At 67.3% G+C, this 227,786-nt stretch carries 202 protein-coding genes, 3 tRNA genes and 2 pseudogenes (2 of these 207 running past the window's edge); 88 read left to right on the top strand and 119 right to left on the bottom strand.

The genetic code is table 11. From position 1 onward, the window contains the following. The 4 genes from CCR98_RS06255 to CCR98_RS06270 form a co-directional block, all read right to left on the bottom strand. On the bottom strand, positions 1-736 hold the 5' portion of the coding sequence (locus CCR98_RS06255; RefSeq protein ID WP_087921923.1) for an ABC transporter permease. The gene continues 452 nt to the left of window position 1, outside the view; only the first 736 of its 1,188 coding nucleotides appear in the window; the start codon lies at positions 734-736; the stop codon falls past the left edge of the window. Next, on the bottom strand, positions 721-1,734 hold the full coding sequence (locus CCR98_RS06260; RefSeq protein WP_087921924.1) for an efflux RND transporter periplasmic adaptor subunit: 1,014 nt from the start codon (positions 1,732-1,734) through the stop codon (positions 721-723). Before CCR98_RS06260 ends, CCR98_RS06255 begins: the two co-directional genes overlap by 16 nt. Further along, positions 1,727-3,133 carry a TolC family protein gene (locus tag CCR98_RS06265; RefSeq protein WP_087921925.1) on the bottom strand — a complete coding sequence of 469 codons (1,407 nt, stop codon included), beginning with the start codon at positions 3,131-3,133 and terminating at the stop codon, positions 1,727-1,729. The genes CCR98_RS06260 and CCR98_RS06265 overlap by 8 nt, the downstream gene beginning before the upstream one ends. A 78-nt stretch (positions 3,134-3,211) precedes the next feature. Further along, a complete protein-coding gene (locus CCR98_RS06270) occupies positions 3,212-4,105 on the bottom strand; it encodes a LysR family transcriptional regulator ArgP (RefSeq protein ID WP_087921926.1) in 894 nt (297 codons plus the stop codon). Between the two features lie 106 nt (positions 4,106-4,211). On the opposite strand from CCR98_RS06270, the gene CCR98_RS06275 reads away from it, so the two are divergent. After that, the gene (locus CCR98_RS06275) at positions 4,212-4,826 is read left to right on the top strand and encodes a LysE/ArgO family amino acid transporter (protein WP_087921927.1); all 615 of its coding nucleotides are present in this window, start codon (positions 4,212-4,214) and stop codon (positions 4,824-4,826) included. Here CCR98_RS06275 and map (CCR98_RS06280) read toward each other — a convergent pair. From map (CCR98_RS06280) to CCR98_RS06350, 15 genes are all read right to left on the bottom strand, one after another. Beyond that, positions 4,823-5,605, bottom strand: coding sequence for a type I methionyl aminopeptidase (gene map / locus CCR98_RS06280; RefSeq protein ID WP_198361080.1), 783 nt, complete (start codon positions 5,603-5,605; stop codon positions 4,823-4,825). The two genes, CCR98_RS06275 and map (CCR98_RS06280), sit on opposite strands and share 4 nt — an antisense overlap. Before the next feature lie 10 nt (positions 5,606-5,615). Continuing rightward, positions 5,616-5,828, bottom strand: a complete 213-nt coding sequence (locus CCR98_RS06285; protein WP_005408659.1) for a ParD-like family protein — start codon at positions 5,826-5,828, stop codon at positions 5,616-5,618. Positions 5,829-5,896: 68 nt separating this feature from the next. Beyond that, positions 5,897-6,256, bottom strand: a complete 360-nt coding sequence (locus tag CCR98_RS06290) for a VOC family protein (protein ID WP_087921929.1) — start codon at positions 6,254-6,256, stop codon at positions 5,897-5,899. A gap of 141 nt (positions 6,257-6,397) precedes the next feature. Beyond that, a complete protein-coding gene (locus CCR98_RS06295) occupies positions 6,398-7,282 on the bottom strand; it encodes an arginase family protein (RefSeq protein WP_087921930.1) in 885 nt (294 codons plus the stop codon). Positions 7,283-7,285: 3 nt separating this feature from the next. Then, on the bottom strand, positions 7,286-8,350 hold the full coding sequence (locus tag CCR98_RS06300) for a GNAT family N-acetyltransferase (protein WP_087921931.1): 1,065 nt from the start codon (positions 8,348-8,350) through the stop codon (positions 7,286-7,288). 28 nt (positions 8,351-8,378) lie between these two features. Further along, positions 8,379-9,779 carry an aminotransferase class III-fold pyridoxal phosphate-dependent enzyme gene (locus CCR98_RS06305; protein WP_087921932.1) on the bottom strand — a complete coding sequence of 467 codons (1,401 nt, stop codon included), beginning with the start codon at positions 9,777-9,779 and terminating at the stop codon, positions 8,379-8,381. Between the two features lie 48 nt (positions 9,780-9,827). Beyond that, positions 9,828-10,544, bottom strand: coding sequence for an MtnX-like HAD-IB family phosphatase (locus tag CCR98_RS06310; protein ID WP_087921933.1), 717 nt, complete (start codon positions 10,542-10,544; stop codon positions 9,828-9,830). A 168-nt stretch (positions 10,545-10,712) separates the two neighbouring features. Continuing rightward, positions 10,713-11,921, bottom strand: coding sequence for a DegT/DnrJ/EryC1/StrS family aminotransferase (locus CCR98_RS06315; RefSeq protein WP_087921934.1), 1,209 nt, complete (start codon positions 11,919-11,921; stop codon positions 10,713-10,715). A 10-nt stretch (positions 11,922-11,931) separates the two neighbouring features. Beyond that, positions 11,932-12,330: a DMT family transporter gene (locus tag CCR98_RS06320; protein WP_075674983.1), complete on the bottom strand. Its 399-nt coding sequence runs from the start codon at positions 12,328-12,330 to the stop codon at positions 11,932-11,934. Beyond that, the gene (locus CCR98_RS06325; RefSeq protein WP_006425769.1) at positions 12,327-12,686 is read right to left on the bottom strand and encodes an EamA family transporter; all 360 of its coding nucleotides are present in this window, start codon (positions 12,684-12,686) and stop codon (positions 12,327-12,329) included. The genes CCR98_RS06320 and CCR98_RS06325 overlap by 4 nt, the downstream gene beginning before the upstream one ends. A gap of 1 nt (position 12,687) precedes the next feature. Then, a complete protein-coding gene (locus CCR98_RS06330; RefSeq protein WP_087921935.1) occupies positions 12,688-13,524 on the bottom strand; it encodes an alpha/beta fold hydrolase in 837 nt (278 codons plus the stop codon). A gap of 80 nt (positions 13,525-13,604) precedes the next feature. Then, on the bottom strand, positions 13,605-14,984 hold the full coding sequence (locus CCR98_RS06335) for a sensor histidine kinase (RefSeq protein ID WP_087921936.1): 1,380 nt from the start codon (positions 14,982-14,984) through the stop codon (positions 13,605-13,607). Further along, positions 14,981-15,664 carry a response regulator gene (locus CCR98_RS06340; RefSeq protein ID WP_087921937.1) on the bottom strand — a complete coding sequence of 228 codons (684 nt, stop codon included), beginning with the start codon at positions 15,662-15,664 and terminating at the stop codon, positions 14,981-14,983. Before CCR98_RS06340 ends, CCR98_RS06335 begins: the two co-directional genes overlap by 4 nt. 134 nt (positions 15,665-15,798) lie before the next feature. After that, positions 15,799-16,926 (bottom strand): metallophosphoesterase, encoded by a 1,128-nt coding sequence (locus CCR98_RS06345; RefSeq protein WP_087921938.1) that lies wholly within the window; start codon positions 16,924-16,926, stop codon positions 15,799-15,801. Between the two features lie 73 nt (positions 16,927-16,999). Continuing rightward, positions 17,000-17,449, bottom strand: coding sequence for a helix-turn-helix domain-containing protein (locus CCR98_RS06350; protein ID WP_087921939.1), 450 nt, complete (start codon positions 17,447-17,449; stop codon positions 17,000-17,002). Between the two features lie 77 nt (positions 17,450-17,526). On the opposite strand from CCR98_RS06350, the gene CCR98_RS06355 reads away from it, so the two are divergent. Continuing rightward, a complete protein-coding gene (locus CCR98_RS06355) occupies positions 17,527-18,744 on the top strand; it encodes an MFS transporter (RefSeq protein WP_087921940.1) in 1,218 nt (405 codons plus the stop codon). A gap of 13 nt (positions 18,745-18,757) precedes the next feature. Here CCR98_RS06355 and CCR98_RS06360 read toward each other — a convergent pair whose 3' ends face one another. Then, positions 18,758-20,173, bottom strand: a complete 1,416-nt coding sequence (locus CCR98_RS06360; RefSeq protein ID WP_087921941.1) for a GGDEF domain-containing protein — start codon at positions 20,171-20,173, stop codon at positions 18,758-18,760. A gap of 286 nt (positions 20,174-20,459) precedes the next feature. On the opposite strand from CCR98_RS06360, the gene CCR98_RS06365 reads away from it, so the two are divergent. Both CCR98_RS06365 and CCR98_RS06370 read left to right on the top strand, forming a co-directional pair. Further along, the gene (locus CCR98_RS06365; RefSeq protein ID WP_087924151.1) at positions 20,460-22,709 is read left to right on the top strand and encodes a TonB-dependent siderophore receptor; all 2,250 of its coding nucleotides are present in this window, start codon (positions 20,460-20,462) and stop codon (positions 22,707-22,709) included. Positions 22,710-22,889: 180 nt separating this feature from the next. Next, positions 22,890-23,870, top strand: coding sequence for a cation diffusion facilitator family transporter (locus CCR98_RS06370; protein WP_046983236.1), 981 nt, complete (start codon positions 22,890-22,892; stop codon positions 23,868-23,870). Positions 23,871-23,908: 38 nt separating this feature from the next. Here CCR98_RS06370 and nfi read toward each other — a convergent pair whose 3' ends face one another. Beyond that, the gene (nfi, locus tag CCR98_RS06375; RefSeq protein WP_087921942.1) at positions 23,909-24,583 is read right to left on the bottom strand and encodes a deoxyribonuclease V; all 675 of its coding nucleotides are present in this window, start codon (positions 24,581-24,583) and stop codon (positions 23,909-23,911) included. A 94-nt stretch (positions 24,584-24,677) separates the two neighbouring features. Between nfi and gpmA the strand changes: the two genes are divergently transcribed. Continuing rightward, positions 24,678-25,427 carry a 2,3-diphosphoglycerate-dependent phosphoglycerate mutase gene (gene gpmA / locus CCR98_RS06380; protein ID WP_005408679.1) on the top strand — a complete coding sequence of 250 codons (750 nt, stop codon included), beginning with the start codon at positions 24,678-24,680 and terminating at the stop codon, positions 25,425-25,427. A 108-nt stretch (positions 25,428-25,535) separates the two neighbouring features. On the opposite strand, the gene CCR98_RS21275 is transcribed toward gpmA, so the two are convergent. Then, positions 25,536-25,814, bottom strand: a complete 279-nt coding sequence (locus tag CCR98_RS21275) for a hypothetical protein (RefSeq protein WP_232463095.1) — start codon at positions 25,812-25,814, stop codon at positions 25,536-25,538. A 36-nt stretch (positions 25,815-25,850) separates the two neighbouring features. Here CCR98_RS21275 and CCR98_RS21280 point away from each other — a divergent pair, with 36 nt between their 5' ends. Together CCR98_RS21280 and CCR98_RS06390 are read left to right on the top strand one after the other, a co-directional pair. Further along, positions 25,851-26,015 (top strand): hypothetical protein, encoded by a 165-nt coding sequence (locus tag CCR98_RS21280; protein ID WP_232463096.1) that lies wholly within the window; start codon positions 25,851-25,853, stop codon positions 26,013-26,015. Between the two features lie 119 nt (positions 26,016-26,134). Further along, on the top strand, positions 26,135-28,228 hold the full coding sequence (locus tag CCR98_RS06390; protein ID WP_087921944.1) for a M13 family metallopeptidase: 2,094 nt from the start codon (positions 26,135-26,137) through the stop codon (positions 28,226-28,228). Between the two features lie 94 nt (positions 28,229-28,322). Here CCR98_RS06390 and CCR98_RS06395 read toward each other — a convergent pair whose 3' ends face one another. The 4 genes from CCR98_RS06395 to rlmJ form a co-directional block, all read right to left on the bottom strand. Next, positions 28,323-28,940 carry an HD domain-containing phosphohydrolase gene (locus CCR98_RS06395; protein WP_087921945.1) on the bottom strand — a complete coding sequence of 206 codons (618 nt, stop codon included), beginning with the start codon at positions 28,938-28,940 and terminating at the stop codon, positions 28,323-28,325. A 44-nt stretch (positions 28,941-28,984) separates the two neighbouring features. Beyond that, positions 28,985-32,449, bottom strand: a complete 3,465-nt coding sequence (gene mfd, locus CCR98_RS06400) for a transcription-repair coupling factor (protein WP_087921946.1) — start codon at positions 32,447-32,449, stop codon at positions 28,985-28,987. A gap of 150 nt (positions 32,450-32,599) precedes the next feature. Continuing rightward, a complete protein-coding gene (locus tag CCR98_RS06405) occupies positions 32,600-33,145 on the bottom strand; it encodes a GNAT family N-acetyltransferase (RefSeq protein WP_004150340.1) in 546 nt (181 codons plus the stop codon). Positions 33,146-33,240: 95 nt separating this feature from the next. Then, positions 33,241-34,098, bottom strand: coding sequence for a 23S rRNA (adenine(2030)-N(6))-methyltransferase RlmJ (rlmJ, locus tag CCR98_RS06410; RefSeq protein ID WP_087921947.1), 858 nt, complete (start codon positions 34,096-34,098; stop codon positions 33,241-33,243). A gap of 35 nt (positions 34,099-34,133) precedes the next feature. On the opposite strand from rlmJ, the gene creB reads away from it, so the two are divergent. The 7 genes from creB to CCR98_RS06445 all read left to right on the top strand — a co-directional run bounded on the left by creB (position 34,134) and on the right by CCR98_RS06445 (position 42,023). Next, positions 34,134-34,859, top strand: coding sequence for a two-component system response regulator CreB (creB, locus tag CCR98_RS06415; RefSeq protein ID WP_087921948.1), 726 nt, complete (start codon positions 34,134-34,136; stop codon positions 34,857-34,859). A gap of 3 nt (positions 34,860-34,862) precedes the next feature. Beyond that, positions 34,863-36,323, top strand: coding sequence for a two-component system sensor histidine kinase CreC (creC, locus tag CCR98_RS06420; protein ID WP_087921949.1), 1,461 nt, complete (start codon positions 34,863-34,865; stop codon positions 36,321-36,323). 81 nt (positions 36,324-36,404) lie between these two features. Next, on the top strand, positions 36,405-37,724 hold the full coding sequence (creD, locus tag CCR98_RS06425) for a cell envelope integrity protein CreD (protein WP_087921950.1): 1,320 nt from the start codon (positions 36,405-36,407) through the stop codon (positions 37,722-37,724). 10 nt (positions 37,725-37,734) lie between these two features. Further along, complete coding sequence (locus tag CCR98_RS06430; RefSeq protein ID WP_087921951.1) at positions 37,735-38,145, top strand: hypothetical protein; 411 nt, start codon at positions 37,735-37,737, stop codon at positions 38,143-38,145. Between the two features lie 202 nt (positions 38,146-38,347). Next, positions 38,348-39,940, top strand: a complete 1,593-nt coding sequence (locus CCR98_RS06435; RefSeq protein ID WP_087921952.1) for a M20/M25/M40 family metallo-hydrolase — start codon at positions 38,348-38,350, stop codon at positions 39,938-39,940. A 153-nt stretch (positions 39,941-40,093) separates the two neighbouring features. Continuing rightward, positions 40,094-41,497: a glutamate--tRNA ligase gene (gltX, locus tag CCR98_RS06440; protein WP_087921953.1), complete on the top strand. Its 1,404-nt coding sequence runs from the start codon at positions 40,094-40,096 to the stop codon at positions 41,495-41,497. Between the two features lie 34 nt (positions 41,498-41,531). Next, complete coding sequence (locus CCR98_RS06445; protein ID WP_004150412.1) at positions 41,532-42,023, top strand: Fur family transcriptional regulator; 492 nt, start codon at positions 41,532-41,534, stop codon at positions 42,021-42,023. Between the two features lie 93 nt (positions 42,024-42,116). Here the strand turns inward: CCR98_RS06445 and CCR98_RS06450 are convergent, their stop codons facing one another. The 4 genes from CCR98_RS06450 to CCR98_RS06465 form a co-directional block, all read right to left on the bottom strand. Next, entirely contained in the window at positions 42,117-43,271 is a 1,155-nt protein-coding gene (locus CCR98_RS06450; RefSeq protein WP_087921954.1) for an HlyD family secretion protein, read from the bottom strand. 10 nt (positions 43,272-43,281) lie between these two features. Further along, complete coding sequence (locus CCR98_RS06455; RefSeq protein ID WP_087921955.1) at positions 43,282-44,955, bottom strand: MFS transporter; 1,674 nt, start codon at positions 44,953-44,955, stop codon at positions 43,282-43,284. Further along, the gene (locus CCR98_RS06460) at positions 44,955-45,521 is read right to left on the bottom strand and encodes a TetR/AcrR family transcriptional regulator (RefSeq protein WP_087921956.1); all 567 of its coding nucleotides are present in this window, start codon (positions 45,519-45,521) and stop codon (positions 44,955-44,957) included. Before CCR98_RS06460 ends, CCR98_RS06455 begins: the two co-directional genes overlap by 1 nt. 198 nt (positions 45,522-45,719) lie before the next feature. After that, positions 45,720-47,927 carry a TonB-dependent receptor gene (locus CCR98_RS06465; protein WP_087921957.1) on the bottom strand — a complete coding sequence of 736 codons (2,208 nt, stop codon included), beginning with the start codon at positions 47,925-47,927 and terminating at the stop codon, positions 45,720-45,722. 135 nt (positions 47,928-48,062) lie between these two features. Between CCR98_RS06465 and CCR98_RS06470 the strand changes: the two genes are divergently transcribed. Both CCR98_RS06470 and CCR98_RS06475 read left to right on the top strand, forming a co-directional pair. Continuing rightward, positions 48,063-48,476, top strand: a complete 414-nt coding sequence (locus CCR98_RS06470; RefSeq protein WP_008264835.1) for a MerC domain-containing protein — start codon at positions 48,063-48,065, stop codon at positions 48,474-48,476. 110 nt (positions 48,477-48,586) lie between these two features. Then, complete coding sequence (locus CCR98_RS06475; RefSeq protein WP_004150462.1) at positions 48,587-48,766, top strand: 30S ribosomal protein THX; 180 nt, start codon at positions 48,587-48,589, stop codon at positions 48,764-48,766. A gap of 99 nt (positions 48,767-48,865) precedes the next feature. On the opposite strand, the gene CCR98_RS06480 is transcribed toward CCR98_RS06475, so the two are convergent. The 3 genes from CCR98_RS06480 to CCR98_RS06490 form a co-directional block, all read right to left on the bottom strand. Next, positions 48,866-50,128: an ectonucleotide pyrophosphatase/phosphodiesterase gene (locus CCR98_RS06480; protein WP_087921958.1), complete on the bottom strand. Its 1,263-nt coding sequence runs from the start codon at positions 50,126-50,128 to the stop codon at positions 48,866-48,868. Positions 50,129-50,558: 430 nt separating this feature from the next. Then, positions 50,559-51,050, bottom strand: coding sequence for a methylated-DNA--[protein]-cysteine S-methyltransferase (locus CCR98_RS06485; protein WP_021202265.1), 492 nt, complete (start codon positions 51,048-51,050; stop codon positions 50,559-50,561). After that, the gene (locus tag CCR98_RS06490) at positions 51,047-52,525 is read right to left on the bottom strand and encodes a DNA-3-methyladenine glycosylase 2 (RefSeq protein ID WP_087921959.1); all 1,479 of its coding nucleotides are present in this window, start codon (positions 52,523-52,525) and stop codon (positions 51,047-51,049) included. Before CCR98_RS06490 ends, CCR98_RS06485 begins: the two co-directional genes overlap by 4 nt. Before the next feature lie 289 nt (positions 52,526-52,814). Here CCR98_RS06490 and CCR98_RS06495 point away from each other — a divergent pair, with 289 nt between their 5' ends. The 4 genes from CCR98_RS06495 (at position 52,815) to ubiM (ending at position 56,242) form a co-directional block, all read left to right on the top strand. After that, positions 52,815-53,978 (top strand): hypothetical protein, encoded by a 1,164-nt coding sequence (locus tag CCR98_RS06495; protein WP_087921960.1) that lies wholly within the window; start codon positions 52,815-52,817, stop codon positions 53,976-53,978. A gap of 58 nt (positions 53,979-54,036) precedes the next feature. Continuing rightward, the gene (locus CCR98_RS06500) at positions 54,037-54,582 is read left to right on the top strand and encodes a DUF4019 domain-containing protein (RefSeq protein ID WP_087921961.1); all 546 of its coding nucleotides are present in this window, start codon (positions 54,037-54,039) and stop codon (positions 54,580-54,582) included. A gap of 11 nt (positions 54,583-54,593) precedes the next feature. Continuing rightward, on the top strand, positions 54,594-54,983 hold the full coding sequence (locus CCR98_RS06505; protein ID WP_087921962.1) for an MAPEG family protein: 390 nt from the start codon (positions 54,594-54,596) through the stop codon (positions 54,981-54,983). An 80-nt stretch (positions 54,984-55,063) separates the two neighbouring features. Then, on the top strand, positions 55,064-56,242 hold the full coding sequence (ubiM, locus tag CCR98_RS06510) for a 5-demethoxyubiquinol-8 5-hydroxylase UbiM (RefSeq protein ID WP_087921963.1): 1,179 nt from the start codon (positions 55,064-55,066) through the stop codon (positions 56,240-56,242). 11 nt (positions 56,243-56,253) lie between these two features. Here the strand turns inward: ubiM and CCR98_RS06515 are convergent, their stop codons facing one another. Further along, positions 56,254-56,475, bottom strand: a complete 222-nt coding sequence (locus tag CCR98_RS06515; RefSeq protein ID WP_014036469.1) for an RNA-binding S4 domain-containing protein — start codon at positions 56,473-56,475, stop codon at positions 56,254-56,256. Between the two features lie 255 nt (positions 56,476-56,730). Here CCR98_RS06515 and CCR98_RS06520 point away from each other — a divergent pair, with 255 nt between their 5' ends. The 6 genes from CCR98_RS06520 to CCR98_RS06545 all read left to right on the top strand — a co-directional run bounded on the left by CCR98_RS06520 (position 56,731) and on the right by CCR98_RS06545 (position 66,323). Then, complete coding sequence (locus CCR98_RS06520; protein ID WP_075674956.1) at positions 56,731-58,677, top strand: DEAD/DEAH box helicase; 1,947 nt, start codon at positions 56,731-56,733, stop codon at positions 58,675-58,677. A gap of 226 nt (positions 58,678-58,903) precedes the next feature. Beyond that, a complete protein-coding gene (locus CCR98_RS06525) occupies positions 58,904-61,327 on the top strand; it encodes an EAL domain-containing protein (RefSeq protein WP_087921964.1) in 2,424 nt (807 codons plus the stop codon). A gap of 109 nt (positions 61,328-61,436) precedes the next feature. Continuing rightward, the gene (locus CCR98_RS06530) at positions 61,437-63,101 is read left to right on the top strand and encodes a GGDEF domain-containing protein (RefSeq protein ID WP_087921965.1); all 1,665 of its coding nucleotides are present in this window, start codon (positions 61,437-61,439) and stop codon (positions 63,099-63,101) included. A 34-nt stretch (positions 63,102-63,135) separates the two neighbouring features. Next, entirely contained in the window at positions 63,136-63,858 is a 723-nt protein-coding gene (locus CCR98_RS06535) for a pseudouridine synthase (RefSeq protein ID WP_005408708.1), read from the top strand. 117 nt (positions 63,859-63,975) lie between these two features. Continuing rightward, positions 63,976-65,046 (top strand): sensor domain-containing diguanylate cyclase, encoded by a 1,071-nt coding sequence (locus tag CCR98_RS06540; protein WP_087921966.1) that lies wholly within the window; start codon positions 63,976-63,978, stop codon positions 65,044-65,046. A 116-nt stretch (positions 65,047-65,162) separates the two neighbouring features. Then, positions 65,163-66,323: an AAA family ATPase gene (locus CCR98_RS06545; protein WP_087924152.1), complete on the top strand. Its 1,161-nt coding sequence runs from the start codon at positions 65,163-65,165 to the stop codon at positions 66,321-66,323. A gap of 45 nt (positions 66,324-66,368) precedes the next feature. On the opposite strand, the gene CCR98_RS06550 is transcribed toward CCR98_RS06545, so the two are convergent. Further along, positions 66,369-67,316, bottom strand: a complete 948-nt coding sequence (locus CCR98_RS06550) for a DMT family transporter (RefSeq protein WP_087921967.1) — start codon at positions 67,314-67,316, stop codon at positions 66,369-66,371. A 79-nt stretch (positions 67,317-67,395) separates the two neighbouring features. Between CCR98_RS06550 and CCR98_RS06555 the strand changes: the two genes are divergently transcribed. Continuing rightward, on the top strand, positions 67,396-68,010 hold the full coding sequence (locus CCR98_RS06555; protein WP_087921968.1) for a Pr6Pr family membrane protein: 615 nt from the start codon (positions 67,396-67,398) through the stop codon (positions 68,008-68,010). On the opposite strand, the gene CCR98_RS06560 is transcribed toward CCR98_RS06555, so the two are convergent. Next, positions 67,931-68,806: a DUF72 domain-containing protein gene (locus CCR98_RS06560; protein WP_087921969.1), complete on the bottom strand. Its 876-nt coding sequence runs from the start codon at positions 68,804-68,806 to the stop codon at positions 67,931-67,933. The genes CCR98_RS06555 and CCR98_RS06560 overlap by 80 nt on opposite strands. Next, entirely contained in the window at positions 68,803-69,246 is a 444-nt protein-coding gene (locus CCR98_RS06565) for a VOC family protein (RefSeq protein ID WP_087921970.1), read from the bottom strand. Before CCR98_RS06565 ends, CCR98_RS06560 begins: the two co-directional genes overlap by 4 nt. Positions 69,247-69,356: 110 nt before the next feature. Here CCR98_RS06565 and CCR98_RS06570 point away from each other — a divergent pair, with 110 nt between their 5' ends. From CCR98_RS06570 to agp, 3 genes are all read left to right on the top strand, one after another. Then, on the top strand, positions 69,357-70,919 hold the full coding sequence (locus tag CCR98_RS06570; protein ID WP_087921971.1) for a serine hydrolase: 1,563 nt from the start codon (positions 69,357-69,359) through the stop codon (positions 70,917-70,919). A 131-nt stretch (positions 70,920-71,050) separates the two neighbouring features. Beyond that, positions 71,051-72,883, top strand: a complete 1,833-nt coding sequence (gene smrA / locus CCR98_RS06575) for a multidrug efflux ABC transporter SmrA (protein ID WP_087921972.1) — start codon at positions 71,051-71,053, stop codon at positions 72,881-72,883. Continuing rightward, a complete protein-coding gene (gene agp, locus CCR98_RS06580; RefSeq protein WP_087921973.1) occupies positions 72,880-74,085 on the top strand; it encodes a bifunctional glucose-1-phosphatase/inositol phosphatase in 1,206 nt (401 codons plus the stop codon). The genes smrA and agp overlap by 4 nt, the downstream gene beginning before the upstream one ends. 472 nt (positions 74,086-74,557) lie before the next feature. On the opposite strand, the gene CCR98_RS06590 is transcribed toward agp, so the two are convergent. Next, positions 74,558-76,366, bottom strand: a complete 1,809-nt coding sequence (locus tag CCR98_RS06590) for a DUF885 domain-containing protein (protein ID WP_087921975.1) — start codon at positions 76,364-76,366, stop codon at positions 74,558-74,560. A gap of 112 nt (positions 76,367-76,478) precedes the next feature. On the opposite strand from CCR98_RS06590, the gene CCR98_RS06595 reads away from it, so the two are divergent. Next, a complete protein-coding gene (locus CCR98_RS06595) occupies positions 76,479-76,835 on the top strand; it encodes a GFA family protein (protein WP_087921976.1) in 357 nt (118 codons plus the stop codon). A gap of 32 nt (positions 76,836-76,867) precedes the next feature. Beyond that, positions 76,868-77,635, top strand: a complete 768-nt coding sequence (locus tag CCR98_RS06600) for a DUF4349 domain-containing protein (protein ID WP_198361081.1) — start codon at positions 76,868-76,870, stop codon at positions 77,633-77,635. Between the two features lie 120 nt (positions 77,636-77,755). Here the strand turns inward: CCR98_RS06600 and CCR98_RS06605 are convergent, their stop codons facing one another. Together CCR98_RS06605 and CCR98_RS06610 are read right to left on the bottom strand one after the other, a co-directional pair. Beyond that, entirely contained in the window at positions 77,756-78,049 is a 294-nt protein-coding gene (locus CCR98_RS06605) for a hypothetical protein (protein WP_005415831.1), read from the bottom strand. 68 nt (positions 78,050-78,117) lie between these two features. Beyond that, positions 78,118-79,062, bottom strand: a complete 945-nt coding sequence (locus CCR98_RS06610) for a LysR substrate-binding domain-containing protein (RefSeq protein ID WP_087921977.1) — start codon at positions 79,060-79,062, stop codon at positions 78,118-78,120. A 115-nt stretch (positions 79,063-79,177) separates the two neighbouring features. Here CCR98_RS06610 and CCR98_RS06615 point away from each other — a divergent pair, with 115 nt between their 5' ends. Continuing rightward, positions 79,178-80,050: a DMT family transporter gene (locus CCR98_RS06615; RefSeq protein ID WP_049446277.1), complete on the top strand. Its 873-nt coding sequence runs from the start codon at positions 79,178-79,180 to the stop codon at positions 80,048-80,050. A gap of 631 nt (positions 80,051-80,681) precedes the next feature. Here the strand turns inward: CCR98_RS06615 and CCR98_RS06620 are convergent. After that, the gene (locus CCR98_RS06620) at positions 80,682-81,584 is read right to left on the bottom strand and encodes a peptidylprolyl isomerase (RefSeq protein ID WP_087921978.1); all 903 of its coding nucleotides are present in this window, start codon (positions 81,582-81,584) and stop codon (positions 80,682-80,684) included. A gap of 136 nt (positions 81,585-81,720) precedes the next feature. On the opposite strand from CCR98_RS06620, the gene CCR98_RS06625 reads away from it, so the two are divergent. Continuing rightward, on the top strand, positions 81,721-82,086 hold the full coding sequence (locus tag CCR98_RS06625) for a PadR family transcriptional regulator (RefSeq protein WP_087921979.1): 366 nt from the start codon (positions 81,721-81,723) through the stop codon (positions 82,084-82,086). Further along, positions 82,083-83,072 carry a sensor domain-containing protein gene (locus CCR98_RS06630; RefSeq protein WP_087921980.1) on the top strand — a complete coding sequence of 330 codons (990 nt, stop codon included), beginning with the start codon at positions 82,083-82,085 and terminating at the stop codon, positions 83,070-83,072. Before CCR98_RS06625 ends, CCR98_RS06630 begins: the two co-directional genes overlap by 4 nt. Before the next feature lie 169 nt (positions 83,073-83,241). Here the strand turns inward: CCR98_RS06630 and phaZ are convergent, their stop codons facing one another. Then, positions 83,242-84,549, bottom strand: coding sequence for a polyhydroxyalkanoate depolymerase (phaZ, locus tag CCR98_RS06635; RefSeq protein ID WP_087921981.1), 1,308 nt, complete (start codon positions 84,547-84,549; stop codon positions 83,242-83,244). Positions 84,550-84,642: 93 nt separating this feature from the next. After that, on the bottom strand, positions 84,643-85,233 hold the full coding sequence (locus CCR98_RS06640) for a class I SAM-dependent methyltransferase (RefSeq protein WP_087921982.1): 591 nt from the start codon (positions 85,231-85,233) through the stop codon (positions 84,643-84,645). A 149-nt stretch (positions 85,234-85,382) separates the two neighbouring features. On the opposite strand from CCR98_RS06640, the gene CCR98_RS06645 reads away from it, so the two are divergent. Beyond that, positions 85,383-85,838: a CopD family protein gene (locus tag CCR98_RS06645; protein WP_087921983.1), complete on the top strand. Its 456-nt coding sequence runs from the start codon at positions 85,383-85,385 to the stop codon at positions 85,836-85,838. 313 nt (positions 85,839-86,151) lie between these two features. On the opposite strand, the gene CCR98_RS06650 is transcribed toward CCR98_RS06645, so the two are convergent. The 8 genes and pseudogenes from CCR98_RS06650 to lpxD form a co-directional block, all read right to left on the bottom strand. Then, entirely contained in the window at positions 86,152-87,111 is a 960-nt protein-coding gene (locus CCR98_RS06650; RefSeq protein ID WP_087921984.1) for an acetyl-CoA carboxylase carboxyltransferase subunit alpha, read from the bottom strand. A 113-nt stretch (positions 87,112-87,224) separates the two neighbouring features. After that, entirely contained in the window at positions 87,225-88,094 is an 870-nt protein-coding gene (locus CCR98_RS06655; RefSeq protein ID WP_087921985.1) for a hypothetical protein, read from the bottom strand. Positions 88,095-88,153: 59 nt separating this feature from the next. Further along, positions 88,154-91,744 (bottom strand): DNA polymerase III subunit alpha, encoded by a 3,591-nt coding sequence (dnaE, locus tag CCR98_RS06660; RefSeq protein WP_087921986.1) that lies wholly within the window; start codon positions 91,742-91,744, stop codon positions 88,154-88,156. A gap of 259 nt (positions 91,745-92,003) precedes the next feature. After that, a complete protein-coding gene (locus CCR98_RS06665; protein ID WP_087921987.1) occupies positions 92,004-92,675 on the bottom strand; it encodes a ribonuclease HII in 672 nt (223 codons plus the stop codon). After that, a pseudogene (gene lpxB, locus CCR98_RS06670) lies at positions 92,672-93,835 on the bottom strand (lipid-A-disaccharide synthase); the annotation flags it as partial. The gene CCR98_RS06665 and the pseudogene lpxB, both read right to left, overlap by 4 nt. Positions 93,836-93,927: 92 nt before the next feature. Beyond that, positions 93,928-94,719, bottom strand: coding sequence for an acyl-ACP--UDP-N-acetylglucosamine O-acyltransferase (gene lpxA, locus CCR98_RS06675; RefSeq protein WP_087921988.1), 792 nt, complete (start codon positions 94,717-94,719; stop codon positions 93,928-93,930). Between the two features lie 16 nt (positions 94,720-94,735). Beyond that, the gene (gene fabZ, locus CCR98_RS06680) at positions 94,736-95,194 is read right to left on the bottom strand and encodes a 3-hydroxyacyl-ACP dehydratase FabZ (RefSeq protein WP_005415845.1); all 459 of its coding nucleotides are present in this window, start codon (positions 95,192-95,194) and stop codon (positions 94,736-94,738) included. Then, the gene (gene lpxD / locus CCR98_RS06685; protein WP_087921989.1) at positions 95,191-96,213 is read right to left on the bottom strand and encodes a UDP-3-O-(3-hydroxymyristoyl)glucosamine N-acyltransferase; all 1,023 of its coding nucleotides are present in this window, start codon (positions 96,211-96,213) and stop codon (positions 95,191-95,193) included. Before lpxD ends, fabZ begins: the two co-directional genes overlap by 4 nt. A 771-nt stretch (positions 96,214-96,984) precedes the next feature. Here lpxD and CCR98_RS21025 point away from each other — a divergent pair. Next, on the top strand, positions 96,985-97,527 hold the full coding sequence (locus CCR98_RS21025; protein ID WP_157721504.1) for a hypothetical protein: 543 nt from the start codon (positions 96,985-96,987) through the stop codon (positions 97,525-97,527). 425 nt (positions 97,528-97,952) lie between these two features. Here the strand turns inward: CCR98_RS21025 and bamA are convergent, their stop codons facing one another. The 16 genes from bamA to CCR98_RS06765 all read right to left on the bottom strand — a co-directional run bounded on the left by bamA (position 97,953) and on the right by CCR98_RS06765 (position 115,740). Next, positions 97,953-100,316, bottom strand: a complete 2,364-nt coding sequence (gene bamA, locus CCR98_RS06690) for an outer membrane protein assembly factor BamA (RefSeq protein ID WP_087921990.1) — start codon at positions 100,314-100,316, stop codon at positions 97,953-97,955. A gap of 74 nt (positions 100,317-100,390) precedes the next feature. Continuing rightward, complete coding sequence (gene rseP, locus CCR98_RS06695) at positions 100,391-101,749, bottom strand: RIP metalloprotease RseP (RefSeq protein ID WP_087921991.1); 1,359 nt, start codon at positions 101,747-101,749, stop codon at positions 100,391-100,393. 55 nt (positions 101,750-101,804) lie between these two features. After that, entirely contained in the window at positions 101,805-102,995 is a 1,191-nt protein-coding gene (locus CCR98_RS06700) for a 1-deoxy-D-xylulose-5-phosphate reductoisomerase (protein ID WP_087921992.1), read from the bottom strand. A gap of 2 nt (positions 102,996-102,997) precedes the next feature. Beyond that, positions 102,998-103,834 carry a phosphatidate cytidylyltransferase gene (locus tag CCR98_RS06705; protein WP_087921993.1) on the bottom strand — a complete coding sequence of 279 codons (837 nt, stop codon included), beginning with the start codon at positions 103,832-103,834 and terminating at the stop codon, positions 102,998-103,000. Continuing rightward, a complete protein-coding gene (gene uppS / locus CCR98_RS06710; protein WP_032956844.1) occupies positions 103,831-104,598 on the bottom strand; it encodes a polyprenyl diphosphate synthase in 768 nt (255 codons plus the stop codon). Before uppS ends, CCR98_RS06705 begins: the two co-directional genes overlap by 4 nt. Before the next feature lie 5 nt (positions 104,599-104,603). Then, positions 104,604-105,158 carry a ribosome recycling factor gene (frr, locus tag CCR98_RS06715; RefSeq protein WP_014036506.1) on the bottom strand — a complete coding sequence of 185 codons (555 nt, stop codon included), beginning with the start codon at positions 105,156-105,158 and terminating at the stop codon, positions 104,604-104,606. 96 nt (positions 105,159-105,254) lie between these two features. Next, complete coding sequence (gene pyrH, locus CCR98_RS06720; RefSeq protein ID WP_014646500.1) at positions 105,255-105,983, bottom strand: UMP kinase; 729 nt, start codon at positions 105,981-105,983, stop codon at positions 105,255-105,257. Positions 105,984-106,104: 121 nt separating this feature from the next. Further along, entirely contained in the window at positions 106,105-107,643 is a 1,539-nt protein-coding gene (locus CCR98_RS06725; protein ID WP_087921994.1) for a GGDEF domain-containing protein, read from the bottom strand. Between the two features lie 262 nt (positions 107,644-107,905). Continuing rightward, positions 107,906-108,781 carry a translation elongation factor Ts gene (gene tsf / locus CCR98_RS06730; RefSeq protein ID WP_087921995.1) on the bottom strand — a complete coding sequence of 292 codons (876 nt, stop codon included), beginning with the start codon at positions 108,779-108,781 and terminating at the stop codon, positions 107,906-107,908. A gap of 126 nt (positions 108,782-108,907) precedes the next feature. Beyond that, positions 108,908-109,714 (bottom strand): 30S ribosomal protein S2, encoded by an 807-nt coding sequence (gene rpsB / locus CCR98_RS06735; RefSeq protein ID WP_005408748.1) that lies wholly within the window; start codon positions 109,712-109,714, stop codon positions 108,908-108,910. Between the two features lie 220 nt (positions 109,715-109,934). Further along, positions 109,935-110,633 (bottom strand): pilus assembly protein, encoded by a 699-nt coding sequence (locus CCR98_RS06740; protein ID WP_087921996.1) that lies wholly within the window; start codon positions 110,631-110,633, stop codon positions 109,935-109,937. After that, positions 110,633-110,959 (bottom strand): hypothetical protein, encoded by a 327-nt coding sequence (locus CCR98_RS06745; RefSeq protein WP_232463097.1) that lies wholly within the window; start codon positions 110,957-110,959, stop codon positions 110,633-110,635. The genes CCR98_RS06740 and CCR98_RS06745 overlap by 1 nt, the downstream gene beginning before the upstream one ends. 93 nt (positions 110,960-111,052) lie before the next feature. Next, positions 111,053-112,090 (bottom strand): spore coat U domain-containing protein, encoded by a 1,038-nt coding sequence (locus CCR98_RS06750; protein WP_087921998.1) that lies wholly within the window; start codon positions 112,088-112,090, stop codon positions 111,053-111,055. Further along, on the bottom strand, positions 112,087-114,453 hold the full coding sequence (locus CCR98_RS06755) for a fimbria/pilus outer membrane usher protein (protein WP_087921999.1): 2,367 nt from the start codon (positions 114,451-114,453) through the stop codon (positions 112,087-112,089). The genes CCR98_RS06750 and CCR98_RS06755 overlap by 4 nt, the downstream gene beginning before the upstream one ends. Before the next feature lie 7 nt (positions 114,454-114,460). Continuing rightward, positions 114,461-115,210, bottom strand: coding sequence for a molecular chaperone (locus tag CCR98_RS06760; protein WP_087922000.1), 750 nt, complete (start codon positions 115,208-115,210; stop codon positions 114,461-114,463). Next, on the bottom strand, positions 115,210-115,740 hold the full coding sequence (locus CCR98_RS06765) for a spore coat U domain-containing protein (protein ID WP_087922001.1): 531 nt from the start codon (positions 115,738-115,740) through the stop codon (positions 115,210-115,212). The genes CCR98_RS06760 and CCR98_RS06765 overlap by 1 nt, the downstream gene beginning before the upstream one ends. Before the next feature lie 173 nt (positions 115,741-115,913). Here CCR98_RS06765 and map (CCR98_RS06770) point away from each other — a divergent pair, with 173 nt between their 5' ends. Genes map (CCR98_RS06770) through dapE form a run of 6 tightly spaced genes read left to right on the top strand, consistent with a single transcriptional unit; the run spans position 115,914 to position 122,864 of the window. After that, on the top strand, positions 115,914-116,756 hold the full coding sequence (map, locus tag CCR98_RS06770; RefSeq protein ID WP_087922002.1) for a type I methionyl aminopeptidase: 843 nt from the start codon (positions 115,914-115,916) through the stop codon (positions 116,754-116,756). Between the two features lie 2 nt (positions 116,757-116,758). Continuing rightward, entirely contained in the window at positions 116,759-119,386 is a 2,628-nt protein-coding gene (locus CCR98_RS06775; RefSeq protein ID WP_087922003.1) for a [protein-PII] uridylyltransferase, read from the top strand. Next, positions 119,386-120,468, top strand: a complete 1,083-nt coding sequence (gene dapD / locus CCR98_RS06780; RefSeq protein ID WP_087922004.1) for a 2,3,4,5-tetrahydropyridine-2,6-dicarboxylate N-succinyltransferase — start codon at positions 119,386-119,388, stop codon at positions 120,466-120,468. Before CCR98_RS06775 ends, dapD begins: the two co-directional genes overlap by 1 nt. A 2-nt stretch (positions 120,469-120,470) precedes the next feature. Next, a complete protein-coding gene (locus tag CCR98_RS06785; RefSeq protein ID WP_087922005.1) occupies positions 120,471-121,337 on the top strand; it encodes a hypothetical protein in 867 nt (288 codons plus the stop codon). Positions 121,338-121,368: 31 nt separating this feature from the next. Further along, entirely contained in the window at positions 121,369-121,740 is a 372-nt protein-coding gene (locus tag CCR98_RS06790; RefSeq protein WP_198361065.1) for an arsenate reductase, read from the top strand. Further along, positions 121,737-122,864, top strand: a complete 1,128-nt coding sequence (gene dapE, locus CCR98_RS06795; protein WP_087922006.1) for a succinyl-diaminopimelate desuccinylase — start codon at positions 121,737-121,739, stop codon at positions 122,862-122,864. The genes CCR98_RS06790 and dapE overlap by 4 nt, the downstream gene beginning before the upstream one ends. 55 nt (positions 122,865-122,919) lie before the next feature. Here dapE and CCR98_RS06800 read toward each other — a convergent pair whose 3' ends face one another. Then, positions 122,920-123,795 carry an SEL1-like repeat protein gene (locus CCR98_RS06800; protein ID WP_087924155.1) on the bottom strand — a complete coding sequence of 292 codons (876 nt, stop codon included), beginning with the start codon at positions 123,793-123,795 and terminating at the stop codon, positions 122,920-122,922. Between the two features lie 339 nt (positions 123,796-124,134). Between CCR98_RS06800 and asnB the strand changes: the two genes are divergently transcribed. Further along, positions 124,135-125,826, top strand: coding sequence for an asparagine synthase B (gene asnB, locus CCR98_RS06805; protein WP_087922007.1), 1,692 nt, complete (start codon positions 124,135-124,137; stop codon positions 125,824-125,826). A gap of 99 nt (positions 125,827-125,925) precedes the next feature. Then, positions 125,926-127,314: a cation:proton antiporter gene (locus CCR98_RS06810; RefSeq protein ID WP_087922008.1), complete on the top strand. Its 1,389-nt coding sequence runs from the start codon at positions 125,926-125,928 to the stop codon at positions 127,312-127,314. Between the two features lie 96 nt (positions 127,315-127,410). Here CCR98_RS06810 and CCR98_RS06815 read toward each other — a convergent pair whose 3' ends face one another. After that, on the bottom strand, positions 127,411-129,738 hold the full coding sequence (locus tag CCR98_RS06815) for a penicillin acylase family protein (RefSeq protein ID WP_087922009.1): 2,328 nt from the start codon (positions 129,736-129,738) through the stop codon (positions 127,411-127,413). Positions 129,739-129,861: 123 nt separating this feature from the next. Between CCR98_RS06815 and bfr the strand changes: the two genes are divergently transcribed. Beyond that, the gene (gene bfr / locus CCR98_RS06820; protein ID WP_005408763.1) at positions 129,862-130,350 is read left to right on the top strand and encodes a bacterioferritin; all 489 of its coding nucleotides are present in this window, start codon (positions 129,862-129,864) and stop codon (positions 130,348-130,350) included. Positions 130,351-130,720: 370 nt separating this feature from the next. On the opposite strand, the gene parC is transcribed toward bfr, so the two are convergent. Further along, positions 130,721-132,964, bottom strand: coding sequence for a DNA topoisomerase IV subunit A (parC, locus tag CCR98_RS06825; RefSeq protein WP_087922010.1), 2,244 nt, complete (start codon positions 132,962-132,964; stop codon positions 130,721-130,723). Between the two features lie 60 nt (positions 132,965-133,024). Then, complete coding sequence (locus CCR98_RS06830) at positions 133,025-133,906, bottom strand: helix-turn-helix transcriptional regulator (RefSeq protein WP_198361066.1); 882 nt, start codon at positions 133,904-133,906, stop codon at positions 133,025-133,027. Positions 133,907-134,078: 172 nt separating this feature from the next. On the opposite strand from CCR98_RS06830, the gene emrR reads away from it, so the two are divergent. The 4 genes from emrR to emrB are packed head-to-tail and all read left to right on the top strand — an operon-like array spanning position 134,079 to position 138,799. Next, on the top strand, positions 134,079-134,522 hold the full coding sequence (emrR, locus tag CCR98_RS06835) for a multidrug efflux system transcriptional regulator EmrR (RefSeq protein WP_032127923.1): 444 nt from the start codon (positions 134,079-134,081) through the stop codon (positions 134,520-134,522). Further along, entirely contained in the window at positions 134,519-136,012 is a 1,494-nt protein-coding gene (gene emrC / locus CCR98_RS06840) for a multidrug efflux transporter outer membrane subunit EmrC (protein WP_087922012.1), read from the top strand. The genes emrR and emrC overlap by 4 nt, the downstream gene beginning before the upstream one ends. An 11-nt stretch (positions 136,013-136,023) precedes the next feature. Beyond that, positions 136,024-137,205 carry a multidrug efflux MFS transporter periplasmic adaptor subunit EmrA gene (gene emrA / locus CCR98_RS06845; RefSeq protein WP_032956867.1) on the top strand — a complete coding sequence of 394 codons (1,182 nt, stop codon included), beginning with the start codon at positions 136,024-136,026 and terminating at the stop codon, positions 137,203-137,205. A 7-nt stretch (positions 137,206-137,212) separates the two neighbouring features. Then, on the top strand, positions 137,213-138,799 hold the full coding sequence (gene emrB / locus CCR98_RS06850; RefSeq protein WP_087922013.1) for a multidrug efflux MFS transporter permease subunit EmrB: 1,587 nt from the start codon (positions 137,213-137,215) through the stop codon (positions 138,797-138,799). A 205-nt stretch (positions 138,800-139,004) separates the two neighbouring features. Here emrB and CCR98_RS06855 read toward each other — a convergent pair. Together CCR98_RS06855 and CCR98_RS06860 are read right to left on the bottom strand one after the other, a co-directional pair. Further along, positions 139,005-139,089: transfer RNA gene (locus tag CCR98_RS06855), tRNA-Leu, on the bottom strand. A gap of 50 nt (positions 139,090-139,139) precedes the next feature. Next, positions 139,140-140,039, bottom strand: coding sequence for a LysR family transcriptional regulator (locus tag CCR98_RS06860; protein WP_087922014.1), 900 nt, complete (start codon positions 140,037-140,039; stop codon positions 139,140-139,142). 99 nt (positions 140,040-140,138) lie between these two features. On the opposite strand from CCR98_RS06860, the gene CCR98_RS06865 reads away from it, so the two are divergent. Beyond that, positions 140,139-140,885, top strand: a complete 747-nt coding sequence (locus CCR98_RS06865; RefSeq protein WP_087922015.1) for a sulfite exporter TauE/SafE family protein — start codon at positions 140,139-140,141, stop codon at positions 140,883-140,885. Between the two features lie 82 nt (positions 140,886-140,967). On the opposite strand, the gene CCR98_RS06870 is transcribed toward CCR98_RS06865, so the two are convergent. Together CCR98_RS06870 and CCR98_RS06875 are read right to left on the bottom strand one after the other, a co-directional pair. After that, positions 140,968-141,054: transfer RNA gene (locus CCR98_RS06870), tRNA-Leu, on the bottom strand. Positions 141,055-141,170: 116 nt separating this feature from the next. After that, positions 141,171-141,255, bottom strand: a tRNA-Leu gene (locus CCR98_RS06875). A 359-nt stretch (positions 141,256-141,614) separates the two neighbouring features. Between CCR98_RS06875 and rnr the strand changes: the two are divergent. The 3 genes and pseudogenes from rnr to rlmB form a co-directional block, all read left to right on the top strand. Beyond that, a pseudogene (gene rnr, locus CCR98_RS06880) lies at positions 141,615-143,843 on the top strand (ribonuclease R); the annotation flags it as partial. An 88-nt stretch (positions 143,844-143,931) separates the two neighbouring features. Further along, the gene (locus CCR98_RS06885; RefSeq protein WP_087922017.1) at positions 143,932-144,426 is read left to right on the top strand and encodes a GFA family protein; all 495 of its coding nucleotides are present in this window, start codon (positions 143,932-143,934) and stop codon (positions 144,424-144,426) included. Between the two features lie 93 nt (positions 144,427-144,519). Further along, the gene (rlmB, locus tag CCR98_RS06890; protein ID WP_005408775.1) at positions 144,520-145,263 is read left to right on the top strand and encodes a 23S rRNA (guanosine(2251)-2'-O)-methyltransferase RlmB; all 744 of its coding nucleotides are present in this window, start codon (positions 144,520-144,522) and stop codon (positions 145,261-145,263) included. A gap of 93 nt (positions 145,264-145,356) precedes the next feature. Here rlmB and CCR98_RS06895 read toward each other — a convergent pair whose 3' ends face one another. Genes CCR98_RS06895 through CCR98_RS06905 form a run of 3 tightly spaced genes read right to left on the bottom strand, consistent with a single transcriptional unit; the run spans position 145,357 to position 149,989 of the window. Continuing rightward, a complete protein-coding gene (locus tag CCR98_RS06895) occupies positions 145,357-146,796 on the bottom strand; it encodes a TolC family protein (RefSeq protein ID WP_087922018.1) in 1,440 nt (479 codons plus the stop codon). Next, entirely contained in the window at positions 146,793-148,751 is a 1,959-nt protein-coding gene (locus tag CCR98_RS06900) for a MacB family efflux pump subunit (RefSeq protein WP_087922019.1), read from the bottom strand. The genes CCR98_RS06895 and CCR98_RS06900 overlap by 4 nt, the downstream gene beginning before the upstream one ends. Further along, positions 148,748-149,989 (bottom strand): efflux RND transporter periplasmic adaptor subunit, encoded by a 1,242-nt coding sequence (locus tag CCR98_RS06905; RefSeq protein ID WP_087922020.1) that lies wholly within the window; start codon positions 149,987-149,989, stop codon positions 148,748-148,750. Before CCR98_RS06905 ends, CCR98_RS06900 begins: the two co-directional genes overlap by 4 nt. Before the next feature lie 204 nt (positions 149,990-150,193). Here CCR98_RS06905 and CCR98_RS06910 point away from each other — a divergent pair, with 204 nt between their 5' ends. From CCR98_RS06910 to CCR98_RS06920, 3 genes are all read left to right on the top strand, one after another. Then, positions 150,194-150,922 (top strand): response regulator, encoded by a 729-nt coding sequence (locus CCR98_RS06910; protein WP_057498358.1) that lies wholly within the window; start codon positions 150,194-150,196, stop codon positions 150,920-150,922. 6 nt (positions 150,923-150,928) lie between these two features. Then, on the top strand, positions 150,929-152,338 hold the full coding sequence (locus CCR98_RS06915) for an ATP-binding protein (protein ID WP_087922021.1): 1,410 nt from the start codon (positions 150,929-150,931) through the stop codon (positions 152,336-152,338). Positions 152,339-152,514: 176 nt separating this feature from the next. Continuing rightward, on the top strand, positions 152,515-155,541 hold the full coding sequence (locus CCR98_RS06920; RefSeq protein ID WP_087922022.1) for a ligand-binding sensor domain-containing diguanylate cyclase: 3,027 nt from the start codon (positions 152,515-152,517) through the stop codon (positions 155,539-155,541). Positions 155,542-155,859: 318 nt separating this feature from the next. Here the strand turns inward: CCR98_RS06920 and rnt are convergent, their stop codons facing one another. The 11 genes from rnt to pstS (CCR98_RS06975) all read right to left on the bottom strand — a co-directional run bounded on the left by rnt (position 155,860) and on the right by pstS (CCR98_RS06975) (position 165,659). Next, complete coding sequence (rnt, locus tag CCR98_RS06925; protein WP_032951815.1) at positions 155,860-156,444, bottom strand: ribonuclease T; 585 nt, start codon at positions 156,442-156,444, stop codon at positions 155,860-155,862. A 235-nt stretch (positions 156,445-156,679) separates the two neighbouring features. Beyond that, positions 156,680-157,201: a DoxX family protein gene (locus tag CCR98_RS06930; RefSeq protein ID WP_087922023.1), complete on the bottom strand. Its 522-nt coding sequence runs from the start codon at positions 157,199-157,201 to the stop codon at positions 156,680-156,682. Positions 157,202-157,225: 24 nt separating this feature from the next. After that, positions 157,226-157,981: a putative DNA-binding domain-containing protein gene (locus tag CCR98_RS06935; protein WP_087924156.1), complete on the bottom strand. Its 756-nt coding sequence runs from the start codon at positions 157,979-157,981 to the stop codon at positions 157,226-157,228. After that, positions 157,974-158,849 carry a DUF692 domain-containing protein gene (locus CCR98_RS06940; RefSeq protein WP_087922024.1) on the bottom strand — a complete coding sequence of 292 codons (876 nt, stop codon included), beginning with the start codon at positions 158,847-158,849 and terminating at the stop codon, positions 157,974-157,976. Before CCR98_RS06940 ends, CCR98_RS06935 begins: the two co-directional genes overlap by 8 nt. After that, a complete protein-coding gene (locus CCR98_RS06945; RefSeq protein WP_087922025.1) occupies positions 158,836-159,195 on the bottom strand; it encodes a hypothetical protein in 360 nt (119 codons plus the stop codon). Before CCR98_RS06945 ends, CCR98_RS06940 begins: the two co-directional genes overlap by 14 nt. Before the next feature lie 205 nt (positions 159,196-159,400). Further along, complete coding sequence (phoU, locus tag CCR98_RS06950; RefSeq protein WP_005408787.1) at positions 159,401-160,108, bottom strand: phosphate signaling complex protein PhoU; 708 nt, start codon at positions 160,106-160,108, stop codon at positions 159,401-159,403. Between the two features lie 65 nt (positions 160,109-160,173). Then, positions 160,174-161,004, bottom strand: coding sequence for a phosphate ABC transporter ATP-binding protein PstB (pstB, locus tag CCR98_RS06955; RefSeq protein WP_005408788.1), 831 nt, complete (start codon positions 161,002-161,004; stop codon positions 160,174-160,176). A gap of 19 nt (positions 161,005-161,023) precedes the next feature. Next, entirely contained in the window at positions 161,024-161,887 is an 864-nt protein-coding gene (gene pstA / locus CCR98_RS06960; RefSeq protein ID WP_014036548.1) for a phosphate ABC transporter permease PstA, read from the bottom strand. Next, positions 161,887-162,855: a phosphate ABC transporter permease subunit PstC gene (gene pstC / locus CCR98_RS06965; protein ID WP_087922026.1), complete on the bottom strand. Its 969-nt coding sequence runs from the start codon at positions 162,853-162,855 to the stop codon at positions 161,887-161,889. Before pstC ends, pstA begins: the two co-directional genes overlap by 1 nt. Positions 162,856-162,937: 82 nt before the next feature. Continuing rightward, a complete protein-coding gene (gene pstS, locus CCR98_RS06970; protein ID WP_087922027.1) occupies positions 162,938-164,026 on the bottom strand; it encodes a phosphate ABC transporter substrate-binding protein PstS in 1,089 nt (362 codons plus the stop codon). 616 nt (positions 164,027-164,642) lie between these two features. Then, a complete protein-coding gene (pstS, locus tag CCR98_RS06975) occupies positions 164,643-165,659 on the bottom strand; it encodes a phosphate ABC transporter substrate-binding protein PstS (protein WP_014646540.1) in 1,017 nt (338 codons plus the stop codon). Positions 165,660-166,212: 553 nt separating this feature from the next. On the opposite strand from pstS (CCR98_RS06975), the gene CCR98_RS06980 reads away from it, so the two are divergent. Continuing rightward, on the top strand, positions 166,213-167,445 hold the full coding sequence (locus CCR98_RS06980) for a porin (protein ID WP_014036551.1): 1,233 nt from the start codon (positions 166,213-166,215) through the stop codon (positions 167,443-167,445). 81 nt (positions 167,446-167,526) lie between these two features. Here CCR98_RS06980 and nth read toward each other — a convergent pair whose 3' ends face one another. The 3 genes from nth to CCR98_RS06995 are packed head-to-tail and all read right to left on the bottom strand — an operon-like array spanning position 167,527 to position 169,359. Beyond that, positions 167,527-168,219, bottom strand: coding sequence for an endonuclease III (gene nth, locus CCR98_RS06985; RefSeq protein ID WP_087922028.1), 693 nt, complete (start codon positions 168,217-168,219; stop codon positions 167,527-167,529). Next, positions 168,219-168,572 (bottom strand): hypothetical protein, encoded by a 354-nt coding sequence (locus tag CCR98_RS06990; RefSeq protein WP_087922029.1) that lies wholly within the window; start codon positions 168,570-168,572, stop codon positions 168,219-168,221. Before CCR98_RS06990 ends, nth begins: the two co-directional genes overlap by 1 nt. Positions 168,573-168,576: 4 nt before the next feature. After that, positions 168,577-169,359 carry an enoyl-CoA hydratase-related protein gene (locus tag CCR98_RS06995; RefSeq protein WP_014036554.1) on the bottom strand — a complete coding sequence of 261 codons (783 nt, stop codon included), beginning with the start codon at positions 169,357-169,359 and terminating at the stop codon, positions 168,577-168,579. Between the two features lie 167 nt (positions 169,360-169,526). Here CCR98_RS06995 and CCR98_RS07000 point away from each other — a divergent pair, with 167 nt between their 5' ends. From CCR98_RS07000 to CCR98_RS07010, 3 genes are all read left to right on the top strand, one after another. After that, complete coding sequence (locus CCR98_RS07000; protein ID WP_005408797.1) at positions 169,527-170,228, top strand: FKBP-type peptidyl-prolyl cis-trans isomerase N-terminal domain-containing protein; 702 nt, start codon at positions 169,527-169,529, stop codon at positions 170,226-170,228. A 125-nt stretch (positions 170,229-170,353) separates the two neighbouring features. Continuing rightward, entirely contained in the window at positions 170,354-171,157 is an 804-nt protein-coding gene (locus CCR98_RS07005) for a CoA pyrophosphatase (protein ID WP_087922030.1), read from the top strand. Then, entirely contained in the window at positions 171,154-172,056 is a 903-nt protein-coding gene (locus CCR98_RS07010) for a sulfurtransferase (protein ID WP_087922031.1), read from the top strand. The genes CCR98_RS07005 and CCR98_RS07010 overlap by 4 nt, the downstream gene beginning before the upstream one ends. A 145-nt stretch (positions 172,057-172,201) precedes the next feature. On the opposite strand, the gene CCR98_RS07015 is transcribed toward CCR98_RS07010, so the two are convergent. Then, positions 172,202-172,768, bottom strand: a complete 567-nt coding sequence (locus tag CCR98_RS07015; RefSeq protein ID WP_087922032.1) for an N-acetylmuramoyl-L-alanine amidase — start codon at positions 172,766-172,768, stop codon at positions 172,202-172,204. Positions 172,769-172,840: 72 nt separating this feature from the next. Here CCR98_RS07015 and CCR98_RS07020 point away from each other — a divergent pair, with 72 nt between their 5' ends. Both CCR98_RS07020 and rlmKL read left to right on the top strand, forming a co-directional pair. Then, complete coding sequence (locus tag CCR98_RS07020) at positions 172,841-173,368, top strand: hypothetical protein (protein WP_087922033.1); 528 nt, start codon at positions 172,841-172,843, stop codon at positions 173,366-173,368. Between the two features lie 145 nt (positions 173,369-173,513). After that, positions 173,514-175,652 (top strand): bifunctional 23S rRNA (guanine(2069)-N(7))-methyltransferase RlmK/23S rRNA (guanine(2445)-N(2))-methyltransferase RlmL, encoded by a 2,139-nt coding sequence (gene rlmKL, locus CCR98_RS07025; protein WP_087922034.1) that lies wholly within the window; start codon positions 173,514-173,516, stop codon positions 175,650-175,652. A gap of 137 nt (positions 175,653-175,789) precedes the next feature. Here rlmKL and CCR98_RS07030 read toward each other — a convergent pair whose 3' ends face one another. The 7 genes from CCR98_RS07030 to CCR98_RS07060 all read right to left on the bottom strand — a co-directional run bounded on the left by CCR98_RS07030 (position 175,790) and on the right by CCR98_RS07060 (position 184,391). After that, positions 175,790-176,119: a DUF3325 domain-containing protein gene (locus tag CCR98_RS07030; protein ID WP_087922035.1), complete on the bottom strand. Its 330-nt coding sequence runs from the start codon at positions 176,117-176,119 to the stop codon at positions 175,790-175,792. After that, on the bottom strand, positions 176,116-177,753 hold the full coding sequence (locus CCR98_RS07035; RefSeq protein WP_087922036.1) for a PepSY-associated TM helix domain-containing protein: 1,638 nt from the start codon (positions 177,751-177,753) through the stop codon (positions 176,116-176,118). The genes CCR98_RS07030 and CCR98_RS07035 overlap by 4 nt, the downstream gene beginning before the upstream one ends. Further along, positions 177,750-178,064 carry a DUF3649 domain-containing protein gene (locus CCR98_RS07040; RefSeq protein WP_075674886.1) on the bottom strand — a complete coding sequence of 105 codons (315 nt, stop codon included), beginning with the start codon at positions 178,062-178,064 and terminating at the stop codon, positions 177,750-177,752. The genes CCR98_RS07035 and CCR98_RS07040 overlap by 4 nt, the downstream gene beginning before the upstream one ends. Before the next feature lie 107 nt (positions 178,065-178,171). Then, the gene (locus CCR98_RS07045; protein WP_087922037.1) at positions 178,172-180,394 is read right to left on the bottom strand and encodes a TonB-dependent siderophore receptor; all 2,223 of its coding nucleotides are present in this window, start codon (positions 180,392-180,394) and stop codon (positions 178,172-178,174) included. 291 nt (positions 180,395-180,685) lie between these two features. Continuing rightward, positions 180,686-181,972 carry a DUF445 family protein gene (locus tag CCR98_RS07050; RefSeq protein ID WP_087922038.1) on the bottom strand — a complete coding sequence of 429 codons (1,287 nt, stop codon included), beginning with the start codon at positions 181,970-181,972 and terminating at the stop codon, positions 180,686-180,688. 124 nt (positions 181,973-182,096) lie between these two features. Beyond that, on the bottom strand, positions 182,097-182,975 hold the full coding sequence (locus tag CCR98_RS07055) for a plasmid replication/partition related protein (protein WP_087922039.1): 879 nt from the start codon (positions 182,973-182,975) through the stop codon (positions 182,097-182,099). 63 nt (positions 182,976-183,038) lie between these two features. Next, entirely contained in the window at positions 183,039-184,391 is a 1,353-nt protein-coding gene (locus CCR98_RS07060) for an aspartate aminotransferase family protein (protein ID WP_087922040.1), read from the bottom strand. A 104-nt stretch (positions 184,392-184,495) separates the two neighbouring features. Here CCR98_RS07060 and CCR98_RS07065 point away from each other — a divergent pair, with 104 nt between their 5' ends. Continuing rightward, positions 184,496-185,992, top strand: a complete 1,497-nt coding sequence (locus CCR98_RS07065; protein WP_087922041.1) for an aldehyde dehydrogenase — start codon at positions 184,496-184,498, stop codon at positions 185,990-185,992. Between the two features lie 134 nt (positions 185,993-186,126). Then, positions 186,127-187,428 carry an MFS transporter gene (locus CCR98_RS07070; protein ID WP_049446145.1) on the top strand — a complete coding sequence of 434 codons (1,302 nt, stop codon included), beginning with the start codon at positions 186,127-186,129 and terminating at the stop codon, positions 187,426-187,428. Here CCR98_RS07070 and CCR98_RS07075 read toward each other — a convergent pair. The 3 genes from CCR98_RS07075 to CCR98_RS07085 all read right to left on the bottom strand — a co-directional run bounded on the left by CCR98_RS07075 (position 187,409) and on the right by CCR98_RS07085 (position 190,955). Continuing rightward, entirely contained in the window at positions 187,409-187,870 is a 462-nt protein-coding gene (locus CCR98_RS07075) for a bacteriohemerythrin (RefSeq protein WP_049446143.1), read from the bottom strand. The two genes, CCR98_RS07070 and CCR98_RS07075, sit on opposite strands and share 20 nt — an antisense overlap. Before the next feature lie 84 nt (positions 187,871-187,954). After that, a complete protein-coding gene (locus CCR98_RS07080; protein ID WP_087922042.1) occupies positions 187,955-189,298 on the bottom strand; it encodes a diguanylate cyclase in 1,344 nt (447 codons plus the stop codon). Between the two features lie 94 nt (positions 189,299-189,392). Beyond that, the gene (locus CCR98_RS07085) at positions 189,393-190,955 is read right to left on the bottom strand and encodes an MASE1 domain-containing protein (RefSeq protein WP_087922043.1); all 1,563 of its coding nucleotides are present in this window, start codon (positions 190,953-190,955) and stop codon (positions 189,393-189,395) included. 559 nt (positions 190,956-191,514) lie between these two features. On the opposite strand from CCR98_RS07085, the gene CCR98_RS07090 reads away from it, so the two are divergent. Then, positions 191,515-191,901, top strand: coding sequence for a hypothetical protein (locus CCR98_RS07090; RefSeq protein ID WP_232463098.1), 387 nt, complete (start codon positions 191,515-191,517; stop codon positions 191,899-191,901). A 161-nt stretch (positions 191,902-192,062) separates the two neighbouring features. Here the strand turns inward: CCR98_RS07090 and CCR98_RS07095 are convergent, their stop codons facing one another. Together CCR98_RS07095 and CCR98_RS07100 are read right to left on the bottom strand one after the other, a co-directional pair. Then, positions 192,063-193,655 carry an MASE1 domain-containing protein gene (locus CCR98_RS07095; RefSeq protein WP_087924157.1) on the bottom strand — a complete coding sequence of 531 codons (1,593 nt, stop codon included), beginning with the start codon at positions 193,653-193,655 and terminating at the stop codon, positions 192,063-192,065. Positions 193,656-193,880: 225 nt separating this feature from the next. Further along, on the bottom strand, positions 193,881-195,158 hold the full coding sequence (locus CCR98_RS07100; RefSeq protein ID WP_087922045.1) for an FAD-binding oxidoreductase: 1,278 nt from the start codon (positions 195,156-195,158) through the stop codon (positions 193,881-193,883). A 161-nt stretch (positions 195,159-195,319) separates the two neighbouring features. Between CCR98_RS07100 and CCR98_RS07105 the strand changes: the two genes are divergently transcribed. The 7 genes from CCR98_RS07105 to CCR98_RS07135 all read left to right on the top strand — a co-directional run bounded on the left by CCR98_RS07105 (position 195,320) and on the right by CCR98_RS07135 (position 203,219). Continuing rightward, complete coding sequence (locus CCR98_RS07105; RefSeq protein WP_087922046.1) at positions 195,320-196,081, top strand: gamma-glutamyl-gamma-aminobutyrate hydrolase family protein; 762 nt, start codon at positions 195,320-195,322, stop codon at positions 196,079-196,081. Next, positions 196,078-197,475 (top strand): glutamine synthetase family protein, encoded by a 1,398-nt coding sequence (locus CCR98_RS07110; protein ID WP_014036577.1) that lies wholly within the window; start codon positions 196,078-196,080, stop codon positions 197,473-197,475. Before CCR98_RS07105 ends, CCR98_RS07110 begins: the two co-directional genes overlap by 4 nt. Before the next feature lie 92 nt (positions 197,476-197,567). After that, the gene (locus CCR98_RS07115) at positions 197,568-198,677 is read left to right on the top strand and encodes a polyamine ABC transporter substrate-binding protein (RefSeq protein ID WP_087922047.1); all 1,110 of its coding nucleotides are present in this window, start codon (positions 197,568-197,570) and stop codon (positions 198,675-198,677) included. Between the two features lie 189 nt (positions 198,678-198,866). Further along, positions 198,867-200,003: a polyamine ABC transporter ATP-binding protein gene (gene potA / locus CCR98_RS07120; RefSeq protein ID WP_087922048.1), complete on the top strand. Its 1,137-nt coding sequence runs from the start codon at positions 198,867-198,869 to the stop codon at positions 200,001-200,003. After that, positions 200,000-200,932 carry an ABC transporter permease subunit gene (locus CCR98_RS07125; RefSeq protein WP_087922049.1) on the top strand — a complete coding sequence of 311 codons (933 nt, stop codon included), beginning with the start codon at positions 200,000-200,002 and terminating at the stop codon, positions 200,930-200,932. The genes potA and CCR98_RS07125 overlap by 4 nt, the downstream gene beginning before the upstream one ends. Beyond that, a complete protein-coding gene (locus tag CCR98_RS07130; RefSeq protein WP_005408823.1) occupies positions 200,929-201,771 on the top strand; it encodes an ABC transporter permease subunit in 843 nt (280 codons plus the stop codon). Before CCR98_RS07125 ends, CCR98_RS07130 begins: the two co-directional genes overlap by 4 nt. 83 nt (positions 201,772-201,854) lie before the next feature. Next, entirely contained in the window at positions 201,855-203,219 is a 1,365-nt protein-coding gene (locus CCR98_RS07135; RefSeq protein ID WP_087922050.1) for an NAD-dependent succinate-semialdehyde dehydrogenase, read from the top strand. Between the two features lie 172 nt (positions 203,220-203,391). On the opposite strand, the gene CCR98_RS07140 is transcribed toward CCR98_RS07135, so the two are convergent. From CCR98_RS07140 to CCR98_RS07170, 7 genes are all read right to left on the bottom strand, one after another. Further along, positions 203,392-204,414 (bottom strand): magnesium and cobalt transport protein CorA, encoded by a 1,023-nt coding sequence (locus CCR98_RS07140; RefSeq protein ID WP_087922051.1) that lies wholly within the window; start codon positions 204,412-204,414, stop codon positions 203,392-203,394. 6 nt (positions 204,415-204,420) lie between these two features. Continuing rightward, positions 204,421-205,677: a DUF4105 domain-containing protein gene (locus CCR98_RS07145; RefSeq protein WP_087922052.1), complete on the bottom strand. Its 1,257-nt coding sequence runs from the start codon at positions 205,675-205,677 to the stop codon at positions 204,421-204,423. Next, entirely contained in the window at positions 205,674-206,555 is an 882-nt protein-coding gene (locus CCR98_RS07150) for a transporter associated domain-containing protein (protein WP_087922053.1), read from the bottom strand. The genes CCR98_RS07145 and CCR98_RS07150 overlap by 4 nt, the downstream gene beginning before the upstream one ends. 64 nt (positions 206,556-206,619) lie before the next feature. Then, entirely contained in the window at positions 206,620-207,195 is a 576-nt protein-coding gene (locus CCR98_RS07155) for a hypothetical protein (RefSeq protein ID WP_087922054.1), read from the bottom strand. 77 nt (positions 207,196-207,272) lie between these two features. Beyond that, positions 207,273-207,848 carry a hypothetical protein gene (locus tag CCR98_RS07160; protein WP_087922055.1) on the bottom strand — a complete coding sequence of 192 codons (576 nt, stop codon included), beginning with the start codon at positions 207,846-207,848 and terminating at the stop codon, positions 207,273-207,275. A gap of 77 nt (positions 207,849-207,925) precedes the next feature. Further along, positions 207,926-208,411 carry an rRNA maturation RNase YbeY gene (gene ybeY / locus CCR98_RS07165; protein ID WP_014036587.1) on the bottom strand — a complete coding sequence of 162 codons (486 nt, stop codon included), beginning with the start codon at positions 208,409-208,411 and terminating at the stop codon, positions 207,926-207,928. Continuing rightward, positions 208,408-209,394: a PhoH family protein gene (locus CCR98_RS07170; protein WP_087922056.1), complete on the bottom strand. Its 987-nt coding sequence runs from the start codon at positions 209,392-209,394 to the stop codon at positions 208,408-208,410. Before CCR98_RS07170 ends, ybeY begins: the two co-directional genes overlap by 4 nt. Before the next feature lie 512 nt (positions 209,395-209,906). On the opposite strand from CCR98_RS07170, the gene CCR98_RS07175 reads away from it, so the two are divergent. From CCR98_RS07175 to CCR98_RS07185, 3 genes are all read left to right on the top strand, one after another. Further along, positions 209,907-210,863, top strand: coding sequence for an HlyD family efflux transporter periplasmic adaptor subunit (locus tag CCR98_RS07175; protein WP_087922057.1), 957 nt, complete (start codon positions 209,907-209,909; stop codon positions 210,861-210,863). A gap of 65 nt (positions 210,864-210,928) precedes the next feature. After that, on the top strand, positions 210,929-211,807 hold the full coding sequence (locus CCR98_RS07180) for an ABC transporter ATP-binding protein (RefSeq protein WP_087922058.1): 879 nt from the start codon (positions 210,929-210,931) through the stop codon (positions 211,805-211,807). Beyond that, on the top strand, positions 211,804-212,916 hold the full coding sequence (locus tag CCR98_RS07185) for an ABC transporter permease (RefSeq protein ID WP_087922059.1): 1,113 nt from the start codon (positions 211,804-211,806) through the stop codon (positions 212,914-212,916). The genes CCR98_RS07180 and CCR98_RS07185 overlap by 4 nt, the downstream gene beginning before the upstream one ends. A 105-nt stretch (positions 212,917-213,021) precedes the next feature. Here CCR98_RS07185 and miaB read toward each other — a convergent pair whose 3' ends face one another. Together miaB and CCR98_RS07195 are read right to left on the bottom strand one after the other, a co-directional pair. Beyond that, positions 213,022-214,440: a tRNA (N6-isopentenyl adenosine(37)-C2)-methylthiotransferase MiaB gene (gene miaB / locus CCR98_RS07190; RefSeq protein ID WP_087922060.1), complete on the bottom strand. Its 1,419-nt coding sequence runs from the start codon at positions 214,438-214,440 to the stop codon at positions 213,022-213,024. A gap of 164 nt (positions 214,441-214,604) precedes the next feature. Then, entirely contained in the window at positions 214,605-215,225 is a 621-nt protein-coding gene (locus tag CCR98_RS07195) for a glutathione S-transferase (RefSeq protein WP_049414878.1), read from the bottom strand. Between the two features lie 80 nt (positions 215,226-215,305). Here CCR98_RS07195 and CCR98_RS07200 point away from each other — a divergent pair, with 80 nt between their 5' ends. The 7 genes from CCR98_RS07200 to CCR98_RS07230 all read left to right on the top strand — a co-directional run bounded on the left by CCR98_RS07200 (position 215,306) and on the right by CCR98_RS07230 (position 221,313). After that, positions 215,306-216,274: a WYL domain-containing protein gene (locus CCR98_RS07200; RefSeq protein ID WP_087922061.1), complete on the top strand. Its 969-nt coding sequence runs from the start codon at positions 215,306-215,308 to the stop codon at positions 216,272-216,274. Between the two features lie 46 nt (positions 216,275-216,320). Beyond that, a complete protein-coding gene (locus tag CCR98_RS07205) occupies positions 216,321-217,226 on the top strand; it encodes a lytic transglycosylase domain-containing protein (protein ID WP_087922062.1) in 906 nt (301 codons plus the stop codon). Positions 217,227-217,384: 158 nt separating this feature from the next. Next, positions 217,385-218,005 (top strand): ubiquinol-cytochrome c reductase iron-sulfur subunit, encoded by a 621-nt coding sequence (petA, locus tag CCR98_RS07210; protein ID WP_004151998.1) that lies wholly within the window; start codon positions 217,385-217,387, stop codon positions 218,003-218,005. Further along, a complete protein-coding gene (locus CCR98_RS07215) occupies positions 218,005-219,264 on the top strand; it encodes a cytochrome bc complex cytochrome b subunit (RefSeq protein WP_008266017.1) in 1,260 nt (419 codons plus the stop codon). Before petA ends, CCR98_RS07215 begins: the two co-directional genes overlap by 1 nt. Beyond that, a complete protein-coding gene (locus tag CCR98_RS07220) occupies positions 219,257-220,006 on the top strand; it encodes a cytochrome c1 (RefSeq protein ID WP_087922063.1) in 750 nt (249 codons plus the stop codon). Before CCR98_RS07215 ends, CCR98_RS07220 begins: the two co-directional genes overlap by 8 nt. Before the next feature lie 134 nt (positions 220,007-220,140). Continuing rightward, complete coding sequence (locus CCR98_RS07225; protein ID WP_076739106.1) at positions 220,141-220,776, top strand: glutathione S-transferase N-terminal domain-containing protein; 636 nt, start codon at positions 220,141-220,143, stop codon at positions 220,774-220,776. A gap of 84 nt (positions 220,777-220,860) precedes the next feature. After that, the gene (locus CCR98_RS07230; RefSeq protein WP_008264860.1) at positions 220,861-221,313 is read left to right on the top strand and encodes a ClpXP protease specificity-enhancing factor; all 453 of its coding nucleotides are present in this window, start codon (positions 220,861-220,863) and stop codon (positions 221,311-221,313) included. Between the two features lie 39 nt (positions 221,314-221,352). Here the strand turns inward: CCR98_RS07230 and CCR98_RS07235 are convergent, their stop codons facing one another. The 4 genes from CCR98_RS07235 to CCR98_RS07250 form a co-directional block, all read right to left on the bottom strand. Further along, complete coding sequence (locus CCR98_RS07235) at positions 221,353-221,703, bottom strand: DUF3301 domain-containing protein (RefSeq protein WP_005415950.1); 351 nt, start codon at positions 221,701-221,703, stop codon at positions 221,353-221,355. Between the two features lie 67 nt (positions 221,704-221,770). Continuing rightward, complete coding sequence (locus tag CCR98_RS07240) at positions 221,771-222,772, bottom strand: DUF2272 domain-containing protein (protein WP_087922064.1); 1,002 nt, start codon at positions 222,770-222,772, stop codon at positions 221,771-221,773. Between the two features lie 68 nt (positions 222,773-222,840). After that, positions 222,841-223,692, bottom strand: a complete 852-nt coding sequence (gene nadC, locus CCR98_RS07245; RefSeq protein ID WP_087922065.1) for a carboxylating nicotinate-nucleotide diphosphorylase — start codon at positions 223,690-223,692, stop codon at positions 222,841-222,843. Next, complete coding sequence (locus CCR98_RS07250; protein WP_005408847.1) at positions 223,689-223,958, bottom strand: Trm112 family protein; 270 nt, start codon at positions 223,956-223,958, stop codon at positions 223,689-223,691. The genes nadC and CCR98_RS07250 overlap by 4 nt, the downstream gene beginning before the upstream one ends. Before the next feature lie 58 nt (positions 223,959-224,016). On the opposite strand from CCR98_RS07250, the gene purE reads away from it, so the two are divergent. The 3 genes from purE (at position 224,017) to CCR98_RS07265 (ending at position 226,132) form a co-directional block, all read left to right on the top strand. Next, positions 224,017-224,520 (top strand): 5-(carboxyamino)imidazole ribonucleotide mutase, encoded by a 504-nt coding sequence (gene purE, locus CCR98_RS07255; RefSeq protein ID WP_005412808.1) that lies wholly within the window; start codon positions 224,017-224,019, stop codon positions 224,518-224,520. Next, positions 224,517-225,665, top strand: a complete 1,149-nt coding sequence (locus CCR98_RS07260; RefSeq protein ID WP_087922066.1) for a 5-(carboxyamino)imidazole ribonucleotide synthase — start codon at positions 224,517-224,519, stop codon at positions 225,663-225,665. Before purE ends, CCR98_RS07260 begins: the two co-directional genes overlap by 4 nt. Positions 225,666-225,790: 125 nt before the next feature. Next, a complete protein-coding gene (locus CCR98_RS07265) occupies positions 225,791-226,132 on the top strand; it encodes a carboxymuconolactone decarboxylase family protein (protein ID WP_087922067.1) in 342 nt (113 codons plus the stop codon). Between the two features lie 76 nt (positions 226,133-226,208). Here the strand turns inward: CCR98_RS07265 and CCR98_RS07270 are convergent, their stop codons facing one another. Continuing rightward, positions 226,209-226,787 (bottom strand): superoxide dismutase, encoded by a 579-nt coding sequence (locus CCR98_RS07270; protein WP_087922068.1) that lies wholly within the window; start codon positions 226,785-226,787, stop codon positions 226,209-226,211. 120 nt (positions 226,788-226,907) lie between these two features. On the opposite strand from CCR98_RS07270, the gene grxD reads away from it, so the two are divergent. Both grxD and CCR98_RS07280 read left to right on the top strand, forming a co-directional pair. Next, positions 226,908-227,228 carry a Grx4 family monothiol glutaredoxin gene (grxD, locus tag CCR98_RS07275; RefSeq protein ID WP_005415957.1) on the top strand — a complete coding sequence of 107 codons (321 nt, stop codon included), beginning with the start codon at positions 226,908-226,910 and terminating at the stop codon, positions 227,226-227,228. Continuing rightward, positions 227,225-227,786, top strand: the 5' portion of a protein-coding gene (locus CCR98_RS07280; protein ID WP_087922069.1) for an SDR family NAD(P)-dependent oxidoreductase. The gene runs 215 nt beyond the window's last position; only the first 562 of its 777 coding nucleotides appear in the window; it begins with the start codon at positions 227,225-227,227; its stop codon lies off the right edge, out of view. The genes grxD and CCR98_RS07280 overlap by 4 nt, the downstream gene beginning before the upstream one ends.

Here is a 227,786-nt window from a genome sequence, read left to right on the forward strand (position 1 = left end):
AGAACAGCAGGATGTATGGCGCGACCTTGCCGGCAATGGCCGGCCACGGCGTTCGACCCAGCCAGGCGGGCAGGGTGCCGTCGCGGATCTCGCGGCCGAGGCTGCCAGCCACTGCCAGCGCCAGCACCAGCGACAGCACCGCCGGGAAGATCAGCGGCAGCAGGAACAGCTCGTAGCTGCGCGCCGGGTTGTACAGGATGTCCGACTGCACCGCGATCGGTGCCGCGCGCAGCTTGCCCGGGCCGACCTGCAGGCCGATGCGCTCGCGCAGCAGGCGTGCGTCCCAGGCCGAGACCGCGTCGCCGATATCGCGCGCCGCGGACTGGCCGGTGGTCATGTAGGTGGCGTTGTAATAGGCGAACACCGTGCCCTGGCGTCCACGCAACGCCTGCCGGGTGACATCGCGCGGCACCAGTACGATGGCGAACACGTCCAGGCTGCGCAGCTGCGAGCGTGCGTCTTCCAGGTCCACCGGCTGGCTGGCGATGCGCACGCCGGGGCTGGCATCGAGCATGCGCAGCAGCAGGCGGCTGTCACTGCTGTGGTCGAGGTCGACCACCGCGATCGGGATGTCGCGCATCACCGAGGGCGTGAACATCCACGCCATCACCACCAGCATCAGCAGCGGCAGCAGGGTGACCAGCAGCAGGTCGGCGCGGTTGCCGCGCAGCGACCGCAGCTCGCGCCGCCAGCTGGCGGCGAAGCCGCCGTGGTCGGGGCTCAGTGCTGGGGCCATGCGAACAGCACGCTCATGCCGGGGCGGAAGCCCTCGATGCGGCGTACCGGGCGCACCCGCACCTCGAAGCTGCGGACGTCGTAGCCGGATGACTGGCGGGTGGTACGCCAGGTTGCATAGTCGCCGGCCGGGTTGATGAAGTAGACCTCGAATTCGCCGTCCAGGCCGAGTGCCGGCACGCTGCCCTGCAGCTTGCTGCCGACCTTCAGGCCCTGCATCTGCGATTCGCGCAGGTTCATCGCCACCCACATGCGGTCGATGTCGACCAGGGTGAACACCGGATAGCCTGCAGGCACCAGCTCGCCCGGATCGGCCATGCGCTTGTTGATCTCGCCCGCTACGGGCGCGCGCCCTTCCACTTCGACGCGCGCGGCGTTGACTTCGGCCACTGCGCCCTGTGCCTGCTGTACCTGGCCCTGCGCGGCACGCTTGTCCTGCTCGCGTGCGCCGGCCAACGCCATGTCGTACTGCGCGCGGGCGGCACGGGCCAGTTCACGCGAACTGGTGGCCTGGGCATGCGCTTCATCGCGCTTCTGCCGGGTCATCACCCCTTCGTTGAACAGGTTCTGCACGTGCTGGTAGGTGGCTTCAGCCAGCGTCGCACCGGCTTCGGCCCGCTTCCAGTTCGCTTCGGCGGCGCGGATGTCCTCGCTGCGCGCGCCTTCGTCGGCCTTGTCGGCCACCGCCTGTGCGGCGGCCAATGCGCCGTGCGCCTGCTGTTCCTTGGCGGCCACTTCCGGACTGTCGAGCAGGAACAGCACCTGCCCCGCCTGCACGCGGTCACCCTCGCGCACCTTCAGCTCGGCCACACGCGCGGTGATCTTGGCGGCCACGTTGATGGTGTCCGCATCGGCCATGCCCTGGATCTGGTCGCCCGGGCTGCGCCAGGCCAGCCACAGGCCGAGCACCACCACGACCAGCAGCACCACTATCAGGATCGGGCCCAGCCGGCGCTTGCCCGGGGGCGTCGTCGCATCGTCGTGCAGCACATCACTCATGGTCGATCACCTCGTCCGCACGCCGCCGGAACTCTTCGAAACGGTCCATCTGTCCACTGACCTCCAGCAACTGTGCCAGCGCAATATCGTATTGGTAGGCGGCCTGTGCGCGCTCGACGCGGGCGCCGCCGAGGCCGAGCCGTGCGTCGATCACGTCCAGCGAGGTGGCCTGGCCTTCGCGGAACGCCAGCTCCTGCAGGCGCAGGTTTTCCTGTGCCTGGGCAATGCTGCTGTCGAGCAGCACGTACTGCTGGCGCGCGGTTTCCAGCTCGTTCCAGGCCTTGCGCACGCCCAGTGCGACCTGGTTCTCGGCCTCGCGCAGGCCCGCTTCAGCCTGGTCCTGCTGCGCACGCGCGGCGCTGATCTGCGCCGGCCGCGAGTTCGGCGACAGGAAGGTGTACTTCAGGCCGATGCCGAACGCCCAGTCCGGATCGGTCAGCATCTCATCGCGGCGGCGGAAATCGTACTGGCCGAAGGCGAAGATCTGCGGTTTCAGCTTGGCCTGCTGCACGCGCACGCCCTGTTCGGCCTGCGCCACCATCGCCCGCAGGCGTGCGATCTGCGGCTGGCGTGCCTGTGCAGTGCGCTCGAAGCTGGTCACCGGTTCCAGTGGCGCGCGCTGCACGAACAGCGGTGACACCGGCTGCACCTCGCCGCCACTGCGCAGCAGCGTGGCCAGCGCGGCCTTCAGCGTGGCCAGGTCGTTCACCGTCTTCTGGTATTCGCGCTCGGCCTTGTCGCGGGCCACGGTGGCCTGCAGGCGCTGCGCGCGTGTGGCGAAGCCCTCGCGTTCCAGCTTCTCTGCGTCGGAGAGGTGGCGGTTGAGGCCATCGCGCACGTCGCGGCGCACGTCCACCGCCTGCTCGGCCAGGCGTTGGCCGAAATAGGCCTGGGCCAGCTGCACGGTCAGCGATTGGCGTTGTGCTTCACGCTCGGCACTGGCTTGTTCGTGCGCGGCGCTGGCCGCTCGTTGCGCGGCCGGAATCACACCGCCCGTATACAGCGGCAGCACTGCGGTCACCACCGGGCGGGTACGCCAGTCGCGTTCGGTGAACGACAGCGGCGAGTCGATGCCATAGGCCTCGGCCACCGGTGCCAGCGAACCCAGCGGCAGGGTGAGGGTCTTCTGGAACTGCAGACGGCGCACTTCGCCGGTGATCTCCGGCAGGCGCAGCAGGCGGGTCGCGTCCTGCAGGTCCTGCTTGTTGCGCACGGCGGCGTCGGCGGCGGCCAGCGCATCGGAGACCTGTTCCAGGCGCTGCCGTGCCTGTTCCCAGTCCAAAGCCGGTGCATCGGTGAGGCTCTGCGCCGGCGCAGCCAGTGGCAGGCAGGTTGCCAGCGTCAACGCCAGCGCGGCCTTCGCGCGGTGCATCCTTGTACGTCGGCCGATCACGCCCATGCCGTCCCAGTGGTGAAGAAGTGCGCAAACGGTAGTGCGCGCGGCGTGAAGCCCGGGTCTGCGATCATCGGTTTGTCCTCAACGAAGGGTGCCGCTGGCCGCAGTGCGCAGCGCCTGGGTGATGTGCTGCAGCGTGCTTGAACGCACGGCGGCATGCTGCCAGTACAGCGGCACATCGAGCCAGCGGCGGGGTTCCAGTACCACCACGCGGCCGGCGCGCACGGCGGGCGCGACCAGGGTTTGCGGGGCCATGCCCCAGCCGAGTCCGCACGCGGCGGCTTCGACGAAACCGGTGGAGGAGGGCAGGTAGTGTAGCGGCGGCTGCAGCCGCGCGCGGGTCAGGCGCCGCACGAACCGCCACTGCAGTTCATCCTTGCGGTTGAACACCAGCATCGGCGCGCGCGCCAGGGCTGCGGCCTGCATGCCATCGCTGAAGTACTGGCGGGCGAAGCCGGGCGAGGCGATGGCGTGGTAGCGCATCGCGCCGAGCGGGTGCACATTGCATCCCTTCACCGGTTGGCTTTCGGCAGTGACCGCACCGAGCACGCTGCCATCACGCAGCAGCTGCAGGGTGTGGTCCTGGTCGTCCATGCGCAGGTCGAACAGGTAACCGTGGCGCTGGTGCAGGTCGGCGATGGCCGGCACGAACCAGGTATCAAGCGAGTCGTCGTTGACTGCCAGCGGGATCGGCGTGCGCGCAGCGTCGCTGCCACGCTCGGGTAGCAGCTCGGCCAATGCCTCGGCCTCCAGCGCCTGCATCGGCCGGACCCGGCGCAGCAGCGCTTCGCCTGCGGCGGTGGGCCGGCACGGTGCCTGGCGCACCACCAGGACCTGGCCGAGCCTGTCCTCCAGGGCCTTGATCCGCTGCGACAGGGCCGACGGGCTGATCGACAGGCGGCGTGCAGCGGCCTCGAAGCTGCCTTCCTCCAGCACCGCGGCAAACGCGGCCAGTTGCGGATGTACCAGATCCATGCCGGAGCCTCTTCAGTTTTGCTGCACAGGATAAAGAAAAATCAGATTGTCTAAACAGGGGCGTCGGTCGCACCCTGCGCATCCCCTCGCTGCCTGGCCTGTCCTGATGTGGATCACCGCTACCGCCGCCGGCCTGTTCGCAGGTGCCGGCCTGATCATCGCCATCGGTGCGCAGAACGCCTTCGTGCTGCGCCAGGGCCTGCGGCAGCGCCATGTGGGCAGGGTGGTGCTGGCCTGCGCCGGGGCGGACATCATGCTGATCCTGGCCGGCGTCGGCGGCATGGGCGCGCTGGTGCTGCAGTGGCCGCTGCTGCTGCAGCTGCTGCGCTTCGGTGGCGCGGCCTTCCTGCTCTGGTACGGCCTGCAGGCCGGCCTGCGGGCGTGGCGCGGTGGCAGTGCGCTGGCCGCTGCCGAGGCGCAGGGCGGCAGTGGACGGCAGGTGCTGCTGACCTGCCTGGCCTTCACCCTGCTCAATCCGCACGTCTATCTGGATACCGTGGTGCTGCTGGGCAGCCTGTCCACGCGCTACCCCGGTGACCTGCGCTGGGCGTTCGCCGCCGGTGCCTGCACCGCCAGCGTGGCCTGGTTCTGCACGCTGGGCTATGGCGCGCGCATCCTGCAGCCGGTGTTCCGTAGGCCGGGCGCCTGGCGGATGCTGGACGCCGGCGTGGCGATCTTCATGTTCTGTCTCGCCACGCTGCTGCTGTTGCGCCCGCTCTAGGCCGCGTCCACCGCGCACTGCGGGGTTTCGCCGGGGCGCAGGGTCAGAACGCGCACGCCGCTGTGGGTGACCGCCACGGTGTGCTCGAACTGCGCTGACAGCTTGCCGTCGCGGGTGTAGACCGGCCATTCGTCCGGCTGCTGGCGGATGGCCGGCTTGCCCTGGTTGAGCATCGGTTCGATGGTGAACACCATGCCTTCCTCCAGCACCATGCCGGTGTTGGGATGGCCGTAGTGCAGGATCTGCGGTTCCTCGTGCATCTCCTGGCCGATGCCATGGCCGCAGTATTCCTTCACCACGCTGTAGCCATGGCTGCGCGCGTGGCGGGCAATGGCGTGGCCGATATCGCCCAGGCGCGCGCCGGGGCGCACCGCGGCAATGCCTTTCCACATCGCCTGGTAGGTGGTCTGCACCAGCCTGCGCGCGGCGTAGTCGACCTCGCCCACCAGGTAGGTGGTGCTGGAGTCAGCGATGTAGCCGTTCTTCTCCAGGGTGATGTCGAGGTTGACGATCTGGCCGTTGCGCAACACGTCGGTGGTGCTGGGAACGCCGTGGCAGATCACATTGTCGATCGAGGTGTTGAGCACATACGGGAAGCCGTACTGGCCCTTGCTGGCCGGCCGCGCCTGCAGCTCATCGACGATCATGCGTTCGACGAAATCGTTGATCTCCATCGTGCTGCGACCCTGCAACGGCAGCCGGTCGAGCGCAGCGAACACCTGCGCCAGCAGGCGCCCGGATTCGGCCATCAGCGCGATCTCGTCGGGGCGCTTGATGATGCCCATGGGCTCAGACCTGGCCCGGCGGCAGCAGCGGCGGTTGGACGCCGGCCGCGCGCAGTTCGCTGGCGACGATGTCCTGGAAGCTCAGCGTGGGATTCATTTCGCACAGCATGCCGACCCGGATCCAGAAGTTGGCCTGGGCATTGATCGAGCGGCTGGAGACGGTGCAGGCACGACGCAACTGGTCGTGCAGGGTGTCATCGATGTTGACGATGCCCATGGGCGGTCCTGGCGATGTGGGTATACGAATCGTATATGTTTCGTATATCCGGCTCAAGGCCGCCCGGTTCAGCTGGCGTCGGTGGCGAAGCGCAGGCGGTTGCCGTCGGGGTCACGCAGCAGCATCTCGCGGCTGCCCCATTCGGTGTCATGCGGCGGCTGTTCGATGGGGACGCCCGCAGCGCTGAAGGCGCGGTGCAGGGCGTCTACGTCCTCAACGATGAAGTACACCGCGCCGCCGACCTCACAGTCGCCGCTGTGCTCGGTAAGGAAGATCGTCTGGCCGTCGCGGGTGAGCTGGGCGAACAGCGGGAAACCGGGTTCGAAGCGGTGTTCCCAGTCGACCGCGAAGCCCAGCCCCTGCACGTAGAACGGCAGGGTGGTATCGGCATGGCGCATGCGTAGTTGCGGGATGACGGTCTGGGGCATGGCGAGGGCTCCTGGGGCAGGCGCCCAGTGTAGTGCCGGCCGCTGGCCGCCATCCTCGTGAGCCCGGGAACAATGAGGTTGCCGGCCAACGGCCGGCACAACCGAAGCCACGCTGGCCAGCGGCCGGCATGACCGGCGCGGTCAGCACGCCGTTGGCACGGCGGCCATCGCGGCCAGCAGTTCGCGGTTCACCTGCTGGTGCCGTACCTGCCACACCGGCAGATCGTCGGCGCTGATGTCGGGCTGGCCATCCAGCGAGGACAGCCAGCGCTTGAAGCGGCTCTGATAGTTGGCCAGCGACACTTCGCCGGTGATGTCACTGCCGACCAGGCCGCCGGCGCGCAGCGCTTCGATCACCACCAGCGCGTGTTCCAGCTGGAAGCGGCCCTGGTCCCAGTTGCTGCGGGCGACGTCCTCGGCGAACACATCCTTGTCGATCGACAGGTAGGTCGGCTGCGGCGACTTCGCCTGCTCGGCGGCGAACGCGGCCACCAGCGCTTCGGGATGCTCGAAACGGCGGAAGGCGTGGCCCATGCCGAGGCGGTGCCCCCAGCCCACGTCCACGTCCATGCACCAGTAGGTCAGGCGACCGCCGATCAGCGGGCGCCAGTGGTTCTCCCAGGCGTGTCCGAGGCCGATGTCACTGGAGGTGATGCCCAGCACATGGATGTGCGAGATCTGCGGCAGCTTGCTGGCGGCATTCACCCACGAGCCGCAGTGCATGCCGAACGGGAAACGCATGTTGTCCGGATGGTTGTCCAGCACCACCAGCTGGAAAGGCTCCTGCGCGCGCATGCGACGCAGCAGTGGCAGGCTGAGATGATGGAAGTCACCGCTGCCGAGCATCACCGTGCCGAGCTGGGCCGGCAGCGGTGCCAGCACTTCAGCGGCGAAACGGTCGAGGGTGGCATTGCTGCAGGCAAAGCGCAGCGGATCGTGCCACTGCGGCAGGGGCAGGGTCTGCGCCTGGGGCAGCGGCAGCACGCCACCGTCCAGGTCCAGGATCAGCGGGGCACGCAACGGCATCGTTCAACCGCCTCCATCAGGTTCGCCCTGCAGGTACGGGGCCAGCCTGCGCAGGGCTGCACGCAGCAGCGGGGAACGGGCGTGGATCGCATGCCGGGTGGAGGTGAAGCGGGCGCCCAGTTCGGCCTTGATCCGCGAATCGGTCCAGCCGGCCACGTAGTGGCTCAGGCCGTGCTGCAGCGCGTACTCGAGGTTGTGCATCCAGCTGACCGCGTACAGGTTGTGCGCGCGCGACTGCGGATAGGCCAGGCCGATGTACTTGTCCACCAGCTTGCCGGCATGCACGTAGCACAGGTTCCAACCGATCAGCTCGCCCCGGTGGCGGTACAGGAACATCCGTCCCTGGCCCAGGCTGTCGGCCAGCAGGTACTGGAAATAGGGCAGGTCGAGCTGGTCGAAATGCACCGCGCTCTGTGCGTACACGCCCAGGTACAGCGCATACAGTTCGGCCTGCAGCTGCGGGTCGGCCAGGGCCGGATCGCCGGTGGCGATGCACTCGATCTGCAGCTCGTCACGCGAGCGCAGCTTGCGCCGGATGTTCTTGCGGCGCGAGGACGACAGGCGGCCGAGATAGCCATCGATCGAATCGAAATCGATGGCCACCCAGGCCAGCGGCATGCCTTCCAGTTCGACGAAGCCGCGTGCCAGCAGCGCCTGCAGGAAGGCACCGCTGTGTGCGTTGGCGGCGTCGTCCAGCAGCGGCGAATCAATCGCCAGGTCCTTGACCACCAGCAGGCGCGTATCGCCGATCGCGTGACGCGTCACGTCCTCGGCCAATGCCTCTGGTGCGACGTGCGCGGGCAGCGGGGTGTATTCGGTGCTGGTGGCACCGACGAAGCGGGTCTTCCAGGTGATCCAGGGCCGCCACAGGCGCGACAGCGGCAGGCCGAGCAGCTTGCCGCGCAGGTCGTCATCCATCGTGGTGGTCAGGTCCAGCGGCGCACGGAAGGTCGGCAGGCCGCTGGGAAGGCGGCCTGCCTTGAATCCGAGCGGCGGGTGGGCCAGGAAGCCCTCCAGCAGCGCGGCCGGTTCCAGCGCGGTGCTGGACGCGCGTGACGTCATCTCCATCGGCACGGGAACCGGCAGCGCATCGACCTCAGCCCTTGGCCTTGGTCAGCGCCTGGTCGAGCAGGGTGATCGCCAGGTCGATCTCTTCGTAGCTGATGTCCAGCGACGGCGCGAAGGTGATCACGTTCTTGTACCAGCCACCCACGTCGAGCACGAGGCCCATGCGCTTGCCGTCGTGCAGCAGGTCACCGGCCAGGCCGATGTCGACCATGCGGTCCAGCAGTTCCTTGTTCGGGGTGTAGCCGTCGGTCTGGCAGATTTCCGCACGCAGGGCCAGGCCCAGGCCGTCGACGTCGCCGATTTCCGGGTGGCGCTTCTGCAGGCCACGCAGGCCGTCGAGGAAGTACGCGCCCTTTTCCGGCACGGTGAGCTCGTAATCCATTTCCTTGCCCAGCTTCAGCACTTCCAGGCCCAGGCGGGTGCCCAGCGGGTTGGAGTTGAAGGTGGAGTGGGTGGAGCCCGGCGGAAACACGGTCGGGTTGATCAGCTCTTCGCGCGCCCACAGGCCCGACAGCGGGTTCAGGCCGTTGGTCAGCGCCTTGCCGAACACCAGCACGTCCGGGGTCACGCCGAAGTGCTCGATCGACCACAGCTTGCCGGTGCGCCAGAAGCCCATCTGGATTTCATCGACCACCATCAGGATGCCGTACTTGTCCAGCACGCGCTTGAGGCCGGTGAAGAAGTTGCGCGGCGGAATCACGTAGCCGCCGGTGCCCTGGATCGGCTCGACGTAGAACGCGGCGTATTCGGCCTGGCCGACCTTGGGATCCCACACGCCGTTGTATTCGCTTTCGAACAGGCGCTCGAACTGCCACACGCAGTGGTCGGAGTACTCGTCCGGGGTCATGCCCTTCGGGCGACGGAAGGGGTACGGGAACGGAATGAACATGGCGCGCTCGCCGAAGTGGCCGTAGCGGCGGCGGTAGCGGTAGCTGGAGGTGATCGACGACGCACCCAGGGTACGCCCGTGGTAGCCACCTTCGAAGGCGAACATCAGGCTCTTGCCGCCGCGCGCGTTGCGCACGATCTTCAGCGAGTCTTCAATGGCCTGCGCACCGCCGACGTTGAAGTGCACGCGGCCGTCGAGGCCGAACTTCTCGTGCATGTCCACGGCAATGGTCTTGGCCAGCTGCACGCGGGTCGGGTGCAGGTACTGGCTGGCGACCTGCGGCAGGGTGTCGATCTGGTCCTTCAGCGCGTCGTTCAGGCGCTTGTTGCTGTAGCCGAAGTTACAGGCCGAGTACCACATCTGCAGGTCGAGGTAGGGCACGCCCGCGCCGTCGAACATGTAGCTGCCTTCACCGCGCTGGAAGATCTTCGGCGGGTCGACGTAGTGGACGGTGTCGCCGAAGGAGCTGTATCGGGCTTCGTCTGCCAGCAGCTGCGCGTCGAAGGCAGCGGCGTCGGCGTTCTTGTCAAAAATGTTCATGCAGTTCGGTTCCGTGAAGGACGTTCGAAAGGGGGAAGGGGGGCGTGCTCAGGCGGTGGCCAGCAGCAGGGGCAGTCCGGCGGGCGGTGGGCTGGCGTCGAGGCGACGTGGCTGCAGCAGGCTGCCATCGAGCAAGCGCGGCAGCAGTGCGATTGCATCGTGGAAGGTGTCGATGGCGGCATGCTCGATGCCGGCGTTCGTGCAATGGGTGATGAGGCGACGCTTGGCGAACACGAAGTCGGCATCTTCGGACACGCAGAAATCCGAACTGCCATCGCCGATCATCAGCACGCGCGGCGCTTCGTTGGCACGCGCCTGCGCGGCGCAGGTGCACTTGCAGGTGCCGCTGCGGCACCCTTCGGCCTGGTAGGGCGATTCCAGTTCCCAATGGTCTTCGCACCAGCGCAGGTGGTTGGCCACCACCGGCAACGGCGGCAGGCCGTGGTTGGCGAGGATGCGGTGGATCGCGTAGTCCAGGCCGTCGCTGACGATGCGCAGTGGCAGGCCCAGCTGCTCGGCGCGGGCGACGAAGGCAGCGAAGCCCGGGTCGATCTGTACCTGGTCCAGGTGTGCGTCGAGCGTGGCCGGGTCCAGCTTCAGCAGCCGCACCTGGCCCTGCATGCATTCACGCGAGCCGATCTTTCCCGACTTCCACTGGTCTTCCAGTTCCTGCCAGCCCGGCTGGCCGTACTTCTCCAGCAGCGAGTCGATGACATCTTCGAGGCTGATGGTGCCGTCGAAGTCACACAGGATGCTCCAGTGCATGGGCAGGTCCGTCGATGAGAAAGTCGTCCGGCACGGTGCCGGGGCAGGCTCAATGTAGGCAGGCAGCCTTTCTCGTTCCTTTCCTGTTGAAAGCCTGCACTGCAGGATGAGGAAAGTGTTCAGGAATCGAGTGCCCTGAACAGGCGCAATGCCCCGGACATAGCGCTTTCAGGGCTGCGCTGCAGCCAGTGCCCGCAGGATCTGCGCGGTCTCTTCGCGGGTCTGCCAGGCGCTGTTGCCGAGGGTCAGCATGCGTGCAGCTAAGTCGCGGGCGTTCGGCATGTCGTCCTGCGGCACGATGCCACGCAGGTAGGCGTAGTCAGGCAAGGCATGGATGAACATGCGGCTGGCACCGAGGCCGCGCGGCCACAGTTCGTCCAGTGCGGCATCGCGCGCGCGCTGGCTGGGCAGCAGCAGCATCAGCATGGGCCAGGTGCCGCCGGTACCGGCCAGGCCATCGACCACCTCCACCGCCGGCAGCTGTGCCAGCTGCACACGAAGCTGCAATGCGCGCAGGCGCCCGGCCTGCAGGAACGCAGGCAGCCGCCGTGCAGCATGGGCGCCGATGTTCTGCCGCCATTGGCTGACCCGGTGCTGCGGGATGTCCAGCGGGAAGATGTCACCGACTGCTTCTTCCAGATCGCCACGCTGCAGTGCGCTACGCAGTGGATTGCCGTACACCAGCGACAGCAGCGAGGGGCGGTAGCAGGCGGCAAGGCCCAGCAGCTGCACGCTGCGAAGCAGCTCCCAGCGCAGGCTGAAACGCACCTGCTCGGCGGCATGTTCGGCCAGCGCGGCACGCAGCTCGTCATCGCGGCTGACCAGCAGGCCGCCTTCGTGCAGGCTCAGCCCCTTGCCGGCGGCCAGGCTGAAGAATCCGATATCGCCACGCAGGCCGACACTGCTGTTGCCGACCCGGGCGCCCAGCGCCTGCGCGGCATCTTCGATGACCCAGGCACCGGCGCCACGCGCGATGTCATTGGCCAGTTCGACATCGGCGATGCGCCCGCCCAGATGCGTGGGCAGGATCGCCAACGTGCGTGCGTCGGCCAGGCGCGAGAGCTGTGCCGGATCAAAGTCGAAGTGGCCGTGGCGGGTATCACACAGTTGCACGCGCAGGCCGAGGCTGTGCACGGCAATCGGCACCAGCGGGCAGGTGTAGGCCGGCAGGATCACGGTATCGCGCTGGGGCGCACGCTTGCGCAAGGTGCGCAGCGCGATCAGCAGCGCGTGGGTGCCGGAACAGGTCAGCTGCAGCGGCGGTGTGCCGAGCTGGTGGGCCAGGATGTCGCGCAGGTCGCCGCCCCCCGGGAGGAAGTCGCTGGCCTGCATCGGCAGGCCGGCGGTCGGAGGCAGTTCGCGCGCGAACAGGTTCATCGCAGCCCGCTCACGAGGTGCTTTCGGCGGGGCTGTGCGGGTCATCCGCTTCGGCGCGGCCGAGGCAGACGATGCCGGCCACGATCAGTACCGCGCCCACCAGGTGGTGCAGGGTCAGTGGTTCGTTCAACAGCCACGCCGACAGCAGCAGCACACTGATCACTTCCAGGTGCGAAGCCGCGAAAGCAGGGCCGATGGGTGCGTGGCGCAGCAGGCTCATCCAGGTGAAAAATGCACCGACGTAGCCAAGGATGGCACCGTACACCCATGGCTGCGACAGCACGCGCAGCAGCCATGCCGTGTTGGCCTCGACCGGCAGCGCCGCATCACCGGCATACTTGAAGCACAGCTGGGCCAGCGTGTCGAAGGCCATCAGCAGAGGGAAGCCGATCACATACAGGCGCCTCATGAGCCGGCCCCCACCACCGCCACGCCCGCAGTGACCAGCAGCATGCCGGTTACCCGCAATGGCGTGAGTTTCTCGCGGAACAGGAAGCGGCCGGCGATCATCAGCGCCACGATGTTGATCGAGCCCAGCAGCACGCCCTTGGACAGCGGTACCAGTGACAGGAACGCGATCCAGGCGACGAACTCAAGTACATAGCAGGCGATGCCGATCCACAGCCAGGGGCGGCTGAGCATGTGTTTCCAGCGTTGCAATCCTTCGCCGTCCTGCGGGTCGCTGGCGGCGGCCTTGAAGGCGAGCTGGCCACCGGTATCGAGCACGACGTTGGCCAGCCACAGCAGTGTGGCGAGTGCTCCCATTTCAGGCCACCGCCTTGAGGACGCCGCTGCGCTCACCGATTCCGGTGAAGAAGCGCGCGCTGCGGCGGATCACGTCGCGGCGTTCGCGGTCGATGGTGATCATGTGGTAGCTGTCTTCCAGTACCACCAGTTCCTTCGGGCCGCTGACCCGCGACATCACCAGCTCGGCGTTGCCCATGCTGGCCACGTCGTCTTCGCGGGCGTGCATCACCAGGCACGGTGCGGTGACCTGGTGCAGGTGGCGGCGGGTCCAGTTGCTCAGGGCGCGCATCTCGGCCAGCGCGTGCCAGGGGTTGCCCGGCAGGCCGGCAGCGGCACTGTCACCGGACAGCATGGCGGCGCTGACCTGCGCGCGCAGGCGCTCGTCACGCAGGCCGTAGGGCGGCTCTTCCATGAACATGCGGTCGCGGCCGATATTGAAGCGCTTGAACCAGGGCAGCAGGAACGAGAAGCGGGCCACGGCGGGGATGTTCCAGCCGTCATAGCGGAAGGTGGCGCCGTATACGCCGACCCCGGACACCCACTCGGGGCGGCGTGCAGCCAGCGCCAGCGACAGTACCGCGCCCATCGACAGGCCGCCGACGAACAGCTGGTCAACCTTGCCGCGCAGGGTCGCTGCCGCATCTTCCACGCCCTGGTACCACTGTTCCCAGGTGGTCGCCAGCAGGTCATCCACGGTGCCGCAATGGCCGGGCAGCTGCACGCCGTGCACGGTGAAACCGGCATTGTTCAGGCCCTTGCCCAGCATGCGCATTTCCGCTGGCGTGCCGGTCAGGCCGTGAACCAGAAGCACGCCCTGCGGGCCACCGGGGAGGAAGAAGTCGTGCGTTTCGGTCACCTGGCGGCTCCGGGGCGGCAGTGGGGATGGTCAGGATCGCAAGCGCGATTTTCACCAGCCTTTCAGCGCCTCGGACCGGGTCAGGGGGCCTTCAGCAGCGGCAGCGTGATGGTGACCTTCAGTCCGCCGCCGGCACGGTTGAGGAAGCCCAGGCGTCCACTGAAGTGCTCCACGGCCTCGTGGGCGATGGCCAGGCCCAGGCCGGTGCCGCTGGACGTGGTGCCCGGGGCGCGGAAGAAACGCTCGCCCAGCCGTGGCATCACGTCCTCGGGCACGCCCGGGCCGTTGTCCTCCACGTACAGCTCCACATCATTGTCGTCCAGCGCCTGCACGCCGACCGTGACGGTGGCACCGCGGCCTGCATAGCGCAGGGCATTGTCGATCAGGTTGTCCAGCGCCTCCTGCAGCAGGGCGCCGTTGCCGAGCACGCGCAGCGGCTGGCTGCTACCCCGGTAGCCGAGGTCGATGCCATCGCGGATCGCTTCCGGCACGCGGGTACCCACCCATTGCGGCAGCAGGGTGCCAAGATCCAGCGCTTCGACGGTTTCCGGCACGGTCTGCGCGCGGCTCAGCGCCAGCAGCTGGGTGCTGACCCGCGCAGTGCGCTGGTTGAGCCGGCGGATGTGCTGCAGTGCCTCGCGCACCGTGTCCGGGTCGCCATGCGCCAGCGCCTGGTCTACGTGCAGGGCCATGCCGGCCAACGGCGAGCGCAGCTGGTGCGCGGCATCGGCGATGAAGCGGTTCTGCAACGTGATCATTTCCGCCTGGCGGGCAAACAGATCGTCGATGGTGCTGATCAGTGGCTGGATCTCCTCTGGCACGTCGGCATCGGAGATCGGTGCCAGTTCGCCGCGGCGCTGCGCCAGGCGGGTCCTCAGCGGGGTCAGGATGCGCAGGCCATAGGTCACGCCGAACCAGACCAGCGCCGCGGTACCCATCGCCAGCATGGTCATCAGCGGGATGATGATCATCAGGATCTCGCGCGCACGCTGCCGGCGGTCGGCCATGCTCTCGGCCACGGTCACTGCCAGTTGGTCCTGCGGATCGTTCATGGCCTGCGTGCAGACGGTGGCCATGCGCACCTGCTGGCCATTGAGGTTGCCGTCGTACAGCGCCGGGTGTACACCGGTGCAGTCCTGCGAAGGGGCGTACGGGCTGAAGTCTGCATTGCCGCTGAGCGTACCCATGCGGCTGCTGTCGACGTTGAAGTAGCGATGGCCGTCGGGGTCGTACTCGATCAGGAAGCGCGCCTGCGGAGACAGGTCGCTCGTCACCGGCATGGTGCTCAGCATCTGCGCGAACGAGTGCGTGTCGTCGATCAGGTTGCGGTCGTGGATGCGGTTGGAATAGTCCAGCGCAACGTAGTACGCCAGGATCGTATTGAACGTGAGCAGGCCCAGCATCGGCAACGCCAGGAAGGCGAGCAGGCGCCGGCGCAGGCTGGGCGGTCCACTGATCACGGGGCGCTGTTGTCCTGCGCGTCTTCCAGCATGTAGCCCAGCCCGCGCACGGTGCGGATGCCCATGCCGCCGGGTTGCAGCTTGCGGCGCAGGCGGTGCAGGGCGATGTCCAGGCCGTTGTCGGTCAGGTCCTGGCCCCAGTCGCACAGCGCCTCCACCAGCTGCGCGCGCGACACGATGCGCTCGGCACGGACCGCCAGTGCCGACAGCAGGCCGAACTCGCGTGCGGTCAGTTCCAGCGACTGGTCGTCGATCCAGACGCGGTGCCCGGCCAGGTCCAGGCGCAGGCGACCGATGCGCAGGTCCGGGTTGCCATTGCTGGTGACCCGGCGCAGCTGCGCACGCACGCGTGCTTCGAATTCGTCCAGTGCGAACGGCTTGACCAGGTAGTCGTCGGCGCCAAGGTCGAGCACGCGCACGCGTTCGGCCAGGCCATCGCGGGCGGTTACCACCAGCACCGCCAGGCCATCGCCGCGCTGGCGCAGGCGTTGCAGCACGTCGCGGCCATCCAGTTGCGGCAGCCCCAGGTCCAGCACCAGCAGCGCGTACTGGGTCGAGCCCAGTGCCGCGTCGGCGTGCGCGCCGTTGTCGACGTGGTCAACCACGTGCCCCTGCCGGCGCAGCGAGGCGCACAGGCCGGAGGCGATGTCCGGGTCGTCTTCAGCAATCAGAACGCGCATGCGCGGGGGCTCCTGTAACGGTCAGGCCCAGCGGATGGACGGGGTGGGCCTCTCTCGGCTGCCGAGGGTAGCCGCAAACCGGGTGGAGGTGGAGCGCGCCGCCGCCGCCCGGTGCCGTCGCGCTGTCCCTTCATTCAGTCCTGCAGGCCCGGCTCACCTGGCGCCAATGGCACCCGTGAGCCGTCCAGCAGGCCACGGCTGAGCCTGCCATCCTCGATGAACAGCAGTTCGCCGTTCTCGCCGTTCTTGATGCTGCTGTCGATGGCGATCACGCGGTCGCCATGGAAACTGCTGACGTGCGGCATCGAGGTGTGGCCGACGACGATGCGCTTGAGGTGCAGGCGATCGAGCACGGCCTGTACACCCGCCGTGTCGAGGCGGCCATCGAAGTAGCCGCGGTACCAGATCGGGCTGGTCTTGCCGTCATACAGCGGTGCGGTGGCCGGGTCGGCCTTCACTTCGGCCTTGGGCAGGCCCAGTGACGCCTGGTAGGCCGCGTTGGTTCGCGCCGGGTCCAGCGCCAGCTGCACCGCTTCGGGCGAGATGCCACCGTGCAGGAACAGGGTGTCGCCGATCTTCAGCAGCACCGGGCGTGTGCGCAGCCACTGCCCGATCACCGAATCGGCGCCGTACAGCTGCGGATAGCTGCGGCCGAGCAGCTGGGCGCTGCGCAGGTACTTCGGGTTGACGTAGCGCAGGTCGTCGTACAGCACCATGGTTTCGTGGTTGCCAAGCACGAAGTGCACTGCGCCGCCGGCGGCGGCGGCCTGCTGCTGCAGGCCGTACAGCAGCCAGAACGCCTCGGTCACCTGCGGGCCGCGGTCGAACACATCGCCGGCGATGACCAGGGAGTCCTTGCCCAGTGCCCAGCGGTCCTGCGCGTCGATGACCTGATGGGCGCGCAGCAGGCGCACCAGCAGCCCGTACTGGCCATGGATGTCGGACAGCGCGACGATGCGCGGCGCGGCCGGCAGTACGGAGATCGAAGGTGCATTCGGCGCGGCCACATGCACGGTGTGCCCGTAGCCGCAGCGTGGGGCGATGTCGGTGCCTGCGGCCTGCGTGGACAGCGTGCGCGACTCGACCTTGTCGTCGCAGATCCACTTGGCCTGCAGCTGCATGCCCTGGCGGAATACATAGGGGCCATCGGCCTGCACGTGGTCGGCGGGCGCGGCAACCTCGCGGGCCTGCGTGGCTCCGGCGCTGCAGGCCAGCAGCGGCAGCAGCAGGGTGGTCAGCAGGGAAGGGCGATAGCGCGGCATCGGCGGCATCCGGCGGCGGAAACATCCGATGCTAACCGGCGCGGTCGGATCGTGGTGTGCGCGAATGGGCGGATCAGGTGCCGCGCCCTTCGTCCTTGAGCTTGCGCACGCGGGTCGCGGCGGCCTGCAGGGGCTGACCGTCGCGCCCGTGCGGTTGCATGTAGGGCAGCGGTCGCCGCGTGCTGGATTCGATCAGCTGCGAATGGGCTTCACCGGCTTCGAAGCGATGGCGTTCTCCCCACTGGCGCAGCGCGACCAGCAGCGGGAACAGTTCCTGGCCGGCGTGGGTGAGCACGTATTCCTGGTAGGCCGAGCCATCGGAGGCTGGTTGCAGCTGCAGGATGCCGGCCTCGACCAGCCTGCGCAGGCGATCACTGAGGATGTTGCGCGCCGCGCCGAGGCTGCGCTGGAAGTCGCCAAAGCGGGTGATGCCATCGAAGGCATCGCGGATGACCAGCAGCGCCCAGCGGTCGCCGAGCAGGTCGGCGCTGCGGGCGACGGGGCAGGGACTGTTGGCGTGCATGGCGTGGCCTCCGGGTGTGGTTGCAGTTTAAAACCAATGGAGATAGCCTGCATCAAGTTTCAAATTGCAACCACATCATGAGTACTCCATTGGTTTCCCGTCCACTGCTGGTCCTGCTCGCGGTCGCGGCCGGCGCCAGCGTTGCCAACGTCTATTACGCGCAACCGCTGCTGGACCGGCTGGCGCAGGCGTTCGCACTGGACCGTGCCGTGGCGGGCGCAGTGCTGGCGGCAACCCAGGCCGGCAGCGTGCTGGCCTTGCTTGGCCTGCTGCCGTTGGCCGATCGCGGGGACCGGCGACGTCTGCTGCGGCTGCAGTTGATGGCGCTGGTGCTGGGCCTGCTGTGGCTGGCGGCTGCCCGGACTGCGGCATGGCTGTTGTCGGGCATGCTGCTGGCCGGCCTGCTGGGCACCGCGCTGACCCAGGGGCTGATCGCCTATACCGCCACGCTGGCGCCGCCGGAGCAGCGCGGCCGCGTGGTGGGCGTGGTGCAGGGCGGTGTGTTCATCGGCCTGTTGCTGGCGCGCGTGGTATCGGGCGCGATCGCGGCCACCATCGGCTGGCGGGCGGTCTATCTGCTGTCGGCAGCGATGATGGCGGCCTTGGCCGTGCTGTTGTGGCGGCGCCTGCCGGCGGTGCCGGTACCGCCGGTACCGCCGCGCTGGTCCGCGCTGCTGGGTTCGATGCTGGGCATGCTGCGCCGGGACCGCAGTCTGCGCGAGCGTGGGCCGCTGGCGTTGCTGCTGTTTGCTGGCCTCAACGTGTTCTGGGCGGCGGCGCCGCTGCCGTTGTCGGCGCCTCCGTTGCAGTGGTCCACCGCGGCCATCGGTGCGCTCGGCCTGGCCGGCGTAGTGGGCGCATTGATGGCGGCGCGGGTCGGGCACTGGATGGACCGCGGTTTCACTGGTCGGGTCAGCCTTGGCGCGTTGCTGCTGATGCTTGCCGCGTGGGGGCCGCTGCTGGGCCTGTCGCAGTCGCTGTCGTTGCTGCTGCTGGGCGTGATCGTGCTCGACCTCGGTGGGCAGGCACTGCACGTATCGAACCAGGCGCTGCTGCTGCGTGCACCGGCAGAACAGCATGGGCGCCTGGTGGCGCTGTACATGCTGTTCTATGCGGTGGGCAGTGGTGCCGGTGCGGCTGCCGGGCCCTGGATGCAGGCCCGGCATGGCTGGCCCGCAGTGTGCCTGCTGGGTGCAGGCATCGCGTTGCTGGCACTGCTGTGGTGGGCGGGGTGGCGGGTGGTGGCGCTGAAAGCAGCGGCTGCCACCTGTATCGGTAGAGCCAGCTGCCGGTAGAGCCGGCGTGCAATCAGCGCTGCAATGCGCGCCGTCCCGGCGCCTCCTGCAGGTCCGCACTGGCCACCACCACGCGGTTGCGGCCGCTGCGCTTGGCCTCGTACATCGCTGCGTCGGCACGTGCCATCAGCCGCTCGTAGTCCGGATGGCCGTCATGGCCGGCCACGCCGATGCTGGCGGTCAGTGACAGTACCTGGCCATTGGCCAGGGCCACCGGCGAGTGTGCGATCTGCCGGCGCAGGCTCTCGGCGATCACCGCAGCCTGCGACTCGCTGGCCGCGACCAGTACCACCACGAACTCCTCGCCGCCATAGCGGAACAGGTAGTCGCTGCCGCGCGTGAGCTGGCCGAGCAGGCCGGCGACGTGCTGCAACGCGCGGTCGCCGGCATCGTGGCCGTGGCCGTCGTTGATCGCCTTGAAATGATCCAGGTCGAGCAGCAGCAGCGAGAACGGTGTGCGGTTGTGCGTGGCCAGCTCAATTTCCCTGCGCAGCACGGTAGGCAGGAAGCGGCGGTTGAGCAGGTTGGTCAGTGCATCGCTGCCGGCATCCAGTTCACCGATGCGCTCGAACAGCAGCGTCATCAGGGCGCGGATGGCGGCCAGGTCCTCGCGGATGGCCGGCAGCACCGCCAGGCGCTGCGCCGGGGCATCGTTGCTTGCTCGCTGCAGGTTGGTGTCGATGCGGGCCATCAGCTGGCCGACCTGCTGGGTCTCGCTGCTCTCGCCGAAACTGGGGATGCCCTTGTGGGTGAACCACAGGCCGAACTCGGATGTGGCCAGGCTGGCGCTGTCGCTGGCCTGCACATGGCCGGCCAACGCGTAGAGCAGGGCGTTCTCCCAGTCCAGCAGCAGTGCCCGCTGGCGCTCGCGCTCGGTGCCGACGTTCTGCACCAGTGAGAACAGCCGGTACGCAGCATCGGCACGGGTGGAGCGCTCGCGGGCATGGGTGTAGGCCAGGGTCATGCCTTCCATGGCGATGTCCATGATCGCGCTGAGGCAGTCGATGGCGGCGAACGCGGTGGCGCTGTCGGGCGCATCATCGCGCAGGCGCACGAACAGTTCGTGCTTGAGCACGCGCGCGCCACGGGTCACCAGATCGACCGGAATGCCGACCCGGGCATGCACATCGCCGATCACCCGTTGCGAGGCGACGGTGGCGGCAATGCCGTTGGCATCGGTGGTCAGCAACTGCACGAGCCAGCGCTGCATGGCTGGCTGCAGGCGCTGCTTGACCTGATCGTGGGACAGGAAGCGGCGTGCACGCCCGTCCTGCAGCAGTACTTCGTAGAAGCGTTGGGCCAGCGCCGGCGGGGCATCGGCGGCGGCGGCGTGCAGCAGCGCGGTGGCCGCAGGGCCGGCCTGTTGCAGGCCGTGCTGCCAGGCCTCGGCCAGCGGCTGGCTGGCATCGTCCAGTTGGGGTGGTTCCACGTCGATCTCTGACTGCGTACGGCAAACCACGGGTATCGGCCGCGGTGGCGTGTGGTTGATGGCAGGTAAGCCGGCCAGTTTAAGCGCGATGCAGGGTTGCACGGTGCGCAAAGCACATCGGCGCCCCTGCGGCAATGAGTGAGCGCATTTGAGAATCACTCGCATTGATGGGAGAATGCGCGCACGGATCGGACCTCAGGCGACTGCAGCGACGCTCCGCCTCCCCCTCGTCGTCGCCTCAAGCCCTTTGCCAGAGGCCCCGTTGCCCTGCCAGAAGGTCCAGATCATGTCTCCTGCCGTTGTCCTTTCGCCGCGCCCGCTGGCGCTCGCCGTTGCCGCCCTGCTGGCGGGCAGCGCCCTGACCGCCCGGGCCGAAACCGACGCCACCGATATCGACACGGTGCATGTCACCGCTTCGCAGATCGCCCGCCAGGCGTTGGGCACTTCGACCATCACTGCCGAGGACATCGCCAAGCGCCCGCCGGCCAACGACATTGCCGAACTGCTGCGCACCATGCCGGGCGTCAACCTCACCGGCAACAGCGCCTCGGGCCAGTACGGCAACAACCGCCAGATCGACCTGCGTGGCATGGGCCCGGAGAACACGCTGATCCTGGTCGATGGCAAGCGCATCGGTGCGCGGGATGCCGTGCGCATGGGCCGTAGCGGCGAACGCAATACGCGCGGCGATACCAACTGGGTACCGGCGGAAATGATCGAGCGCATCGAAGTGCTGCGCGGCCCTGCAGCGGCGCGCTACGGCTCCGGTGCGTCCGGCGGCGTGGTCAACATCATCACCAAGCGCCCGACCGGCGACCTGGCCGGTGCGGTCGACCTGTATGGGCTGGTGCCCGAGCACAGCGCCGAAGGCGGCAGCGAACGCGTCGGCCTGCAGCTGAGCGGGCCGATGACCGACACCCTGTCGTTCCGCCTGTATGGCAATCTCAACAAGACCGACGCCGACTCACTGGACCTCAACCGCCAGTACGCGACCAACCCGAACGCGGTGCCGCCGGCTGGCCGCGAGGGCGTCAAGAACCGCGACGTCAACGCGTTGCTGCGCTGGGACATCACCGCCGACCAGGTGGTGGAGTTCGAAGCCGGCACCAGCCGCCAGGGCAACATCTACGCCGGTGACCGCGCCGTCAGCACCACCGGTACCTCGACCGGCATCGACCTGGCCGCCCTGGCCGAGGGCGAGGCGGAAACCAACCGCATGTACCGCAATACCGGCGCGATCACCCATCGCGGCCGCTGGGGCGATGTGACCTCGCGGATGACGGCCGCAGTGGAAGCAGTGAACAACTCGCGCATCAATGAAGGCCTGGCCGGTGGCCCGGAAGGCAGCTTCAACGGCACCGACTGGTCGACCTCACGCCTGCGCAACTACCAGCTGGATGGCGAAGTGAGCTTCCCGACCACGCTGGGTGGTGCCGAGAACATCTGGACGCTGGGCTTTGAATACCTCGACAGCCGCCTGACCGACCCGTACTCGATGAGCCAGTCCAGCAGCAGCGGCGGCGGCTTCCCGGGGCTGTCGGCCGACCGTGCGCGCGGCAAGGCCGATGCGCAGACCACCGCCGTATTCGTGGAGGACAACATCTACCTGGGCGAGCGCTGGATCGTTACCCCGGGCCTGCGTTTCGACCACCACAGCCAGTTCGGCAACAACACCAGCCCCAGCCTCAATGCGCAGTTCCGCATCAACAGCGACTGGGTGGTGAAGGGCGGCATCGCCCGCGCGTTCAAGGCGCCGAACCTGTACCAGTCGAACCCGGACTATCTCTACTACACCCGTGGCAACGGCTGCCCCAATGCGCTTCCGAGCCTCGGCGCTGGTTGCTACATGCGTGGCAATGCGGATCTGAAGGCGGAAACCAGCCTGAACAAGGAACTGGGCATCGAATGGGCACCGCAGAGCGGCTGGCAGGCGTCGTTGACCTACTTCCACAACGACTACAAGGACAAGATCCAGGCCGGCTACGACCAGATCGGCCTGACTGCCGATGGCCGCGGCCGCATCTTCCGCTGGGAGAACGCGCCGAAGGCGATCGTGCAGGGGCTTGAGGGCAACCTGGTGATCCCGCTGCTGGGTGAGCAGGGCAACCGCCTGAAGTGGAGCAACAACTTCACCTACATGGTGGAAAATGAGAACAAGAGCACGGGCCAGCCGCTGTCGGTGATCCCGAAGTACACCGTCAACACGATGCTGGACTGGCAGGCCACCGACAAGCTGTCGCTGCTGCTGACCGGTACCTTCTATGGCAAGCAGAAGCCGGCCACCACCAACATCAACAACGATCCGCGCTGTACCGGCAGCTGCGATGCCTCGATCGCGCTGCAGGATCGCGGTGCGTACAACATCTGGGGCGTGAGCGCGCGCTACAAGGTGACCGAGACGGTCAGCTTCGGCTTCGGCGTGAACAACCTGGCCGACAAGCGCCTGTTCCGCGAGGCCAACAGCAGCGATGCCGGCGCGGCGACCTACAACGAGCCGGGCCGCGCGTACTGGGCCAGCCTGCGCTTCGGGTTCTGACCGCACGCGGACGTCGATCCGCTGCGTTCGCCAGGCGTGGCCTGGCGCTGCCGGCCACGCTCCGGTAGCGCCGGGCCATGCCCGGTGAGGGACCGCGTGGCCTGCAATGTTATAAACACCGTAATAGTCTCCCCCGCCAGCACGGCGTAGCCTGCACCGCATCGCAAAGGAGCTGTTGCCATGGGCCACGACCACGATCACCTGCCATCCGAGATCCGTCACGAGAAACCCTTGTGGTGGGCACTCGGCCTGACCTCCACCTTCCTCGTCGTGGAGGTGGTGGGCGCGTTCTGGACCAACAGCCTGGCGCTGCTGTCAGACGCCGCGCACATGGCCACCGATGCGCTGGCGCTGATGATCGCGCTGGTCGCGGTGCGGCTGAGCCGGCGCCCGCCGGACGCGCGCCGCACCTACGGCTATGCACGCCTGGAAGCGCTGGGCGCGATGATCAACGGCGCCATGCTGTTCGTGGTTGCCGCCTACATCCTGTGGGAGGCGGTCGGGCGCTTCCGCGAGCCGCAGGAGATCGCCTCCTCCGGCATGCTGGTGATCGCCGCCGCGGGCCTGGTCATCAACTTGATCTCGATGCGCCTGCTGCAGGCCGGCAGTGGCGAGAGCCTCAACGTGAAGGGCGCCTACCTGGAAGTGTGGGCGGACATGCTCGGCTCGGTGGCGGTGATCGCCGGTGCGTTGTTGATCAAGTGGACCGGCTGGAAGCCGATCGACCCGATCCTGGCGGTGCTGATCGGTTTGTGGGTACTGCCGCGCACCTACGTGCTGATGCGTGAGGCGATCAACGTGCTGCTGGAAGGCGTGCCCAAGGGCATGGACGTGGCCAAGGTGCGCGACAGCCTGTCCGGCCATGCCGCCGTGCTGGACGTGCATGACCTGCACGTGTGGGCGCTGGCCTCCAGCACCCCGGCGCTGACCGCGCACATCGTGATGCGTGATGGCACCGATGCCGATGCGCTGCGCCGTGAACTGGGCGGGCGCCTGCACGATGACTTCGGCATCGAGCACGTGACACTGCAGATCGAAGCGGACCACTGCGGCGAAGCCTGTGGTGAGCCGGCGCCGGCCAAGGGCGGCGAGCACGAGGGCCATGAAGGCCATGACCACGGCGAGGACGCGCAGGGCCATCGCGGTCACGTGCATCGTTGATTGAAATTGAGGGCCGTGCCGGGTGGTGCCCGGCGTGGCTATTCGTCCCGCCGCGAGGCCAGCCGATCCGCCAGCCGGGTCGGTTCCGGCAGCCGGTACCCGCGCAGCGTGCGCTGCACCCAGTCCAGCGCGGTATCCGCACTGACCCGATGGCCACCGGCCACGAACAGCGGCTTGCAGCGCAGCTTGCTGCGCAGCACCCAGCCCAGTTGCTCATCGCCATCCATCAGCGGCGTATGTGCGCCAGCCTCGGCGCCCGGTTCGACGAACCGGCCGACCAGCTTCGACTTGGCCACGCCGATGCTCGGCAGGTCGGTGACCACACCGAGGTGAGCGGCCACGCCCAGCCGGCGCGGGTGGCTGATGCCATGGCCATCGACGAACACCAGGTCCGGCGTGCGCGGCAGCAGCGCCAGCGCGGCCAGCAGTGCCGGCAGCTCGCGGAAGCTGAGCAGGCCGGGGATGTAGGGCATCACCGTGGGGATGCGCGCGATCTCCTGCACCACAGGCTGCAGCGTCTCCGCGTCCAGCAGTACCGCCGCGGCGCGGGTGATGGCGCCGCCGTCTTCAAAGCCGACATCCAGCCCGGCCAGCCAGCGCACGTTGCGGGGCAGGCGGTCCTGGCGCTCCACGCGGCCTGCCAGCTGCAGCTGCTGCGCGCGTGCCGCGGCGACGCTGCCTTCCCAGCGCCCGGGGTCGATCACCGTATTCATTGGTCACAGCATCGCATGCGCGGTGCCACGGCCCGGTGAGCGGCGCCCGGGGCTACAATGGCAGCCTGCCTTTCCTCGCGTTGGAGACCCTGCAGTGACCCGTAAACTCGTACTGTTGCGCCATGGCCAGAGCCAGTGGAACCTGGACAACCGCTTCACCGGCTGGGTCGATGTCGACCTGACCGAGCAGGGGCGCCGGGAAGCGGCCGCCGCCGGTCGGCTGATGCGCGAGGAAGGCCTGCAGTTCGACGTCGCCCATACCTCCGTGCTCAAGCGCGCCATCCATACCCTGCAGGGTGCGCTGGCCGAGCTGGAGCAGGACTGGCTGCCGGTGAACAAGTCCTGGCGCCTCAACGAACGCCATTACGGCGGCCTGCAGGGCCTGGACAAGGCCGAGACCGCTGCCAAGCACGGCGAGGAGCAGGTCAAGGTGTGGCGTCGTTCGTACGACATCCCGCCGCCGCCGATGGAGCTGGAAGATCCGGGCCACCCGATCCATGACCGCCGCTACGCCGGCCTGGACCGCAACGCGCTGCCGGGCACCGAATCGCTGGCGACCACGCTGGACCGCGTGCTGCCGTACTGGCACGACGCCATCGCGCCGCAGCTGAAGGACGGCAAGACCGTGCTGGTCACCGCCCACGGCAACTCGCTGCGCGCGCTGTACAAGTACCTCAATAACGTCTCGCGCGAGGAAATCCTCGAGCTGAACATCCCGACTGGCATTCCGCTGCTGTTCGAACTGAACGATGATCTGACCGTGCAGTCGTTCCGCTACCTGGGCGACCCGGAAGCGGCGCGCAAGGCCGCTGAAGCCGTAGCCAACCAGGGCAAGGCGAAGTAAGGCAGAAGGCCGGCGCAAGCCGGCCTTCCCTTTTGTGGAGTCGAGCCATGCTCGACGGACGCCGTCGCACCCCAGTGGAGCCACCCCATGGGTGGCTGCATCTGCCAGCTACGAAGGACCCAGCAGGCGCACCTTCGGCGGCTGCAACGCTGCAATGTCGATGACGTGGTCCTGGCATATCACCTGGTAATGGGTGAATGGGCCCGGGTAACGGGTATCAGCGAAGGTGGCACGGTCCAGATAATCAAGGAACTTCGAACGGCTGTAGCGGCGGAACAGGTTGCCGCTCCAGGCTTCGGAGTCGTCCCAGCTCTGGTAGGACTCGTTGTGCACGGCGTAGCTGATGTAGTGATCCCAGACCAGCTCAAACTGCTGTGAGTGGGGCATTACCTCTATCGCACGCACACCCTCGATTGAACGTCCATGGCCGAGGTCCACACGGGAGGGTTCTCCAACCACCTGGCCTTCTTCGATGACCAGGCGCAGACGATTCGCTGCCGGCTCGCCGATGCCCGTCAGGAACAGAAACTCACAGGCGTCGATGGCCAGCAGCAGCGCAGCTTCGTCCATGGTCATCAGGTCCAGTGATCGCGGAGGCCAGAGCATACCGGCACGCGGCGGGAGCCGCGCCGTGGGCTCGTGACCTTTGGCCGGTCCCCAGCCCCGTTCCCCCGGCTACCCTGTGAAATTACCCGCAGGAGAGCCTCATGAACGTCCGCAACCTGGTCCCGCTGGGCCTGACCATCGCCATCGCTGCCTCGCTGGCGGCCTGTGGCAAGAATGAAACCGCGCCGGCGGCCAGCGCCGACGCCAAGCCGGCCTTCGACCTGTCGCAGATCAAGACGCCGCTGATCTCGCTCAACAGCGCCGATCTGGATCCGGCCATTTCGGCCTGTACCGACCTCAATGGCTTCGTCAACAGCAAGTGGCTGAAGGCCAACCCGGTGCCGGGCGACCAGACCACCTGGGGCAGCTTCGAGATCCTGCGCGAGCGCTCGCTGGAAGTGCAGCACGCGCTGGTGCAGCAGGCTGCGGCCAGCCAGGCCAAGGCCGGCTCGGTGGAAGCCAAGATCGGTGACATCTGGAAGACCGGCAACGATGAAGCCAAGATCGAAGCCGCCGGCCTCGCTCCGCTGCAGCCGCAGCTGGACAAGATCACTGCGCTGAACGATACCGCTGCCATCACCCAGTACCTGCGCGACAGCCAGGCCGAGGGCAAGGGCGTGCTGTTCTCGCTGTTCGCCAATGCCGACTACAAGGATTCGGCCAACGTCATCGCCTACGTCGGCCAGGGCGGCCTCGGCCTGCCGGAGAAGGGCTACTACTTCGATGACGCCCAGGCCAGGATCCGCGACGCCTACGTGGCCTACATCGCACAGGTGCTGACCCTGTCCGGCGTGGACGCGGCGCAGGCCGCCGAGCAGGCCAAGGCCGTGATGGCCTTCGAAACCCGCCTGGCCAAGGCCTCGATGTCGCGCATCGAAATGCGTGACCCGGCCAAGCGCTACAACCCGCTCAGCGCCGCCGACGCCGACAAGCTGACCCCGAACTTCAGCTGGACCGCGCTGTTCGACACCCTGAAGGTGCCGGCCGCGCAGAAGTTCTCGCTGGCCCAGCCGGGCTTCTTCGGTGAAATGGACAAGATGCTGACCGACGTGCCGGCCAGCACCTGGCAGGCCTACCTGCGCTTCCACACCATCGACGACGCCTCGCCGTACCTGAGCAGCCAGTTCGAGAAGGCCAACTTCGATTTCTATGGCACCACCCTGCGTGGGCAGAAGGAAATGCAGCCGCGCTGGAAGCGCGTGCTGGAGTCGGTCAATGGTGGCATGGGCGAAGCCCTGGGCCAGCTGTACGTCGATGCCGTGTTCCCGGCCGAATCCAAGGTGGCCATGCAGCACCTGGTGGAAAACCTGTCGCAGGCGCTGAAGGCGCGCCTGGAGCAGCTGCCGTGGATGGGCGAAGAAACCAAGAAGAAGGCCGTGGAAAAGTGGGCCAGCTTCACCCCGAAGATCGGTTACCCGGACAAGTGGCGTGACTGGGCGGGCCTGCAGACCAACGGCGACAGCTACCTGGGCAACATGCAGGCGGCGCGTGCGTTCAACTACCGCTACATGCTGGACAAGATCGGCAAGCCGGTGGACAAGACCGAGTGGGGCATGACCCCGCAGACCGTCAACGCGTACTACAACGCCACCAAGAACGAGATCGTGTTCCCGGCGGCGATCCTGCAGGCACCGTTCTTCGACGCCAAGGCCGATCCGGCGCTGAACTACGGCGGCATCGGTGCGGTCATCGGCCACGAAATGATGCACGGCTACGACGACTCGGGCAGCCAGTTCGCCGCCAACGGCAACTTCGACAACTGGTGGACCGACGCCGACCGCAAGGCTTTCACCGAGCGTACCGACCAGCTGGTCGCGCAGTTCGATGGCTATGAATCGGTGCCGGGCGTGTTCGTGAAGGGCAAGCTGACGCTGGGCGAGAACATCGGCGACCTGGGTGGCCTGACCGTGGCCTACGACGCCCTGCAGATGGCGCTGAAGGAAGATCCGAAGGCGAATGTCGAAGTCGATGGCCACAGCCAGGACCAGCGCTTCTTCATGAACTGGGCCACCGTGTGGCGCCGCAACTTCACCGACGGTGAGCTGCGCGTGCGCCTGAACACCGACCCGCATGCCCCGGCCAACTTCCGTGCCAACGGTGCGCCGTCGAACATGCCGTCCTATGCCACTGCGTTCCAGTGCAAGGCCGGCGACGCGATGGTGCGTGCCGACGACAAGCGCGTGGTGATCTGGTAATCGATCGCAGGTGATGCGTGATGCAGAAGGCCCGGCGAATGCCGGGCCTTTTGTTTGTGCCGCCGGTAGCACCGAGCCATGCCCGGTGGAAATCTCAGGCCAGCTCAGGCTCCCGCGCCAGCATGCGTCGGAAGCGCTGCAGCACGTAGGGGTCCACCAGCCCGCCGGACTGCGCTTCGATGATCCGCACTGCGGTTTCATGCTCCATCGCATCGCGGTACGGGCGCACGCTGGTCATCGCATCGTAGGCATCGGCGATGGTGACGATGCGCGCGCCCAGCGGGATGGATTCGCCACGCAGCCCATCGGGATAGCCGCTGCCATCGAAGGCTTCGTGATGGGCGCGGATCAGCCGTGCGACCGGTTCCGCATCGGTGCGGCCGGTGGCCAGGAAGATGTGCTCGCCGCGTACTGGGTGCTCGCGCATGATCGCGCGCTCCTCGTCGGTATGCCGGCGCGGTGCCAGCAGCACATCGTCGGGAATGCCGATCTTGCCGATGTCGTGGAAGCGCGCGGCCAGGCCGATCTGCGCACAGGCCTCGTCATCGAGATCGCAGTGCGCGGCCAGGCGCTGCGCGAACAGGCCGACGCGGTCGCAGTGGTGGCGGGTGTAGGCGTCGCGCATCTGCAGCGACATCGAAAGGGCATCGATCAGGCAGGCCTGCGCGTGCAGCAGGTCGGGGGCGGGTACGGCGTCAGGAAACATGGTCATCCGCCCGCACCGGGTGGGGGCCGGTGCGGGGTATTCGGGGGCGATCAACCCGGGGCGAGGGTGGTCAGAAGGGCGCGGGCCGCGTTGAAGCGGTCTTCCGGCAATGGCAGCGGATGCTTGATGCGCAGCTTGTCAGGCCCTTCCATGGCGTACAGGTTCGGTTGTTTCTGGATCAGCTGGATCACCGCCATCGGGTCGATGTTCGGCTTGGATTCGAACACGATGCGGCCACCGTTCTCGCCCAGGTCGAGCTTGCGGATGCCCAGCGTATTGGCTTTCAACTTCAGCTCGGCGATGGCGAACAGGTGCTTGGCCGCATCCGGCAGCAGGCCGAAGCGGTCGATCATCTCCACCTGCAGCTCGCGCAGCGCATCGCTGTCGCGGGCGCTGGAAATGCGCTTGTACAGGGTCAGGCGGGTGTGCACGTCCGGCAGGTAGTCTTCCGGAATCAGCGCCGGCACATGCAGTTCGACCTCGGCACCACGCACTTCCTCGCCGGCATCCAGGTCGGGCAGCTTGCCCTGCTTGATGCTGCGCACCGCGCGCTCCAGCAGTTCGGTGTACAGGCTGAAGCCGACCTCGGCCATCTGCCCGCTCTGGTCCTCACCGAGCAGTTCGCCGGCGCCGCGGATCTCCAGATCGTGCGTGGCCAGGGTGAAGCCGGCGCCAAGTTCGTCCATCGAGGCGATCGCTTCCAGGCGCTTCTCCGCATCCGGGGTGATCGAACGGCGGTCGGGTGCCACCAGGTAGGCGTAGGCGCGGTGGTGCGAACGGCCGACGCGGCCACGCAGCTGGTGCAGCTGGGCAAGGCCGAAGCGGTCGGCGCGGTTGATGATGATGGTGTTGGCGTTGGGGATGTCGATGCCCGACTCGATGATCGTGGTCGACAGCAGCACGTTGAAGCGCTGCTTCTGGAAGTCCAGCATCACCTTTTCCAGTTCGCGCTCGGGCATCTGGCCGTGGGCGATGCCGATGCGCGCCTCCGGCACCAGCTCGGACAGCTCGCGCTGCATGCGGCCGATGCTTTCCACGTCGTTGTGCAGGAAGTACAGCTGGCCACCGCGCGCCAGCTCGCGCTGGAAGGCTTCGCGCAGCAGTGCGTTGTCCCACTGGGTGATGAAGGTCTGCACCGCCAGCCGGTTCGGCGGCGGCGTGGCGATGATCGACAGGTCGCGCAGGCCGGCCATGGCCATGTTGAGCGTGCGCGGAATCGGCGTGGCGGTCAGGGTCAGCAGGTGCACGTTGGCGCGCAGCGCCTTCAGCGCTTCCTTCTGGCGTACGCCGAAGCGCTGCTCCTCGTCGACGATGACCATGCCCAGGTCCTTGAACTTCACGTCCGGCTGCAGCAGGCGATGGGTACCGACGATGACGTCGATGGTGCCGGCGGCGACCTTCTCCAGCTCGGCCTTGATTTCCTTGGTGGTCTTGAAGCGCGACAGCACCTCGACCTTCAGCGGGTAATCGGCGAAGCGGTCGCGGAAGTTGCGGTAATGCTGTTCGGCCAGCAGCGTGGTCGGCACCAGCACGGCCACCTGCTTGCCGGCACTGGCGGCCGCGAATGCCGCACGCACCGCCACCTCGGTCTTGCCGAAGCCGACGTCGCCGCAGACCACGCGGTCCATCGGCTGGCTGCTGGCCAGATCGCGCAGGGTGGCGTCGATCGCCGCCAGCTGGTCCGGCGTTTCCTCGAACGGGAAACCGGCGGCGAACGGCTCGTACATGGCGCGGTCCACCTGCAGCGCCAGGCCGGCACGCGCCTGGCGGCGGGCCTGGATCTCCAGCAGCTCGGCGGCGACGTCGCGCACCTTCTCGGCGGCCTTGCGCTTGGCCTTGCTCCACTGCTCGCCACCCAGCGAATGCAGCGGCGCGGTTTCCGCCGACGCACCGGAGTAGCGGCTGATCAGGTGCAGCTGGGCGACCGGCACATACAGGCGGTCGCCCTTTGCATATTCGATTTCGAGGAACTCGCCGGGCATGCCGCCAACGTCCATCGCGATCAGGCCGCGGTAGCGGCCGACGCCATGGTCCTCATGCACGATCGGCGCACCCTCGGTCAGCTCGCCAAGGTCGCGGATGATCGCTTCCGGCTCGCGGCCGGCGCGGCGCGTGCGACGGGTGCTGCCGGCGCGTTCGGGGAACAGCTGGCGCTCGGTCAGCACCGCGATGCGCGGATCGTCCAGCGCGAAGCCGTCTTCCAGCGGCGCCACCGCGATCGCGAAGCGCGCATCGTCGGCGAGGAAGCTGGGCAGGTCGGCTACTACCGGCGGCTTCAGCTCGGCGGCCTGCAGCACTTCCAGCAGCGCCTCGCGGCGGCCGGGCGAATCGGCGGCGATCAGCACCCGGCCCGGATAGTGGCCGAGGAACGACCTCAGCGCCTCGCCGGCGGGGGCCTCGCGCGCGGCCACCGGCAGCGGCGGCAGCGGCTGGTCGCCCAGCGCGTGCGCGTCGCCGATGCGTGCGTGGTCAGCGGCCCATACCTCGATGCGCGGGGCATCGTTCAGGCGCTCGCGCAGCAGCTCCGGCGACAGGTACAGCGCCGACGGCGGCAGCAGCGGCCGCTCGACATCGTGGCGGCGCTGCTCATAACGCTCGCCGGTCTGCGCCCAGAACGCCTCGGCGGCTTCGCCGGCACCGGCACAGATCACCGGCAGGCTGCCGCCGGGCAGGTAGTCGAACAGGGTCGCGGTGCGCTCGAAGAACAGCGGCAGGTAGTACTCGACGCCGGCCGGGGCCAGCCCGGACTTCAGGTCCTGGTACAGCGCGCTGCGTCGTGTATCGACATCGAAGCGCTCGCGCAGCGTGGCCAGCACGCGGGCGATGCTGGCCTCGTCCATCGGCACTTCGCGGCCCGGCAGCATGTGCACCGCCTCGACCCTGTCCAGCGAACGCTGGCTTTCCGGGTCAAAGGCACGGATCGAGTCGATGTCCTCGTCCAGCAGCTCCACCCGCAGCGGCTCGTCGGCACCCATCGGGTACACGTCGAGCAGGCCACCGCGCACGGCGAAGTCACCCGGGTCCATCACCTGCGGCACGTTGCGGTAGCCGGCGCTTTCCAGGCGCCGCCTCTCGGCGTCCAGGTCCAGGCGCTGGCCGACCTTCAGATCGAAGCTGCCACCGATCACGTAGCTGCGCGGGGCCAGCTGCTGCAGCAGGGTCTGCACCGGCACGATCACCAGGCCGCGCTTCAGCGTGGGCAGGCGGTGCAGGGCGGCCAAGCGCTGCGAGATGATGTCCGGGTGCGGGCTGAAGCGGTCGTAGGGCAGGGTTTCCCAGTCCGGGAAGGCGACCACCGGCAGGGCCGGGTCACCGCCGAGCAGGGTATGCAGGTCAGCCTCGAGCTGGTTGGCACCGTGGTTGTCACGGGCGATCACCAGCAGGGGCGCGTCATGCGCACGCGCGGCCTGGGCCAGGTACCAGGCCAGGGCGGTCGGCGATGCGGGGGCGCGCCACCAGGCGCGGAGCTGGCCGGCGCGCGGCAGCGGCGGGGCGGGGTATGAGGTACGCGACATGGACCCCGGATTTTAGCAGAAGCCCGATCGAAGCCCGGTGGGTCGTATCGGCCGCTGGCCGGCGGCCTCATGCGCCGTTGGGGTAGCGGAATGCCGGCCAGCGGACGGCACGACCGGGCTGCAATCGCCGGGGCATGCCCGGCGCAGCCTTCAGTTGTCCAGCTCGAGCACCATCCGCACCAGGCCTTCGGCACCGGTCGGATGCGGCACCGGCTTGAAGCCCAGCGAGGCGGCCAGCTGCTTCATCGGCTCGTTCTCGGCGGCAACGTCGCCGTACAGGCGGTCCAGGTACTTGCCGCGGCCCCACTTCACCAGCTTGCGCATCAGCTGCCGGCCCAGGCCCTGGCCAATGAGGAAGCGGCTGATCAGGATCGCGTACTCGGCTTCACGGGTGCCGGGGATGATCGAGGCCCGGGCGACCGCGCCGACCACCGCTTCGCCAGCGGGCAGGGATTCGGCGGCGACCAGGGTGATCTCGGTCTTGGGATTCGGGTGGGTCAGGCGCTGGGTGGTTTCCGGCGAAAGCTCGGTCACCGCCTGCAGGAAACGATCACGGATTTCTTCCGGCCCGAACAGGCTGAACGCCGCTTGCAGCGGTGCGCCATCTTCCGGGCGGATGGGGCGGATCAGCAGCTCGTGGCCGCTGGGAGCCTTGAAGATCTCATGCCAGGGCGGCATGCGGTTGCGAGTGGCCATACCGGGTGATTCCTTGGTGGTCCATCGATTGTGGCATCACCGGGGCTGCATTCCGTGAACGAAAGGCTCACGGCGGTACAGCCTCGTGAAGGCCGTCATTCGGGGGCTTTGAGCCAATCCAGGCGGGTGCTGGCGCCGGGTTCGCCCAGGTGCTGGCGCAGCGCCGGCAGGGCCGGGCCGACCACCCGGTCGAACTGCCAGGGCGGGTTGAGCAGCAGCATGCCGCTGCCATTGAGGCGCAGCGGCGAGTCGTCCGGGCGCACCAGGAACTCGATCGTCATCGCCGATTTCACCGGCAGGGCAGTGGCCTTGCGCAGGAAATGCAGGATTGTGCGGCGCTGCTTGATCGGGAACCAGACGGCACAGGTGGCCTGCGGCCAGCGTGCCAGGGTCTCGGCCAGCGCGGCCAGGACGGCCTGGTATTCGGCGTCCTGGGCCTCGTAGGGCGGGTCGATCAGCACCAGGCCACGGCCGATCTTGCTGCCGTTGAACTTCGGCGGCAGCAGCGAACGCAGCAGCGCGTAGCCATCGCCCGGGCGCACATCGACCCGGCTGTCATGGGCGAACAGGGCCTTCAGCGTGGCCGTTTCGGCTTCCTGCAGCTCACAGACCGCCATGTGGTCCTGCGCGCGCATCGCCTGCGCGCTCAGCAGCGGCGAGCCCGGGTAGTTGGTCATCGCGCCGACCGGGTTGTCGGCCTGCACGGCCTTCAGGTAGCGCTCGACCACCTCCGGCAGCTTGGGCTGGGCCATCAGCCGCATGATCCCGGATTCGGCCTCCAGGGTCTTGCGGCTCTCTTCGCTGGCCAGCAGGTAGCGGCCAGCACCGCCGTGGGTATCGAGCACGAAGAACGGGCTGTCCTTGCGCTTGAAGCTGTCGATCAGGGCCAGCTGCACGATGTGTTTGAGCACGTCGGCGTGGTTGCCGGCATGGAAGGCGTGGCGATAGTTCATGGGCGGCAGTGTACGGGGCGGCGGCCGCAGCGGCTATGCTGCGCGCCATGACAGCTCCCGTTGCCCATGTCCTGGTGGTCGAGGACGAAGCCGCCATCGCCGAAACCGTGCTCTATGCGCTGCGCAGCGATGGCTATGCCGCCAGCCACTGCCTGCTGGGCGGCGAGGCCCTGCAGCGGCTGCAGGCCGGGGATATCGACGTGGTGGTGCTGGACGTGGGCCTGCCGGACCTGGGCGGTTTCGAGGTCTGCCGGCGGCTGCGTGCACAGCCCGGGCCGGCGGCGCAGCTGCCGGTGATCTTCCTGACCGCCCGCAACGATGAAGTGGACCGCGTACTCGGCCTGGAACTGGGCGCCGACGATTACATGACCAAACCTTTCTCGCCGCGCGAGCTGGTGGCGCGGGTGCGTGCGCGCCTGCGCCGTGCGGCACCGGCCGTCGCAGCGCCCCGCGCGGACGCGGGCTGGCAGGAACATGGTGCGTTCGCCATCGACCGCGAAGGCCGGCGCATCCGCTTCCGTGGCCAGGCACTGGACCTGACTCGTTACGAGTACGCGTTGCTGGAGGCATTGCTGCAGCGGCCGGGGGCGATTCTCAGCCGTGCCCAGCTGATGGATCGGGGCTGGGACAGCAGTGCCGACAGTGCCGACCGCACCGTCGATACCCATGTAAAGACGCTGCGTGCCAAGCTGCGTGCGGCCGGTGCCAGCGATGACCCGATCCGCACCCACCGTGGCCTCGGCTACGCGCTGGAGGTCTAGCTGATGCGCCTGGTACTGAAGCTGTTCCTCGGCTTCTTCCTGATCACCGGCATCGCCGCGTTCTTCGTGATGCGCGTGTTCGTCAACGAGGTGAAGCCGGGGGTGCGCCAGGCGATGGAATCGACCCTGGTCGATGCGGCCAACGTGCTGGCCGAGATGGCCGCCGCCGACGTCAAGGACGGCACCATCCGCAGCGGCAGCTTCACCCGCAACCTGGCCAAGGCGCGGCAGCGCGACCTGAAGGCGATGGTCTGGCGTTTTCCCAAGCGCTCGCTGGATTACCGGGTGACCATCACCGATGCCAATGGCATCGTCATCTACGACTCGCTGGGCCGCGACCTGGGGCGTGACAATTCGCGCTGGAACGATGTCTACCGCACCCTGCGTGGCGAGTACGGCGCCCGCTCCAGCCCGGAAGTGCCAGGCGAAGAAGGCGATACGGTGATGCATGTGGCGGCGCCGGTGTACGACCCGGCCGATGGGCGCACCCTGATCGGCGTGCTCAGCCTGGCCCAGCCCAACCGCAGCATCGATCCGTTCATAGCCGCCAGCCAGCGCGCCATCATCGAGCGCGGCGCCTGGTTGATCGGGCTGTCGGCGCTGGTCGGCGTGCTGGTGACGATGTGGCTCACCACCGGCCTCGGCCAGCTCAGCCGCTATGCACGCGCGGTCAGCGCCGGCGAACCGGTGCCACCGCCACGGCGCCGCCGCGATGAGATCGGTGACCTCGGCCAGGCACTGGAAACCATGCGCCGCAAGCTGGAAGGCAAGGCCTACGTCGAACAGTACGTGCAGTCGCTGACGCATGAGATGAAAAGCCCGCTGGCAGCGATCCGCGGTGCTGCCGAGCTGCTGCAGGAGCCGCTGCCCGAGGCGGATCGCGTGCATTTCGCGCGCAGCATCGTCGACCAGCAGGAGCGGCTGACCGAGACCATCGACAAGCTGCTGGCGCTGGCCGAAGTGGAACAGCACGGCTGGCTGCAGACCCGCGATCCGATCGCGCTGCCAACGTTGCTGGCCGATGCGGCAGCGGCGGCGCAGGTGCGTGCGCAGGCGGCCGGCGTACAGGTCCGCATCGGCAGCGTGCCCGACCTGCGCGTGCAGGGAGATGCCTATCTGCTGCGGCAGGCGTTGCACAACCTGATCGACAACGCGATTGCTTTCTCACCGCCCGGCGCGGACATCGCGCTGCAGGCCGAGGTGGACGGGCAGGGCGTGCGCCTGCAGGTAGCGGATCGCGGTGCCGGCATTCCCGACTACGCGCGCGAACGGGTGTTCGAACGCTTCTATTCGCTGGCCCGCCCCGGCAGCGGCCGGCGCAGTTCCGGCCTGGGCCTGCCGTTCGTGCAGGAGGTCGCGCGCCTGCATGATGGTCGCGCCAGCCTCGACGCCCGCGACGGCGGCGGCACCGTGGCCAGCCTGTGGCTGCCGTTGGCCGTGCCGGGCCAGCGTCCGCGCCGCTGACTTCACACTCGCTTCAAATTCGCCACAAACCCTGCTCACCACAGCGGTCCATCCTGCAGCCCTCTCCAACGAGGATGGACCATGAAATCCCTGAAGATGCTGCTGCGGTTCGCCATTGTCGGCGGGCTGATCCTGTTGCTGCTGGTGCCGCTGATGATGATCCGCGGGGTCATCACCGAGCGCAGCCAGTACCGCGACGAGGCCTTTGCCCGGGTGGCCGACAGCCGTGCCGGCACGCAGCAGCTGGTGGGCCCGGTACGGGTGGTGCCGTGGGTGGAACGCAAGGAAGTTGAACTGGTCGACCCGCTGGGCGTCAAGAAGACCGAGGTGCAGGTCACCGAGGGCCACTGGCTGCAGATGCCGGCGTCGCTGGAGGTGGGCGGCGAGATGCTGCCGAGCCAGCGCGAAGTCGGCTTGTTCAAGGTGCCGGTATACAGCTGGAACGGGCAGATGAAGGCGACCTTCGCCGCAGACGACTATCCGGTGAAGTCCGGCCGCAGTTACGGCCAGCCGTATGTGGCGGTGGGTGTGTCCGATGTGCGTGGCCTGGTCGGTACGCCGAACCTGCGCGTGGATGGCAAGCAGCTGCGCTTGCTGCCGGGCGTTGGTGCGGCCAGCGAGGTGGGGCGAGGCCTGCATGCGCCGGTGGCCGGTTTCGCTGCGGAACAGGGCGGCACGCTGGCTGCCAGCACCGTTGAACTGGAGCTGCGCCTGGACGGCAGCCGCATGCTGTCGGTGGTGCCAGTAGGCGATGACACCCGCATCGCACTGCGTTCGAGCTGGCCGCACCCGTCGTTCAGCGGCGCCTTCCTGCCCAATGAGCGCCGCGTCGATGCACAGGGCTTCGATGCACGCTGGGCCGTGTCCTCGCTGGCCTCCGACGCACAGCGCCAGCTGCGCAGCGAGGGGCCGATCGATTCGCAGGCGGTGACGGTGTCGCTGGTCGATCCGGTCGATACCTATACCCAGGCCGACCGTGCCTCGAAGTATGGCGTGTTGTTCGTGGTGCTGACCTTCGTCGGCTTCATCCTGTTCGAACTGATCAAGTCGCTGCGCATCCATCCGCTGCAGTACCTGATGGTTGGTCTCGCACTGGCGATCTTCTTTTTGCTGCTGATCAGCCTGTCCGAGCACATCGCGTTCTGGAAGGCCTACCTGGTCTCGGCCGTGGCCTGTATCGGTCTGCAGGCGGTGTACCTGGCCAACGTGCTGGGCCATTGGAAACGCGGCCTCGGTTTCGCTGCGCTGCTGACCGTGCTGTACGGCGCGCTGTATGGCCTGCTTGTGTCGGAGAACAACGCGCTGCTGATGGGTTCGCTGCTGCTGTTCGTGATCCTGGCGCTGGCGATGTGGGTGACCCGACGGGTGGACTGGTACGCGCTGGGCGCGGAACTGAAGTAAGGAGCATGCCATGAGCTGGCGCCAGGGATTGCGGCAACGGGCACGGCAGGGCATTCCGGCCCTGCTGGAAGTGGATGCACTGCTGCAGGCACATGGCGTGCTGGCGGCCCTGCCGGGGGCACGGATCGCCCCCGGCCTGGTCCGCTTCCAGCTGGCTGCGGTGACCTGCGAGGGATTGCAGGGCAAGGGGCTGGACTGGTTGCAGGGCGCGCGGCAGGGACGCGGTGCGCTGGCCGGGAAGGTGCCGCGCTACCGGCCATGGAAAGCCGGCGCGGAGGCACTGGGCGAAATCGGTATCGGTGGCCTGCCCGATGACTGGCCGGCACATGCGGCGGTGTACGGCTGCAGCAGCATCGACCGGCGGCACTGGTTGCTGCTGCTGCCGGAGCGGGCGCAGCTGTGGCTGGGCTGGAATGGGTGATTCGGCTGTTCATCCACGCATGGCGTGGATCTACGGGTGGGAATCCCAGCCCTTTGATGGGGGCGAATCCACCCGTCACCCGTGGGTGCGAACCTTGGTTCGCACGCCTCCGCGCCGCCCATGACCGATGGGACGGTATCGGCGCGCCCCTGCTGGCTAGACTCGATGGGTTGATGATTGAGCCGAAAGGCAGGGGTGCGATGTGTTGAAGTGGGGTGTGCTGGCCGTAGCGCTGGCGATGGGTGGCAATGCAGCGGCGCAGCAGCGCGAAACGGTGGACCTGGACATGGTCAGCCGCATCCGCCAGGAGGCCTTCCATCGTTCGCAGGTGATGGATACCTTCAGTTATCTCACCGAACGCATCGGCCCGCGCCTGACCAACTCGCCGGCGATGGGCCGCGCCAATGCGTGGACGCGTGGCAAGTTCAACGAATGGAAGCTGGACAACGTCCACGACGAAGCCTTCGATGACTTCGGTCGTGGCTGGGAGTTCACCTCGGCCAGCGTGGAAATGCTGGGTGACCGTGTGCAGCCGCTGCACGCATTGCCGAAGGCGTGGACGCCTGGCACCCAGGGCCCGGTTGAAGGCGAACTGGTGCAGGTCGAGATCAAGAAGCCCGAAGACATCGAGAAGTACCGCGGCAAGCTGCGCGGCAAGATCCTGCTGCTCGGCGAGGCGCGCGAGTACAAGCGCGGCACCGAGGCGGATTCGCATCGGCACGACGCCACCTCGCTGGAAGGCCTGCAGGAGTTCACCCTGCCGAAGGACAAGGACGCCACCGCCGAGCGTGCCAAGCGGGTCAAGGAGTACCAGGAACGCCAGCAGCTGGCGGCCAAGGTCAATGCGTTCTTCGTCGAAGAGGGCGCGTTGGCGTCGATCAGCATCAGCAGCTGGGACAACGGCATCATCCGGGTTGCCGGTGGTGGTTCGCGCAAGGCCGGTGAGTCGGTGGGCATCCCCGAGCTGGCGATGATCAGCGAACACTTCAATCCGCTGGTGCGCGCGCTGGAGGCCAAGCAGAGCGTGCGCCTGCGCGTGGATGTGGCCGCGCGCTTCACCGATGAAGCCGACCAGCCGGGCTACAACACGCTGGCCGAGATCCGCGGCAGCAGCAAGCCCGATGAAGTGGTGATGATCGGTGCGCACCTGGATTCCTGGCACAGCGGTACCGGTGCGGCCGACAATGCCGCCGGCGTGGCGGTGATGATGGAGGCGATGCGCATCCTCAAGGCCACCGGCGCCAGGCCCAAACGCACCATCCGCGTGGCGCTGTGGAGCGGCGAGGAGCAGGGCCTGATCGGCTCGCAGGCCTATGTGGCCAAGCACTTCGGCCGGTTCCCGGAGCCCACCGACGCGGCGCAGAAGGCGCTGCCGGCGTCGCTGCGCGAACCGACCGGCGCGCTGCAGAAGACCCGCGATTACAGCAAGTTCCAGGTCTACTTCAACATGGACAACGGCTCGGGCCGCTTCCGTGGCATCTACGCTCAGGAAAACCTGGCGGCGATGCCGATCTTCGAGGCCTGGCTGGCGCCGTTCCATGACGTCGGCGCCACCACCGTGGCCACCCGCAACACCGGCAGCACCGACCACATCAGCTTCGACCGCATCGGCCTGCCGGGCTTCCAGTTCATCCAGGACCGGCTGGACTACTTCACCAATGTCCACCACAGCCACCTGGACACCTGGGACCACGCCGAACCGGAAGACCTGAAGCAGGCCGCGGCCATCGTCGCCTCGTTCGCCTACAACGCCGCGATGCGCGAGCAGCCCTTCCCGCGCAAGGTAGAACCGTAAAAAGGGGACGGAGGGAATTAAGTCGTATCTCCCCTCCGTTTCCCGTTGCAGGCCCAGCGGCTGGGCAATCGCGACTTAATCCCCTCCGTCCCCTTTTTCCGTAGGGGGCGGTGGGCTGGTAAAATCGGGGGATTCCCGTTCCTCGAGCCGTCCATGACCTGCCGCACCCGCTTCGCCCCCAGTCCCACCGGCTACCTGCACATCGGTGGTGCCCGCACCGCGCTGTACTGCTGGCTGGAGGCCCGCCACCGTGGCGGTGAGTTCGTGCTGCGCATCGAGGACACCGACCGTGAACGCAGCACCCAGGGCGCGATCGACGCCATCCTGGAGGCAATGGAATGGCTGGGCCTGGACTACGACGAAGGCCCGATCTACCAGACCGACCGCGTCGCCCGTTACCAGGAAGTGGCCGAGCAGCTGATTGCCGACGGCAAGGCCTACTACGCCTACGAAACCCGCGAAGAGCTGGACGCGATGCGCGAGGCCGCCATGGCCAGGCAGGAAAAGCCGCGTTACAACGGCGCTGCGCGCGAACTGGGCCTGCCGTACAAGGACGACCCGAACCGCGTCATCCGCTTCAAGAACCCGCTGGAAGGCACGGTGGTGTTCGACGACCTGATCAAGGGCCGCATCGAGATCGCCAACAGCGAGCTGGATGACATGGTCATCTTCCGCCCGGACGGCTACCCCACCTACAACTTCGCGGTGGTGGTCGACGACTGGGACATGGGCATCACCGAGGTCATCCGCGGCGACGACCACATCAACAACACCCCGCGCCAGATCAACCTGTACGAAGGAATCGGCGCTCCGGTGCCGAAGTTCGGCCACATGCCGATGATCCTGGACGAGCAGGGCGCCAAGCTGTCCAAGCGCACCGGTGCGGCCGATGTGATGCAGTACAAGGACGCCGGCTACCTGCCCGACGCGCTGCTGAGCTACCTGGCCCGCCTCGGCTGGTCGCACGGCGACCAGGAGCTGTTCAGCCGCCAGGAGCTGATCGACCTGTTCGACGTGAAGGACTGCAACTCCAAGGCCTCGCGCCTGGACATGGCCAAGCTGGGCTGGGTCAACCAGCACTTCCTGAAGACCGAGGACGTGGCCGCGATCGTGCCGCACCTGGTCTACCAGCTGCAGAAGCTGGGCCTGGACGTGGCCGCCGGCCCCGCCCCGGAGGACGTGGTGGTCGCCCTGCGTGAACGCGTGCAGACCCTGAAGGAAATGGCCGAGAAGGCGGTGGTCTGGTACCAGCCGCTGACCGAGTACGACGAAGCAGCGGTGGCCAAGTACTTCAAGGCCGGTGCCGAAGTGGCGCTGGGCAAGGCCCGCGAGCTGCTGGCCGCCCTGCCGGAATGGACGGCCGAGTCGGTGGGCGTCGCCCTGCACGACGCGGCCGCCGCGCTGGACATCGGCATGGGCAAGGTGGCCCAGCCGCTGCGCGTGGCCATCACCGGCACCCAGGTCAGTCCTGACATTTCCCATACCGTTTACCTGGCCGGCCGCGAGCAGGCCTTGAAACGCATTGATGTGGCCATCACCAAGGTAGCAACGGCCTGAGGCATCCTTGCCAGGCCCGAACCGGAGAACACGCATGCCCGCCAAGACCGCCACTGCCTGTACCGCCCCGCACCACCACGTCCACGACGCATCGGATTTCGTGGCGGTGGTCGAGCGTGTCTCGCGCGAACGCGGGCTGCGCCTGACCCCGATCCGCGCCAATGTGCTGAAGCTGATCGCCGAGGCCGGCAAACCGGTCAAGGCCTACGAGCTGCTGGAATGGGTTCGCAACGGCAAGGGCGTGGGCGCTGATGCCCCGCCCACCGTGTACCGCGCGCTGGACTTCCTGATGGCCAATGGCTTCGTGCACAAGCTGGAGTCGGTCAATGCCTTCGTGGCCTGCCACCATCCCAGCAGCGCCGCGCATTCGGTGCCGTTCCTGATCTGCAACAGCTGCCACAGCGCGGTGGAACTGGAAGATCGCGAGATCGTCACCCAGCTGGAGAAGCGCGCCAAGGAACTCGGCTTCCAGCCGCAGGCGCAGACCCTGGAAGTACACGGCCTCTGCGCGCGCTGCGCCGGGTAACGGAACGGTAGTGCCGGCTGCTAGCCGGCATGAGGAGCGGGGTCAGATCCCTTTGCCATTGGCAACGGGATCTGACCCCGTTTCATCACAAGGCTAGTCCATCGGCTTGCTCGCGGTATCCACCCGCACGATCACCGACATGCCGGGCCGCAGCTGCGCGGCCAGCTTCTGGCCTTCATTGATCGATATCCGCACCGGTAGCCGCTGCACCACCTTGGTGAAGTTGCCGCTGGCATTGTCCGGGCGCAGCACGCTGAATTCCGACCCGGTGGCTGGGGCGATCTCCTGCACGCGGCCCCGCAGCACCTGCCCCTGGAACGCGTCCACCGAGAACGTGGCCGGCTGGCCGATCGCCATGCCCCAGGTCTGGCCTTCCTTGTAGTTGGCTACCACCCACAGCGAGTCAGGTACCAGGAACAGCAGCTGCGAACCGGCGGCGACGTACTGGCCCACGCGCACGCTGGCTTCGCTGATCTGGCCGTCGCGCGGCGCATGAATCACCGTGTTGGCCAGGTCGATGCGTGCCAGTTCCAGCTGTGCCTGTGCGCTCTCCACCTGGGCTTCCAGGCTCTTGCGTGCCACCTGGGTCGACACCAGCGTTTCCTCGGCGATGCGGATCTGCGCCTGCGACTGCTGCACGCTGGCCTGTGCCGAGGCCTGGGTAGTGCGGAACTTGTCGCGGTCGTTGACCGATACCAACTGCTGCGCGGCCAGCTCCTCGTAGCGCTTGGTCTCGTTGCGCGAGCGCTGCAGCTCGGCCTGGCCGGCCGACAGCGTGGCGCGCGCCGAGGCGATCTGCGCACGGTTCTGCGCCTGCGACTGGTCGGAGTTGGCCAGGGCCGCGCGTGCGCTGTCCAGCGTCGCCTGCGCTTGGGCGACACGCTGGGCATAGATGCGGTCATCGATGCGTAGCAGCGGCTCGCCCTGCTTCACATGCTGGAAGTCCTTCACCAGCACTTCGGTCACGTAGCCGTTCACCTGCGGCGCCATCACCGTGATCTGGCCGCGCACATAGGCGTTGTCGGTCACCATCACGCTGCTGGTGAACGGCCACAGGTGCCAGGCGCGCAGGATCAGCGCGATACCCAGCAGGGCGACCACCACCATCACTACCACGCTGCGCGCGCTGGGCTTGAGGTACTTCGGCGCGACCGCCGGTTCAACGGGCGTGGGCGCGGGCGCCGCGTCGGTTGGCGGCGGTGGGGTCACGTTGTCGGTGTCGTCGGGGCGGGGCGGAACGGGAGGCATGCGGGTGGACTCAACGGGACGCGGCCGGCGCGGCCGCAGTGGGGAGGGCGGGATGGCGCTTGCGCCATTGCTTGAGCACGGCGGTGCGCAGTGACAGCAGCAGCAGCCAGCACAGGAAGCCGATCGCCAGCCAACCGCTCAGCGTGAACACATCATTGAAGCCGCGCACGTTGGCTTCGCGGCGCGCGGTCTGCGCCAGCTGCGCGCTGCCTTGCGCGCTGCGCAGCACCGGGTCGGTGATCTGTGCACTGTAGAGCTGCTGCTGGATACGCAGGCGTTGTGCCACCACCGGGTCGGCCGGGTCGAGCTGGCTGGTCAATGCACTGGAGTACAACTGCTCGCGATGCAGCTGGAAGGTGCCCAGCACCGCCGAGCCGGCCAGGCCGCCCAGCGTCTGCGTGATCGACAGCGTCACCAGGAAGGTGATCATGTGATCCACGCCCTGCTTCAGCGCGGCGGAAATGCCGAGCATGATCAAGGGGCCCATGAACATGCCGGCGCCGACAGACGCCAGGAACTGGCTGACATAGAAGTCGTGCGGCCGGTCCATGCTTGTGCGGTGCTGGTCGAAGAAGGCGGCAGCGCCGAGCAGCAGGATTGCCATCAGCAGCTGGGCGATCAACCGCTTCGGGCCGAAGGTCAGCGAGGCACCGGCGATGCCGGTGACCACGCCCGCGAGGATCACCACGAACAACGGCCGCATCTGGTCAGGCCCCATGCCCAGTGTGCGCATCAGGTTGACCACGCCATAGGACTGCTCGGTGGTGAGGAAGCGGATCAGGAACGCGCCGACGATGAAGTGCAGCACCGGCAGCTTCGACAGCCAGCGGATCTGAAGCAGCGGATTGCGCCGGTAGTGCTCGATGATGAAGGCGGTGGTGGACAGCACGATCGAGGCGACCAGTGCCCAGCCCAGCCACGGTGTATTGAGCCACCAGCGCGTATAGCCCTGCGCCAGCACGATCACCAGCAGCGCGACCGCCGGCGCAAGCAGTGCAAAGGTTAGGAAATCCAATGGCTCGAAGGCCTTCACCTGGATGCCCGGCGGCAGCTTCAGCACCACCACCGCCGCGAACGCGCACAGGGCCAGGCCGGCTTCGAATGAGTACAGCTGGTGCCACTGGCCGGTATCGACCAGGCCCGGGGACACGATCCAGGCAATCGGCACCGCCAGCTGCGACAGGCCGACACCGATCACCAGCAGGTTGCCGGTGAACCGCCGTGGCAGCGCCTGCAGCATGTACAGCGTGCCCAGCGTTGAACAGGCCGCGCCAGCAAAGCCGCTGGCAGCACGGGTCAGCATCGTGGTCTCGAAGCTGCCGACGAACAGGTGCAGCACCGCCAGCGCCGCGTACAGGCCCAGGCCGATCTCGGCGAACAGGCGGATGCCATACTGCTGGCGGAACTTGAAGGCCAGCAGGTTGGCGGTGACATTCACCATCGCATACGCCGCCACCAGCCAGCTGCCCTGGGTCGGGGTCAGTGCCAGCTGGCCCTGCAGGAACGGCAGGTTGGCGGTGACCAGCGCATTGCCGAGGCCGCCGGTGATCGCTACCAGCAGCGACACCAGAGCATAGGCCACGCGTCGATAGGGCGGATGCCAGGGCATCGATGCCGAACCGGGCATGGTCGGCTTTTCGTGCTCCTCCCAATCCGGAACCGGCTTCAGATACGGCTGGACCATCAGCGGGCCTCGCTGGTTGCTCCCTGGAGACCGCCGCGCAGCAGCTGCAGGGCGCGCCCGGCCAGGTAGGCGCGCTCGTCGCGGGTCTTGCCGCGCAGGGCGGCGCCCAGCATGCCCGAGATCAGTGAAATATCCGTCTTCTCCAGGTCGGCCCGGCACAGGCCGGCGGCCTTGGCACGGGCGATCGGCGCTTCCAGCAGGTCGCGCACGGTTTCGCGTGCGGTGCGCATGGCCGGCACGTCCGAATCGACTGCACGCCAGTAATCGGCCAGCGCCGGCGAATCGATGATGCGCTGGGCCATGCCCTCGAACACTTCGAACAGGGCATCGTCGCGGTCGCCGAGCTGTTCAACCTGGCGCCGGATGCGGTCGACCGTGCGTTGCAACAGCGCCTGGATCAGCGCGGTGCGGTCGGGGAAGTTGCGGTACAGGGTGGCACGGCCCACCTGGGCGCGTTCGACCACCAGGTCCAGCGGAGCGGTAACGCCGTGTTGGCCGAAGACATGATCGGCGGCGTCGAGGATGAGGGCACGGCGGGCAGCAGCATCGGCACGTTGAGCGGTCATGGAATTATTTTCGGACAAAAGTGTCCGATTGACGAGACTTTGAGTGACGGGATTGTCCGGTTGTTGTCGTACGCACATCTTTGTGACGGATGCGTGATGGGGTCGGCCAAAACGACAACGGGGGCCCGAAGGCCCCCGTGGATGGTGCGGGAGGGGATCCCTTTCCTTCGGAAAGGAATCCGACCCCTCATGACTCGATCAGAAGAACGCGCGGATGCCGAATGCGACACCGCGTCCCGGCAGCGGTGAGTAGTCGCGCAGCAGCGAGGTATGCGGGCGCACTTCGCGGTTGGTCAGGTTGCTGCCATCCAGGAAAACTTCGTAGCTGTTGCTCGTGTTGCGGTCCCAGCGGTAGGCCAGGTGCGCGTCGACCAGGGTGTAGCCGTTGCTCGGCTCCTCGTTCTGGGCGACGTCCTTCTGGCGGCTGTAACGCACCGCACCGACCGAGGCGCGCCAGCCGTCCTTCGACCAGCGCAGGTCGGCGCCGACGCGGGCCGGAGCGATGCGCGGCAGGTAGCCGGTATTGGCCAGCTCCACGCTGTAGTTGTGGTTGTGGTCGCCATGCGGCACGGCGATGTCCAGGTCGCGGCTGCCGCTGCCATCCAGCTTGGCCTTCACGTAGTCGCCGAACAGGCGCAGGTCCCAATCACCGGCGCCACCCTCGAACAGGTGTACCAGCGCTTCGGCTTCGGCGCCGCGGAACACGGCGTCCTGCTGGGTCCACGCACGAACCGGCAGGCCCTCGGTGACGCCGGTGTCGGCCAGGTAGATGAAGTCCTTGAACTTGGTCTGGTAGACCGACGCGGAGAAGTCCAGGCGATCACTGTGGGTGTGGATGCCAAGCTCGATGCGCTGGCCGCGCTCGGTCTTCAGGTTGGCGTCGCCGATTTCCAGCGAGCGGGTGGCGATGTGCGCGCCAGCGGCGTAAAGCTCTTCGTTGGTCGGTGCACGCTCGGAGCTGTCCACGCCGATGCGCAGGTCAACGGCATCGTTGAGCTTCCAGATGCCGGCGGCAGACAGGTTGGTGGCGCCGAAGGTGCGGCGGCGGTAGTCACCGGTCGGGTCCAGCTTGACCTGGTCGTGGCGGCCGCCCAGTTCCAGCTTGAACGGGCCGAACTGCTTTTCCTGCAGCACGAACAGGCCGATGTTCTTCGTGCCGGTATCCGGTACGAACGCCTCTTCGCCCTTGGCACCGAAATCACTGTTGCCGAACTGCAGGCCGAAGGCGCCGTCCCAGCCGCCGATCTGCTGCTGCACGGCTTCCAGGCGCGCTTCGATGCCACGGTTGGTGAAGCGGGTGGACGGCGTGCCGGCCTCCAGCTCCACGTGCTCGTAGTCGGTGTAGGCCACACGTGCGTTGATGTTCTTCAGGAACGAGACCGGGTTGTAGATACCGGCCTTGGTCTCGAAGCGGTTCTGCACCATGTCGATGCGCACGTCATGCTCGTCGCCGCCTTCCTCTTCATCACCATGGTCGTGGCCGTGGTCATGGCCATGATCATCACCATCGGCGTGCACGTGCGCGCCATTGGGAATGCCGTAGTTGGTGCGGTAGGTGCTGGCCGACACACCGAAGTAGCCGCCGTCGCCCAGCCACGTTGCGCCGACGCCGCCGGCGCGGGTGCGGATCGAACTGTTGTCCAGGCGGCCGCGGCGCGGCTCTTCGCCTTCCTCGCCCGCGTGGTCATGGTCGTGATCGTCGTGGTGGTCTTCAAGACTGTCGATCACCGCGTAGCCGGGAATGCGGTAGTCGTCGCCATTGCGCACCAGGCCATCCACGTGCAGCACGACATTGCCGCTGACGCCGTCGAGGCGGAACATGCCGCTGCGTTCGTTGTTCACCGAATTGCCACGCAGCTCGGCGCGGCCGCTGAGCGGGCGCGCCGGCAGTTCGCGCGCGATGCGGCCATCGACCACATTGACCGCACCACCGATGGCGCCGCTGCCGAACAGCAGCGTAGCCGGTCCCTTCAGCACTTCGATCTGGTCGGCCAGGAACGGCTCGATGCTGGTGGCATGGTCTGCGCTGACCGTGGAAGCGTCCATGTTGCCCATGCCGTTGGACAGCACGGCCACGCGCGGGCCTTCCTGGCCGCGGATGATCGGGCGGCCGACGCCGGGGCCGAAGTAGGTGCTCTGCACGCCGGGCAGCTTGGCCACGGTGTCGCCGAGGGTGCCGGCCTTCTGCTCGTCCAGGCGCTCACCGGCCAGCACGTCCACCGGGCGCGCCAGGGATTCGGCATCGCCCTGCAGCGGCGACGCGGTGACCTGCACCGACGACAGCTCGGTCAGGTGGCGGTCACGGTGGGAGGTGTCCTGGCCGGCTGCAAAGGCGACGGACGGCAGCAGGGCGGCGAGGGCCAAGGCCAGGGAATGCGGCTTGAGCCGAGGGGAGTGGGCGGGCATGGGCAGGTCCTTTGTTACAATGTATCAATCGCAGGGCGCACGAATCCCGTCGATGGGACAGGGGGAGGGAAACCGTGCGGGTCGGAGAGGGATGTTATATTATTCCATAACGATTCGCCGACCCTGCTGGAAGTCATGTCCCTGTCCTCACGCCTGCGCCACCTGCTCGACCGTTTCGGTGCCACTGGTTCGATGCTGTGCGCCGTGCACTGCGCGGTGATCCCCGTGCTACTGGCGGCGGCACCGTCGCTGGGCCTGTCGTTCTGGCTGAGCGATGGCGTGGAACAGGCGCTGGTGGTGTTCGTGACCCTGCTCGGGCTGTTCAGCCTGGTCTGGGGCTATCGCCGCCACGGTGCGCTGCGCGCGCTCGGCTTCCTGATCCCCGGCCTGGTCGCGCTGTGGGCCGGCGTGCTGTACGACCCGCTGCACCACAATGCGGTGCCACATGCGGTGGTGATGACCATCGGCGGCCTGCTGGTGGGCGTTGCCCACCTGGTCAACCTGCGCCTCAACCACGGCCACGTGCACGACGCAAGCTGCGCGCACTAGGCACGCCGTGATAGGATTTCCGATCGTGCGCGGGGGCGCCCAGCAAGGCGGCCCCGCCGAACCCGTGTCAGTACGGGGTAACCAGATTTCACACTTGAGGAGTTGAAGACATGGGTAAGGGTGACCGCAAGACCGCCAAGGGCAAGCGCTACAACGCCAGCTACGGCAACGCCCGTTCGCACACCGCGAGCAAGGTCGCCGTAGGCGCCGCCGCCCCGGTTGCCAAGAAGACCGTGGCCAAGGCTCCGGCGAAGAAGGCTGTGGCGAAGAAGGCCGTCGCCAAGGCCTGATCCGGCCGACCGACCGGTCCAAGGAAAACGCGGCGCCTGGCGCCGCGTTTTTTTATGCCTGTCCGGCGAGCTGAGCAGGAGCCCGGCTCCACAAACGAATCATCGCAGCGTGTTCTTCAGGGTCTCCGCATTGCCGTCGTTCGGCGCGGCCGGCACCTGCAGCAGGTGGGCCAGCAGCGGGTAGACGTCGACATTGTCGAAGCCGTCGATGACCAGGCCCGGGCGGAACGACGGGCCGCTGGCCACGAACACCGCGCGCATGGAAGGCAACACGTTATCGTAGCCATGCGAGCCACGATCCTGATGCTCGCGCTTGTGCTCGCGCTTGGCGATCTTTTCCTGGTGCAGCGCATCCCAGCCTTCATCCATCATGCAGACAATGGCGGGAATGCGCGGGTGGGTGCCGTAGTGCAGGCGCGGCGGCAGATTCTCTTTCTTCCAGCACTCGTAGTGCGCGTGACGACCCAGCAGGGCACGTTCGGCCTCCGCCTCACGACCGGCCACCGGCGCGAAGCCCACCGACTGGCCCTGGCTGACATTGCGCGCGATGGCCGGGGCAACCATCGATTCGGTGGAGATCACCTGGCCGACCGGGACGCTGGCCATGCCATGGTCAGAGACCACGATCACGTTGGTTGTCTCGGCCAGGCCGCGCTGCTGCAGCCCATCGAGCACCTGGCCGACGATCTGGTCGGCGCGCACGATGGCCTCGGCATACTGCTTCGATTCGGGGCCGTAATTGTGGCCAGCCTTGTCCACGTGTTCCATGTACAGGGTGGTGAGGCGGGGTGCATCGGCGTCGGTCTGTGCAAGCCAATCGAGCACGATGCCGGCGCGCTGCTCAAGCGGTTCCTTGCCGTCGTAGACGCGCCACTGGCTGGGGCGTACGCCACGGATTTCCGATTCGCTGCCCGGCCATGACGTGGTGGCCGAACGCACACCGGCGTTCTCAGCACCGACCCAGATCGGTTCGCCGCCCCACCAGCCACTGGTGGTGACCGCTTCGCGGTTGCTCAGCTCGAACCGGCCCAGTGCTTCATCGTCCATGCTGTTGTTGACGATGCCGTGGTGGTCCGGGCGCAGGCCGGTGACGATGGTGTAGTGGTTGGGGAAGGTCAGCGACGGATAGGACGGCGTCATCCAGCGGGCGCGCACGCCGCCGTCGATCATCCGCTGCAGGTTCGGGGTCAGCGCGCGGTCGAGCGCGTCGGCGCGCAGGCCGTCGATGGAGATCAGCAGCAGCTTCGGCGGTGCAGTTGCAGCGACGGAACCGGGAACGGAGGCGGTAGGGGCGGGCGTAGTGGTGCAGGCAGCCAATGGCAGCAGCAGCGCCAGCGAACAGGTCAGGCGTACGGAAGTCATCTGCTCATGATAATCCGCTGCAATGACCAAGCCGAGACACGCTGCGCAGAAGCGCGCAGCGTGTCCGCGCATTTTTCCTTGTCCCCGCGCCTGTCGGCGCGCCCCCTTCAACAAGAAGGGGGCTTTTCACCAGACATATTCCTGATGTTTCCATCCACGCTTGGCGTGGATCTACCGTGTAGACCAAGGTCGACACCTATCAGCGGCCGCGCAGTACGCCGTCCCGGCAGATCGCAGGAACCTGTCGAAGGCGGGGTGGGTCCGGTTGCGGGGGTGTCCGCGGCATGGATGCCGCGGCCAAGCCCCCAAGGACGGGTTTACGGCGTCCCCCGCAACCGGACCCACCACGCGACCCCACGGATTGCTGCTGTTTCGGCCGTTGCCTCTGCCGTTGCTTCTGCGGGTGCCGGGCGCAGCCCGGCCAGCCCTCTCAGGCGAACAGCGGGGCCTGGCGTTGTTCCAGCCGCAGCAGCGCGGCCTTGGTTTCCAGGCCGCCACCGAAGCCGGTCAGCGCGCCGTTGCTGCCGATCACGCGGTGGCAGGGCAGGATGATCGGCAACGGGTTGCGGCCATTGGCCGCGCCCACCGCGCGGGTTGCGCTGGGTTGTCCCAGATGCTGCGCCAACTGCAGGTAGCTCCAGGTCTGGCCGAACGGAATCAGCGCCAGCGCCTGCCACACCCGCAGCTGGAACGGCGTACCACGTGGCGCCAGCACAAGGTCAAAGCTGCTGCGTTCACCGTGCAGGAACTGCAGCAGCTGCTCGCGCGCTTCCGGCAATGCATCCGGTGCGTAGTGCCAGTCATCGCGCCCGCGTGCGGGGTGACGGTTCTCCGGGAACAGCACATGTGAAAGGCCACGCTCGTCGCCGGCAATGGTCAACACGCCGATCGGGCTGTCGAAACGATCAAACAACAGGGTCATGTCGGTTCTCCAACGAAAGTACCGGACAGGTGCCACAGGTGCAGTACGGCATAGGCGCGCCATGGGCGCCACGGTTGCGAGCGCGCTTCGGTCGCGCGCTCGCTCAGGCGCTGGCCCTGCGCGTGGCCGAGGACCTGCTGCAGCACAAGATCGCCGGCCGGGAAGGCATCGGGCTGGCCGAGGCCACGCAGGGCGATGTACTGCGCGGTCCACGGACCGATGCCGGGCAGTGCCACGCAGCGGGTAACGAACTCCTCCAGCGCCTGGCCGGGCCCGAAGTCGAGCTGGCCGTTGGCGCAGGCGGTGGCCAATGCACGCACGGTGGCGGCGCGGCTGCGCGGCAGGCCGATCGATTCCAGCGGCGCCTCGGCCAATACCTCGGGCGCGGGGAACTGGCGATCGAAGTCGGACGGCATGCCCGGCAGGTGCGCGCCATAGGCATCGACCAGCCGCCGCGCGAAGGTGGTGGCTGCGGCAACTGTGACCTGCTGGCCGAGCACCGCGCGCACGCCGACCTCGAAGCCATCCCAGCCACCGGGCACGCGCAGCCCGGGGCGCTCGGTGATGCCGCGCGCCAGCAAGGGTTCCTCACCCAGTGCCGCGTGGACCTGCTGCAGGTCGGCATCCAGATCGAACACGCGACGCACGCGGCGCACGATGTCCGGGATCAGGCGCGGATCCACCGCACCCAGCTGCAGGCGCAGCTCCGGGCGCTTCGGGTCCGCAGTGACGCGCAGCAAGGTGGGGCGCTCCGGCGTGCCCAGCACGCGCTGGTAGCTGTCCTCGCCGATCAGTTCGATGCCGGGCAGGCTGCGCTTGCGCAGGAACGCCAGCATGCGCGGGAAGTCCAGCGGTGGACGGTAGCCCAGGCGCAGCACCAGGCCGCCATCGTCGGCGGCCAGTGGTTGATGCTGGCGGCGCAGTGCGGTGGGCGCCATGCCGCAGCCCTGCAGGAACGCGGTATTGAAACGGCGCAGGCTGTTGTAGCCGGCGGCCAGCGCGACGTCGGTCACCGGCAGCGTGGTTTCGGTCAGCAGCTGCTTGGCCAGCAGCAGGCGATGGGTGGCATGGATCTGCCCGGGTGTCGCACCCAGGTGCTCGACGAACAGGCGCTGCAGCTGGCGCGCACTGAGACCAAGCTTCGTTGCAAGATCGGCTACCGGCTGCTCCTGCAGGAAGCCACCGTGGATCAGGGCCAGGGCGCGCTGCACGGTCTGCCCGGCCAGTGCCTGCTGGGCCTGTGGTGCCAGCTCCGGGCGGCAGCGCAGGCACGGGCGATAGCCGGCAGCGGCGGCGGCAGCGGCGGTCGGGTAATAGGTGATGTTGCGCGGCTTCGGGGGCGGTGCGGGGCACACCGGGCGGCAATAGATGCCGGTGCTGCGCACGGCGGTGAAGAACACGCCGTCGAAGCGTGCGTCGCGGGCCAGGCGGGCGCGGTCACAGGCGGCGGTGTCGAGGGCGAGGGCGGTGTCCATGGCGCCAGTCTAGGCGGGTGTGGATGGCAATACTCGCCACATTCGGACATGGATGCTGAAGAGGGTACGGGCAGGGCTTGCAGCCCTGCACCCACATCGCCCCACCTCTGACAGTTGGTCGCTGCAGTTGGTGGGGGCCGACCGTTGGTCGGCACGCTTTGCTGTTGGTGGGTGTCGACCTTGGTCGACACGCTTTCCCAAGGGTCAGAAGGGGTTCAGTGCCACGCGCTGAATGCGCGGCCTGGACGGGTAGACTGTGGCTCTTGCTCCCATCAATCCCGGTTGCCCGATGTCCGCCAAATTCCGCTGGTTGCCCCTGTTGTGCCTGGCCCTGGCGGGCTGCAGTCAGCTGGAGAATCCGGGCAATGTGACCGCTGCCGACAAGGCGGCGCGGGCGCCGGCCAGTGATGGCGAGAACATGGTGTCGATCAATGCGGCTGACGCACCGCCACCGCCGGCTCCGCCGCGCAGCCGGGAGGATCGGCCGTGGCCGCAGGCGCAGCTGGAGAATGGCCGCGCCTGGATCAGCTGCAGCACGGAATATGCGGGCGATGCCGGCGACGGTGCCGAGCTGGAAGGCCTGCAGCGCGAGCAGATCACCCAGGCCTTGGCGCCGTGCGCCGAGCGCGGCCTGATGCGCGTGCGCTACGCCGGCAAGATCAATCCGGGCTTCGCCGAGATGATGTGGCGGTTGGCCGTGGTCGCTGACGAGCAGAAGATCCACAAGCGCATCCTCGATCTGGATTCCAGCGGCGGCCAGGTGGAATCGGCGATCGTCGCCGGTGACAGCATCGGTGAGTCGGGCTGGACCATCTGGGTGCGCGAAGGCTCGATCTGCCACAGCGCGTGCGTGTTCGTGCTGGCCGCCGGTGACAACCGCCTGCTGTCGGGCAAGGTCGGCATCCACCGCATGATGCGCATCAGTTCCAAGGCCACCTCGCGCGCCGAGCTCAACCGCGAGCTGCACGAGGTCTACGACAACGTGAAGGATTACCTGCAGCGCAATGGCGTGGCGGTGGGTGTGGCCGACCTGATGATGACCGTGCCAAACCGCAGCCTGCGCCTGCTGACGCCGGACGAGCTACGCCAGTACGGCCTGGATGGCACCAACGCGGTGCAGGACGACCTGGAGCGGATCAAGCAGATGCGCGCCTGCGGCGATGATTTCGTGCAGCGCAAGGACGCGTTCCTGATCGCCTTCGACCAGCAGTGCAAGCGCGAAGGTGCCGACATGGAATCGATCAACAGCTGCGGCCAGGCCCTGAAGCAGCGCTTCGGCTTCCCGGATGCGGTGTGCCCGGAAGAAAGCCCGCTGTCGGAAATCGATGTGGCGACGCTGCCACCGGCACCGTCGGAGCCGCCGCCGCTGGCCGAACAGGCGCCAGCAGACACCGGCACGCCGGCCGCGCAAGCCGACGCCGCAGCGGTGGAAGGCAGCGCCCACGCGCGCTGACGAATGGCTCACCGCGCTGGCGTAGACTGCGGTTCTTTCCCGAGAACCGGCGGTGTCCATGAAGCGCGTGCTCCTGCTGCTGTCCCTGCTGCCCCTGACCACATTGGCGCAGGCACCCGCGCCGGCCACGCCTGCACCGGCACCCGCGCGCCCGGCACCGGCCTCGCCGGCGGCTGCAAAACCGGCCACGGCCGGCGCTCCGACATTGACCGCTGCACAACAGGCGCAGGTGCAGAAACAGGACGCGGAAATGGGCGCCGCCGCAGTGAAGGCTGCGCAGCTGGTCGATGCCAACCGCGCCGGCGAATTGTGGGATGGCGCCTCCGCCGTCGCGCGCCGTGCAGTACCGAAGGCCGCCTTCGTCAGTCAGCTGACCACCGAGCGCACGCGCCTGGGGGCGCTGGCTGGGCGTGGCCAACCGACCATCACCCGGGTCAAGTACAGCGCCGGTGCCGCGGTGCCGGAAGGGCTGTACATCAATGTCAGCTTCCCGACCCGTTTCGCCAACAGCGCGCAGCCGGTACGTGAGCTGGTGTCGTTCCGTTTCGACGAGGACCAGGTGTGGCGCCTGGCCGGTTACAGCCTGCGTGCGTCGGCACCCTGAGGAGATGAACGATGGCAACTGAACTGACGATGCTGGCCTGGTCGGTGCTGCTGGGCTTCGTCTACATCTTCGCCACCTCCACCGTGGTCACCCGCGAGCGCGGGATGAAGTGGAATGCCTCGGCGCGTGATGGCGAGGCCAGGCCGCTCAGTCCACTGGCCGGTCGCCTGCAGCGGGCCCAGTCCAACTTCCTGGAAACCTTCCCGTTCTTCGCCGCCGCCGCCATCGCAGTGGTCGTGGCCGGGCGCAGCAACGACACCACAGCGCTGGCCGCGCAGGCCTGCTTCTGGGCGCGCGTGGCCTATCTGCCACTGTATGCCGCAGGCGTGCCTTATGTGCGCAGCCTGGTATGGCTGGTATCGCTGCTGTCGATCCTGGCGCTGGTGTTCGCGTTGTTGTGACCCGGGCCTGATCCAGATCAAGGCCGGTCAGGTCCGCGGCGCTATGCTGGCCCGGACTGAATCAACGGCAGGAGGCGCGCATGCGCAGGATGGACGTGGTGGTGGTCGGCGCCGGACCGGCGGGTCTGTGCTTCGCACGCGCGCTGGCCGGCAGCGGCCTGCAGGTGGGGCTGGTCGAAGTTCAACCGCGCCAAGCCCTGGCCGAGGCCGCCTTCGATGGCCGCGAGATCGCGCTGACCCATGCCTCGCGGCAGAGCATGGAGCAGTTGGGGTTGTGGCAGCGCCTGCCGCAGGCAGAAGTCGCTGAGCTGCGCGATGCCAAGGTGATGAACGGCGGCTCGCCATTCGCGCTGACCTTCGCCAGCAGCCAGGTCGATGGCCAGCCGCTGGGTTGGCTGGTGCCCAACCATCTGATCCGTCGCGCCGCGTGGGATGCCGTGCAGGGGCAGGACGGCCTGGAACTGTTCGACGGGCGCAAGGTGCTGGGCGTGCAGGCCGATGCGCAGGGCCACGTGGTCAAACTCGATGACGGCAGCCAACTGCACGCGCGGCTGCTGGTGGCTGCCGACAGCCGCTTCTCCGCCACCCGCCGCATGCTCGGCATCGGTGCGCAGATGCGCGACTTCGGCAAGTCGATGCTGGTGTGCCGCATGCAGGTCGAGCGCGACCATCATCACACCGCGTGGGAGTGGTTCGGCTACGGCCGCACGATGGCGCTGCTGCCGCTCAACGAGGGCCAGGCATCGGCGGTGATCACGCTGCCGCCACGGCAGATCGAAGAACTGCTGGCGATGGACGAGGTGGCCTTCGGTGAAGCCATCAGTGCCTGCTTCGAGCACCGCCTGGGCCGGATGCAGCCGGTGGCCACGCCGCAGGCGTATCCGCTGGTGGGGGTGTACGCGCATCGCTTCGTCGGCGAGCGTTCGGCGCTGATCGGCGATGCTGCGGTGGGCATGCATCCGGTCACCGCGCATGGCTTCAACCTGGGACTGGCCAGCGCACAGCGGCTCGCACAGGGTATCGTCGCGCAGCAGCGGCGTGGTGCCGACATTGCCGCCGCCGGCATGCTGGCCAGCTACCAGCGCGGTCATCGGCTGGCATCGCGTCCGTTGTATGAAGCCACCAACGCGATCGCCAGCCTGTACACCGACGATCGCCGCCCGGCGCGCCTGCTGCGTGCGGCCGGCCTGCGCCTGGCGCAGGGCGTGGCACCGTTCAGGCAGCTCATTGCCTCGCACCTGACCCAGCGCGTGGCCTGAACAGCTTCAGATCAGCCGGCAGCCAGCACCCGGATCTGGCTGTCGGCGAATTCGACCACCTGGCCTGCGCGGATCTTGCAGGCCTTGCGCAGTTCGACTTCGCCGTCGACCCGTACCTGGCCCTCGCTGATCACCATCTTGGCCTCGCCGCCACTGGTGACCAGGTCGGCCAGCTTGAGCAGCTGCTTGAGTTCGACGTAGTCACCGTCGAGGTCGAATTCGAGAATCTGCATGGAGCAAGGTTCCTGGAAAGAGGGCGCGGGCCAGCGGCCGGGCCGGGAAGAGGGCGCGTATTGTGCGCCAGCGCGGGGCATGACGGCACGCGGATGGCCTCGTTCAGGATCAATGCGGTATCATTCCGCTCTGAGCGAGTGAAATCTCCTCCGACCGAGCAGCGCCAGGGCACGCGATAAGAAGGGCGCCCAAAGCGCGGACCATCCCTTTTTTATCGCACTGCCAGGAAGACGGCAGTGCCTTCGGAGTTCCCCATGTCCCAAGATTCCCAAGCGCCGCTGCAGTTTGCGCAGCTCGGCCTGTCCGAGCCCGTGATGCAGGCGGTCACCGCCATCGGCTACGAAACCCCGTCGCCGATCCAGGCCGCCACCATCCCGGCGATGCTGGAAGGCCGCGATGTGCTGGGCCAGGCCCAGACCGGTACCGGCAAGACCGCTGCCTTTGCACTGCCGGTACTGTCCAACATCGACCTGCAGCAGATCAAGCCCCAGGCCCTGATCCTGGCGCCGACCCGCGAACTGGCCATCCAGGTCGCCGAGGCGTTCCAGTCCTATTCGTCGAAGATCCCAGGCTTCCGCGTGCTGCCGGTGTACGGCGGCCAGCCGTACGGCCAGCAGCTGTCGGCGCTGCGTCGTGGCGTGCATATCGTGGTTGGTACCCCCGGCCGCGTGATCGACCACCTGGACCGCAGCACCCTGGACCTGTCCGAGCTGAAGACGCTGGTGCTGGACGAAGCCGATGAAATGCTGCGCATGGGCTTCATCGACGACGTCGAAGCCGTGCTGAAGAAGCTGCCGGAGCAGCGCCAGGTGGCCCTGTTCTCGGCCACCATGCCGCCGCAGATCCGCCGCATCGCGCAGACCTACCTGCAGGACCCGGTGGAAGTGACCATCGCGGCCAAGACCACCACCTCGGCCAATATCCGCCAGCGCTACTGGTGGGTGAGCGGCATGCACAAGCTGGACGCGCTGACCCGCATCCTGGAAGTCGAGCCGTTCGACGCGATGATCATCTTCGCGCGCACCAAGGCTGGCACCGAGGAACTGGCCAGCAAGCTGCAGGCCCGTGGCCTGGCCGCTGCCGCCATCAACGGTGACATGCAGCAGGCCCAGCGTGAGCGCACCATCGCCATGCTGAAGGAAGGCAAGCTGGACATCCTGGTCGCCACCGATGTGGCCGCCCGTGGCCTGGACGTGGAGCGCATCAGCCACGTGCTGAACTACGACATTCCGTACGACACCGAAAGCTACGTGCACCGCATCGGCCGTACCGGCCGTGCCGGCCGCAGCGGCGAGGCGATCCTGTTCGCCACCCCGCGTGAGAAGGGCATGCTGCGCCAGATCGAGCGCGCCACCCGCCAGCCGATCGAAGAGATGCAGCTGCCGAGCGTGGAAGCGGTCAACGACACCCGCATCAACAAGTTCACCTCGCGCATCAGCGAAACCCTCGGTGCCGGCGGCCTGGATTTCTACCGCCAGCTGCTGGAGCGTTTCGAGAACGAGCAGAACGTGCCGGCCATCGAAGTGGCCGCCGCGCTGGCGAAGATGCTGCAGGGTGACACCCCGTTCCTGCTGCAGCCGCCGGTGCGTGCCCCGCGTGAAGAGCGTGCGCCGCGCGAACGCTTCGACCGTGGTGACCGCCCGGAGCGCGGCGATCGCTTCGACCGCAACGAGCGTGGTCCGCGTTTCGAGCGTGGCCCGCGCCGTGACGACGCCGAAGGTGGTTTCGAGCAGCGTCCGCGCCGCGAGGTTCCGCCGCGTGGTGCGCCGGAGCAGGGCATGGAGACCTACCGCATTTCGGTCGGCCACCAGCACGGCGTGAAGCCGGCCAACATCGTCGGCGCCATCGCCAACGAAGCCGGCCTGGAAAGCCGCTTCATCGGCCGCATCGACATTCACGATGACTTCTCGCTGCTGGACCTGCCGGCGCAGATGCCGCCGGACGTGCTGTCGCACCTGCAGAAGGTCTGGGTGTCGGGCCAGCAGCTGCAGATGCGTGCGCTGGCTCCGGGTGAAGACACCAACCCGGCCCCGCGTCCGTTCAAGCCGCGCTTCGACAAGCGTGGTCCGGGCGGCCCGGGTGGCCCGCGTCGCGGTGGCCCGGGCGGTCCGGGTGGCCATGGTGGCGACCGCGGCGGTGACCGCGACAGCCGTCCGCCGCGCCGTGACGGCTTCAAGCCGCGCGGCCCGCGCAGCTACTGAGCGGCATCGTAGCCATGACAACGCCAGCCTTCGGGCTGGCGTTGTCCGTTCCGGGGCTGGAAAAGGGGACGGAGGGGATCAAGTCGTATAGGGCAGGCCACGCGCTTATGCCGAAAACAACTTGATCCCCTCCGTCCCCTTTTTCGCATGGTCAACACATTGCCGGTCCTAGGCTGAGGCGGTTCCAAAGGAGGTTGTCACCGCAGCACATTCGGGGGGATCCGGGATGGGTAGGAGTGGCACGGACCAACAGAGCCGGCGGGTACCGATGACCCGCGGCCTGGGACTGCGATTTGCGTTGTTGACCGGCATGGCGATCGGATTGGTCGCACTGTCCGCCTTGATCCAGGAACTGCAGGCGGCCTCCACCGCCTGGATCGCCGGCCAGGGCTACTGGTCGCGTGGTCAGCAGGATGCTACGGCCGCACTCAGCCGCTATCTGGCGCGGGGGGATGCGCAGGACCTGGACGACGCACGCCAGGCCCTGCAGGTGCCGTTGGGCGATCTGCAGGCGCGGCTGGCGCTGGAACAGGCCGAGCCGGACGAAGCCACAGCCAGGCAGGGTTTCCTGCAGGGCGGCAACGCGCACGCCGATATCCCGCGCCTGGTGTTTTCGTTCCGCTACGCACGCGATATCGGCGCCTTCCGCGAAGCAACCGCGCTGTGGCGGCAGACCGATGGCGACCTGATGGCGGTGCAGCGCCTGATCGATGAGTTGCAGCTGCAGCACGGCAGCGGCCCGGTGTTGGCAGCCACGCGTGACCACTACCTGCAGCAGCTGCGTGATCTGGATCGGCGGATGCAGGTGCAGAGCCAGGCGTTCTCGCAGGCGCTGCTGCGGATGGCGACGCTGGTGAGGCTGGCCACGTTGATGGTTGCAGGCCTGTCGGTGCTGGCGATCAGCCTCATGGCGGTTGCGCTGGCGCGTCGCGTCGGCAAGGACCTGACAGAACACGAGAGCCGTTTCCGCGCGGCGTTCTACCAGGCCAACGTCGGCATGCTCAAGCTCGATACCGAAGGCAAGGTGGTCGAGGCCAACCAGGCGATGGCCGATATCCTCGATCACCGTCGTGACATGCTGCTGCAGCTGTCACTTGCGGACCTGCTGATGGACGGTGAACTGGTCATCGATGGGGTGGGGCGCATCGATTGGGACCGGCAGCTGCGGCCGAGCGAACTGCGCTTCCGCCGTCGCGATGGCAGCCTGGTCTGGGGCCGCTGGAGCGGCACCGGTGTGCGCAGTACCGGCGGTGGCCTGTCGGTGTTCGCGATCATCGAAGACGTCAGCCAGAACCATGCACTGGCGCGCGAGATCGAGCACCACGCCAGCCATGATCCGCTGACCGGCCTGATCAACCGCCGCGAGATCGAGCGGCTGCTGGAGCGCGCGCTGCTGCAGGTGCGCAGCGAGGGTGGCACGCACGCGCTGTGCTACATCAACCTGGACCATTTCAAGCTGGTCAATGACAGTTTCGGTCATGCCGCCGGCGACCAGATGCTGCGCAGCTTCGCCGACTACCTGGTGGCGGCGGTGCGCGATGGCGACTGGGTAGGCCGGCTGGGCGCGGACGAGTTCGCGGTGTTCCTTTCCCATGCCGGGCAGGACGAGGCCAAGCGTGTGCTGCAGCGGGTAATCCGCAACCTGGGCCAGGCGACGTTCCCGGTCAGCGAGGGCAGCCCGCAGTTGAGCTGCAGCATCGGCGTGGTCGAGATCAGCGCCGAGGCACCGGACGTGAACTGGCTGATGAGCGCCGCCGACAGCGCGTGCTATGCGGCCAAGCAGGCCGGCCGCAACCGCGTGCACTGCTTCAACGAAAACCGCATGGCGCTGGAAGAACGGCGCCTGGAAGCCGAACGCCTGCAGGGCGTCAGCCTGGCCATGGCCGAGAACCGGATGGTGCTGTATGCGCAGCGCATCGCCCGCGTCGGCGATCCCACGTACCTGCACTATGAGGTGCTGGTGCGCATGCGTGGCACCGATGGCAGCCTGCACCTGCCGGGCCAGTTCATGCCGGCGGTGGAGCGCTATGGCATGGCCGTGGCGCTGGACCGGCACGTGCTTGGCCTGCTGTTCCGGCACCTGCAGGTGTGCCCGGCACACGTCCGGCAGCTGGGCCTGTGCAACGTCAACGTCTCGGCGCAGTCGATTGCCGAGCCTGGCTTCCTCGCGTTCGTCTGCGACCTGCTGGAGCGCAACCGCGCAGTGGCTTCCAAGCTGTGCTTCGAAATCACCGAAACCGCTGCGATCAGCAACCTCAGCCAGGCGCGCGCCTTCATCGATGCGGTGAAAGCGCGTGGCTGCCGGATGGCGTTGGACGATTTCGGTTCCGGCCTGTCCTCGTTCGGCTACCTGCGCCAGCTGCCGGCCGACATCCTGAAGATCGACGGGGCCTTCGTGCGCGACATGGATACCGATCCGGTCAGCCACGCCACCGTGCGCGCGATCAGTGAACTGGGGCGCGAGCTGCAGATGGAGGTGGTGGCCGAATGGGTGGAGACGGCGGAAGTCGCCGCCGCGCTGACCCGGCTCGGGGTGCAGGGCCTGCAGGGCTATGCGGTCGAGCGGCCGCAACCGCTGGAGCGGATGACCCTGGCCGACCTGCGACCGGTGCGCCTGGTGGCAGTGAAAGGTCCGCCCGCCGCAGGCTGAACGCCCGTCGGCGACTTTGGTCTACACGTGCGCTGCGGCCGCGGCTGCGATAATGCCCGCCAGGGGCGACGCGCAGTGGGCGCGGGCGTAAGCAGGAACAGGGCGTGGCGTGGGCGGCAGGCAGTGGCGGTTCGGAACAGAGGTGGCGCTGGTCATGCTGCTGGTGTGGTTGGCAACGCCGTGTCCGCTGTCGGCGGCTGTAGCCGAAGCCGGGCGTGATTACCTGCTGGTCGGTGCAGCCACCGATGATCCCACCCCGCATCGCGCATGCACGCCGGAGATGCTGGCGGGGCCACGACAGCAGGTGCAGGTGTCCGCGCCAGCGGGCGGCTGGTCGGGGCAGCCGCAGGCGCTGGACGTGTTCAATGTGTTTGCCGGCGAAGTCCGCGTGCAGCATGGCGATCGCGAAATCTGCGGCAACATGCACGATGCCCGTACCCGTGATTCCCGGTTCCGCGCAGGCATCGGCCTGGTCGCGGTGCCGCCGGCGGGCAGCCATGAACCGTTCCTGGTGTCATGGCAGATGCCGCTGAAGGCGCGCTGGGTACCGACCCTGCGGCTGGGGGCACCCAGTCCCGTGCAGCAGAACGATACCGCCCGCCTGCTGGTGCGCGCGGCCTGCATCGCCGTGGCGATCGCGCTGGCCTTGTCGGCCCTGATGGCCTTCCTCACCACCCGCGACCGCAGCTTCCTGGTCTACATCGCCGGTACCACCGTGCTGGTGCTGTGGCAGGCCATCCTCGGTGGCCTCAGCGGCTACCCGGAGCCGTGGCTGCCGGTGGGCGAGGGCGGTGCCTGGTGGCTGCTGTCGTTGACCGCGGCGTCCCAGGCACTGGTGCTGCCGGCACTGTGGCGCCTGAACGGCGGCGACCGCCTGCTGCCGCGATCGCGCCCGGTGCAGCTGCTGGCGCTGTGGGGATTGCTGGCGCTGGCCGCATGGGTTCCGTGGCTGCAGTGGGGCAGCCTGGCCTGGGTGGCGCTGGGCCTGCAGGTGTCCTACCTGCTGGGCTGTGGCCTGGCGTTGATGGTCGGGGTGTGGGCACGGCTGCGCGGTGACCGCTGGGCGCAGGCGGGGCTGGCAGCGCTGGCACCGATGCTGGTGTTGATCCTGGCCGATGCCTGCCGCGCTGCGTGGTTGCTGGAGTACCGCGTGGAGGCCCTGCAGCTGGCGGTGACCTGGCTGCTGATGATGGCCGCCTATGCGCTGAACCAGCGGCTGGGCCGCCTGCGCCAGCAGCGCGATGAGCTGCGCCAGCTGGCCGAGACCGATGGCCTGACCGGGCTGCCCAACCGCCGTGCCGGGCTGCAGCAGCTGGCACGGCATCTGGAACGGGTCGATCGCGAGCGCGGCCCGCTGGTGATCGGCTTCCTCGACATCGACCTGTTCAAGGACATCAATGACCGCCATGGCCACGCCGTGGGCGACCAGGTGCTGGTGGCGGTGGCACGTGCATTGCGTGCCGCGGTGCGCAGCCAGGACCAGGTGGTGCGGATGGGCGGCGAAGAGTTCCTGCTGCTGATGCCGGGCATGCCGCGGGAGGCGGCGTCGGCACGACTGGATCGCCTGCGCCAGCACATCACCGAGGCCGGGCGGGCGCTGCAGGTGCCGGGCCTGGAGGTGACCGCCAGCATCGGCCTGGCGCAGTGGCGGCCGGGCGAGGACGATCTGGCCGGGCTGCTGCGGCGGGCCGACCATGCCATGTACGTGGCCAAGCGCGCGGGCCGCAACCGGGTGTTCGACGGCGAAGAGCTCGACCCACCCGGCCTGGCATGAAGCGCTGCGGGCGGCGATGCCGGATAATAGGGCGATGACCACCCGACTCAACAAACATATCGCCGACACCGGCTTCTGCTCCCGCCGCGAGGCTGATCGCCTGATCGCCGCCCGCCGGGTCACCGTCAACGGCCATCCGGCCGGCACTGGCGCGGTGGTGGGCGAGGAAGACCAGGTGCTGGTCGACGGCCAGCCGCTGCGCGCGCGCGTGGCCCGCAAGCCCGGTGCCCGCCGTCACGTCTACATCGCGCTGAACAAGCCGGTTGGCGTCACCTGCACGACCGAGACCTCGGTCAAGGGCAACATCGTCGACTTCGTCGGCCATGAACAGCGCATCTTCCCGATCGGGCGCCTGGACAAGGAGTCCGAAGGCTTGATCCTGATGACCAGCAACGGTGACATCGTCAACCAGATCCTGCGTGCCGAGAACGGCCACCAGAAGGAGTACCTGGTGGCGGTGAACAAGCCGGTCACCGACGAGTTCCTGCGTGGCATGGCCCGTGGCGTCCGCATCCACGACCAGATGACGCTGCCGTGCAAGACCTCGCGCATCGCCAAGTTCGGTTTCCGCATCACCCTGCAGCAGGGCCTGAACCGGCAGATCCGCCTGATGGCGGCCGAGTTCGGCTACCGCGTGACCCAGCTGCGCCGCGTACGCATCGACAACATCAAGATTGGTGCGTTGAAGCCGGGCCAGTGGCGCAACCTGACCGAGCAGGAGCTGCAGGGCCTGCTGCCGAAGCAGCTGGACTGGTAAACGGCTTCTGTAGAGCCGAGCCCATGCTCGGCTGCTCTTTTGTCCGGGTGCAGCCGAGCATGGGCTCGGCTCTACATCAGCTAGACTTCGCGGTGACCTGCCGGAACGTGACGCTGCATGATCAAGCCCGACAAGCCTGCCAATGAAGCCCTTCGGCTTGAGGCGCTGTACCGCTACCGGATCCTCGATTCGGAGCGTGAAAAATCCTTCGACGACCTGGTGGTGATCGCCAAGGCGGTCTGCGGCACCTCGATGGCGGCGGTGACCCTGATCGATGTCGAGCGGCAATGGTTCAAGTCGATCCAGGGCATCGATGCGGCAGAAAACCTGCGCAGCGAATCGATGTGCGGCCACGCGATCCTGCAACCGCAGCAGATCATGGTGGTCGAGGATGCGCTGCAGGATGTCCGCTTCCACGACAACCCGGTGGTGGTCGGGGATCCCCACATCCGCTTCTATGCCGGCGCGCCGCTGATCAGCTCCGACGGCCTGCCGCTGGGCACGCTGTGCGTGTTCGACGCGCGGCCGCAGCACCTGGCCAGCGACAAGGCCGAGGCCCTGGCCGCACTGTCGCGGCAGGTGATGCTGGTGATGGAGCTGCGCCGTTTCGCACTCGACATCCAGAACCACATGCTGGAGCGCGATGATTACGAGCGCCTGCTGTCGGAGTACCAGGACGTACTGCTGGCGCAGAATGCCGACCTGGCCGAGCAGAGCCGCACCGATGCGTTGACCGGCCTGCCGAACCGCCGTGCGATGGCGGCAGCGCTGGAAGAGGCGGTGGTGGAGATTGAGGGGCAACCCGGCGTGGCCTGCGTCGCACTGCTCGACATCGACCATTTCAAGCACATCAACGATTTCCAGGGCCACGCCACCGGCGACCGGGTGCTGGCCGAGCTGGGCGTGCTGCTGCGCTCGCACTTTGCCGGCCGTGGCATGGCCGCGCGCTATGGCGGAGAAGAGTTCGTGGCGGTGATGCCGGGCACCGACCTGCACACGGCCGAACTGCAGTGCGAGTTCCTGCGCCTGGCCGTGGCAGACCTGCCGCTGGGTTTCCCGGTCACGATCAGCATCGGCGTGGCCCAGCACCAGCCTGGTGAAAGCGTGGATGACATGCTGGCGCGCGCCGACAAGGCGCTGTACCGGGCCAAGGGCAATGGCCGCAACCGGGTGGAACGGGCGGGCTGAAGCACCCCCGGGTAGATCCACGCCATGCGTGGATGCTGTTCCCGATTCACATCGCGTCGCAGTTCCTGCGATCAGAACCGGGCAGCATGACCTCCCTGTTTCCCCGGATGCCAACCATGCTGCAGACCCTGGCCATCGCCCACTATCGCTCGCTGCACGGGCTGGTACTGCCGCTGCAGCAGTTGAACGTGGTGACCGGTGACAACGGCAGTGGCAAGTCCAGCCTGTACCGCGCGCTGCGCCTGCTGGCGGAGTCCGCGCAGGGCGGCGTCGCGGCGGTGCTGGCCCGCGAAGGTGGGCTCGGTTCGGCGCTGTGGGCGGGGCCGGAAAAAATGGACCGCCGGGTTGCTGCCGGCGAGATCCCCCTGCAGGGCGGCCCACGGCAGGAACCGGTGGGATTGAAGCTGGGCTTCACCACCGACGAATTCGGCTACGCCATCGATCTGGGCTACCCGCCGCCCAGCCGATCGGCCTTCGCGCTGGACCCGCAGATCAAGGCCGAGGCGATCTGGGCGGGCCCGTTCCTGCGCAGCGCCAACCTGCTGGTCGACCGGCGCGGGGCGATGGTGCGGCAACGCCATGCGCGTGGCTGGGATCTGGTCGACGACCGCTTGTCACTGTTCGACAGCCTGTTTACCCAGGTCGGCGATCCGCAGCGCATGCCGGAAACCATCGCGCTGCGCGAGTACATCCGCCGCTGGCGCTTCTACGATCATTTCCGCAGTGATGCCGATGCTCCGGCGCGGCAGCCGGCGATGGCCACGCGCACGCCGGTGCTGCACCACGACGGGCGGGATCTGGCCGCGGCCTGGGTCACCATCCTCGAGATCGGCGACCCGGTCGCGTTGGCACGCAGCGTCGACGATGCCTTCCCGGGCGCCACGGTCGGCTTCGAGGAACTGGATGGCCGGTTGGCGCTGCGTTTCCACCAGCCCGGGCTGCTGCGGCCCTTGTCGATGGCCGAACTGTCCGACGGCACGCTGCGCTTCCTGCTGCTGGCCGCTGCACTGCACACGCCGCGTCCGCCGCCGCTGCTGGTGCTCAACGAGCCGGAGACCAGCCTGCACCCGGACCTGTTGCCGGCGCTGGCACGGCTGATCATCGCGGCCAGCGCGCGCAGCCAGGTCTGGGTGGTGTCACATGCCAGCCGCCTGATCGCGGCGCTGGAACAGGCGCCGGGGTGCCATTCGCTGCACCTGCACAAGGAACAGGGACGCACGCTGTTGAGCGGGCAGGGCCTGCTGGATGCTCCGGCATGGTACTGGCCGCAGCGTTGATACGGCGATCCACGCCCGGTAGATCCACGCCATGCGTGGATGCACTCAATCGGCGATGTTGCGCGCCTCGGCCGTACCGAGGATCTCCGGGTGCTGCACCGGCTTGCGGCGGTTCAGCAGCGGATGCAGGAACACCGCGCCGACGATGATCGCCACGCCCAGGTAGAACCACGGGGTGACTTCGTGCTGCTCGCGCAGCAGCACCACCGCCAGCACCACCGCATAGACCGGCTCCAGGTTGGTCACCAGCTGCACCGTGTAGGCGCTCAGGTGGCGCAGTGCGACCAACGCCAGGGCGAACGGCAGCAGCGTGCAGAACCCGGCCAGCACCAGCAGCAGGATGCCGTCGTGCAGGTCCGGGACCACCCAGAGCGGGCTGGCCAGGGCAGGTAGCAGGTACGGCATCAGCGGCGCCAGCAGGGTCAGGGTGAGCGTGCCTGCACCGAGCTCCAGCGCGGTGACCGTGAGCGGATCGGCGTGGCTGACCATGCGCTTGTTGAGCGAGCCGAACACCGCCACCAGCAGCGCCGAGAGCGCGCCGATCAACACACCCAGGCGCATGCCATCGGGCACGCCACCGACCACCAGCGCGACACCCGGCAGCACGGCCAGGCCGAAGGCCAGCTCACGCAGCTGGAACGGTCGCTTGGCCACCCAGGGTTCGATGATCGAGGTGAACACCGGCGCCAGCGCGATGCAGGTGGCGGCCACCGAGGCATTGGCCAGCTTAACCGCGCCGTAGAACGTCAGCCAATGCAGCGCGACCAGCGCGCCGATGCCGGCATAACCGGCCACCAGCCGCAGCGGCAGCGTACGCAGTCCGCGCCAGACCCGCGGCAGCAGCGCCAGCATCGCCGTCACCAGCAGCATGCGCCACCACACCAGCGGCAGCGCGGGCAGGGTGATCAGCTTGCCGAGGATGGCGGTGACGCCCCACAGCAGGACACAGAAATGGATCTGCCACAGCGCTTTGCGGGTGTCGGGTGTGCTCATCGGCCTATTGTGAGGCAATCGCGCGGCTGTCGGCGATGACTGTGGCATGCTCGCGGAAACTCCCCAAGGGAACCCTGCAATGGCTGCCAACCGCTCCGCCCTGCGTGCATGGGCAGCCCTGACTGTACTGGTGGCCGCCACCTCGCTGCTGCTGCAATACCTGTTGTTGCTACGCGGCCCCGGGGCGGCTGCCGGGGTCGGCGTGGCGACGCTGCGCTTCGTTGGTTACTTCACGATTCTCAGCAACCTGGCGGTGTGCCTGGGATGCGTCAGGCTGATCCGTGCGGGTGTGCTGAACACGACTGTCGCCGCAGTGATCGGGTTGTGCATCGGGGTGACCGCGTGCATCTACGTGCTGGCGTTGCAGGGGCTGTGGCAGCCCACCGGGCTGCAATGGTGGGTCGATGCCGGCCTGCACTACGCTGTGCCGGCGCTGTACCTGCTCGGGTGGTGGTGGCTGCTGCCGCATGGGGCGCTGCGCTGGCGCGCGCTGGGCGGCGTGCTGCTGGTACCACTGGTCTACCTTGGCTGGGCGATGCTGGTCGCTGCAATGACCGGACAGGCGCCGTATCCATTCCTCGAACTGCAACGCCTGGGCCCGGCGGCCTTCCTGCTCAACGTGCTGCGCGTTGCGGGCGTGTTCGTGGTGGGCTGGACCCTGCTGTGGGGACTGGACCGCTGGCGCCGTCGATGAGGCGCTGCAGGGCCATCGCTGCCGCCGGATTGCGGGCCTTGCCGGCACCGATGCACAGCAGGTAGACCTCGCGCGGGGTTTCCGGGGCGGGCCCGGCTAGGCAGGGAAGGTCGTCCACCGGCTCGCCGCGTGACCAGCGTCGTGCGCGTTCTGCCCAGCACTGCTGCACGGACGCAGGCAGGCCCTCGTTCAAGCGGGCCTGGCTGCGCTTGATCCGCGCGTAGACGAAGCCGGCACTGACATCACCATGCAGGGGCGCCTCGTCGCTGTCCTCGATCACCAGCGCCACGCCGTGTCGGCGCGCGGCGGCGACCAGCGCCGGGCCATGTGCCCCGGCGTTGCGCACCTCCAGTGCGTGTTGCAGTGGCACCCCCTCCAGCTGCTTCGGCAGCTGCGCCATCAGCGCGTCCAATGCATCGGCGTCGGCCGGATGGCGCGGATCGAACTGCCACAGCAACGGGCCGAGCCGGTCACCGAGCGCCAACGCCGCCTCGAGGAACGGTGCGGCGGCCTCCACCGTGCTGGACAGGTCGCGGCGCTGCACCAGGTAGCGCGGCGCCTTCATCGAGAAGCGGAAACCGCCGGGAGTCTGTGCGGCCCATTGCGCGCACTGGGCCGCAGTGGGCGTGCGGTAGAACGTGCCGTTGATCTCGATGCAGCGCAGGGCGCGGCTGGCATGGGCCAGTTCCTCGCGCTGCGGCAGGCCTGCTGGATAGAACACACCGCCGCGCCATTCGGGAAACACCCAGCCACCGATGCCGCAGCGGATGGCTGCCTGGCCGGCAGCCGTGGTCATTGGCCGTGGTCCGCGCGCCACGGGTCGTAGCTGCCGAACCACCACAGATAGCCTTCCGGGTCGGCGCAGGCGTAGCCGCGGCCGCCATAGTCCTGGTCGGCGATGTCGATGACGATGCGGGCACCGGCGGCCTTGGCCCGCGCGTAGTGCGCGTCGGCGTCGGTGACGATCACGCAGGCACTCTGGGTCTGGCGGCCGCCGACCTCATCAGGCATCGCCGCGTGCTCGCTCCACGCGCTCTGATTGCTGGCCGAGCCGAGCATGATCATGCCGCTGCCGAAGGTCAGCTGCGCATGGAACACCGTATCGCCATCGGCGTAGACGGCCTGGGCATGGAAGCCGAAGGCGTGCTGCAGCCAGTCGATGGCGGCCTGCGCGTCGCGATAGCGCAGGCACGGAATGATGGTGGAGCCGTTGCTCGGTTGCCCGTTCCCGCCCATGACACCCCTCCTATGGCACAGGGCAGGGTGCGCTGCAGACCGTTACCATCCCGCGAAACCCCGGTGACGGCCTGCACATGGCCGCCACCCCTGTTCGGAGATCGTGCTGGATGAAACCCTGGATTGAAGGAGCCGTGCTGCTGGCGTGCACGACCATGGCGAGCGCTGCCACCCCCGCGCAGCTGCAGGACCTGGATGCGACCGTCGAGCGCGTGCGCGCGCAGTTCGACGTGCCCGGCATTGCCGTGGCGGTGGTCAAGGATGGCGAGGTGGTGCTGGAGCGCGGCTGGGGCGTGCGCGAGCAGGGCAAGCCGGAGCCGGTGCAGGCCGACACGCTGTTCGCGATCGCTTCCAACACCAAGGCGTTCACCGCCACCTCGCTGAACCTGCTGGCCGAGGACGGCAAGCTGAAGATGGACGACAAGGTGATCGACCACCTGCCGTCGTTCCGCATGTCCGACCCGTTCGTGACCGGGCAGATGACGATCCGCGACCTGCTGTCGCATCGCAGTGGCCTGAGCCTGGGCGCCGGTGACCTGCTGTTCTGGCCGACCACCTCCTACAGCAACGCCGAAGTGGTGCAGCGGCTGGGCAAGGTGCCGCTGAAGGGCGGTTTCCGCGAGAGCTACGCCTACGACAACATCCTGTACGCGGTTGCCCAGCAGGTGATCGAGCACGTCTCCGGCATGAGCTACCAGCAGTTCCTGCAGACCCGCATCTTCGACAAGGTGGGCATGGCCGGCACGCGCTACAACGCCGACCACCTGAAGCCAGGTGACAAGGCGGCGGTCGGCCACGCCAAGTACGATTTCAAGGACCTGCGCACCGTCGCACCACTGACCTGGTCGAACAATGCCGGCGCCGGTGGCATCTATTCCAGTGCGCACGACATGGCACGCTGGATGCAGGTGCAGCTGGCCGAAGGCAAGCTGGCCGACGGCACTGCGCTGTTCAGTGAAAAGAGCCAGCAGCAGATGTGGCGGATGATCACCCCGCAGTCGATCCCGGCGCCGAGCGTGCCGGAGCTGGCACCGGCGCGGGCCAACTTCGCCGGCTACGGCGAAGGCTGGAGCCTGAGCGATTTCCGCGGGCAGAAACTGGTCTGGCACACCGGTGGCTGGCCGGGCATGGTTTCGCGGCTGACCCTGGTGCCGGGCGAGAAGCTGGGCGTGGTGGTGCTGACCAACCAGGAAGTGGGCGCGGCGTTCAATGCGATCACCCTGAGCGTGCTGGATGCCTATCTGAGCGGCGAGAAGCACGACTGGGTGGATGCCTATGCCAAGGCCGTGGCCAAGGGCCAGGACAAGGCCGACGAGGCCTGGGCCAAGCATCAGGGCGCGCGCGACAAGGGCAGCACGCCATCGCTGCCGCTGGCCGGCTACACCGGCACGTTCCGCGACCGCTGGTATGGCGACATGCAGGTCAGTGCCGAGGGCAGGGGCCTGCGCCTGCGCTTCATGAAGACCGCGCAGCTGAGCGGCCGCCTGGAGCACTGGCAGCACGACACCTTCATCGTGCGCTGGGACGACCGCTCGCTCAACGCCGATGCGTTCGTGAACTTCAGCCTGGACCCGGACGGCAAGGTGCGCGAGGTGCGCATGCAGTCGATCTCCGACCTGACCGATTTCAGCTTCGATTTCCAGGACCTGCTGTTCACCCCCTTGGCCCGGTAGATGCCAACCTTGGTTGGCCTGCGGTAGGGCGCCCACCAAGGTGGGCGACTACCGGGGGATCAGGCGATCATCGGCTGGCGTACACATCCGGCGTGGGATACTTCGCCGCTTGCAAGAGGCGAGGGAGTGCGATGTTCCGTTGGTTTGAATCCCTGATCCCGGTGTTCCCGCCCGTGGATGGGCGCATGCCACCGCGCAAGGTGCTGCCGTTCTACCTGCACTACCTGCGCCCGGTGTGGCCGGTGCTGCTGGCTACCCTGATCGCCGGCCTTCTGCTGGCGCTGGTGGAAGTGGCGATGTTCGACTACCTGGGCCGCATCATCGACATGGTCGCCGAGCAGCCAGGGGCCGATTTCTTCAAGCGCCACGCCAATGAACTGGGCTGGATGCTGTTCATCACGGTCATCGCGCGGCCGATCCTGGTCGGCCTGCACAACCTGCTGGTCAACCAGGCCATCGTGCCCGGCCTGAGCAACCGCTCGCGCTGGCTGATGCACAACTACGTGGTGCGGCAGAGCCTGAGCTTCTTCCAGAACGACTTCGCCGGCAGCGTTGCCAACCGGGTGATGCAGACCGGCACCTCGCTGCGCGAATCGGCCGTGCAGATGGTCGATTCGCTCTGGTACATCGTGGTCTATACCGGCACCGCGCTGTACCTGTTCGCGCAGGCCGACTGGCGGCTGATGGTGCCGCTGATCCTGTGGCTGCTGGCGTATGCGGTGATCATGGTCTACTTCGTGCCGCGCGCGAAGGAACGGGCCTGGATCGCTTCCGAGGCACGTTCCAAGGCGATGGGCCGCATCGTCGATGGCTACACCAACATTCCCACGTTGAAGCTGTTCGCCCATGGCGGGCGCGAGCAGGCCTACGTCGCCGAGTCGATCCAGGAACTGGCGGTCAAGCACCGCGCGCAGACCCGGGTGACCACCGGCATGGACCTGACCATCGCCATCGTCAACGGTTTCCTGATTGCCGGCACCTGCGGGCTGGCGTTGTGGCTGTGGAACGGCGGGCACATCACCGTCGGCGCGATTACCCTGGCCACCGGCCTGGTGATCCGCATCCACAACATGTCCGGGTGGATCATGTGGACCATCAACGGCATCTTCGAGGACATCGGCACGGTGCAGGACGGCATCACCACCATCGCCCAGCCGCTGACCGTGCAGGACCGCGAGGATGCGGTGCCATTGCAGGTAACCCGTGGTGGCGTGCATTTCCAGGACATCCACTTCCACTACGGCAAGAAGGGCGGCGTGATCGCCGGCCTCGACCTGGTGGTGAAGCCCGGCGAGAAGATCGGCCTGGTCGGTCCTTCCGGTGCCGGCAAGTCGACCCTGGTCAACGTACTGCTGCGCCTGTACGACCTGGAAAGCGGCCGCATCCAGATCGACGGCCAGGACATTGCCTACGTCACCCAGGAAAGCCTGCGCCAGCAGATCGGCGTGGTCACCCAGGACACCTCGCTGCTGCATCGCTCGATCCGCGACAACCTGCTGTACGGCCGTCCCGACGCGACCGATGAGCAGTTGCGCGCAGCCGTGGCCAAGGCGCGTGCCGAAGCCTTCATCGATACGCTGGTGGACGGGCAGGGGCGTCGTGGCTACGACGCACATGTCGGCGAGCGCGGCGTGAAGCTGTCCGGCGGCCAGCGCCAGCGCATCGCCATTGCCCGCGTGCTGCTGAAGGACGCACCGATCCTGGTGCTGGATGAGGCGACCTCGGCGCTGGATTCGGAAGTGGAAGCGGCGATCCAGGACAGCCTGGACGAGCTGATGGGCGGCAAGACGGTGATCGCGATCGCACACCGGTTGTCGACCATCGCGCGCATGGACCGGCTGGTGGTGATGGACCAGGGCCGCATCGTCGAGACCGGCACCCACGGCGAGCTGATTACGGCCGGTGGCCTGTACGCGCGGTTGTGGGCGCGGCAGACCGGTGGTTTCGTGGCCGCCGATCAATGATTGCGCTGCTGTTGGCACTCAGCCTGGCGACCACGGCCGCAACTGCGGCGCCGGACCCCATGCAAGGCGACCAGCTCGAGCAGGTGGTCCTGCTCAGCCGCCACAACCTGCGCGCGCCGGTGGTGGCATCGGGCGCGCTGGCCAATGCCACGCCAGAGCGCTGGCCAGGCTGGGACGTCGCCTCAGGCGAGCTGACCACCAAGGGTGGCGTGCTGGAGGTCTACATGGGCCGCTACATCGGCCAGTGGCTGCGCCAGGCACAGCTGCTGCCGCCGTCGGATTGCCCGCAGCCGGGTGACTTCCACGCTCACGCCAACAGCCTGCAGCGCACCCAGGCCACCGCGCAGTTCTTCGTTGCTGGTGCCTTCCCGGGCTGCCATGTTGCGGTTGAGCAGCGCATGCCGCTGGGCACGATGGACCCGCTGTTCAATCCGGTGATCCACCGGGATGACGCGGCATTCCGTGCACGTGCGGTGTCGGCGATGCAGCAGGCGCTGGCCGCCACCGATCTGGCTCCGGCGCTGTCCGTCGTGGAGGCGATCACCCGCTATCCGCAGTCGGCGGCATGCAGTGCGCACAGCGACTGCCGTCTGGCGCTGACCGACACCAGCTTCAGTGCAGCCCCGGGCAACGAGCCACGCGTCTCCGGATCACTGGCCCTGGCCAGCGGACTGGTCGATGCCTTGTTGATGGAGCACTACCAGGGAAGTGGCATTCCCCGCGAAGGCTGGGGCCGATTGAACACGGAGGTCCAATGGCAGGCGCTGGCGCAGATCCGCAACCGCTACCAGGACATCCTGTTCGGAACACCCGAGGTGGCGCGGGATGTGGCCGGGCCGTTGCTGGCACGCGTGGATGCGTTGTTGGAAGATCCCGCATCGCCGAAAGTGAGCCTGCTGGTCGGTCACGATTCCAATATCGGTTCCGTACTGGCGGCGCTCGGAATCACGGACTACACGTTGCCGGGCCAGTACGAGAAGACGCCGATCGGCGGCCTGCTGCAGTTCGAACGCTGGCGTGATCATGGGGCCGGCGAAGTGCGTTATCGCTTGGTGTATGTCTATCCCACGCGCGAGCAGTTGCGTGGTTCGATCCCGTTGACCGACGCGCAGCCGCCGGGGCGGGTGGAGCTGGTGCTGCCGGGCTGTGGGCAGTCGGGCTGCAGTGAAGCGCAGTTCGAGAACCTGCTGCATTCACCTTGAAAGCGGCATGGATGGGAGCGTCGCATTGTGATGAGACGGAAGCAGCTTCGCGTCCCGTATGCTTGGATTCGGGTAGTCTCCAGAGATCAAACAAGCGATCTCGGTGAATCATGAACATTACGGGCTTTCCTGTAATGGACGGTGATGGAGATGAAATATGGGCGGATCCCCATGGCAGCAACATTGCCTTTACGTGTTTTGATCGTGGATATCCGGTGGTGGCCGATGCCTCGGAGAACCAACGTGGGAGCGATGAGGATTGTCCCGCTGCCTGCCGCGGCTGTGGTGTGGAGTACTTCCTCGATTTGAGACTGAACTCGAGGAAGCTGTATATCCACATGGTCTGATTGACTGGCGGCAGAAGCGGTGCGAACCAAGGTTCGCACCCACCGGGATGGCAGGCCGCAACTGCCAGAACAGAAAACGGCCCGGGTCTCCCCGGGCCGTTTTTCTTCGCCTCACACCGGCTCAATCACTCGATCGGCTGGTCCAGCATCAGCTGGCGTGCGAAACGCACCGGCGGAGCGCCGTAGGACAGCACCTGGTCGTGGTACGCCTTCAGGTTGAACTTGTCGCCCAGCTTCTCCTGCACCGCCTTGCGGGTGTCGAAGTGTTCCTGCGCACCGACGAAGTAGGTCGGCAGCTGCGCCGACGTCAGCTGCGCGCGCACCCACTTGCCGGCGGCTTCGCTTTCCTGCTGGAATGCGTCGTGGGTCATCAGGTGCATCGCCTTCTCGCGATCCCAGTTGTCCACGTGCACGCCCTGGTCGAGGATCGCGTTGGAGATCGTGCGCAGGTAGAACTTCAGCTGCACCAGGTGGAACAGCGGGTCGTTGTCGAGGTAACCCTGCTCCTGCATCATGCGCTCGGTGTAGACCGCCCAGCCTTCGGCGAACAGGCCCGAACGCAGCACCGCACGCAGGGTGGAGGGGAACTTGGCCGAGTGCCAGCCTTCCAGATAATGGCCCGGGGTGCCTTCGTGGATGCTCAGCAGGTGGATCATGCGCGAGTTGTATTCACGCAGGAACGAGTCGACCTGCTTCTCGTTCCAGTCGTCCGGAATCGGCGACACGGCGTAGAAGGTCTTCAGGTTCTTGTCCAGCGGGCCCGGCGAATCGCAGTAGGCCACGGCCACGCCACGCTGGAATTCCGGCATCAGGATGATGTCCACCGGCGCATCGGGCAGGGTCACCAGATCGTGCTCGCGCACGAATGCGGTGGATTGCTCCAGCGCGGCCTTGGCGTCGTCGACCACCTTGTCGCGCGCCGGCTTGTCGGCGTAGGCCAGTTCCAGTGCGGCCTCGATTGCCTTCTGCTGCTGCTCGTCGGTCGGCTGGGCCGGCATTTCCGGCGCACCCGGCTTGTCCTTCAGCACGGTCTGCGCGATGCCGTACATGTCTTCGCGCACGCGCTTGAGTTCGGCGCGTGCACGCTCACCGATCTCCTGGCGCGACAGCGAGGAGCTCAGCGCGAACTTCAGCTTCTGGTCGTACTTTTCCGCACCGATGCGGAAGTCGCCCTTGGCGTTCGGCACCAGGGTCTTGTCCAGCCAGGCCTGCTGTTCGTCCACGGCCTTCTTCAGGCCGTCGATGGCGGCCTGCAGGCGCTGCTGGTCGGCCTGCGGCAGTTCACCGATGTGCGGGGTGATGAAGGTATCGACGATGCTGAGGATGCCCTTGTTCTGCTTGGCCACCGTCTCGGCATGGATCTTCGGTACACGCGCCGGATCCAGGTTCTCGCGTGCCTGGGCGAAGATCGCCGGCAGCTTTTCCATGCGCGCGGTGGCCGACTTCAGGCGCTCCGGCAGCGGCGCGAACTCGCGCGCCATCAGGCCGTAGATCGCGCTGCCGGCGATGCCGTTGTACAGCTGCGGGTCCCACTTGCCGGACTGCAGCACTTCGGCGTTCCAGATTTCCGACTGCAGCTGGTTGCGCAGGATCGCAGCGTCCACCTGGTTCTCGCGGCCCAGCTTGGCCACCTCGATCTTGTCCAGCTCGCCCAGCAATGCCTTGTAGGCGGCCACGGTCTTCTGCTGGCCGGCGGCACTCAGGTCGTCCAGCTCGCTGTCGTAGCGGTGGTCACCGATCTGGGTGGCGCTGACCGGCGAGAGCTGCATCCAGGTGTCCAGGGCGCGCTTGGACAGGTCGGCGAAGGCGGCATCGACCGCCGCGTCACCGGCCTGCTGGCTGGCGGCCGGGGTGGAACCGTTGGTCGGGGCGTCGGCCGGCTGGCAACCGGCCAGGGCGGCGACCAGGGCGAGGGCAAGAAGATGCGGGCGCATCGGCGTTCCTGTACAGGGTCAAACCCCGAGCATAGGGCCCCGGGGCTGCTTTGTCCCCGTGCCATAGGATTACCATGGTGGCAGACAAGGACTCTCCAGCGGAGCGCAGGACATGGAATACCAGGGAAGCTGCCATTGCGGCAGGATCGCATTCACCGTACAGGCCGGGGCGCCGATCAGCGACGTCATCGACTGCAACTGCTCGATGTGCCGCCGCCGCGGCAGCCTGCTGTGGTTCGCGCCGCGTGCGGCGTTCCAGCTGACCACCGACCCGGCGGACGTGGCCACCTATCATTTCAACAAGGCCCACATCGATCATCACCATTGCCGTGAGTGCGGCGTTGCGCCGTACAGCGAAGCGGTGGACCCGCGCACAGGTACGCCGATGGTGGCGGTGAACGTGCGCTGCGTGCCGCAGGTGGATCTGGGCACGTTGGCGGTGATGTCCTATGACGGAGCCGCACTGTGAGGCCGGTGCGTGCGTGGACGCGTGTGGTGACGATGCCGGTACTGCTGATGGCGCTGGCGGCCTGTGCCAAACACGGCGATGCGGCGGCCGATGCAGGCGCCACTGCCGCCGAAGCTGCCGTTGCTTCACCGGAAGGCGCATTCCTCGCCTATGAACACGACGTGCAGGTGCAGCTGGAAGCGGCGCAGATCGCGCCCCGCATCCAGCAGGTGGCACAGGCCTGCCAGAGCGCGAAGTTCGGTGATTGTGCGGTGCTGCAGGTCGACCAGCGCAGTGGCGAGCAGCCCAGCGGCGAGGTGAAGGTACGCATCGCGCCGAAGGGCACCGAGCCGCTGATCGCGATGGCCGGCGAGGGCGGCAAGCAGCAGTCGCGCAACACGCGCGCCGAAGACCTCGCACAGGCTGTGGCCGACACCGCGCTGACCAAGGCGCGGCTGGAGAAGGAACATGCGCGGCTGCTGTCCTACCAGGACCGCAAGGACCTGAAGATCGAGGACCTGATGGCGATCACCACACGCCTGTCGGAGATCGAGGCCGGTGTCGAGCAGGCCAGCAGGGATGCCGCGCAGCAGCGCCGGCGCATCGATACCCAGCTGGTGACGATCCACTTCGATACCACGTCCGGCCAGCGCAGCCGCAGCGAGATCGGTGAGGCGCTGAGCGAATCGGGCAGCATCCTCAGCACCAGCATTGCGTTCCTGATCCGCGCTGCGGCCGCGCTGCTGCCGGTAGCGGTGCTGGCCCTGGTCGTGGCCTGGGGGGCGCGGGCGTGGTGGCGTCGCCGCCGTCGCAAGCCCTGATCGAACCGCGCCCCGTGTTCGCCGGGCATGGCCCGGCGCTACCGGAACAGACGGTGCATGGCCCGGCGTTACCGGGGTGCTTCGAGCATCGGGTAGCGCCGGGCCATGCCCGCCGGGTCCTCAGCCCTCGTCCGTCTCGTATTCGACGAACACATCCAGTTCCAGTGCCAGCTCCTGCACGGCATCGCGCACCTTCTGCGCGGTGCTTTCATTGCCGACTTCCACTTCCAGCTCGTGGATGCCCGGGCCGATGTCATCGGACAGCCCGGCCGAACTGGAATCGTCGTCGTCCATGTGCGGCATCAGGTCGTCGGTTTCCTCGACATGTTCGATGCCATCCAGGCCAAGCAGCAGGTCGCTGATGGCACGGGCGTCGTCTTCGGTTCCGGTGATGCGCAGTCGCAGCATGGCCATGGCATAGGTACGTTGTGGGTTCGCCAGCAGCCTAGCCAGCGTGAAGCAAAGAGCGGGTGAGGGCGCAGTCAGGCGTGCGTGGCCGGGCGCCCGAGCAGGCTGTCCGGCAGCGCTGGAATCGGCGTGCGTTCGTCCTGCGCCTGCTCCAGCAACCAGTGGATGAACAGGCGCGCGGCGTGGCTCGGCGGTTGTCCTTCGGCATGCACCACGTGATACGCGTAGCGCGCCTTCAGCGCCGGGCCGGGCAGGCGCACTACCTCGTAGCGCTGCAGGTAGGGCTGCGCGATGTGGGTACGTGCCAGCACCGCGCCCATGCCGTACACCGCGGCACGCATCGCATCGGTACTGTCGGCGAAGGTATGCATCGGCGGCAGCGGCGAGGGCGGGCGCACGCCGGCATGACGGAACCAGTCACGCCAGCCCTGTGGCGAAAGGTCGGTCAGCAGCGGCAGGTCAGCGATGCGCGCCGGATCGACCAGCGTTTCGACCCCGGCCAGCGCCGGTGAGGCCACCGGGAACAGGTAGTCATCCATCAGGTGCTGCGCACGCAGGCCCGGCCATTGGCCCAGGCCATAGCGGATGCCGACCTCCGGACCGTTGTCGTCGTAGCGGTCCAGGCCGCTGCCGGTATGCAGCTCGATGCGGATGTGCGGATGGGCCTGGGTGAAGCGTGGCAACCGCGGCAGCAGCCAGCAGTACGAAAGCGAGCGCAGCGTGGTGATACGCAATGGCACGCTGTCCGCATCCGGGTGCAGGTGGTGGGCGACGGCCGCGACGTCGGTGAAGGCCGCACTGGCCGCATCGGCCAGCTGCCGGCCCTCGGCAGTCAGGCGCACGCCACGTGCATGGCGCAGGAACAGCCGGGTCTCCAGCACCTCCTCCAGGCGGCGCACGTGATGGCTGACCGCGCTGGCGGTCAGGTGCAGTTCCTGGGCGGCCTGGGCGAAGTTCTGGTGGCGCGCGGCGACCGCGAACACGGCCAGCGCGGGGAGCAGGGAAGGGCGTAGCTGCATGTCCAGCCTCAAACCATATTTGTGGCTGGCAGCGATACTACGCGCTTGTGCGGCAGGCGTCTGCGCCCGATCCTGTCTGCCTTGGCGAGGAACAGACGATGGACGGAGGCAGGGCATGAATGCGGTCCCACAAGCGGCCGAGCGCGACTGGCGCACACCGCTGGAATTGACCCTGCTGGGCGCCATCTGGGGCTGCTCGTTCCTGTTCATGCGGGTGGCGGTGCCCTCGTTCGGCCCGTTCGCGCTGGTCGAGGTGCGGCTGGTGCTGGGCGCGCTGGTGCTGCTGCCGTTCCTGTGGCGCGCCCGCGCGCAGTTCCCGCCGCGGCGCTGGCTGTGGCTGGCGCCGATCGGCCTGATCAACTCGGCGCTGCCGTTTGTGCTGTTCGCCTATGCGGCCGAGCGAGCCCCTGCGGCGATCGGCGCCATCTGCAATGCGATGACCGTGCTGTTCGCCGCGCTGATCGCCTTCCTGTTCTTCGGGGAGAAGATCGGCATGCGCCGTGCGGGCGCGCTGCTGGTCGGCTTCGCCGGCGTGGTGGTGCTGGCCACGGCCAAGGTCTCGGGCCTGAGCATCGGCACCGCGGTGCTTGCCGGTGCGGCGGCCTCGCTGCTGTACGGCCTTGGCGTGAACCTGGTGAAGCGGCATATGACCGGCCTGCCGTCGGCGGCGGCTGCGGCGGCAACGCTGTCCTGTGCCTCGCTGTGGATGCTGCCGATGGCGGTGAGCCACTGGCCGCAGGCGGCGATTCCAGCCAAGGCGTGGGGCGCGGCGATTGCGCTGGGCGTGGCCTGTACCGGCCTGGCGTTCCTGATGTTCTACCGCCTGATCGGGCGTATCGGCCCGTCGCGTGCTTCGACGGTGACCTACCTGATTCCGCTGTTTGGTGCGGCGTTTGCCTGGTTGTTCCTGGGTGAGCCGGTGACGCTGCAGATGCTGATTGCCGGTGCGTTGATTCTGGGTAGCGTGGCGGTGAGTCAGAAGGGCTGATGCGTTGGTGTTTTGCGCGTGGCGCGTGCTGAAGGTGCTTCATCGTTCATGGGCGTCACTTTTCTTTGTACGCGCGCCGCGCTGCAGGAGCAGCGCGGAACGGCGCAGCCGGCCCGGAGGGTGGCGCACAGGGATGTGCGCCATCAAGAAAAGTAACCAAAAGAAACGTTCCGCCAGCCGCGAGCCGGTGCTGCGCACCGGTACCCTGCGCTCCTCGGCCCGTCGAGGGACGGCGCGGGAACTCGCTGCGCTCAGACACCCGCGCCTCTTCGCCCTCGCCGGACCTGCGGTGCTCGGCTCGCTCAAGGCGGACTGGAAGGTCAAGATCAACCGCAAAAGCATCCACGCATGGCGTGGATCTACTGGGTGCAGCTGTGGCCTTTGATCTGGGTCCGCCTTGAGTGAGCCGAGCATCGCAGGGGAATCAGGGGCGAAGAGGTGCCGATGTCTGAGCGTAGCGAGTTCGGCACCGTCCCCTGATTCACCGAGAAGCGCAGGGGACCGACGTGCGGAGCACGGCGGCTCGCGACTGGCGGCGCGTTTCTTTTGGTTACTTTTCTTTTCGCGCGAAAAGAAAAGTGACGCCCATGAACAATGAAGCGCCTTCAGCACGCGTAACCTGCGGAAACCATCACCGCACCGGCACCGGAATATTGCAGAGATCGATATGCCCCGCCGGGCGCTTGTAGAAATCATCCACGCGATTGCGACGCGCTTCCACCGTATCGGCGAAGGTCTTCGAATCGGTGCGCAGCACCTGGATCGGCGTGCGCTCGGCCGCCGGCACATCGCTGGCGCGGCGGATCGACACGATCGGCGTACGCAGCTCCGGGTCGGTGTAGAAGCCCATCGGCGCCGGGCCGCGCGGGGTTGCACTGAGCAGTTCCATGCCCTTCAGCACGCGGCCGACCAGGGTGATGTTGCGGTCCAGCTGGCGCGGCGACTGGCCGGTCACCACATAGAGTTCGGCGCCGATGCTGCTGTCTTCCTCGTTGCTGCGGCCGGCGCCGAGCATGCCGTAGCAATGCGCCAGCCAGGCCTTGCCGGCCTGCGGATCCTGGCCGATCGGGAAGCCGTCGACGAAACCGGTCTGCGCGGCCCAGCCATCGCGGTCCGGCAGCACGCTGACCTTCAGGCCGGCACTGGCACGTTCGAACTCGGCCGGCAGCTTGCGCGCGGCACTGCCGAACGGCTTGGCCTTGGTCGCATCATCGGCGTCGGCATCGCCGAACTGCACCACGAAGTTGTCCTGCGAACGGTAGATGCTGGTGCCGTTCCAGAAGTGCTCGTGGGCGAAAGTCTGGATGTTGGCCACATGGCGTGGGGCGAACTGCGGCGCCAGCTCGATGATCACCCGCCCGGCCGGCAGGTCCATGTACAGCAGGTTGGCCGGGTCCGGCGTGCGCCAGTCGCTGGCGGCCGAGGCGTCGAGGATCTGCTGCGGGCTGCGGTAGGGCGAGGCCGCGCTGGCCATGGCGGGCAGCAGGCAGGACAGGGCGAGGGCGGTCAGGGCAAGGCGACGACGGTGCGGCATGGGAACCCCGGAACATGAACGAGGCTTCGATTCTGCGCGAGCCGCCCAGCCACGCCAACCGGCACGATGACTAACGACACATTCGCTATACCGAACTTCGCACTACTGTGGACTTCAACGTAGTGGAGGGCCGGTCATGTCCGAGGACGATGTCCAGCTGAAGAAGTTCCAGAAGGAGCTCAGCGCCGGAACGGTGTCGCTGGCCCTGCTGGCGGTGCTGGCCCGGGCCGGCGAGCCGCTGTACGGCTACCTCATTGCCAAGGAGCTGGAGCGGGTGGGCGAGGGCGTGCTGAGCGGCAAGCAGAGCGCCCTGTACCCGGTGCTGCGCAACCTGGAGGGCGCCGGCCTGCTGGCAAGTCATGTAGAGCCTTCCAGCAGCGGGCCGCCGCGGCGCTACTACCGCATCAACGAACGTGGCCGCGACGTGCTGGCGCAGTGGCGCCAGGCCTGGCAGGCCACCCGCGATTCCGTCGATTCCGTGTTGGAGGGGGTACCGCAATGAACGACCCGAGCCTGGCAGGCCGAGCCCTGCCCACGACCATCCCGCAGTACCTGGCGCAGCTGCGCGCGGCGCTGGAAGGCGCCGACCCGGCGATGGTGCAGGACGCCCTGTACGACGCCGAGGAATACCTGCGCTCGGAACTGGCCGCGCAGCCGGGCCGCAGCGAGGCCGAGGTGATCGCCGACGTGGCCGGCAGCTATGGCGCGCCGGACGAAGTGGCGGAGATCTACCGCGAGACCGAAGTGACGGTGAACCGCGCGCTGCGCACGCCACGTGCGGATACCGCACCGGTGCTGCGTGCAGCGGCGGAAGCCAGTGGTGTCGAGCCGGCCGCGCCGCCTCCGGCGCCGGTACAGCGCTCCCCGCTGGCGCGCTTCTTCGGCGTGGTGACCGACCCGCACACCTACGGTGCGCTGTTCTACATGCTGCTGTCGCTGGCCACCGGCACCTTCTTCTTCACCTGGGTGGTGACCGGCCTGTCATTGTCGCTGGGCCTGATGATCCTGATCATCGGCATTCCGTTGACGGTGCTGTTCTTCGGTTCGGTGCGCGGGCTGGCGCTGCTGGAAGGGCGGCTGGTGGAAGCGCTGCTGGGCGAGCGCATGCCGCGGCGTCCGCGTTACACCGACCGCAGCCGCACGTGGCTGCAGCGCATTGGCGACATGTTCACCGATGGCCGCACCTGGCTGACCCTGCTGTACTTCGTGCTGATGCTGCCGCTGGGTGTCATCTACTTCACCACCGCGGTGACGTTGCTGTCGCTGTCGCTGAGCCTGATCTGGGCGCCGGTCGCGGCGATCTTCAGTGGCGACATCCCCGGCGTGTACATCAACGACGTGAACGTGCTGCCGATGGCGGCCTCGCCGCTGGTGGCGATCGCGGTTGCCGCCGTGGGTGCACTGCTGCTGGTGCTGACCCTGCATCTGGCACGTGGCATCGGCAAGCTGCATGGGCTGATCGCCAAGAACCTGCTGGTGCGGTTGTAAGCAGGATTCCACGCTTCGGTAGGTGCCAACCTTGGTTGGCACAATCCATCAGCGTCGGGACGTTTGGCGGGCTTGGCTTGGGTAGGTGCCAACCTTGGTTGGCACAATCCATCAGATACCGGGATTCATGATAGAGCGCCAACCAAGGTTGGCACCCACCCTGGGCGAGTTACCCCGCCTTTCGCCGCAGCGGGGTCACGTTGCTCTTCTTCTTCGTAGCCTTCGCCGCCGGTGCTTCGGCATGCGCGGCGAAGAAGTCGCGCACCTTCGGGTACACCACTTCGCGCCAGCGGCGGCCGCTGAAGATGCCGTAATGGCCAGCACCTTCGACGATGAAATGCTCGCGGCGGTCAGCCGCGATACCGGTGCACAGCGCCTGCGCGGCTTCGGTCTGGCCGAGGCCGGCAATGTCGTCCAGCTCGCCTTCGATGCTCAACAGCGCGGTATCGCGGATCGCCGACGGATCGACCTTCTCGCCGTTGACCACCCACTCGCCACGCGGCAGCAGGAAGTCCTGGAACACCACGCGGATGGTGTCGAGGTAGTACTTGGCCGGCATGTCCAGCACCGCGTTGTACTCGTCGTAGAAACGACGGTGCGCGTCGGCGTCTTCCAGGTCGCCCTTGACCAGGTCGGTGTAGAAATCCCAGTGCGAGCTGAAGTGGCGGCTGGGGTTCATCGACAGGAAGCCGGCATGCTGCAGGAAGCCCGGGTACACGCGGCGGCCGGCACCCGGATAGCTGGCCGGCACGGTGTGGATGACGTTGTTCTCGAACCACGACAGCGGGTTCTGCGTGGCCAGGTTGTTCACTGCGGTCGGGCTGCAGCGCGCATCGATCGGGCCACCCATCATCACCAGCGTGCGCGGCGTCGGCTCGCCACGGCTGGCCATCAGCGAAACCGCAGCCAGTACCGGCACGGTCGGCTGGCACACGCTCACCACATGCAGGCGCTCGACGCCGAGGTGGCGGATGAACTCCTGGATGTAGGCGATGTAGTCATCCAGCCCGAACTCGCCTTCGCTGGACGGCACCATGCGCGCGTCGACCCAGTCAGTCACGTACACGCGGTGGTCGCGCAGCAGCGTGCGCACGGTATCGCGCAGCAGCGTGGCGTGGTGGCCGGACAGTGGCGCCACCACCAGCACGAACGGCTGGTTGAGCATCGTGTGCAGCTGGTCGGCCTCATTGCTGTGGCGCTTGAAGCGCAGCAGCTTGCAGAACGGCTTGCTCACTTCCTCGTGCACGACGATCGGCACGCGTTCGCCATCGACGTCGATTTCGTTGATGCCCCACTCGGGCTTCTCGTAATCCTTGCCGATGCGATGGAACAGCTCATTGACCGCGGCCAGGCGATCGGCGCCCGGCATCTGCGACCACCAGTGGCCCGGGTTGGCGAAGAATCTGGCGTTGGCCTGGGCCTGGTGCACCCAGGGGGCGAGCAGGTTGCGGGTCAGTTCGTGCAGTTGATAGAGCATGACGACCGAATATGTATGGTCATATGTTGCCGCGCAGCATATCCCATCCGGGTGTCCCGCAGGTTAAGTCGGCTGAAAATAATGAATCCGGATTCACATCCGTTCCAGCGCGGCCGCATCGCCTGCCAGGGCGGGGCCGAGCCAGCAGTGCGACCCTACCGGCTGCAGGCCATGCCGGGCCAGCGTGCGGCGGTACCAGCGCGCCGGGCGGGCCTGGAAGCCTTCGTGGTCGCCCTCGAACGCGTCCTCGGCGGCGAAGGTCTCCAGGAAGGCCACGCCGCCGGTCAGCTCCGCCACGCCGGCCAGTCCGGCGCGCAGCTCGCGGTCGGGCACGTAGTGCATCACGTCCGAGCAGACCAGCAGGTCGACCGGGGCGCAGGGCCGCAGCCAGGCGAAATCGCCGAAGCTGGCCAGGTGCAGGTTGCGGGTGCGACCGTAGCGGCGCACAGCGTACTCGCTGCTGTCGAAGCCGAGGTATTCGACCTTCGGACGCAGCTTCAGCAGCGGCGCGCGCCAGGCGCCTTCGCCGCAGCCGATATCCAGCACGCTGCGGATCGGTCGCTCCAGGTAGTACTCGGCGCTGGCCACGGCCAACGCGACCTTGCGCGCCAGGCGGGCGCTGCCGCCGATGTCGGCACGGCGGTACCAGCGTTGGAAGTAGGCGGCGTCGTAGGTCTTGTCCATGGGGCGGTGCGTGATCGGGGAAAACGGCGCCTATCGTACGGTGTTGCGGCGCGCCATGCGTCGATGTGTCGCGGCGAGCGTGCCTGCGGCGGCTTTGCCACGGCATGCGAGAATGGCCGCCAACCTACGCCAGCCGCGGGAGCGAGCGCATGCAGAGCTACTACTGGGTCAAGACCTTCCACATCGTATTCGTGGTGGCGTGGATGGCCACGGTGTTCTATCTGCCGCGCATCCTGGTCAACCTGGCCGAGACCGCAGGCCAGCCGGCGGTGACCGAGCGCCTGCAGCTGATGGGCCTGCGCCTGTACCGCTTCGGTCACTCGATGTTCGGCCTGGCCTTCGTGCTGGGCCTGGTGCTGTGGCTGGGCTACAAGGTCATTCCGGATTTCCCGACCATGGTTGCCTCGGGCGGTGCCGGGTGGCTGCATGCCAAGCTGGGCCTGGTGGTGGTGTTGTTGGCGTATTTCATCTGGATCGGGCGGCTGCTGAAGGGCGTGGCCAAGGGCAGAGCGCTGCCGTCGTCGCGCGCGCTGCGCTGGATCAACGAGATCCCGCTGCTGGCCTTCATCCCGATCGTGTGGCTGGTGCTGGCCAAGCCGTTCTGAGATCCCGCTATCCGTAGAGCCATGCTTGGCTCTACGGGTTCGCGTGATTCTTCGCCAAAGCAGAGGCATCCACGCATGGCGTGGATCTACTGGGTGCAGCTGTGGCTTTTGATGTTCAGGTCCGCCATGAGCGAGCCGAGCATCGCAGGTGAAACAGGGGCGAAGAGGCGCCGGTGTCTGAGCGCAGCGAGTTCGGCGCCGTCTCCTGATTCACCGAGAAGCGCAGGGAACCGGTGCAGAGCACCGGCTCGCGTTCGGCGGCGTGTTCTTTGGTTACTTTCTTGCACGAGCAAGAAAGTAACAAGCCGATGGATCAGGCCGCTTCGTACGTGCCGTAGCTGCGCAGGCGGGTGTAACGCTGTTCCAGCAGCTGTTCGGTGGACAGCTTTTCCAGCGCGTCCAGTTCATTCAGCAGCACCGCCTTCAGGCGCTTGGCCATCTGCGTCGGGTTGCGGTGGGCGCCGCCGGTCGGCTCGCGCACGACCTTGTCGACCAGGCCCAGGCTCTTCAGGCGCGGCGCGGTCAGGCCCAGCTGCTCGGCGGCATCCTTGGCCTTGCCGGCATCCTTCCACAGGATCGAGGCGCAGCCTTCCGGGGTGATGGTCGAGTACACCGCGTATTCCAGCATCACGGTGCGGTCGCCCACGCCCAGCGCCAGCGCGCCGCCGGAGCCGCCTTCACCGATCACGGTGCAGATGATCGGCACCTTCAGTTCGGCCATCTCGATCAGGTTGCGCGCGATCGCTTCGGACTGGCCGCGCGATTCGGCATCGATGCCCGGCCAGGCGCCGGCGGTGTCGATCAGGGTCAGCACCGGCAGGCCGAAGCGTTCGGCCATCTTCATCAGGCGCAGCGCCTTGCGGTAGCCTTCCGGCTTGGGCATGCCGAAATTGCGCTTGATCTTTTCCTTGGTGTCACGGCCCTTCTGGTGGCCGATCACCATCACCGCGCGGCCATTGATGCGGGCCAGGCCGCCCATGATGGCCTTGTCGTCGGCGAAGGCACGGTCACCGGCCAGCTCCTGGAACTCATCGCAGATGATGCGGATGTAGTCGGCGGTGTACGGACGCGACGGGTGGCGGGCCAGCTGCAGCACCTGCCACGAGGTCAGGTTGCGGAAGATCTGCGCGGTGCGCATGCGCAGCTTGTCCTGCAGCGCGTGCACTTCCGCCTCGACATTGACCGCCGGCCCGGCACTGGCGTTGCGCAGTTCCTGGATCTTGGCTTCCAGGTCGGCGATGGGTTGCTCGAAGTCGAGGTAGTTCGGATTCATCGGAAGCCGTCGTGTAAAGAAGGGGGGAATTCTAGCCGAATGCGTGCAAACCACCCGTACGCCTTCGTCTGGAAGGCGACGGTAGCGCAGCCGGGCGGGGGGCGCCAGTCAGCTCAGGGCACCACCAGGGCGCTGCGGCCCATCAGCTGGCTGCGCTGGGAAACGAAGTCGTTGTAGGCCTCGTTGGCCTCACGGCCCAGCCCGCTGCCCAGCGTGGCGGTGGCCGAGGTGAAGGCCATCTGCGCGGCGAAGTCCTGCTTGCGCAGAGCCTTCTGTTCATCGGCGGTGGTGGCCTTCAGCCAGCGCGCATAGACCTCGCGCAGCGGCGCGGCATGCGCCTCGAAGGCCGGCACCAGCGCCGGCAGGCTGGCCGGGGCCGGTTCCAGGCTGAACGCCGGGGCCACGTAGCCGGCCGGCTGCTCGCGCTTGAACGCGCCGGGCTCGCCCATGCCTTCTTCCACGTAGGCGATGAAATCCGGCGCGGTGAACACCTTGGCCACGATCTGGCCGCCGCTGGCATCGACATGGGCGACCACCTTTTCCTTCGGGAAGGGCTCGCGCACGCCGTAGGTCCAGGTCTTGTCGATGAACAGTGCGTGGCTCTTCTCGAACGGGCCTTCGAAGTCGACGCCGCCCAGCTCGATGCCGGCCTTTCCGGTGCCGAAGTTCTTCAGCTTGCTCTCGTCGGTGACGTAGATCTCGCGGGCGATCACGTACTCGCTCAGGGTCGGGTTGATCAGGCCACCACGACCGTCGACGTAGACGATGAAGCGCACATCACCGAGCTTGTCGGTGTGCAGGCGATGCTCGCCCACGGCCAGCGAGATCGGGCGCGACCCCTGCGCGGCCACAGGCAGGTCCTGGCCATCGATGCTCAGTGCCAGCGGCGTGTCTGTCGGATTGTCGATCTGGAACTCGACCTTCGAGGGCGAACAGGCGGCCAGGGCCAGCGCGGCAGCGAACGGGAACAGCAGGGTTTTCATCGGCAATCGTCCTTGATACATGGAACGGGAGGGGGTTCAGCAAAACCAGGGAGCCGGCCTCAGCTGGCCCACGGCGGGCTGTAGCGCACCTTCAGCGTGCGCACGGCAGGGTCCGCGCGCAGCGCCTCCATCAGCTTGGAATCGATGCGCACCGCGCTCTGCCCGGAGACATCGAGCATGCCGGCGACGCCGCCGTGCGGGCCCTTCAGCAGCAGGTCCAGGCGCAGCGGCGTGCGGCCGGGGCGATGGCGGTCGAGCAGCGCATCAATGCGTTCCCAGACCGGGCGCTGCTGGCGCAGGTCCAGGCGCAGCGACAGCCGCGTGGCGTAGTTGGCGCAGACTTCGTCGAAGTCCCAGCACTGGCGGATGCGCAGCGCGAAGCCGCCGTTGAACTCGTCCTCGCGCAGGCCACCCTTGACCACCAGGATGCGGTCCTTGGTCATCAGGTGGCCGAACTCGGCCATCGCGTCGGAGAACGCGCTGCACTCGACGCGGCCGCGGCCGTCTTCGAGCTGAATGAAGATCTGGCTCTCGCCCTTGCGGCGCACGCCGACCACCTGTCCGGCCAGCACGGTCTGTACTTCCGGGCGCCAGCGCTTCTCGCCGCCGCCACCGCCGCCACTGTTGGCGCTCCAGATCTTCTCCACCGAACCCAGGTCGTTGCCGACCAGGTCGCGCACGTCGTCGCGCCAGGGATCGAACGGGTGGCCGCTGAGGTAGAAGCCGAGCGTGTCGCGCTCGCCGTTCAGGCGCTGCAGCAACGGCCATTCCTCGGCTTCGGGCAGGTCCAGCTGGATCGTGGCCGCGCTCGGGTCAGGGCCGCCGAACAGCGAGTTCTGCCCGGACGCACGTTCGCGCGCCATCTGGTCGGTCGCCTTGATCACCTCCGGCAGCTGCAGCATCAGCGAGGCGCGGTTGTGGCCGAGCTCATCCAGTGCGCCGCAGTTGATCATTGCTTCCAGCGTGCGCCGGTTGAGCTTGGCCGAACCGACGCGGGTACAGAAGTCGAGCAGGTCCTTGTACTCGCCGCCCTTCAGGCGCTCTTCCACCACCGCTTCGCAGGCACCCTGGCCGACGCCCTTGATCGCGCCCAGTCCGTACTGGATGGTGTCAGGCGTCACCGCCTCGAACATGAAGGCCGACTGGTTCACCTTCGGTGGCAGCACAGTCAGGCCGAGGTTGCGCACCTCGTCGAGGAAGCCGACCACCTTGTCGGTGTTGTCCAGGTCCGAGGACAGCGTGGCTGCCATGAACTCGGCCGGGTAGTGGCGCTTCAGCCACGCGGTCTGGTAGCTGACCAGTGCGTAGGCAGCGGCGTGCGACTTGTTGAAGCCGTAGCCGGCGAACTTCTCCATCAGGTCGAAGATCGCATCGGCCTTGGCCTCGTCCACGCCGTCCCTGGCCGCGCCTTCGCGGAAGATCTCGCGGTGCTTGGCCATTTCGGCCGGCACCTTCTTGCCCATCGCGCGGCGCAGCAGGTCGGCGCCGCCCAGCGAGTAGCCGCCGACGATCTGCGCCATCTGCATCACCTGCTCCTGGTACACCATGATGCCGTAGGTGTCCTTCAGGATGGCTTCGGTGCGCGGATCGGGATAGATGATTTCTTCCTGGCCGTGCTTGCGCGCGTTGAAGGAGGGAATCAGGTCCATCGGGCCGGGGCGGTACAGCGACACCAGCGCGATCAGGTCTTCGAAACGGTCGGGGCGCGCGTCCTTCAGCAGGCGGCGCATGCCCGAGGATTCGAACTGGAACACCGCGCCGGTGTTGCCGTTGGCGAAGATGTCCTTGTAGGTGGGCGTGTCGTCCAGCGGGATCGCGGCGATGTCCACCGGCGGGATGCCGGCGCGCTCGTGGCGCTTGTTGATCGCCTTCACCGCCCAGTCGATGATGGTCAGCGTGCGCAGGCCGAGGAAGTCGAACTTCACCAGGCCCACTTCTTCCACGTCGTTCTTGTCGAACTGGGTGACCGGGTTCTTGCCGAGGCCGTTCTCGTCGTGTTCGGCGTACAGCGGGCAGAACTCGCTCAGCGGCTCTGGCCCGATCACCACGCCACCGGCATGCTTGCCGGCGTTGCGGGTCAGGTCTTCCAGCTGCAGCGCCAGATCGATCAGGTCGCGGACATCGTCCTCGGTCTCGTAGCGCTGGATCAGTTCAGCCGAGGCCATTTCCGAGCTCGGGCCTTCCTTGCCCTTGCCCAGCGCATCCTTCAGGTGGATGCCGAGGATGTTCGGGATCAGCTTGGAGACACCGTCGACCAGGCCGTACGGGAAACCGAGTACGCGGCCGGAGTCGCGCACCACCGCCTTGGCGGCCATGGTGCCGTAGGTGATGATCTGGCTGACGCGCTCGCGCCCGTACTTGCGTGCGACGTAGTCGATCACCTCGTCGCGGCGGTCCATGCAGAAGTCGATGTCGAAGTCGGGCATCGACACGCGTTCCGGGTTGAGGAATCGCTCGAACAGCAGGTTGTACGGCAGCGGGTCCAGATCGGTGATCTTCAGCGCCCACGCCACCAGCGAACCGGCACCCGAACCACGGCCGGGGCCGATCGGAATGCCCTGGTTCTTGCCCCACTGGATGAAGTCGGCCACGATCAGGAAGTAGCCCGGGAAGCCCATCTTGATGATGGTGTTGAGCTCGAATTCCAGGCGCTCGAAGTACTCTTCGCGGGTCTTGCCCGGCGCCAGCGGATTCTTCTCCAGGCGCTCTTCCAGGCCGTCGCGCGACATCTTCTGGATCCAGGTGTCCAGGGTTTCGTCGTCGGGCACCGGGTAGTTGGGCAGGAAGTAGGTGCCAAGCCGCATTTCGATGTTGCAGCGCTCGGCCAGCGCCAGCGTGTTGTCGATTGCATCGGGGATGTCGGCGAACAGCGCGCACATCTCCTCGGCCGACTTCAGGTACTGCTGGTCGCTGTATTCGCGCGGGCGCTTGGGGTCGTCCAGCACGCGGCCGGTGGAAATGCACACGCGCGCTTCGTGCGCGCTGAAGTCCGATGGCGACAGGAAGCGCACGTCGTTGCTGGCCACCACCGGCAGGCCACGCTGGCCGGCGGCCATCAGCGCGAACTGGTTGAAGGTTTCTTCGCCCTCGCGGCCGGTGCGGGTCAGCTCCAGGTGCAGGCCATCGCCGAACACGCGCTGCCAGTCGGCCAGCTGCTGCTCGGCCAGTTCATGCTTGCCGTCCAGCGCCAGCCGCCCGGCCAGGCTCTGCCGGCCGGCCAGCGCGAACAGGTTGGCGTTGCCAGCCTTCAGCCAGTCCGGGTGCACCGCCACGCCACCCTCCGGGCGATGGCCTTCCATCCAGGCGCGGGTCAGCAGCCGCGACAGGCTCAGGTAGCCCTCGCGATCACGGCACAGCAGGGTCATCCGCCACGGGTCCTGGCCTTCCTCGGCGATCAGCACGTCAGCGCCGGCGATCGGCTTGATGCCCACGCCTTCGGCCGCCTTGTAGAACTTGACCAGGGCGAACAGGTTGTTGAGGTCGGTTACCGCCAGCGCGGGCAGGCCGAGTTCGACCGAGCGCGACAGCAGGTTGGCCTGCTTGGCTTTCTTCGGGTCCGCCTGGTCGGGCTTGGCCGGCACGCGGATGGTCGAGTCCGCCAGCGAGAACTCGGTGTGGACGTGGAGATGTACGAAGCGGGAGTTGGACATGCCGGACCAGGTTGGAGCGCGCGGGCCCCGGGTGCTGACGGAAGATCGTCGCCGGGGTCGGGATGCGCTGGAGTGCCCGGTCAGGGTAGCGAGGGCAGGGGGAGGCGACAAGGCTTGACGGTACGGCGATTGCGCGCATGCCGCCGGGCATGGCCCGGCGCTACCGGATGCGTTCATATTGCCGTGTACGCCGACTTCCCGGTCGCCGGATGCGTCCACGTTGCCGTGGTAGCGCCGGGCCGTGCCCGGCGGCCATTGTTCAGGCGATCGCGATGGCGGCGGCCGCCGCCGGCGGGGATTCCAGGCATTCACGCACCGGGGCGAAGCTGCGCCGGTGCTCCACACAGGGGCCGTGCTCGCGCAGGGCGGCCAGGTGGGCGGGGGTGCCGTAGCCCTTGTGCTGCTCGAAGCCGTACTGCGGATGGCGGGTATGCACGTCCAGCATGTAACGGTCGCGCGAGACCTTGGCCAGGATCGAGGCGGCCATGATCGCGCGGTCGATGCCATCGCCGCCGACCAGCGCCTGCGCCGGCAGCACCAGGCCCTTGGGCACCACGTTGCCATCGATGCGGGCGAAGCCGGCCACATGAGCGACCGCTGCAACGACGTCACGCATGCCCTGCAGGGTGGCCTGGTAGATGTTCAGGCGGTCGATGGTGTCCACGTCCACCAGCACCACATGCCAGGCCAGGGCGCGCTCGACGATGCGGTCATGCAGCTGCTCGCGGCGGGCTGCGGTGAGCTGCTTGGAATCGTCCAGGCCGTTGATGCGTGGCCGTGACGGATCGAATACCACCGCCGCCACCGCCACCGGCCCCGCCAGTGGGCCACGCCCGGCCTCGTCGACACCGGCAACCAAGCGTTCCGGCTCGACCACGGCCGTACCATCGAACAGGGCCAGGCTGGCTGCCGCGGCATGGCGGCGGCTCATGCCTGTGCCTGGTCGCGCATCAGCAGCTCGCCGACGGCATCGGCGGCGCGCGCCGAGGCGTTGCGGCGCAGGCGCTCGTGCAGGCGCACGTACGTGTCCTGCAGGTCGATCACCCGCTGCGGGTGGTCGAACCACTGCTGGATGGCCGCGGCCAGCCTGTCCGGCGTGCAGTCGTGCTGCATCAGCTCTGGTGCCAGGTCCTGGCCGGCCAGGATGTTGGGCAGGGCGAAGCGGTCGACCTTGATCAGGCCAAGCGCCTTGACCAGGCGATAGGTCAGTTCATTGACGCGGTAACCGACCACCATCGGCCGCTTCACCAGCATGGCTTCCAGGGTCGCGGTGCCGGAGGCCAGCACCACCACGTCGGCGGCGATCATCGCGTTGCGCGCCTGGCCATCCAGCACATGCGAGTAGGCCACCGGCAACGCCGAGCGCGACAGCTGTTCTTCGATCAGCTGCCGGCAGGCCGGGTTGGCGGCAGGCACCACCACATGCAGGCCCGGAATGCGTTCGGACACCTGCCAGGCGGCTTCGAAGAAGGGTTCGCCCAGGCGCGAGATCTCGCCGAGCCGGCTGCCCGGCAACACTGCCAGCACCTTGGCCGAGGTCGGAAGGCCGAGCGCGGCGCGTGCTTCCTCGCGGTTGCCCTGCAGCGGAATGTCATCGGCCATCGGGTGGCCGACGAAGCGCGCGTCGATGCCGTGCCTGGCATAGATCGGCGGTTCCATCGGGAACAGGCACAGCACCAGGTCCGCGCTGCTGCCGATCTTTTCGGCGCGCTTCTCGCGCCAGGCCCAGACCGAGGGACTGACGTAATGCACGGTGCGCACGCCGCGCTGTTTCAGCCAGCGCTCGATCCCCAGGTTGAAGTCGGGTGCATCGATGCCGATGAACACGTCCGGCTGCCATTCCAGGGCGCGCTGGCGGAACGCCGAGCGCAGCTTGAGCAGTCGCGGCAGGTGGCGCAGCACTTCGGTGAGGCCCATCACCGCCAGCTCGCTGGCATCGTGCCAGGTCTGGCAGCCAGCGCTGCGCATGGCATCGCCGCCAATGCCGGCGAACTCGGCATTCGGGAAGCGCGCCTTCAGTTCACGCACCAGGCCCGCACCGAGCAGGTCGCCGGACGCTTCACCGGCAACCAGCGCGATCCGCAACGGGCGCTCGCTGAGCACTCGCTGTGCAGGCACGCTGCCGGCCATCGAGGCCAGCGGAATCACCGCGGCGCCGGCCGGCGCCTGGCCGGTCGTGCTGCTCATCGCAGCAAGGGCCTCTCGGCGTGCTCGATGAAGTCCAGCATGGCCTTCACGTCATTGCTGTCACGCGCCTGTTCGGTCAGCTGCTGCTTGGCTTCGGCCAGCGGCAGGCCTGCCACGTACAGCGTGCGGTAGGCACGCTTGATGGCCGAGATGCGCTCGGCGTCGAAGCCGCGGCGCTTCAGGCCTTCGCTGTTGATGCCGCGGGGGCGTCCCAGCGAATCGGTACCGACCATGGTGAACGGCGGTACGTCGCCGTTGGTCAGCGCGCCCATGCCGAGGAAGGCATGCGCGCCGATGCGGCAGAACTGGTGGGCACCGGCGAAGCCGCTGATGATCACGTAGTCGCCCACGGTGACGTGGCCGGCCAGGGTGGTGTTGTTGGAGAACACGCAGAAGTTGCCGACATGGCAGTCGTGCGCCACGTGCGTGTAGGCCAGCATCCAGTTGTCGTTGCCGATGCTGGTGATGCCGCCGCCACCGCCGGTGCCACGGTTGAGCGTGACGAATTCGCGGAACACGTTGCGGTCGCCGATCACCAGCTCGGTGCGCTCACCGGCGAACTTCTTGTCCTGCGGCTCGCCACCGATCGCGGCATGGCCGACAAAGCGGTTGTCGCGGCCGATCCGGGTCGGGCCGTGGATGCTGCAATGGGGGCCCACCACCGTACCGGCGCCGATTTCAACGTCGGGGCCGATCAGGGTGAACGCGCCCACCTGCACATCGTCGGCCAGGCGCGCGGCCGGATCGATGACGGCGGTGGGGTGGATCCGCGGTGCGTTGTCAGTCATTGCTGCCTCCAGTGGATCAGCCCTTGGCGCCGGCGCACATGACCTCGGCCGACGCGACGACTTCGCCGTTGACCTTGGCTTCGCCGTAGTACCAGCCCATGTTGCGGATCAGGCGCTTCATCTGCACATCCAGCATCAGCACGTCGCCAGGCACGACCTGCTTGTTGAAGCGGGCGTTTTCCACCTTGACCATGTAGAACAGCTTGGACTGCGCATCGCGGCCGAGCGTGAGCTGGGTCATGACGCCGCCGGCCTGCGCCAGCGCTTCGATGATCAGCACGCCGGGCATGATCGGGCGGCCCGGGAAGTGGCCCTGGAAGAACGGCTCGTTGATGCTGACGTTCTTCTGCGCCAGGATCCGCTTGGCCTCGACGTCGAGTTCAAGCACCCGGTCCACCAGCAGGAACGGGTAGCGGTGCGGAAGCAGTTCCTGGATCTGGCAGACGTCGATAGGAAGCTGCAGCGAATCGTTCATTCTTTCTCCTTGCCAGCAGCCAGGACGCGGCGAGCCAATGCGTCCAGCTGCTTGAAGCGCGCGGCGTTCTTGCGCCACGTGCGGTTGTCGGTCAACGGGGTGCCGGACGAGTACTCGCCCGGCTCATGGATGGAATTGCGGACCACCGACTTGCCGGTGATCACGACCTTGTCGCAGATCTCGAGGTGGCCGACCACGCCGACGTGGCCGCCGAGCAGGCAGTAGCGGCCGATCTTGGCGCTGCCCGCGATGCCGGTGCAGCCGGCGATGGCCGAGTGCGCGCCGATCTGCACGTTGTGCGCGATCTGCACCAGGTTGTCCAGGCGCACGTCGTCGTCCAGCACGGTGTCTTCCAGCGCACCGCGGTCGACGCAGGTGTTGGCGCCGATCTCGCAGTCATCGCCGATGCGCACGCCGCCGAGCTGCGGCACCTTGATCCACTTGCCGGCGTCCATCGCCAGGCCGAAGCCATCGGCGCCGAGCACGGCACCCGGGTGCACGCGCACGCGCTTGCCGAGCTTGACCCGGGTAACCAGGGTGACCCGGGCGATCAGTTCGCAGCCATTGTCCAGGCTGCAGTCTTCACCGATCACGCTGCCGGTGCCGATGATGCAGTTCTCGCCGACCACGCTGCGCGCGCCGATGGAGACGAACGGGCCGATATGGGCGCTGGCCGCGACCTGGGCGCTGGGATCGATGACGGCGCTGGGGTGGATGCCCGGCGGCCGCGTCGGCGCGATGTCGAACAGCGCGGCGATCTTGGCGAAGGTGGTGTACGGATCCTTGGCCACGAGCGCGGCGCCGGGGGCGGCCTCGGCGTCGTCGGCGCGCAGGACCACCAGCGAGGCCTGGCTGTCGGCCAGCTGGGCGCGGTAGCGCGGGTTGGCGAGGAAGGTCAGCTGGCCAGGACCGGCATGAGCGAGGGTGGCCACGCCATGGATGGCGGTGGCGGGGTCGCCATGGACCTGCAGGCCGAACTGCTCGGCGAGTTGCTGGGCGGTGTAGGTGGGAGTATTCACGGCGGGAGTTTAACGTGTGACGCCATTGCGGTCATGCGGGGGGGGGGCGAGATGGTCTTTGTGCCGCCCGGGACCTGGGGGCTACCGGGCTAAACAGCCACGGCTTCCTGATAACCTGCCGGGAAGCGCCGGTCGCGAAGACAGGCGCTCTGACAACCATGTCCCATGGTTCTGCGCCTGTACTGCCCACGCTTCCGCCCATCGGCCCGCTACGGGTTGCTGGAGTGATCTCCCACGCCGAAGCGGGCCCCAACAGCCACTTCATTGACGACCGTATGGTGCCTTCGGCGACTCAACGAAGGTCCGGCAGTTCAAGATGGCTAGCCCAGTGTGCATCGTTGCCGGGCGACGCAAGCCGAAGTTTCGGGTTGGCGATGTACGCAAGCAACGTGCAGTTGCGTGCAGGACGCAACGCGCGCGGTGTTACAAGCTGAGCGCGGTCTCTCTGCCCCGGCTTTCCTCTTCAGGCGAAGCTGGATGCACTAATGGCTGGATCATTGAGTCCGCTACGCTTTGCCCTGTTGAAAATGCACTGAGAACAGGAAAGGTCAATGGGGTAATCCAATTCCGGAATATCCATTGGCCTTCGAGATCCTGTGCAATTCACTTGAGGGGGCGCCATTGACGACAATTGCCCGGCTGGGTTGATTCTTGAGTTAAATGCGTCATTGGTATTTCTGATAGTACAAACACCGTCATGTTTTTCTGTGTATTTACTTAAATAGCATGGATTGGGCGGGCGATGGGCTCGCAGAATGCATGAGGTGAAAGATGAGGCGTTTCGTAGTAGGTATTTTTGCCATGATTGTTGCGGGTTCAGTGACGGCCCTAGATGCGGATGTGCCATTGAAGTTGAGTAACCCGATTGCAACGGAGCAGTCCAGTCAGATGCCTCCGGGCTTCAATCCGCGACTCATATTTAGAATGAAACGTGATGAGACGGCGACTCATGTTACGCATCACTACTGGCCAGAAAACTGGGAAGATATTGGCTGGGAGCTTGAGGATGCATTTGGATATGTTTCTTCTACGCCGTTCGAAGGCGGTGTTCTCATTCGGAGTTGCGTTGGCCCGCATCCATGGAATTATTTTACGTCCGCCGATCCTGGGTGCGAGCCGGGGATTGGAGGTGTGATAATTCCTGGTGACTGGAACATCGGATATATCTCCGGAATTCAATATCCCGGCAGTGTTCCACTCTATCGTTGCTCGTTCTGGTGGGGCAAGAAAATGCGCCACTTCGATACCCTGAGGGCTGATTGTGAAGGAACCGGCGCTTTCCTGGATGGAACTCTAGGCTACGTGTTCAAGTGAAAGGGCGGCGCTCAGCTTTCTGGGCGCGGATTACGGGCTGGAACACCATGCCTGGATTCTGAGTCATAGGGTGTTGGGCGCGTGGCAGCGGGAGGCGCCGCGAAATGAGAATGCCTGAGTACCAAAGCGGCGTGATAAGCAGCTGATGACGATCGCCAACAGCGATGTTGTTGCATGCTGTGGCCTCGATGACCAGTCGTGCCCTCAGCAACATGGTTTCGGGTGGCCCCCGTCGAGAAGTTGAGCACGGGCCGAGCATGGGCTCGGTTCTGCTAACGCGAAAACGCCGGGCAGAGCCCGGCGCTTCGCACCCCGTCTGGTGGAGAGCCCCCCTTTGTTAAGGGGGGCGCGCCAGCGGCGCGGGGGATAGGTGAAATGCGCGGGCAATTCACCGGAGGTGGATCAGTTCTGAGGAACAACGTTCCTCAGAACTGGCCACCGAACGTGAATTGCAGACGCTCGATCTTGTCATCGTCTTCCTTCTTCAGCGGGAAGGCGTAGCTGATCGAGATCGGGCCGACCGGGGCGCGCCACAGCAGGGCCACACCGGTGGACACGCGCAGCTCGTTGGCCTTGAAGTTGTCCACGCCGGTATACACGTTGCCGAAGTCGACGAAGGCCGACACGCGCGCCGACGGGCTGTCGAACAGGCGCGGGAAGTAGGCTTCGACCGAACCGACGGTCTTCAGCGAACCACCCAGCGGCTGGCCTTCGGGGTAACCGCGGGTGACTTCGCGCGGGCCGAGGGTGTTGTCCTCGAAACCGCGCACCGAGTTGGTACCACCGGCGTAGAAGTTCTCGAAGAACGGCAGGCCGCTGGCGGTAACGGTGCGGGTGGTGCCATCCGGATTGGTCAGCGTACGGGTGTAGTCGTTGCCGTAGGCATCGCCGTAGCCGATTTCCGCGCGGGTGTTGATCACCAGCGACGGCATGATCGGCCAGTACTTGCTGATCTGGTAGTTCAGCTTGTAGTACTCGATGGTCGAACCCGGCAGCGTGGTCTCCAGGCCGACGCGCTGGTAGGTACCGCGGGTCGGCATGAAGTAGTCGTTGCGCGAGTCGCGCGCCCAGCCCAGCTCGGTGCGCCAGGCGTGGAAGGTGCGCTTACCGACCGCGTTGATGTAGTCGATGATCGACTGCGGGGTCGAGCCCTCGTAGGTGGTGATCTGGTTGCTGTCGATGCCGAACATCAGCGAGACGGTATCGGTCTCGGTCAGCGGCACGCCGAACACCACCTGCGCCGAACCATTGGTGCTGTTGTACTGCGCGGTGTTGAAGTCGGAGTAGTCCAGTTCGCGCCAGGACAGGTTGTAGCCCAGCGACACGCCGTCATCGGTGAAGTACGGGTTGGTGTAGCTGAAGCCGTAGCGCTGCAGGTAGCTGCTGCGTGAGGCTTCGACCGACACGCGGTTGCCGCCGCCGAGGAAGTTGTTCTGCGACAGCTGCACCGAGGTGGTCATGCCGTAGGACTGCGAATAGCCCAGGCCGAACACGAAGCTGCCCGACGTGGTTTCCTTGACGTTGTAGACGACGTCGACCTGGTCGTTGCTGCCGCTGACGGCCGGGGTTTCCACTTCCACCGATTCGAAGTAGCCCAGGCGCTGCAGGCGGATCTTGGAGCGGTCGATCGCGGCCTGCGAGTACCAGCTGTTCTCGAACTGGCGCATTTCGCGACGCATCACTTCGTCGGACGTACGCGTGTTGCCACGGAACAGGATGCGACGCACCGATACGCGAGGGCCGGGCACGACCTGCATGTTGATGGCGACGGTCTGCTCGGCGCGGTTGGTGGTCGGGATCGGGTTCACCTTGGCGAACGCGTAGCCGATGTTGGACAGCGAATTGGTGATGGTATCCGAGCTGAATTCCAGCAGGGCACGCGAGAACGTGTCGCCGGACTTCTGGATCACCATGCGCTCGACGTCCTCCTGCGGGAGGATGGTGTCGCCGCTGACCTTGATCTCGGAGATCTTGTACTGCGCACCCTCGGTCACGCCGGCGGTCAGGAACATGTCGCGCTTGTCGGGGCTGATCGAGACCTGGGTGGAATCGATGCTGAAATCGACGTAGCCGCGGTCCAGGTACCAGGAGTTGAGCTTTTCCAGGTCGCCGGACAGCTTTTCCTTGGAGTACTGGTCGTCACGGCGGTACCACGACGCCCAGTTGTGCTCCTTGGACTCCCAGGTCTCCAGGATGTCCTTGCTCTCGAACTTCTCGGTGCCGACCAGGTTGACGTGGCGGATCTTGGCCGCCTTGCCTTCCTTGATGGCGATGGCGATGTCCACGCGGTTGCGGTCCAGCGGGCTCACCGTCGGGGTGATGTCGACGTTGTACTTGCCGCGGTCGTTGTACTGGCGGCGCAGTTCCTGGGTCACGCGGTCCAGGCTCAGGCGATCGAAGGTGCCGCCCTCGGTCAGGCCGATGTCGGACAGGCCCTTGAGCAGCTGGTCGGACTTGATGTCCTTGTTGCCGGTCACGGTCAGCTTGTTGATCGCCGGGCGTTCCTTGACGGTCACCACCAGGATCGTCCCCTGGCGGTCCAGCTGCACGTCTTCGAAGAAGCCGGTCTTGTACAGGGCGCGGATCGTCTCGCCGACCTTGTTGTCGGTGACCGTCTCGCCACGTTCCACCGGCAGGTAGGTGAACACCGTGCCCGAGCTGATGCGCTGCAGGCCATCGACGCGGATGTCGCTGACAGTGAAGGGCTCGGCTGCCTGGGCCAGGGCGGGAGCGCCGGTGACGGCGGCGAGGGCGAGGGCCAGCAGGCGGCGATTGGGGAGTCGCGTCATGTCACGTCCGGTAGGAAGGTCGATTTCATTGGTGCGGGATGCCGACGCTGTAGACGGCAACAACGTGGAAAAGTTCATCGCGGGACCAGGCCGAGGATGTCGTTGTAGAACGCCAACCCCATCAGCCCGGCCAGCAACGCCAGGCCGATGTATTGGCCGGCGGCGATGGCACGCTCGCTCAGCGGGCTGCCCTTGACCAACTCGATAAGGTAATACAGCAGGTGGCCGCCGTCCAAGATCGGGATCGGCAGCAGGTTGATGATGCACAGGCTGAGCGACAGCAGGGCAAGGAACTGCAGGAACCAGTCGAGGCCGCGCTTGGCCGAGACATTGGCCACGCGGGCGATGGTGACCGGCCCGGAAACGTTCTGCAGCGAGGCCTTGCCGGTGACGATGCGGCCCATCATGCCCAGCGAATCGGCCGCCAGGCGGCCAGTTTCGCGCACCGCGACGGTCACCGCGTCCAGCGGCCCGTAGCGCAGCAGGGTGTCGTAGGCGGGGCTGTAGGTGGTGGGGAAGCCGACGCCGATCTGCCAGACCGGGTTGCCCTTGCCATCCTTGCCCTGGCGCGGGGTGACTTCCAGCGCCAGGCGCTCACCGCCACGCAGGACCTCGATCATGCCCGGTCCGCCGGCGCGGCCGAGGGCCTGGATCTCGCCGATCACCTGGTCGACACTGTCGATGCGCTGGCCATCGATGGCCACGATCAGGTCGCCTGGCTGCAGCTGCCCGGCCACCACGGAGTCTGCGGTGAGTGAATCGACCCGTGCCGGCTGCAGCCACGACTGCCAGTACAGGCCGGCCAGGATCGGCACCCGCCGTTCATCGAAACCGGCCGGCAGCTGCGACAACGGCAGGGTGCGCATGCGCACCTGGTCGGCCGCATCCAGCACCTCCAGCTTTACGTCGCGGCGGTCCATCGCGGCGGCGGTCAGTGCCATGCTCGCCTCGCCGAGGGTGATCACCTGGCGCTCGTCCACGCGCAGCACGCGGTCGCCGCTGGCCAGGCCGGCACTGGCGGCGATGCCGCTGACACGGCCGATGGTGGGCGAGTAGTCCTGCTTGCCGATCACGAACATCGCCCACAGCAGCAGGATGCACAGCAGCAGGTTGGCGATCGGGCCGGCGGCGACGATGGCGATGCGCTGCCAGACGGTCTTGTGGTTGAAGGCCTGGCCGCGCTCGTGTGGGTGGACTTCGACCTCGCGTTCATCGAGGAACTTCACGTAGCCGCCCAGCGGAATCGCAGCGATGGCGAATTCGGTACCGTGCTTGTCCCGCCGCGACCACAGCGGCCGGCCGAAGCCGACCGAGAAACGCAGGATCTTGACCCCGCACAGGCGCCCGACCCAGTAATGCCCGAACTCGTGGAACGTGACCAGCAGCCCGAGGCTGACAATCATCCACCAGACCGATCCGATGAAGTCAGTCATGCAGGCTCACAGTGGCGGGCAGGGGCGGCGGCGTCATGCTGGGCGAGGCGGTCGTTCAGGCGGCGTCGATGGCGTTCAGGGTGAGCTGGCGTGCCCGCTGGTCGGCGGACAACAGGACCTCCAGTGTATCGGCTGCTTGCGTCGGCAGTGTTGAAAGAGCGTTAGCAACCAGCTCCGGGATCGTCAGGAAACCGATCCGGCCCTGAAGAAATGCTGAAACCGCCTCTTCATTGGCGGCGTTCAGCACCGCCGGCGCGGTGCCGCCGGCCTGCATCGCCTGCCAGGCCAGGGCCAGGCAGGGGAAGGCGTCGCTGTCCGGGGCCTCGAAATCCAGCCGGCCCTGGGCCAGCAGATCCAGCCCCGCCACGCCCGATTCGATGCGTTGCGGCCAGCCCAGGCCGACGGCGAGGGTGGTGCGCATGTCCGGCAGGCCCATCTGCGCCAGGGTCGAGCCGTCGACGAACTCGACCAGCGAATGGACCAGGCTCTGCGGGTGCACCAGCACTTCGATGCGTTCACCGGGCACGCCGAACAGGTGGTGGGCCTCGATGACTTCCAGGCCCTTGTTCATCAACGTCGCCGAATCCACCGAGATCTTCGGTCCCATCGACCACTTCGGGTGGGCAACGGCCTGGGCCGGGGTGACCTGGGCCAGTTCAGCGCGGGTGCGGCCACGGAACGGGCCGCCGGAGGCGGTCAGCAGGATCCGGCGCACCCCGGCGCCGTCGACGCTGGCGTCGCGCGAGCGCAGGCACTGGAAGATCGCGCTGTGTTCGCTGTCGATCGGGATGATTTCGGCGCCGGCACGTTCGGCGGTGCGGGTCAGCAGTTCGCCGGCCAGCACCAGCGATTCCTTGTTGGCCAGCAGGATGCGCTTGCCGGCGGCAGCCGCGGCCAGGGTCGAGGACAGGCCGGCAGCGCCGACGATGGCCGCGACCACGGTATCGCAGGCGTCGCTGGCGGCAAGCTGGTCCAGCGCGGCCTGGCCGGCATGGGCCTCGGTGGCCAGGCCGGCCTCGCGCAGGCCGTCGCGCAGTTCGGCGAACAGTGATTCGTCGGCGATCACCGCATGCTCCGGCGTGTGCTGGCGGCACAACGCCAGCAGCGCCTGCACCTGGCGGCCGGCGGCGAGCACGGTGGCCTGGTAGCGCTGCGGGTGGCGGGCGATCACGTCCAGCGTGGAGGCACCGATCGAGCCGGTGGCGCCGAATACGGCGACCCGGCGCAGGTCTGCAGCAGCATTCATGGTCAGAACCCGAAGATTTCCTTGCCCAGCGCGAACACCGGTACGGCGGCCAGGACGCCGTCGACACGGTCGAGCACGCCGCCATGGCCCGGGATCAGGTGGCCCGAATCCTTGGCGCCGGCGTGGCGCTTGATCAGGCTCTCGAACAGGTCACCCAGCACCGAGGCGAACACGGCCACCACCGAGGTGACCAGCAGGCCCGGCAGGTGCGCGGTATCGATGCCGGCCAGCCAGCCCAGGCCGACGGACACGGCGACACCGGCCAGCAGGCCGCCGAACAGGCCTTCCCAGGTCTTGTTGGGGCTGATCCGCGGGGCCAGCTTGTGCTTGCCGAAATGGCGGCCGGCGAAATAGGCGCCCGAGTCGGCCGCCCACACCAGTGCCAGCGCAGCCAGCAGCCACAGGTGGCCCTGCTTGCCCGGCGGATCGCCACCGGCATGGATCAGTACCAGTGCGGCCCAGGCCGGGACGATGGCCAGGGTACCGGCCAGCATCTTCAGGATCCGCGAGGGCGCCGACGGTTGTGCGCCGAAGTTGAAGAAACGCAGCCAGACCAGTGCGGCCAGCCACCAGGCAACGCCGGCGAGGGTGGTTATCTGGAACAGCACCAGCGTGCTGCCATCGGCCCAGACCAGCAGCACCATCAGCAGCAGGTTCAGCACCAGCAGCACGGTGCGCGCCAGGGTGTCTTCGATACCGGCAAGCTTCAGCCACTCCCACAGGCCGATCAGCAGCACCGCGGCGGCGGCGGCGGCCAGCCATTGCGTGGGCAGCAGCAGGATCGCCGCAATGGCAACCGGCGCCATGATCAGCGCGGCAAGGACTCGGGTCTTGGTCATGGGCTGGAAGTCTCGGTGGCCAGTGCGGCGATCTGGGCGCTGGTCAGGCCGAAACGACGCTCGCGGCCGGCATAGGCGTCAAGCGCCTGCTGCAACTGCCCGGCATCGAAGTCAGGCCACAGGGCCTCGGTGAACCACAGCTCGGTGTAGGCCAGCTGCCACAGCAGGAAATTGCTGATGCGGGTGTCGCCGCCGGTGCGGATGAACAGGTCCGGCGGCGGCAGGTCGGCCAGGGCGACCTGGCTGCCCAGCAGCGATTCGTCGATCTGCTCGGGCAGCAGGCGACCGGCCGCCACTTCGACGGCCAGGGCGCGCGCGGCGCGGGCGATGTCCTGGCGGCCACCATAGCTGGCGGCGATCGACAGGGTCAGGGTGGTGTTGTCGGCGGTGCGCTGCTCGGCCAGCTGCATGCGGCTGACCAGCCCTGCACCGAAGCGCTCGCGTTCGCCGATGAAGCGTACGCGCACGCCACGCCGGTGCAGCTCGTCCACTTCGCGGTCGAGTGCGCCGAGGAACAGCTTCATCAACGCATCCACTTCCTCCTGCGGCCGGCCCCAGTTCTCGCTGGAGAAGGCGAACAGGGTCAGCGCCGGAATGCCCAGCTCAAGGCAGCGCTCGATGGTGCGGTTGACCGCGCGCGCGCCGGCACGGTGGCCGATCACGCGGGGGCGACGGCGCTGCTGTGCCCAGCGCCCATTGCCATCCATGATGATGGCAATGTGGCGGGGCAGGGCGGCCGGCAACGGAGGCGGGGCTGAAGGCATCGACTTCAGACCGACAGCAGTTCTTTTTCCTTGTCGGCGACGACCTTGTCGACGTCCTTGATGTTGGCGTCGGTCAGCTTCTGGATGTCGTCTTCGCCGCGCTTCTTCTCGTCTTCGCTGATCGCCTTGTCCTTGACCAGCTTGGCGATTTCCTTGTTCGCGTCCTGACGGATGTTGCGGATCGCGATCTTGGCGCCTTCACCTTCCTTCTGCACCTGCTTGGCCAGCTCCTTGCGGCGCTCTTCGGTCGGCGGCGGCATGTTGATGCGGATCGCGGTGCCCAGGGTGTTCGGGGTGAACTCGGCGTTGTAGAGACCCTTCTCGATCTCCTTGATCATGCTCTTGTCGAACGGCGTGACCAGCAGCGAGTGCGCGTCGGCGTTGGAGATCGAGGCAACCTGGTTCAGCGGGGTGCTGGCGTTGCCATAGGCACTGACCGTCACGCGGTCCAGCAGGGCCGGCGTGGCACGCCCGGTCCGGATGGAGGTGAGGGTGTGCTTCAGAGCGTCGATGCTCTTGGCCATGCGCGTCTGCGCGTTGTTCTTGATGTCGTTGAGCATCGCCCGGTCCTGGATGTATCTGGAATCGGGCGATTATAGGCGAATACGGGACGCTGCCGGGCCTGAATCGGCCCGGACGTCGCTTTGCGCTCAGGCTCAGGCCGGGTCGCGGCCCTGGACCAGGGTGCCGATGTTCGCGCCGTTGAGGATCTTCAGCAGCTCGCCCGGCTGGCCCATGTCGAACACGCGCATCGGCAGGTCGCTGTCGCGGGCCAGTGCGAAGGCTGCGGTGTCCATCACTTCCAGGCCACGGCGGATCACTTCGTCGTAGCTCAGGCTGTCGAAGCGGACCGCATCGCTGTGCTTGTTCGGGTCCTTGTCGTACACGCCATCGACCTTGGTGGCCTTCAGCAGCAGGTCGGCGCCGATCTCGATCGCGCGCAGGGCGGCGCCGGAATCGGTGGTGAAGAACGGGCTGCCGACGCCGGCGGCGAAGATCACCAGGCGGCCCTTTTCCAGGTGGCGGATGGCACGGCGGCGGATGTAGTCCTCGCACACGTCGTTGATCTTGATCGCGCTCATCACGCGGGCCTTGGCGCCCAGCTTCTCGAGGGCGTCCTGCATGGCCAGGGCGTTGATGACCGTGGCCAGCATGCCCATCTGGTCGCCGGTGACCCGGTCCATGCCGCCGGCGGCCAGGCCGGCGCCGCGGAAGATGTTGCCGCCGCCGATCACCAGCGCCACTTCGGCACCGGCCTGCTGGGCTTCGATGACCTCGCGGGCCAGGCGATTGATGACCTTCGGGTCGATGCCGTAGTCCTCGTCTCCCATCAGCGCCTCCCCGGACAGTTTCAGAAGGATGCGGCGATAGGCGAGCTTGGACATGGGGACCTCGGGTGCGTGGAAATCGCGGGCGATTCTACGCGCATGCGGCGTCGGGCCAAAGTGTTTTGTGCACTGCGGCGCAGAAACCGGTGATTCGCCCCGGTCAACCGGGGCTTCCCGTTCAGCCCAGCTCGGCGCCGGCGGTGGCCGACAGCTCGTCGTGGCCAAGTGCGCCCGGGGAGCGGGCGATCACCCGGTTGCGGCCCAGATTCTTGGAGCGGTACAGCACATCGTCGGCCGCGCGCAGCAGGTCCTGCACGTCGGCGAAGCGCTCGTAGCCACCCTGGGTGGCCACGCCGGCGGAGAAGGTGACGAACAGTGGCCCGCCCTCCAGCTCGGCCATCGGCGTGGCGACGATGTTGGCCAGCACCCGGCGGATCACGTCCAGCGCCACCGATTCACTGGTATTGGGCAGCAGGGCGACGAATTCCTCGCCGCCGAATCGGGCGACGGTGTCGCTGCTACGCAGCTGGCCCTGCAGCTTGCCGGCGAAGGCGCGCAGCACTTCGTCGCCGGTCAGGTGGCCATGGGCGTCGTTGATCTTCTTGAAGTCGTCCAGGTCGATGAAGGCCACCGACAACGGCCAGCCCTGGCGGCCGGCGCGCAGGAATTCCTGCTCCAGTACCGCTTCCAGCTGGCGGCGGTTGAGCACGCCGGTCAACGCGTCACGATGGGCCTGGTCGGCGAGGCGCTTGGCGCGCGCCTCGAACTCGTCGGCGCGGCGGCGTGCCTGGTCGGCATCCTGCAGTTCGCGCAGGTTGCGCAGCGTCGCCAGCTCCTGCGCGTGGTCGATCAGCTCGCGTACCCGCGACGGTGAATTGAGGCCGGCATCGAACAGGCTGGCGATGTCGGGCAGGGCTTCGCTGATGCGGGCCAGTACCAGGTCGAAGCGCGCGCTGTCCAGTTCCAGGCGGTCGTGCACCTGCTGCAGGGCACGCTCGCGCGCGGCATCGGCGTCGGTATCCAGCCAGATGTCGGCCACGGCGCCGGACAGCTGCACGCAGGCCTGGAACGGCGATTCGGCGGTGTCCTCGTCCTCGCTGTGGCTGATGCTCTCGACCAGGTAGCGTGGCAGGCCCCATTGCTCGGCCACCCAGGCGCCGACCTCGGCATGGCTGCAGCCCAGTTCTTCGCGTTCGCGGGCGACCAGGTCGATGTTGTCGCGTGCCTCGCGCAACAGCGGCAGGTAGCGTTCCGACTCGGCCTGGGCCAGGCACAGCACGCCCAGGTCCTGCAGCAGGCCGGCCAGCATCAGCTCTTCCAGCCGGCGCAGGCCGCGCGCCTGGCCCAGCTGGCTGGCGGCCAGGGCGCTGAGGATGCTGCGCTTCCACGCGCGCTGGCGCAGGTCATGGTCGGCGCCGGTGCCGCCGGTCAGGCCCTGGGTGACGGTGAAGCCGAGAGCAAGGCTGATCGTGGCGTTCAGGCCCAGCATGGTCAGTGCCTGGCCGAGGTTCTCGATGCGGCGGCGGCTGGCATACAGCGGCGAATTGGCGATGCGCAGCATGCGAGCGCTCAGCGCCATGTCGATGGCGATGATGTCGGCGGCGGTGGCGATGTCCGCTTCCGGGTCCTGGGCCAGTTCGATGATGCGCAGGGCAATACCGGGTGGCGAAGGCAGGTTGCGGCAGAGCGCCAGGGCAGCTGTCAGCTCGGGAGGCATGTCGGGTCGTTCAATTCCATTGGGACAAGAATACCTAGGAATGCATCACAGTCCGTGATTTTCGTTCCTGCTATGTGACTGTGGATTCCCTGCGCCGAGTATCGGCTTGATTCGCGCGCAACGCAAAGCGCCTGGATGCCGGTGTGCGCACCAACGTAGGCTGTGCGTACCAACGGTGCGCACCCACGGGCCCGCCGGCATAAAAAAAGAGCCGCGGTTTCCCGCGGCTCCTTCTGGTCGCTTCACAGCCGCAAGGCTGGAATCAGACCTGCATCGCCTTGGCAACTTCAGCGGCGTAGTCTTCCACCACCTTCTCGATGCCTTCGCCGACGACCAGCAGCTTGAAGCCTGCCACGTCGGCGCCAGCGGCCTTGACCACCTGCTCGACGCTGGTATCGCCCAGCACGTAGGTCTGGCCGTACAGGGTCACGTCGCTGACGATCTTGTTGATCTTGCCGGCGATGATCTTTTCCAGGATGTCGGCCGGCTTGGACTTGTCCTTCTCGGACATCTTGGCCAGTTCGATTTCCTTTTCCTTTTCCACGAACTCGGCCGGCACGTCGCCTGCCTTGTTGTGCGGCGGCTTCAGCGCAGCCACGTGCATGGCCAGGCCGCGGGCCAGCTCGACGTCGCCGCCGATCAGGTCAACCAGCACGCCGACCTTGCCGTTGGTGTGGACGTAGGCACCGATGTTGCCGGTGGTGTCGACGTTCACCATGCGGCGGATCTGGATGTTTTCACCCAGGGTCTGCACGGCGGTGGCGCGGGCTTCCTCGACGGTACGGCCGTCGGCCAGCTTGGCGGCCTTCACGGCTTCGACGTCGGTGGCGCCCGATGCCAGGGCGGCAGCGGCGACGGCGTCGACGAAGGTCTTGAAGTTGACGTCGTTGGCAACGAAGTCGGTTTCCGAGTTGATCTCGACCAGCACGGCCTTGCCGCCGTCCTGGGCCAGGCCCACGCGGCCTTCGGCGGCCACGCGGTCAGCCTTCTTGTCGGCCTTGGCAGCGCCGGACTTGCGCATGGCTTCTGCAGCGGCGTCGATGTCGCCGCCGGCTTCGGTGAGAGCCTTCTTGCATTCCATCATGCCGGCGCCGGTGCGCTCGCGCAGTTCCTTGACCAGGGAAGCAGTGATTTCCACGGGATTACCTCACGAAAGAAAGGGGTTGGGCCGGCATGGTGGCCGGCCCGTGTGACACGGTCCTGTCACGCGCCAAGGGCTGCGCGCAGGGAGGGTGGACGCCGGGCGTCCACCCCGGGGCCTGGATCAGGCCTGGGCGTCGTCGCCCTTCTTGGCAGCCTTCTTGGCCGGAGCGCGGCGGGCCGGCTTCTCTTCGCCTTCAGCAGCGGCTTCAGCGAACTCTTCCTCACGCACCGAAGCAGCGTGCGGAGCAGCAGCCTTGCCTTCCAGCACGGCGTCGGCAGCGGCGCGGGCGTACAGCTGCACAGCGCGGATGGCGTCGTCGTTGCCCGGGATGGCGTAGTCCACCAGTTCCGGGTTGTAGTTGGTGTCGACCACGGCGATGACCGGGATGCCCAGCTTCTTGGCTTCCTTGATCGCGATGTCTTCGTGGCCGATGTCGATCACGAAGATGGCGTCCGGCAGACGGTTCATGTCCTTGATGCCGCCCAGCGAGGCTTCCAGCTTGTCGCGCTCGCGACGCAGGCCCAGCACTTCGTGCTTGACCAGCTTCTCGAAGGTGCCGTCGGTTTCACCGGCTTCCAGTTCCTTCAGGCGGGCAACCGACTGCTTGACGGTACGGAAGTTGGTCAGGGTGCCGCCCAGCCAACGCTGGTTCATGAACGGCATGCCGCAACGCTCGGCTTCTTCCTTGATGGTTTCGCGGGCGCTGCGCTTGGTGCCCAGGAACAGGACGGTGCCGCGCTTCTGGGCAACCGACGAGATGAAGTTCATCGCGTCGTTGAACAGCGGGACGGTCTTTTCCAGGTTGATGATGTGGATCTTGCCGCGGGCGCCGAAGATGTACGGAGCCATCTTCGGGTTCCAGTAGCGGGTCTGGTGGCCGAAGTGGACGCCGGCTTCCAGCATCTGACGCATGGTGACCTGGGGCATTGCAATACTCCTGATATGGAACCAGCGATTCCGCCCGCGGGGATAGGTATGCGGGACGCGTGGAAGCGCGATCGGTTCCGGGGTTGGGCTTCCCTGTTGCCTCCGTGGCCGAACTCCTTGCGGAGCACCCCGGCACGGATGGGGGCAGCAGGTGTGGATTCACCGGTGACGTCCGGTGTGGACGGGTTCCCGCGCACGCTGGCGGCAGGAATCCGGTCAATTATAGCCCGCTGGGGGTGCTTGCTGCAATTACAGGGTCAGGTGCGGCCAGATCGACCTCGCGGCCGTCCTGCAGGCGTGCCTGGAAGCGGCCACCTGCGTAGCCATCGGCGCGGGCAGGCAGGGGCCAGCGGCGTTCATGGCCCGCCAGGATGTAGCCGGCCAGGCCCGCCGTCAGCAGCGTTGACTGACCGTCCGCCGCGATGAAGCGCAGATCGTGCAGGCGACCATGCAAGATACCGGTATTGCTGAGTCGCAGTGTGGGCTGCGACGCTTGGGTCTCGACGCGGCCCTGCAGGCGGGCATGCAGCGGTGTTGCCGCTGGGCCGCGGAACAGCGCCAGGGAATAGCGCGGCAACCCCGCCAGTGCCGGCGCGAGTACGATCCGATAGGCCTGTTCGCCGACCGCCGCCGCCGGTTCGGCTGGCAGCAGCCAGAGGCGCTGGGTACTACCGGGGGCGAGGTCCAGGCGCGCAGGGCTGACCCGGATCTGGTCGCTCGGCTTCAGCAGTTCGGCGTCCAGATGCTGATCCCAGGCCAGCACCTGCACCTGGCCCTGCCAGCGGCCGGGCCCGGGGTTGTGCAGCCACAGTTCGGCGCGGCCGCCCTGGGCCGGCAGCTGCAGGGTGGTCGGCAACAGCTCCAGCGCCGTGGCGGGCAGTGCCAGCAGCAGTGCCAACAGGGTCAGCAGCGCGCGCATCAGTAGATGAGGGTCACGGAGGGACTTGCGTTCTCGTCCGTTGCTGGTGGTGTGAGCTCGCGGACCTGGGGCGGCACCCGGGGCGCGTCGCTGCGCTGGTGCGGCGACGGGCAGCGGACGCCACCCCCATCGTCGCTGCAGGATTCGACCACGGTCAGCCGGATCTGCAGGGCGCTGCTGCTGGGTTCGGCCCATGCCGGCAGGCTGGCGACCAGCATCGCCCCGATCAGAAATGCGCGAACCACCTGCCATCCACCGTGCTGAAAGACTCGCTGCGCGGTATCGGCGGGATTGGCCGGAACTGTAGCGTCGCGCTTGCCCGGCATCCGCCATGCCCGCATCCACCGGTGGGTGCCGACCGTTGGTTGGCACGCGGATCGAACCCCCCGGTGGGTGCCGACCGTTGGTCGACACGCAGGTCAATAAGTGATCGTCACCTGCACCAGGTCGTTGTAGGTGCCGGCCGGAGGCTGGCCGGTGACCGGCGGTACCCGGCCATAGATGGTCAGCTGCTGCGCGCTGCCGGTGCCGGTGCTGCTGGCCGTATCTACGGTCAACGTATTGCCCCAGCGCTGGCTCCGTGCCGAGTCCCGGTAGAGCTCGTAGGTGAGGTAGTAGGTGCTGCCGCCGATGGTGGTGGCCATGCGCCGGGTGGTGGTCGCGGCGGGATTGTTCTGGCCGTTGTTGAGGCCGACCTGGAAGGCGGTGTTCTTCAGGCAGGTCAGGGTCAGGGTTGCGGTCTGGTCGATGTTGGCCGGGATGCCGCCGGTGACGTTGCCGAAGTTCATGTTGGTGGTGACGTAGCTTCCGCATTGCGGCAGCACGTTTGCGGTGGCGGTGAAGCTGAAGGCCGCACTGGCGCTGTTGGTACCGGTGGCGCCGCCGTTGCAGGTGGCGGGAATGGTGGCGGTGCCGAGCAGGACTTCATTCCAGGCCCAGGTCAGCACCACGCTGGCACCGCTGAAGGTGCTGCTGTACGCGCCGGAGGCCAGGACCTGGTTGGCCGGGATCTGCCCGAACAACTGCACGGTCTGCGCACCGCTGCCGCCGGTCAGCAGCGGCACGTTGTAGCTCATGGTCAGTTCCTGCGCCGGTGGCGTGCCGCGCGGAACCAGGCCGGTGACCTGGCCGAAGCTGGCATTGTTGTACAGCTGGAAATTCATGGTATCGCTGGTGGCGGTGGCCATCGTGCGGAAGGTGGAACTGCTGCCGCCGCCTGTGCCTGCGCCGATGCCCACGCAGACGCGCACGCCGGTGGTGGCCAGAAGGCTCAGCGCAGCGGTGGTGCAGGTCACCGTGATGTTGAGGTTGGCCGTGCTCGGGCCGGGTGCATTGCTGTTGATGTTGCCGAACGGGAGGGTCGGATTGGCAACCGCCGTGCAGACCGCGGTGGCGCCGGCGGGCGCCGCTGCCAGCAGGCCGGCCCACAGCAGCAGGACGAGCAGCAGCACCCTCATGGCGCGACCTCCGGGATGCACTGCTGCGGTGCCGGCTTCGGCCGGGCGCCGGACGCCACCACCTTGGGCAGGTCCGGCACCTTCACCCGGCAGGGGCCTTGGCTGGTGTTGACGTACAGCACGCTGCCGGCGGCGACATCTTCCAGATAGAGCAGGCCGTCGTAGCCGACCGTGGCCTGTCGACCGTCAGGCAGCCGTACTTCGCTGCCCACCTCCAGCGGCTGCCCGTCCATCGCCAGCAGGGTCAGGCTCAGTGACGGCCGCGAGCGCAGCTGGAAGGTCACGCGGGTGCCGGCGCGCTGGCGCGGGGTCACCCAGTCCTCGATGCGGTCGGCGCGCATGTCTTCGGGCAGGTCCAGGGTGTCGATCGAGACCCGGTTGCGCTGCCACGACAGCAACGGACTGACCAGCAGCAGGCCGCGATCATCGGTGACGCCGATCAGGCGGTTCTCAAGCCGCACCGGGACGCCGCCGACCCCATTGGTGCTGATCACCGCGAATGCATCGGATACCTCGCGCGTGGCGAAGGCGTGCCCGCCCATCCACACCAGGCTGCCGCTCGCACTGGCGTAGGCGTAGTTGAGTCCACCCTGGCGCGAGGCGCCGAACGAATAGCGGCCGACATCGTTGAGGATGCCGACCTCGGCCAGGCCGCCGTTGCCGTCCTCGCCGTGTCGCAGTTGCGCGCGCCAGCCGACGCCGCCGGCACTGCCATCGCCCGGCACCGGCTGGGTCACGTCCGCCACCCAGCTCTGGCTGTCGCCGTTGCGCTGGCTCGAAAGGCTGGCCTGGCGGTTGTTGCCCAGGCTGGCGGTCACCGAGAGGTAGATGCTGCGGTCGTCGCTGCGGTCCAGGTTCTGGTTCACCGACAGGTAGGCCGACCAGCGCTGGCTCCACGTACGCGACCAGAACAGGCTCGCGTAGCGGTTGTCGTCCCCGTCGGGGTAGCGCAGGCGCAGATAGCTGGCGCTGAGCGTGCCCAGCCGCAGCAGGTCCAGGCCGAGCGTGGCCTGCTCGCTGATGCTCGGCGGCAGGTTGCCCTGCAGCGCGCCCAGGTCGCGGTAGTCGCCGTGGCTGCGTACGCTGCGCAGATTGACGTTGAAGCGACGGTTGTTCCAACTGTAGCCCAGCGCCCATTGCCCACCCTGCAGGCCGTGGTAATCACTGTGTGCATAGGCGGCATTGAACACGCCGGCAGCGCCGAGCAGCCACCCGCCACCGATGCCGGCCTGGGCCAGGCCAGCGCCGCCTTCGGCATGCGCTTCGCCGGTGAACGTGTCGGTGACGCCGCCGCGCCAGCTGGCGCTGGCCACGGTGCGATCGTCATAGGCGAAGGAGCGTTCGCCGAAATCCCTGCGCAGGTGGCCGATGCCCACCGACCAGTCCGACAGGCCCTTGGCCAGCAGCTGCTGGGTGCCGTAGAAGCTGAAATCCAGCGTCTGCATGCGGCCGAACGCATCGGTCACCACCACCTGCGCATTGCCGGTGCCGCTGATGCCGGGCTGCGCCGCCAGCTGGAAGGGCCCGACCGGTACCTGGCCGCTGTACTGGCGCAGGCCATCGACATACAGCTCGACCGTGGAGGGCACCACAGCCTGGCCGAGGAAGCTCGGCGTGGGCGTGAGCACGCGGTAGGGCTGCAGGCCGTAGTTGCGGCCGATCTGCAGGCCGCCCAGGCGAACCGGGCGGGTCCAGTCGACGAAGCCGCTGTAGAAGTCACCGACCTCCAGCGTGGTTGCACTGTTCGGGAAATCCAGGCTCCAGCGTGTGTCCAGGCGCACGCTCTCGCCGCGCCAACGGCGGTCGCCGGGCTGCTGGTAGCGGCGGCTGATGGCGGTGTTCTCGAAGGTGCCGTTGCCGATGCCGAACACCCGCAGTTCCGAGCTCAGGCTGAGGTTGCCGAGCGTGTCCACCCGGCTGCCGTAGACGTCGTAGTTGAGCAGCACGCCCGGCGACGCGTTGCCGGTTGGCGCGCGCGTCTGCGGCCGGCTGAGCACGGTGGTGGGCAGGGTCAGCTGGTCCAGCGGCACGTCCAGCGCCAGCGTCTGCATGTGTGCGTCGTAGCGCACCACCGCGCCGCTGATCTGGTCCAGGTAGACCGGTGCATCGCCGCTGGCATTGAAGCCCAGCTGGCGCAGCACTTCGGGGCTGGCCTGCAGGCGGCCGCGGTTCTCGGTGAACGGTAGCAGGCCGCGCGGCGTGCTGTTGAGCGACACATCCAGGTACAGCGTCTGGCTGGCGGTCAGCGGGGTCGGAGGCGGCAGGATCGCATCTGCCGACACGCCGGAGATATCAGCCGCCACGCCGGACACATCGGCGGCCTCGGTCGCCGCGGGAGCCAGGGCAGCCAACAGCGCGCCCATCAACGCCTCAGCGAGCCGGTGGGGGCGACAGTGGCGTCTGTTCCGACTCGCCATTGAGCTTGGCCGTGATCTGGTCGTTGTCGAGGTCGATTGCCGTGCGTTCGATCGGCCAGCGCATCACCTGGCCGGGCAGCACATAGCCCAGCAGCCCGGGATGGACGATGCGCGGGCGCGTGGCGCTGCCGAGCGCGAGGTCGGCGATCTGCGCGTAGCCGTCGCCGGTGTTGGCCACCTCGACGCCGTTCCGCCCGTCCGCCAACTGCACCAGGCGGGCCTGCAGCCGGGGAGCCAGGGTGGCGGCCGATGGCTGCACGAACACCGGGATCGAATAGCGCAGCACGAACTGCATGCCGCCGGCGCGGGTGGCCAGGTCGGGGACTTCGTCGACGATCAGGCGGTAGTACCGCTGTGCCGGCGGCGGCTCCCGGTCCGGACGCATCACCCGCACCAGCTGCTGCTGGCCGGCGGCCAGTTCCTGCATCGGCGGCGTGGCCATGACTTCATCGGTGGGCAGCAGCTGTTCCTGGCCGTCCTGCTGCACCCAGCGGAACACGCGTACCTGCAGCTTCACCGGCGAGGTGCCGCTGTTGGTCAGCCACAGCTCCGCGGCACGCTGGCGGGCTTCCAGCTGCAGGCTGGTCGGGGCGACCTGCAGGCTGGTGGCCCCGGCGGTGGTCGCGGCCAGCAGGCACAGGGCGAGCAGCGCCACGCCGGTGGCGCGCCACGGGCGGGGTCCGGCCATGCGGGCGTGCTCCATCAATAGGTGATCGTGGCGGTAACCGTATCCAGGTAGTTACCGGTGGCCGGGTTGTTGGTGCTCAGGTTCAGGATCTGGCCGTAGACGATGTACGGCACGGCCAGGCCGGTGCCGATGCCGGCCTGGGTATTGGTGCCGGACGTGGCGCCCCAGACCAGGGTATGCGCGGCGTCCTGGTAGAGCTGGTAGCCGACATAGTTGTTGGCGGTCACTGCCGCGTTGGTGTTCTTCATCCGCCGGGTGGTGACGTCATTCGCAGTGCTGGCGTTGGCGCCCGCATTCAGCGAGATGGTGTAGGGAGTCAGCGCCGAGCACTGCGCGGTCACCGTGCCCTGGCCCAGGGTGGGTGTGGCGGTGGTCGAGGCCGCCGTGCCGAAGTCGACGTTGGTGGCCGCCGCCGCCGTGATGGTGCAGGCCTTGGTGACCACCAGGGTGACGTTGAAGGTGGTGGTGTCGGCGGCCAGCGCCGGGCTGGACAGCAGGAGCCCGGCCAGGGCCCATGCCAGCGGGGATCGAACCTGGAATCGCATGGACAACCTCCCTGACCCGAAGGTCCGTTGAACAAGGCGAAGACGGCACGTTCGGCGCCGCTTGGACGACAGTGGGTCTAGCTTAGGAGGCGTAAGTGTCTGTAATCCGTGATAAATAGGCGGGCGAAAGAGCGGAGGCCATCACGCTTTCACTTTCCTTGCCGGAAGCGTGCATGGCTCGGAACGCCAGTTGGGTGGCGTTCGTTCAGATTGCGGCCGGATCGGCGATAATGGGTGCCATGAGCGTGAATCTGAAAACCCCGCAGGAAATCGAGATGATGCGCATTGCCGGCCGTCTGGCCAGCGAAGTGCTCGACATCGTCACCCCCCACGTCAAGCCCGGTGTCACCACCGAGGAACTGGACCGCATCTGCCACGACCACATCGTGAACGTGCAGGGCGCCATTCCGGCCAACGTCGGCTACCGCGGCTTCCCCAAGACCGTGTGCACCTCGGTCAACAATGTCATCTGCCACGGCATCCCCAGTGAAGGGAAGGTGCTCAAGGATGGCGACATCATCAATATCGACGTCACCGTCATCAAGGACGGCTGGCACGGCGACACCAGCCGCATGTACTTCGTCGGCACCCCGTCGGTGATGGCCCGCCGCCTGGTGGAAACCACTTACGAAGCCATGTGGCGTGGCATCCGCGCGGTGCGTCCGGGCGCCACCCTGGGCGACATCGGCCATGCCATCCAGAGCTATGCCGAAGGCGAGCGTTTCAGCGTGGTGCGCGAGTACTGCGGCCACGGCATCGGCAAGGTCTACCACGACGAGCCGCAGGTGGTGCATTACGGTCGTCCGGGCCAGGGCCTGGTGCTGCAGCCGGGCATGACCTTCACCATCGAACCGATGATCAACGAGGGCACCCGCTACAACAAGGTGCTGCCGGATGGCTGGACCGTGGTGACCAAGGACCGCAAGCTGTCGGCGCAGTGGGAGCACATGATCGCGGTCACCGAGACCGGCGTGGACGTGCTGACCCTGTCGCCGGGCGAGTCGCAGGTCTCCTGAAGATGCTGCCGGCGAGTTCGCTGCTGGACACGCCGGCTGCGTCGCTCAACGACCCGGATTGGGCTGCTGCCGCGCGCCAGGCGCTGCAGCAGGCCGACGCGCGCCTGTACCGCCGCTTCGACCAGGGCGACAACATCGAGCGCCTGCTGGCGCTGCGGGCGCGCGCTGCCGACCATCTGATCCGCCTGGCCTGGCAGCGCTGCCTGCCGGCCGACAGCGGCCTGTCGCTGTTCGCGGTCGGTGGCTATGGCCGCGGTGAACTGTTCCCGCGTTCGGACATCGACCTGCTGGTGTTCGGAGAACCGGCGGCGCAGCTGGCCCACGAGGCCGCGCTGGCGCGCCTGTTCGCGCTGTTGTGGGATTGCGGGCTGGCGGTCAGCCATGCGGTGCGTTCGGCATCGCAGTGCCGCGAGGCGGCAGCTGACCAGACCGTGCTGACCGCGCTGATCGAGGCGCGTCCGATCCTGGCCGATGATGTGGCGCGCCGCGCGCTGCGCGAGGCCATCGACGACCGCGAGCTGTGGCCGGCACGCAGCTTTTTCCTGGCCAAGCTGGAAGAGCTGCGCAACCGTCACCAGCGCTTCGGCGATACCGCCGACAACCTGGAGCCGGACCTGAAGGATGGCCCCGGCGGACTGCGCGACCTCAACACGCTGGGATGGATGGCGCTGCGTGCGTTCGGCGTGCGCGATCTGGAAGCGCTGGTCGGGTTGGGTCACCTGGGGGCCGACGAAGCGGCTGCACTGAAGCGCGAGCGCGCGGTGCTGGCACGCCTGCGCTTTGGCCTGCACCTGGTGGCACGCCGCCCGGAAGAGCGCCTGCGCTTCGATTACCAGAAGACCCTGGCCGCGCGCCTGGGCTTCGAAGACGATGCCGAGAATCTCGGTGTCGAGAAAATGATGCAGGGCTTCTACCGCGCCGCGCTGGTGGTGCGACGGATCAGCGACCGCCTGCTGCAGCGCTTCGAGGAACAGTTCGATGGCGAGGCCCAGCCGGAACCGCTGACCGTGGGTTTTTCCCTGCGCCGTGGCTACCTGGCCGCCAACGAGGCCGACTGGCCGCGCGGCGACATCGGCCAGGTGTTCGCACTGTTTTCCAGCTGGGCCAACAACCCGCAGGTGCGCGGGCTGCACTCGCTGACCGCGCGCGCGCTGGCCGAGTCGCTGCCGCTGCTGCCGGCCTATGACCAGGCCGACACCGATGCACGCGAGCAGTTCCTGGCCTTGCTGCGCGGCCAGCGTCCGGTCGATACGCTTTCGCGCATGGCGCGGCTGGGCGTGCTTGGCCAGTGGATTCCCGCGTTCGCCCAGGTCAGCGGGCGCATGCAGTTCGACCTGTTCCATGTCTACACCGTGGACCAGCACACGCTGATGGTCCTGCGCAATATCGGCCAGTTCGCCAGCAGCCGTGCCGACGAGCGCTTCTCGATCGCGCACGAAGTGTGGCCGCGCCTGCGCAAGCCGGAACTGCTGCTGCTGGCCGGCCTGTTCCATGACATCGCAAAGGGCCGTGGCGGCGACCATTCGGAGCTGGGCGCGGTGGACGCGCGCGCGTTCTGCCAGGCGCATGCGCTGAGCACGTCCGATACCGAACTGGTGGCGTGGCTGGTCGAACAGCACCTGCGCATGTCGGTGACCGCGCAGAAGCAGGACATCGCCGACCCGGAGGTGATCCATCGCTTCGCCACCCTGGTCGGCAGCCGCGACCGCCTGGACTACCTGTACCTGCTGACCTGTGCCGACATCGCAGGCACCAGCCCGAAACTGTGGAATGCCTGGAAGGACCGCCTGCTGGCCGACCTGTACTTCGCTACCCGGCGCGCACTACGCGAGGGGCTGGAGCACCCGGTGCCGGCCGCCGAGCGCGTGGCCGAGGCACGTGACAGCGTGCGCGCACTGGTGCGCGAGCAGGGCTACGACGATGCCACCATCGACCGCCAGTTCGCGGTGATGCCCGACGAAGGCTTCATCCGCCTGCGCCCGGAGCAGCTGGCCTGGCAGGCTGCCGCGCTGGTGCCGGTGAAGCAGGGCCAGGCGCTGGTGAAGGTACGCCGGATCAGCGTCGACGACCCGGCGCTGGAAGTGTTCGTGCATTCGCCGGACCGCGACGGCCTGTTCGCCGCGATCGTGATGACCCTGGACCGCAAGGGCTACGGCATCCACCGCGCACGCGTGCTGGACGGTCCGGCCGATACCATCTTCGATACCTTTGAAGTGAGCCCGGCCGATACCTTTGCCGATGGCAGCAGTGCCAACCTGGAAGCGGCGCTGCGCGAGGCACTCAGTGGTGACCTGTCGCGCCTGCGGCCATCGCGCCGGGTGGTGCCGCGGCAGCTGCGGCACTTCCGCTTCGCCCCGCGCATCGAGTTCCGCGATGAACCGGGCGCAACCCGTTTTGCCCTGGTCGCCCCCGACCGTCCCGGCCTGCTGGCCGACGTGGCGTTCGTGCTGCGCAACCAGGGTCTGCGCGTGCATGATGCGCGCATTGCCACGTTCGGCGAACGCGCCGAAGACACATTCGTGATCAGTGACGAACACGACCTCCCCCTGACTGAACCCGCCCGGCAGCAGCTGCATGACGCGATGCTCGCCTGCCTGGACCCTGATCGAAACGCCGGAGACCCCGCCTGATGGCCACCAAGCCCGCCAAGAAGACCGCCGCGACCCCCAAGAGCGCAGCGGCCCGGAAACCTGCTGCCGCCGCACCGGCCGCGAAGAAGACCCCTGCGCCGAAGAAGGCTGCTGCAGTAAAGGCCCCGGCAAAGAAAACGGCGGCGGTGAAGAAAGCGGCTGCGGTGAAGAAGGCCCCGGCCAAGAGCGCCGAAGCCGTCCGCGCCGAAACCATCGCCCGCAAGTCGCTGCGCAAGCCGTCGGCCCCGGGCGTGGAAGAGCTGAAGTTCGGCATCGAAAGCGCCTTCGAGCGCCGTGCCACCTTGACCCTGCACGAACTGGAAGGCTCGACCAAGCCGCTGGTCAATCGCGTGATCGACGGCCTGGAGAGCGGTGAGTTCCGCGTTGCCGAGCCGGATGGCCAGGGCGGCTGGAAGGTCAACGAGTGGCTGAAGAAGGCCGTGCTGCTGTATTTCCGCGTCAACGACATGGCGGTGGTCGACGCCCGTCCGGCACCGTTCTGGGACAAGGTCGAATCGCGCTTCGCCGGCTATGACGAAGCGAAGTTCCGCCGTGGTGGCGTGCGCGTGGTGCCGGGTGCGATCGCCCGCCGCGGCACCTACTTCGGCAAGGATGTGGTGCTGATGCCGAGCTTCACCAACATCGGCGCCTATGTCGGCGAAGGCACCATGGTCGACACCTGGGCCACCGTTGGTTCCTGCGCGCAGATCGGCCAGCACTGCCACCTGTCCGGCGGCGCCGGCATCGGCGGCGTGCTGGAACCACTGCAGGCCAGCCCGACCATCATCGAGGACCACTGCTTCATCGGTGCGCGCTCCGAAGTGGTGGAAGGCGTGGTCGTCGGTCACCACAGCGTGATCGGCATGGGCGTGTTCCTCAGCCAGAGCACCCGCATCTACAACCGTGCCACCGGCGAGATCACCTACGGCTACATCCCGCCGTACAGCGTGGTGGTGTCCGGCTCGCTGCCGAGCAAGGACGGTACCCATTCGCTGTACTGCGCGGTGATCGTCAAGCAGGTTGATGCCAAGACCCGCAGCAAGACCAGCGTCAACGACCTGCTGCGCGGCCTGGCCGACTGAGGATGACGGCGCCGGAGGATCTGGCGCAGTCCGCGATCTACCAGCATCCGTCCGACACCCTGTTCGGGCGGATGCTGCCGCGCCTGCTGCATGCCCCGCGCTGGACCCGGCTGCGCCGCGCGCTGTCGCGGCGCTGGCCGATGCCGGCGCTGGTCAGCGATGTGCGCGACGTGGTCTACGTGAGCTGGTGGGTCGACGTGCGCCACGCGCCAATGCCACCACCAGGCCATCATTACGTGGTCCATGCCGGACGCACGCCTTACACCATCCTCAGCTATCGGCACGGGCACTTCGGACCCGCGCTGGCCGGGCCGCTGCGCTCGCTGATGCCGTCTCCCAGGCAGAGCAACTGGCGCTGGTACCTGCGTCGCGACGACGCTCCGGACGGGACGCCGGTGGTGCTGTTTGATCGCAACGTGATGGACCAGCTGGCCTTCGTCGCCGGCGCGCGCGCTTTCAGCGATGCCATGCAGCCGCATCTGTCGGTGCGCTTCACGCATGCGCTGGATGCCGAAGGCAGTGGCCACACGCGGATCGAGGGCGGGCAGGGCAGTGCCCCGGCGCTGCACCTCCAGTGGCAGGCCGCTGCGGGCTGGGACGATGCCGGGTGGGCGGCGGCCTTCGGCGGCCATCGGGCCCTGCTGCGTTTCCTGACCTGCCAGGACGAGGCCATCGCCCGTACCTGCGACCAGCGCTGGGCCAGCACACGCATCGCGCTGCCGGTGGACATCGCGCAGCTGCAACCGTTGCAGCTGGAAGGCGAACAGCAGTGCCCGCGCCTGCAGGCGATGGGCGTGGCGCTGCACGAGGGGCTGGCCTTCCGGCTGCCAAGGGTACCGTTCCGGGTCGTGTCCGAGCGCCTGTTGTGAGATTCTGGCCCTCTGTTTTCCAGCATCACAGATGGCCATGAGCACCACTGTCTACGGTTTGAAGAACTGCGATACCTGCAAGAAGGCGACCAAGTGGCTGGACCGCTTCGGCGTGCCGTACACCTTCGTCGACTACCGCGACAACAAGCCCAGCCCGGAAACGCTGCTGGCATGGGCGGCACAGCTGGGTGGCCTGGCCGCGATGGTCAACAAGTCCTCCACCACCTGGCGGCAGCTGCCGGACAACCGCAAGGCCGCCGACTCCGAGGCCGAATGGAAGCTGTTGCTGCGCGAGTACCCGCAGCTGATCAAGCGCCCGCTGGTGATTACTGCCGATGGCACGGTCAGCCAGGGCTTCAGTGACAACGGCTTCAAGGCCCGCTTCGGCGTGGGTGACGCATGAGCGCGGTCCTCGACCTGACCTGCGAGCTGATCGCGCGGCCCTCGGTGACGCCGGAGGATGCCGGTTGCCAGGCGTTGCTGGCGGCACGCCTGAAGCAGGCCGGGTTCCAGTGCGATCACCTGCGGCTGGGCCAGGTCGACAACCTGTGGGCGACCCATGGCCAGGGCGCGCCGGTGCTGGTGCTGCTGGGCCACACCGACGTGGTGCCGACGGGCCCGCGCGAGGCCTGGGCCAGCGACCCGTTCACGCCGCAGATCCGTGATGGCGTGCTGTATGGTCGTGGCACCGCCGACATGAAGGGCAGCGTGGCGGCGTTCGTGGTGGCCGCCGAGCAGTTCGTCGCCGCGCATCCCGATCATCCCGGCACACTGGCGGTGCTGCTGACCAGCGACGAGGAGGGCGATGCCATCGATGGCGTGCGCCACGTTGCACGGCTGTTCGCCGAGCGCGGCCAGCGCATCGACTGGTGCATCACCGGCGAGCCGTCGTCGACCGCGACGCTGGGTGACCTGCTGCGCGTGGGTCGTCGTGGCAGCCTGTCGGCCAAGCTGCGCGTACAGGGCGTGCAGGGTCATGTGGCGTATCCGGAGAAGGCGCGCAACCCGATCCACCAGGCGGCGCCGGCCCTGGCCGAGCTGAGTGCACGACGCTGGGACGACGGCTACGAGAGTTTCCCGCCGACCAGCCTGCAGATCTCCAACATCCATGCCGGCACCGGCGCCAACAATGTGATTCCCGGCGAGCTGGAGGTGGATTTCAACATCCGCTACAACCCGCACTGGGATGCACCGAAGCTGGAAGCGGAGATCACCGCGCTGCTGGATCGGCATGGCCTGCAGTACACGTTGAAGTGGCATCGCAGCGGCGAGCCGTTCTACACCCCGGAAGGCACGCTGCGCGCCACCGCGCGTGCGGTGCTGGCCGAGCACATCGGCCGTGCACCGGAGGAAAGCACCGGTGGCGGTACGTCCGATGCCCGCTTCATCGCGCCATTGGGCGCGCAGTGCATCGAAGTGGGGCCGGTCAACGCCAGCATCCACCAGGTGGACGAGAACGTGCGCGTGGACGATCTGGAGGCATTGCCGGGGCTGTACCAGCGCCTGGTGGAACGGCTGCTGGTGTGAACCTGCGACGGTGGGTGCCGACCGTTGGTCGGCACGCATCCTGCCGGGCTCGGCTCTATTCCGAAAAAATGAAGAATGGCGGCTCGACCGCTTTTTTCCAGTAACTCGGCGCCGCCATGTAGAAGTGCTGCGCTTCGGCCCTGGCGAACCAGTGCGCCGCTGCGCCGGTGTCCTTGTCCACGCCCGGCGCACTGCGGCCCAGCAGCAGTCCGGCGAAGTATTGGCCGAACACATTGCCCTGCTCGCCGGCGCGCTGGTACAACTGCAGCGCGCGCGCGGGATCGCGCGGCAGGCCTACGCCTTTTTCCAGCAGCGCGCCCAGATCGACCTGTGCGTCGGCGTCGCCTGCAGCGGCGCGGCGTTGGATCCTCGCCACCAGCGGATGCACGGCATCGCCTGTGGCCGCTATCGCGCCGGGCAGTCCCGACGACGACGCATAGCGCTGGTAGACCATCCCGCGCAGCTCCCAGCGCAGCGCTCGCCGGGCATCGCCGCGCTCGCGATAAGCCTCGGCCAGGTCATGGAACGCATACGGATTGCCGTGGTTGGCGGCAGCCAGGGACCAGCGTTCGCCACGTCGCCAGGACGTGCGCAGCACCGGAGCCGGGTTGATGTGGGGGCTGTCGGCATGGCGCAACGTGCCGGAGATCCAGATCCGGCCCAGTGCTTGTTCCGCCCTGGTGTTATGGAAGGTCCAGGGTGTGGCCGCTGCGGCACGCTCGTAGTAGGCGATGGCGCGCGGATCGTTGAAGCGCTCGAAGGTCTGCGCGGTATCAAAGGCACCCTCGAAGCTGCCGTCGGATCCGCGCTGTTCCAATGCCTGCTGCTGGGACTGCGGCAGCGTAGAAGGCGGGGGCAGGGTCTGGCAGGCGGTCAGGCCCAGGCAGAGCAGGGCGGCCAGCGCCGCGTAGCGTCCAGTGCGGTGTTGCATTTCCATTACACGTTTCACGGCGGGCCATTATGCGCGCCGGGGAGTGGTTGCCAACGCAACGGTTGCGCCGTGCCGGAAACCGGGGTAGGGTCGATGCCATGTCGATCCGCCTGGCCACCGCCGTCAATAACAACAACCGCAATAATCTGCGCGCGAATAATCGTGCGCGGCCGATGCGGGACTGCGCCCTGGGTAGATAGACAGCAACACACGCCCGGACACCAGAAAACCCGCATCAGTCGATGCGGGTTTTTTTGTGCCCGGGCGCAGCCCCACCCGGGCCTGGATGGCCGGTCGAACACCTTCCCGCCCGTGAAATTCCCCAACAGGAGCTCTCCCATGTGTTCGATCTTCGGAATCTTCGGCCTGCAGGCCGGTGACGATCTTCCCGCCCTGCGCCGCCATGCGCTGGAACTGTCGCAGCGCCAGCGCCACCGTGGCCCGGACTGGAGCGGCGTATACCTCGACGAAGGTGCGCTGCTGGTCCACGAGCGGTTGGCCATCGTCGACCCGGCCGGTGGTTCGCAGCCGCTGCTGTCGGCCGATGGCCAGCTGGCGCTGGCGGTGAACGGCGAGATCTACAACCACCAGGCCTTGAAGGCGGCGCTGACCACCGCCTACGACTTCCAGACCGGCTCGGACTGCGAGGTGATCAACGCGCTGTACCGCCAAGGCGCTTCGCCGGCGCAGTGGCTGGAGCAGCTCAACGGCATCTTCGCCTTCGCGCTGTGGGACCGCGACAGCGGCCGCGTGCTGGTGGCGCGTGACCCGGTCGGCGTGGTGCCGCTTTACTGGGGCCACGATGCCCAAGGACGCCTGCGCGTCGCCTCGGAAATGAAGGCACTGGTCGATACCTGTGCCGATGTCGCGCAGTTCCCGCCGGGTCACTACTTCGACAGCGCCAGCGGTGAGCTCGTGCGTTATTACCAGCAACCGTGGCGCGACTATGCCGACGTGCAGGGCCGCCAGGCGGATCTGGCCGAGCTGCGCCAGGCCTTCGAGCATGCGGTGGAACGCCAGCTGATGAGCGATGTGCCGTACGGCGTGCTGTTGTCCGGTGGCCTGGACTCGTCACTGGTGGCGGCGGTGGCCGCACGCTATGCACGTCGCCGCATCGAGGATGGGGGGCAGACCGAAGCCTGGTGGCCGCGCCTGCACTCGTTTGCGATCGGCTTGAAGGGCTCGCCCGATCTGGCCGCCGCTGCGATCGCCGCCGAAGCGCTGGGCACCGTACATCACGGTTTCGAGTACACCTTCGAGGAAGGCCTCGATGCGCTGCCGGAAGTGATCCGCCACATCGAGACCTACGACGTCACCACCATCCGCGCATCGACGCCGATGTTCCTGCTGGCGCGGCGGATCAAGGCGATGGGGGTGAAGATGGTGCTCTCCGGCGAGGGCAGCGACGAGATCTTCGGTGGCTACCTGTACTTCCACAAGGCACCGGATGCGCGTGAATTCCACGACGAGCTGGTACGCAAGCTCGATGCCTTGCACAACTACGACTGCCTGCGCGCCAACAAGTCGATGATGGCCTGGGGCGTGGAGCCGCGCGTGCCGTTCCTCGACCGTGAGTTCCTCGATGTGGCGATGCGCTTCGATGCCGCGCACAAGATGGTCGGTGCCGGCTTTGGTGGCCGTCGCATCGAGAAGGCGGTGCTGCGCGAGGCATTCGACGGCTATCTGCCGGACAGCATCCTGTGGCGGCAGAAGGAACAGTTCAGTGATGGCGTTGGCTACGGCTGGATCGATGGGCTGAAGGCGCATGCCGAAGCACAGGTGAGCGACCGCGTACTGGTAGCGGCCGACAAGCGCTTCCCGCACAACCCGCCGCAGACCAAGGAGGCGTACTACTACCGCCACCTGTTCGAGCAGTTCTTCCCCAGCCGTGCGGCGGCCGAGACCGTGCCGGGTGGCAAGTCGATCGCCTGCTCGTCGCCGGCGGCCATTGCCTGGGACGCCAGCTTCGCCGCGGCCGCAGATCCGTCGGGTCGCGCGATCGCCGGCGTGCACGCGCAGGCCCTGGCCTAAGCCCCAAAAAGGGGACGGAGGGGATCAAGTCGTCTGTGCCACAAACGCCTTAATCCCCTCCGTCCCCTTTTTGTATCATCGCCCCCTGCACATTGGGGAATGTTCATGGACGTACAGACCGGGGGCCGGGCGCCGCCGATCAAGTGGGGCTGGCGCTACCTGGCCTGGGCCGGGGTGCCGCTGCTGGCCGGCGTGCTGCTGGCGCGGTATGCCGGGCCGGCGGCGCCCGAGGCGGTTGCCCGTGCCACCGCTGCCGCTGAAGGCAGCTGGGTGCAGCACCTGGCGTCTCCGCTGGGCCTGTTCCTGCTGCAGCTGCTGGTACTGCTGCTGGTGGCCAAGGGCGCAGGGGCGCTGCTCAAGCGCTTTGGACAGCCGGCGGTGATCGGCGAAATGGCCGCCGGCCTGATGATGGGGCCGCTGGTGCTCGGCAGCCTGCTGCCGCAGCTGCATGGTGCGCTGTTCCCAGCCAGCTCGCTGGGGCCGCTGGGCATGCTCAGCCAGCTGGGCGTGCTGATGTTCCTGCTGGTGGCCGGTGCCGAGCTGGACCTGGCGGCGCTGCGTGGCCGCCGGCGTTTCGCCTTCACGGTCAGCCATGCCGGCATTGCCGTGCCGTTCGTGCTCGGCGTCGCGTTGGCGATCTGGCTGTATCCGCAACACGGCCCACAGGGTGTGGGCTTCACCGCCTTCGCACTTTTCGTCGGTATTTCGATGAGCATCACGGCCTTCCCCGTGCTGCTGCGCATCCTGGCCGATCGCGGGATCACACAGACGCCACTGGGGCAGACCGCGATCGCCTGCGCCGCCTTGGGCGATGCCACCGCGTGGTGCCTGCTGGCGCTGATCGTGGCCGCCGCCCAGGCCAGCGGCTGGTTGCCGGCCAGCCTCAACCTGTTGTGCGTGGTCGCGTTCGTGGCGTTGATGCTGGGGTTGGTGAAGCCGTGGTTCGCGCGCCAGCAGATTGCGCCGGGCCGTGAGGGGCGCTGGCTGCTTGGCATCCTGCTGCTGTCGCTGGGCAGTGCGCTGGTCACCGAGATGCTGGGCATCCACGCGCTGTTCGGCGCGTTCGCTGCGGGCGTCGCGGTATCGTCCAATGCGCAGCTGCGTGACCTGCTGATGGCCCGTGTCGAGCCGTTCGCGGTCACCCTGCTGCTGCCGTTGTTCTTCGCCATGACCGGGCTGCGCATGCGCGCCGATGCGCTGCAGGCCAGCGACATCGTGTTGTGCGTGGTGGTGATCGCGGTGGCCACGACGGGCAAGCTGCTTGGCACCTTCAGTGCCGCGCGCAGTGCCGGCATGCCCACGCGCGAAGCGTGGCGGCTGGGTGCGCTGATGAACACCCGGGGCCTGATGGAGCTGATCGTGCTCAACCTGGGTTACGAGCTGGGCCTGCTCGGCGACCGCCTGTTCGCGGTGCTGGTGATCATGGCGTTGGTGACCACGGCGATGACGGGGCCGCTGCTGCACCTGATCGAGCGGCGCAGGGGCTGAGCGCTGCACGGTAGTGCTGGCCGCTGGCCGGCATCCATGCAGGTGTGTCCAGCATCATGAGGTTGCCGGCCAGCGACCGGCACTACCGCGCTACCGCTACCGCGCCGGAACCAGCGTCATGACATGCTGCGCCTTGCCGGGCAGGAACGGCGTCGGCCGCCCATGCACCCAGTCCTCGTGGCCGGCGCCCCAGTACGGTGACAGCGGATGGCCGCTCTGGCCGCCGGGCATGTGCACGATGCCGTCGGCCTCGTGGCCGGGCGAGACCACCATGCGCTCGGAGGCGCCGAAGTTCGGCGTCTGCACGCGCGGCATGTCCCGGTCGCCGGGCAGGTGGTCGGCCGGCATGCACAGCCAGCGCTTGGCGATGTCCGGCAACGCCCGCGCGATGGGGTGGCAGATCGCCGCGGTATTGCGTTCGCCCCAGCTGCGCTGGGCCAGCGGCCCCTGTTTGGCCAGTTCACTCTCGGTACGGCGTGCCGCGTCGATCAGCAACGCATCCCAGCTGTCGAAGGCCGGTGGCAGCAGGTTGGCCGGACGCTGTTGCAGCATCGGCCAGGCCACGCCTTCCAGCTGCGCCAGCCGCGGATCCAGGTAGTCATCGCCCAGCTGTGCGTTGGCCGGGGCCAGCAGTGCATCGGACAGCGTGGCCATGACCTGCGTGCGGAACGCACGCACCACCCGGTAGCTCACCGAACTGGCCGAAGCCCGGCCGCCCCATTGATGGCTCGCTTCCTTCAAACGCTTCAGCGCAGGGTCGTCACTGCGTTCGATGACGTCGTGCAGCAGGGCCCACCAGCGCTGCAGGAACACGGCGCGGTCGTCGAGCTGGATCGCCAGCAGGTCGTGCTCGTCGAAGCGGTCCTGGATGGCGAGCAGGTCGCGGATCTGCTGCGCACGCGCGCCGAGGTCATAGCCACCGTTGCCGACGGTAGCCAGCGCCTCGCCATCGAGGACGCGGCCGTTGGCAGTCCACAGGCGATGGTTGGGAGGATCGATCAGTGCCGGCGAGGCATCGCTGCGGATCGGCCAGGGTGCGCAGTCCTGGTTGCTGGCGGCATTGAAGCCGGCCGGTGCACAGCCAGGGCCACGGTCCGGGCGGGCGCCGATCAGGCGCCAGGCGATGCGCCCGCTGCGGTCGCCGACCACCAGGTTCTGCGCGGGGATGCCGGCACGGTCGGCGAAGCGCAGTGCACCGTCCAGGTCACCGGCGCGGGCCAGATCAGCGAAGTCCAGGCGCACGGCGCCGGGCAGGTGGGCGACCCAGCGCAGCGCATCGCCACTGCCATCGGCATGCGTGTGCAGGATCGGCCCCCAGGCGGTTTCGCGTACCGGGAACAGCACATCGGCCTGGCCGGCCACGGCGATGCGTTCTTCGTGCACGGTCACGGCGGCGTTGGCCGGTTCCGTGCGGTAGTCCGCCGTGTCGATGTAGCCGTTGGTGAAGCCCCAGGCGACGTGCCCGTTGCTGCCGACGATCACGGCCGGCAGGCCCGGCAGCGAGAAGCCGGTGACATCGACCTGGCCGCCGGCAGCCTGCGGGTCCGGGTAGCGCAGGCGCACGCGGAACCACAGGCCGGGTGCACGCAGGCCCAGGTGCATGTCGTCGGCGATGATCGCGCGGCCGTCGGTGGTGAGCGCACCGGCCACCGCGAAGTTGTTGCTGCCGACGGCGTCGGCCTCTTCCTGCTCGGTGCCCGGTTTTCCCTTCAATGTGCGCAGATCCAGCTGGCTGGCATCGGGGAGCGTGGCGTTGCCGGTCGGTTCGCCGAACAGCGGTGCATCCCATTCGGTGCCGTCGTGGGCGACCAGTGCGTACAGCGCAGCCGGCACCACCGCGCGGATACGGCTCAGCGCAAGCTCGGTCTGGTTGCCCGGATCCTGCAGGTCGGCATACATGGCCAGCCCGGCCAGCACGCTGTCGCTGGCCTGCCAGGGCTGTGGCGATTGCCGCAGCAGCAGGTAGGCCCACGGGCGCACGGAGAGATCGGCCAGGCCCTCGTTGACGCCATCCACGTAGGCACGCACGGCATCGCCGTTGTCGCCCAGTGCAGCCTCCAGGTGCGCTTCGGTGCGTGCGCGCAGGCGATGCACGCGCATGCGCTTGTCGGCGTCGATGGCCTTCGGCCCGAACAATGCCGACAGCTCGCCAGCGGCACTGCGGCGCATCAGGTCCATCTCGAAAAAACGTTCCTGCGCATGCACGCGGCCGAGCGCACGCATCGCGTCGGCCTGGCTGCTGGCGGTAATGGTGACCACGCCCAGCGCATCACGCTCGATGGTGACCGGCTTGGCCAGGCCCGGCAGCGCATGCTCGCCATCCAGGTCGGCCAGGCTGCCGCGCAGCAGCAGCCACAGCACCAGGGCGGTGACCAGCACGATGGCGATCAACACGCCCAGCACCCAACGCCATGTACGTCGCATCGCACGTCCTTTCCGAACTCGTGGGCTGATTGTAGCCGCAGGCGCAACTGCGACTGATTCCGATTAGATCACCGTATTTTGAAATGCGGCACCCTATGTCACATCGATTCACAGGAGCCCCCCATGAAAGGCAACCCGGACGTTATCGCCTGCCTGAAGGAACTGCTGCGCGGCGAGCTTGCTGCCCGCGACCAGTACTTCATCCATTCCCGCCGCTACGAGGACCAGGGCCTGTTCGCGCTGTACGAACGCCTGAACCACGAGATGGAAGAGGAAACCCAGCACGCCGATGCGCTGCTGCGCCGGATCCTGTTCCTGGGCGGCGACCCGGACATGCGCCCGCACGCCACCGAGCCGGGCAAGACCGTGGAGGAGATGCTGCAGAAGGATCTCGATACTGAATACGCGGTTCGGAACAATCTCGCTGCCGGCATGAAGCTGTGCGAGGAGAAGGGCGACTACGTGAGCCGCGACATCCTGCTGGCGCAGCTGAAGGACACCGAGGAAGACCACGCCTGGTGGCTGGAGCAGCAGCTGGGCCTGATCAAGCGCATCGGCCTGGAGCTGTACCAGTTGAGCAAGATCGACGGCAACGGCGCTCCGGCGCACTGAGCCGCGGGTGGCGCCGGGCCATGCCCGGTGACCACCCGGTAGAGCCGACCGCTGGTCGGCTGCTCTTCGGTAAAGAAGCCGACAGGGGCAAAGAGCAGCCGACCAGCGGTCGGCTCTACCGGAAGCACAGCGTTCTGTCGCCCGCCAGCACCGGAGCATCGCCAGCCAGCCTTCGCCCGCCAGCTGCTCCACCGCCCGCCAGCCGACAACGAAAAAGCCGGGGAATGCCCCGGCTTTTTCGTGTCTGATCTCCTGCAAGGCGTGTCAACCAAGGTTGACACCCACCTCAACCAAGGTTGACACCCACCTCAACCAAGGTTGACACCCACCTCAACCATGGTTGACATCCACCAGGGGCAGGCCCTGGCCCTTATTCCACCGACAGGCCTTCCACTTTCTGCCAGCCGCGCGGCAGCAGGTGGCCGCGGGTGGCGCGGGCGCCGAGGTAGGCGTCCAGCTCGTTGAACTTCAGGCCCATGGTGCGCTGGCCGGCGCGGACCTGCAGGGTCTGGCCCGGGCTGATCGCCACGATGGCGACCACGCGTTCGGTGGCGAGCTTGGCCTTCGGGATCTCGATGATCTTGTTGCCCTTGCCCTTGTCCAGTTCCGGCAGGTCGTTGGCGGCGATCGCCAGCAGGTTGCCCGAACTGGTCACCGCGACGATGCGGTCGGTGGCGACGTTGGCGACCACCGACGGGGGGAGCACCGACGAGCCGGCCGACAGGTTCAGCATCGCCTTGCCGGCCTTGTTGCGGCCGATCAGGTTCTCGAAACGGGTGACGAAACCGTAGCCGTGGGTGGAGGCCAGCACGAAGCGGGTGTCCGGCTCGGCACTGGCCAGGGTCACGAAGCTGGTGCCCGGCGCCGGCGAGAAGCGGCCGGTCAGCGGTTCACCGTTGCCTCGTGCGGAAGGCAGGGTGTGCACCGGCGTCGAGTAGGCGCGGCCCTCGCTGTCGAGGAAGGCGACCTGCTGGGTGCTGCGCGCACGTACCGCGCCCTGCAGGGCGTCGCCGTCGCGGTAGGACAGGGCGGACGCATCGACGTCGTGGCCCTTGGCGGCGCGGATCCAGCCCTTCTCCGACAGCACCACGGTCATCGGCTCGCTCGGCACCAGCTCGGTCTCGTCGATGGCCTGCGCGGCCTGGCGCTGCACCAGTGGCGACCGGCGTGCGTCGCCGAACTTCTTGGCGTCGGCGGTCAGTTCGTCGCGGATCAGCTTCTTCAGCTTGGCCTTGCTGTCGAGGATGCCGAGGATCTTCTCGCGTTCCTTGGCCAGCTCGTCCTGCTCGCCGCGGATCTTCATCTCTTCCAGGCGGGCCAGCTGCTTCAGCTTGGTTTCCAGGATGTACTCGGCCTGTTCCTCGGACAGGCCGAAGCGCGCGATCAGCGCCGCCTTCGGTTCGTCCTCGGTACGGATGATGTGGATCACCTCGTCCAGGTTGAGGAAGGCGACCAGCAGGCCTTCCAGCAGGTGCAGGCGGCGCTCGACCTTCTGCAGGCGGTGCTGCAGGCGGCGGGTGACGGTGTTGCTGCGGAAGGTCAGCCATTCGCTGAGCAGCATCTTCAGGTTCTTCACCTGCGGACGGCCGTCCAGCCCGATCACGTTGAGGTTGACGCGGTAGCTGCGCTCCATGTCCGTGGTGGCGAACAGGTGGCCCATCAGCTGGTCGGCGTCGACGCGGTTGGAGCGCGGCACCAGCACCACGCGCACCGGGTTGGCGTGGTCGGATTCATCGCGGATGTCCTCCAGCCACGGCAGCTTCTTGGCGCGCATCTGCGCGGCGATCTGCTCGATCACCTTCGACGGCGATACCTGGAACGGCAGCGCGGTGACCACGATGTTGTTGGCTTCCTTGGCGAACGTCGCACGTGCACGCACGCTGCCGTTGCCGGTCTCGTAGATGTTCCGCAGGTCGTTGGCCGCGGTGATGATCTCGGCGCTGGACGGGTAGTCCGGGCCCTGCACGTGCTCGCACAGGTCGCGCACGCTGGCATCGGGGTTGTCCAGCAGGTGCAGCAGCGCGCTGACGATCTCGTTGAGATTGTGCGGCGGCACGTCGGTGGCCATGCCCACGGCGATGCCGGTGGTGCCGTTCAACAGCAGGTGCGGCAGCCGCGCCGGCATCCAGGTCGGCTCCTGCAGGGTGCCGTCGAAGTTCGGTGCCCAGTCGGTGGTGCCCTGGCCCAATTCGCCCAGCAGCACTTCGGCGATCGGGGTCAGCTTGGATTCGGTGTAACGCATCGCCGCGAACGACTTCGGATCGTCGCTGGAGCCGAAGTTGCCCTGGCCCTCGATCAGCGGGTAGCGGTACGAGAACGGCTGGGCCATCAGCACCAGCGCCTCGTAGCACGCGCTGTCGCCGTGCGGGTGGTACTTGCCGATGACGTCACCGACGGTGCGCGCGGACTTCTTCGGCTTGGACGCGGCGTTCAGGCCCAGCTCGCTCATCGAATAGATGATGCGGCGCTGCACCGGCTTCAGGCCGTCGCCGATGAACGGCAGGGCGCGGTCCAGGACTACGTACATCGAGTAATCGAGGTAGGCGCGTTCGGCGTACTCGCGCAGCGGCAGTTGTTCGAATCCGTGGAACACGGGGCGGGCAAGTTCGGTCATGCGGCGTTGTTACCTGTTGTCGGGAGGCGGCGACGGCGGTCGCCGCTCGCAATCCTGTGATTATCCGGATGCGGCGGGGGATGCCAAGCCGCGAGCAGGGTCCAGCCCGGTTTCCAGGCCGTGCCCGGCCCGTGCCAGGTAGCGCCCGGGCGGCAAACCGAAGTGGCGGCGGAACACGGTAACGAAGGCGCTGGCGCTGCTGAAACCCAGTGCATGGGCGATATCGGCCACGCTGCGGCCGTCGGTCAGCTGGCGCAGGGCCTCGGACAGGCGGGCCTGCTGCCGCCACTGCGCGAAGCTGAGCGTGGTCTCATCGCGGAAGTGACGGGTCAGGCTGCGCGGCGACAGCCCGGCCCAATGCGCCCATTCGGCCAGGCTGCGCTCGTCGGATGGGTCGGCCAGCAGCTGCGAGGCGATCTTCAGCAGGCGCCGGTCATGTGGCATCGGCAGGTGCATGCGCTGGCGCGGCGCGGTGCGGATCTCGTCCAGCAGCACGTCGATGATGTGCTGCCGCTCGGGCGTGGTGTCGTAGCCCAGCGGCCATTCGCAGATGCGGTCGGCCAGCGCCTGCGCCAGCTTGGACAGGCCCAGGACGCAGGGATCGGCGGGCAGGGTGGCGCAGGACGGTGCGGCCAGCGCCATGCCCCAGCCACGCAGCGGGCCGTCGAGGGTGACCGTGTGCGGCTCCAGCGGCGGCATCCAGCCGGCCGAGCCCGGCGCCAGTGACCAGGTGCCGTGCGAGGTCCGGGTGGTCAGCAGGCCGCGTTCAACGCAGATCAGCTGCGCGCGCTGGTGGTGGTGCCAGTCCACTTCACGGACCAGGCCCAAGGGGCTGTCGAAGCGGAAGGCGACAACCGGTGGCCCGTCATTGCGCTCGAACCAATCCAGGGCGTCGTCGCGCAGCAACCGCTTGGGAGGGGGGATTTCTGCCTTGTTCATCATATCCGCTGGCTGAAATGTGTCATCCATTGGCTGAATTGTACTACCGGGCCACCTGACCAGATCATTAAGGTAGGCGCCTTCGTTGATCCAGCCCGCTGCTGCAACACAGCATTCGATGCCAGATCGAATATTTCCATTGAGAAATATTTTTTTTGGAAGAGAATGCTCCCCCATGATCTGTCCTGCAACCACTCCCCCCAGCTTCGGCCTGCTGCTGCGCCAGGTGCGCGATGGCCTGGTCCGTCAACTCGACGCATCCATGGCTGAAGAAGACCTGGGTATCGGCTTCACCCATTACATCGGGTTGAAGGTGCTTTCCAACATGGCTCCGTGCACGGCCAACGAGCTGGCCCAGGCCATCGACCAGGTGCCCAGTGCGGTGACCCGCCTGCTGGACAAGCTGGAGTCGCTGGGCTGCGTCCGCCGCGAACCGCATGCCCAGGACCGGCGTGCGCTGCAGATCGTGCTGACCGATGAAGGCCGCGCACTGTGGGCGCGGCTGAAGCTGCGTGGCGACGCGGTGATGGATTACGCCCTGCGTGATCTTTCCGCCGACGAGCGCACGCAGCTGCTGTCCCTCCTCACTCGAATCCGCGATTCCCTGACGACCCCATGAACCCGATCCCGCAATCCACTCTCCGCCGGTCCGGGCGCGCGCTGCTGGTATCAGCGCTGGCCCTGGCCCTGGCCGCCTGCGCCAGCAGTCGTGGCCTCAACCCGCAGGGCCACGTGCTCGACGTGGACAGCCTGCATAGCGAACGCACCCTGGCCGACACCGATCTGAGCGCCACCGGCTTCCCGGCGCAGGACTGGTGGAAGGCACTGGGCGATGCGCAGCTGGACGCGCTGGTTGCCGAGGGCCTGGCCGGTCACCCGAGCCTGGACGCCGCCGATGCGCGCCTGCGCCAGGCCCAGGCCCAGGTCGGCACCGCGCGTGCCGATGAGTTGCCCAGCCTGTCGGTGTCCGGTGGCTACACCGGCCTGCGCCTGCCCGAATCGATGGCCGGCAGCGAGATGGGTGGCCATTACGCTGGCAGCAGCCAGGTCGCGTTTGATTTCAGCTATGGCGTGGACCTGTGGGGCGGCAAGCGCGCTGCCTGGGAAGCCGCCGTGGATGGCGCGCATGCCGCCACCGTCGAAGCCCAGGCTGCACGCCTGAACCTGTCCACCGGCATTGCCCAGGCCTATGCCGATCTGGCTTACGCGTGGCAGCTCAACGACGTGGCCGAGGAAGAACTGACCCGTTCGCAGAAGTCGCTGCAGCTGACCCGCCAGCGCCGCAGCGCCGGCATCGACAGCGATCTGCAGGTGCGCCAGGCCGAGGCCCGCGTGCCGGCCGCGCAGCAGCAGGTATTGGCCGCACAGCAGCGCATCGACGCCGCCCGCACCGCGCTGGCCGCACTGGTCGGCAAGGGTCCGGACCGTGGCCTGTCGATCCAGCGACCGCAGCCGCTGAACCCGATGGCACTGCAGCTGCCGGGCGTGCTGCCCAGCGAACTGCTGGGCCGTCGTCCGGACATCGTGGCTGCGCGGTGGCGCGTGGAAGCGGCCGACAAGCAGATCAAGGTTGCCAGGACCAGGTTCTACCCGAGCTTCAACCTGACCGCGCTGGCCGGCGTGGTCGCCCCGAACGTGGGTGACCTGCTGAAGAGCAGCTCCACCTTCGCCTACATCGGCCCGGCGTTGAGCCTGCCGATCTTCGAAGGCGGCAAGCTGCGCGCCAACCTGGCCAACACCGATGCGCAGTACGACCTGGCGGTGGCCAACTACAACCAGACCGTGCTCGACGCGCTGCGCGACGTCGCCGACCAGGTCAACGCGGTGCGCTCGCTGGCACAGCAGGCGCACGCGCAGCAGCAGGCCGTGGACACCGCACGCTCGGCCTTCGACCTGGCCCAGCAGCGCTACCGCGCCGGCATCGGCAGCTACCTGGACGTGCTGACCGCGCAGTCCACCCTGCTGCAATCGCAGCAGCAGCTGGCCGGCCTGCGGTCGCAGCAGGTGCAGACCTCGGTGCGCCTGAGCAAGGCGCTGGGCGGTGGGTTCCAGCCCGCTGACGCCGACCGCGCACCGATCGCCTCCCATTCCGATTCCTCGCATTCCTGAAGACTTCCGCCATGAGCCAGACCCAAGACACCGCGGCCCCGGCCGCCCCCAACCGTCGCGGCAACCTGCTGCGCGGCCTGTTCGTGATCGTCGTGCTGCTGCTTGCCGCACTGGCGCTGTGGTACTTCATGTTCGGCCGTTGGTTCGAAGAGACCGACGATGCCTACGTGCAGGGCAACCAGGTGCAGATCACCCCGCTGGTGGCCGGTACCGTGGTCGCCATCAATGCCGATGACGGCATGCGCGTGGAGCGCGGCCAGCTGCTGGTGCAGCTGGACCCCTCCGACACCTCGGTGGCGCTGCAGCAGGCCGAAGCCAACCTCGCCAAGACCGTGCGCCAGACCCGTGGCCTGTACCGCAGCGTGGAGGGCGCGCAGGCGGACTTGAACGCCCGCCAGGTGACCCTGAAGCGCGTGCGCGAAGATTTCGCCCGTCGCAAGGACCTGGCCGCCACCGGCGCCATCTCCAATGAAGAACTGGCCCACGCCCGCGATGAGCTGGCCGCTGCCGAAGCGGCCGTGGCCGGTTCGCGCGAGACGGTCGAGCGCAACCGCGCGCTGGTCGACGACACCGTGATCGCCACCCAGCCGGACGTGCAGGCCGCCGCCGCGCAGCTGCGCCAGGCCTTCCTCAACAACGCACGCGCCGGCATCGTCGCGCCGGTCACCGGCTACGTCGCCCGTCGTTCGGTGCAGGTGGGCCAGCGCGTGCAGCCGGGCAATGCCCTGATGGCCGTGGTGCCGACCGAGCAGATGTGGGTCGAGGCCAACTTCAAGGAAACCCAGCTGCGCCATATGCGCCTGGGCCAGGAAGTGGAGCTGAAGTCGGACCTGTACGCTGGTGACGTGAAGTACAAGGGCCGCATCCAGAGCCTGGGCCTGGGCACCGGCTCGGCGTTCTCGCTGCTGCCGGCGCAGAATGCCAGCGGCAACTGGATCAAGATCGTGCAGCGCGTGCCGGTGCGCATCGCCATCGATGCCAAGCAGCTGGCCGAACACCCGCTGCGCATCGGCCTGTCGATGAAGGCCGAAGTGAGCCTGCGCGACCAGAAGGGCGAAGTGCTGCCGAGCACCCCGGCCAAGGGCACGGTGTTCGACACCGACGTGTATGCCAAGCAGCTGCATGATGCCGATGAGGTGATCCACACGATCATCCAGGGCAACCTGCCGCAGCAACAGGCGAAGGTGGGCTGAGGTCGCCATGTCCGCACAAGCTCCAGCCGCGCCCGGCGCTCCGGGCGCCCCGGCGGCGCCGGGTGCGGCCTCCGGGTTCCTGCCACCCAGTGTCGCCCTGTGCACCGTGGGCCTGGCGATGGCGTCGTTCATGCAGGTGCTCGACACCACCATCGCCAACGTCTCGCTGCCGACCATCGCCGGTAACCTCGGCGCCAGTTCGCAGCAGGCGACCTGGGTCATCACCTCGTTCGCGGTCAGCACGGCCATCGCGCTGCCGCTGACCGGCTGGCTCAGCCGCCGCTTCGGCGAACGCAAGCTGTTCGTCTGGGCCACGCTGGCCTTCGTCATCACCTCGCTGCTGTGCGGCCTGGCGCAGAGCATGGGCATGCTGGTGCTGTCGCGTGCGCTGCAGGGCTTCGTGGCCGGCCCGATGTACCCGATCACGCAGTCGCTGCTGGTCTCGATCTATCCGCGCGAGAAACGCGGGCAAGCGCTGGCGCTGCTGGCGATGATCACGGTGGTGGCGCCCATCTGCGGTCCGATCCTCGGTGGCTGGATCACCGACAACTACAGCTGGGAATGGATCTTCCTGATCAATGTGCCGCTGGGCATCTTCGCCGCGCTGGTGGTGGGCAACCAGCTGAAGGGACGCCCGGAGCAGATCGAGAAGCCGAAGATGGACTACGTTGGCCTGATCACCCTGGTGATCGGCGTCGGTGCGCTGCAGCTGGTGCTCGATCTGGGCAACGACGAGGACTGGTTCTCGTCGATGAAGATCGTGGTGCTGGCCTGCGTGGCGGTGGTGACGTTGACGGTGTTCCTGATCTGGGAACTGACCGACAAGGATCCGATCGTCGACCTGAAGCTGTTCCGTCATCGCAACTTCCGCGCCGGTACGCTGGCGATGGTGGTGGCCTACGCGGCGTTCTTCAGCGTGGCCCTGCTGATTCCGCAGTGGCTGCAGCGTGACATGGGCTACACCGCGATCTGGGCAGGCCTGGCGACCGCACCGATCGGCATCCTGCCGGTGATCATGACGCCATTCGTGGGCAAGTACGCATCGCGCTTCGACATGCGCATGCTGGCCACGGTGGCCTTCATCGTGCTGTCGATGACCAGCTTCCTGCGATCGAACTTCAACCTGCAGGTGGACTACATGCACGTGGCCGGCGTACAGCTGATCATGGGCATCGGCGTCGCGCTGTTCTTCATGCCTGTGCTGCAGATCCTGCTGTCGGACCTGGATGGTCGCGAGATCGCGGCGGGCTCCGGCCTGGCCACGTTCCTGCGCACGCTGGGCGGCAGCTTCGCGGCGTCGCTGACGACGTGGCTGTGGGCGCGGCGCACCCAGGTGCACCATGCCGACCTGACCGAGCACATCTCTGCCTATCAGCCGGGCATGCAGGAGCAGGTCACGGCGATGGGGCAGGGCGACCTGCAACACGGCGCAGCGGTACTGAACAACATGATCAACCACCAGGCGTCGCAGATGGGCTTCAACGACATCTTCTTCCTGCTGGGCTGGATCTTTCTGGCGATCATCGCGTTCCTGTGGCTGGCCAAACCGCCGTTCGGGGCGGGTGCGGGTGCAGCCGCCGGTGGCGGGCACTGACCGGCGGCGTTCCCGCCAAATGCAACCACGCATGGCGTGGATCTACTGGAATGCAGAAACCCCGCCGGAAGGCGGGGTTTTTGTTTGGAGCGTTGTGCAATCCGGTGGATCCACGCCATGCGTGGATGAGCGTCGCCATCGCGTCGACATGGCAGACCCCGGAAACGAAAAAACCCGCTTTCGCGGGTTTGATCATCTTGAGTCGTGGTGCCCAGGAGAGGACTCGAACCTCCACGGTTTTACCCGCTAGTACCTGAAACTAGTGCGTCTACCAATTCCGCCACCTGGGCGACTCAGGAGACGAATTATGGGGAACGACAGGGGATGTGTCAACAACATTTCACACTTTTTTCTGTGGCTGCACGCCGAGGTGATGCAGCAGGCTGCGCATCGCTGGTGACAGTTGCGTCCACTCGGCGAAACACGCACACAGGCGACGTTGTGCCCACGCATCGGAGAGCGGTATGCCAACCGTGTGCGTGCTGCGCCGATGCTGGCGCGCCATGGTCCGCGGCACGATGCCGACGCCGATGCCGTGGCCGACCATGATGCACACGCCTTCGAAGGTCTTCATGCGGATGCGCACATCCAGGTGGCGCCCGATGTCGCGCGCCTGGTCCTCGATGTAGGTCTGCAGTGCATTGCCATCGGCGAGGGCAACGAAGGTCTCGCCGGCAACCTCGGCGAAGGTCACGCTGCGCCGCGAGGCGAGGCGGTGTTCGGCCGGCAGCAGCATCACCAGCGGGTCTTCGGCGACCACATGCTGCTGCAGGCCGGCGGCGTCGACCGCGTCACTGATGATGCCGGCCTCGGCCTGGCCGGCACCGATCGCGCGTACGACTTCGGGGCTGGTGCGCTCGATCAGTTCGACATGCAGGCGCGGGCGTTCGGCCAGCCACGGTGCGAGCCGCGCGGGCAGGTAGTTGGTCAGCGCGGCCGTATTGGCATACAGATGCAGGGTGCCGCGCGCGCCATGCGCGAACGCCTGCAGTTCGCCACGCAGCTGTGCCTGCTGCTGCAGGATCAGACGTGCATGGTGGGCGAGGGCGGCGCCGGCTTCGGTCAGGCTGACGCCACGTGGATGCCGGTCCAGCAGCGGGGTGCCGGCATCGGCTTCGATCGTGCGCAGGCGTTCGCTGGCCGAACCCAGGGCCAGGTTCGCCTGCGCTGCACCGGCGGTGATGCTGCCCGCTTCGGCAATCGCCAGGAACAGCCGCAGGTCGGCAATGTCCATCCGCATGTGATGCCCTCATCGCAACGCCCGAGCCTTCGGGTCAGCCGAAGGCGGGGCCGGGAAGACCGCATTGTGCGCCGGGCGGCGGCCCGATCCAATGAAGGCATGAATGAATCGATGTACTTCTACGTGCTGCTGGTGGTGGTGTTCGTGCTGGCTGGCGTGGTCAAGGGCGTGACGGGGATGGGGCTGCCGACGGTGGCGATGGGCCTGCTCGGTGGCGCGCTGTCGCCGGTGGCGGCGGCGTCGATGCTGTTCATTCCAACTTTCGTCACCAATGCGTGGCAGCTGCTGTCCGGGCCGTCACTGGGCCACATCGTGCGACGCCTGTGGCCGATGATGCTGGCCGTTGTGGTAGTGACGCTGGGTTCGGCCGCGTTGCTGGTGCGGGTCGATCGCACCTGGTCGCGCGTGGCGTTGGGCGTGGCGCTGGTGGTCTACGCGGCGTATGCGCTGCTCGCGCCGGTGTTCCGCGTACCGCAGCGGCGCGAGCGTTGGCTGGGGCCGCTGGTGGGTGCGCTGTCCGGTGTGGTGACGGGTGCGACGGGTGTGTTCGTGATGCCGGCGGTGCCGTACCTGCAGTCGCTGGGGCTGCAGCGCGAGGAGCTGGTGCAGGCGCTCGGGCTGGCGTTCACCGTGTCGACGATTGCGCTGACCACGGGCCTGGTGCTGCACGGTGCGTTCGGCATCCAGCAACTCGGCCTGAGTGCGCTGGCGGTGCTTCCGGCGCTGCTGGGCATGTGGCTGGGCCAGGTGATCCGGCAGCGGATCAGTGCGCGCGTGTTCCGCGGCTGTTTTCTCGGGTTCCTGCTGCTGCTTGGGCTGGAGCTGGTGCTGCGGCCGTTGTTCTGATGGTGTTCGCGGCCGGCTCTACAAAAGCTCGAATCACGGGCAAGAAAAAACCCGCTTGCGCGGGTTGTTTTCTTTCTCGACATGGTGCCCAGGAGAGGACTCGAACCTCCACGAAGTTGCCCCCGCTAGCACCTGAAGCTAGTGCGTCTACCAATTCCGCCACCTGGGCGTCGAGGAGCGAGATTATGGGGTGTTGTTATGGGGGTGTCAATACTTTTTGCAGGACCGATCCCGGCGCCGGATGACAGGCAAAAAAAATCCCCGCCGAAGCGAGGAGTTTTTCGTTGGTGCCCAGGAGAGGACTCGAACCTCCACGGTTTTACCCGCTAGTACCTGAAACTAGTGCGTCTACCAATTCCGCCACCTGGGCGTTCCAGAGGCGCAATTGTGAAGATGAATCCGCAGGCTGTCAACGACTTCCTGAATATTTTTCATGCAAGGCCTTCAAGGCGGCCGCTGACCCGTTCTGCACGCCGTCAGCGGCTACCATGTAGGGCGATGACTACCAAAAAACCAAGCAAGGGCGGGAGCACGTCCCGCAGCCAGGCCCCGAAGAAGGGCGCCAAGACGGGCGCAGCCCGCACCCCCAAGCCGGGCAAGCCGTTGCCGGGCTGGTTCCCCGAATTGAATGACGGCGGTGCACCGCCGCGAGGCCGCAAGGCGCGTAGTACCGACGCCCCGGGCCCGGCACCGGGCCGCAAGCTGCCGCCGACCGGCAAGGAGATCGACGATCCCTATGCCGCCCGCGAAGCCGAGAAATACGAACAGCCCATCGCCAGCCGCGAGGCCATCCTGGCCCTGCTGGAGCGCTGCGAAGGGCCGCAGACTGCTGAAGAACTAGGCGCGCGCCTGGGCTTGACCGCACCGGACCGGGCCGAGGCGCTGTCGCGCCGGCTCGGCGCCATGGTCCGCGATGGCCAGCTGGTGCAGAACCGCCGGGGCGGTTTCGCTCCGATCCAGACACTGAACCTGGTCACCGGCGTGGTGATCGCCAACCCGGAAGGGTTCGGCTTCCTGCGCCCGGTCGAAGGCGGCGACGACCTGTTCCTGCCGCCGTATGAGATGCGCAAGGTGATGCACGGCGACAAGGTGCTGGCCCGCGTGACCGGCATCGATCACCGCGGCCGTCGCGAAGGCAGCATCGCCCGTGTGCTCGAACGCGGCATGACCCGCCTGATCGGCCGCTTCAGCATCGAGATGGGCATCAACTATGTGGTGCCCGACGACAAGCGCGTGCAGCGCAACGTGCAGGTGCCGCCGGACCAGACCGGTGGTGCACGCGACGGCCAGCTGGTGGTCTGCGAACTGACCCAGGCGCCGGACAGCCGCCGTCCGCCGATCGGCCGCATCATCGCCGTGCTGGGCGACAAGCTGACCGCGTCGCTGGTGGTGGAGACCGCCATCCACGGCCACGAGCTGCCGTTCGAGTTCCCGCAGGAGGTGCTGGACGAAGCGGCCTCGGTGCCGCTGGTGGTCGAGCCCGCAATGATCGGCGACCGCGTCGACCTGCGCAGCACGCCGCTGGTCACCATCGACGGTGAGGATGCCAAGGACTTCGACGACGCGGTGTACTGCGAGCCGAATGCCGAGGGTTTCCGCCTGGTGGTGGCGATCGCCGATGTCTCGAACTACGTGCGCCCCGGCACGCCGCTGGATGAGGAGGCGCAGAAGCGCGCCACTTCGGTGTACTTCCCGGGCTTCGTGGTGCCGATGCTGCCGGAGACGCTGTCCAACGGCATCTGCTCGCTGATGCCGAAGGTCGACCGCATGTGCTTTGTCTGCGACATGCAGATCGACCGCGATGGCCTGGTCACGCATTCGCGCTTCTACGAGGCGGTGATGAACTCGCATGCGCGCCTGACTTACACCCAGGTGTGGAAGGCGGTGGGCGAGGACGATGCCGATACCAAGGCCTGGATGGGCGACCTGCTGCCGCAGGTGCAGCGCCTGCACCAGCTGTACAAGGTGCTGTCCAAGGCACGCGCCAAGCGCGGTGCCATCGAGTTCGAAAGCAGCGAAGTGCGCTTCGTGCTGGACAACCGCGGTGAAGTGACCCAGGCCGGCATGCTGGTGCGCAACGATGCACACAAGCTGATCGAGGAGTGCATGATCGCGGCCAACGTCGAGGCGGCCAGGTACCTGCTGTCGCGCCATGTGCCGGCGCCGTACCGCATCCATGAAAAGCCGCCGGAAACCAAGTACGCCGACCTGCTGGAATTCCTCAAGGAGTTCAAGCTGAGCCTGCCGCCGTGGTCGAAGGTGCGCCCGGGCGATTACACCAAGCTGCTGAAGAAGATCCGCGACCGCCCCGATGCCACGCTGCTGGAATCGGTGCTGCTGCGCAGCCAGAGCCTGGCCATCTACAGCCCGGAGAACCATGGCCACTTCGGCCTGGCGCTGGAGGCGTACGCGCACTTCACCTCGCCGATCCGCCGTTACCCCGATCTGCTGGTGCACCGCGCGATCAAGCACGCGTTGTCCGGCAAGCCGCTGGACAAGTTCACCTACAACGCGCGCGAAATGGCGGCCCTGGCGCTGCAGTGTTCCGAGCGCGAGCGTCGTGCCGACGAAGCCGAGCGCGAAGTCGACGAGCGTTACCGCGCGGCGTGGATGGAAAAGCACGTGGGCGGCCAGTTCGACGGCGTGATCAGCGGCGTAACCAGTTTCGGCCTGTTCGTGGAACTGGACGAGTCGAAGGTGCAGGGCCTGGTGCATGTGACCCAGCTGCCGCAGGACTATTACAAGTTCGACGCCACCCGCAAGACGCTGACCGGCGAACGCCGTGGCAGCAGCTATCGGCTGGGCGACCGCGTGCGCATCCTGGTGCTGAAGGCCAGCATGGAAGAGCGCAAGATCGACTTCCGCCTGGTCGAGCACAAGGGTGAGGATGAAGGAGATGGCCTGCCGCCGCTGCCCGAGCGTGGCAAGCCGGCCAAGCGCACCAAGAAGCAATATTGATGAAAGGCGTGCCGACCAACGGTCGGCACCCACCGCTCGTCAGGTGGGTGTCGACCTTGGTCGACACGATCTTCTGGAGGAACTCACCATGCAGGGCCAACCCGAATACAGCGGCGGCTGCCAGTGCGGCGCGATCCGCTTCCAGGCGCGCGGCGCGCTGACCGACAGCTCGATCTGCCATTGCCGGATGTGCCAGAAGGCGTTCGGTGCCTATTACGCGCCGCTGGTATCCGTGCGCGGCGTGCAGTTCAGCTGGACCCGCGGCCAGCCGCGCTATTTCCAGTCGTCCAACGTGGTGCGGCGTGGTTTCTGCGCCGACTGCGGCACACCCCTGACCTACGAGGCCCCGGATGGCGTGGCCGTGGCCGCCGGCGCCTTCGACGAGCCGGAACGCCTGCCACCGACGATCCAGTACGGGGTGGAGCGCAAGCTGCCGTTCGTTGACAGCCTGTCCAGCGTGCCGGCGCGGCACACCGAAGAAGACATCGCGGCGCTGGAGTTCCTGGCCACCATCGTGTCCCACCAGCACCCCGACCACGACACCCCCCACTGGCCGCCGCGCAGCCGCTCCGCCGAAGGCTGAGCGGCGGGTAGCGCCGGGCCGTGCCCGGCGAGCGCGCAGCGCGGTCGACGCCGATGCTCTACCATAGCCACCCCCTTTCCGGTCCCCGCCCGCATGAGCAAGAACAGCCAGTGGATTGTCGGCGTCAACGCCGTCGCCTCCTCCATCGAGAACGACGCCGAGAACGTCCGCGAAGTGCTGGTCGAGGCCGGTGCGAAGAACCCGCGCCTGACCGAGATCGAGGAAAACGCCCGCCGCAAGGGCATCGACGTGCGCAAGGTGAACAGCCAGGCGCTGGACGGTGTCGGCGGTTCGGTGCGCCACCAGGGCGTGGCCGCGCGCTATGCTGCCGCTCGCACCTACAGCGAGAACGAGCTGGAAGGCCTGGTCACCGCGGCTGAGGGCAAGGCCCTGCTGCTGGTGCTGGATGAGGTGCAGGACCCGCACAACCTCGGCGCCTGTCTGCGCTCGGCCGCTGCCGCCGGGGCGACCGCGGTGATCATCCCGAAGGACAAGTCGGCCACGGTCAATGCCACTGTGCGCAAGACCTCGGCGGGTGCCGCCGATCTCATCCCGGTGGTGGCGGTGACCAACCTGTCGCGTTGCCTGAAGGACCTGCAGAAGCAGGGCGTGTGGATCTACGGCCTGGCCGGTGAAGCCACCGCCTCGCTGTACCAGCTGGACCTGAAGGGCAACATCGCCCTGGTGCTGGGCGGCGAAGCCGATGGCCTGCGCCGCCTGACCCGCGAGAACTGCGATGGCCTGGTCAAGATCCCGATGCCGGGCGAGATCGAGAGCCTGAACGTCTCCGTCGCCGCCGGCGTCAGCCTGTTCGAGGCCGTGCGCCAGCGCGGTTGATTGGCAGCAGCGCTTGTAGAGCCGAGCCTATGCTCGGCTATCACGTTCTCGATCAAAGCGCAGCCGAGCATGGGCTCGGCTCTACAGAAGACGTTACCCGGCGCTGCCGCCCAGCGCCTTGAACAGGGTCACGTCGTTGTTCAGCTGGCCCTGGCGCACGCGCGCCAGCGACAGCTCGGCATCACGCCGGGTCTGCTGCGCTTCCAGCCAGGTGCGCAGGTCGGTGGCGCCCACGCGGTAGCGCACTTCCTGCGCACGCTCCACTTCCACCGCTTCGTCGTACGAGGCCTGCGAGGCCGCCACCTGGCGCGCCAGCTGCTCGCGTGCCGACAGCGCGTTGTCCACTTCCGAGAGCGCGGTGTACAGCGTCTTGCGGAAGTTGGTGGCGGCGATCTGGTAGGCGGTGCCGGCGATATCGGTATCCAGCTGCGCGCGCTGCAGGTTGAGGAACGGCAGCGACAGGCCGGCGCCCAGCGTGGCCACTGGATTGCGCAGCACATCGCCCAGCGAGGTCGCGCTGGAACCGAGGCTGCCGGTCAGGCTCAGCGCCGGGTAGTACTGGGTGGCGGTGACCTTGATGGTCTTCAGGCTGTTGCGCAGGCGAAGTTCGGCCGCGCGCAGGTCGGGACGGCGGCCGAGCAGGTCGCTCGGCAGGCCTTCGGCGATGCCCGGGCTGCGTGCGCCCAGCAGGTCCTGCGGTTCGTCCTGCTGGGGCCAGGGCGTGCCGTCCAGCAGCACGGTCAGCGCGTTGCGCACCTCCACCCGCTGCTGTTCCAGCGCGCTCTGCGAGGACCGCTGCGCCTGCAGGTTCTGCAGTGCCTGGCGCACTTCCAGGCGTGATACCGCACCGGCGTCGAAGCGGGCCTGCACCAGCTCGCGGGTGCGTTCCAGCCGCTCCAGGTTGGCCTGGCCGGTGGCAATCGACTGGTTCAGGTAGGCCAGGTTCCAGTACTGGGTGATGGTGTCGCTGATCACCAGCAGGGCGGTGTTCTGCCGGTCCTCCTCGCTGGCCTCGGCTTCCCAGCGGGCGATGTCGCGCTGGGTACGCAGGCGGCCCCACAGGTCCACTTCCCAGCCCAGCGAGACGCCGGTGGAATAGCTGCGGCGCCAGTCGTCGGCCTGGTCGGTGGCGCGGCTGGCGCTGCCGCTGACGCCGGATGACGAAAGTTGTGGCCACAGCGCGTTGCTGGCCAGGCCGGCCTGCAGGCGCGAACGCTGCACGGCCAGGCCGGCGGCGGCCAGATCGCTGTTGGCCGCCAGTGCCTGCGCCACCAGGCGGTCCAGGCGTTCATCACCGAAGCCGGTCCACCAGGTGTCCTGGCGGATGTCGCGGCCCGGTGTATCCAGGCTGCTGCGCGGGTCGTCGGCGGGCGCATTGCGGGTGGCGTCGCCTCGACCGTAGGTCGCCGCCACGTCGGGGTCGTGCACCGGATAGCGGCCTATCGACGCACAGCCGGACAGGGCGAGCAGAACGGCACCGGCCAGCAGCAGGCGCGGGGAAGCAGGGAAGGGCAGTCGGGTCATCATCTTCATTCGCGGGCCAGGGCCTCCACCGGGTCGAGCTGTGCGGCGTTGCGCGCAGGCAGGAAGCCGAACGCCACGCCGATCAGGGTCGAGCAGGCAAACGCGGCGACGATCGAGGCGGTGGAGAACATCACCTGGAAGTCGTTGGCGAAGCGGCCGATCATCGAGCCCAGCAGCAGCGCAAGGCCGATGCCGAGCACGCCGCCGAGCAGGCAGACCAGCACCGCTTCGATCAGGAACTGCTGGCGGATATCGCTCTGCCGCGCACCGACGGCCATGCGCACGCCGATCTCGCGGGTGCGTTCGGTCACCGACACCAGCATGATGTTCATCACGCCGATGCCGCCGACCAGCAGCGCGATGGCGGCGATGGCGCCGATCAGCAGCGTCATCGTGCGCGTGGTCTGCTCGATGGTCTGGCGGATTTCGGCGCTGTTGCTGAGGAAGAAGTCTTCGGTGCCATGGCGCATGGTCAGCAGGCGGGTGATCGCTTCCTGCGCGGCATCCATCGGCGTGGCGTCGTCCACCCGCACGGTGATGCTGGACACGTGGCTCTGGCCGAGCATGCGCGACATCACCGTGGTGTAGGGCACCCATACGCTGAGGCTGGTACTGCCGCCGAAGCCGAAACTCTGGCGCTTGGCCACGCCGACCACGCGTGCCGGCACGTTGCCGAGCAGGATCACCTGGCCGACCGGATCGACATCGGGGAAGAACTGGGTCTGGGTGTTCTCGTCGATCACTGCGACCTGGCCCAGGCCCTTGACCGCGTCGGCGTCGAAGAAGCTGCCATTGAGCAGGGTCACGCCCTTGACCCGGAAGAACTGCTCGCCGACGCCGCTGACCTGGGCGGTGGACGACTGGTTGCGGTAACGCGCGGTGACCGAGGTCGACACGCTGGGGGTGGCGCTGTCCACGTAGCTCTGCTTTGCCAATGCATCGGCATCGCTGGCCTTGAGGGTCTGCACCCGTGCCGAGCGCATGTCGCCGAAACCACGACCGGGGTAGACGTCGATGGTGTTGGTGCCGAGCGCGCTGATGTTCTGCAGGATCTGCTGCTGCGAGCCGTTGCCCAGCGCCACCACCGAGACCACCGAGGCGATGCCGATGATGATGCCGAGCATGGTCAGGAAGGTGCGCAGGCGGTGCGCGTTCATCGCCAGCAGGGCCATGCGGAACGCTTCGGTGAAGCGATCGCGTGCCGCCCGCCAGCTGTTGCCGCGGGCGACGCCGGTGCTGGCCTCGCGCTGCGCGCGGTAGCTAGGTGCGTTCGGGTTGGCACGGTCGGCGATGATCTCGCCGTCGCGGATTTCGATGATGCGCTGTGCGTGCTCGGCCACGCTCATGTCGTGGGTGACGATGATGATGGTGTGGCCTTCGGCATGCAGCTCACCGAGGATCGCCATCACTTCCTCGCCGGATTTCGTGTCGAGCGCACCGGTCGGTTCGTCGGCCAGGATCACCTCGCCGCCGTTCATCAGGGCACGTGCGATCGACACGCGCTGCTGCTGGCCACCGGACAGCTGGCCCGGCTTGTGATGCATGCGGTCGCTCAGGCCCAGCCGCTGCAGCAGCTGCTCGGCACGCGCGTTGCGCACCGGGCCGGGGCTGCCGGCGTACACCGCTGGCACTTCCACATTGCCGCGTGCATCCAGATCACCCAGCAGGTGGTAGCGCTGGAAGATGAAACCAAAATGCTCGCGGCGCAGTTCAGCCAGCTCGTCCGGCTCCATCTTCCCGGTCTCGCGGCCAGCTACCTGGTAGCTGCCACGGGTCGGACGATCGAGGCAGCCGAGGATGTTCATCAGCGTCGACTTGCCCGAGCCGGACTGGCCGACGATGGCCACCATCTCACCGGCGTGGATGTCGAGATTGACGTCACGCAGCACGGCGATCACTTCGTCGCCGGCCGGGAACTCGCGTCGCAGGTCGCGCAGGCGCAGCAGCGGCGCCGTCGTGCTCATCGGCGCCCCATGCCCGGGCCGCCGACCCGCATCTGCATGCCGCCGCGGTTGCCGCCGCCGGCGCTGGCACCGGCCGCACCGGCTTCGCCGACCACCACGCGCTCGCCTTCCTTCAGCCCGGACAGGATCTCGGCCGAGGCGCCGTTGTTGATGCCCACGGTGACCTTGCGCGGCTGCGGCTGGCCCTTGTCGTCCAGCACCCGCACCATGCGCTCGTCGCCACGGCGCTTCGGCCCCAGTGCTACCGCCGGCACCATCAGCACGCCCTTGGCCTGCTTCAGCAGCACCGAGACCTGCGCGGTCATGTCGATGCGCAGGGTGCCATCCGGGTTCTCCACGTCGAACAACGCGTTGTAGTAGACCGCGCTGCTGGAACTGGAACTGGACGAACTGCTGGAACTGGACGAACTCTCGTTGGCGATCGAGGCCGGCGCCGGATTGATCTGGCGCAGCGTGGCGTGGTACTTGCGGTCGGGGTCGCCCAGCGTGGTGAAGTACACCGGCATGCCGGCCTTGATCTTGACCACGTCGGCTTCGGAGATCTCGGCATTGACGGTGACCACGTCCAGCCGGGCCAGCATGACGATGGTGGGCGCGGTCTGGTTGGCGTTCACGGTGCGGCCTTCCTCGGCCACCACCGCGACCACGGTGCCATCCATCGGCGCGGTGATGCGGGTATAGGCCAGGTTGGCGCGGGCGGTGCCCAGCTCGGTTTCGCGGCCCTTGATCTGCGCCTCGTAGGACTGCAGCTGGGCGCGCGCAGTCTTCAGCTGTGCTTCGGCGGCATCGTATTCCTGGCGTGAGGTGGCCTCGGCGGCCAGCATCTGCTGCTGGCGCGCGAACTCCAGTTCGGCCTGGCGCAGGGTGGCCTGCTGCACGGCGCGCTGGGCGGTGACCTGGTCCAGCGAGGCCTGCGCGTTGAGCACCTGGTTCTGCTGGGTGGTGGCGTCGATCTCGGCGATCAGGTCGCCTTCCTTCACGGTGTCGCCCAGCTGCACTTTCAGCGACTTGATCTGGCCCGAGGCCTGCGCACCGACGCTGACCAGCTTGTAGGCATCGATCACGCCGGTGGCATCCACCGTCTGCTCGATGTCACCGCGGCTGACCGGCGAGGTGGCCACCGCCGGGGCCGCAGGCTTGCGCAGCAGCCACCAGGCGGCTGCGGCGACGATCAGGGCAAGCAGGGCGATCAGTATCAGGCGACTCCGGCGGGTCGCGGGCAGCAGGCGGAACGTCACGTCGTGGCTTCACTCTCGGGGCCGCGCGTGCGGCGTTGGTGGGCATTGTGAAGACCGGGCGATGGACGGCTCAATCCTCGGGGTATGTCTGTATGTAACACTGTCGGTGAATGCGCGTAACCACAGGTATCCCGCCCGTGGGTGGATACACTGGTACGCATTGCCCCGGATGCGGTTCAGCTGCCGACACGGGATGATCGCGACATGGAGACTGAAAACCCGATGCATCGACTGCTGATCGTCGACGACGACAATGACATCCGCACGCTGCTGGCCGAACAGCTCGGCCGTGCCGGCTACCAGGTGAGCACCGCGGCCGATGGCACGGCCATGCGCCAGCTGCTGGACCGCGAGCACGTGGACCTGATCGTGCTGGACCTGAACCTGCCGCGCGAGGATGGCCTGACCCTGTGCCGTGACCTGCGCGCGCGTTCGAACACGCCGGTGATCATGCTGACCGCACGCGCCGAGCCGATAGACCGCGTGCTGGGCCTGGAAATGGGCGCCGATGATTACCTGGCCAAGCCGTTCGAACCGCGCGAGCTGCTGGCGCGCATCCGCAACGTGCTGCGCCGGACCGAGGCGCTGCCGGCCAACCTGGAGCCGCTGGCGGTACGCCGCGCGCGCTTCTCGCGCTGGGTGTTCGACCTGGAGCATCGTCACCTGGTGGATCCGGACGATCGCGTGGTGGTGCTGTCCGGCGCCGAGTTCCGCCTGCTGCGGGTGTTCATTGCCCATGCCAACAAGGTGCTGTCGCGCGAGCAGCTGGTCGCGCTCAGCAGTGGCCGCAACTACGAGGCACAGGACCGCGCGATCGACCTGCAGGTCAGCCGCCTGCGCAACAAGCTGGGCGACGACGGTGGCCCGGACGGACTGATCAAGACCGTGCGCAACGAAGGCTACGTGCTGGCCTCCTCGGTCAACCTGGAATAAGCCGCGATGAAGCGCCTGCGCCATTTCCTGTCCTCGATGGTCGGGCGGTTGTTCGTGATCCTGCTGCTGGGCATGGCGGTGGCTGCGATCGGTGCGACCATGCTGGCCACCTCCAAGCGCCAGCAGGAGTTCGAGCGGCAGAACCTGAACCGCATCGCCGACCGCCTGCAGGGCTACGTCAACCTGCTGGACGGCAATCCGGAGCTGCGCGAGCGCCTGCTGGCGATCGGCGGGCCGAGCGTGCGCGCACTGCAGCCCGGAGCCCGCCTCGGGCGTGCCGACACGGCGCTGATGGAAGTGCTGGAAGACCGTCCGGGGCCGGTGTCGCGCGCGCATGTGCACTTCGCTTCGTTCCGCTCCTGCATTCCCAAGCTGCAGGACCTGTTGCCGCCGCCGCCGCCGGGCCACCGGCGGCCGCCGCGCGAACGGGACCCGGCGTTCATCCCGCCCAAATGCCGCGCAGTGGACGTAACCCTCAACGACGGCACGCTGCTGAAGCTGGCGCTGGACTCGCCGGCGGTGGCGCACAACGGCATCCTCGCCGTGGACCCGTGGTTCCTGACCCTGCTGGTGCTGGCGATTGCCGTGCTGGCCTATATCGTTGCGCGCATGGCCAGCGCGCCGCTGCAGGAGCTGGCCGCCGCCGCCGAGGACCTCGGCGACGATCTGCAGCGCGACCCGTTGCCGTTGCGCGGGCCGCGTGAAGTGCAGCGCGCCGCCGAAGCGTTCAATGCCATGCAGCACCGCCTGCAGCGGCACCTGGCCGAACGCACGCAGATGCTGGCGGCGATCACCCATGACCTGCAGACGCCGCTGACCCGGCTGCGCCTGCGCCTGGAGAATGTCAGCGACGAAGCCCTGCGCGAGCGCCTGATCGGCGACCTGGCGGCGATGCAGGCGCTGGTGCGCGAGGGCCTGGAACTGGCCCGCAGTGCGGAAAGCGCCGAGCAGCGCGCCGCACTCGACCTGGATTCGCTGCTGGAGAGCATTGTCGAGGACACCGCCGAAGGTGGCGCCGATGTGGTCTTCGAAGGCGGCAGTGGTTCGGTACTGATGCTGCGGCCACTGGCGATGCATCGCCTGTTCTCGAACCTGGTGGACAACGCGGTGATGTATGCGCAGCGGGCGCGGGTACGGGTCGAGCGCAGCGGCGGTGTGATCACCGTAGTGGTGGCCGATGACGGCCCCGGCCTGGCCGAAGATCAGCTGGAGGCGGTGTTCGATCCGTTCGTGCGGGTGGAAACCTCGCGGTCGCGCGAAACCGGCGGGGCCGGCCTGGGCCTGACCATCGCCCGCGCCCTGGCCGAGAAGGACGGCGCCCGGCTGTGGCTGCGCAACCGGGCCGAAGGTGGCCTGGAGGCGGTGGTGCAGTGGCCGGCCAGTGCCCAGGTAGTGGCGCCCGGCCGTGCCGGCTGAGCCGGTGAGCTGCGGACGGTGACGCCGGGGCCGGGGTTTGGCCTATCATCTGCGCATCTCCCCAGTCTCCCCCCGATGAGCCAGCCCGTTCCCGCCGGCATGCCATTGCGCGCTGCCCGGCTGTTCCCGCACGCTGCCGCGCCCTGCAGCCGCACCTGGCCGCCGCCGTTGCGGTGATGGGCGGGCAGGGGAACGAGGGGCGCTGGGTGGGGCGCCGCGCATCAGGATTCAGGCGGGTACTACGGCAGGGCCTGCTGTGGCTGCTGCTGGCCCTCGCGCTGCCGCTGGCCGCACAGGAGGGCGCGCCCCCGCTGCGCGACTACGCCATCGATGTATGGACCTCGCGCGACGGCCTGCCGCACAACTCGCTGCGCGACATCGCACAGACGCCGGAGGGCCATCTGTGGTTCGCCACGTGGGAAGGGCTGGTGCGCTACAACGGCCTGGACTTCACCGTGTTCGACCGCAGCACGCGCCCGGGCCTGCGCGACAACGGCATCGGCGCACTGTTCGTCGACCGCCAGGGCGGGCTGTGGATCAGCGATTCGCGCGGCAATGTCAGCCACCGCGGCAGCGACGGCCAATGGCGGGTCTGGGAGCACCAGGCCGGTACACCGCAGGTGCTGATCCAGTCCATGCAGATGGACAGCCAGGGCCGGCTGTGGCTGCTGTACGAAGGCAAGGGCATCGGCTATCTGACGCCGGATGCCGGCATCGTCTACCAGCCGCCGGCGGCGGACCTGCCGATGGCGATGAGCTTCACCAAGCTGGTGGTCGATGCACAGGACCGGGTCTGGGTCGGCACACTTGATGGGCTGGTGCTGCGCGACAACGACGGCGTGCTCAAGCGCGCGCCCGCCGCATGGGGGCTGGGCGCCGGCAGCGGCCTGTCGTGGCCGTACCGGGCACCGGATGGCGCGCTGTGGATCGTCGCCGGCGAGCGCCTGTACCGGGTGGAGGACGACCAGCTGGTGCTGGTGCACCGCCTGCCGGGCCAGCTGCACATGACCTCGATGCTGCAGGACCGGCACGGCGACCTGTGGCTGGGTACCGAGAACCAGGGCCTGCTGCGCATTTCCGCGCATGGACTGGAGCGGCTGCCGGCCGGCCTGAACCTGCCGGGCGGACGCGTGGTCAGCCTGCGCGAGGATGCCGAAGGCAGCATCTGGGTGGGGGCCAATGGTGGCCTGTACCGCCTGCGCGAAACGTTGTTCAGCAGTTACACCGAGCGCGACGGGCTCAGTGGTGACTACGTGCGCACGGTGTTCGAGGATCGCGACCGCCAGCTGTGGGTCGGCAGCGCCAGTGGCCTTGACCTGCAGGCCAGCGACGGCCGTTTCCGCGCGATACCGCTGCACAACCGCGGCGGCAAGGCGCCCTCGGTACTGAGCCTGGCGCAGGGACCGGACGGTGACCTGTGGGTGGGAACCTTCGGCGATGGCGTTTACCGGCTGGGTCACGATGGGCGCCTTCGCCACAACTATGCGGCGGCTGACGGCATGCCGGGTGGCAACATCCGTGCAATCAGCGTTGACCCGCAGGGCGTGGTCTGGGCCGGCACGCAGAAGGGCGTGGTGCGCATCGACGGCGACCGGGTGCAGGTGTCGAATGTGCCGGGCATGCCCGGCGGCCTGATCACCGCGCTCGAGCATGACCATCAGGGCAATCTGTGGATCGGCACCATCGAAGGCATCCGTGTGCTGCGCGGCGACCGCGTGCAATCGATCGACCTGGCCCCGCTGGGGGGCGGCCGCAGCGTGTTCGGCTTCCACCAGCTGGGCGATGCGATGTGGATCAGCAGCGACCGCGGCCTGTACCGCTGGCAGCACGGAACGCTGGCGCGGGTCGGGCTGGAGCAGGGCATGCCGGTGGATGCGGTGTTCCAGCTGGTGCCGGACCGCCTCGGCAATGTCTGGATCAGCAGCAACCGTGGTGTGCTGCGCACCGACATGGCCACGCTCAATGCGGTTGCCGACGGGCGCACGCCGCGGGTGGTGGTGGAGCGCTACAACGAGATCGACGGCATGGCCAATGCACAGGCCAACGGCAGCTCCAGCCCATCGGCGATCCTGCGCCAGGACGGTACGTTCTGGGTGGTCACTGCCGGTGGCCTGAGCACGGTCGACCCGCAGCGGCTGCAGCGTTTCCGCGAGCGGCCATCGCCGCCGGCGGCGATCGAGAGCGTGCAGGTGGATGGTGCGCCGGTGCACTGGGAGGGACCGGATCGCAACTCCATTCCCGGTGGCCGCCGGCTGGCGGTGAGTTATGTCGGCCTGAGCTACCTGATGTCCGACCGGATCCGCTACCGCACGCGGCTGGATGGCCTCGATGCTGGCTGGGTCGAGCGTGGCCCGCAGCGCAGCGTCGAGTTCGTCGGCTTGCCGCCGGGCGATTACACCCTGCACGTGGCGGCTGCACATCCGGGTGGCGCCTGGGGCCAGCAGGAAGCCGTATGGAGCTTCACCGTGGAGCCGTTCTGGTGGCAGCGACGCAGCGTGCAGGTGTTGGCCGGGCTGTTGCTGCTGGCCGGACTGGTAGCGTTGTACCGGCTGCTGCTGCAACAGCTGAAGGCCAGCAACCTGCGCCTGGCGCGGCGGGTGGACGAAGCGACCTTCGACCTGCAGGCCAAGACCGTGCACCTGCAGGCGCTGAACCAGGAAAAGACCGAACTGGCAGAGCGCCTGGCGCGGCAGGCCGAGGCATTTGAACGCCAGGCCCGCGAGGATGCGCTGACCGGGCTGGCCAACCGCCGCGGCTTCGACGAGACGCTGGCGCGTGACTTCGCCCGTTCGCAGCGCAGTGGTCATCCGCTGTGCCTGGTGGTGCTGGACATCGACCACTTCAAGGACGTCAACGACCGCCACAGCCACAGCATCGGCGATGCCGTGCTGGTGCAGGTGGCACGGTTGATCGCAGCGGCCTGCCGCGACTCCGACCTGCCGGCGCGCACCGGCGGCGAAGAGTTCGCGCTGCTGCTCAACGACACCCGCCTGGAGGAAGCCGCGCAGCTGTGCGCGCGTCTGCGCGGGCTGTTCCATGACCACCCGGACTGGGCGGGCGTGGACGGCCTGCGCGTGACCTTCAGTGCAGGCCTGGTGGAACTGGATGCTGACGACCGCACCCCGGCACTGCTGTACCAGCGCGCCGACCGCGCGCTGTACCGCGCCAAGAGCGATGGCCGGGATCGCACGAGCATTGGTTGATCGCATCCACGCATGGCGTGGATCTACGGGTGTTGCCGTACCAACGGTCGGCACCCAGCAGAGAAGTGACCCACCACAGAGATGATCGGCAGTTCCCAACGAGCGCAGCGACCCGCTGTTGCTTCCGCTTTTCTGATCTTTCCGTGGCGGCCAGCAGCCTGTCGAAGGCGGGGCAGGGTGGGTTCGCGGGGGTATCCGCGCCATGGATGGCGCGGCTAAGCCCCCAGGGACGGGTTCACGGCGTCCCCCGCGAACCCACCTTGCCCGGCCCAACCGATGATTCGCTTCCCGCCACGAGGGGCTCCGCCGTTGGCTGCCTTACCGCGGCCAGGCGTTGGCGATTGTGCAGAACAAGCGCGCGGTCTGTTCGGTGTCATACACCGCGCTGTGCGCTTCATTCGCATCCCAACCCAGCCCGGCGGCGGTGGCCGCACGCGCCAGCACCGTCTGCCCATAGGCGATACCGGCCAGGGTGACCGTGTCGAACACGCTGAACGGATGGAACGGGTTGCGCTTGTGGCCGGTACGCGCCACGGCCGCGTTGACGAAGCCGAGGTCGAAATGGGCGTTGTGGCCGACCAGGATCGCGCGCTGGCAGCCGTATTTCTTCATCGCCGCACGCACCGGGGTGAAGACGTGGTCCAGCGCCGCCTTTTCTTCCTTGGCCAGCCGGAACGGGTGGTCGAGGATGATGCCGGTCACTTCCAGTGACTTCGGGTCGATTTCCAGGCCTTCGGCCGGCACCACGTGGGCACTGGCGGTCTGGCCGGGGTAGAGCAGGCCGTTCTCGTCCATTTCGATCGGCACCGCAGCGATTTCCAGCAGCGCATTGCGCTGGCTGTCGAAGCCGCCGGTTTCCACATCCACCACCACCGGCAGGAAGCCGCGGAAGCGTTGTGACATCGCGCGCTGCGCCTGGGGGACTGCGGAATCGGGAGCGGCGGCAGGTGCGGGGGTGGGGTCAGTCATGCGTGAATTCTAGCAGAGCGATCCTGAGCGCCCGGCTGGCCCGTGGTGTACGGGTTCCCTGCGCAGGAGCGTGTCGACCAAGGTCGACACCCACCGGTGCATCGCGCGCTAAGGATTCCGGTAGGTGCCAACCTTGGTTGGCACACGGTGCACCGATCAGGGCCGGCATTTACCGCACCGCAGGCCCTGCCGTCCTGGCGGACGGCTGCCACCGGGCCAACCAGGCGTCTACGCTCAGCTTGCCGGCGCCGGTGAAGATCAGCGGCAGCAGCATGGCCATGAACAGCACCGGCAGCTTGAAGTTGCCGAAGCCTTGATCGCTGATCGCATAGCCCATCGCCAGGTCGGCCAGCGAGTTCCACTCCATCGGCCAATGCACCGCGTAGGTGGCCACCACGGTGAGCACCAGCAGGCTGGCGGCGGCGAAACGGGTGCCGAGCCCGAACAGCAGGCAGGCCGCCCCGACCAGTTCGAACCAGGTCGCCAGTTGCCAGTTCAGGGCGGCCGGCAACTGGTCGAACGGGAATGGAAAGGCGTCCTGCAGGTCGGCGAACCAGTTCTGGCCACGCAGCTTCTCGCGGCCGGATTCGAAGAATTCCCAGGCCAGCAGCAGGCGCAGGCCGAGCGGCGCCAACCAGGGGGCGAGACGGTCCAGCTGGCCGCGCGCGGCGGCCAGGGTCGGAAGGTTCATCAGGGGATCTCCGCGAATGGGGTGTCAGGCCGGGGCTATGAGCGGGCCGATCACGCCGGCCTGCAGGAATTGCCGCAGCAGCGCGGCACCGTGTCCGGCCAGCGCATCTTCGGCCAGGCCATGCGTGGTGGCGAGGTGTTGCAGGTAGGCATGGCCTTCCAGCCCAGGCTGTTCACCGATGCTGGACAGCAGGTACACCGCCAAGGGGCTGAGCGTAGCGAAACGCACTTCACCGTCGGCTTCGCGGCGGACCAGCAGGCCGGTGGGTTCGGGTGGTGGCTGGGTCGGTGCATCCTCTGCACCGAGACGGTGCACCGGCCATTGGTACAGCAGCGGCCATGCCAGCGGCGAGCGCTGCAGCGGCACCTGCAACGGGTCGATGTCGCGTGGCGGCGGAAGCGGCTCGGCCTGCAACTGGTACAGCGCGGTTTCCACCCACTCGTAGTGGGCCAGCTCGGCCAGCGCCGGGTGCGGCAGCTGCGGCTGTGCCTGAAGCCACTGCACGAACTCGGCGGCCAGCTCGGTGAACAGCGGTGTCTGGCAGCGATGGGTGGCGAAGTAGTGGCGCACCAGCGCGCTCCAGGCCGGTTCGCCGAGCAGGCGGACGCAGACCGGGAAACCGTTGCTCAGCAGCCCGAGCAGGTTGTTGAACAGCAGGTGCTGGTACACCGCCAACCGGCGTGGATCCAGGCCGGCCGGTGCGGGCACCGACTGCGGGTCGCGCAGATGCGCGGTGAATGCGTGCTGCTGCGCGCGCAGGGTGTCGGCGGCATCAGCCATGTGCGGCCCCGGCATGCGTGGCCTGCAGGCGCCGGATGGTCTGCAGCTCGCCCTGCAGTTCTGCATAGGGCGGAAAATTGAAATCGCGCTCGAGCAGGGTCGGGCGCGGGCCGATCCGCGCATAGGTCCGTGCCAGAAGCGCCCAGACCGGATCGATCACCGCACTGCCGTGGGTATCGATCTTCAGGTCCGGTGCTTCGTCCAGGTGCCCGGCCACGTGCAGGCAGACGATGCGCTCTGCGGGCAGTCCGGCAATGAAAGTGTCGGCGTCGTAGCCATGGTTGCAGGCATTGACGTAGACGTTGTTGACGTCCAGCAGCAGGTCGCAGTCGGCTTCGGCGAGCACCGCATTGGTGAAGGCCAGTTCGTCCATGGCCGGTTCCGGCGCCAGGTAGTAGGACACGTTCTCCACCGCGATACGGCGGCCGAGCAGGTCCTGCACGCGGGCGATGCGTGCCGCGGTGTGGCGCACCGCTTCGTCGGTGAACGGAATCGGCAGCAGGTCGTACAGGTGGCCGTCGTCGCTGCAGTAGCTCAGGTGCTCGCTGTACAGCGGCACGCGGTGCTTCTCGAGGAACTGGCCGACCTGCTCAAGCAGCTGGGTATCCAGTGGTGCGCTGCCGCCCAGCGACAGCGACAGGCCGTGGCAGCTCAGCGGATGGCGCTGCGCCAGTTCGGCCAGCGCATCACCGGCAGGTCCGCCGACGTGGATCCAGTTCTCCGGCGCGCATTCGAGGAAGTCGAAGTCGCCTGCAGGGGCGTCACGCAGGTCCTGTAGCAGCGCCCGGCGCAGGCCCAACCCGGCGGCCGCCGCACGAAGCGGCGACCGCGGGTGGACGAGGCTGGCGCGGACGTCAGTGCTTGCCACCGCACTTGCCTTCGCCGCACTTGCCTTCAGCCGACTTCTTGTCGCCTGTCTTGGCAGCGGCTGCACCCGCAGCCTTGCCCTTGTCGGCACCGCACTTGCCTTCGCCACATTTGCCTTCGGCAGCCTTGCCCTTGTCACCGCCGCACTTGCCTTCAGCGCTCTTGCCGTCGGCGCCGCACTTGCCTTCGGCGTGCTTGGTATCGGCAGCCTTTGCCGCCTGGCCAGCCACCAGATAACCCTGGGCGAGGTCGCTCATGCTCAGGGCCGAGGCACTGGCGGTCATGCCCAGGCCGGCGGCCAGGGCGGTAGCGGTCAGCAGGGACAGGGTCTTGTTGGAACTGCTCATCGGTCTTACTCCTGGGTGGTGGGCAGGTGCCCGGGGTGAATCGATGGTGCAGCGATCCTACTCAACGAATCCTCGCCAAGAACTCAAATTTTCGTGAGATTTGTTACAGAAGGGGAGACCGGTGGCCGGAACGCCCAAAACAAAAGGGCCGCTGTCACCAGGACAGCGGCCACCTTGGAGTCGACTCCGGTGTTGCGGCGCAGCGTCAGGGCTGCCCGGTGCTGGACGTCTCGTCGCGCTTTTCACGCGGCGGCAGTGGCTGCTCGCCGTGCACCAGGAACCACACGTTCTCGGCGATGTTGGTGGCGTGGTCGCCCACGCGCTCCAGGTTCTTCGCCATGAACAGCAGGTGCGTGCACGGGGTGATGTTGCGCGGGTCTTCCATCATGTAGGTCAGCAGCTCGCGGAACAGCGCGGTGTACTGCGCGTCCAGGCGGGCGTCGTCCTCGCGCAGTTCCAGCGCGGCATCGGCGTCGTTGTCGCGGTAGGCGGCGATGGCACGACGCACCTGCTGCGCGGCCAGGCGGCCCAGCGCACGCAGGCCCTGGATCTGCGGCAACGGCGGTACCTTGCCCAGCGCGATCGAGCGCTTGGCGACGTTGGCAGCGTAGTCACCGATGCGCTCGATGTCGGCCGGAATGCGCAGGCCGGCGAGGATCTCGCGCAGGTCGCGCGCCATCGGGCCACGCAGCGCCAGGCGCATCACGTCGTGGCTGATCTGCTGCTCCAGCGCATCGATCGCTTCGTCGTTGGCGATGATGCGATGGGCAGCGTTCTCGTCGCGCTTCTCGATCACGTCCATCGACGCTTCGAGCTGGGCGACGGCCATTTCGCCCATGCGCACGATTTCGGCCACCAGGCGCTGCTGCTCTTCGTCGTAGCTCTTGACGATGTGGTCGTTGGGAAGGTTCATGGTCTGCAATCCGGGTAGAGCCAGGCCATGCCTGGCTGGGACATGTGGCGAAGGAACAGCGTCGATCAGCCGAAGCGGCCGGTGATGTAGTCCTCGGTCTGCCGCTGCGACGGCTGCGAGAAGATCACTTCGGTGCGGTCGTGCTCGATCAGGTCGCCCAGGTACATGAAGGCGGTGTAGTCGGACACGCGCGCGGCCTGCTGCATGTTGTGGGTGACGATCACGATGGTGTACTCGTGCTTGAGCTCTTCCACCAGCTGCTCGATGCGGCTGGTCGAGATCGGGTCCAGCGCCGAGGTCGGCTCGTCCAGCAGCAGCACCGACGGGCGCAGGGCCACGGCACGGGCGATGCACAGGCGCTGCTGCTGGCCACCGGACAGGCCCAGTGCGCTCTGCCCCAGCTTGTCCTTCACTTCGTCCCACAGCGCGCCCTGGCGCAGCGCCTGCTCGACGCGGTCGGCCATGTCGGCCTTGCTCAGCTTCTCGTGGTGGCGGATGCCGTAGGCCACGTTCTCGAAGATGGTCATCGGGAACGGCACCGGCTTCTGGAACACCATGCCGACCTTGCTGCGCAGGCGGTTCATCGGGTATTTCGGCGACAGGATGTTCTCGCCGTCCAGCAGCACTTCACCGCGCGCTTCCAGCTTCGGGTACAGCGCGTAGATGCGGTTGAAGATGCGCAGCAGGGTCGACTTGCCGCAACCGGACGGGCCGATCAGCGCGGTCACGCGCTTTTCCGGGATTTCCAGGTTGATGCCCTTCAGGGCATGGAATTTGTCGTAGTAGAAGTCCAGTCCACGCGCAGCCAGCTTCACCGGCGACGGCGTGTGCAGGCTCTCGTGCGAGGACGGCACGGCGATGCGCTGCATCGGCACGGCGTTGGAAAGGTCGTTCATGGCGTTATCCACGGAAAGGTCAGTCATGGGAGATACGGTTGCGCAGCAGGATGCCGCGGGCGGCAAGGCTGACCAGCAACACGAAGACGGTCAGCACCAGGGCACCGGCCCAGGCCAGCACCTGCCAGGATTCATACGGGCTTCCGGCGAACTGGTTCATCACCACCGGCACCGAGGCCATCGGCTGGAAGATGTTGTTGTTCCAGTACTGGTTGCCGAAGGCGGTGAACAGCAGCGGTGCGGTCTCGCCGGAGATGCGCGCCAGGGCCAGCAGGATGCCGGTGATGATGCCGGCCGACGCGCTGCGGTACAGCACCTGCACGATCACCTTCCACTGCGGGATGCCCAGCGACAGGGCCGCTTCGCGCATCTGCGAGGGCACCAGGCGCAGCATTTCGTCGGTGGTGCGCACCACCACCGGCAGCACGATGAAGGCCAGCGACAGCGCACCAGCGAACGCCGAGAAGTTGCCGCCGGTCTGCATCACGTAAAGCGTGTAGACGAACAGGCCGAGCACGATCGACGGGGCCGACAGCAGGATGTCGTTGACGAAGCGGACCACGGTGCCGGCCTTGCGGGCGTTGCCGTACTCGGCCAGCCAGGTGCCGGCCAGCACGCCCAGCGGGGTGCCGATGCCGATCGCCAGCGCACACATCACCGCGCTGCCGAAGAAGGCGTTGGCGAGACCGCCTTCCTGCATCGGCGGCGGCGTCATCTTGGTGAACAGATCCAGATTGATGCCGGCCAGGCCCTTGGAGGCCAGGGTGAACAGGATCCAGCCCAGGAAGAACAGGCCGAACAGCGCGGTGGCACAGGACAGCGCGATGGCGATGACGTTGCCGATGCGGCGGCGAAGGTACAGGGAGTCAGCGGTGCTGGACATCAGTTGCCCTCCTTGCGGGACAAGCGCATCAGCATCAGGCGGGCGATGGCCAGCACCACGAAGGTGACGATGAAGAGGACGAAGCCGAGCAGCAGCAGGGCCGAACGGTAGGTTTCAGTGGCTTCGCCGAAATCGTTGGCGATCAGCGCGGCGATGGTGGTGCCCGGTTCCAGCAGCGACGGCGACAGGCGCACGCTGTTGCCGATCACGAAGGCCACCGCCATCGTCTCGCCCAGGGCGCGGCCAAGGCCGAGGAAGATGCCGCCGATCACCGCAGAACGGGTGTAGGGCAGGACGATGTCCCAGCTCACTTCCCACTTGGTGGAGCCGAGCGCGTAGGCCGATTCCTTCAGGCGGGTCGGTACGGTCAGGAACACTTCGCGCATCACCGAGGAGATGAACGGAATGACCATGATGGCCAGCACGAAACCGGCGGTGAGCATGCCGATGCCCAGCGGCGGGCCCTGGAACATGGGACCGATGATCGGCCATTCGCCCAGGGTCTCGTTGAGGAACGGAGTGACGTACTCGGTCATCACCGGCACCAGCACGAACAGGCCCCACATGCCGTAGATGATCGAGGGGATGCCGGCCAGCAGTTCGATGGCGGTACCGATCGGGCCACGCAGCCAGCGCGGCGCGACTTCGGTGAGGAAGAAGGCGATGCCGAAGCTGACCGGCACGGCGATGACCATCGCGATGACGGCGGTGACCAGGGTGCCGTAGATCGGGGCGAGCGCGCCGAACTTGTTTTCGACCGGATTCCAGTCGGCGGAGAAGAAGAAACTCAGGCCCTGCATCTGCAGGGCATGGCGGCCGCCCCACAGCATCGACAGCGCGGCGCAGGCCAGGGCGATCAGGACGAAGATGACGGTGCCGACCAGCACCCATCGGAACAGTTTGTCGTTGCGGGCATCACGCGCATCACGCGTGGACGGGGCGGCTACAGGCTGGGCGATGGCATTCATGGGGACGGCAGGGCCAGGAAGGGGCGGGGCGGCACGGCGTGGAAGAAGCGGTGCCCGCGCGGGGCGGGCACCGTCGTATCCATCACTTCAGGTCGGTCGCCCAGTAGGCCTCGATCTGCTTGACCAGTTCGGCCGGCAGCGGCACGTAGTGCAGCTCGTTGGCCTGGGCCTGGCCGTTCTCGAAGGCCCACTTGAAGAAGGCCAGGGTGTCCTGGTTGCGCTTGGCGTCCTTCGGCTGCTTCTGCATCAGCATGAAGTTGGTGGCGGTGATCGGCCACGCCTGCGCGCCCGGGGCGTTGGTGATGACCAGGTTGAAGTCCTTGGCGCTGGCCCAGTCGGCGCTGGCGGCCGCAGCGGCGAAGGTTTCCGCGCTCGGCTCGACCCAGTTGCCGGCCGCGTTCTGCATGGCGGTGTACGGCATGCCGTTCTGCAGGGCATAGGCCAGTTCGACGTAGCCGATCGAGCCCTTGATCTGCTTCACGTACGAAGCGACGCCTTCATTGCCCTTGCCACCGACGCCGTCCGGCCACTGCACCGAGGTGCCTTCGCCGACCTTGGTCTTCCACTCCGGGCTGACCTTGGACAGGTAGTTGGAGAAGTTGAAGGTGGTGCCCGAACCGTCCGAACGGTGGACCAGGGTGATCTTGCCGTCCGGCAGCTTCACGCCCGGGTTGGCGGCGACGATGGCCGGGTCATTCCAGGTCTTGACCTTGCCCAGGAAGATGTCGGCCAGCAGGGCGCCGCTCAGGCGCAGCTTGCCGCCTTCCAGGCCTTCGATGTTGACCACCGGCACCACGCCGCCGATGGCGGACGGGAACTGGGCCAGGCCGGCCTGTGCCAGCTCTTCGCTGCTCAGCGGCTTGTCGGAGGAGCCGAAGTCGACGGTACCGGCCTTGATCTGGGCAATGCCGCCGCCGGAGCCGATCGACTGGTAGTTGATCTTGGCGCCGGTGCTGGCGTTGTAGTCGGCCGACCACTTGGAGACCAGCGGGAAGATGAAGGACGCGCCCGCGCCGGACACTTCGGCGGTCACCTTGGCACCGGCAGCGGCCGGGGCGGCGGCACCGTCGGCAGCCGGCTGCTGCGCGGCCTGCTTGTCGCCACCGCAGGCCGACAGGCCCAGGGCGATGGCCAGGGAAAGGGCGGCAAGGCCGGCCGAGTGCAGTTTCATGGTCACTCCATAGCGGGGTAGAGCCGACGTCGTCGGCGGATGCGGCTATGAAATGATGTTTTTGTTACAGCCGTATTACGACCATGACAGAGGTGTACTGGATCACGTTCTGACAAGGGTTTCACGGAGTTGGCTCCCATCGCGCAGAGCCCGGGATGCCCCGGATCTGCGCACCGGTATGACGGCAGGTTGGCCCTTGTAGAGTCGAGCCATGCTCGACTGCTCCCTGCCCGCGGCAGGTGCGGACGGTTGGTCCGCACGCGCCGGCACCCCAGCCGAGCATGGGCTCGGCTCTACAGACGCTCTTGCCTTTGCTCCCGCTCCTGCCTTCCATGACCCCACCGCGCCCCCGATGAACTGTCCAGCGTCGGCGCAGGGCCCAGCCCGGGACCGTTCGCGCCATGGATGGCGCGATCGAGCCCCCATGGACGGGTTTACGGCGTGTCCCGGGCTGGGCCCTGCGCCGACTCCGGGCAGTAGATTGGAAGCGCAGCGCTCTCCACGACCAACCCACAAAAACAAGAAGAGCGCGAGATCTCGAGGACCTCGCGCCCGGGTGGGATCGGCGGGGGAGAGAGGACCCGCCGATCCCGTTCCTGCGGGGGAACGCGCTTGCTTACTTCAGGTTCTGCGACCAGTAGGTCTCGATCTGGCGGACCAGGCTGTCCGGCAGCGGCACGTAGTCCAGCTGGCGGGCCTGGGCGTCGCCGCTCTTGTAGACCCAGCGGAAGAACTCCTGGGTGGCCTTGCCGTTGGCAGCATTCTTCGGCTTCTTGTGCACCAGGATGAAGTTGGTGGCGGTGATCGGCCAGGACTCGGCGCCCGGGGCGTTGGTCATCACCAGGTAGAAGTCCTTGGCGCTGGCCCAGTCAGCGCTGGCAGCAGCGGCGGCGAACGACGCATCGCTCGGCTGCACGAACCTGCCGGCGGCGTTCTTCATCGCGGTGTACGACAGCTTGTTCTGCAGCGCGTAGGACAGTTCGACGTAGCCGATGCCGCCCTTGATCTGCTTCACGTAGGCAGCAACGCCTTCGTTGCCCTTGCCACCGATGCCGGCCGGCCACTGGACCGAGGTGCCTTCACCGACCGAGCTCTTCCACTCCGGGCTGACCTTGGACAGGTAGTTGACGAAGTTGAAGGTGGTGCCCGAACCATCCGAACGGTGCACGACGGTGATCTTGGCGCTCGGCAGGGTCACGCCCGGGTTCAGCGCGGCGATGGCCGGGTCGTTCCAGGTCTTGATCTTGCCCAGGAAGATGTTGGCCAGCACGGTGCCGTCCAGCTTCAGCGCGCCCGGGGCGATGCCGGCCACGTTGACCACCGGCACCACGCCGCCGATCACCGACGGGAACTGGGCCAGGCCCGAAGCAGCCAGTTCTTCCGGCTTCAGCGGGGCGTCGGAGGAGCCGAAGTCAACGGTCTTGGCCTTGATCTGCGCAATGCCGCCGCCGGAACCGATCGACTGGTAGTTGACCTTGTTGCTGGTGGCAGCGTTGTAGTCGGCCGACCACTTCGACATCACCGGGTAGATGAACGAGGCGCCCGCGCCGGTGATTTCAGCGGCGTTGGCGGCGAACACGGACGACGCTGCGAAGACGGCAACGGCAACGCGCGACTTGAAGGCGTGGATCACGGGGTGGCTCCTGGGTTGATTGGGATGCGGGGTTACCCGCCCGGCGCACATTCCATAACGGTTCGATGACAGCGCAGGGACCGTTGTATGACGCCTCCGTTACAACGCTGGCGGGCGGCCACGCCGCCGTGCGCGTGAAGGTTTTGCGCCAAGGGTGCGCGTGCCCCGGTACGACCGCCGGCCGACCGGTACGTTGCATGCCGGTGCCGTTCTATATGTCGGTGATGGATGTCGGTGATGGGGCAGGTGGGCGCAGCGGCCGCGCATTCCGCAGCGATGCCGCGTCATCCGCACGAAACCAGCGAGGCGGGCGAAGGCGGTGTGGCGACCTGCTGGCGTATCGGCGCGGATACAGCACGCCATAGGCCGCAAGGGATCGACAAGCATGTGGCCGCAAATGAGTCGTACGCATGACCACAAGAAGAAATCTGTGGTTGGTGCTCAATCTGTCATTCGGCTGTCATGGTTTTAACGGAACGTTCGCAAAACGCTTGACCGGCCTGCCGGCGTGGCGTTCTGCCCAAGCCATTCCAACCCTCTGGAGAAATCCAAAATGCGTTCCCATTTGCTCGCCGCCGCGGTCGTTGCAAGCCTCGGTCTGGTTTCCGCCGACGCCTTCGCAGCCCCCGCCAGCTCGGGCGTATCCCAGGCACAGCTGCAGCAGCTTCAGGCACAGATCGCTGCGCTGCAGGCCCAGGTCCAGCAGTTGCAGAACGATTCGCAGGCGCTGCAGGCGCAGTCCGATGCGCAGTCCGAAGTGAACATCACCCAGGCGCAGGCCCTGGAAGGTGCACAGAAGACCCAGACCAGCGTCGACAAGCTGGCCAAGCTGGTCAATGACAACAAGATCGGCGGTCGCATGTTCTTCGACCTGACCAACATCGACAAGACCAGCAACGGCAAGGACACCGCCGCCAGCGGCACCGGTCTGGACGTCAAGCGCTTCTACCTGACCGTCGACCACAAGTTCAACGACATCTGGTCGGCCAACCTGACCACCGACTTCCAGTACAGCTCGGCCATCGGCAACACCGAACTGTTCGTCAAGAAGGCCTACGTGCAGGGCAGCTTCGACCCGGCCTTCAACCTGCGCGTCGGTGCCGCCGACATGCCGTGGATCCCGTACGTCGAGAAGTTCTACGGCATGCGCTATGTCGAGAACACCCTGACCGACCGCCTGAAGTACGGCAACTCGTCCGACTGGGGCCTGCATGGCTTCGGCAACCTGGGCAACAACTTCAACTACGCCGTGTCGGTGGTGTCCGGCGCCGGCTACAAGAACCCGACCCGCAGCAAGGGCATGGACGTGGAAGGCCGCGTGGCCTACACCCCGAACGAGAACTTCGTGGTCGCCGTCGGCGGCTACAGCGGCAAGCTGGGCAAGGAAACCGACATCCAGAGCGCCGAGAATACCTACACCCGCGCCAACGCGATGGTGGCCTACGCCGACAGCAACTTCCGCGTCGGTGGTGAGTACTTCCAGGCCAAGAACCTCAACAACGTGCTGACCGTTGCCACCGACAAGACCAGTGGCTGGTCGGTGTGGGGCAGCGTGCGCGTGACCGACGGCGGCATCAACGTGTTCGGTCGTTACGATGACACCGACGTCAGCAAGACCCTGGACCCGACCCTGAGCGACAAGTACTGGAACGTCGGCGTCGAGTTCCCGGTCATGAAGAACCTCAAGCTGTCGACCGTGTACAAGTACACGCACCTGGCCAACGCTGGCGACAAGAAGAACGACAAGACCAAGGAGTTCGGCGTCTGGGGCGATCTGTCGTTCTGATCTCCTGAAGCACCCTTGTCCATACACGCGGACGGCGGGCCTTGTGCCCGCCGTCTTCGTTTCGTCACAACACGATCCGCATCACGCCTCGGCCGGGGTCTTTTCCTTGAACCGGCACAGGTCGGCGATCACGCAGCCCGGGCAATTCGGCTTGCGCGCCTTGCACACGTAGCGGCCATGCAGGATCAGCCAGTGGTGCGCGTCGAGCAGGAATTCGGCGGGAATCACCTTCACCAGCGTGTCCTCCACTTCGCGCACGTTCTTGCCCGGGGCCAGGCCGGTACGGTTGGAGACGCGGAAGATATGCGTATCCACCGCCATCACCGGCTCGCCGAAGGCAGTATTGAGCACCACGTTGGCAGTCTTGCGGCCCACACCGGGCAGGGCCTCCAGCGCTTCGCGGTCGCGCGGCACTTCGCCGCCGTACTTCTGCAGCAGGATCGCGCAGGTGGCGATCACGTTCTTCGCCTTGGCGTTGAACAGCCCGATGGTGGCGATGTACTGCTTCAGGCCATCCTCGCCGAGCGCGAGGATCTTCGCCGGCGTGTTGGCGACCGGGAACAGGCGGCGCGTGGCCTTGTTGACGCCGACGTCGGTGGCCTGGGCGGACAGCGCCACGGCCACCAGCAGCTCGAACGGCGAGTTGTACTCCAGCTCGGTCTTCGGGTGCGGATTGAGTTCGCGCAGGCGGGTGAACATTTCCACCACGTCGGCGCGCGGCATGCGGCCGCCGCGTCGCGCCGGTGCGCGGAGGGTCTTCCTGGCGGTGGTCATTACTGCTCCTTGCCGGTGGCCCGGGCCTTGGCCCGGGCGAGAATCGCGGCAGCCGCGGCGGGCAGAGCGGGTTTCACGTCCGGCGCCGGGGCCGGGGTGCGGCGCGCATCGCGCTCGGCCTCGCGGCGGGCCAGGCGCACCGCACGGGCGCGGTAGCGTTCGCGTGCAGCCCAGGCGGCATGCAGCTTCTGCTGCGCCTGCTGCAGGCGTTGCGGAAGGTCCGGGTGGCCAGGCAGCAGCTGTTCGTCGCCGGCACGGGCGACGTAGTCCATCAGCCCCGCCTGCAGGGCGCCATCGAGATCGTCTGCCTGGACCCGGGCGAACAGCTGCGCGGGGTTGGGTCGGGATGCCATGGCGTCAGCGGTTCTGGAAGGCCGGCGGGCGGCGCTGCAGGAAGGCGCTGGTGCCTTCGCGCATGTCCTCGGTGGCGAACAGCAGGCCGAACTGCGCACTTTCGTATTCCAGCCCGGCCTCCAGGCTGCATTCGCCGCCCACGTGCACCGCATCGAGCAGGCCACGCAGGGCCAGCGGCGCCGAGCGTGCCAGCTGGCGGGCGATGTCCTGCACCCGGTTGTCCAGCGCGTCGGCCGGCACGACTTCGTTGACGATGCCCAGTTCCAGCGCACGCGCGGCGTTGATCGGCGCCCCCAGCAGGCACAGCTCCAGAGTGGCGGCGCGGCCACACAGGCGTAGCAGGCGCTGGCTGCCGCCGAAGCCGGGAATCAGGCCGAGGTTGATTTCCGGTTGGCCGACCTTGGCGGTATCGGCGGCGATGCGCAGATGGCAGGCCATCGCCAGCTCCAGGCCGCCGCCCAGCGCGAATCCGTTCACGCGCGCGATGACCGGCTTGGGCATGCGTTCGATCTGGCGCATCAGGGCCTGGCCCAGCAGCGAGAAATCACGTCCCTGAACGGCGCTGAGTGTGTTCATTTCCGCGATGTCGGCACCGGCCACGAAGGCCTTGGGGCCCGCCCCGGTCAACACCACCACGCGCACTTCCGGATCGGCGGCGGCGTCCCTGAAGGCATCGGCCAGCGCCTGCAGGGTCGCGGCGTTGAGGGCATTGAGCTTGTCCGGGCGCTGGACGGTCACGGTGCGGATGGCGCCGTCGTCGGCGACAGCGATCAGGGCATCGGCCACGGGGAAACTCCTGGAACGTTAAAAAAAAGTGATATTGAACTCTGCAAACGCAGACGGGTCATAGCCTGCATCGTGAGTAGCGGTTACACGTTGCGCCCGTTATCCTAACCCGTCGCCTCAGGGCGGCGCAGAACGTCCCTGAGTTACCACCCCTGGAGAACTGTTTGATGAAGTTGCGTTCTATCGCGGTCGCCGTCGCGGCCCTGGCCCTGACGGGCAATGCCTTCGCCCAGGACGTCTCGTCCGAAAAGGGCAAGCTGAGCTACTACTTCGGTTACGACTACGGCAACAACCTGGCGGAGCTGACCGGTCGTGGTGAGCAGCTGGACATCAACTCGGTGGTGAAGGGCCTGCAGGACGCCTACGCCAAGAAGCAGCCGGCCATCACCGCCGAGCAGCTGAAGCCGGCCGTTGAAGCCTTCCAGAAGCGCGAGCAGGGCCGTGCGCAGGCTGCCAAGGCCGAGTACGAAAAGGCCGCTGCCGAAAACAAGACCAAGAGCGATCAGTTCATCGCGGCGAACAAGGCCAAGGCCGGCGTGCAGTCCCTGCCGAGCGGCGTCCAGTACCGCGTGATCGAAGCCGGCAAGGGCGCCAAGCCGACCCAGGCCAGCACCGTGCAGCTGGAAGTGGCCGGTCCGTTCCCGTACGGCCAGCGCCCGACCGAAGCCCGCCCGGCCCAGCAGATCCCGTCGATCAAGGTCAGCGAAGTCGAAATGAAGGCCATGCGCGAGACCCTGCTGCAGATGCCGGCAGGCTCGAAGTGGGAAGTCACCCTGCCGCCGGACCAGGCCTACGGTGCCGACCCGCGCACCCCGTTCCCGCCGAACGTGGCTGTGCAGTTCGAGATCAAGCTGGTCAGCGTCAAGTAAATCGAAGCAGCAGACGAAACGCGCCGGTGATCCCACCGGCGCGTTTTTGTTTGCGCAGAGCGCTGCGCGCCGCATCATCGCGCGCAAATTCTGCCCGATCGCGCTACTGTTGCCGGGTGCAAAGAATGGAAGAATCGGCGCGTGTTGTCGCAAGTCCCTGCATCGGAGTGTGCACGCTGGATCCGCACCGGCAATGCACCGGCTGCGGGCGGCATATCGATGAGATCGCGCGGTGGTCGTCGATGAGCAACGAGGAACGCAGCCGCATCCTGCATCGCGTACAGCCCCTGCGCGAACAACTGCAGCAATCGCTGCGTGGCTCACTGGCCGACCACGAGCGACTGATGCGCGCGCTGCACCCCCTGGCCCAACCGCCGTCCGGCGACGGCTGGAACCGCAGTGAGCTGATCGACCTGCTGCCGCCCGGGCCCCCGGTGGAAGCTGCAGTGCTGGCCGGCATCGTGCCGCGCGCCAACGGTGCGCAGGTGATCCTCACCCGTCGCACCGACACACTGCGCACCCATGGTGGCCAGGTCGGATTCCCCGGCGGCCGCACCGAACCCGATGACCGCGACGCGCTGGCGGCCGCACTGCGCGAGAGCCAGGAAGAAATCGCCTTGGCGCCCGGCCAGGTGCAGGCGCTGGGGTATCTCGATCCCTTCGTCACCATCACCGGCTACCGCGTCACGCCGGTGGTGGCGGTGGTCGATCCGGATTTCGTGCCGGTGCCGCAGCCCAGCGAAGTGGCCGAAGTGTTCGAGGTGCCGCTGGCCTACCTGATGGCCGCCGACAACCTGCGCCAGGTCGAAATCAATCATCGCGGCCGCGTCCGCCACGTCCTCGAATATGGCTGGCCGGGCCAGCGCATCTGGGGCGCGACCGCCGCCATCCTCTACAACCTGCGTCGCCGCCTGGAGCAAGTGCAATGAAGCTGATCGATCCGCCGTGGACCACCCTGGTCGATGTCGCCACGCTTGCCGCTGCGCTGGGCGAAGGCGTGCGCGTGGTCGATGCGCGCGCCACCGCCAGCACCGCGGTGCGCGTGGTGGATGCGCGTGCTTCGCTGGCCGATCCGCAGGCCGCAGGTGGCCAGTATCTGGCAGGGCATATTCCGGGCGCGGTGCATGCCGATCTCAACCGCGATCTGTCCGATCTGGGTCGCGTCGGCCATGGCCGGCACCCGCTGCCGGACAGCGATGCGTTTGCCGCGAAGCTCGGCACGTGGGGCATCGGTCCCGACACCCAGGTGGTGGTGTACGACGGCAGCGACGGCAGCATGGCCGCTTCGCGACTGTGGTGGTTGCTGCGCCTGATCGGTCACAGCAGGGTGGCCGTGCTCGACGGCGGCATCGCGGCCTGGCAGGCCGCCGGTCACACGCTGGCAACCGGGCAGGGCGAAGTGACGGCACTGCCGGCTTACCCGGGCCGTTTCGATACTACCCAGATCGCCAATGCCGATGAAATCACCGCCCGGCTGAAGCACGCGCCGGGTTGGCTGGTCGATGCACGTGCGGGCGAACGCTTCCGCGGCGACGTCGAGCCGCTGGATCCGGTCGCCGGCCACGTGCCGGGCGCGGTCAACCGCCCGTTCGCATTGAACGTACTCGACGGCCACCTGCGCGACCCACAGGAGCTGCGCGCCGAACTGCAGGGCGTGATCGGCAATCGCGATCCACAGCAGGTGGTGCTGATGTGCGGCTCCGGCGTGACGGCCTGCCACCTGCTGCTGGCGATGGAAACGGCGGGCCTGTCCGGCGCGCGCATCTACGCCGATTCGTGGAGCGGCTGGGTGAGCGACAACAGCCGCCCGGTGGCGACCGGCACCTGAGTAGCGCAGGGTCGGATCCGTTTTCCAGCGGAAAACGGCTCTGACCCCATCGTCAAAAGCCCACCCCGCCTCCCCTCAGGAAGTCAGCTTCTGCTGTTGCTCTGGCTTCGGCTTCTGCAGGTGCAGGGCGCAGCCCTGCAAACCCTCACCCCAACCCCTGCAACGGCACCTTCGCCAGCACCCGCGCCCACGGGAACAACGGCCCCGGATCACGCTTGCGCGCCACCATCAGCGCCGGGTCATCGCTGGCCGGCACCTGTTCCAGGTCCAGCTGGTCATGCCCGGCAATCCGCCGCAGCGACGGATAGTGCGCCACCAGCGCCAGCAGCAGCCGTTCCAGCGCCTGCAGCTGTGCCTCGGTGTAGGGTTCGTCCATCGCCTGCCGGCGGCTGTCGAACCAGTCCGGATAGCGCCCGGTGTTGACCAGCTCGATGCCCAGCGTATGCGCGTTCATGCCGCGCACGTGGTGGGCCACCCGTTCCGGTGCCACGTACTGCACCACGCTGCCATCGCGGTCGATGTAGAAGTGGCCGCTGTTGCCGGCACCGCTGTCGTACAGCACGCGCTCGCCGTACTCGCGGGCCATTGCCAGGTCGGGCAGCTCGGTGCAGTGGATCACCACCATCTCCAGCGTGGCCGGGTCGCGCAGGGGCAGGCGGTCTTCGTAGGGCAGGGGCTGCAGCTGCAGGCCGGGCAGGAGCGGGTTGGGCATCCGGCGATGCTAGCATTGCGGCATGAACCTGCCTTCCCTTTCCTCGTTGGCCCGCTCGCACGGAGCACGCGCATGAGCCGCGGCCACTGCATCCTGTCGCATGGCTTCGAGAGCGGCCCGGAAGCGACCAAGGTCACCGCGCTGGCCGACGTGGCGCAACGGCTGGGCTGGACCCATGAGCGCCCGGACTACACCGACCTGGACGCGATGAGCGAGGTCAGCCGCGTAGGTGACGTGCCGACCCGGCTGCGCCGCCTGGTCGAGCGCACCACCATCGCGGCCCAGCAGGGCCCGGTGGTGCTGGCCGGCTCCAGCCTGGGCGCCTACATCTCCGCCATCGCCTCGCTGCAGGTGCCGGTAGCCGGCCTGTTCCTGATGGTGCCGCCGACCACGATGGGCCCGATGCCGGCGCTGGATGCCGCCGCCGTGCCGACCTCCGTGGTCCAGGCCTGGCATGACGACGTGGTCCCGGCCGCCGGAGTGATCGCCTGGGCCCAGGCGCGTTCTGCGCAGCTGCTGCTGGTCGACGATGGCCACCGCCTGGAGCGTCACGTGGAGGCGTCCGCACAGGCCTTCGAGCGCCTGCTGCGCCAGCTGTGAAGCCCGGGCGCACGGCGCGCCCGCCCGCATTGACTACAATGGCAGCCCCGCCGCCCCCGGCGCGGGCCTGCCGGCCGTGCCTACGGCCCTCCTTTCCGACTGGCCCGGCCCCTGTGCCGCGCCCGACCACCTGCGAACCGATCCCGTGAAATTCTTCGTCTCCTGCGCCAAGGGCCTGGAATACCTGCTTGCCGATGAACTGTCGGCCCTGGGCCTTGGCAAGGCCACTGCCACCATTGCCGGCGTCAACGCCGAGGGCGAACTGGAGCAGGCGCTGCGGATCGTGATGTGGTCGCGCCTGGCCAGCCGCGTGCTGTGGCCCATCGACGAGTTCGAGTGCCCGGACGAGCAGGCCCTGTATGACGGCGTGCGTGCGCTGCCGTGGCACGAGCATATCAAGCCGGAGATGACCCTGGCGGTGGACGCGCACGTGTCCGGTGACAAGATCACCCATGCCCGCTTCGCCGCGCAGCGGATCAAGGACGCCATCGTCGACCGCATGCGCGATGAAGGCCTGGAGCGTCCTTCGGTCAACACCGATCTGCCCGATGTGCGCGTCAACCTGTCGCTGCGCAAGGGCCGTGCGTCGCTGTCGATCGACCTCGGCGGTGGCCCGCTGCATCGCCGTGGCTGGCGTGGTGCCGCCCACGAAGCGCCGCTGAAGGAAAACCTGGCCGCCGCGCTGCTGCTGCGCGCGCAGTGGCCGCGCCTGCACGCCGCTGGTGGCGGCCTGCTGGACCCGATGTGCGGCAGCGGCACGCTGCTGATCGAAGGCGCGCTGATGGCCGCCGACGTTGCTCCCGGCCTGATGCGCCATGGCAGCCTGCCACCGAGCCGCTGGCTGGGCTTCGACAAGGCGGCCTGGAAGACCCTCCAGAGCGAAGCACGTGACCGCGAAGCGGCCGGCCTGGCCGCGCTGAAGCCGGTCATCCACGGCAGCGACATCGACCCGACCGCGATCCAGGCGGCACGCGAGAATGCCGAGGTCGCGGGCGTCGCCCACGCGATCCGCTTCACCCGTGCCGATGTGGCCGACCTGGCCGCGCCCGAACAGGAGATCGGTGCGGTGGTCTGCAATCCGCCCTACGACGAGCGCCTGGCCGCGGATCCGGCGCTGTACCGCGCATTGGGCAATGCCCTGCAGAAGGCCGTGCCGCAGTGGCGCGCCAGCCTGCTGTGCGGCAACGACGAACTGGCCTTCGCCACCGGCCTGCGCGCGGGCAAGAAGTACCAGATGTTCAACGGTGCGCTGGAATGCGCGCTGATCGTCTGCGACCCGATCTCCGTGCCGGGCCGTGATCCGGCACAGCCGCGCGAGCTGAGCGAAGGTGCGCAGATGGTGGCCAACCGCCTGCGCAAGAACCTGAAGAAGTTCAGGAGCTGGCGTGCCCGCGAGGACATCACCTGCTTCCGCGCCTACGATGCCGATCTGCCGGAGTACGCGGCGGCCATCGATGTCTACGAGGAAGACGGTGGCAAGCGCCGTACCTTCCTGCACGTACAGGAATACGCCGCACCGGCGGCGATTCCGGAGAACGACGTGCGCCGCCGCCGCAACGAACTGCTGGCCGCTGCGCGCGAAGTATTCGGCGTGCCGCCGGAGCAGGTCTCGATGAAGTCGCGCGAGCGCGGCAAGGGCGGCAGCAAGTACGGCCGCTTCGAGCAGCGGGACGAGTTCATCGTGGTGCGCGAGAACCACGCACTGCTGCAGGTGAACCTGTTCGACTACCTGGACACCGGCCTGTTCCTCGACCACCGCCCGCTGCGCCGGATGATGGCCGAGCAGGTGCGTGGCAAGCGCTTCCTCAACCTGTTCTGCTACACCGGCGTGGCCAGTGTGCAGGCGGCGGTGGCCGGCGCGGCCAGCACCACCAGCGTCGACCTGTCGGCGACCTACCTGCAGTGGTGCTACGACAACCTGGCGCTGAACGGGCAGGGCGGCAACCAGCACCTGCTGGTGCAGGCCGATGCGATGGCCTGGCTGGAAGGCGACCGTGGCCAGTACGACGTGATCTTCTGTGACCCGCCGACCTTCTCCAACTCCGCACGCGCCGATGACTTCGACGTGCAGCGCGAACAGCTGAAGCTGCTGCGCGCGGCGGTGGCGCGACTGGCGCCGGGCGGCGTGCTGTACTTCTCCAACAACTTCCGCCGCTTCAAGCTGGAAGAGAACGCCATCGCCGAATTCGCCCAGTGCCGCGAGATCACCGCGCGCACCATCGGTCCGGATTTCGAACGCAACGCGCGCATCCACCGCGCGTGGGAACTGAAGCGGTTGGAGTAACCCTGGCGGAAAAACACCGGTAGTGCCGGCCGCTGGCCGGCAACGGGGTCAGATCCGCAGAAGGTTCATGGGATGCCGGCCAGCGGCCGGCACTACCCATATCTGGCCAGTAGATCCACGCCATGCGTGGATGGCGTTTACACCAACGCCACCACCAACCCCAACACCGGCAGCGCGATCGCCAGCGGCGCGATCCATTTCGGCCGGTACGGGTACAGCCCGAACGACAGCACCACGCCGCCCACGGTCATCACGCCCAGCCACAGCACCGGGCCCATCGCCCAGCCGTGGTCGAGCACGCACAGCGCGAACGCCACCGTCAGCAAGGCCCAGCCCAGCATCCGCCATTGCGTGCGCCGTGCCGGCGAAGCGGCAGCCTTGCCGTGCAGGTCGTGCTGGTGCTTTTCCATCGCCAGCGACAATGCGGTGAACGCAGAGAACGACAGGGTCAACGCCAGCAGCATCATGCGCTGGCCTCCGCTTCGGCGGTTTCCGCAGCGTCCACCGGGGCCTTGGGCACCGCCGCCGCCGCTGCACGCTTCTTCTTCTCGGCCGCGCTCAGCGGTGGTGTCCAGCGCTGCATGCGCCAGCCGCACAGCGCCAGCATCGCACCGAACGCGATCATCGACAGATCGACGCCGGCCAGCACCCAGTCACCGTTGCGCAGGGTCACGCCAAGGTGGGCGTGCGTGGTCAGCGCGTTGACCACCGGCACCAGCGCGAACGCAGCCGCGCCCAGGTACAGCTGCCAGGCCCACATCATCCGCTTCGGCCAGATGAAGGCGGCCAGCAGCGCACCGCCCCAAGCGTAGAAGAACATGTTGGCTTCGGCACTCGAGCGCTCGGCGATGTCCAACGGCAGCAGGCGGTTGCCCCAGAAGTAGGCGGCGAAGGCGATCGGCAGGCCGGCCACGGTGCCGATGTTCAATGCATCGACCAGGCGCAGGCCGAAGCCGGTACGGCCGCTCTTGGCGTGCTTGGGCCGTTCCTTCACCGCCCACAGCACCACGCCACTGGCCACCATCAGGCAGCCGACCAGGCCGGACAGGAAGAACAGTGCGCGCAGGCCCCAGTCGGCGAAGCGCGCCAGGTGCAGGCCATACAGCACGCCGCGGGTGGCGGTGGCGCCGCCGGAAGGGGGCGTTTCCTCCAGCAACGTGCCGTTGACCATGTCGTAGCGCAGCGCCGGGGTGTCGGTGGACAGGCGCTTGCCGTCGCGCTGGCGGATGTCGATCACGGCATTGGCCGCGCCCGGGTTGGACACGGTGAAGCCGGCTACTTCCACGCCGTGCCAATGCGCACGTGCGCTGTCCAGCAGCTGCGCGATCGGCAGCGGCGTGGCGCGGCCTTCGGCCGGCGCGGTCACCTCCGGCATGCCACCGAAGGCTTCACTGAAGAACTTGTCCTCGTCCTGCGGGTAGGCGACTTTCACCCCCCACGGCAGGTACATGATCATCAGGGTGACGATGCCGGTGTAGGTGATCATCGCGTGGTACGGCAGCGCCATTACCGCACTGACGTTGTGGAAATCGAGCCAGGAACGCAGGCCTTTGTCCTTGCGGAAGGTGAAGAAGTCCTTGAAGATTTTCTTGTGGGTGATGACGCCGGTGATGATCGCCACCAGCATGAACATCGCGCAGAAGCCGACCAGGTAGCGCGCCCACAGCACCGGGATGTAGTGCAGGTCGAAGTGCAGGCGGTAGAAGAAATCACCACCACGCGTTTCGCGCGCTTCCAGCGCCTGGCCGGTGTTCGGGTCCAGCGTGGCATCACCAAAACCACCGCGGCGGCCGCGACTGGGATCGGCCAGCTCCGGTGGCAGCCGCCAGAACATCTGCATCGCCGGGTTGCGCGGCTGCGGCAGGGTGACGAACCAGTTCTCGGCCTGCGTGGCGTTGGCCTGGAGGTAGTCCACCGCGCGCTGCGCGGCGACATCGATGCTGACCTTGCTGGATGGAAGTTCTGGTCGCATCCAGCGGCTGATCTCTTCGCGGTAGTAGCTGGCCGTGCCGGCCATGAAGATCAGCAGCAGCAACCAGCCGACCAGCAGGCCGGTCCAGGTGTGCAGCCAGGCCATCGACTGGCGGAAACCGTTCTTCATGCCCAGGCCCCCAGCAGGCGCGCAATGGCGGCCATCAGCAGTGCGGGCGCGAGGATGCCGACCCAGGCGCGCAGCGCGCTGCGGGTGGCGAACGCCCACAGCGCTGCGCAGGCGGCCACCAGGATGGCCAGCAGCATGCCGGTCAGCACGGTCTGGCCACGTGCGCCGGGCAGCGCCACCGCGCAGAACACGCTGGTCACCGAGGCCAGCGCGTAGCCGCCGAAGATCGCGGCCAGCGAGCGTGATAGCACGCCCCAGCGCGGATTGGAGAAGAAGGTGCGGGGGCTGGCGGTTGCGGGCGAGCGGTCCACGGCATTCCTGCAGGTTTCAGTGAAAGGGAGCCGGTGCACCGAAGTGCACCGGGGTTGGCCATCCCTGGCCGGGCAGCGGTCGCAGAACCGGTGCCATCCATCCAGGGTCAGAGCTTCCAGCGCAGCGTCATCGTCACGTTGCGCGGTTCGCCCCAATACACGCCGTTGTAGAAACCGACGTTGTTGAAGTACTTCTTGTCGAGCAGGTTGTTGATGTTCAGCTGCGCGCTGAAGTTCTCGTTGAAGCGGTAGCCGCCGGCGAGATTCACCAGGTAGAACGCGTCCTGGGTGATCTGCGCGCGCTCGGTGCGGCCGCTGGTGAGATAGTCGGCGGCCGGCTTCGTGCTGTTGTTCCAGAGGCGGCTCTGCCAGGTCACGCCGCCGCCCAGCCAGAAGCGGCCATCGATGCCGCCCGGGCGCCAGCTGGTGTTGAGGCGGAAGGTGTCCTGCGGGGTGGTGGTCCGCTGCAGCACGCCTGCGTTGTTGCGGATGACGGTGTGGGCGAAGCCCGCCGAGACATTCCATTGCTCGCCGATGCTGCCCTGGGTCTCGATTTCCCAGCCCTTCACCTTGTTGCCCTTGCCGGTGGATCGATAGGCCTGGCCACCGTCGGGCAGCGAGTTCAGCGGCACCGAATCGTCGATCTCGGCCACGTTGTCCTGCTTGCCTTCGAACACGGCTGCCGAAGCATTCAGCAGGCCGCCGAAGAACTCGGCCTTGACGCCGGCTTCGTACATGTCACCGACCACCGGTTCCAGGTAGTTGCCGTTGCGGTCACGATAGTTCTGCGGCTTGAAGATGTCGGTGTAGCTGACGTAGGCGCTGAAGATCGAGTTGAAGTCATAGACCAGGCCCGCGTACGGGGTGAGCGTATCGTCGGGCTTGTAGCCGGTGCGCGTGGTGCGGTTGCGGTTGCCGGCGTCGTCATAGCCATAGGCCCAGCTGCGGGTTTCCCAGCTGCCATAACGCGCGCCGACCACGGCCAGCAGCGGATCGGCTAGGCGCAGGCGCGCGGCGATGTAGGCGGCGCGCTGGCGCAGCTCGTTTTCCGAGGCCAGGCGGCCGAGGCGGGTGACCGGCAGTACCGGCACGTTGCCGGTCCAGTTCCGCCAGTCAGGCACCACGGCATAGGTCGTGCCGTAGTTGAAGTCCATGTCTTCGGACTCGCCCTTGCGCACCGACTGGCCCAGGCCGAAGACGAGTTCGTGCTCGCGCCCGAACAGCTTGAACGGCCCGCCCACGTTGACGTCGAACACATCCATCGTGCTGTGTTCATTGAAGTGGGAAATGTAGGCGGTCACGCCGGTGCCGTCGGTGCGCGGATAGCCCGCCGCGCCGTACCAGACGCTCCCGTCGGTATCGCGTACCGCATGGCTGACGTTGCCCTTCACCGACCAGCCGTTGCCCAGTTGCTGTTCCAGGCGCGCGAAGGTGGTCTTCTCCACGATCGGCCAGGCGCTCCAGGAGGCCGATAGGTTGGTCGAGCGCGGCAGGTTGGCCGGCGCGCCGTTGGCGCCCCAGTACGGCACCACGCCCCAGGTCACGCCGGTGGTATGCGGCGACTGATACTCGTAGCCCACCTCGAACAGCGTGCTGTCGCTCAGGTCGGCCTGGATGATGCCGTAGAACACGTCCTTGTCCAGCGCATAGACATCACGGAACGAGTCGCTCTGCTGCTTGGCGGCGACCACACGGGCCCGGATGCGCCCGTCCCAGGCGACGGGGCCGCCGAGGTCGGCTTCCAGGCGACGGTTGCCCCAGCGGCCGAGGGTCAGGTTGGCACCCATCTGGAAGGTATCGGTTGGGCGCTTGCGGATCATGCTGATGGTGCCGGACGGATCGCCCGCGCCGGTGGTCAGGCCGGTGGCGCCGCGGATCACTTCGATGCGCTCGTAGATCACGTTGTCGGTGTTGGTCTTGACCGAGCCACCGAAGGTGTTGAGCATGCCGTCGATCTGGAAATTGTCGATGGTGTAGCCGCGCGAGACGTAGTTGATGCGCTCGCTGTCGGTGACCGACACGCTGACCCCGGTGACCTGGCCCATCACGTCCGACAACGAGAACAGACCCATGTCATCCAGGCGCTGGCGGGTCACGACGGTTACTGACTGCGGCGTCTGGCGCAGCGACAGATCGAGCTTGGTCGCACTGCGCGCCCCCTTCACCGTATAACTGTTGGGAATCTCGCCATCGGCAGTCACCTTCACGGTGTCCAGCGTGCGCGCGGAAGGATCGGCAGTGCCGTCGGCGTGGGCCAGCGGGGCGATCATCAGTGCGGTCACGGCCAGGGCCAGCAGAGTAGGACGAGGGGGATTGAGCGGCATTGCCATCGGTGCGATTCCATGCAGGACGAAACAGGCGATGGAATGCGCAGGCACGGCAGCCATGCGCTCCGCGCACGTCGCCCAGCGAGTCCCATCGACGATGCGTCGCCCGCGCAGTGCGGGCGACCCGGTAGTCGGGGGATGTACACGGGCGAAGGGGCGGGTGGGTACGTGCTTCCGTGCCCCGCTTGGCTAAGCGTACAACCGATCGGCAAATGATAGGCATTCGCATTTCGTTAATCAAGCGTGACGAATTCCCTCTCCACGCAGGGCGTGGATCGACTGCCGGATGGGGTCCTAGAACCTGAACACCACCGTCGCCGCATGCAGCAGCAGGCCGATCAGCCCGCCCACCAGCGTGCCGTTGAAGCGGATGAACTGCAGGTCGCGGCCCACGCTCAGTTCCAGCTGTTCGACCAGGTGCCGCTCGTCCCAGCTCTTCACGGTCTGCGCGATATGCGTGGTCACGCCTTCGCGCAGGCGGCCGGTCAGGCGTTGCGCGCCTTCCAGCAGGTGCTGGTTGAGCGCCTCGCGCAGGGCCGGGTCGGCCTGCAGGCTGCTGCCCAGCGAGGCGAGGCTGCGCTGCAGGTGGCCGACCAGCGCCGAGTCCTCGCGCTGCAGGTCGGCGCGCAGGCTGGCATGGATGCGCGCCCACAGCCCCTGCACGTACTCCTGCAGGGCGGGGTGGTCGATCATTTCCTGCTTGAGCTGTTCGATGCGCTCGGCCAGGGCAGGGTCCTCGCGCAGGCGCTGCACGTAATTCTGCAGCCAGGTCTCGTAGTCCTGGCGCAGCGGATGCTGCGGCTCGGCCAGCACCTGCTGCAGTTCTTCCAGCACGGCCCGTGCCAGCCGCTCGGCCAGGCTGTCGCCGATCTCGTCGATCGGCTTGACCCAGTTCACCGTGCTCGACAGCGTCGGCCACTCGCGCTGGATGTAGCGCACGATCAGCTGCGAGGCGCGCTCCTTCACCTCCGGCTGCTCCAGCCAGCGGCCCAGGCGCTGCAGGCCCTCGTCCAGCACGCGCTGGTGGCGTCCGTCGGCGGTCAGCAGGGCCAGCAGCTCACCGGCGGTGGCGGCGGCATTCCACTGCCTCAGCTGCTGCACCACGAAGACGTGCAGTTGCCGGCGCACCGCGGTTTCGTCGAAGAAATCCAGCGCCTGCAGGGCCCAGCCACGGGCCATGTCGGCCAGCATCCGCGAGCGCGCCGGGTCGGCCAGCCAACTGCCGAGACGGCTGGCCGGATCGAACACCTGCAGCTTGGCCAGCAGCACCTGCGGTTCCAGGAACTGGTCGCGCACGAACAGGGCGATGCTGTCGCCGATGCGTTCCTTGCTGCGCGGGATGATCGCGGTGTGCGGAATCGGCAGGCCCATCGGCCGCCGGAACAGGGCAACGACGGCGAACCAGTCGGCAAGTGCGCCCACGGCTGCGGCCTCGCAGAACGCCGAGACCCAGGCCCAGATACCGCGTTCGCCCTGCCAGTGGCTGACCGCGAAACCGGCCAGCATCAACAGCAGCAGGCCCAGCGCGAGGGCTTTCAGGCGCCGCAGCTGAGCGCGGCGCGGATCGTTGGCAGGCGTCATGCCTGAAGTCTAACCGCAGCCCGGTGACGCCTGTCTGTAGAGCCGAGCCCATGCTCGGCTGCCTTGCGCGTGGCAAAGAGCAGCCGAGCATGGGCTCGGCTCTACAAAAGCGCGTCGAGAGCGCTTACAGCACTTCCAGCTGCTTGCGCAGCGCGGCCAACTGCGCGCGCAGGGTGTCGTTCTCGCGGGTCAGCGCGACGACGCGGCGGCGCAGTGCCGGTGCATCCTCGCCCAGCTGCTCCAACGCCGACAGAACCTCCGCGTCGCGGCTGGCAATCTGCTCCTCGTCCGCTTCCTCGAAGTCCATTTCGGCCGCTTCGGGCTTCGGTGCGCGTGGCTTGCGCTTGGACTCGCGCACGCGCTTGGCGGCCTGCTTCAGCTCGTCCTTGCCACCGGCGGCGGCGGCGCGCTGCTCGTCTTCCGGCAGATCGGCCACGGCCGCAGCTGCACTGATCGAGATCACGCCGGCCTTCACCGCTTCCACCACCTCGGCTGCGGCCTGGGCGTGGATGCGCTCAATCATGCCGACCTGGCTGGTGCTCAGCTTGGCCTCGCGGGCCAGCTCGGCGCGGCTGATCTTCGGTGCCGGTTCCCACGGCGGGCTGTCTTCACCGGCTTCATCGGCGACGTCGGCGGTGCCATCGCTCTCGCGCTGCAGCTGCGCCTGCTCGACCTGCTTGCGGGCGGCCAGGATGTCGCGCTTGCGCAGCGCCAGCACGCCGCGCTGGAAGTCGGACACGCTGCGGCGGCCCAGGTGCTGCTCGATCATCCACAGGTGCACGTCTTCCATGCTCTGGAAGCGGGTGTTCTGCACGGTGTTGAAGGGCAGCCCGTGCTTCTGGCAGATGCCGAAGCGGTTGTGGCCATCGACCAGCACATCGCCCCACAGCACCAGCGCATCGCGGCAGCCTTCGGCCAGGATGCTGCGCTCCAGCGCGTCATGTTCGTCCGCGGTCAGCGGGTCGATGTAGGCCTTGAGTTCTTCTTTGACGACGATATCCATGGGCACGGCAGCGAGCAGGAGCGGAACCGCCCATTGTACCCGCTCGCCCCCCCCGGCCCGGGCTCAGGCGGTGGCCCGGATCATCTCGCCCAAGGTGCCGGTGATCTGGTCGATCTGTGCCTTGTCCACGATCAGGGGCGGCGACAACGCAATGATGTCGCCGGTACAGCGCACCAGCAGCCGGCCGTCCTGGAAGCAGCGCCGGAACACCTCATAGCCACGGCTGCCGGGGGCATCGCGGCGCGGCGCCAGTTCGACCGCGCCGACCAGCCCGAAGTTGCGGATGTCGATCACGTTGGGCAGGCCCTGCAGCGCGTGCAGCCGTTCCTGCCAGTACTCACCCAGTTCGATGGCACGTTCGAACAGGCGCTCCTCGGCATAGACCTCCAGCGTGGCCAGCGCCGCTGCACAGGCCAGCGGATGCCCCGAATAGGTATAGCCATGGAACAGCTCGATGGCCTGTGGCGGTGCCTGCATCAGGGTTGCATGCACGGCGTCGCTGGCCAGTACGCCACCCAGCGGTACCGCGCCGTTGCTCACCGCCTTGGCGAAGGTCAGCAGGTCCGGAGTGACCCCGAAGCGCTGCGCGGCGAAGGGCATGCCGACCCGGCCGAAGCCGGTGATGACCTCGTCGAACACCAGCAGGATGCCGTGGTGGTCGCAGAGTTCGCGCAGGCGCTGCAAGTAGCCCGGCGCGGGCAGGATCACCCCGGCCGAACCGGCGATGGGTTCAACGAACACGGCGGCGATCGTCGAGGCATCATGCAGCGCGATCAGCCGTTCCAGGTCGTCGGCCAGCTCCGCGCCCTGGCGTGGCAGGCCCCTGCTGAACGCATTGCGTTGCAGGTCCAGGGTATGCCGCAGGTAGTCGACGCCGCCCAACTGCAGGCCGAATGCTTTGCGGTTGTTGGGCAGTCCGCCCAGCGCCATGCCGCCGAAACCGACCCCGTGGTAGGCCTTCTCGCGGCTGATGAAGCGGGTGCGCTGGCCCTCGCCACGCTGGCGGTGATAGGCCAGCGCGATCTTCATCGCGGTATCCACCGCCTCGGACCCGGAGCTGGTGAAGAACACATGGTTGAGCGGGGCGGGTGCCAGCGCGGCCAGCCGCTGCGCCAGCGCAAAGGCCGGCGGCGAGCCCACCTGAAAGGCTGGCGAGTAGTCGAGGGTGCGTGCCTGCTCGACGATGGCCTCGACGATGCGCGGTCGTGCGTGGCCAGCATTGCAGCACCACAGGCCGGCGGTACCGTCGAGGATCTGGCGACCGTCGACGTCCTCATAGTGCATGCCTTCGGCGCGTACCAGCATGCGCGGCGCGGCCTTGTACTGGCGGTTGGCGGTGAACGGCATCCAGTACGCGTCCAATGACTCAGGGCGCTGGGTGGCCAGGTCGTGCAGGTCGCTTTCGGGACGCTTCATGCCAGCTCCATCGGGTCCGATGCGACGAATGTAGCGCAGCCGCGTCACGGCGGAGTCGTGGCGTCCCCGGTATAACCAAGGCTCGTTGAATGTTGGAGCTTCCCATGGCCGATTTCCCCGACCGCAGCCACTGGCAGGCGTTGGCGCTTCAGCTGTCGATACCCGGCCAGGCCTTCATCGACGGCCGTTATGTCGATGCGGCCAGCGGTGCCCGTTTCGACTGCATCAGCCCGATCGACGGACGGGTGCTGGGGGCGGTTGCCGACTGCGACGCGCAGGACGTGGAACGTGCGGCACTGGCCGCGCGGCGCAGCTTCGAGGCGGGGCACTGGTCACAGGCCAGTCCGGCCCACCGCAAGCGCGTACTGCTGGCCCTGGCCGCACTGGTTGAAACGCACGCCGATGAACTGGCCTTGTTGGAAACCCTGGACATGGGCAAGCCGGTGCGTGACGCCCGCCGCATCGATCTTCCGGGCGTGGTGCGCTGCCTGCGCTGGACGGCCGAAGCGGTGGACAAGCTGTATGGCGAGATCGCGCCCACCGGTCCGCACGAACTGGGACTGGTCACCCGCGAGGCGGCGGGCGTGGTGGCGGCGATCGTGCCGTGGAATTTCCCGTTGCTGATGGCCTGCTGGAAGATCGCGCCGGCGCTGGCGATGGGCAACTCGGTGGTGCTCAAGCCTTCCGAGCGCTCGCCCCTGAGTGCGCTGCGGCTGGCGACGCTGGCCGCCGAGGCCGGGTTGCCGGAGGGCGTGTTGAACGTGCTGCCGGGCCATGGTGCGCGCGTTGGTGAACCGCTGGCCCTGCACATGGACGTGGATGTGCTGGCCTTCACCGGCTCCACGGCCACCGGCGCCAGGCTGCTGGGGTATTCCGGGCGGTCCAATCTCAAGCGGGTCTGGCTGGAGTGTGGCGGCAAGAGCCCGCACCTGGTGTTCGCCGACGCTCCCGATCTGGACGCAGCGGCCAAGGCCGTGGCACAGGGCATCTTCTTCAATCAGGGCGAAGTCTGTACCGCCGGTTCGCGGTTGCTGGTACAGCGCTCGATCCGCGAGGATTTCGTGCACCAGGTGGTTGCCTACGGCCAGCACATGCAGCCGTGCCATCCGCTTGAAGCCGACGCGCCGATGGGCGCGCTGGTGGATGCCGCGCATCTGCACAAGGTGATGGGGGATATCGCGCGTGCCGAAAGCGAGGGCGCCCGCTTGCTGCTGGGCGGTCATCGCGCCGAGGTCGAGGCAGGTGGTTGCTATGTGCAGCCCACCGTGTTCGATCAGGTGAGCCCGGACCAGGCACTGGCGCGCGAGGAAGTGTTCGGGCCGGTACTGGCCGTGCTCGGCTTCGACGACGAAGCCGAAGCGGTGCGCCTGGCCAACGACAGCCGCTACGGCCTCGCCGCCGGCCTGTGGACCTGCGATCTGGGCCGTGCCCATCGCGTGGCGCGCGAGCTGCGTGCCGGCAGCGTCTGGGTGAACGGCTGGGATGGTGGCGACATGACTGCACCGTTTGGTGGCTACAAGCAGTCCGGCAACGGGCGGGACAAGTCACTGCATGCGTTCGATAAATACAGCGAGATCAAAGCCACCTGGATCCAGCTGTAACGACGCGGCTGCTCGACGCTGCAGAAGAATGGCGCCTGTCATCCTGGTTGGCATCGGTGTCGGCTGAAACCATCGTCCCGTGCGGCCACTGCCACGTGGCAGAATCGGGCGATCCGCCGTTACCCGTGTTGCCGATGTCGACGATCACTGCTGCCGCGCCGCCCGTGAATTCCCCCCGCCGTGTCCTGCTGGCCAGCCTGATCGGCACCACCATCGAATTCTTCGATTTCTACATCTACGCCACGGCCGCGGTGCTGGTGTTCCCGCACCTGTTCTTCCCGGACAGCAGCGAACAGGCGGCGCTGCTGCAGTCACTGGCGACCTTCGCGGTGGCGTTCATCGCACGCCCGGTCGGCTCGGCGGTGTTCGGCCACTTCGGTGACCGCATCGGCCGCAAGGCCACCCTGGTCGCCGCGTTGCTGACCATGGGCCTGTCCACGGTGCTGATCGGCCTGTTGCCGACCCATGCGCAGATCGGGCTGTGGGCGCCGGCACTGCTGGCGCTGTGCCGTTTCGGCCAGGGCCTGGGGCTGGGGGGGGAGTGGGGCGGCGCGGTGCTGCTGGCCACCGAGAATGCACCGCCGGGCAAGCGCGCCTGGTACGGCATGTTCCCGCAGCTGGGTGCACCGCTCGGCTTCCTGCTCTCAGCCGGCATCTTCCTGGTACTGGGCCGCTGCCTGAGCCAGGCCGATTTCCTGCAGTGGGGCTGGCGCATTCCATTCGTGGCCAGCGCGCTGCTGGTCGGCCTCGGCCTGTGGGTGCGGCTTAACATCCACGAGACCCCCGACTTCAAGAAGGCGCTGGAACGCAAGGCGCCGGTGCGGCTGCCGATGCTGACGGTGCTGCGTGACCACCCGGTACCGATGCTGCTGGGCACGCTGGGCGCGTTCGCCACCTTCGTGCTGTTCTACCTGATGACCGTGTTCAGCCTGGGCCATGGCACCGCGGTGCTGGGCTACAGCCGCGAGCAGTTCCTGCTGATGCAGATGGCCGGCATGCTGTTCTTTGCGCTGGGCATCCCGTTGTCGGCGCGCTATGGCGACCGCTGGGGCACGCGCCGCACGATGATCGTGGCCAGCGTGCTGATCATTGGTTTCGGCGTGCTGTTCGCACCACTGTTCCAGCCGCACAGCCCCTGGCTGGTCACGGCGTTCCTGTGCCTGGGCCTGTTCCTGATGGGGCTGACCTACGGCCCCTGCGGCACCTTCCTGGCCGAGATCTACCCGGTGGAAGTGCGCTACACCGGCGCCTCGCTGTCATTCAACCTGGCCGGCATCCTGGGGGCGGCGCCGGCGCCGTACCTGGCCACCTGGCTGGCCGAACGCTTCGGCCTGGTCGCGGTCGGCTACTACCTGTGCCTGACTGCGGCAGCAACCCTGTGCGCGTTGGTGGCACTGCACCGGCGCGCGCTGCGGCTCAGCCAAAGAAGCGCTTGAGCGTGCGCCCCAGCCAGCCGCCGCCCTGGTGTTCGCGGGCGAACTGGTTCAGGTGCGCCTTGACCTGTTCGGCGTAGGCCTGGTCATCGCCGCGGATGTGGTTGAACAACCAGCGCGAGAGCATGGTGCGCAGCTCGTCGCTGATGTCCTCGCCGGCCTGGAAGCGCATGCGGTATTCCGATACCCGCTTGATGAAGACCTCATGCACGCGCTTGTGCGCGGCACAGAACGGATAGCCTGCTTCCTCCATCAGCTCTTCCTCGAACGCGAAGTGCGACATGGTGTAGTCGACCACTTCATCGATCACTTCGCCGACGGCCGTACGCTGCATGCTGGCCTGGGCCACGTGCAGGTGGTTGAGCATCTCGATGATGCGGCGGTGTTGTTGGTCGATCACATCGATGCCGATGTTCAGATCGTCCTGCCAGACCAGTAGTGCCATCCCGGCTCCCCTTCATGCCTATGTCGGGGCCGACTGTAGGGCTGCCGTGCGGGGACGGCGTTGATCTGGATCAAAGCGTGCCGATCAGGTCAGCGCAGGCTCGCGTGGACGCAGCGGGCTGGCCACCGTGGTGCAGCTGACCCGGTTGCGGCCGCCGGCCTTGGCCAGGTAGAGCTGGCGGTCGGCCTCGGAGATCAGCCGGTGCAGTGCATCGCGCTGCGGGCGCAGGCAGCACAGGCCGATGCTGACCGTCATGCGCAGGGTGGCGGTGCCGATGTCCACTTCCAGCGCAGCGATGCGCTGGCGCAGTTCCTCGAAGTACTGCAGCGCCTCGTCCTGTTCCATGTCCGGCACCAGCAGGCAGAACTCCTCGCCACCGAACCGCGCGATCAGGTCCTGGCTGCGGGCGTGCGCAGCCACCGCGCTGGCGACCGCACGCAGCGCGTCGTCGCCGGCCTCGTGGCCGTGGGTGTCGTTGATGTGCTTGAAGTGGTCGATGTCGATCATCGCCACCGCCACGCACTGGCCATGCAGCTGCAGCTGCGGCAACTGGCGCTGGCTCTGTTCCAGGAAGCAGCGACGGTTGGGCAGGCCGGTGAGGAAATCGCGGGTGGCCAGGTCCTGCAGCGTGCCGATCAGTTCCAGCTGGTCGACGTTCTGCGAGACGCGGCAGAAGAATTCCTCGCGCGAGAACGGCTTGCGCAGGAAATCGTTGGCGCCGTTCTTCAGGAAGCGCGGGATCAGCGACGCGTCGGTGTTACCGGAAATGCCGATCACCGCCACCTTGTCGCGCGAGCGCAGGGTGCGCAGGCGGCGGGTGAACTCCACGCCCTGCATGCCGGGCATCTCCTGGTCGACCACGGCCAGGCGGATCGCAGGATGCGCCTCGATCGCGGCCAGGCCCGCGTTGCCGTCAGCGGCCTCGTGCACCTCATGGCCATACATGCGCAGCAGGGCGGCGGCATAGCCGCGCGCGGACGGCGAGTCGTCCACCACCAGCGCAGCGATGCGGCGGTTGCGTTCCAGCCGCTGCACCAGCCACACCAGGTAGTCGATGCTGCCCGGGGTATTCTTCAGCACGTAGTCGATGATCTGCTGCTGCAGCACGCGCTTGCGCAGGTCCTCGTCGTAGACGCTGCTGACCACCACGGTGGGCAGGCCGCGCTTGAGGAAGAACTCAACCACTGCATCGCGGTCGCCATCGGCCAGCACCAGCCCGGTCAGTACCAGGAACCAGCCGCCATCCTCGCTCAGCAGGCGATCGGCCTCGGCCAGAGTGGAGGCGATCACCACCGGCAGTTCCAGGCGCTGCTCGATGGCCTCGCGCAGCATGCCGGTGAAGGCACGGGAGTTTTCGACCAGCAGGATCCGCTGCGGCAGCGGATCGGCCAGGTCGCCATCGACGGCGGCCTGCGGCAGGACGGGCATGATGCGGTGGCTCACGAGGGAGGGCTCGGCACGGATAGCGGCGGTTTCGGGCGCAACTTTAGCGGAGCAGCGTGCCCTGCGCGTCGTTCCCCGATCAGGCAGGCGATGCGAATGCCGCCGGTGTACCCGCAATCGATTCATGCAGGACGAGCCGGAGCCGGTTGCCACGGCAATGCACCGTGCCGCCGTAGGCCATTATCCGGCCGGCCAGACGCTCGGTGGCCTGCCGAACGGTCCGGTTCGACAGTGTGCAACCGCGATCAAGCAGGCCCACGACCACCACGATGCCGCGGCGATCGCCAGTCTGGCCGCTCCGGGCGCGCACGCTGACCTGCCCTGACTCCAGCTCCAGCAGCAGCGACACCGCCTCGATCAGCGAGCGATAGATGGCGAGCTGCAGATCCACAGTCAGCAGGCAGGGGTTGCCCTCCAGCCGGGGCGGAATCACGCGATGGGTGTTGCTCCAGTTCTCGCATGCGCCGCCAACCCGCAGCGTGATGTACAGCCCAACCTGCTCCAGCCCCGTCGGATACAGCAGACTGGCCTGTTCACGGAACAGCCGCGAGTGCACGGATGAGGCGTGCTGCAGGCTGTTGGCCACCGCATGATGCCCCTGTTCCTTCAGCCAGCTGACCATCTCGCCGAGCGAGCTGTCCATCCCTTCGCCCAGCTGCTTGAGATGGGAGGCGCGCTCGCGCAGCTCGCGCTCGCTGGTCTGGTGCGAGCTGCGTGCGAGGCGCAACGTGGTTTCCTCTGCCAGGCTTCGTGACTGCGCGCGTTGATGGTGATAGCTGATGCTGGATCCCAAGGCGAGCAGCGCGACGCTCATCACGGCCATGCTCTGCTGGGTGGCAAACGTGCCCAGGTCGAACGAGGACGGTAGGCCGGTGCTGGGGGTGGCAAAATGGAGTGGAAGGTTCAACAGCGGAATCGCGACGGCCGCGCCACGCCAGCCATGCATGAAGGTCAGGGCGATGGCGGGCAGGGCGGCCAGCAGCACCATATGCGTCCGCGTGGTGTGGGCGCTGACGCTTGTCAGCTGCATGCACAGCCCCAGCACCAGCATCACCAGGATCGCCGAGACGGTGGGTGCGACAAAACGATGGGCCCAACCTGGGTCGGCGTGCCGTCGCGACCAGAGGAATGCCAACGGCACCAGGGTGATGATGGCGGCGAAGTGACCAAAGATCGTCCGATCGACCGCGTCCAGCAGGTTGCTCGGCGGCGGTTTCGACCAGAGAACATATGAAATGCTCAGATTGAGAGCCGGGACGAACAGTGCGGTGCAGATCGACAACGAAAGCAGCCAGAGGCCCGTGGCTGCCTCGGACGGCATTTTTTCCCGGTGCAGGTAAACCACCAGCATCGCCATCGGCATCAGCAGCGTCGACGCCAGGATGACCCAGTCCAGCCCGTAGCTGTCGATCATGGGGATGCGCAGGGTTGCGAAGTACGCATACTCGCCAAGTAGCAGGTAGGGCCACAGGCGGGTCGGGACGATCAGTAGTGCCGCTGCCCGGATGCCCGCGGGCAGGAAGAACTGATCCAGCGAGAACTGACGCGAGACAAGGCAGCTCAAGGCGTAGGCGGCCGCGAGTGCGATTCCGACGGGTCGGATCCGGAAGCTCAGTTCAATTGCTTCTTTGAATCGGTCCAAGCCCCCGCCTCTTGTCTCCCGGCCAATGATGGCTGGTCATTTCTGCAGACACTAGCGACAGTTGGAGATGGGCGCAATCGAGGTGTCTGGCCTCCCTTTGCGCTGCAATCGGCGGCTTCCCACGCTTCATGGCGACATGCTCAGCAGTGCGGCGGCATGGCCACCTGCGGACGGTGAATCATCCACAATCCGCGTGCCCCTGTGTCGATCGCGTTCCGGCCGCTGCACCAGCCGCACTCGCCGGTTGATGCTGTCCGCTGCGTGCGCCATCACACAATCGACGATATCCTGCTGTCGCACGCGCCTGTCCAGGTCCTTGTCGCAGATGCCCCTGGCCCGCACCGTCGGCGGATTTGACTGCGGGTATTGGCGATTTCGGACGCAGCTTCGGCGTGGCAGGGGTTTGCATCGATCCAGTGGATTATGTCCGATAGGTACTGCAGAGTGCGCCCGGTATATGCTGATGCGATTGGCGGTAGCATCCTTCTTGATCCGTATTGCATCCAACCTGGAGGTTAGTGTGAGAAGTTTCCGAATTCATGCATTTGCTGGTGCATTGATGTTGGTGCCTGTATCCGTTTTTGCATTTGCCCCGAGTGACGACCATGGAATCAAGATGGCCGGCCAAGGACTCGGCCAGTCGATTCCGCAGGCACAGGACCTGAGCGTGGATCCCGGCTGGTTGGTCTATGGGTTCGAGCGCGATGGCATGGATTATTTCCAGGTAAACGATCTCGCGGGGCACGTGCACATCGTGATCGGCAATGCTGCCGGCACGTTCTGGGTGCTGCCGGCAGGTGACCCATCCGCGAAGGTGTCGTTGCCGGAGCAGCGCCTGCCTGTTCCCGCCAAAGCCACCAGAACGGTTGTCTATCGGGCCTCCGCATTCACGCTGGTCAGGTATGCAAGCGGAGCTGATGTGCTGTGGGCGGTCGAGGCACCCTGATACCGCCTGTTGCCGGGATATCGGCGACAGCTTCAGTATCAGGCCGCGTGGGTACCCGGTGTTCGCCGGGTGCCCATGACGCCCGGGACCAGGGGGCAGTGCGAGATGCTTATGCCATTCTGCTGCGCTGGTTCGATCCGGTCGCTTGACTGTGAAATGTACTACTGCAGCGCAGAGGGTGCGGGGCAGCTGTACCGCGATGGAGCACTGGGCGCTGTCTCAAGCCTGGTCTCGCGGTCGAGGAACAGAATCCTGACCCGGTTGCGGTAGCAGTCAACGGTCCCGTCATAGGGAAGGGTTCGCCCGGTCAGTCGCTCGAACGCTGCCATGGTCGTCTGCTGGGATAGGTGCCTACGCTGTTCCAGCAGTGACACGACCATGAGGATTCCGCGCCTGGAGCCCATTCCGCCGCATCTTGCACGAATGCGAATCTGACCGCCTTCATGCTTGAGAAGAATGGAGACCGCATCAATCAGTGTCCGGTAGGCGGCCAACTGCAGTTCCACGCTCAGGTTGCAGGGGTCGCCTTTCAGGTCCGGGCGGAGAACGCGTTCCGTCAGCTTCCATGACTCACGGATGCCACCCGCCTGCAAGGCCACGTAAAGCCCAAGATGCTCCAGGCCCGAGGGATAGACCATGCTTGTCTGTTCGCGAAAGAGCCGCGAATGGACATTCGAGGTATGCAGAAGGCTGCTGGCCACTGCGTGGTGTCCCTGGGCCTTGAGCCAGTCGGCCAGCTCAACCAGCGACGTATCGATGCCGTCGCCGAGCCTGCGAAGGTGCAGGGCACGTTCACGCAGCTCCATCTCGCTGGCCAATTGCGAGCTCCTCGCAAGATGGATGGCGTCCCTTTCGCCCATCTCGCGCAGCCTGTAACGATGGTAGAAGTGGGTGATGCGTGATCCGAGCAGCAGCAATACGATGCCGCTGATCGCCATGATCTGCTGGGTGATGAAGGCTGCCGGATCGAATGCGGTTGGATGGGTGTTGGGCGTGGTCAGGCCGATGACCATGTTGAGCACCGGCACTGCAAGGGCAGCACCCCTCCAGCCATACAGGCAGGTAAGTGCAGCCGCGGGGAGTGCCAACAGCAGCAGGAAGGTTGCCTTCAATGCAATCCAGTCTGCGGGCAGTTGAGCCGCAGCTATCCCGATCAGCAGCATCAATGAAAGTGCTGCCAGCATCGGCGTCTTCCGTCGGGCGTTCCACTCCTGCCCAACGTCTTGTCGCGCCCACAGCATGGCAATGGGGGCCACCGTCAGAATGCCGATGAAATCACCCACGCTGAAGCGCGCGGCATTGGTCAGGAAGGGCGTGGAAGGGGGTGTTGGCCAGAGCAGATGGGAAAAGCTGAGGTTGAGCAGAGTAACAACGACGCTGGAAGCGGCGGCAATCAACAAGAGGCCGATCGTCTGCGACTCCGCCATCAGTCGCCGTTGCAGCTTCACAATCAGCATCACCGCTGGCATGAGGAACGCGGAGGCAACAATGACCCATGTCAGGCCGTACTTCTCGATCATCGGCACGCGGGACTGTGCGAAGTACGCATATTCGCCCAACAGCAGGTAGGGCCAAAGGCGTGGCGGGCACAACAGCACGGCTGCCACCCGGATGCCGGCTGGCAAATAGAACTGATCCAGCGACAGCTGTCGGGTTGCCCAGTAGGCAACTGCATAAAGCAAGGCAAGCATCAGGCCAGCTGGATGAATGCGCACCTTCAGTAACAATCCTTCTTTCCACCAGTCCAATCGCACGTCCCCCTCTCCTACGTGTCCCCTGTCAGCATCCATTCGCCGCGGGGCCCGGTTTCTCAGGACGGTATCGGTCTGCGAACGATTATGCAATTGCACAGCTGCGCATTTAGGAAATTGTCCAGCCGTCCATCACAGATGTTGCGTGAAAATCTGTGACGTGTGCAGCACGATCAGCGCTGCGGTGCGTTTGTCAGAACGTTCAATACAGGTGGAGATGCAGAATCTTCACCACAACGCATCCCGCAGCTTGTACCAGGACATCGCCGCCACCAGCAGTGGCGTGCGCAGCAGCCGGCCGCCGGGGAAGGGCACATGGCGCAGGCGCTGGAACACGTCCAGGCGCTCGCTCTGCCCGGCGATGGCAGCGGCGATCACCTCGCCGGCCAGCCCGGCGGCGGCCACCCCATGCCCGGAGAACCCCTGTGCGAAGTACAGGTTGCCGTCCAGCCGGCCCCAGTGCGGGGCGCGGTTGCGGGTGATGTCCACATAGCCGCCCCAGACCTGGTCCAGCGCCACGTCAGCCAACTGCGGGAACACCTCATGCATGCGCCGCTGCATCACTCCACGCAGACCGGGCGGCGGCAGCGCCGAATAGCTGGCGCGGCCGCCGAACAGCAGGCGGTGGTCGTGGCTGAGACGGAAGTAGTCCAGCGCCCAGGCGGTGTCGGCCACGGCCATGTCGTTGCCGATCAGGGCACGGGCACGGTCGGCGCCAAGCGGCTCGCTGGCACCGATATAGGTGCCGACCGGCATGATGCACCGCTCCAGCTCGGGTAGCAGGCCCTGCAGCCACGCATTGCCGGCGACCACCAGGTGTGCGGCGCGCACGCTGCCCTGGGCGGTGTGCAGGGACGGCTGCGGTCCGCGCCGCACGCGGGTCACCGCAGAGTTCTCGTGGATCACCACGCCGGCCGCGCGCGCCGCATCGGCCAGCCCGCGCGCATAGGCCAGCGGGTGCAGGTGCGCGCTGAGCGGATCGAACATCGCGGCGCGGTAGCGCGGGCTGTCCAACTGCGCGCGCAGTGCATCGCGGTCCCACCATTGCATGGGGTAGTCGTAGTGGCGCTGCAGGTGCTCGCAGTTGGCACGCAGGTCGCGCTCATGGCGTTCGCGGATGGCGACGCTGGCATGGCCTTCCACCCAGTGGCAGTCGATGCCATGGCGGTCGATGCGCGTACGCATGGCCTGCACCGCATCGCGCGACCAGTCGAACAGATGGCGCGCGTCATCACGGCCGAGCTGGCGCTCCAGTTCGTCCACCTCGCAGCCATAGCCGACCAGCGCCTGGCCACCATTGCGGCCGGATGCGCCCCAGCCGATCCGCTGCGCTTCCAGCAGCACCACGCGCTGGCCACGGGCGGCCAGTTCCAGCGCGGCGGTCAGGCCGGTGTAGCCGGCGCCGAGCACCGCGACGTCGGCCTGTACATTCTCCTGTAAAGGGGGCAGCGCGGCCGGCTCGGGGAGACTGGCGGCGTACCAGCTGGGCGGGAAGGCGGCGCTCACTGCAGGCCTCGCGGGTGCAGGGCAGGAGGACGGAGCGGGGCAGGTCGATCAGCGTTCACCAACCTAGTTTCGCCGATGCGTGACGGCTGTGGTGTGACGGCACCGACTTGCCGCCTTCGCCGGGCGACGGGTAACGTGGCGGCACGCCAAGGAGTTTTCCCATGCGCCGCCTGCCCTGGGTGGGCCTGCCCACCGACAGCACCGTGCTCGGCCATCACCGTTTCACGATGGCCGGCGAGAAGTACGTGCGCGCGCTGGCCGAGGCGGCCGAAGTGACCCCGGTGGTGTTGCCCAGCCTGCAGCCACCGCTGCCTGCCGGCAACTGGCTGCAGGGGCTGGATGGCCTGCTGCTGACCGGCGCGGTCAGCAATATCGAACCGCAGCACTACGAGGGTGGCCGCAGCTGGCCAGGCAATCCGCATGACCCGGCCCGGGATGCCAATGCCTTTGCGTTGCTGCAGGAGGCACTGGCGCTGGACCTGCCGGTGCTGGCGATCTGCCGCGGCTTCCAGGAATTGAATGTGGCACTGGGCGGCAGCCTGCATCCGCAGGTGCATGCGGTGCCCGGCCTGGCGGATCATCGTGAAGATCCGCAGGCGCCGGTGGACGTGCAGTACGGGCCGGCGCATGCGGTCACGCTGGCTGCCGATGGCTGGCTGTCGCAGTGGCAGGGGGGCGATCGTGTGCAGGTCAATTCGGTGCACGGCCAAGGCATCGCCCGCCTCGCGCAGGGCCTGCAGGTCGAGGCCTGGGCCGACGATGGGCTGGTCGAAGCGGCACGCAGCCTGCACCATGGTTTCGTGCTCGGCGTACAGTGGCACCCGGAGTGGCGTGTCATGCAGGCGCCGTTCTATCACGCTATTTTCCGTGCATTCGGCCAAGCTTGCCGGCAGCACCAACAGAACCGACTGGATTCCCGATGAGTTCCCGAACGCGCCCGCGCAAGACGGCCACGCCCCCCGCACCGCAGGAAAGCACGCTGCTGCGCTGGCTGAAGGAGCGGCGCATCACCGAGGTGGAATGCCTGGTGCCGGACATCACCGGCAACGCGCGCGGCAAGATCATCCCCGCCGACAAGTTCTCGCATGACTACGGTACGCGGCTGCCCGAAGGCATCTTCGCCACCACCGTCACCGGCGAGTTTCCCGATGACTACTACGAGCTGACCTCGCCATCGGACTCGGACATGATGCTGCGCCCCGATCCGGATACGGTGCGGATGGTGCCGTGGGCGGCCGACGCCACCGCGCAGGTCATCCACGATTGCTACACCAAGAACGGCGAGCCGCATGAGCTGGCACCACGCAACGTGCTGCGTCGCGTGCTGGCGGCTTATGCCGAACTGGGCCTGCGCCCGGTGGTGGCGCCGGAGCTGGAGTTCTTCCTGGTGCAGAAGAACACCGACCCGGACTTCCCGCTGCTGCCACCGGCTGGCCGTTCCGGGCGCCCGGAAACCGCGCGGCAGTCGTACTCGATCGATGCGGTCAACGAGTTCGACCCGATCCTCGACCTGATGTACGACTACGCCGATGCGATGAAGCTGGACGTGGACACCCTGATCCACGAATCCGGTGCGGCGCAGCTGGAAGTCAACTTCACCCATGCCGATGCGATGGACCTGGCCGACCAGGTGTTCCTGTTCAAGCGCACCATGCGCGAGGCAGCGATGCGCCACGGTGTCTATGCCACGTTCCTGGCCAAGCCGATGGAGAACGAACCGGGCAGTGCCATGCACATCCACCAGAGCCTGGTGCGGGTGAGCGATGGCAGCAACGTGTTCGCCGGCGAGACCGATGCCGAGGGCGAGTTCAGCCCGGTGTTCGGCCACTACCTGGGCGGCCTGCAGAAGTACGCGCCGCAGGCGATGGCGTTCTTCGCGCCGAACGTGAACTCCTACCGCCGGCTGGTGTTCGGCGAAGTCTCGCCGAGCAACGTCCATTGGGGCTTCGACAACCGCACCTGCGGCCTGCGCGTGCCGCTGGATACGCCGGAGAACATGCGCGTGGAGAGCCGTTTCGCCGGGTCCGATGCCAATCCCTACCTGGCAATGGCCGCGACCCTGGCCTGTGGCCTGCTCGGCATCCGCGAGCGGCTGGCACCGGATGCGCCGGTGACCGGCAGCGCCAAGGAACTGGGCTACAACCTGCCGCGCTCGCTGGGCGAGGCGCTGGACGGGCTGGAGCAGTGCAGCGAGCTGCAGGCACTGCTGGGTGAGCGCTTCTGCCGGGCCTACATCTCGGTCAAGCGCAAGGAATACGAGACCTTTTTCCGCGTCATCAGCTCGTGGGAGCGCGAGTTCCTGCTGCTGAACGTCTGAGCATCCGGAATAGAAAAATCCGCCGCCGGGGGGTAGGCTGGCACCCGTCGCCGGCCCCGCCGGCCCCCCCTTCCCGCATTCTGGAGCACCCGATGAAGCTGCGTATCCTCACGCTCGGCCTGGCCTCCGCCATGCTTTCCGCCTGTGGCGGTGGCAACGGCGGCGCGCAGGACAGCCAGGTCCTGAACGTCTACAACTACAGCGATTACATCGCCGAGGACACCATTCCGACCTTCGAGAAGGAGAGCGGCATCGAGGTGACCTACGATGTGTTCGACAGCGATGAGATGGTCGAGACCAAGCTGCTGGCCGGCAACAGCGGCTACGACGTGGTGGTGCCGACCCTGAACTTCTTCGGCCGCCAGATCCAGGCCGGCGTGTTCCTGCCGCTGGACAAGAGCAAGATCCCGAACCTGGCCAACCTCGATCCGGCGGTGATGAAGCGCATCGCCACCCAGGATCCGGGCAACCAGTACGGCGTGCCGTACATGATCGGCACCACCGGCATCGGCTACAACGTGGACATGCTGAAGCAGCGCTTCGGTGGCAGCACCGACATCGCCAACAGCTGGGACCTGGTGTTCAAGCCGGAGAACATCAGCAAGATGAAGGACTGCGGCGTGACCATCCTGGACACGCCGGCGGACATGATCCCGATCGCACTGCATTACCTGGGCCTGGACCCGCACAGCGGCGACCCGGCCGAGCTGCAGAAGGCCGCCGACCTGTTGAAGTCGATCCGCCCGTACGTGCAGAACTTCCACTCCTCGCAGTACGTGGGTTCGCTGGCCAACGGCGGTACCTGCCTGGTGGTCGGCTGGTCGGGTGACATCATCCAGGCCCGCGACCGCGCCGAGGAAGCCAGCAATGGCGTGCACGTGGCCTATTCGATCCCGAAGGAAGGCGCACCGCAGTGGTTCGACATGCTGGCGATCCCGAAGGATGCCAAGCACCCGGAGGCGGCCTACGCCTTCATCAACTACCTGCTGCAGCCGAAGGTTGCCGCGGCCAACACCAACTTCATCCATTACGCCAACCCGGTGCCGACCGCGACCCCGCTGGTGGATGAGGCGATCCGTACCGACCCGACCATCTACCCGCCGGCCGACGTGGCCGAGAAGATGTTCACCTATTCGATCAACACGCCGGAGACCGACAAGCTCTACACCCGGCTGTGGACCGAGGTGAAGACCGGCCGCTAGGGGCTGGCTGGCAGGTGGGTGCCGACCGTTGGTCGGCATGCTTTTCCGGCAGGGCCGACCAACGGTCGGCCCCCACCAGATCTGCAGATCCCCCCGGCCCGGTGGGTGCCACCCGTTGCCGTCATATCCCCTGCGGCCCCCGGCCGGTAGAATGGCGGCCGCTGTCCACCGCCCGCTCCCGGAGCCCCCATGCCCGTTGAAGCCCAGCCGGTAGCCACCGTCGTCGACACGACCGGTGCGCCCGGCTATCTCTCCATTCGTGACCTGCGCAAGGAATTCGACGGTTTCGTCGCCGTCGACGACGTCAACCTGGACGTGCGCAAGGGCGAGATCTTTGCCCTGCTCGGTGGCTCCGGCAGTGGCAAGTCGACCCTGCTGCGCTGCCTGGGCGGCTTCGAGACGCCCACCAAGGGCAGCATCACCCTCGATGGCCAGCGCCTGGACGCACTGCCGCCGTACCAGCGGCCGGTCAACATGATGTTCCAGTCCTATGCCCTGTTCCCGCACATGACGGTCGAGCAGAACATCGCCTTCGGGCTGAAGCAGGATGGCCTGGGCAAGGACGCGATCAGCAAGCGCGTCGGCGAGATGCTGGACCTGGTGCAGATGGGGCATCTGGGCAAGCGCAAGCCGCACCAGCTGTCCGGCGGCCAGCAGCAGCGCGTGGCGCTGGCGCGGTCGCTGGCCAAGGGGCCGAAGCTGCTGCTGCTGGACGAACCGATGGGCGCGCTGGACAAGAAGCTGCGCTCGCAGATGCAGCTGGAACTGGTCAGCATCATCGAATCGTCGGGCGTGACCTGCGTGATGGTCACCCACGATCAGGAAGAAGCGATGACCATGGCCACCCGCATCGCGGTGATGGATGCCGGCTGGATCCAGCAGGTGGGCAAGCCGGACGAAGTCTACGAGCAGCCGGCCAACCGCTTCGTCGCCGAGTTCATCGGCTCGGTCAACCTGTTCGACGGGGTGATCGACGAGGACCTGCCCGAGTACGTGACCGTGCGCTCGCCGCTGTTCCCGGCACCGATCTACATCGCCCATGGCATCACCTGCTATGAAGGGCAGCCGGTCGCGTTCGCGCTGCGCCCGGAGAAGGTGATGATCGGCAAGGACGAGCCGGAAGGGCACACCAACAAGGCGCAGGGTGTGATCGAGGACATCGCCTACTTCGGCAGCCATTCGGTCTACCACGTGCGCCTGCCCAGCGGCGCCAAGGTGCTGGCCAACTTCGCCAACTCGCAGCGCTGGGCCAGTGACGGCCTGACCTGGGGCGACGAAGTGTGGGTGCACTGGCGCGACAACGACGGCGTGGTGCTGACCTCATGAGCGTCGCCGGCCTGAAGCGCTGGCTGCCGGGGCTGCGTGCCACGGTGATCGGCATTCCGTACCTGTGGCTGCTGCTGTTCTTCGCAGTGCCGTTCCTGATCGTGCTGATGATCAGCTTCTCGCTCAGCCGGGTCGGCTCGCCGCCGTACACCTGGCTGCTGCAGTACGCGGACGGCGGCTTCTCGCTGAAGCTGAACCTGGAAAACTACCTGGCGCTGTTCCGTGATTCGATCTATGCGCAGGCGTTCCTGAGCTCGATCAGGATCGCGGCGATCTCCACCTTCCTCACCCTGCTGATCGGCTATCCGATGGCCTATGCCATCGCGCGCCTGTCGCCGGCCGCGCGCAACGTGGCGATGATGCTGGTGGTGCTGCCGTCATGGACCTCGTTCCTGATCCGCGTGTATGCGTGGAAGGCGATCCTGGACCGCAACGGCCTGCTCGACCAGTTCCTGCAGTTCAGCGGCCTGCAGTCGCTGATGACCAGCATGGGCCTGCCCAAGCTGCAGCTGATCGATACCCCGACCGCCGCCTACATCGGCATCGTCTACTGCTACCTGCCGTTCATGGTGCTGCCGCTGTACGCCAACCTGGTCAAGCATGACCACCGCCTGCTGGAGGCGGCCTACGACCTCGGCGCCAAGCCGTGGCAGGCGTTCCTGCGCATCACGTTGCCGCTGTCGAAGGCGGGCATCATCGCCGGCTGCATGCTGGTAATGATCCCGGCGGTGGGTGAATTCGTGATCCCGGAAATGCTGGGCGGCTCGGAGACGCTGATGGTCGGTCGCCAGCTGTGGAACGAGTTCTTCAACAACCGCAACTGGCCGGGTGCCTCGGCGATGGCGGTGGCGATGATCCTGTTGCTGCTGGTGCCGATCCTGCTGTTCAACCGTTCCCAGCAGCGCCTGCTGGAAGGGAAGCAGGCATGAGCCCGCGTAGCGCCAAGGGCCTCGGGCTGGGCGTGCTGTTGCTCGGCTTCGCCTTCCTGTACCTGCCGATCCTGCTGTTGATGTTCTATTCGTTCAACAGCTCGCGGCTGGCGATGGTCTGGGCCGGGTTCTCCACCCGCGCCTACAGCGACCTGTTCGCCGACCGCGCGCTGATGGATGCGATGTGGACCAGCCTGGTGGTGGCGTTCTGGACCGCCTGCACGGCCACCGTGCTCGGCACGTTGGCGGCAATGGTGATGACCCGCTTCAAGCGTTTCCGCGGCAAGCCGCTGTTTGGCGCGCTGGTGACCGCGCCGCTAGTGATGCCGGACGTGATCCTGGGCTTCTCGCTGATGGCGCTGCTGGCTTCGATGGGCGCGATTCCCGGCTTCCCCGCGCGTGGCCTGGCCACCATCTGGATCGCGCACGTGACCTTCACCCTGTGCTTCGTCACCGTGGTGGTGTCTTCGCGCCTGCAGGAAATGGACCTGTCGCTGGAAGAAGCGGCGATGGACCTGGGCGCCAGCCGGTTGACCGTGTTCGGCCGCATCACCCTGCCGATCATCGCGCCGGCACTGGTGGCGGGCTGGCTGCTGGCGTTCACCCTGTCGCTGGATGACGTGGTGGTGGCCAGCTTCGTGGCCACGCCGGGCTCGACCACGCTGCCGATGAAGGTGTTCGCCTCGGTGCGCATGGGCATCAGCCCGAAGATCAATGCGCTGGCCACGCTGCTGGTGTCGGCGGTGTCGATCGCCGCGGTGATCGGCTGGTACATCAATGCCCGCGCCGAGAAACGGCGCCAGCGCGACCTGCAGCTGGCGCGGCAGGACAACGGTTGAGTCCGCGGCCTGCCGGCTGATCCGGCAACATCCGGCTCACGGGCAACCGCGCACAATGGGGATCTTCCAGATGGAGATCCCCCATGACCGTCGAGATTATCGATCCGGCCACCGGCCAGGTGACCTACCGCCATGAACTGATGGGTGCTGCCGACATCGAGCAGCGCCTGCAGGCTGCTGCCGATGCCTTCCCCGGCTGGGCTGATCACTCGTTGCAGGATCGCGGTGCCATCCTGCGCCAGATCGCTGCGCAGCTGCGCGCGCGCCGTGACGATCTGCAGCAGGCGATGACCCACGAGATGGGCAAGCTCAAGGCCGAAGCGCTGGCCGAGGTCGACAAGTGCGCCGCGGCCTGTGAGTACTACGCCGACCACGCGGCCGACTACCTCAAGCCGCAGCTGATCGACACCGAAGCCCAGCGGAGTTACGTGCGCTACGAGCCGATCGGCTGCGTGTTCGCGGTGATGCCATGGAATTTCCCGATCTGGCAGGTGTTCCGTTTCCTCGCGCCGGCGTTCATGGCCGGCAACGTGGCCCTGCTCAAGCACGCCAGCAACGTGCCGCAGTGCGCCGACCTGATCCTGGCGGTGTGCCGTGACGGAGGCCTGCCGGATGGCGTGTTCGATGTACTGCACATCGACAACGACCAAGCCGCCGAGGTGCTGCGCGACGCACGGGTGAAGGCGGTGACGCTGACCGGCAGCGAGCGCGCAGGGCGCTCGATCGCATCCAATGCCGGCAGCCAGCTGAAGAAGTCGGTGATGGAGCTGGGTGGCAGCGATGCCTTCGTGGTGCTCGACGATGCCGACCTCGACAGGACCGTGGCGGCGGCCGTGAAGTCGCGTTTCGACAACAGTGGGCAGACCTGCATCGCGGCCAAGCGCTTCATCGTGGTCGATGCGGTGGCCGATGACTTCACCCGACGCTTCGTTGAAGCCGCAGGCGAGCGCCAGTACGGCGATCCCAACGAGCGTGGCACCACGCTGGCGCCGATGGCGCGCGCCGACCTGCGCGATGAACTGCACAAGCAGGTGCAGGCCAGCGTGGCCAAGGGCGCGCGGGTGCTGGTCGGCGGTGAGCCGATTGCCGGCACCCATGCCGGCTATCCGGCGACCGTACTCGATCAGGTCGGCCCGGGCATGCCGGCCTACGACGAGGAGCTATTCGGGCCGGTGGCCGCAGTGATACGGGTCAAGGACGAGGCCGAGGCACTGCGCGTGGCGAACGACACCCGCTTCGGCCTGGGTGGCAGTGTGTGGACCGGCGATCCGGTACGTGGCGAGCGCTTCGCAAAGCGCATGGAATGCGGCGCCGCGTTCGTCAACGCCATCGTCAAGAGCGACGCGCGGCTGCCGTTTGGTGGCAGCAAGCAGTCCGGTTTCGGTCGGGAGCTGGCCGACCACGGCATCCATGAGTTCATGAACATCAAGACCGTCTACGTGGCTTGATGCGCCTGCTTTTGTAGAGTCGAGCCATGCTCGACTGCTCTTCGCTCGATTCTACGGAATGCGTCGTACTGGAAGTCGAGCATGGCTCGACTCTACAGAAGGCGGGTCATGTGCCACGACCAATGATCGTGGCCGACTGGTCCGGGGGGTATCGTCCGTTGGTCGATACCCCTCACAACCACTTCGCGCGCTTGAACAAGCGGTACAGCCCCACGCACACGCCGCCCACGCCCACGATCATCAGCGGGTAGGACCACGGTTCGCTCAGCTCCGGCATGTGGCTGAAGTTCATGCCGTACCAGCTGGTGATCAGCGTCGGTGCCGCCAGCAGCGCGGCCCACGCGCCGAGGCGCTTGACCGTCTCGCCCTGCGCCAGCGTCACCAGCGACAGGTTCACGCTCAGTGCGGTGCCCAGCATTTCGCGCAGGGTGTCGATCACATCGCTGATGCGTACCGCATGGTCGTGCACGTCGCGCACGTAGAGCTTCACTTCATCGGGAATCAGCTCGCCCTGGTAGCGGCGCAGCTGCGCCAGCACATCCTGCAGCGGCGCCACCGCCATCCGCATCTTGTTCAGTTCGCGCTTGAGCTCGTACAGCCGCACCACCGTGCTGCGCTTGTAGTTGTCGGCGAAGATGTCCTTTTCCAGCAGGTCCAGGGTGTCGCGGAAGCGGTGCACGATCGGCAGGTAGTTGTCGACCACGAAGTCGGTCACCGCATACAGGCAGTACGACGGGCCCATCTTCAGCAGCTGCGGCTCGCGTTCCACCCGTGCACGCACCGGCGCGTAGGACAGCGAGGCGCCGTGGCGGACCGTCACCAGGAAGCGCGGGCCGAGGAAGGCGTGGGTTTCGCCATACTGGATGCGTTCGTCCACCATCTGTGCGGTGGTCACCACCACGAACAGCGAGTTGCCGTAGGTCTCGACCTTGGGCCGCTGGTGCGCGTTGCGCGCATCCTCGATGGCCAGGTCGTGCAGGCAGAATTCCTCCTGCAGTTTCAGCAGCACATCGTCGTTGGGGTCGTACAGGCCGACCCAGACGAAACCATTGCCACTGGCAATGACATCGCTGATGGCATCCAGGCTGATGTCGTGGCGTTTGCCCTCGTCATCGTAGTGGACGCAGTTGATGACGCAGGCGGGGTTGGCCGAGGCAGGGGCGGAAGCGGAGGCGGGCAATGACATGCCCGCCATCGTGCGTCAGCGCCGTGTTTCGGACAAGTGAGGATGGCGCCCCAATGCCCACGCCAGTGCCACATGCACCGGCAGCAGCAGCACGATCCACTGCACGTTGTACTGCGCCTGCAGGCTCAGCCAGTGTAGTACCAGCGCGGCCACGGCCTGTACCGCCAGCAGCCACAGCACGACTCTGAACATGCGGCCCGGCACGCGCCGGCGCAGCAGCGAGATGGCGCCCGGCAGCAGCAGCACGGCCAGCGGCGAAAGCAGCAGCAGGTTGCGGTTGGCCCACGCAGCGTAGTGGGTGCTGAAGCCCCACAGGAACACCAGTACGCCACCGAACAGGGCGCACAGCAGCCAGAACGGCAGGGCCAGCCCGGCCAGCAGGCGCGGCCGGCTGCGCAGCGCCAGCATGCCGGCGGCGATCACCAGGCCACACAGCAGCCACGGCCACCAGCGGCGCGCGAACTCCTTCGGCTCCGGGTCGATGCGGTGCGGCAGCAGTTCCTGTTCGGTCTGCACCAGCGGCCGGCCGTCGCTGTTGCGCGCCTGGCGCAGCGCGTCGGCCAGGCGCATCGGTACGAAGGCTTCCTGCCAGCGCGACAGCGGCTGGTCGGCGAACGGTCCGAGGCCGACGTCGAAGCCCAGCCACATCCACGGTGCCGGCGAGGCCAGGCGCACCGACTCACTGCGGTAGGTATTGCCGCGCGAGCGCCCCGACAGCTGCGACTGCAGGCCACCATCCAGCGCCTTGTCCACCGTGTCGCGGACCATGGTGGCGCAGTTGGCGGTGTAGTAGTCGTAGTGGTAGCGTGCGTTTTCCGGCTTGGCCCGCTCGGCCAGGTCGGCGGCCAGCGCACGTGCCTGGTCCGGGCGCAGGTCCAGCCACTGCACGCTGGCGCCACGGCCGGTCTCGTCGTAGTACGACAAATCCTGCTGCAGCGGCAGCGCCACCAGGTAATACATCATGTCACCGCGCACGAAGCGGCTGATGAAATCGTCCTCGGACGGATCGAAGTAGCCGAAGTTGTACGACGTCGCTTCGCCGCTGAGCGGATCGATCACGACGATGGCGTCGTGGCCGAAGCGTTCGAAGAACACCGTGCCCGGCTGCATGGTCACCACACCGATGCGCGGGGCGGGGGCCTCGGCGCTGGCGGCAGGCGCAGCAGGCGAGGGTGTGGCTGCCGCCGGCTGCGCGAAGGCGGCCAGCGGCAGGGCCATGGCCAGCACGCACAGTGCCAGCCACACCATGAGGATCAGGCCGCGGCGCTTCAAGCGTCGTCCTGCGCGTCCGGCGGCAGCACGGTCACGTGGAAGGCCTGGACCCGCCGCGCATCGGCGCGGGCCACGCGGAACATGAAGCGGTCCAGCGCCAGCTCGTCACCGACTTCCGGCAGATGGCCCACGGCCTCGGTGACCAGGCCACCGATGGTGTCGTAGTCCTCGTCGGAGAACGTGGCGCCGAAGCGTTCGTTGAAGTCGCCGATCGGGGTCAGCGCGTCGACCACGTACTGGCCGTCGGACTGGATGGCGATCTGCGCCGACGGATCCTCGGCCTCGTCATGCTCGTCGTCGATCTCGCCGACGATCTGTTCCAGCACGTCCTCGATGGTGACCAGGCCGGCGACACCGCCGTACTCGTCGACCACGATGGCCATGTGGTTGCGCGACAGGCGGAACTCCTTCAGCAGCACGTTGAGCTTCTTCGCCTCCGGGATCAGCACCGCCGGGCGCAGCAGCTCGCGCACGTTGGCCGGGCCGTTGTCGGCGACCACGCCGCGCAGCAGGTCCTTGGCCAGCAGGATGCCAAGGATGTCGTCCTTGTTCTCGCCGTGCACCGGGAAGCGCGAATGGCCGGATTCGACCACCTGCTTCATCAGTTCCAGGAAGGGCGCTTCGACCGGCAGCGAGACCATCTGCGAGCGCGAGATCATCACGTCGCCCACGGTCAGCTCGGCCACCGAAATGGCGCCTTCCATCATCTTCAGGGTATCGGCGGCGATCAGGCCCTCTTCCTGCGCGGTGTGCAGGACAGCGACCAGCTCGTCGCGGGTATGGGGTTCGCCGGAGAAGGCGGAGGTCAGGCGTTCAAGCCAGCCGCGCTTCTTTTCACTGTGCTCCTGTGCGGAGCTACTACTGTCGTCTTCTGACATCTCTGGAAAAAAGGCACCCGGCAGGCCGGGCGTTGGCCCCAGTCTAGCAGGATGTGGCGGCCTGTCAGTGACCGTCGCTGCCGGGTCCGGTGATCGGCGGCGGCGCCAGTTCAGGCCGGGCGGGCGCTTCTTCCTCGGGCAGGTCCAGGCTGTAGGTGCAGCCGGCCAGGGTCTTGCCGGGGTGGGAGGCGACGGTGGAGACGCTGAGGATGATGGACTCGATCTGGGCCTCGCCGCTTTTCGGGTCGGTCACGTCGCGGCTGACCAGCTCGCGGCCGGCCATGAACTTGCCATCCTGGTCGTAGCCCGTCTCCAGCCCCAGCCGCTTGGCCAGCGGCCGCGGGTCGGCCTGGTCGAGGATCGCCATGACGCTGGACCCGGCCACGGCGACCCGTTCGGTGCGGGTGCCGAACACGCTGATCGGCTGGGCCAGCCGGTACTCGCTCATGAACTGGTTGCCCTGCGGCAGCGGCTGCAGGCCCTGGGCGACGGCCTTCAGCGGGTCGGCCAGCAGCGGCGCCAGGGCAGCGTGGTCGGCTACGCCCTGGCGGCATTCGATCAGGGCCGGCAGGTCAAGATTGGAGGCGAGGGCCGAAGGCACCGCAAAGGCAGACAGCAGGGGCAGGGCAATACGCAGCACGGGCACAGGATCCGCAACGGAAGGCAGGCCGGTGATCGTACCGGCCCCGGTCAGCCATCGCGAGCGCCTCCATGCAGTCAGCGGGATTGCAGGTGCGATCCCGCTGGGTGCCAGCGCAGCCTGACCGGGTAGCCCAGTTGCGCCTGCAGGTGGTCGCGCACGGCCGCTGCTGTTGCGCGTGCGCCTGCGGTATCCCGGAGTTCCAGCTCCAGTTCACCGCTCATGACGTCCAGGCCATAGCCGATCAGCTCGGGCAGCTGTGGCACGAACCAGCCCTGCTGGGCATGAAGGCGATGCTGCATCTCGGCCTCCGTCAGCGCAGCGCCGGTGATGTAGCGCACGCCTTGCGGGCCATCCGCCCCTGGATGTGTCTCATCGGCCACGGGTGCTGGGCCAGTCAGTCGAACGACGACGTTCCAACCCGCCGCGTTGTCCACCCAGATTCCGGCGAGGCGTGCCGTGTGGCGCGATTTCAAGCGCTCCATCAATGCGTGCTGCTGCGCCTCGGCGACCGCCTGGCGCGCCGTCTGTTGGCTGACGTCAAAGAAGGCCCGCACCTCGGCGACTTTTGCGGCAATGTCGGTGGCGCTGTCGCTGGCCGGGAACGGCGATGGTCGCTCCCGGTCCGGGTCGATGCCGGCGGCGGTGGTCATCTGCAGAAGCGCAGCAATGAGTGCGGGCAGCAGCGCGATGGGGTCGTCCTCCGTGAAGAACCCGGTGTGCGTCGGCCTCAGCGCTCCCCGGCGTAGGGATCGGCGATGCCGAGCTCGGCCAGGATCTCGCGCTCCAGCTGTTCCATCGCGTCGGCTTCCTTGTCGTCCTCATGGTCCCAGCCGAGCAGGTGCAGCACGCCGTGCACGGTCAGGTGCGCGTAGTGCGCGTTGAGCGCCTTGCCCTGTTCGTCGGCCTCGCGGGCCACCACCGGTGCGCAGATCACCAGGTCGCCCAGCAGCGGGAACTTCACGCCCTTGGGCAGGCCTTCGGGCACTTCGGCCGGGAAGCTGAGCACGTTGGTGGCGTAGTCCTTGCCGCGGTAATGGCGGTTCAGCGACTGTCCTTCCTTGGCATCGACCACGCGGATGGCCAGGTCGGCCTCGCGGATGCGGCCTTTCAGCGCAGCGGCCACCCATTTGCGGAAACTCACCGCCGCCGGCAGGCCGGTGCGCGGCAGGGCATAACTGACGGCGACGTCCAGTCGCACGGGACCACGGGTCATGGAGTTGCTCCAGGTTGGATCTGATGCAGGTCGCGGCGGTCGTAGGCGCTGACGATGCGAGCTACCAGCGGATGGCGCACCACGTCGCGGGATTCGAAGAAGGTGAAGCTGACGCCCTCGACCTCGCGCAGCACGTCGATGGCATCGCGCAGGCCGGACTTCACGTGCTTGGGCAGGTCGGTCTGGGTCAGGTCACCGGTGACCACGGCGGTGGAGCCGTAGCCGAGGCGGGTCAGGAACATCTTCATCTGCTCGATGGTGGTGTTCTGTGCTTCGTCCAGGATCACGAAGGCATCGTTGAGCGTGCGGCCACGCATATAGGCCAGCGGCGCGATTTCGATGACGTTCTTTTCCAGCAGCTTGACCACCTTCTCCACGCCCATCATCTCGTACAGGGCGTCGTACAGCGGTCGCAGGTAGGGGTCGACCTTCTGGCTCAGGTCGCCGGGCAGGAAGCCCAGCTTCTCGCCGGCTTCCACCGCCGGGCGCACCAGGATCAGGCGCTGCACCCGCGATTCGTTCAACGCTTCGACCGCGCTGGCCACGGCCAGGAAGGTCTTGCCGGTACCGGCCGGGCCGATGCCGAAGTTGATGTCATGGGTGGCGATCTGGTGCAGGTAGCGGCCCTGGTTGACACCGCGGCCACGTACCGTGCCGCGCTTGACCTTGATCGCCACGTCCTGCGCTTCGTAGGAGCGCTCGGCGATCTGCTCGACGTTGGCCTGCGCCAGGCGCAGGTGGATGGCGTGGTTGTCGAAGACGGTCTCGCCGGCCTCGGCGTACAGCGCTTCAACCAGCTTCTGCGCTTCCACTATCGCCTCGCTGGGGCCGCTGATGCGGAACACGAAGCCACGGTTGGCGATCTCCACGCCGAGCTTCAGCTCGATCTGGCGCAGGTGGCCATCGAAGGGGCCGCACAGGTTGGCCAGCCGCTCGTTGTCTTCCGGCGACAGGGTGAAGTCTCGGTGATCGATGCTTTTCATTGCTCGGGGTGGGGCGGAAGCCTTCCACCGCAGTGTATTCAGGGAGGACAAGGGTAGCGCGCGCACGGGGCGCACGGCCAGCAGGAGGGCAATACAGCGTTTTCCACACCCGGTGTGGACGGGACCTGAGGAAACCTGTGGATAGACCTCTGCAGTGCTTGTGCCACAAGCCTCATGAGAAGGTGGTGAAAAAATCGTCACGGCCGCAAGGGCCCCCGCATCAACAGGACGGGCGCGTCATGAAGAGGGCACATCGCAGCGCTTCGCCATGCACTCCGGGATTCATCGTGATGACAGCGCATGTTCCGCTGCCAGGCGAGCAACGGGACCGCGTCCTGCCGGTTTTCCACACCCGCTGTGGAATGATGCTGAATCAACCTGTGGATAGGTGGTTCAGACCCTTGTCGCAAGGGCTTCGCCACGCCGTGGTGAAAAAACCGTCAGGGCTGATCGGGATCATTGTGGGTGCACGGGGCACATGGCACCGTAGCGCCGTCGCGGGAGGGGCTGGCATGGATATGGGCAACGGCATGCGTCTAATTGGGCTGGTAGGCATCGGCCTGCTGGCAGGGTGTGGGCAGGCGCCGCCTGCAGCACTCGGCACGCTGGAGTGGGACCGGATCACGGTGCCGGCACCGGCGGCCGAAGTGATCGCCACCATGGACGTGCGCGAGGGCCAGCAGGTCAAGGCCGGGGCGGTGCTGATGCAGCTCGACCCCGCCCGCGGCGACGCTCAGTTCGCCGCAGCGCAGGCCGACACGGTACGCGCGCAGGCCCAGCTGGAAGAACTGAAGATCGGCCCGCGCCAGGAACAGATTGCACAGGCCCAGGCGCAGCTGGCCGCGTTGCGCGCGCAGTCCGCCGAAGCCAGTGCCTACTACCGCCGGGTGCAGCCGCTGGCACGGCAGCGCCTGATCGCCGCCGCCGAGCTGGACCGTGCACGGGCGGCTGCCGGCAATGCCGAGGCCAGCGTGCGTGCCGCCGAGCAGGCCTGGCTGGAACTGGTGCACGGCAGCCGCGCGCAGGACATCGCCCAGGGCCAGGCGGCCGCCGACGCCGCACAGGCGCAGCAGGTGGTGCAGGGCGTCAACCTGCAGAAGCTGCAGCTGCGCGCACCTCGCGATGGCGTGGTCGATGCCTTGCCCTACCGGCAGGGTGACCAGGCACCGATCGGGGCGCCGCTGGCCGTGATGCTGGTCGGAGAACGCCCCTACGCGCGCATCTACCTGCCGCAGCCGCTGCGCTTGAAGGTCAAGGTCGGGCAGGCCGCGCAGATACAGCTGGAAGGCGGCAGCACCGTGCTGAAAGGGCACGTGCGCGCGATCCGCAGCGAGCCTTCGTTCACGCCGTACTACGCGTTGACCGGCGATGACGTCGAACGGCTGAGCTATCTGGCCGAGGTCGAAGTGGACGCGGCCGCCGACATGCAGACGCTTCCGGCCGGGCTGCCGGTGCAGGTGCGCTTCTGAATACCGGCGAGGACATCGCGGTCCACGCACGCGGGCTGACGCGTCGCTTCGGCGATCTTCTGGCCGTGGACAACGTCGACCTGACCGTGCCGCGCGGGCAGGTGTACGGCTTCCTTGGCCCGAACGGGTCCGGCAAGTCGACCACCATCCGCATGCTGTGCGGCCTGCTGGAACCCAGCGCGGGGCAGATCGAGGTGCTGGGCCTGGCCGTGCCCGAGCAGGCAGAGGCGCTGCGCCGGCGCATCGGCTACATGACCCAGCGCTTCTCGTTGTATGAAGATCTGTCGGTGCGCGAGAACCTGGAATTCCTCGCCGCCATCCAGGACCTGCCGCGCGCGCAGGCCCGGCAGCGGATCGAAGCGCTGCTGCAGCAGTACCGCCTGCAGGACCGGCAGCCGCAGTTGGCCGGCACCCTCAGCGGTGGGCAGAAGCAGCGCCTGGCGCTGGCCGGTGCGGTGATACATGGGCCGGAACTGCTGTTCCTGGATGAACCGACCAGCGCGGTCGATCCCGAATCGCGCCGCGATTTCTGGGAGGCCCTGTTCGAGCTGGCCGATGCGGGCACCACGGTGCTGGTGTCGACCCACTACATGGACGAAGCCGAGCGCTGCCATCGGCTGGCGATTCTCGATCGTGGCGCACTGGTGGCCGACGGCACGCCGGACGAGCTGTGTGCACAGCTGCAAGGCCGCACGTTGCAGGTGACATCGTCGCAGCCGCGCCAGGCCAGCCGCGCGCTGGCCGCATTGCCTGGCGTGCTGAGCGTGGCGCAGATCGGCACCCAGCTGCGCGTGCTGTGCAGCGAGGGGGCTGCCGACACGCCGGCATTGCGGCAGGCGCTGGCCAGTGCCGATCCGCAGGCCCGCATCGACGCTGTGGCCCCGAACCTGGAAGACGTATTCGTGGCCGCGACCCGCGGACGGGGCCGGGAGCCGGCGGCATGAACCTGCGCCGGCTGTGGGCGATCATGCTCAAGGAGCTGCGCCAACTGCGCCGCGACCGCATCACGCTGGCGATGATCGTCGGCATTCCGGTGATGCAGCTGCTGCTGTTCGGCTATGCGATCAATCTCAACCTGCGCCATCTCGATGCGGGTGTCGCCGACCAGGCCAACAGTGCGGCGTCACGTGCGCTGGTGCAGGACATGGTGGCCACCGGCGTGATCACGCCGCGCAGCGAGGCCTACACGCCGGACCAGTTGATGCAGGCGCTGCGCCGTGGCGAGATCAGTGTCGGCATCGTGGTGCCGGCCGACTTCGAGCGTCGCCGCTTCGACGGTCGCGAGGCGGTGCAGGTGCTGGTAGATGGCAGCGATACCGTGGTGCAGAGCGCGGCGATCCAGCTGGCGCAGGTGCCGCTGGATACGCGTCCGACCGGCAACACGCGTCCGCTACGCGAAGGCAGCATCGCCAGTGGTCCGGTCAGCGTGATCAGCTTCTACAACCCGCAACGGCGCTCGGCGGTGAACATCGTGCCGGGCCTGATCGGGGTGATCCTGACCATGACCCTGGTGATGTTCACAGCGGTAGCGGTGGTGCGCGAACGCGAGCGCGGCAACATGGAGCTGCTGATCGCCACACCGGTCTCGCGCAGCGAACTGATGGTCGGCAAGGTGCTGCCCTATGCGGCCATCGGTCTGCTGCAGACCACGCTGGTACTGGTGCTGGGCACCTGGCTGTTCCAGGTGCCGATCCGCGGCTGCCTGCTCGATATCTACCTGGCCGCGGTACTGCTGGTGCTGGCCAACCTGGCGCTGGGCCTGCTGATCTCCACGCGCGCGCGCTCGCAGTTCCAGGCGATGCAGATGACGCTGTTCCTGTTCCTGCCGTCGATCCTGCTGTCGGGTTTCATGTTCCCGTTCGCTGGCATGCCGAGGCCGGTGCAGTGGCTGGCCGAGGTGCTGCCGCTGACCCACTTCCTGCGCCTGGTGCGCGGCACCATGCTGCGCGGCGCCTCGCTGTGGGAGCTGTGGCACGACGCACTGGCACTGCTGGCCTTCATCGTGGTGATGATGACCCTGGCCATCCTGCGTTTCCGCAAACGCCTGGATTAGGGAATGCCGACCAATGGTCGGCATCCACAACTACCGCGGTGGGTGCCGACCGATGGCCGGCACATCTCTCTCCCCTGGTGGGTGCCGGCCGCTGGCCGGCACGCCTTATTCCGCCACCACGCGCGCGCGCAGCGAATTGGTCAGCGCTTCGGTGATCACCACGTCCACGAACTGGCCGATCAACCGCGCCGGCGCCGGGAAGTTCACCGAACGCATGTTCTCGGTCTTGCCGGTCAGCTCGTTCGGGTTCTTGCGCGAGGGGCCTTCCACCAGCACGGTCTGCACGGTGCCGATCATCTTCTCGGAAATGCCGGCGGCATGCGCATTGATGCGCTCCTGCAGGCGCGACAGGCGCGCGTGCTTCTCGGCATCGCTGATCGTGTCCTCCAGGTCCGCAGCCGGCGTACCCGGGCGACGCGAATAGATGAAGGAGAAGCTGTGGTCGAAGCCGATGTCCTCGATCAGCTTCATGGTCTTCTCGAAATCGGCATCGGTCTCGCCGGGGAAGCCGACGATGAAGTCCGAGCTGATCGAGATGTCCGGGCGCACCGCGCGCAGCTTGCGGATCTTCGACTTGAATTCCAGCGCGGTGTAACCGCGCTTCATCGCCGACAGCACGCGGTCGCTGCCAGCCTGTACCGGCAGGTGCAGGAAGTTGGCCAGCTGCGGCACGTCGCGGAACGCGTCGATCAGCGAATCGCTGAACTCCAGCGGATGCGAGGTGGTGAAGCGGATGCGGCCGACGCCATCGATCTCGGCGATGGTGCGGATCAGCAGGCCGAGGTCGGCGAATTCGCCATCCCCATAGGGTCCACGGTAGGCGTTGACGTTCTGGCCGAGCAGGTTGATCTCGCGCACGCCCTGCGCGGCCAACTGCGCCACTTCCACCACCACGTCCTCGAACGGGCGGCTGACTTCGGTGCCGCGGGTGTAGGGCACCACGCAGAACGAGCAGTACTTGGAACAGCCTTCCATGATCGACACGAACGCCGAAGCGCCTTCGGCACGCGGCTCGGGCAGGCGGTCGAACTTCTCGATCTCGGGGAAGCTGATGTCCACCTGCGGCCGCTTCTGCTCGCGACGTGCACGGATCAGCTCCGGCAGACGGTGCAGGGTCTGTGGGCCGAACACCAGGTCGACGAACGGCGCGCGCTTGATGATCGCTTCGCCTTCCTGCGACGCGACGCAGCCGCCCACCCCGATGATGACCTCGCGGCCCTTGTTCTTCAGGCCCTTCCACACGCCGAGCTGGCTGAACACCTTCTCCTGCGCCTTCTCGCGGATGGAGCAGGTGTTGACCAGGATGACGTCGGCGTCTTCCGGGCTGTCGGTCAGTTCCAGGCCATCGCTGGCGGCAAGCACGTCGGCCATCTTGGCCGAGTCGTACTCGTTCATCTGGCAACCGTGGGTCTTGATGTACAGCTTGCCTTTCACCTGGTCGGGCTTGCGCGGACCAGCGGGCAGGGCAACGAGCGGGGTACCGCCCGGCGTGGCGGGCGGAAAGACGTCTGGCGTCCCGGTCATGGCGCTTAATCCATTCGGGTGGCGGGAAAGCGGGCAATTCTACCCGCATCCCGCGCCCCCTGCCCGGTAGCGCCGGGCCATGCCCGGCGGAATGCCAATGGGGTCGGGCGGTGCGCTCGCGGGGCATGGCCCTCGCTTCCGGTATTCCGCGCCACCCGCCGCCATTACGCCGCCGCCAGCTCCGCATCGATCTGCCGCGAACGGTCGAAGGCGGTCATCGCGCTCATCCGTGCAATGTAATCAGCCGTGGCCGGCGCAGGCTGCACCAAGCCGAAGGCCGTGGTCCAGGCCAGCGCATTGCCCCACAGCACGTCGGCGGCGCTCATCGTCTCGCCGAGCAGGTAGGGGCCCTGCGCCAGCTGGGCCTCGACCACCTGCAGCACGGTCTCCGCATCGTTGTAAGGCGACATCAGGCGCGGCGGTGGCTCGCGGTGCATGGCCTTGTCGATCATCGCCGGCTCGAAACAGGCACCGTAGAAGGCCATCCAGCGCAGGTAGGGGCCGCGCAGGGCGTCGCCGATCGGCGGCGCCAGCCCGGCTTCCGGGTACAGGTCGGCCAGGTACAGGTAGATCGCTACCTGCTCGGTCACCAGCGCGCCGTTGTGGACGATGGCCGGCACCTTGCCCATCGGGTTGATGGCCAGGTAGGCCGGGGCCAGGTTGGCGCCGGCCTTCAGGTCCAGCACCTGCATGCGGTAGTCCGCACCCAGCGCCTCGAGCAGGGCCACCGCGCCGCTCGAGCGCGAACGGGCAGCGTGATACAGGGTGATCTGGCGTGAGGTCATGGCATTGCTCCTTGCGGTGGGTGGTGAACTGGCGGCCATCCTGAGGCAGTATTGCGGACGACTTCTGTCCTCGATCCTTCATGCGCCATACCGCCCATCGACTGCTGCGCCTGATCGCCCTGCTGCAGGCCCGTCGCCAATGGTCCGGGGCCGAGCTCGCCGAGCGCATGGGCGTGGATCGGCGCAGCATCCGGCGCGATATCGAACGCCTGCGCGAACTGGGCTATCCGGTCCAGGCCTCGTCCGGGGTTGGCGGCGGCTACCAGCTGGGAGCAGGGGCGCCGGTGCTGCCGATGCTGCTGGACGAGGAGGAGGCGACCACCCTGGCCATCGCCCTGCGCGCGGCCTCGGCGACCGTCGCCGGCATCGACGACACCGCGCGCGGCCTGTTGTCCAAGCTCGATCCGCTGGTGCCGACCCGCCGCCGCCAGCAGGCCGGTGAGGTGCATGCGGCCACCGCCACCCTGTCCGACCTTCCGTCCACCGACGCACGCCTGCTTGGACGGCTGGCCCAGCACTGCCGGCAGGCGTCACGGCTGGCCTTCGAATACCGCAGTGCCCAGGACGCGGTCACCCAGCGTGAAGTCGAGGCGCAGCACCTGGTCAACTACGGGCGGCGCTGGTACCTGCTGGCCTGGGACCTGCGCCGGCAGGACTGGCGCACCCTGCGCGTGGACCGGATGGGCGCGGTGCGCGAATGCGCCGATCCGGGCATGCACCGCCGTACGCCCGCACCGCCGGACGTGATGGTGCGGCAGGCGGTCAGCCAGGCCCCGTTCGCGCTGCAGGCCATCGTCCGCCTGGCCGGCAGCCGCGCCGAGCTGGAAGGCCGCATCCCGCCCTGGTGTGGTGTGCTGGAGGCCGATGGGCCCGACCATTGCCTGCTGCGCATGGGCGCCGAGAGCCGCGGCATGATGCTGGCGCAGATCCTCAGCCTGGACCGGGTGCCGGTGGCGTTGTGGACCACGCCGCCGGGCCTGCGCGATGAACTGGCGCAGCGCCTGGCCGGATTGGGGCAGCTGCTGGCTGTGCCGCCGGTCACAGGCTGAGCCGCGTCGCTTGGCAAGCCCCGGCGAAGCTGGGACACTCGCCGGCATGAAGGGGATACTGGGGACAACGGCGATCATCATCGCTGCGCTGACCGCTGCGCCGGCCAGCGCGGGCACTCTGTTCAAGTGCCAGGGCGCCGACGGCGTCACCAGCTATGTCAGCAAGCGCGTGGCCGGGGCCCGCTGCAGCGCCATCAGCTACAGCCGTGACCTCCGCCCGGCACCGCGCCCGGTGGTGGCTGCGCCGAAGCCGGCGCCGACCACCGTGGCCAGCATCGAGCGCAACCCGGTGGCGGTGGCCGCCAGCGCCGCGGCACCGGCGGCTGCGCCAGCCGCCGTACCCGCGACCCCGGCCGCCTCGCGCAGCGGGCGCATGGTCAGCGGCCAGGTCTATTCCTTCATGAAGGATGGCGTACGCCACTACACCAGTGCGCGGCCGACCCAGGTGGCCAACCTCGGCCCGGTGCGCACCATCCGCTACAGTTTCATGGAGCGCTGCTACGCCTGTGGCGTCAATCCGCGCGTTGACTTCGGTTCGGTGCGCTTGAACACCACCGCGTTCCAGACCGAGATCACCTCGGCCGCGCGCGAGTTCGGCGTCGACGAGGCCGTGGTGCGCGCCATCATCCACGCCGAGTCGGCCTACAACCCGACGGCGCTCAGCCGCGCCGGCGCGCAGGGCCTGATGCAGCTGATGCCGCCGACCGCCGCCCGTTTCGGGGTCAGCGACGCCTACGATGCCGGGCAGAACATCCGTGGTGGTGTGCAGTATCTTGCGTGGTTGCTGAAGCGCTTCAACGGCGACCTGACCCTGGCTGCCGCCGGCTACAACGCAGGCGAAGGCGCGGTCGACCGTCACGGTGGCGTGCCGCCCTACAGCGAGACCCAGTACTACGTGCGCCGGGTCGGGCAGCTGGCCGAGCGTTACCGCACCGCCCTGAGTCACCAGTAGTGCCGGCCGCTGGCCGGCAACCCCGCAATCAATGTTGTTGCAATGCGTTGTGTGGCGCGCGACGGTTCCGCTACACTCGCCCATGATTCAATGCGGCTCTGGCCCCCACCGGATCCGCTGGCAGCCTTAAAGCTACCTAATCAATATCGGAGTGCCGGATGGCCAACGATGGGGTACACGATCCAGTCAACACCGGACGTCGGCGTTTTCTTTCTGCCACCACAGCCGTGGTGGGCGCCGTCGGCGTCGGATTCACCGCAGTTCCTTTCATCAAATCCTGGAACCCCAGTGCCCGCGCCAAGCTTGCCGGCGCACCGGTGGTGGCCGACATCAGCGCCCTGCAGGAAGGCCAACGCCTGATCGTGGAATGGCGTGGCCAGCCGATCTGGATCGTCAAGCGGTCCAAGGCGATCCTCGATGCGCTGCATGGGCTGGATGGCCGCCTCAAGGACCCCGAGTCCGGCGAGAAGGACCAGCAGCCAGATTACGTGTTGAAGCAGAATCCCGAGCTGCGCTCGATCAAGCCGGACATCTCCGTGCTGGTCGGCCTGTGCACGCACCTGGGCTGCTCGCCGGAAATGGTCGCCGAGATCCGGCCCGAACCCTATGACCCGCAGTGGAAGGGCGGCTACTTCTGCCCCTGCCACAAGTCGCGCTTCGACATGTCCGGTCGCGTCTTCAAGGACGTGCCGGCGCCGATCAACCTGAAGGTGCCCGCGCACCACTACCAGGACGACAACACCATCATCATCGGTGTCGATCCGCAGGGGGCAGCCTGATGGCCAATATCCTCGCCCGTACCGCCAGCGGCGTGGCCGACTGGGTCAATGCCCGCGCGCCGGGCCTGATGCCGGTCTACCGCAAGCACGTCAGCGAGTACTACGCGCCGAAGAACTTCAACATCTGGTACTACTTCGGTTCGCTGGCGCTGCTGGTGCTGGTCAACCAGATCGTCACCGGCATCTTCCTGACGATGCACTACAAGACCAACGCCGCCGAGGCGTTCGGCTCCATCGAATACATCATGCGTGATGTGGAGTGGGGCTGGCTGATCCGCTACATGCACTCCACCGGTGCCTCGCTGTTCTTCATCGTGGTCTACCTGCACATGTTCCGTGGCCTGCTGTACGGCAGTTACCAGAAGCCGCGCGAGCTGGTGTGGATCCTGGGCATGCTGATCTACCTGGTGCTGATGGCCGAAGCCTTCATGGGCTATGTGCTGCCGTGGGGCCAGATGTCGTTCTGGGGCGCCAAGGTGATCATCTCGCTGTTCGGCGCGATACCGGTGATCGGCAACGGCCTGACCGAATGGATCATGGGCGACTACCTGCCCAGCGACGCCACGCTCAACCGCTTCTTCGCGCTGCACGTCATCGCACTGCCGCTGGTGCTGCTGTTGCTGGTGGTGCTGCACCTGGGCGCGCTGCACGAAGTGGGGTCGAACAACCCCGATGGCGTGGAGATCAAGAAGGGGCCGAAGGGCAACCGCTGGTCGCCCAATGCTCCGGCCGACGGTATTCCCTTCCACCCGTACTACACGCTCAAGGATGGCGTCGGCGCCGGCTTCCTGCTGATCATCGCCGCCTTCATCATCTTCTTCGCGCCCGGTTTCGGCGGGCTGTTCCTGGAACACGACAATTTCACCGAGGCCAACCGCCTGGTGACCCCGGAGCACATCAAGCCGGTCTGGTACTACACGCCGTACTACGCGATGTTGCGCGTGGTACCGAACAAGCTCGGTGGCGTGCTGGTGATGTTCTCGGCCATCGCGATCCTGTTCCTGGTGCCATGGCTGGACAAGGCGCGCGTGAAGTCGGTGCGCTACCGCGGCTGGATCTCGAAGGTGATGCTGGGCGTGCTGGCGGTGTGCTTCGTGTGGTTGGGGGTGATTGGTTCCGGCCCGGGCACCGACGTGCACGAGACGTACATCGGGCGGGTGCTGACCTTCCTGTACTTCGCGTTCTTCATCACCATGCCGCTATGGACAAGGTTGGACAAGACCAAGCCGGTACCGGAGAGGGTGACCACGCATGACTGAGCGCTGGATGGTCCGGCTGGCCCTGGCGGCCACCCTGATGCTGGGCAGTTTCCTGGCCTCCGCCGCCGAGGGCGGCACCAAGCTGCTGCAGGCCGGCAACGACCTCGGTGACCGTGCCTCGCTGCAGCGCGGCGCGCAGCTGTACATGAACTACTGCTCCGGCTGCCACGCGCTGAAGTACCTGCGCTATTCGCGGATGGCGCAGGACCTGGGCCTGACCGAAGAAGAGGTGATGAACAACCTCAACTTCACCGGCTCGGCGATCGGCGACCCGATCCCGGTGGCGATGCCCAAGGAGAACGCCGAGAAGTGGTTCGGCAAGATGCCGCCGGACCTCAGCCTGATCGCGCGGGTACGCGGCAGCGACTGGGTCTACACCTACCTGAAGTCGTTCTACCTGGACAGCAGCCGGCCACTGGGCTGGAACAACGCATTGTTCGCCAATGCCTCCATGCCCAACCCGTTGTGGGAGATGCAGGGGCTTCAGCATGCCGTGCATGGCAAGCCCGAGGCCCCCGGCATGGACCCGCCGGTGACCGGCCTGCGCATCGAAACGCCCGGTTCGGTGGATGCCGGCCAGTACGACCAGGCCGTGCGGGACATCACCAATTTCCTTGAATACGCCGGCGAACCGGCCGCACTCAAGCGCCAGCAGCTGGGCGTATGGGTGATCCTGTTCCTGGCCCTGCTGACCTTCCTGCTGTACCTGTTGAAGAAGGAATACTGGAAGGACGTTCACTGATTCTGCCGCCGGCCATCGCACGGGCCTATTGGCTTTTGTGATGGTCGGTTGCACACTCGGGGAGGAGTCGACCGCTGGCACGGTGCCGGCGGCGCCGATGCGGCAGGCGGTCTCCTGTCGTGGGAGAGCCTTTGATGGCGGCGAGCGTACGCATGCGCAATACACTGACGCTGTTTTCCTCGAACGACGACGTACTGTGCCACCGGGTACGCCTGGTGCTGGCGGCCAAGGGCGTCACCTTCGACTTCGTTCCGGTCGATCCGCAGAACCCGCCTGAAGACCTGATCGATCTCAATCCGTACCACTCGGTGCCGACCCTGGTCGAGCGCGAGCTGGTGCTGTACGCCGCGTCGGTGGTCAGCGAATACCTGGACGAACGCTACCCGCATCCGCCGTTGATGCCGGTCGATCCGCTCTCGCGTGCGCGCATCCGCCTGGCCATGCTGCGCATCGAGCACGACTGGGTGCCGCAGGTGCAGGCCATCCAGCTGGGCAACAAGACCCAGGCCGAGGCCGGTCGCAAGCGCCTGAAGGAACTGCTGACCGCTTCGCTGCCGCTGTTCAAGGCCAGCAAGTTCTTCCTCAACCCGGAAATGAGCCTGGCCGACTGCGCGATGGCGCCGATCATCTGGCGGCTGCAGTCGCTGGATGTGCCGCTGCCGAAGGACGGCAAGGCGATCGAGGACTACGGCAATCGTATCTTCCGCCATCCGGGTTTTGTCCGCAGCCTGACCGACCAGGAAAGGAAATTGCGCGACCTGCCGGTCTGATCCGGCCTGGGGTTACCCGTCTGCACGCCGACCGGCGTGCAGGCGATCTGCCCCGGCAGGGCGCCGGGCGCGTACACTTCACGCATGACCGAAGACTTCTTCCACATGACCAGCCACCGCCCGTACCTGCTGCGGGCGCTGGTGGAATGGATCAACGACAACCAGCTGACCCCGCACATCCTGGTCGACGCCGGCGTCCCCGGCGTGCAGGTCCCGCCTTCGGCGGTCAAGGATGGCCGGGTCGTGCTCAACATCGCCGAGCGTGCCGTCGTGCGGCTGATGATCGACAACGAAATGGTGAGCTTCTCGGCCCGCTTCTCCGGCACCAGCTACCCGGTGCAGGTGCCGATCAGCGCCGTGCTGGCGGTCTATGCCCGCGAGACCGGGCAGGGCATGGCGCTGCCGGATGACATTCCGGGCAACGAAACCGCACCGACCAGTGACGAACTGCTGCACGACGAGGGCACACCGCCGGACGATACGCCGCCGGCCAGTCCGCCGCCGAAGGGCCGCCCGAACCTGCGCGTGGTCAAGTAAGGGTGGGTGCCGACCGTTGGTCGGCACACCTCTTCAGCCCTACACATCCTCGGCATCCTCCACATCCGGCCGGATCTGGCTGATCCGCGCCGCACCGGGGCCGGTGAACGAAATCAGCTGATCGCCGCGCAGCACCATGCGCCCTACATGGCGATCGATGCCATCGTAGGAATACTCGAACTTGAAGGTGCGCTCGAAGCCGAGCCGGCCGTCCTCGCCGCGCGACAGGCGCAGGCCGGTGGCATGCACCGCCTGGTCCAGCCACTGCACATCGGCGGCGCGGCAGGCATTGCGGCCCAGCTCGACCGCGCGCTCGGCGGCCGAGCGTGCGGCGTTCCAGAAGAAGTAAATGATTCCGCCGGCAATCAGCAACAGCAGCAGGGTGGGCATGGCGTCAGCCGTCAGAGGTCGATCCCGCAAAGATGGCGGCGAACGCGCGCTGGATCAAGCGCTGCAGTCACCGCTGCGGCTGTGGTTCGCCAGGCACCGGCTGCGCGGGCACGACGACCGGTTGCGGCGCCGGAGCGGTCTGTACCGGCGTGGCAGTGGGCGAGGGCATCACCACGGGTGATGTGGCAGTCAGCTGCAGCAGCGCTGCCCAGTCCTGGCGGTTGAAACTGCATTCGTCCTCGCGGCCCGGCGTACAGCTGGGGTCGATGCCGGTGCTGTTGCGTTCGCGCGCCGGCGGCAGCTTGATCAATCCGGTGCGCTCCAGCGGCAGCAGCCGCATCGCCACGGTGTTCATCACGTTGCCACCGACCAGGTACAGGGTCTGGTCGCCGCCGAGGTTGGCGGCCACCACCACTTCGCAATGCGATTTCCAGTGGCCCACCGAACCATTGCCCAGCGCCTGCACCAGTCCGCTATAGCTGAGCGTGCTGCTGCGGTCACGCAGGAAGCACAGCAGATCGCCAGGCGCGGGTTTGGCCGTGGCCGGGTCGACCAGCCGGTACGGCACGCCCGAGGGTCCGCCCTGGTACGCGGCGCGGATGTAGTCGATGTGGCGTGGCGACGTGTTGAAGCCGGGAACGCCGGACTGCACCATCACCCAGGAAATGAACGCGGCCGACCACGGGTTGTCGATCAGGAAGGCGCGGCAGTCGCTGTCGGTGTAGCGCGTGCCCAGCGGTGCGAGGCAACTGCTGGCGCCGGCGATGCTGCCCATCGCGTTGAGCGTGCCGCTGTTGCGCCAGTAGCCGGCCACGCGCTGCCAGGCGATCAGCCCATTGTCGGCGAGGTGATCGCTTTCGGCCTCGGTGACACTGAGGCTCGCCGCGCGGCCATCACGATCGATGAAGGGCCGGAACCAGAGCCGGTGTTCATTGCAGGCGGTATTGCGGATGGCCACCGCCAACGGGCTCAGGCCGAAGCGGGGCGGCACATCGCAGGCTTCGGCGGCCGCTGCGGACAGCGGTGCCGCAGCCAGCAGCAGACAGGCAGGCAAGAGCATCCGGCGCATGCGCGGCTCCTGTGGGGGATGGCCGCAGCGTCGCAGCGCCGTCGTGAACGCCGGGTGTGAGAACGGGGTCAGCCCGGCGGCGGGCCGAGCTTCAACGACAGATCGATGGCCTGCACGTGCTTGGTCAGGCCACCGATGGAAATGCAGTCGACGCCATCCTCGGCGATCGAGCGCAGGCCGCCCAGGCCGACGCTGCCGGACACTTCCAGTGGAATGCGGCCGGCGGTGATGCGTACCGCCTCGCGGCGCAGGTCAGGGCTGAAATCGTCCAGCAGGATGCGTTCGCAACCGGCTTCGAGCGCCTGGCGCAGCTGTGCCAGGTCCTCGACCTCGACCACCAGCGGCAGCGAGGGCCATTGCCGGCGTGCGCCCGCCACGGCGGCGGCCAGCGAACCGGCAGCGCGGATGTGGTTTTCCTTCAGCATCACCGTGTCGTACAGGCCGAAACGATGGTTCTCGCCACCGCCGCAGCGCACTGCGTACTTCTGCGCCAGGCGCAGGCCGGGCAGGGTCTTGCGGGTGTCGAGGATGCGCGTACCGGTACCGGCCACCGCCGCCACGTAGCGGGCGGTGGTGGTCGCCGTACCGGACAGCGTCTGCAGGAAATTGAGCGAGGTGCGCTCGGCGCTGACCAGGCTGCGGCTGCGCCCGTGCAGCAGGGCCAGCACGGTGCCTGCGGTGACGGCGTCGCCTTCGGAAACCTGCCAGTCGATGCGCACGTCCGGGTCGAGCGCGCGGTGGGTGGCGTCGAACCAGGGGCGGCCGGCAATCACCCCGTCCTGCTTGCACAGCAGGTAGGCGCTGTCGGCCTGGTCGGGAAGCAGGGCGGCGGTGACATCACCGCTGCCCAGGTCCTCGGCCAGTGCACGCGCGACATCGGCGGCGACAACGGCCGCATCCGGCGTCGGCAGCGTGCTCATGCGGCCGGGAAGTCGGCGATCTGGGCGGTCGGGATGGCTTCTTCGGCCAGCAGCACCGGGATGCCGTCGTCGACGCGGAATACCTGCTTGCGGTCGCGGGTGACCAGCGCTTCGCGCAGCGGCTGCGCCAGCGGGTTGCCATCGGCCTTGTTCACCGCGCCGGCGGAAATGGCCTTGTTGAGGGCTTCCAGGCCCTTGCCATCCAGTAGGGACAGGGGCTGGCGGGTGTCCGGCGACACCAGCAGGTCGAGCAGCTTGCGATCCATGGTTCTTCGTCTTGCGTGGAAGATGGCTAGAATACGTCTTTAAGGCAGGTGACGGCCAATGACCCCCAACCCGATCGCGCCGCTTGTCGGCATCGTCATGGGTTCCCGTTCCGACTGGGAAACCATGCAGCACGCCGCCCAGAAGCTTGAAGCCCTGGGTGTTCCGTTCGAAGTGAAGGTGGTGTCCGCGCATCGGACGCCGGATGTGTTGTTCAGCTACGCCGAGCAGGCGGGCCCGCGTGGCCTGCGCGCGATCATCGCCGGTGCCGGCGGGGCCGCCCACCTGCCGGGCATGATCGCCGCCAAGACCGCCGTGCCGGTATTGGGTGTGCCGGTGCAGTCCAAGGCCCTCAACGGCATGGATTCGCTGCTGTCGATCGTGCAGATGCCGGCCGGCATTCCGGTCGCCACCTTCGCCATCGGCAATGCCGGCGCCTCCAACGCGGCGCTGTTCGCCGCCGCGATGCTGGCCAGTGACCAGCCGGCGATCGGCCAGGCGCTCGACGCGTTCCGCGCACGCCAGACCGAAGACGTGATGGCCCACGACGATCCGCGCCAATGAGCCTGACCGTCGGCATCCTGGGCGGCGGCCAGCTCGCCCGCATGATGGTCCTGGCCGGTGCGCCGCTGGGACTGCGCTTCGAGCTTTACGACCCGGCCGCTGACGCCTGTAGTGGCCCGCTGGCGCCGCTCACCGTCGGTGCCTTCGATGACCGCCAAGCCCTGGCGGACTTCGCCGCCAAGGTCGACGTGGTCACCTTCGATTTCGAGAACGTGCCTGCCGACAGTGCACAGTTCCTGGCCGACCGCGTGCCGGTCTATCCGCCGCCGGCTGCACTGGCCGTGGCCCAGGACCGGTTGAGCGAGAAGACCCTGTTCCAGCAGCTGGGCATTCCGCTGCCGGCCTTCGCTGACATCCGCAGCCGTGACGAGCTGGCGGCGAAGGCTGCCGAGTTCGGTCTGCCGTGCATCCTCAAGACCCGCCGCCTGGGCTACGACGGCAAGGGCCAGTTCCGCCTGCGCAGCGAAGCCGACATCGATGCCGCGTGGGACGCGCTGGGTGCGCAGGTCGAGCGCACCGGCCTGATCCTGGAAGGCTTCGTGGCCTTCCAGCGCGAGGTCAGCGTGGTCGCTGTGCGCGGCCGCGATGGCAGCTTCGAGGCGTGGCCGGTCACCGGCAACTGGCATGTCGAGGGCGTGCTGTCGGCCAGCGTGGCCCCGGCCGTGCTGTCCGACGCCGAGCAGCAGGCGGCGATCGGCTATGCCCGTCGCGTCGCCGAACACCTGCAATACGTCGGCGTGTTCGCGCTGGAACTGTTCTGCCGTGATGGTGAGCTGCTGGCCAACGAGATGGCACCGCGCGTGCACAACTCCGGCCACTGGACCATCGAAGGCAGCGAGACCTCGCAGTTCGAGAACCACCTGCGCGCCGTGCTGGGCCTGCCGCTGGGCAGCACCCGCATGCTCGGCCATGCCTGCATGCTGAACTGGCTGGGTCGGATGCCCGACCCGCTGCCGGTGCTGGCCCAGGCTAGCGGCCACTGGCATGACTATGGCAAGGAAGCGCGCGCGGGCCGCAAGGTCGGCCACGCCACCCTGCGCGACGATGACGCCGCTGCACTCGCCGATGCGCTCGACCAGGTCGGGCTGGAGCTGGACCGCCAGGCCCAGGTGGCACCGGCGGTGCACGCGCTGCGAAACCGCTGAACACGGGCGTGCCGGCGTGCTGCTGGCATACCCCTGTATGGCTGCAACGGTGTGGCGCACCGGTGCAGCCATCGGCGCAACATTCCCGGTGGTAGCGTGGAGCTCCTTTCACAGGAGTCACGACCATGCTCGACTGGAATGCCTACCGCAAGGAACTGAAGGGCCGCATCGGTGAGATCGGCAAGCTCTCGCCCGACACGGTCAAGGGCTACGCCACCCTGTCCAATGCCGGTGCCCAGACCAACCACCTTGATGCCAGGACCCGAGAGCTGATCGCGCTGGCGGTGGCGGTGACCACCCGCTGTGACGGCTGCATCACCGTGCATGTGGACGCGGCGCTGAAGCATGGCGCCAGTCGCGAGGAAATCGCAGAGGCGCTGGGCGTGGCGGTGTCGCTCAACGCCGGCGCCGCGCTGGTGTATTCGGCACGGGTGATGGACGCCGTGGCCGCGCACGAGAGCGCGTGATGCCACCGTGCCGCCGGGCATGGCCCGGCGTTACCGCGAGGGTGGGGTAGCGACGGGCCATGCCCAGCGGATGTCCTCAGCGCAGCTGGCTCTCGGCGAATTCCCAGTTGACCATCTGCCAGAACGCGTCCAGATACCGGGCGCGATCGTTCTGGTGGTCGGTGTAGTAGGCGTGCTCCCAGACGTCGCAGCACAGCAGCGGAGTGCTGTCACCGGTCAGTGGCGTGCCGGCGTTGCGGGTGGCCTGGATGCCCAGCTGGCCACCCGGGTGCTGCACCAGCCACACCCAGCCCGAGCCGAACAGGCCCAGCGCGGTGCGGTTGAACTCCTCGCGCAGGCGCTGCGCGTCACCGAACTGGCGCTTCACCAGTTCACCCAGCCGGCCCTGCGGTTCGCCGCCGCCGCGCGGACGCAGGCACTGCCAGTAGAAGCCGTGGTTCCAGGCCTGGGCGGCGGCATCGAACAGCGAGCCCTGGGCATGGCGGACGATCTCCTCCAGCGACGCTTCTTCCCACTCGGTGCCAAGGATGCCGGCATTGACGGCATCCACATAGGCGCGGTGGTGGCGGCCGTGATGCAGTTCCACGGTCTGCGCGGTCAGGTGGGGCTGCAGGGAGCCGGAGAGGTAGGGCAGGGCAGGCAATTCGACGGGCATGGACAGGTTCGTGGCCAGGGGACGGCGGCAGCCGGTTCCATCCGCTTACAATGGCGGCTACCGTGGGCAGTCTAGCCGACCATCACGGTCGGTTTGTCCGGCGAAGCAAGGAGTGTGGTTGTGGCGGTAATGCAGCAAATCCAGGCCGAGGTCGATCGTTACCCGCTCGTGCTGTTCATGAAGGGCACCCCGCAGTACCCGATGTGCGGCTTTTCCAGCCGCGCCGTACAGGCATTGATGGCTGCCGGCGCCGTCACCCTGCGCACCGTCAACGTGCTCGAAGAACCGGAGATCCGCGCCAACCTGCCGCGCTTCTCCAACCTGCCGACCTTCCCGCAACTGTTCATCAACGGTGAGCTGATCGGCGGCTGCGACATCGTCATGGAACTGTTTGAATCCGGCGAGCTCAAGCGCATCGTCGAAGAGGCGACGCAGGGATGAATGCCTGGCCGTCGACGTCACCGACTGACGGGGCGCTCGATGGCCGCCCGTTGCAGGACCGCGTGGTGCTGGTTGCCGGTGCTGGTGGCGGGCTGGGCAGTGCCGCGGCAGTTGCCGCTGCGGCAGCCGGGGCAACCGTGGTCCTGCTGGGGCGCAAGCCGCGCCGGCTGGATCGGGTCTATGCCCAGGTCCAGGCGGTCGGCCCGGAACCCCTGCTGTACCCGCTGGACCTGGAAGGCGCCGACCCCGATGACTATGCCGAACTGGCCCAGGCTCTGCAGCGCGAGCTGGGGCGGCTGGATGGCCTGCTGGTCTGCGCCGCGCATTTCCCCGGCCTGACCCCGTTCGAGCTGGCCGACCCGGCCAGTTTCGCTCGCGCGGTCCATGTCACCCTGACCGCCCCGGCCTGGCTGGCCCAGGCCTGCCTGCCGCTGCTGCGCCAGCGCGAGGATGCGGCGATGGTGTTTGCAGTGGATGCGCCCGAGCGGGTCGGACAGGCCTATTGGGGAGGGTATGGCGTGGCCCAGCATGGCCTGCGCGGCCTGATCACCAGTCTGC

This window comes from Stenotrophomonas sp. WZN-1 (assembly GCF_002192255.1).
Lineage (GTDB): Bacteria > Pseudomonadota > Gammaproteobacteria > Xanthomonadales > Xanthomonadaceae > Stenotrophomonas.

Bases quoted from the DNA above. Each gene is read 5' to 3' on its own strand.
- CCR98_RS06260 (WP_087921924.1), bottom strand. From the start codon at position 1,734: ATGAGTGATGTGCTGCACGACGATGCGACGACGCCCCCGGGCAAGCGC.
- CCR98_RS06265 (WP_087921925.1), bottom strand. From the start codon at position 3,133: ATGGGCGTGATCGGCCGACGTACAAGGATGCACCGCGCGAAGGCCGCG.
- CCR98_RS06270 (WP_087921926.1), bottom strand. From the start codon at position 4,105: ATGGATCTGGTACATCCGCAACTGGCCGCGTTTGCCGCGGTGCTGGAG.
- CCR98_RS06275 (WP_087921927.1), top strand. From the start codon at position 4,212: ATGTGGATCACCGCTACCGCCGCCGGCCTGTTCGCAGGTGCCGGCCTG.
- CCR98_RS06285 (WP_005408659.1), bottom strand. From the start codon at position 5,828: ATGGGCATCGTCAACATCGATGACACCCTGCACGACCAGTTGCGTCGT.
- CCR98_RS06290 (WP_087921929.1), bottom strand. From the start codon at position 6,256: ATGCCCCAGACCGTCATCCCGCAACTACGCATGCGCCATGCCGATACC.
- CCR98_RS06295 (WP_087921930.1), bottom strand. From the start codon at position 7,282: ATGCCGTTGCGTGCCCCGCTGATCCTGGACCTGGACGGTGGCGTGCTG.
- CCR98_RS06300 (WP_087921931.1), bottom strand. From the start codon at position 8,350: ATGGAGATGACGTCACGCGCGTCCAGCACCGCGCTGGAACCGGCCGCG.
- CCR98_RS06305 (WP_087921932.1), bottom strand. From the start codon at position 9,779: ATGAACATTTTTGACAAGAACGCCGACGCCGCTGCCTTCGACGCGCAG.
- CCR98_RS06310 (WP_087921933.1), bottom strand. From the start codon at position 10,544: ATGCACTGGAGCATCCTGTGTGACTTCGACGGCACCATCAGCCTCGAA.
- CCR98_RS06315 (WP_087921934.1), bottom strand. From the start codon at position 11,921: ATGAACCTGTTCGCGCGCGAACTGCCTCCGACCGCCGGCCTGCCGATG.
- CCR98_RS06320 (WP_075674983.1), bottom strand. From the start codon at position 12,330: ATGAGGCGCCTGTATGTGATCGGCTTCCCTCTGCTGATGGCCTTCGAC.
- CCR98_RS06325 (WP_006425769.1), bottom strand. From the start codon at position 12,686: ATGGGAGCACTCGCCACACTGCTGTGGCTGGCCAACGTCGTGCTCGAT.
- CCR98_RS06340 (WP_087921937.1), bottom strand. From the start codon at position 15,664: ATGCGCGTTCTGATTGCTGAAGACGACCCGGACATCGCCTCCGGCCTG.
- CCR98_RS06345 (WP_087921938.1), bottom strand. From the start codon at position 16,926: ATGCCGCGCTATCGCCCTTCCCTGCTGACCACCCTGCTGCTGCCGCTG.
- CCR98_RS06350 (WP_087921939.1), bottom strand. From the start codon at position 17,449: ATGCACGCCAACAGTCCCTGCCCCGTCGCCCGCAGCGCCGACCTGCTC.
- CCR98_RS06355 (WP_087921940.1), top strand. From the start codon at position 17,527: ATGAGTACTCCATTGGTTTCCCGTCCACTGCTGGTCCTGCTCGCGGTC.
- CCR98_RS06365 (WP_087924151.1), top strand. From the start codon at position 20,460: ATGTCTCCTGCCGTTGTCCTTTCGCCGCGCCCGCTGGCGCTCGCCGTT.
- CCR98_RS06370 (WP_046983236.1), top strand. From the start codon at position 22,890: ATGGGCCACGACCACGATCACCTGCCATCCGAGATCCGTCACGAGAAA.
- nfi (WP_087921942.1), bottom strand. From the start codon at position 24,583: ATGAATACGGTGATCGACCCCGGGCGCTGGGAAGGCAGCGTCGCCGCG.
- CCR98_RS21275 (WP_232463095.1), bottom strand. From the start codon at position 25,814: ATGCCCCACTCACAGCAGTTTGAGCTGGTCTGGGATCACTACATCAGC.
- CCR98_RS21280 (WP_232463096.1), top strand. From the start codon at position 25,851: ATGGCCGAGGTCCACACGGGAGGGTTCTCCAACCACCTGGCCTTCTTC.
- CCR98_RS06390 (WP_087921944.1), top strand. From the start codon at position 26,135: ATGAACGTCCGCAACCTGGTCCCGCTGGGCCTGACCATCGCCATCGCT.
- CCR98_RS06395 (WP_087921945.1), bottom strand. From the start codon at position 28,940: ATGACCATGTTTCCTGACGCCGTACCCGCCCCCGACCTGCTGCACGCG.
- mfd (WP_087921946.1), bottom strand. From the start codon at position 32,449: ATGTCGCGTACCTCATACCCCGCCCCGCCGCTGCCGCGCGCCGGCCAG.
- CCR98_RS06405 (WP_004150340.1), bottom strand. From the start codon at position 33,145: ATGGCCACTCGCAACCGCATGCCGCCCTGGCATGAGATCTTCAAGGCT.
- rlmJ (WP_087921947.1), bottom strand. From the start codon at position 34,098: ATGAACTATCGCCACGCCTTCCATGCCGGCAACCACGCCGACGTGCTC.
- creB (WP_087921948.1), top strand. From the start codon at position 34,134: ATGCTGCGCGCCATGACAGCTCCCGTTGCCCATGTCCTGGTGGTCGAG.
- creC (WP_087921949.1), top strand. From the start codon at position 34,863: ATGCGCCTGGTACTGAAGCTGTTCCTCGGCTTCTTCCTGATCACCGGC.
- creD (WP_087921950.1), top strand. From the start codon at position 36,405: ATGAAATCCCTGAAGATGCTGCTGCGGTTCGCCATTGTCGGCGGGCTG.
- CCR98_RS06430 (WP_087921951.1), top strand. From the start codon at position 37,735: ATGAGCTGGCGCCAGGGATTGCGGCAACGGGCACGGCAGGGCATTCCG.
- gltX (WP_087921953.1), top strand. From the start codon at position 40,094: ATGACCTGCCGCACCCGCTTCGCCCCCAGTCCCACCGGCTACCTGCAC.
- CCR98_RS06445 (WP_004150412.1), top strand. From the start codon at position 41,532: ATGCCCGCCAAGACCGCCACTGCCTGTACCGCCCCGCACCACCACGTC.
- CCR98_RS06450 (WP_087921954.1), bottom strand. From the start codon at position 43,271: ATGCCTCCCGTTCCGCCCCGCCCCGACGACACCGACAACGTGACCCCA.
- CCR98_RS06455 (WP_087921955.1), bottom strand. From the start codon at position 44,955: ATGGTCCAGCCGTATCTGAAGCCGGTTCCGGATTGGGAGGAGCACGAA.
- CCR98_RS06460 (WP_087921956.1), bottom strand. From the start codon at position 45,521: ATGACCGCTCAACGTGCCGATGCTGCTGCCCGCCGTGCCCTCATCCTC.
- CCR98_RS06465 (WP_087921957.1), bottom strand. From the start codon at position 47,927: ATGCCCGCCCACTCCCCTCGGCTCAAGCCGCATTCCCTGGCCTTGGCC.
- CCR98_RS06470 (WP_008264835.1), top strand. From the start codon at position 48,063: ATGTCCCTGTCCTCACGCCTGCGCCACCTGCTCGACCGTTTCGGTGCC.
- CCR98_RS06475 (WP_004150462.1), top strand. From the start codon at position 48,587: ATGGGTAAGGGTGACCGCAAGACCGCCAAGGGCAAGCGCTACAACGCC.
- CCR98_RS06480 (WP_087921958.1), bottom strand. From the start codon at position 50,128: ATGACTTCCGTACGCCTGACCTGTTCGCTGGCGCTGCTGCTGCCATTG.
- CCR98_RS06485 (WP_021202265.1), bottom strand. From the start codon at position 51,050: ATGACCCTGTTGTTTGATCGTTTCGACAGCCCGATCGGCGTGTTGACC.
- CCR98_RS06490 (WP_087921959.1), bottom strand. From the start codon at position 52,525: ATGGACACCGCCCTCGCCCTCGACACCGCCGCCTGTGACCGCGCCCGC.
- CCR98_RS06495 (WP_087921960.1), top strand. From the start codon at position 52,815: ATGTCCGCCAAATTCCGCTGGTTGCCCCTGTTGTGCCTGGCCCTGGCG.
- CCR98_RS06500 (WP_087921961.1), top strand. From the start codon at position 54,037: ATGAAGCGCGTGCTCCTGCTGCTGTCCCTGCTGCCCCTGACCACATTG.
- CCR98_RS06505 (WP_087921962.1), top strand. From the start codon at position 54,594: ATGGCAACTGAACTGACGATGCTGGCCTGGTCGGTGCTGCTGGGCTTC.
- ubiM (WP_087921963.1), top strand. From the start codon at position 55,064: ATGCGCAGGATGGACGTGGTGGTGGTCGGCGCCGGACCGGCGGGTCTG.
- CCR98_RS06515 (WP_014036469.1), bottom strand. From the start codon at position 56,475: ATGCAGATTCTCGAATTCGACCTCGACGGTGACTACGTCGAACTCAAG.
- CCR98_RS06520 (WP_075674956.1), top strand. From the start codon at position 56,731: ATGTCCCAAGATTCCCAAGCGCCGCTGCAGTTTGCGCAGCTCGGCCTG.
- CCR98_RS06525 (WP_087921964.1), top strand. From the start codon at position 58,904: ATGGGTAGGAGTGGCACGGACCAACAGAGCCGGCGGGTACCGATGACC.
- CCR98_RS06535 (WP_005408708.1), top strand. From the start codon at position 63,136: ATGACCACCCGACTCAACAAACATATCGCCGACACCGGCTTCTGCTCC.
- CCR98_RS06540 (WP_087921966.1), top strand. From the start codon at position 63,976: ATGATCAAGCCCGACAAGCCTGCCAATGAAGCCCTTCGGCTTGAGGCG.
- CCR98_RS06545 (WP_087924152.1), top strand. From the start codon at position 65,163: ATGCTGCAGACCCTGGCCATCGCCCACTATCGCTCGCTGCACGGGCTG.
- CCR98_RS06550 (WP_087921967.1), bottom strand. From the start codon at position 67,316: ATGAGCACACCCGACACCCGCAAAGCGCTGTGGCAGATCCATTTCTGT.
- CCR98_RS06555 (WP_087921968.1), top strand. From the start codon at position 67,396: ATGGCTGCCAACCGCTCCGCCCTGCGTGCATGGGCAGCCCTGACTGTA.
- CCR98_RS06560 (WP_087921969.1), bottom strand. From the start codon at position 68,806: ATGACCACGGCTGCCGGCCAGGCAGCCATCCGCTGCGGCATCGGTGGC.
- CCR98_RS06565 (WP_087921970.1), bottom strand. From the start codon at position 69,246: ATGGGCGGGAACGGGCAACCGAGCAACGGCTCCACCATCATTCCGTGC.
- CCR98_RS06570 (WP_087921971.1), top strand. From the start codon at position 69,357: ATGAAACCCTGGATTGAAGGAGCCGTGCTGCTGGCGTGCACGACCATG.
- smrA (WP_087921972.1), top strand. From the start codon at position 71,051: ATGTTCCGTTGGTTTGAATCCCTGATCCCGGTGTTCCCGCCCGTGGAT.
- agp (WP_087921973.1), top strand. From the start codon at position 72,880: ATGATTGCGCTGCTGTTGGCACTCAGCCTGGCGACCACGGCCGCAACT.
- CCR98_RS06590 (WP_087921975.1), bottom strand. From the start codon at position 76,366: ATGCGCCCGCATCTTCTTGCCCTCGCCCTGGTCGCCGCCCTGGCCGGT.
- CCR98_RS06595 (WP_087921976.1), top strand. From the start codon at position 76,479: ATGGAATACCAGGGAAGCTGCCATTGCGGCAGGATCGCATTCACCGTA.
- CCR98_RS06600 (WP_198361081.1), top strand. From the start codon at position 76,868: ATGCCGGTACTGCTGATGGCGCTGGCGGCCTGTGCCAAACACGGCGAT.
- CCR98_RS06605 (WP_005415831.1), bottom strand. From the start codon at position 78,049: ATGGCCATGCTGCGACTGCGCATCACCGGAACCGAAGACGACGCCCGT.
- CCR98_RS06610 (WP_087921977.1), bottom strand. From the start codon at position 79,062: ATGCAGCTACGCCCTTCCCTGCTCCCCGCGCTGGCCGTGTTCGCGGTC.
- CCR98_RS06615 (WP_049446277.1), top strand. From the start codon at position 79,178: ATGAATGCGGTCCCACAAGCGGCCGAGCGCGACTGGCGCACACCGCTG.
- CCR98_RS06620 (WP_087921978.1), bottom strand. From the start codon at position 81,584: ATGCCGCACCGTCGTCGCCTTGCCCTGACCGCCCTCGCCCTGTCCTGC.
- CCR98_RS06625 (WP_087921979.1), top strand. From the start codon at position 81,721: ATGTCCGAGGACGATGTCCAGCTGAAGAAGTTCCAGAAGGAGCTCAGC.
- CCR98_RS06630 (WP_087921980.1), top strand. From the start codon at position 82,083: ATGAACGACCCGAGCCTGGCAGGCCGAGCCCTGCCCACGACCATCCCG.
- phaZ (WP_087921981.1), bottom strand. From the start codon at position 84,549: ATGCTCTATCAACTGCACGAACTGACCCGCAACCTGCTCGCCCCCTGG.
- CCR98_RS06640 (WP_087921982.1), bottom strand. From the start codon at position 85,233: ATGGACAAGACCTACGACGCCGCCTACTTCCAACGCTGGTACCGCCGT.
- CCR98_RS06645 (WP_087921983.1), top strand. From the start codon at position 85,383: ATGCAGAGCTACTACTGGGTCAAGACCTTCCACATCGTATTCGTGGTG.
- CCR98_RS06650 (WP_087921984.1), bottom strand. From the start codon at position 87,111: ATGAATCCGAACTACCTCGACTTCGAGCAACCCATCGCCGACCTGGAA.
- CCR98_RS06655 (WP_087921985.1), bottom strand. From the start codon at position 88,094: ATGAAAACCCTGCTGTTCCCGTTCGCTGCCGCGCTGGCCCTGGCCGCC.
- dnaE (WP_087921986.1), bottom strand. From the start codon at position 91,744: ATGTCCAACTCCCGCTTCGTACATCTCCACGTCCACACCGAGTTCTCG.
- CCR98_RS06665 (WP_087921987.1), bottom strand. From the start codon at position 92,675: ATGAGCCGCCGCCATGCCGCGGCAGCCAGCCTGGCCCTGTTCGATGGT.
- lpxA (WP_087921988.1), bottom strand. From the start codon at position 94,719: ATGACTGACAACGCACCGCGGATCCACCCCACCGCCGTCATCGATCCG.
- fabZ (WP_005415845.1), bottom strand. From the start codon at position 95,194: ATGAACGATTCGCTGCAGCTTCCTATCGACGTCTGCCAGATCCAGGAA.
- CCR98_RS21025 (WP_157721504.1), top strand. From the start codon at position 96,985: ATGAGGCGTTTCGTAGTAGGTATTTTTGCCATGATTGTTGCGGGTTCA.
- bamA (WP_087921990.1), bottom strand. From the start codon at position 100,316: ATGACGCGACTCCCCAATCGCCGCCTGCTGGCCCTCGCCCTCGCCGCC.
- rseP (WP_087921991.1), bottom strand. From the start codon at position 101,749: ATGACTGACTTCATCGGATCGGTCTGGTGGATGATTGTCAGCCTCGGG.
- CCR98_RS06700 (WP_087921992.1), bottom strand. From the start codon at position 102,995: ATGAATGCTGCTGCAGACCTGCGCCGGGTCGCCGTATTCGGCGCCACC.
- CCR98_RS06705 (WP_087921993.1), bottom strand. From the start codon at position 103,834: ATGACCAAGACCCGAGTCCTTGCCGCGCTGATCATGGCGCCGGTTGCC.
- uppS (WP_032956844.1), bottom strand. From the start codon at position 104,598: ATGCCTTCAGCCCCGCCTCCGTTGCCGGCCGCCCTGCCCCGCCACATT.
- frr (WP_014036506.1), bottom strand. From the start codon at position 105,158: ATGCTCAACGACATCAAGAACAACGCGCAGACGCGCATGGCCAAGAGC.
- pyrH (WP_014646500.1), bottom strand. From the start codon at position 105,983: ATGTCCAAGCTCGCCTATCGCCGCATCCTTCTGAAACTGTCCGGGGAG.
- CCR98_RS06725 (WP_087921994.1), bottom strand. From the start codon at position 107,643: ATGCCTCCCGAGCTGACAGCTGCCCTGGCGCTCTGCCGCAACCTGCCT.
- rpsB (WP_005408748.1), bottom strand. From the start codon at position 109,714: ATGCCCCAGGTCACCATGCGTCAGATGCTGGAAGCCGGCGTCCACTTC.
- CCR98_RS06740 (WP_087921996.1), bottom strand. From the start codon at position 110,633: ATGCGCGCGCTGCTGACCCTGTTGGCACTGCTGCTGGCACTGCCCGCC.
- CCR98_RS06745 (WP_232463097.1), bottom strand. From the start codon at position 110,959: ATGCCGGGCAAGCGCGACGCTACAGTTCCGGCCAATCCCGCCGATACC.
- CCR98_RS06750 (WP_087921998.1), bottom strand. From the start codon at position 112,090: ATGAGGGTGCTGCTGCTCGTCCTGCTGCTGTGGGCCGGCCTGCTGGCA.
- CCR98_RS06755 (WP_087921999.1), bottom strand. From the start codon at position 114,453: ATGGGCGCGCTGTTGGCTGCCCTGGCTCCCGCGGCGACCGAGGCCGCC.
- CCR98_RS06760 (WP_087922000.1), bottom strand. From the start codon at position 115,210: ATGGAGCACGCCCGCATGGCCGGACCCCGCCCGTGGCGCGCCACCGGC.
- CCR98_RS06765 (WP_087922001.1), bottom strand. From the start codon at position 115,740: ATGCGATTCCAGGTTCGATCCCCGCTGGCATGGGCCCTGGCCGGGCTC.
- map (WP_087922002.1), top strand. From the start codon at position 115,914: ATGGCTCGGAACGCCAGTTGGGTGGCGTTCGTTCAGATTGCGGCCGGA.
- CCR98_RS06775 (WP_087922003.1), top strand. From the start codon at position 116,759: ATGCTGCCGGCGAGTTCGCTGCTGGACACGCCGGCTGCGTCGCTCAAC.
- dapD (WP_087922004.1), top strand. From the start codon at position 119,386: ATGGCCACCAAGCCCGCCAAGAAGACCGCCGCGACCCCCAAGAGCGCA.
- CCR98_RS06785 (WP_087922005.1), top strand. From the start codon at position 120,471: ATGACGGCGCCGGAGGATCTGGCGCAGTCCGCGATCTACCAGCATCCG.
- CCR98_RS06790 (WP_198361065.1), top strand. From the start codon at position 121,369: ATGGCCATGAGCACCACTGTCTACGGTTTGAAGAACTGCGATACCTGC.
- dapE (WP_087922006.1), top strand. From the start codon at position 121,737: ATGAGCGCGGTCCTCGACCTGACCTGCGAGCTGATCGCGCGGCCCTCG.
- CCR98_RS06800 (WP_087924155.1), bottom strand. From the start codon at position 123,795: ATGCAACACCGCACTGGACGCTACGCGGCGCTGGCCGCCCTGCTCTGC.
- asnB (WP_087922007.1), top strand. From the start codon at position 124,135: ATGTGTTCGATCTTCGGAATCTTCGGCCTGCAGGCCGGTGACGATCTT.
- CCR98_RS06810 (WP_087922008.1), top strand. From the start codon at position 125,926: ATGTTCATGGACGTACAGACCGGGGGCCGGGCGCCGCCGATCAAGTGG.
- CCR98_RS06815 (WP_087922009.1), bottom strand. From the start codon at position 129,738: ATGCGACGTACATGGCGTTGGGTGCTGGGCGTGTTGATCGCCATCGTG.
- bfr (WP_005408763.1), top strand. From the start codon at position 129,862: ATGAAAGGCAACCCGGACGTTATCGCCTGCCTGAAGGAACTGCTGCGC.
- parC (WP_087922010.1), bottom strand. From the start codon at position 132,964: ATGACCGAACTTGCCCGCCCCGTGTTCCACGGATTCGAACAACTGCCG.
- CCR98_RS06830 (WP_198361066.1), bottom strand. From the start codon at position 133,906: ATGATGAACAAGGCAGAAATCCCCCCTCCCAAGCGGTTGCTGCGCGAC.
- emrR (WP_032127923.1), top strand. From the start codon at position 134,079: ATGATCTGTCCTGCAACCACTCCCCCCAGCTTCGGCCTGCTGCTGCGC.
- emrC (WP_087922012.1), top strand. From the start codon at position 134,519: ATGAACCCGATCCCGCAATCCACTCTCCGCCGGTCCGGGCGCGCGCTG.
- emrA (WP_032956867.1), top strand. From the start codon at position 136,024: ATGAGCCAGACCCAAGACACCGCGGCCCCGGCCGCCCCCAACCGTCGC.
- emrB (WP_087922013.1), top strand. From the start codon at position 137,213: ATGTCCGCACAAGCTCCAGCCGCGCCCGGCGCTCCGGGCGCCCCGGCG.
- CCR98_RS06860 (WP_087922014.1), bottom strand. From the start codon at position 140,039: ATGCGGATGGACATTGCCGACCTGCGGCTGTTCCTGGCGATTGCCGAA.
- CCR98_RS06865 (WP_087922015.1), top strand. From the start codon at position 140,139: ATGAATGAATCGATGTACTTCTACGTGCTGCTGGTGGTGGTGTTCGTG.
- CCR98_RS06885 (WP_087922017.1), top strand. From the start codon at position 143,932: ATGCAGGGCCAACCCGAATACAGCGGCGGCTGCCAGTGCGGCGCGATC.
- rlmB (WP_005408775.1), top strand. From the start codon at position 144,520: ATGAGCAAGAACAGCCAGTGGATTGTCGGCGTCAACGCCGTCGCCTCC.
- CCR98_RS06895 (WP_087922018.1), bottom strand. From the start codon at position 146,796: ATGAAGATGATGACCCGACTGCCCTTCCCTGCTTCCCCGCGCCTGCTG.
- CCR98_RS06900 (WP_087922019.1), bottom strand. From the start codon at position 148,751: ATGAGCACGACGGCGCCGCTGCTGCGCCTGCGCGACCTGCGACGCGAG.
- CCR98_RS06910 (WP_057498358.1), top strand. From the start codon at position 150,194: ATGGAGACTGAAAACCCGATGCATCGACTGCTGATCGTCGACGACGAC.
- CCR98_RS06915 (WP_087922021.1), top strand. From the start codon at position 150,929: ATGAAGCGCCTGCGCCATTTCCTGTCCTCGATGGTCGGGCGGTTGTTC.
- CCR98_RS06920 (WP_087922022.1), top strand. From the start codon at position 152,515: ATGGGCGGGCAGGGGAACGAGGGGCGCTGGGTGGGGCGCCGCGCATCA.
- rnt (WP_032951815.1), bottom strand. From the start codon at position 156,444: ATGTCACAACGCTTCCGCGGCTTCCTGCCGGTGGTGGTGGATGTGGAA.
- CCR98_RS06930 (WP_087922023.1), bottom strand. From the start codon at position 157,201: ATGAACCTTCCGACCCTGGCCGCCGCGCGCGGCCAGCTGGACCGTCTC.
- CCR98_RS06935 (WP_087924156.1), bottom strand. From the start codon at position 157,981: ATGGCTGATGCCGCCGACACCCTGCGCGCGCAGCAGCACGCATTCACC.
- CCR98_RS06945 (WP_087922025.1), bottom strand. From the start codon at position 159,195: ATGAGCAGTTCCAACAAGACCCTGTCCCTGCTGACCGCTACCGCCCTG.
- phoU (WP_005408787.1), bottom strand. From the start codon at position 160,108: ATGAACCTTCCCAACGACCACATCGTCAAGAGCTACGACGAAGAGCAG.
- pstB (WP_005408788.1), bottom strand. From the start codon at position 161,004: ATGAACGACCTTTCCAACGCCGTGCCGATGCAGCGCATCGCCGTGCCG.
- pstA (WP_014036548.1), bottom strand. From the start codon at position 161,887: ATGTCCAGCACCGCTGACTCCCTGTACCTTCGCCGCCGCATCGGCAAC.
- pstC (WP_087922026.1), bottom strand. From the start codon at position 162,855: ATGAATGCCATCGCCCAGCCTGTAGCCGCCCCGTCCACGCGTGATGCG.
- pstS (WP_087922027.1), bottom strand. From the start codon at position 164,026: ATGAAACTGCACTCGGCCGGCCTTGCCGCCCTTTCCCTGGCCATCGCC.
- CCR98_RS06980 (WP_014036551.1), top strand. From the start codon at position 166,213: ATGCGTTCCCATTTGCTCGCCGCCGCGGTCGTTGCAAGCCTCGGTCTG.
- nth (WP_087922028.1), bottom strand. From the start codon at position 168,219: ATGACCACCGCCAGGAAGACCCTCCGCGCACCGGCGCGACGCGGCGGC.
- CCR98_RS06990 (WP_087922029.1), bottom strand. From the start codon at position 168,572: ATGGCATCCCGACCCAACCCCGCGCAGCTGTTCGCCCGGGTCCAGGCA.
- CCR98_RS07000 (WP_005408797.1), top strand. From the start codon at position 169,527: ATGAAGTTGCGTTCTATCGCGGTCGCCGTCGCGGCCCTGGCCCTGACG.
- CCR98_RS07005 (WP_087922030.1), top strand. From the start codon at position 170,354: ATGGAAGAATCGGCGCGTGTTGTCGCAAGTCCCTGCATCGGAGTGTGC.
- CCR98_RS07010 (WP_087922031.1), top strand. From the start codon at position 171,154: ATGAAGCTGATCGATCCGCCGTGGACCACCCTGGTCGATGTCGCCACG.
- CCR98_RS07015 (WP_087922032.1), bottom strand. From the start codon at position 172,768: ATGCCCAACCCGCTCCTGCCCGGCCTGCAGCTGCAGCCCCTGCCCTAC.
- CCR98_RS07020 (WP_087922033.1), top strand. From the start codon at position 172,841: ATGAGCCGCGGCCACTGCATCCTGTCGCATGGCTTCGAGAGCGGCCCG.
- CCR98_RS07030 (WP_087922035.1), bottom strand. From the start codon at position 176,119: ATGATGCTGCTGGCGTTGACCCTGTCGTTCTCTGCGTTCACCGCATTG.
- CCR98_RS07035 (WP_087922036.1), bottom strand. From the start codon at position 177,753: ATGAAGAACGGTTTCCGCCAGTCGATGGCCTGGCTGCACACCTGGACC.
- CCR98_RS07045 (WP_087922037.1), bottom strand. From the start codon at position 180,394: ATGGCAATGCCGCTCAATCCCCCTCGTCCTACTCTGCTGGCCCTGGCC.
- CCR98_RS07050 (WP_087922038.1), bottom strand. From the start codon at position 181,972: ATGACGCCTGCCAACGATCCGCGCCGCGCTCAGCTGCGGCGCCTGAAA.
- CCR98_RS07055 (WP_087922039.1), bottom strand. From the start codon at position 182,975: ATGGATATCGTCGTCAAAGAAGAACTCAAGGCCTACATCGACCCGCTG.
- CCR98_RS07060 (WP_087922040.1), bottom strand. From the start codon at position 184,391: ATGAAGCGTCCCGAAAGCGACCTGCACGACCTGGCCACCCAGCGCCCT.
- CCR98_RS07065 (WP_087922041.1), top strand. From the start codon at position 184,496: ATGGCCGATTTCCCCGACCGCAGCCACTGGCAGGCGTTGGCGCTTCAG.
- CCR98_RS07070 (WP_049446145.1), top strand. From the start codon at position 186,127: ATGTCGACGATCACTGCTGCCGCGCCGCCCGTGAATTCCCCCCGCCGT.
- CCR98_RS07075 (WP_049446143.1), bottom strand. From the start codon at position 187,870: ATGGCACTACTGGTCTGGCAGGACGATCTGAACATCGGCATCGATGTG.
- CCR98_RS07080 (WP_087922042.1), bottom strand. From the start codon at position 189,298: ATGCCCGTCCTGCCGCAGGCCGCCGTCGATGGCGACCTGGCCGATCCG.
- CCR98_RS07090 (WP_232463098.1), top strand. From the start codon at position 191,515: ATGTTGGTGCCTGTATCCGTTTTTGCATTTGCCCCGAGTGACGACCAT.
- CCR98_RS07105 (WP_087922046.1), top strand. From the start codon at position 195,320: ATGCGCCGCCTGCCCTGGGTGGGCCTGCCCACCGACAGCACCGTGCTC.
- CCR98_RS07110 (WP_014036577.1), top strand. From the start codon at position 196,078: ATGAGTTCCCGAACGCGCCCGCGCAAGACGGCCACGCCCCCCGCACCG.
- CCR98_RS07115 (WP_087922047.1), top strand. From the start codon at position 197,568: ATGAAGCTGCGTATCCTCACGCTCGGCCTGGCCTCCGCCATGCTTTCC.
- potA (WP_087922048.1), top strand. From the start codon at position 198,867: ATGCCCGTTGAAGCCCAGCCGGTAGCCACCGTCGTCGACACGACCGGT.
- CCR98_RS07125 (WP_087922049.1), top strand. From the start codon at position 200,000: ATGAGCGTCGCCGGCCTGAAGCGCTGGCTGCCGGGGCTGCGTGCCACG.
- CCR98_RS07130 (WP_005408823.1), top strand. From the start codon at position 200,929: ATGAGCCCGCGTAGCGCCAAGGGCCTCGGGCTGGGCGTGCTGTTGCTC.
- CCR98_RS07135 (WP_087922050.1), top strand. From the start codon at position 201,855: ATGACCGTCGAGATTATCGATCCGGCCACCGGCCAGGTGACCTACCGC.
- CCR98_RS07140 (WP_087922051.1), bottom strand. From the start codon at position 204,414: ATGGCGGGCATGTCATTGCCCGCCTCCGCTTCCGCCCCTGCCTCGGCC.
- CCR98_RS07150 (WP_087922053.1), bottom strand. From the start codon at position 206,555: ATGTCAGAAGACGACAGTAGTAGCTCCGCACAGGAGCACAGTGAAAAG.
- CCR98_RS07160 (WP_087922055.1), bottom strand. From the start codon at position 207,848: ATGACCACCGCCGCCGGCATCGACCCGGACCGGGAGCGACCATCGCCG.
- ybeY (WP_014036587.1), bottom strand. From the start codon at position 208,411: ATGACCCGTGGTCCCGTGCGACTGGACGTCGCCGTCAGTTATGCCCTG.
- CCR98_RS07170 (WP_087922056.1), bottom strand. From the start codon at position 209,394: ATGAAAAGCATCGATCACCGAGACTTCACCCTGTCGCCGGAAGACAAC.
- CCR98_RS07175 (WP_087922057.1), top strand. From the start codon at position 209,907: ATGGATATGGGCAACGGCATGCGTCTAATTGGGCTGGTAGGCATCGGC.
- CCR98_RS07185 (WP_087922059.1), top strand. From the start codon at position 211,804: ATGAACCTGCGCCGGCTGTGGGCGATCATGCTCAAGGAGCTGCGCCAA.
- miaB (WP_087922060.1), bottom strand. From the start codon at position 214,440: ATGACCGGGACGCCAGACGTCTTTCCGCCCGCCACGCCGGGCGGTACC.
- CCR98_RS07195 (WP_049414878.1), bottom strand. From the start codon at position 215,225: ATGACCTCACGCCAGATCACCCTGTATCACGCTGCCCGTTCGCGCTCG.
- CCR98_RS07200 (WP_087922061.1), top strand. From the start codon at position 215,306: ATGCGCCATACCGCCCATCGACTGCTGCGCCTGATCGCCCTGCTGCAG.
- CCR98_RS07205 (WP_087922062.1), top strand. From the start codon at position 216,321: ATGAAGGGGATACTGGGGACAACGGCGATCATCATCGCTGCGCTGACC.
- petA (WP_004151998.1), top strand. From the start codon at position 217,385: ATGGCCAACGATGGGGTACACGATCCAGTCAACACCGGACGTCGGCGT.
- CCR98_RS07215 (WP_008266017.1), top strand. From the start codon at position 218,005: ATGGCCAATATCCTCGCCCGTACCGCCAGCGGCGTGGCCGACTGGGTC.
- CCR98_RS07220 (WP_087922063.1), top strand. From the start codon at position 219,257: ATGACTGAGCGCTGGATGGTCCGGCTGGCCCTGGCGGCCACCCTGATG.
- CCR98_RS07225 (WP_076739106.1), top strand. From the start codon at position 220,141: ATGGCGGCGAGCGTACGCATGCGCAATACACTGACGCTGTTTTCCTCG.
- CCR98_RS07230 (WP_008264860.1), top strand. From the start codon at position 220,861: ATGACCGAAGACTTCTTCCACATGACCAGCCACCGCCCGTACCTGCTG.
- CCR98_RS07235 (WP_005415950.1), bottom strand. From the start codon at position 221,703: ATGCCCACCCTGCTGCTGTTGCTGATTGCCGGCGGAATCATTTACTTC.
- CCR98_RS07240 (WP_087922064.1), bottom strand. From the start codon at position 222,772: ATGCGCCGGATGCTCTTGCCTGCCTGTCTGCTGCTGGCTGCGGCACCG.
- nadC (WP_087922065.1), bottom strand. From the start codon at position 223,692: ATGAGCACGCTGCCGACGCCGGATGCGGCCGTTGTCGCCGCCGATGTC.
- CCR98_RS07250 (WP_005408847.1), bottom strand. From the start codon at position 223,958: ATGGATCGCAAGCTGCTCGACCTGCTGGTGTCGCCGGACACCCGCCAG.
- purE (WP_005412808.1), top strand. From the start codon at position 224,017: ATGACCCCCAACCCGATCGCGCCGCTTGTCGGCATCGTCATGGGTTCC.
- CCR98_RS07260 (WP_087922066.1), top strand. From the start codon at position 224,517: ATGAGCCTGACCGTCGGCATCCTGGGCGGCGGCCAGCTCGCCCGCATG.
- CCR98_RS07265 (WP_087922067.1), top strand. From the start codon at position 225,791: ATGCTCGACTGGAATGCCTACCGCAAGGAACTGAAGGGCCGCATCGGT.
- CCR98_RS07270 (WP_087922068.1), bottom strand. From the start codon at position 226,787: ATGCCCGTCGAATTGCCTGCCCTGCCCTACCTCTCCGGCTCCCTGCAG.